Here is a 230,686-nt window from a genome sequence, read left to right as displayed (position 1 = left end):
ATGTATATCATGCTGACTGTGACAATCATTTATGCTTTATGGGCAGTGCTAGCCAAAAGTGTTGGTGGCGTCACGGTGTCTGTTGGCAGCAACGTCTTTACACAAATTGCTGATCGGCCATGGACGGTGTTGTTTGGTTTGAAAGCCGCCAATATGACCGCGACGCTATTGTTGTACTTCTTTATTGGCGTCTTCGTGATTGTCTTTGGGTACGAATTCACGCAAAAAGTTTACAAAAACACGTTGATTTCCGGAATCTCGCGACTGCAATTCATATTGGCAAAGTATTTGGTGATGTTGTTGGACCTGTTGATTTTGTTTACGGTTAACTTTGGCATGGTGCTTATCGGTGGGTTAATCAAAGGCAGAGCATTAGGCGGAAATTGGTCAACAATTTTGCAGACAATGGGACTAAGTATTGTTGCAGCGACCTTTTTTCTGAGTGTTGTCTTCAGTCTCGGCGTTTTCTTGTTGATCGCAACCGGCTCGATGACAATTGCTACGATTGTCGTGGTGCTTTTCCCGATACTCATCGAAGTCCTCAATCTTATCGCACATTGGGGCTGGCTCAAGTATTTTAATTTCTTTGGTGTTTCGCAGAGTCTCGGCGTTGGCAGTATGAAAATGAGCGCGTTGCCGCCGTATATTGCCGTGAGTTTCGGGTTTTTGATTGTGATGATTGGGTTGTCGGTTTTGATTTTGCGGCGGAAGGAATTGTAGGGTGGTTTAAGAAGCGTTCCCTAGAAACGACTGAAGTGTCATTTCAGACTAATGACCGATATTTTCGCACAAAACTAATGCTAATATAAAATAAATCGTAAACAGGTGAGAGTGATGTGTTCTTTGTTTTAATTTGAGCTCTAATAAAGTTCAAAAATGCAGTTAAGCCTGTTATTCAATGATTTGTGAAAATAACGATCAAGTTGAAGACAATCAGAAGGGAATGGTAAAGATGATTAAAAAACTACAGTCACTACACGATTACGTTAAGAAAAATTACGAGGCTGGTAAGTACGATGCATCGGCAAATGAATATAAACAGTGGACGGAGGATTATCAAGCCGCAGCCACAACGAGTGGACATACAGATGATGACAGTGATTATGACATGGGTTGCCAGCAGGCGATGACCGATCACGACCATGGCTTTAGTTTTCGAAATTACCCCGAAGCTGCGATTGATTTTGGGAATCTTGTCTCGGGCAATCGGATGCATGAAGTTGCCGATTTTATCAAGGGGTATAATGCTGCCAAGAAAGACATCATTGACAAGGGCCACTTGTGATTGTTGAATTTTGGAAAGGGTTAAGAATACGGCATGCCTGTTACTAATGTGACGGAGCTTTTGCCGTTTTTTGATGGGCAAATGATGGTACTGACATTTTGACCCATTTATTTACGAATAAGATTGGTTTTGGCATCGTCTTGTTTTAATGGCGTTAAAGAACTATGCTAGTTTTATGGATATCGAACAACGAGATCAAAAAATAGCAGATATGTTTAAAGTTCTCGGTGAACCGCACCGCATTGAGATTTTGCGGATACTTTACCATGCAGGACGAGAGCTGACGTGCTCGGAGGTTAGTGCGCAGCTTAATTTGAGTAAGTCGACAGTCTCGTATCATTTTCGTGCCATGCGATTAGCGGGGTTAACACATACACGCCAAGTAGCCCAAACCAAGTATTTATCGATTAACGAGACAACTTTTGATCGGTTTTTACCAGGATTTTTGGCGACACTTTAATTTTTTGCCTTTTAATTCGATATTCATCGAATAAAAGGAGATGCACAATATGCTTAGGTTATTTTACGCATCAGGCACCAGTGCAATGGCGCCGCATATTTTGTTGACAGATGCTGGTATGGATTTTGAGACGGAAAAGGTCAACCTGGATCGCAAAACTTGGCGAGGCGGTGATTATAATCAGATCAATCCCAAGTCATATGTACCAACGTTGTAGATTTCGCCGACAAAATATTTGACTGAATGCGCTGTGATATTGGAGTATATAGCCTTAAAAGCTGAAGGTGATTATCGAAGCCAGGAGAACGTTATGGCTTACTGGCAGGAACGCATGTGGCTAAATTATATTGCGACAGAATTGCACAAGAATTTTATATCACCATTTCGCCGTGGTAATTGGTTGCCGAATACCGCGGATTCAAAAAAGTTGGTGTGGCAGCGCGTGGTACCGAGATTGCGGTATGTTGAGGAACGTCTTCAGGGGCCATGGTTGATGGGTAAACGGTTTTCGATGGCGGATCCGTATCTATTCGTCATGACTAACTGGATGCGACGGCTTGGCTTTTCGTTTGATGGGTTGCAAAAGCTACGGGCGTTTGACGAATCAATGCGTGAGCGGCCTAGTGTTGAAGAGGTACTCAGGGTTGAGGGCAAGCCGCATAGTGTCACGGATGGGTGAAAAAAGACTAACACTATATTAAAAATCGCAAGATATCTAAAGAAATTAACTGTATGAACTATTAACGATATGAGCTGTAGACAACTTTGATGACTGCTATTATCTTGTCGGTTTTAGCTTTATGGCGAAAGGATTTGTAGGTAAATTCAGCAGACATTCCAAGCAAATAAGCCAGCATGTGCCAGACTTCCAGTCGGGTTTCATGCTGGTTTTTTTGCGGAGAAAGTGCAGGCTTCAAGCAATAATTTTGCTTTGCGCATCCCATTTAATTGGAATGATTTAACCCCCATATGCTTCTTCAAAGGGCGTATTTTAGCTCATGTAATTATGAGGATTGCGACTTAATTGCCGCTATAATCAATCCTATTTCAATTCGCGCAGTCACGTAGACTGCGACAGATAACTTGCCGGTGATTCCGGAGGCAGTGGGTATTTCAATTCACGCAGTCACGTAGACTGCGACCTCCTTGCCCATCCGCAGATGTGCCTTTAGTTGCGATTTCAATTCACGCAGTCACGTAGACTGCGACAGTTAGCCGTTTGGAAGTGGTTAGACGAGTTTATATTTCAATTCACGCAGTCATGTAGACTGCGACGCGAGTCGATAAGATCAAACAATACATGGAGGCATTTCAATTCACGCAGTCACGTAGACTGCGACCCCTGGTTAGATCCCGAGGTTTGGCTGGCTAAGTACATTTCAATTCACGCAGTCACGTAGACTGCGACGAGACTAGTCAAAGTGATTGCGGCGGCGTATCCAGAGATTTCAATTCACGCAGTCACGTAGACTGCGACCCATTGCTTATAAAAGCGCTGCAATTCCACGGTATTTCAATTCACGCAGTCACGTAGACTGCGACGATAAGTGTCATTCAAATCACCTCTATTTCTTCTATTTCAATTCACGCAGTCACGTAGACTGCGACGACATCAATCATCCACAACCGCGGTTGTTTGCCTATTTCAATTCACGCAGTCACGTAGACTGCGACCCCAAGATACTGAAGCTTGTTATTGATGTCATCTGATTTCAATTCACGCAGTCACGTAGACTGCGACTCATCTGCCCTTAAACTGGTATGATTCAGCACGTATTTCAATTCACGCAGTCACGTAGACTGCGACACCAATGTATTTGCCACAGCTCAAAGATGAATGATTTCAATTCACGCAGTCACGTAGACTGCGACGAGGATGCCACGCCGTACATTGCCGATCACTTGGAAATTTCAATTCACGCAGTCACGTAGACTGCGACCGGAAAGTGCTAACTCAAAGCCCCGGAACATAACGGCATTTCAATTCACGCAGTCACGTAGACTGCGACCGCAACATAATGTGTTTCCTAACACATAACACGAATATGTTGTGGCTGGAACTATTTATAAAACACAAGAAAAGCAAAGAGCAAGTCAAATTGCGAAATATAGTTAACAACAGGAGTGCGAATGTACCGGCGATTTCATGTGTGCCCTACATTCGCACTCAGACCTTCATTGTCGAAAACATGTTGTTCTTCAATAACAATATACCATAGTACGTTAACGTATCTTCAATGCCTGCCTGATATGATCAACTAAATTTTGAAAAAGCTTTTGGCCACAAACTTGTAAGCGCTATATTTTTGACTTCTTATGCTGGTAATCAAAGACGATAGGTGAATTTAATAGCTGCTTTGGAGGTGACTCAATTGTATTATTCAGAAGAGGATTGGCTTTTAATATCCGGTATTCAGCATTTCGTTTTTTGCAAACGTCAATGGGCACTTATTCATATTGAACAAGCCTGGAAAGACAATGTACTTACATATGAAGGCACTCAACTCCATACGAATGCTGATGATGTAACCTTTAAGGAAAAACGTAAAGATTTATTAGTTGTTCGGGGATTACGTATCCATTCCGCGGAATTAGGTATTAGTGGCATTTGCGATGTTGTTGAGTTTAATAAGTCGCAAGATGGCGTGCAACTTAATGGTCGCAAGAGCCGCTATCAGCCGCTTGTCGTGGAATACAAGCACGGGCATCAGAAGCGGGATCTTTCCGATACTTTACAGCTGGTGCTAGAAACAATGTGTCTGGAGGAGATGCTCGGTGCCAATATTGATAAAGGAGATCTTTTTTACTTTAAGACGCGCCAACGCGAGACTGTCCTTATTTCAGAAGAGCTTCGAGAGTCTGCCAAAACAGTTTTGGCAGAGATGCATCAGTACTGGCAAAAAAGATATACCCCCAAAGTACGAATCACGGCAAAATGTAAAAGTTGCTCATTGGCTGACATTTGCCTGCCGGTTCTGAATAAGAAAAGATCGGCAGCCCGTTATATTGAGGAGAGGTTAAAAGACTAATGAAAACGATCCTAAACACCTTGTTTATTTCTGGAGATGATTCGTATATTTCTCTCGACGGCGGCAATGCGAGAGTGTCAGTTGAACATGTCGTAAAAGGGAAAGTGCCACTTGTCAATCTAGACGCTATTGTCGCATTTACTCGTTTGGGTGCCAGTCCTGCATTGCTAGCTGAATGCTTGCAAAGAAATATTCCTATAAGTTTTTTGACACCTTCAGGAAAGTTTCAAGGAACCGTTGTTGGTGCAGTGAATGGCAATGTTGTGCCTAGGGAGCAGCAGTATCGCATCTCTGATGATCAAAATGCTTCGATTCCGTTTGCCAGAAACTTTATCATAGGCAAGATTTTTAACCAAAGATGGATGGTCGAAAGATACTTGCGCGATCATAGCTTAGTTGTTGACGTAAATCAGCTTAAACAGCTCTCACAAGCGCTTCAAGAGGCTATTGAAAAGCTACGTGAAGTCGACAGTCTGGCCGAGGTACGAGGTATTGAAGGAAATGCAGCGGCAAATTATTTTGGAGCCTTTGACAGTTTTATCCTGAAAAAGAGTACGGTTTTTACATTTAACGAACGCTCAAGAAGACCACCTATGAATGCCACTAATGCTTTGTTGTCATTCGCCTATTCTCTATTGGCTAATGAATGCGCCTCGGCCTTAATCACCGCTGGTTTAGATCCATATGTAGGTTTTCTCCATCAAGATCGCCCAGGAAGGCAATCCTTGGCATTAGACTTGATGGAAGAACTAAGAGGCGTGTACGCAGATCGGTTTGTTTTAAAAATGATCAATAAGCAGATTTTAACCAAAACCGATTTTTTATATCAAGAAAGCGGTGCGGTTTTTCTGAACGAAGAGGGAAGAAAGAAGTTTCTAAATCAGTGGGCAAAGAAAAAGACAGAGAAATTAACCCATCCCTTCATTAACGAGCCAATCATTTGGGGGATGGTGCCAATGATTCAAGCAATCTTACTAGCTAGAACCATTCGCGGTGATTTAGATGCCTATCCGCCGTTTCTGTGGAAATGAGGTGCAGAATGTTAATTGTGGTTGCTTATGACATCTCAGTTAAAGATCAAAAAGGAGCCAAAAGGTTAGCGAGAGTTGCAAAGATATGCTCACGCTATGGGCAGCGCGTTCAGAACTCGGTCTTTGAATGTCTGATCGATCAACTAACCTTTGTCAAACTGAAAACAGAATTAACAAAAGTAATTGTCGAAAAGACTGACAGTTTGCGTTTCTACAACTTAGGGGATCACTACAAGAATAAGGTAACGCATATAGGGACGAAAGAAGTGCTCGATTTGACTGATGCGTTGATATTTTAACTTGCAATGGCGGTGGGCAATGCGCTACTTTGTTAATGAAGGGAATGCTCTTCATCGTGGATTGGTTACCGAAGCTAAACAGCAATCTGCGCGAATTGAAATGGTTGTTCTTTCTGGTAAGAAAGGGAGAGAGATCTCCTGACCAGAATTTTTAAAATATTCGGTTGTTCTTTTTGGTCATGCGTGATATTCTATCTTTGTAGAAAGGAGGCGATACTTCAGCCAAACTCTTGCAAGCGCTATCAATAAATTGGAACATCAACATTGGTTTATGAATTTGGAGGTGATGAAATGTCAACACAGAATTTTACGTTTGAGGTTTGGGGTGAGAACGCTCTTTTTACCGACCCTCTAACGAAGAGCGGTGAAAAGATGACTTACCAGGTGCCGACATATCAGGCGTTAGTCGGTATTGCTTCGTCAATTTATTGGAAACCAACATTTGTTTTCATAATTGATAAAGTGCGGATCATGAACGAAATTCGCATTGAATCAAAAGCTATGCGACCATTTGACAAGAACCTTTCTCTGAGTAAGAATACGCTCGCTTACTATGCCTATTTGCATAAAGTCCGCTATCAGGTCGAGTGCCATATAGAGTGGAATTTACAACGTCCGGAACTGGTCGATGATCGCAATATCAAAAAGCACGCCGCAATTTTTAACCGGGCTTTAAAGGCTGGTGGCCGTCGAGATATTTTCTTAGGAACTCGAGAATGCCAAGGCTATGTCAAGCCGGTCACTTTTGGTGAAGGGGCAGGACATTACGATGACACTGATCGTCAGTTCGGCGTCATGGTACACGGATACAACTATCCCGATGAAACAGGTGATCCAATGTTGTCGGTTCGCTTGTGGGCAGCGAAGATGGAGAAGGGGGTCATTCATTTCCCACGTCCCGAGGCATGCACAATGGTTCAACCAATCAGAAAGATCAAGCAGTATACATGGCAGCATCCTGATACGATACAGACGGCGGATGCTCTGTACGCAGAAATGTTTGGAGGTGGCAGTCGATGACAGTTTTTCAAGAGTTGGTAAAAGTTTATGATGCCAATGAAGCGGCTGCCGGAAAGTTTGATCCAGCTGCTGGGTACACGCTCCTGCCACTTGGACATGTTTCAGTCAAGGTTGAGATTGAAGTGGCAATTGATCAACAAGGGAATTTTTTGGCAGCACGAGCATTGCCAAAGGATGAGCAACTGACGGTCATTCCAGCAACCATTGATGCGGCTACTCGTGCGAGCAATCCCGAAGCGTTTCCATTGCATGATAAGGTCAAGTATTGTGCCGGTGACTTGCTTCAATATGCCAAGACGGCAAAGAATAAACGAGACTTTGAAACCGCCCATCAAAAATATCTAGATTTATTAACTATGTGGGCAAGTGATCCGCAAACACCACCTGAGATCGGCACGATCTTGAAATATATTCAAAAAAATCGCCTAGTCAGTGACCTAGCTGCATCGCTTTCAGATAAGAAACTCATCCAAAAGGTCGAAAAAGGTGAGCCTTTTGTGAGATTTAGGGTAGATAATCCTGGACAACAACCGCCTTGGCGCGACATTAATTTGTTTAAAGCATGGACTGAGTTCTACCTTGCAGAGCAAAAGGCCGAAAATGATGATTTAGGAATTGACTATATTACGGGCGATAAAGTGCCTACCACCAAAAAGATTGAGAAAAACGTTAATGCCTTGGCCAGTAATGCAAAACTTATTTCTGCCAACGACAACGCTAATTTCTCATATCGTGGTATTTTCCTGAATGACGATTTCTATTCTGTAGGGTATGCTCAATCGCAGAAAATGACCCATGCATTAAAGTGGCTCATACAGAGACAAGGCATTCATCAGGATTCGCGCGTATTCCTTTTTTGGACTAACGATCGCAACAACGAAACCATCAGTGACGCTGTTTCGACAATAACGCGTGGCAGACCTCTCAGCCAGCGGCGACTGCGGTTAATTGAAAAAGAGAAGAAAAGTCTTGAAAAAGTTTCTGATACAGGTCAGGAAGTTGCCTATAACTATCGTCGACGGTTAAAGGGTATGCTGGGTGACATTGAGATTGGCGATAATCATCCTGTCAATGTTCTTTTTCTTGACGCTGCCACAACAGGCCGCATGAGTGTCACTTATTATGATTTATTACAGACCGATGTTTTGAAAGCTAACTTAGAGCGGTGGGGGAACCAAGCTGCGTTTATTCGTTACTTTGGCGGAGAACAGCGGATTGTCATTCCTAATTTTTCTCAAGTTCTTCGCGCTGCTTATAGCACTGGGCATACAGGCGAACGCTTCAACACTGTAGCAAAACGCGCTATGACCAGATTGATGGTTGCCGTGATTCATGGCCGATCTGTGCCATCGGAAACCTTTAATGCCATATACAGGCATGTGCGACACCCAAAAAGTTATGACCATTTCACTGATTGGTATCGCGATCTTATCTATTTTTCTGCAGTTCAAAATTATAATTCAAAAGGGGCGACGGGTATGAGTCTTGATAAGAACAATCACGACCGATCTTATGTATACGGTCGGCTGCTTTCGGTAGCTGATGCGGTAGAACGTACGGCACTTTATCAGCTGAAAGCACAAGGAGCAAATCAATCAGATAGGGAAACAACCGCTTTGAGGTTCTTTACCAACTTTTCTGAACGTCCGGCTACAACATGGAAGCGAGTTTGGTTGGCAGTTGTACGATCTTATCTAAATCGTTTAAGTGGTGGTTCAAGGACTTTTTTCCTACATCAAATTGATGAAATCACTAATTTGATACCGCCGGAGGAATTTGCAAGTGACGAACCACTTTCCACAATGTTTCTTTCAGGATTTTCAGCACAAAACGAGGCAAATCACATGAAGACAACCAAACAAGGAGGAGATACAAATGACAAGTAACCCTTTGGATCATAAAATTGATTTTTCTGTTGTGATTGGCGTTAAAAACGCAAATCCAAATGGTGATCCGCTTGATGCCAATCGGCCACGGGTTAATGCTGATGGACTAGGCGAGATCAGCGATGTAGCCATTAAGCGCAAGATCCGTAATCGTTGGCAGGACATGGGGCTCCCTACTCTGGTACAACAACAGGATCGCATTACCGATGGTGTCACTAACATTCGGGATCGGGTAAAAATGAGTCAGGCAGTCAATGATGTTTTGGCCGAAAAACCAGACAAGGAGCCAAATTGGCGGGAAAAGTTTATTCAAGCAGCGACACAAAGTTGGCTTGACGTCAGAGCATTCGGGCAAGTGATGCCATTCAAAAAAGGGTTGAATGATGGTTTAGACGGGGTTTCTATTCCTGTGAGAGGCCCCGTTACCGTCCAAGCAGCCTATTCCATTCGCCCAATTACTGTAAAAGAAGAACAGATCACCAAGTCGATTAACTTAGAACCAGGGGATACAAAAGGCTCAGATACGATGGGTACCAAGGCTATGGTGCCGTTTGGGGTTTATAAGTTTAATGGCAGTATCAATGTTGAACAGGCCGAACGAACTGGTTTTACAGAAGATGATGCCGAAGCATTGAAAAAAGCTTTAGAGACTCTGTTCGTCAATGATGCTTCGGCTGCCCGCCCTGAAGGATCAATGGTCGTACTAAAAGTAGTTTGGTGGGATCATGATTCCAAGCTGGGTAAATTGCCTCCATACCAGGTTCATGAAGCAACACAAGTTTCATACGGAGAAGATGCGTCAAGCTTTGCCCAAGTATCAATTAAAGTGAACGACCCTCATGTAGATGGCCTGCATGTTCAGGAAATTCAAGGGTATTAGTACTATGACAAGGCCGACTTTTATTGCTCACTGTACTGACGACAATCGATTTCAATCAGTGCACGATCATCTTTGGGCAGTCAAAAATCTCTGTGAAACTTATGCTGAGCCACTTCATCTATCACATGTGGCAGGATTAGCGGGATGGCTACACGATGCTGGCAAATATGCCCAAACCTTTCAGGACTACATTAACAAATCGCACGATGGTGATCCTAATACACACCCTGGGCAGGTCAATCATGCTTTTGCCGGTGCCAGACTTTTGGGAGCTTTTTTAAACCAAAATTTTGATGACGATGCGATTTATCTTAGTGAATTGATCGAAAATGTTGTCATGGCGCATCACAATGCAGGAGGGCCCTATGACTATGTGACGCCAACCTCTGGCGAGTCACCATTCCTACAGAGACAATCTCAAAAAATCAAAGACTGGACTATCTCAGAAATTAAGCAACACTTTTTTGAGGATTTTTCGCAAGCCTCTTTCGAAGCCTATCTGGATGAAGCAATCCACGAGATCTCGCTGATTCCCCCAGAACAACAAGAAAGTCAGGAAAACTTTTATCTGCGGTATATCGCTAGCTGCTTAATTGATGCCGATCACCTGGAAACAGGTGATTTTATGGTTGGTAAAACAACGCAGCAGAAATCCCCAAGTGCTTCATTAGACACATTATGCAGAATAAATGAAGAGAAAGCTGCGGTACAGGCGAAACAGAATGCAACAGATACCACAAGCGGGCAGGGGATGATCAATCGGCTTCGAGGTGAAATGTCGCAATATTGTTTAGCTGCTGGCCAAGCTGATCAGGGCATTTATAGCTTAAGTGTTCCGACTGGTGGCGGGAAAACGCTAGCAGGCTTGCGATTCGCTCTTAATCAGTGCGTGACGCATCATTTAGATCGCATTGTTATTGTCTCGCCTCATACGACGATCATTGAACAAAACACGCGTGCTATTCGTCAGAGGCTTGATATTGATCCGAGTGATCGATCAACGGTACTGGAATATCATTCCGCAATCGGGGACGACCAAGTTGAACAGGATGACCCTAAAAATGACCGATACTACTATACACGAGATACTTGGGATGCTCCTATTATTATGACAACGCAGGTAGCGTATTTAAATGCGCTATATGGTAGAGGAAGCAAAAACCTTAGGCATATGCATCGTATGATCAATAGCGTGGTTATTTTTGATGAGATTCAAAGCATGCCTACCAAGACAGTTGAAATGAACAATGTTGCTATGAATTGGTTGGCACATGAAGGCAAGTCTACGTTGTTACTTTGTACGGCAACACAGCCGGCATTGAGTCACGATGTTTTACCAATCGGAATTGATGCGCCAAAGGAAATAATTCCCGACATTCCCAGTGTAGAAACAGCGTTCAAAAGAACCGAGCTAGTTGATCATACTGCGAAAATGTGGGAACTAGATGATTTAATGAATGGTTTGAAGTCTGAGCTGACACGTGTTTCAAGTGTTCTTGCGGTTATGAATACTAAAAAGGCGGCGCGTCAGGCTTTCCAGCAGTTTAATGAGTTAAATCTGGATGTGAAAGGGTACCACCTGTCAACTGCGATGTGTGCTGCCCACCGTAAAAAGGTTATTAAGGCAATTCGTGAAAACCTGAAGAACCAAGTGCCACTTGTTGTGTTCTCGACACAGTTGATTGAAGCGGGTGTTGATCTTAGCTTTGGCTCAGTTTTTCGGTCATTGGCCGGCATTGACAGTGTCATTCAAGCTGCTGGTCGGTGTAATCGAAACCACGAGACCAAAATTGGTCGGGTGCACTTGATGCGATTGGATTCAGAGATTGAAAACATCAGCCACGGTTTGAATGATATTTCTGCAGGTGCTCATATTACCAAGACGTTGTTAAATCTTTATCCCCATGTTGATCCACTTTCAGCGAAAATTGTGTCCCAATATTTTCAACGTTACTATCAAGATCGTGGTGCTCAATTAAACTACCCTGAGACAATAGATCACCAGAGGCTGAGCCTTCTCTCACTGATTTATGGTCAAAATGCTGAATCCGATCCGTTGATAAACAAGCACGGGGTTGACGCGTATGAGCAAAAACATGGGCATCGTGTTTATAGCGATCTCTTACATGTTTCTGCTCCTCAGAGTGTAACGAGACTGTTTGATCCAATCAACTCGAATACCATCCCAATTCTTGTTCAATGGGGACAAGGAAAAGAGATTGTCGGAAAAATTTTAAGCGGTCAGACACCCCTCGAAGAACTTTACCGACTATTAAAACAGGCTCAACAGTACGTCGTTCAAGTATTTGGTGATCAGCGTACTAGCGAAAACTTGGTTAAAAACGGTGTTGCACGTTTCGATGAGCATACGGGATTATGGATAGCCAGAGAAAGTCAATATGACGAAGATTTTGGATTGGATACAACGGACAAGGCCATGAACTATTTTGTATAATTAACAATCTTAAGTTGAAATTTAGATAACTTGATTTGTTGTCGAAGTTTCAAGGACAGGGTAATCTGAAGTGAGCGGTATTCAGTTGAATTGAAAACTGCTTTCTGGTGACAAGATGATTTCTAGCATCACTTTTTGTAATGCCTTCCTTTGGTGCGAATGGTAGGTAAACATATAAACCCGGGGAGATTCGCACCAGATTTATATCTGAAAGTACCGTGTTGACGTTTTATCTAGACTTTTGATGTGTATAGTTAAGCACCAGCCGCAAGATGTTGTGATCTTTAGGCTTTTTGTGCAATATCTTGCGGTCGCAGTCCACGTGACTGCGTGAATTGAAATGTATGAGAATATACCGACGCATTTGAATTGGTACGTCGCAGTCCACGTGACTGCGTGAATTGAAATCCATCGTATCATATGACCTAGCAAAAGGTAAAGCGTCGCAGTCCACGTGACTGCGTGAATTGAAATAAAAAGCCGCGAATGGTAGTTTGCTTTCTTATCAAGTCGCAGTCCACGTGACTGCGTGAATTGAAATTAGGAGTAGCAAGGATGCTGCTGATGCAACAAAGGTCGCAGTCCACGTGACTGCGTGAATTGAAATAGCTGATTCGCAACTTTCCGACTTTTTCAGCAGCGGTCGCAGTCCACGTGACTGCGTGAATTGAAATTTTCTGTTTTGTCGAGTGGTAAGATAAAATGCCTGTCGCAGTCCACGTGACTGCGTGAATTGAAATCAGCCTTGTCTTTTAAAGTAGATCAGCATCAATGGTCGCAGTCCACGTGACTGCGTGAATTGAAATAGCAATGTAGCGTGCATTAGCGCCCTGGTATTTGCGTCGCAGTCCACGTGACTGCGTGAATTGAAATACTGCATGACTATCGAACACAAGTGTTTGGTTGTGTCGCAGTCCACGTGACTGCGTGAATTGAAATACGATAATTTAGACAAGATGCTGCTGGTACTTTTGTCGCAGTCCACGTGACTGCGTGAATTGAAATGAAAAGACTAGCACGGCGCTCGGTAAGGTTAATGCGTCGTAGTCCATGTGACTGCGTTATTTGAATTTCTTATGATCTTAAGGTTGGTGGAGCACAATTTTTAGTCCACATGGCTACATGAATTACAACTCGCGACTGTCTGAACCAAAGCAACGTTGCAGTTAGCGTTTTGATAACTACCTGCAGCGTAGTCCTCGTAATTGAGTGCCTCGAGAATAACAACAATACTCAATAACGGTGATTTTAAAAATGGCCTCTTCCAATAACAGGGAAAAGGCCATTTTATTATATTGAACATTGAATTACATATCGACCATGATTAACATCTGTAAATCAACAATCTCACAGGAAAATACGCCGTTCATTCGTGCACTTTGACAGTTTGATGATCTTGAAAATATGAGTGGGTTATCTCTCTCCAGCGTGTTTCATGAAAGACGGCTGCCTGATAAGGGTTAAGACCATATGTGCCAAGGGAGAAACCGTCGTTTGCCTCAACGACTAAAGTACGATTATCTGCTGTAACACCAATATCAATGGAACACGCGCTTGGAGCTTCTTTCCAAGTCGCCACGGCAGCATCGATGATTGTGGGATCATATTGAACATGATAGTCACCCTTATAGGGGCGAACATCTAACACATGATGATTTAAAATAAAGCAGCGCCATTCGCGTACAAAGTGGACAGGTTCACTTATCCAAATGGGGTAGTCGTAGGTAACATTGAGACCAATTAAATCTTTTTGAGTTCGAACAACTCTACCTTCAAATAATTTTGTGTCAGCTATTGGTTTAATAAAAACATTCCAATTTGTTTTGCTTTCAAAAATTTGACTGATAGTTCCAGACTCAATTTTCCGACCGTAAAATTTCTGCAATTGATTAGGGTAATCAATTGGGCAAACCTTAATATTCATGAGGTTAAAGATGTGTTGCATTTGAAAGACATAATCTACAATGATGTCTTGAGAAGCAAGCTCACCAATTTCATCAAAGTTATTGTACTGGATGATTTCTTCTCCGCGAAGATAAAATCCCGTTAAGAGCGTAAATGGCGATACCGAAAAATCGGTGGGAGGCTCTACCTTACGAACGTATACTATCACTGTAATCTATCTCCTTGCTCAAGGCCAATTTTCTGAAACCACTGGTGATAAAATTTTCTCGTGTCATAATCTTGCAATCCAGAAACCTGGCCGTCACCAATTTTCACTATGATTAAAGTGCCATCCGTTTTCCTAGCAAAATCAATCGTGAAAAAAGGAGACCGAATTCTTTGACCACTCTCACGAACGAAGATCAGGTCACCATCACCTAAACTATTAAAGTTGTGATGCCAATAATCAATCATTGCAAATGGTTCTGAATGCCAATAAAAAACGCGATATTCTTCGTAAATTGGTGTCTCGTTTTTGAGATGCACACCGGTTTGTACGAAAGGCACAAACTCTCGGATGACAATGCCACCGACCAAATTTTCAGCTTGGCGTTGAATGAAGTTATGGATGATTGCTAATGCCTGATAATGATTTTGAGGATTCGGAATGTAAAATGCCGAATACCATTCATGCTTTCTGCTTTTGACAAAATCCTTGACAGTGACAGGACCATTGAATTGATCCAACAGTTTAATCAGTGCATTGTCAGTTAGATCGGTTGTCCATGCAGATTTTAGTGTATTTGCATGATGTGCCCAGTTAGGAAGAAGATGTGTCATTTGGTAGGCTTCTTTATTTGTGAGCAAGCTTGCATTGGCACTTTCAACCAAAGTTTGCAGTAGAGCATAATTTTCGGGCGTGAGCATCCATCCGCGGTAAATGACGATCGTTGATGATGGAAACTTTTTATTTAATTTTAGTTTCCCTTCCCCAAGCAACAAATCAAGATCAAACACACGGACATGTGTGAAATCGCCAGCAACCTGGTATTCTTCTGCATAGTCTGGGTCGGGCTCTCTTGGCTTTAATGGATTACTTGGAAACATTAAAGTTAAATTTCTTGGATTCATGGGTAAAGTCCTCGTTGTTTGGGTGTCAAAACAAGCTGCTATAGACAGCTTTTTTCTGGATGGACTATTGGTTCACCTAATGATAGTTAAAACGATGTCTATCGGCAAAACTATTTGTCATCAATTGCAACGCCAGCAACCCTAAGCCAACCACTTATTCCGCTTTGCCATCTCCACCGCCTCAATCCGATTATGTACTCCGAGCTTACTAAAAATGGCCGAGAGATAGTTACGAACGGTACCTTCAGATAGAAACAACGACGCAGCGATTTGTTTAGATGACAACCCGCTAGCAACCTCCGCTAAAACTGCCAGTTCGCGGTCGGTGAGGGGATTGCTTTCGGCCGTGACCATGTTTGTCACCAGCTCTGGTGCGTAAATCGTCTGGCCGGTCATTACTTTGCGGATGACGGCGATCAAATCGTCACTTGGGCTATCTTTTAAAAGATAACCATTCACTTTAGCCGCAACGGCGCGCTCAAAATAGGCCTTTTGCGCAAAAGTGGTTAAAATAATGACTTTCGTTGGCAAGTCACTCTCATGAATTTTATCGGCGACATCAAGTCCGGTTAGTTTGGGCATTTCGATGTCTAAAATGGCAACGTCAGGTTTGAGCCGCTGGATATCTTGCCATGCCGTTGCACCGTCTCCAGCACTTCCAAGCACGTGCAGATCATCCTCTAAGTCCAATAACTGGGTGAGTGCCGAGTTTAACATGCTTTGATCTTCCGCAAGATATAACGTAATCATGAGACTTGTTGCTCCTTTGGTAGTGTCAGTGTGACAAGGGTACCTTGTCGAGTGTGGGTGATTGTAAAGGTACCGTTCACTTCATTCATTCTTTGCTGCATGCCGCTGATACCATTTGATCCAGCACGAGCATAATTATTTTTAGATCGGCCGTCATCTTGAATGTTGACGATATAGGCGCTTGGCGTTTGTTCGAAGGTAATCTCAACTTGATGGGCATGCGCATGGCGTATCACATTCGTAATGGCTTCGGAAATGACCGGACTTAGATGAATCTGCACCTTGGTTGGCCATTCTGTGGCGGCATTTTCGCCGTCCGTCAGCAAAACCACATTGGCTTCCGCAAGATTTTTTCCTTGCGTTAACATCATCTCACTTAGCGACTGTTGGTGCAGGTCATTGACGATAGAACGAACCAGCTGCAAATCATGACGACTGGTTTGGGCAATGTCGTCCAGTTCCGGTCCGACGCGCTCAGGTGCCTTGTCCAGCAGCTTTTTGGCGAGCTCTGCCTTAAGGGTCATCATCGAAAAGCTCTGGCCGAGGGTGTCGTGCAAATCGCGGGCAATCCGCTCGCGCTCACCGCGGCGAACGATGGCTTGCAGCCGCCGATTTGTTTGCCGAAGTTGGCGTTGGCGGATAATGGATCGTGAGGCGGTATAGGCAAAGATTGGGGAGACAAGCGGGAAAACAAGATTGAGTAGGTTACCATTTGAGATGTTTAAAGTACCCGGATGGACCAGATTGGCGCGCCATAGACCCACGAGAATAATGAGGTAGAAGGCTGTAGCGAACCAGTGAAAATATTTTCGTGGGTACCTAGCTAAAATAAAGGACACTTGCCAACCGGGATAAATAATCATGTAATCGTTGAAGGCGAAGATGGCAAATAAACCGGTGATCGCCAGCTCCAGCGGAATGGTGACGGGTAACCACCGGTCGATTTCGTTTACCAAAATGTAGACGACTAGAAACACCACGCCCAAGCCGAGCCAAATCCAGTCAGTGACCGATTTTGTCGGAACATATTGAGCCATGATATACGGCAAATAGACCAGCCAAATATAGCTGGTCCATTCAAGATTCATTAACCATGACCGAAGATTATGCTTCACCCAAAGCCACGCCCTTCCGTTGTTCATGTTTTGTCATGACAACCACCAGCAAACTGCCGAGTACAAACCAAATGGCAATCCCGACTAGATTTGTTAAGTCTACTGTAGCACGTGAGGTCACCTGATTTAAGAGATTATTCACGAAGTAAGTCGGTGTCTCTTTGCCGATGGTTTGCAACCATTTCGGCAGCAGGCTGATCGGCCACCATAAGCCGCTGATAATGGCCATGGGAAAAGTGAGTAAGTTACTGGCCAGGCTGAGCATTTCTTCGCGCCGAATATGGGACAACGCAATGCCAATCATCAGGATAGGTAATTGACCGACCAAAATAATGCCAAGGAAGCCTAACCACTGACTAGCATCAAGACTGACATTGTTAACGCCAATCGCAATGCCGCCTAGGACAATCACCGAAAGCAGGCTCATCATCAGCATCCAGAATGTGATTGAGACGTAATAGGGGACCATACCTTTAGGCGATAATCTTAAAAATGTCGTGAATCCTTTGTCGCGATCGCGTTTCAAGATGGACGCAATGCTGAAGAGTGCTTCGAGGAGAATGCTAAAGACAATCATTTGATTCATATAACTAATATTAAATTGTTTAATTGCCACAGCGGATCCGCTGATCATGACTTTGGTATAAAGCAGATAGAATCCTGCTGGCATCAAGAGTGAAAAGAAAATAAACGAAAAGTTGCGGAAAACCAGGCGCTTGCCGTCAAAGGCCACTTGAGCTAAGAATGTTTTCATGATTGTGCGACCTCCTGTTTGGTTAACTGTAGGAAAATGTCTTCAAGCGATTCGCGATTCAGGCTGATCTGATGCAGCCGATCGAGCATCGGTACGAGCGCTTTAAGTGTTTGATCACCGTTGCGACTGTGAATGACCAGTTTGTCACCCATGCTGTGGACCTGGTCAACGTCAGTCAGTCCGCTAAAAATAGCCGGTTGCAGATCGGTTTCACAAGTAATTGTGGCGCCCAGATATTGTTTTTGAAGCTGTTGTAAGGTGCCATCGAACGTAAAGCGGCCATTTTGCAAGATCAATAAGCGATCGGCAATTTGCTGAATTTCTTCAAGGTAGTGACTAGTAATGACGATGGTCTTGCCTTGTTGCCGCAGTTGTTCAACTTGATCCCAAAAGGTTTTTCGAACATTCGCGTCCATGCCGACAGTCGGTTCGTCTAGGAACAGCAGATCAGGTTGGCCGATTAACGCAACAGCAAAGGTGACACGGCGCAGTTGGCCACCGGAGAGATTACCGAGACGCCAGGTCTTGAGTTGCGTTAGGTTCAGATCGGCAAGCAAGCTGTCTGGGTCAAGCGCATGCTCAGTCTGTTCAGCGGCAAGTTTTAACATATCGCCGACAGTAATGCCAGGGATGACCATATCGCCTTGAAGCATCGAGCCAATTCGGGCCTTGCTATTGGGGTCACCGGGCTTTTTGTCAAAAACGCTGACGGCACCTTTGCCCGACAAAAGGCCTAACAAAATGTTCAGTAGCGTCGTTTTACCAGCACCGTTGACGCCGATCAACCCGATGATTTCACCGCTGTGTACGGTTAAGTTAATGTCTTTTAAAACCTGGTTCTTGTCATAGTTAAATTTTAGATGTTCTGTTTGAATGATTGTGGTCATGTCGTCCACCTCCACAACTGATACTACGTGACTATGGGATTGGGTAGTAGTCGCGAATGTCATGAAAGTGGTGTGACAAATGTCATGTTTTGCGAAAAGTCTGACAGTCTGCTGGATGTGGGCGCTATTGTGCGAGGCATTCTTCTTGTATAATGGAAGGCATCAGACAGTGGTATGTACATAGAAAGGAACCATCTTATGGCAGCAACCTTATCAGCACCTTTGCGGCAGTTATTATTGGCAACTCAATTAGGTTTGAGCGTGCATCATCCGCTTGCCGGGTGGTTCGTGTTGACGATTCTTTACCGCGATGCCGGCAGTAGCAGTGAACCCGTTACGTTAAGTTACCTGGCACGAAAATATAACAACGATTATCTGGACACAAGCGGCGGCGAAACGCCGATTGCCGATGATGTTTTGAAGAAAGTGCTCGATGTGCTGGTCACGCAAGCCGGTTTGGTCGAGATGAATCCGCGAAAAGTGCGTGCCCGCATGCACAATGGCAGCTACCATATTATTCAATCCTATGTTTATCGGATTACCAGCAGTGGCATTGAATATTTGAAAATGATGCAAAAAGTCATTGACGCTGAAACAACGATTACCGCTAACACAAATCGGATTCAGGAATATGTTGATTTGGTGGCGAAACTGAGTGTACCAGTACGTTCAGGCGCTGACACGCAGCTTTACAACGATTTTCAAAACATGCTGAATGCATACGATGATGTCATGAAAGGTATCCATAAACTTGAGGATGACCTTGATGAATTAGCCAATGATATTGCCTTCAATCACGGTAGTCAGGCGGCGAGCCATTTGCAGCAGATGTTGCGTCACAAGGCAATCCCCGCTTATCAGCAGATGCTGAATCAGGCCTCACGGATTCAAGGCTTAGCAAATGACGCAACTTTTGCCGATCAGATTGCCCATTCGCAACAAGGCAGTGATGATCTTGATGCTGCTCAGGCGGTTGGCCGTCAAGAAGCGTTAGTGATGCGGCTGCAACGGACCAAACAATGGGCGCAGGCACAGATGACCAGATTAGCGCTCAGCATGAGTCCGACTGCCACGGCGATTGACAGTAGTCTGGATTCAATTTATTTAGTGTTTAATACGTTACTGGGCATTGTTCACTTATTGAGTCAGGAGTTTGAACATGCCAAGCGCCAAACCATTGACATCAAGGCGCTGTCCAAAAAGTTAGATGGTTTGCTGGTCCACTATCAACAGCTTCACATTCCGGCGCAGGTGCCACGGCACTTACCGGCGGATCGCGAGGTAGAAGATCCGGGCGATTTGCTTGATGCTTCAACAATGGGACCGGTCAGCTACTTGGCGAATCCGACCCGCAAGCAGCCAGCCAGCGAAACCGATAATCCGGATGTCACCGATGATGCACCCATCGAACAGGCGCAGGTGGCAGGGTTACGCGAATTTCGCCAAACGTTGATGGTTGATGATCGTCACGGTCGCGTGGACCATGATTTGACGTTGCAGACCGTCACGGCGCGAGATGAGATTATCAAGTTATTTGCAGCGACTTATCACGAAGACCTGACAGGTTTTGCCCCATTCGGTCGTCCCGCCAAAACGGTGAATGCTTTGCCAGACACGCCGCCATTACAAGTGCAGGTGGCCGGAGAAGATTATGCGGTCGTGTTGCCGTGTGGTTTTAAGTTTACGTTTGCTTGAGGAGGGCATTTATGGCCAGAATTACCAAGTTAGACCAGCTTGTCATCAATGAACTGCTGGATCATGGCGTGTTCACAACGACGCCTTTACCCGCTGCGACCCAAATCAGTCGCGCTGCCATTAGTGAACTCAAAAAGCCGTCCGTGCAGCAACGACTCAGTTACTATTTTAAAAATATGTTCGGGGCAACGCCGGAGAATTTTCAAGAGAATCTTTTCTTCATGATTGGTAAGGAAGAACTTTCGCCAGAAGTCGTGCATGTGCTTTTGGCAACCGTGAAAACGATCATCAATGAACCGGAATTACAGAGCAATTTGGAAGATCGTGCCATTCCTACGCAAAAAATCGTCCGTCAGGTGCACAGTGAAGTGACTGAGCTTGACGAACGCGAATTACTGCGCTGCATTGACGCACTGTTTGTGAAACGTTTTGGGCTGTTCACGCCGGATCGACTTGAGGAAGGCGCGGAAAATGTCCCTGCCGAAATCGATGATTACTGGGAGATCCATCCCAACTTTAACGAATTTGCCCAAAACCTGATCGATTTTCTGACTAATGAACAAACGCAACCGGTCTTGAGCGATGTTCAAAAGGTTAATCGAGTGTTGTTGACGGAACAATTCATGAGTCCCAAAACGACGCCGCAACTTTGGCCTGTCCTAGTGGCGCACAAAGAAACCATTGCTGAACAGTGGACTCAAGGCGGCCGTTTCGTTTTAGAGGTGGGAGATCAATATGCGTTATTGCTGGATCAACAACGGCAGCCCAGTGTTGCGAAGCCTTATCTTGCCGCGTTAGTTGTCGCCCATCAACTGGGGGCAGGTGTGGCCGCCGATGACTTAACTGGCTTAATCAAAACCGTGACGGCCGAACTTTTTCCAGGCTTCACGATTCAACCGAGTCAGGTAAAGGCCGCCTTACTTGAAAATGATTTAATGCGTGCTCAGGATGATTACTGGGTGCCAACGCCAATTGTGGCGCGATTTGCGGTGACGCAGGATGAAGAAAGCAAAGAAGGGGCTAAATCTTGACGCAACAATTAGTGCCAGTCAGTTATCATTTGCGTAATTTTAATAAGTACGCCAAGTTGGACATGCAAGCAGCCGAAAATGGCAATCTGACCTTGATCGGTGAAAATGCGGTCGGCAAAACGACGCTTGCCAACTGTTTCTTTCCGATGTTGATTGATGGTGCCATTACGACGCCATCGTTTAACCCGGCAAAGAACACGGAGAAGGTTTCGCAGAGTGCGAGTGTCCGCAATAGCAGTCGGGATACGCGGACTTTTGAATCGATGTTGCTCGGCTGGGGTCCGGGCGCCATGAAAGTGCGGACAGGTTATAGTTATGTTTTGATGCGCTCGAATCAGCGTCAGGTTATCTTAGGCCTTGGGGCGACGCGGGTGCAAGATGATCCGCGTAAGCCAACTTGGTGGTTTATTGTTATCGCGCCGAACCCGACTGATGCGTTAGAGCTTCACACAACGGATGCTGAAGGGAAAAGTCTCGATAAAAACCAATTCAAAGCTGCGAACGCCGCGATGGGTGACCAATTGCACGTGTTTGATCGGCCGGAAGATTATCGAGAATTTGCGGCAACGCGGATTTATGGCTTCAGCGACGGCAAAGTACTAGGCCGTCTAGCAAATGCTTATCGCCTATTAGCCTCGCCAACGTTGACGTCCGGCAATGAAAAGTTCGCGCCGATTCTTGCGGCGTTAAAAGACGCCCAGGAAGGTATCGATGATATGGTGATTCGCCGGGTGGCCGACAGTCAGCGGCAGGTGAATACGTATCGTGGACTGTTAAAACGAATCAGCGAAGGCCAGCGGCGGTTGAAGAAAATGAAATCGCACATCTTTTGGTATAATCTGAACCATCTTCAAGAGATTTTATTGGCGCCATATAGTCAGCGGTTTGCCCGCAATGCCGCCAACCAGGAAAAATTGACCCATACGCAACAGGAAGTACAAGCTTATTCCGCACAATTGGCTGATTTAAATCAAGCAGTAACGGAAATAACGGAGCAGGTTGAGCAGTTGCGCAATGAAAAAGCCGAGCAGGATCAGCTGATTAAGCGCCGGGCGCAATATGAGCAACAGATTAAAACCAGCCAAGCTGAATTAGATCGTTATCGCGAGACACAGCAAAAAGTCGCAACATTACAGCAGCAGCTGGCAACCTTGGCCATCAAACATGACCGGATTAAACAACAGCTAGCCGATCACACACAAACCAATCTTTCTCCGATCAGAGTCAAATTACTTGCCCTGACCAGCACCTTGAACAATTTTTCTCAGGTGATGCAGGCTGATGACTGGCAGGATATTGAAGCAGAGCTCGGACATTACATCCATCAAGTGTCAGCGGCAAAAGTTCAGTACGATGGGATAGAGGAGACGATCAATCGCCTCAGCGCCGACGTGGGTATTACCAAGCAGATGCAAGCCAAAATGGGAACCGCGATTGATACGCGAGTACAGGGGTTTGGTAGCGGCCGGGTTCATGATGGTTTGCAGGAAGACAACCGGACCATTCATGAAGCAGGCGCGGCGCAAATGAACACGCAATATCAGCCTTTGCGTGACCAACAGTCAGCAATCCTGAAAAAGCAGCCGGATTTGGCTGTGATTTTGAAAGATCCAACGATTCTGTCCCAGTTGAAGGATCTGCACAAACAGCTCAAACCGCTGGTGCAGACTTTGCTTCGCATGCAATCGCTGTTAACCGCTAATGAAAGCGAGCAAAAAGCGCAGCAAAGCAACCTTAATACTTGGTTAGACTTCTTTGATCCCGATTTTGACGAGGATGAGTTGGCGCAAACCATCGCGCGGCTCAAGGCTGAACAGGCAGCTTTGAAAATTGATCCGGAACTGCCAAAACGTTTGGGCGCGGCAGTTACCAAGCAAAGAAAGTTAACCCAACAGTTGCAAAGCGTGGAAACCGAAATTGCTACTAGGCAAGGGGTCATCAATACTTTGACTGGTACAATTAAAGCAGACACGGCGCAATTAGCTAAAGAGGGGACAGATGCTGCAGGAAAGCTTAAAACGTTGAGGCCGTATTTTCCAGAGGACGTTCACCTTACTGCCATTGATGAGCTGTTGGCCTTTGCCACGAGCAATCGCGCCAAAATTCGCAGCAGCAGTTATAGCGATATCAGCGCGCAGATTGGCAACCTGATTCACCGGCATGACGGTCATGGTGAGGATCAAAATGCACTTGACGCACTTTTTGCCGATCGCGGTTTTCCTGCCGAGGCAAGTGCGATGCGTCAACAGCGTTCGGTTGCCAATAATGGTTTGACCGTGGTGGCGTTTGACGTTAACAAGGCACTGAAACTTTTAGATGATGATCATGCCGCGGTGGAAAAAGCCTTGGCTGAAGAACAAAGCGGCAATGACATGGCTTATACGACATTTGTCCAAGCGGCAACAGCTGCCATCAGTGCGCAGTACAATGTCATCACGACTTACAACCAGATTCTTGCGGCTGGTGCCGGCCATCAACACATCAAACTGAAAGTCCGGTTGACGCCGATCAAAGGGATCGCCCCTGAAGCCATCGAAGAAGCCTGTGATCCGCAGCGCCAACGGCGGCCACATCTTGAAGCGTTGGTGAAACAGCGCCTCGATCAACTTGCTAACAACACCGAGGTTTCGAATGACGATGACGCGTTCTTTGCTGCTGCGCGGGAGTTGCTCGATACGCGCGAATGGTCTGATTTTGAGGTATTGATTCGACGGCGTCAAAGCGGCGAAAACGATTTTGAAGTCGTTGACGATAAATTTGTCCAGTCCGGCGGTTCAGGCGCGGAAAAGGCGCAGGCGATGGTATTGCCACTTTTGCTGGTGCCAAAAATGGTTCTGCAGCGTTCCAATCGCGCCGATGCCCCGCATTTGGTCATGTTTGACGAGTTTGCCGATAAACTCGATCCGGAAACGGCTAAATCTTTTGCCGAAACGATTGTTAATTTCGGCTTCAGCTTTATTGCCACCATGCCAAGTGGCGCGCAAAACAAGCTTTTGGCAGACGGCGTTGACAACATTGTGTGGGACGTCATGGCCTCACCGCAGCAAGGCGACGGCCGCTTCCATTTGAATCGCGTTCAGCAGAACTTTATTTGGAAAAAGGATGCCGATAATGATTGAGTCATGGATTAGTTAGATAGATAAGAGGGGGATAGCAAGGATGAGTCGTTACAGCGATGCTTTTGAAAGCCAGACAGGACAAGTGGCACCGGAAAAAGCTGCGCAACTGGATCAACTGTTTGATCAAATTGCGCGGGGGAAAGCCTTACCGCCTCGTGGACAACAGGCAGTCGCGCTGGGATTAACCGCTCATACCTTGAACGATCCGCACGAAGATCCGCCGCTTTTTGCCTATTATCGCTGGGTCATGACTCATTGCTTTCAGTCCGGCCAAGTCAATGAACTGACGGCGCGCCTCATCGGAATGGCGTTTACCTCGGCCAATATTTTTGCGACCAACCTGCCTCAGCCGCTGACATTGAATCCTTGGCAGCTCAAACCAATGCTCGACTTTCCGTTAAAAAACACGCAGGCAGTAGTGATTGAAAACAATGGCGTCTTCGCGTTGCTGCATCAGGAATATCCGGATTGGCCACTGATTTTGCAATCCGGCAATGACTTCAATGATGTTTATGTTCAGCTTATTCAACGCCTCGAAGACCGCGGCATGCGTTTTGCCTATCTAGGCGATCTCGACAGCAAAGGCGTTCAAATGGCTGATCAATTCGCGCGATTGCTAAAACAGACCGCTGCAGAAGACGTGGCGGCTTTGCAGACACCTAAAGATGTTCGCATCTGGCTGGCCGATATGGGGAGAAAAGATCCGCATCGCACCAGGCAACTAAAGGTCGTGACGCCTGTCTATCAGGCTGAGATGACAACGATCAGGTTATTTGGAAAGTTTGTTGAGCAGGAACAGCTAATGGGGATTTATGAAAAGCGGATTGGGGAGTGGCTTGACGCGGGAAAGTAAGGTACCGAGATTGATTGATGGAAGATGTTTACAAAATGGGGAGGAACGATGGTCGCATACACAATTAAAAATTATCAACCGGAAATGCTGGAAAGCTGGTTGCGATGTCGCGCACTGGCATATATGCGTAGTTCGTTTCAAGACGAGATTACCGCCGAAAAGGAAACTGTTTCGAATGACATAGGTGTTTCACTTGTCGCAATTAAGGATCAACAAGTTATTGGTATTGCAGAGGCTATCTTTTTGGATCAAGGCCAAGCAAGAGCAGCCTCTTATGGTCTTCCTGAAGGGACAGTCCTGACCACACTTGATACCCTTGCAGTGCACCCTGATTATCAACATATTGGGATCGCTAAAGCCTTGCTGAAGCAATTGCGCGGACGATTAAAGATGCGTGGTGGAGTTTTGTTAATTTATACGCTTGATGATGAAGCGGCCAATGGGTTGTACCAGGCAATTGGCGCAAGACTTTGTTATCAAGCATCAATTGTTCATGGTCACAGTTCCAAGAATCATGTACCTGAATGGACTCATTTCCGTGTCACCAATGATCAGCAGGTAGCTGTTTACGATGAACACGATCACGAGATTGCATACGGTCAGGACATGGAGACATATTATGTCGGTAAGTCTGAAAACATCAAACAGTTGACAGATGTTCACAAAGTTGTAACCGAAAATGTCTATACTCTGGAACTCTGATCAGTCTTGCTTTAAATTTACCAAGTAAGGGTTGTAGTTCTTTGAAAGATTTTGAAACGGTGATAGTTTTGTCAGTGTGCTTATTACAAGTGTGCTGGCATTTTTAGTTATCTCGCAAAAGAGGTGACACGGTGTCACCCCACGCTTCAAAATTTGAAACTGTCATTAATAAATGCCGCGAAAATACTTAATGTTGCGAATCCATTCCCGCTTAATATATGGGAAAACGCACTGCACGTAAGAATTTTTACTCTGCGGGCCCCAGCCGTTCGTCAAAAGCCAATGTTCATCGAATAACTTCTCCCAGTCATGATCATTACCAGAAAGATTGTCGGAAAAATTGCTATGACCTAGCGGGATGTGCCACGCATCAAAATCACTTGCTAGAACAAGGTGGCTGGGAATATCGACGATTAACTGCACTGACGCAGCGCGCCGATCATTGAAGCCGCGATATTGGTCCTCCTCGTGAAGTGGATGAATCCAGCCCCAGAGCAACGCATTATCAGGATTTAGCGGCATTCGGCGAAGTTCAAACTGATGGCGCATCCATTCATAAGGTTCCCGAAAATCGCTAAGATCGGGCTCATGCCAGACCTCGCGGGAACGCGGAGTGGTTAGCATGTTACCCGGTTGTTTGATAAAAGAGCGGCGTTGCATCGTTCGAATAAGCATGTTTTCCTCCAACAATTAGGGCAGTTTGCCCAACGCCTCGTAGCTAATATTCCATTATCCATTTAAAAATTTTCGCTAGCTATGTTAACAGAAATGACGCTTTTAGCAAAATCTATTATTAACACACTAGCTGACAAACAATGGTCAGTTGAAACTGGGGAGGCGCCAATGACTAGGAAAAAGCTTAAAAAGTTGGGTTCCGATGAACGCTTCACATTTCAGGCAACTTATGCCGGCATTGGGATGAAGCGAACGATGCGCGGGAAAATCAATACGCGTTTTTTGCCAACAATCTTGTTTGAACACGTCATGCTTGGTGATCAAGAGGTCACAGATCATCTTTGGCTCAATTATACGAAAAAGTTTGCCGAATTGGGACTTTTGACCAAAGGCGAGATTATTCAATTCAATGCGCGTGTGCATCGGTATAAAAAAGGCTATGCGGAGGCAAAGGTCACAGATTACGGTTTACAACGGCCAACCAAAGTATCGATTATCAAAAGCCTGACAGAAGATCGCGCTAAATTACCGCCGTTACCCGATGAGAAGAATGCCTTGATCGGGCTTATTATGAAAACCAATAAGGACACTTATCTCAAAAGCGGTCGCGGATTTGACCAGTGGTATGTCGATCAATATGAAGCGTGGTTGCGGACGGAAAGCAACTTGACCAAGTACTGATCTTTTGCCGAAAATCAGTCAAAGTACGAATCCTTAAAAGAAAAGCAGCCGCAATTTTGGTAATATGGTATTTATTGAGTCAACAACAAGCCAAGTAGAAATTGTGAGGAACGTTAAATTGATTGAAGAACAAACTGTCCAGTTAATGCAACAGAGTTTAACCGACATCACCCATCATCAGATCAGTGCCGTTTTGAATCTGATGCAAGAAGGCAATACGGTGCCGTTTATTGCCCGTTATCGAAAAGAAATGACCGGCAGCCTCGACGAAGTGCAAATTCAGGCGATCGAGGAAGCGTACAAACATGTGACTGCCTTGCAGGATCGCAAAGAGGCGGTGATCAAAAGCATTGCCGAGCAGGGGAAGCTGACGCCTGAACTGGAACAGCAGATCCGCGCCAGCACGAAGCTTCAAGACGTCGAGGATATTTACTTACCTTACAAGCAGAAGCGACAAACTAAGGCAACCATTGCCAAAGAGCGTGGGCTTGAACCTTTTGCGCGCTGGCTGCTGTCGTTTCCCAGTGGCAGTTTGAATGACGAAGCGCAGAAATACGTAGACGCGGACAAAGAGCTTGCATCAGTGCAGGATGTTTTGGACGGGGCGCACGAAATTCTGGCAGAAACATTCAGCGAGATTGCGGCCATTCGTAACTGGGTGCGCAATTTTACGATGCGCACCGGAACCATTCGCACCACAGTTAAAACCAAGGGTAAGGACTTGGATGAAAAGGGTGTTTACCAGCAGTTTTATGATTTTGAAGAAACCATCAAAAAAATGACGCCGACCCGAACCCTGGCCATTAACCGCGGCGAAAAAGAAAAAATTCTGACGGTCAAGGTGCAAGTTGATCCGGCTTCGGTTATGCAGTATTTTCATTTTAAAATCATCGACAATCGTCCTGACAGCGAAGCAACGGCGTTCATTGAAGACGCCTATCAGGATGCCTATAAGCGGTTTGTCGGCCCGGCTATTGAGCGGGAAGTGCGCGGCACGTTAACGGTTGATGCTGAAGAAAAGTCGATTAAGGTTTTTGGGCAGAACCTGTACAATTTACTGATGCAGGCGCCGATTAAAGGAAAGGTTGTTCTCGGCTTTGACCCCGCTTACCGCACCGGTTGTAAGTTGGCGGTGGTTGACGAGAATGGCAAGTTTCTCGATAAAGCGGTCATCTATCCACACAAACCGGCGCCGGAAAAGAAGCGTGAGGCAGCCGCGCCTGAGTTGATTGCGTTACTCGAAAAGTACCAGGTAACCATGATCGCCATTGGTAATGGAACGGCCAGCCGCGAATCCGAACAGTTTGTTTCGGAGACGCTCAAGCAGATTAAACGTGATATTTACTATGTGATCGTGAATGAAGCCGGTGCATCGGTTTATTCTGCCAGTCAGGAGGCGCGCGATGAATTTCCTGATTTGCAGGTTGAACAGCGTAGCGCGATCAGTATTGCCCGCCGGCTTCAGGATCCGCTTGCCGAACTGGTGAAAATTGATCCGGAGTCAATCGGTGTTGGCCAGTATCAACATGATTTACCGAGTAAAGAGCTGGCTAATGAAGTAGATGCGATCGTTGAACGCGCAGTTAACCGAGTTGGTGTGAACCTGAATACCGCTAGTTACCAGCTGTTGACGCGTATTTCCGGTTTATCAAAAACAATTGCACTCAATATTGTGCATTACCGGGATGAAAACGGTCGGTATAATAGTCGCACTGAGCTAAAGAAAGTACCACGTTTGGGACCGAAATCGTTTGAACAGTCAGTCGGTTTCCTGCGTATCATCGGCGGCAAGCAGCCACTGGACAACACTGACATTCACCCGGAAAGTTACCCGGTTGCCAAAAAGATCTTGGCCGCGGCAGGTTTATCTGAAGCAGACCTTGGCGATCAACAAGCGGTCGCCAAAGTCAGCAATGTTGACTTAGCACCATTCGTTAATGAAGGCGTTGGTGCTGAAACGCTCGAAGATATTGTCGCCAGCTTGCAGAATCCGGGCCGGGATTTGCGAGACAACATGGCGACACCGCTTTTGCGCAAAGATGTCTTAACCATGGCGGATTTGAAACCGGGGATGAAGCTGGAGGGGACCGTGCGCAATGTTGTTGATTTTGGCGCCTTTGTCGACATTGGCGTGAAACACGACGGCTTAGTCCATGTCTCCAAAATGGCCCACAGGTTTGTTCGCGATCCGAAAACTGTTGTGGCGATTGGTGATATTGTTGAAGTCTGGATCGAATCGGTGGACTTGGCTCGCGAGCGCATTCAGTTATCGATGGTCAGCCCTGAAAAATAATCAATGATGATGGGCGGTTTTTGGTACCTGTAAATCGGACAAGTTAGATGAACGGATTGTCATTCCTGAATTGCGGATGGCGATCCGTTTTTTGTGTCACTATCTGAAACAATTGGTCGATTTGAAATACGCACACATGGATGTTATTGAAGGCTCGAATGACACCGATGTAAGGGGGAAATGTTATTTTAAAGGGCACAACCTCCAAAAAATTGCCGCCTTATATTAAATTCTTGGTTGAAAATAATTATATAAAGATTAAAATACAAGAATATCTAAAATACAAGGAGCTGATAGAATGCGACCGATTATCGCACTTACAGGTGATTCAATGGTCGCGCCTTCGCCTGTCATTAATCTCAATTACGCAGACATGGCGCCCAATATGATTAAAAACGCCATTGTGAAAGTTGGTGGTGCGCCTTTGATTTTGCCTTATCCGGAAGATGATGCTGTTTCCGAAGCGCTTGCACAACAGTATGTATCCGTTTTCGACGGATTGGTTTTGCCAGGCGGGCCGGACGTTGACCCGACGTTTTACCATGAAGAACCCATTCAAGCCATGGGACGCGCGACTTATCAAAAGGATCAGTTTGAAATTGCCTTAATCAAGGCGACGTTGAAAGCGAAGAAACCGATTTTTGCCATTTGTCGCGGCATTCAAATTTTAAATGTGGCTTTAGGCGGCACGCTTTATCAAGACTTGCCGAGTCAAAATCCTAAAGCCACGATTCGCCATTCACAAGCCGCCCCGGGGCAATGGCCAACGCATCATGTCGCGATTACACCCGGTTCGTATTTAGCGTCACTGATGGGTACGAGCAGCTATGTGAATTCCCGCCACCATCAAGCGGTCAAAGCGGTCGCGCCGGATTTGCAGGTAACCGCGCAGGCTCCTGATGGCGTGGTTGAAGCGGTGGAAAGCAAAGACTCTGATTTGATTCTCGGGGTCCAGTGGCACCCGGAGAATATGTGGCCGAGTTTTCCCGACCAGTTACCATTATTTAGCGACATTGTGAAACGCGCAGGGGGTGAGGCTCATGAATAATAGCATCGTTAAAAAAGAGCAAATGGGTTACTGGAGCATGATTTTACTTGGTATCAATGGCATCATTGGTTCCGGTATTTTTCTTTTACCTAATCAGGCCGCCAAATTAATGGGCTCCGCCAGCATCTTCGTGTTATTGTTTGATGCGTTGCTTGTGATCACGATTGCGCTTTGTTTTGCGCAGGCAGCCACTTATTTTGATCGGGATGGTGGCCCGTACTTATATGCTAAAGATGCTTTTGGCGATTTTGTCGGCTTTGAAGTTGGCTTTGTGACCTGGGCGATCCGCATTATTGCCGAGGCCACGATGGCAGTTGCGTTTACCACCGCCTTGGTTGGTACGTTTCCGTCACTAAATCAGCCGCTGATTAAGGACGCGGTTATTTCGGTCATGGTCATTGGGTTAGCCTTGATGAACATCGCCGGCGTCCGGGTTTCGACCGTCGTCAACAACATTATTAGTGTTTCCAAATTAGTCCCACTGGTGTTATTCGTTGCGATTGGCATTTTCTTTATTAAAGGCAGCAACTTCACGCCATTATTCCCCGGCGGCAGTTATAAATCCGGCAGCTTCGGCCAAGCCGCAGTTGTTATGTTTTACGCGTTCACCGGATTTGAAGGTCTCGTGGTTGCGGCAGGTGACATGAAAAATGCCAAGCGTAACCTGCCTAAAGCGGTGGCCACGGTCATGACGGTGGTCGCACTCTTTTATATTCTGATTCAGGTTGTCAGCACTGGCATTTTAGGTAGTGCATTGGCGAATACCGACACGCCTATTCAAACAGCCTTTGCCAAAGTGGCAGGCGGCTTCGGTAATGCTCTAGTTGCGGCTGGGACATTGCTATCAACTGGCGGGCTGTTGGTTGCCAGCTCCTTCATCACTCCACGTTCCGGCGTGGCGCTTGCGGAAAACCACATGATGCCGCAATTGCTGGCCAAGCGTAATCGCGTGAACTCGCCATACGTTGCCATCATTGTGTCCGCCACCATCACCTTAATCATTGCCTACTCCGGCACCTTTGGCTACTTGGCGCAAATCAGCGCGGTCTCGCGATTTGCCCAATACATTCCAACTTGTCTCGCCGTCATCGTATTTGCCCACACCAAAACCAAAGACAAAGGAAGCACCTTCCATTTGCCTTTAGGTCCGATTATCCCGGCAGTGGCGATCTTGGTTAGCCTGTGGTTGCTAGTTCAGGTACAGGTGAGCCAGCTTGTCATCGGTCTAGGCGCGCTTGTCGTTGCGGTGCCATTTTATTTCTTGACGTATACGTATCGGGAGCATGGTAAGGCTTAAGGTTAAAAAACTGTCTAAACAGAAAGCCAGCTTGACTTGGGAGAGTCGGGCTGGCTTTGTTGGCGTTAGAGATTGATTACAAGTATAATAAAGTGGTTGTGTTTGATAGATTTAAGTTCAGGTGATATTGCATACCACCTTGAGGAAACCCTGCGACTATATTCTTACAACGTGTGATCATCACTACTACGATTCAAACAATATGGTTTTTAAAACATATTCATGAAATATGGTTCAGTGCTTAGAAAGGTGAGACTAATTTATGAACGTTATTATTATAATTTTAGGCATGGGTATTTCTGCTTATTTTTTAAGTCAAATTAGTTTACGGAGGAGTCGAGAAATCATTGAACGTGACAAAAAAACTGACTGGAATGCAGTTTTTCAAAATGAAAAAATCCAGGGCTTATTCATCAATGAGACAGAAAATTATGCATTGTTACAACTAGATGTTAATCTTGAAAACGAGAAGTTACAAGCAGCTAGACATGCTTTTAAACAGGGATCTATTATAACGGCATTTTCAAGTGGAAATCATTACGAAGTTACTCAGTTCGGTCTACCCTCATACGTTGACTTATCAGTAGATGAGAAACATTTTGTGTCTGTTAATCAACCCTCAACAAAATTTGTTTTTTTAAAAATTCGACCGTATATTGAAAAGCGGCCGATCAGTGTTCGCATTATTAATGATGGTCAGGAATTCGTTATTAGCCCGGCAGAAGATTATTCGGTCTACCTCCGGACAGTTGTTGAACAAATTAATTGTTCAAACCAGATTGCACAGGCTACAAAAGATGAGCTATTGGAAATCTTGAACTTGTTTGGCCAAGGTACAACGTTATCAAATGAACGAATTCAACCGATTTTTAGATTGTTAGAAGCAAATCAGGGAGCAATTTCTTTTTTGTCCTTGATTGTCACGACTTTGCAGATGCTGGGCTTGTGAAAAGGATTAGAGTCCTTTTACTTTAGTTGCTATTAATTAATTCAAGAGTGTATAAGAAGAGAGGTCAAAAAGAAGCCCCCCAGCTTCTTTTGGCAATTCGTACAATTTAGGGAACAGGTTTTCAAGAAGTGACGCGAGCATTCTTAATCAAAAAGCTAGATACAAGTATATGTGAATTACGCTTACGTCTGGGCAAGAATCAGCAGCGTAGACTCTATTTTCATGTTAGTGGCAACGATTATGTCGTTACGCATGATTTTTCAAAAAAGTCACTAGAGCCACTGCAGAAAGAGAGCCCCCATGCGACTGGTGTGCATACTGAATTATACCGTGTTTATGAGGAGAAAGACGACAGATGAGCAAAGACATACACGAGTTTACGATGGAGCGTACCGGCGATCTCGATGCTTATTTTGCCAAAATGATGAAGGATTCCATTTTCAGACAAGCTTACGCTGTGGAAGAAAATAAGATGGCAAGCGCACTGACTTTATTGAAAGCACGCGGAGAAATTTGGCGTTCCAAAGGCAACGATTGTCCTGATCGAGACGTTGACAAAACTTGCTAATGCTTTGGGTTGGACATTGACATTAAAAATTTCCCACACTTTAAACCAAAGTACCCGAGACCATGACCTGTTTTCGGGCACTTTTAATTGTTTCTAGGTAGTGTGTATTGCATGTTAGGCCGAGCTAGTGTATATTATGGGCAGCAACTAGATGGCATTACCTACTAGCAGAGAAAGGAAAAAAGATGGCGCAGGATTTGCACACACAAATGCTCAAAGGCATCTTACAAGGTTGCGTCTTAATCATACTTAGTCGCGGTGAATACTATGGCTATACTTTAAGCCAAGAACTCGAAAAGTATGGTTTTGCCGAAATTTCCAAGGGCACCATTTACCCACTGCTCATGGCTTTGGAGAAAAAAGGGCTGATCACCAGCCAACTGAGGTCATCACCGGACGGTCCTCCCCGAAAGTATTATCAAGTTACTTCGGACGGTATGGATGCCCGTCATGATTTTATTCAGCAATGGCACCAATTATCCCAGCATGTTACCCAATTATTAGCTGCAGAGGAGGGCATGAGCCATGACGACCAAGGAAGACCAACTCGTTGAGGAAAACAACAAGCTACGGTCGCAGCTGACACCGACAAATAAGAAGTATTACGAAGACTTGTTGCTATATATGCGGACAAGATCGGTAATAAAAGACAGCAAGACTATTGAGCAGGAATTGCTGACTATTTTGACGGATATCTTGGCGGCACAGAAAGATGGCATAGCAGCTGTTGATTATTTTGGTAAGCAACCGCAAGAAACTGCCGATGACATTCTGGCGGAAGTCCCGATCAGCTGGTTTGATTCGTTTAAAATAATCGGTTATGGTTTACTTTCCTATCTTTTGGTAACGACCATTCCAGCCTTAATGATAGCGACAAGGCCTTGGGACATCGGTGCAGAAATTCTTGTTGGCATTTATTTTATCTTTGTGGCGCTGGCGATTGTCAGCTTTATTGGCCACACAACCTACAAAAAAAGTCGACACTGGAGGTTAGGGAAGATCTTTCGGACATTTCTCCTTTGGCTGGGATGTTGTACGCTTATTGCGCCGGCTGTTATACTGCCAATCTTCATGAAAACTCCTTGGCGACTTGATTTATCAGGCATCAGCGGCGTTGTACTCATTGTTATTTTGTTAATCACACTGGGATTTGTTTTTTGGCGGCAAGACGATAAAACAATGTGGCTACCATTTGTACCATTTATTGCGATCATGGCAGCGATTGGCATCGCCACGCGCATTCCGGCATGGCAATCTTTTTTGCTCAAAAGCACACTGGGACGAATCGGATTGGCTGCAGCGATAATACTGGGGTTAATCATCTTTAGTGTATTGACTTGGTTGGCTGCTCGTAAAACAGAGACGGATGACTGAAGTTGATCAAGGCTATGATCGCTAACCGAAAAAGGCCGAATCAGAATTTTGATAATTCCTGATTCGGCCTTTTTAATTTCTGAAGTGTCCTATGTGATCAAATAAAAAAACAACCAACTCACAAAATAAGTTGGTTGCACCATTTGAAGTATTAAAGTTTCTGGTTATAGTATTCAACAACCAGTGATTCGTCAACTTCTGGTTCGAGTTCGCCACGTTCTGGTAAGCGAACGAGGGAGCCTTCCTTCTTGTTGTCGTCAAAGGTGACGTAGGCCGGACGGGAAACGGTGTTCTCGATGGCGTCATTGACGATAGCGAGGTTTTGTGAGCGTTCGCGAAGGCCGATCACTTGACCAGGCTGTACTTCGTAGGAAGGAATATCAACGCGCTTGCCATCAACGGTGATGTGACCGTGGTTAACAAGTTGGCGTGCTTGCGGACGGCTGGAAGCCAGACCTAAGCGGAAAACCATGTTGTCCAAGCGGGTTTCGAGCAGGATCATGAAGTTATCACCATGGGTACCTTCTTTGATCTTGCCGGCGCGCAGGAACAGGTTCTGGAATTGACGTTCGTTTAAGCCGTACATCCAACGTAGCTTTTGCTTTTCACGCAATTGCTGACCGTATTCGGAGATCTTCCGACGGTTGTTGGCACCATGATCACCAGGTGCATAAGGACGACGAGCTAATTCTTTACCAGTGCCGGAGAGGGACAAGCCGAGACGACGGCTTTGCTTCCAGCGAGGACCAGTATAACGAGACATATAGATATTCCTCCAAGTTTTTATTTGGAGTAAAATAACGAATTGCGGCTTTAGCACACGGGCAGTCCTGCAAAGGTTCACCTTTGCAGCCGCGGTTACTACTGTCACCGGCTTGACGCCGAGGCAGGACTGGAGCCGACCATGCCGGCCGCTGCTGCATTATTTTACACGCGAGCTAGTATACCGTGTTTAACGCGGCAGTGTCAAGGTGCGCGGCTAGCGTCTGCCCAAATTGCGTCAGGATCTTTTCGTCTTCTTCGCTAAACCGATCGAATTTTGGCGAATCGATGTCCATGATGGCAACTGTTTTACCGTCAACGTTGATAGGAATCACGATTTCGGCATTGCTGGCGGAATCGCAGGCGATGTGGCCGGCAAATTCGTGGACGTTAGCAACCCGGATGACGGATTGTTGCTGGTAGCTGGTGCCGACAACGCCTTTGCCCAGCTGAATGTGCATGCAGGCAACTTTGCCTTGGAAGGGTCCAAGGTCGAGTTGCCCGGTTTTGGTATTAAAAAGGTAGAAACCGGCCCAGTTGAGGTCGGTCATGCTATCGTTTAGCAACGCGCTGGCATTGGCGAGGGCGGTAATGGGGTTGGTTTCGCCTGTGAGTAAGCCATCGAGTTGGTCGATAATGATGGGATCGAGAGTCGTCATTTGATCAGTCCTTTTAGGAATTTATGAAAAGCGGCATATAGGCCTTTTAACTGAAGGCTTTTTTTGCGATACTTGTAGCTAGGATATTCTCGTATTTTGACACTTAACGGCATTTTAGCTGTGAAGCGGGCGAAATGCAATCAGAAAAGATAATCGGTAAAGCAGAGGGTGTAGGGATGATCTGGTTCTTTATTATCGTCGTGATTATAATTGTGGCCGCTGGCGCTGTCTGGTGGTTGCAGCATTATTTTCAGACTCGCATCAAGAACTTAGACGAAAAGGTCGAGGCGATTGATATTGGTGCGCTTTCGAGTCAAATCCGCAGCATTGAGCAACTGAAGCTGACCGGCGACAGCCTTGCGACGTTTGGCAAATGGGAGCGGGCGTTTGATCAATTAAACGATCATGACTTGGCAGATCTCCAGAAAATTTTGCTTGATTTGGAAGATCAGGTCAGACGATTCCGGTTTGATCACGCCTCTAAGATTGCCAAAGTATTGGAAGGCAAAATCGAAACGGCCCGCCACCAATATGAACTGATTAGTGATGCCTTGCAGGATATTCGGCATGATGAAGCAGATAATCGGAGCAAAATGTTGCGGCTGCGGGATGATTATCAGGTTTCCCGCAAGACCATCCTTGCCAAAAGTTTTGTTTTCGGCGATGCCCAGCCGGCGCTGGAACAACGGCTGCAACAACTCGCCCAACTGTTCCAAAAAATCGACCAGATCAACAACGATGGCGATCACCAAACGGCTAAGGCAGAGATTAAGCAGTTGGCCGAGCAAATGGACGAGTTAAAAAAGCAGGTCAAGGAATTGCCCCCGCTGGTCAATGAACAGGTCAATGAGTTCCCTGGCCAGATTAATGAAATCCAACATGGCTATCGGCAATTAACCACCGCCCATTATGTTTTCACGGATGATATCCCAAGCATGGTGGCGGACGTCGAAGAAAAAATGAAAGACGCGAACGCCACATTGAAGTCAATTGACGTCGCTGCGACTGCTGCGGCCAATGCTGAAATCGAAGCCGAGATCGACAAGATGTATGCGATTATGGAAAAAGAAATGCAAGCTAAGAAGCGGGTTGACGCGGCTACTCCTGACTTGCGGCGTTTCATTGACCATGCGTTGCGTCAGAATCGTGAGCTGCAAACCGAGCTGGAGCATCTGGATCAAAGTTATACCCTGAATCATCATGAAATCAAAACGGCCAAAAATCTAAAAATGCAACTCGACACGATTGATGCCAATTATACGAAAGACACTGATGCCATCGAGGCCGGCAAAGCAGTTTATTCTGATGTGATTGGCAGGTTTGATGCGACGAAGGAGCAATTAACCGCAATTGAAAAGCACCAGGTTCAAATTAATCAAGATGTGGCCGGATTGAAGAAAGGCGAGATTGTTGCCAACAAGCAGGCAGAAAACTTTGAGCTTGATATGCGCAATATCAAACATGAAATTGTTCGCCACCACTTGCCGGGACTGCCGCAGGATTATGTAGATCAGGTGAAGCATGTCACCTCGGAAATCGAACAGCTGAATCACGATTTGAATCAAGTTAAAATCGATATGGATGCGATTGCGAAGTTCTTGATTAAAATTGCCAACGATATTGAAGCGTTGAAAAAGGCAACCAGTGCATTGATTGATGCTGCCGGTCTGACTGAGGAATTGATGCAGTATGCCAACCGCTACAAGACAACGGTTAAGCCGGTAGCCGATGCGGTGAAGCATGCGACGGAACTTTATCTGCATTTTGATTATCAGCAAGCTGCAGATACACTAGCAACGGCGCTGGAACAGACCGAGCAGGGGAGTTATCAGAAGGTCGAAGATGCTTATCTTGCGCGGAAGAAAGCTTCATTATATTAGGAGTTGTTGGGAAGCCAGTCTGAGTTGGGCTGGCTTTTGTTTTGGCGTGAGTGTTTTGATGTGTTGGCGTGGGAAAAACATACTCGCCAGCCCAGAAACCTGCGTGTAAGGACCTTGGACGCAATGGCCAAGACTTGTTGAAGTTCTCCGACACAAAACGCGCTCACAGTCGCAGAAATCTCCACATAAGGACCTCAAGCCTAAATGGCCAAAGCCCAGCCATTTAAGCTTGAGGCCACTTATGCTCCGATTTTTAAGCGCTCCTGTTCGCGCTCTCTTGAAACTTACTAACTTTTTGTCTATAATTCAACCCAGTCTAAAGAACGGAAGGGGCCGGCTGATGATTTATTTTGATAATAGTGCGACGACTAAGATTTCGCCTGATGCGTTGGCGACTTACAATAAGGTCAGCACGGATTTCTTTGGTAATCCGAGTAGTTTGCATGCGCTGGGGACGAAGGCTGATGAGGTTTTGCAGAGTTCGCGGGCACAGATTGCCAAGTTGATTGGGGCTAAGCCGGATGAAATTTATTTTACCAGCGGCGGTACGGAAGGCGATAACTGGGTGATTAAAGGCACGGCCATGGCGAAGCGTGAGTTTGGCCGGCACTTGATCACGACCAGTATCGAGCACCCAGCCGTGATGAACAGCATGAAACAACTTGAGAAGTTGGGCTTTGAGGTCACATATCTGCCGGTTGATCACCGCGGTTTTATTCATATCGATGATTTGAAGGCTGCGATTAGGAAAGATACGATTCTGGTTTCAATCATGGCGGTGAACAATGAGATTGGCAGTATGCAGCCGATTGTTCAGGCTGCACGGGTTTTGGATGCTTATCCCAATATTCATTTCCACGTCGATGCGGTTCAGGCGGTTGGTAAGGGCTTGGATAGCGCATTGCAAGATCCTCGGATTGATTTTCTCAGTTTTTCTGGGCACAAATTCCATGCGCCGCGCGGTACCGGGTTTATCTATGCCAAGGAAGGCCGCATGATCGATCCACTGCTGACCGGTGGCGGCCAAGAGCGTGATTGGCGTTCGGGAACCGAAAATGTGCCGGCAATTGCGGCGATGGCGAAGTCGTTGCGGTTGTTGTTGGCAAACGAAGATGACAATGTTGCCCAGCAGCAGGCGGTTCGCAAGCGTATTTATGATCATGTCAGCCAAAAGCCTAAAGTGACAATGTTTAGCCAGTTAACGCCGGACTTTGCGCCGCATGTTCTGTGTTTTGCTATTGCTGGTGTCCGCGGCGAAACGATTGTCCATGCGTTTGAAGATCATTCGATTTATATCTCGACAACTAGTGCCTGCTCAAGTAAAAAAGGCACGGAAAGCAGTACGCTGGTAGCGATGCATACTGATCCGAAAATTGCGACATCGGCGATTCGGGTTAGCCTTGATGAAGCCAATACGTTAGCCGAGGCTGATGCGTTTAATGATGCATTTGACCAGATTTACGCGAAGTTTGCCAAGCTCGATAAGGCGACCGTCTAACTGAAAGGATTTTAAGATGCAATATTCAGAAATTATGGTTCGTTACGGCGAACTTTCGACCAAAGGCAAGAATCGCCAAGCTTTCATCGGGCGCTTGAATGGAAATGTGACCCGTGCGTTGCATGAGTTTCCTAAGCTGACAATTCGGCCAAAACGCGACCGGATGCATATCGAATTGAATGGCGAACCGAGTGATCAGGTGATGGCACGGCTATCGCAGGTTTTTGGCATTCAGAATTTTTCTCCAAGTATTGCCGTTGAAAAAGATATGACCAAAGTGCATGAGGTTGCCTTGCAGCTGATGAACGAAACGGCACCTAAAGGCATTAGTTACAAGGTGAATACGCGGCGCAGTGATCATGATTTTGCGCTGGACACGAATGCGATGAATCTGGACCTCGGTGACTTTTTGACGGATAAGCGGCCGGATTTGGTGGTTAAAATGCATCATCCGGATATGATTTTGCGCGTCGAAGTTCGGCGCGAGGCCATTTATCTGTCAACCAAGACCATTCAGGGTGCAGGTGGCTTACCGGTCGGAACGGCTGGGCGTGCTGCGTTGATGCTTAGTGGCGGCATTGATTCGCCGGTGGCAGGTTATTATGCGTTGAAGCGTGGCGTGGACATTGAAATGGTGCACTTTTTCAGTCCGCCTTATACCAGTCAGCAGGCGTTAAATAAGGCCAAGCAGCTGACGGCCAAATTGACTCCGTATGTCGGGCGGATTTACTTTATTGAAGTACCGTTCACCGAAATCCAGGAAGACGTCAAAGCAAAAGTTCCGGAAGGCTATCTGATGACGGTTCAACGCCGGATGATGTTGCGCCTCACCGAAGCAATTGCCAAGCAACGTGGCGATCTGGCCATTTTCAACGGTGAATCGGTCGGGCAGGTGGCGTCACAGACACTGGAGTCCATGGCAGCGATTAACGATGTGACGACCATGCCGATTATTCGGCCAGTGGCGACGATGGATAAGAATGAAATCATTGCCGAAGCGGAAAAAATCGATACGTATGACTTGTCGATCATGCCGTTTGAGGATTGTTGCACGATTTTTGCGCCGCCATCTCCAAAGACGAAGCCCAAGACCGATCGCGCGCGCTATTACGAAAGCAAACTGGATGTTGCCGGGCTGATGACGCGGGCATTAGCCGGAATCAAGATTCAGGAAATCAAGTCTTCGGACCAGTTTATGAATCAGGATCAGGACGTTATTGCAGAGTTGCTTTAAAGCTTAATGACACCGGACGCAGGTGGTGACGCATTTGTTGCCTCTGATGTCCGGTGTTATTTTGTTGTCTAAGGGAAAAAGTTCACAAAAAATCTCATTATTTTAGCCGTGGCTTCGCGGAACCGTTTTCGGATGCTTATAGATGCTGGGCTCCTGCATCGTTGGTAACTGAGTCAACATGAAGCAGAATCTGCCATTAGCCAATCTTTTGGCATGAAAAAGGTGGCTAAAATCGCTTACATCTGTTAAAATTAATATGTGAAATATTTAACAAATAGGTGCGGAGGTGTTCATCTTGGTCGTCAATAAACAAGCATTGTCGCAAGCAACGATTAAGCGCATTCCGGTTTACTATCGAACGGTCAAAGCTTTACAACAATCGGGTGTCAAACGGGTGCGCTCGGATCGGTTAAGCAAGTTGGTTCATATCGCGCCAGCCACTATTCGCCGCGATTTTTCCAATTTTGGCGACCTGGGCCGCAGTGGTTACGGCTATTCGGTTGATTTGCTTGCGGAAGTTTTTGGCGAGCTATTAGAGGTTCACTCCGAAGAGCAGATGCTGCTGGTAGGGTGCGGCAATCTGGGGCGGGCGCTGCTGACCAACAATTTTCGGCGTAATCCCGATTTATCCATTGTGATGGGTTTTGACACGGATCCCAGCTTGATCGGGACAACGATTGCGGGTATTCCGATTTATAACTTGGCGACCTTATCCGAAAAAATCCGTCCGGGCATGCACACCGCGATTGTCTGCGTGCCGAGTTCTGCGCAGGCAGCAGTGATTAGCAAACTTGAAGCTAATGGCATAACGGCGATTTTGACCTTTGCACCCAAGCCCGTTCCCGCCCAACCCGAGACAACAATTCGCTATATTGATATGACCAGTGAATTACAGGCGTTACTATTTGTTGACCATCAAAATAAGTTAACGCAAGAGCGAAAAGCACCTTTGAAGCAATCATGACGGCGTTGACCCCGCCATGTCCGCGGGTTATAATGCAGCTAATGCAATGATCAAGAGGGTCATGATCTTTTTTCCCAGCGACGAGATGGTTGGTGTGAATCTCGAAAAGGGGTCGTGATTGTAGCTTGTGAGCTGCCGTCCTGAAGTGAGTAAGGAACGGCCGGTGACAGCCGTTATCCTGAATTAAGTGGGGAAGTCATTCCCAATTTAGGTGGTACCGCGAGTGAAATCGTCCTAATTTTGTATAAATTAGGGCTTTTTTTGTGTGAGCGTGAGCTGGCGCGCTTAGGAGTCGGAGTATAAGCGACCTTGGGCGTGATGGCCCGGGTTTGGCCATTGCGACCAAGGTCCTTATACGCAGACTCCTGCGCCAGCAAACGCGTTATGGTGTGAGCGTGAGCCGGCGCGCTTAGAAGCTGGCGTGTAAGTGGCCTTGGGCGTGATGGCCCGGGTTTGGCCATTGCGACCAAGGTCCTTATACGCAGACTCCTGCGCCAGCAAACGCGTTATAGGAAGTCCAAACCAACGCGGTCGACAACCTAGACACTACAATCCCGAAAACCTGGATGGACAGAAAAAATTTGTGAGGTGGAGCCAGTGAGTGATGAAACATTAGCACCAAAATATGATCATAAAGCGGTCGAAGCAGGCCGTTATCAGAAATGGCTGGACGAAGATGTTTTTAAACCAAGCGGCGATCCAAAAGCCAAGCCGTATTCGATTGTCATTCCGCCACCCAATGTAACCGGGAAGCTGCACATGGGCCATGCCTGGGATACAACCTTGCAGGACATTGTGATTCGCCAGAAGCGGATGCAAGGCTTCGATACGCTATGGCTGCCGGGGATGGACCATGCCGGAATTGCCACGCAAGCGAAAGTTGAAGCCAAGTTGCGCAAGGAAGGCATCAGTCGCTATGACTTAGGCCGCGAAAAGTTTGTCCAGAAGGTGTGGGAATGGAAAGATGAGTTTGCCAAAACCATTCACGGTCAATGGGCGAAGATGGGCTTGTCACTGGACTACAGCCGTGAACGGTTCACCTTGGATAAAGGCTTGAATGAAGCCGTTCGAAAGGTGTTTGTCGAACTCTATAAACAAGGCCTGATTTACCGCGGTGAATATATCGTTAACTGGGATCCTCAAGCCCGCACGGCATTGTCTGATATCGAAGTCATTCATAAAGACGACAAAGGGGCGTTTTACCACGTCAAGTATCCGTTTGCCGATGGTAGCGGCTATATCGAAATCGCCACGACTCGTCCGGAGACAATGATGGGCGATACCGCGGTGGCCGTTCATCCTGGTGACAAGCGCTACAAAGATATGGTCGGCAAGGAATTGATTTTGCCGCTGGCTAACCGCAAAATTCCAATCATTGAGGATGCCTACGTTGATCCTGACTTCGGAACCGGGGCCGTTAAAATCACCCCAGCGCACGATCCTAACGACTTTCAGGTTGGCAATCGCCATGATCTCAAGCGCATCAATACCATGAATGACGACGGCACGATGAACGAAAATGCCGGCAAGTACAATGGGATGGATCGTTTCGAAGCCCGTAAGGCCATGGTGGCGGATTTGGATAAGGAAGGCCTGTTACTTAAAGTCGAACCGATTGTGCACAGTGTTGGTCACAGCGAGCGGACCGGCGTTCAAGTCGAAGCACGGTTGTCGACGCAGTGGTTTGTCAAAATGAAGCCACTTGCCGAAGCAGCCATTAAGGCGCAACAGGAAAGTGATAAGAAAGTAACTTTTGTGCCTGAGCGTTTTGAGCACACTTATTTGCAATGGATGGAAAACATTCATGACTGGGTCATTTCCCGCCAATTATGGTGGGGTCACCGGATTCCGGCTTGGTACAACAAGCACACCGGCGAAACTTACGTCGGTATGGAAGCGCCGAAAGATATCGAAAACTGGCAACAGGATCCTGATGTGCTAGACACGTGGTTTTCCAGTGCTTTGTGGCCATTTTCCACGATGGGTTGGCCGAATATCGATTCGCCGGATTATAAGCGGTATTATCCGACGAACACCCTGGTTACCGGCTATGATATTATTCCATTTTGGGTTGCCCGCATGATCTTCCAAGGGTTGCACTTCACCGGTGAGCGGCCATTCCAATACACGCTAATTCACGGCCTGATGCGCGACGAACAGGGCCGCAAGATGAGCAAGTCGTTAGGAAACGGGATTGACCCGATGGACGTCATTGAAAAATATGGCGCCGATGCGTTGCGGTGGTTCCTGATCACAGGTAATAAGCCAGGACAGGATACGCGGTTTAGTTACAAACAGGTTGAAGCTGCCTGGAATTTCATCAACAAGATTTGGAACATTTCACGTTTCGTGATGATGAACCTGGGCGATCTGGACAAGCCGCAGCAGCCTGATCCAAGCACGTTCGACTTATCCGATAAGTGGCTCTTTTCGCAATTAAACGAAACCATTAAACAGGTCACCGATCTGTCGGAACGGTTTGAATTCGGCGAAATGGGCCGGACCTTGTATAACTTTACCTGGAATGTTTTTGCCGATTGGTATGTTGAAATGAGCAAGGAAGTCCTATACGGCGATGATGAACAAGCTAAGGCAGCAAAGCGGGTTAATCTGGCCTATGCCCTTGATCAGATTTTGCGGCTTTTGCACCCAGTGATGCCGTTTGTGACCGAGAAGTTGTGGTTGGCTTTGCCGCACACTGGCAAGTCCATTGTGACTGCCAGCTACCCGGTTGAAAACACTGCGTTTGAAAATGCCGACGCAACCAGTGCGATGGACGCCATTATTGCGCTTATCCGCGGCGTTCGTAGCATCCGTAAAGAAGCAGGCGCACCGCTGAAGACCAAGGTTGATATTATCGTGAAGTTGACAGATCCTGCTTTGAAGCCGATTTTTGACCAGAACTTCGATTTCATTGATCGGTTTGTTAACAGCAAGGACTTCACCGTTAGCACTGATGTAGCAGAGCCGAAAATGGCTGGCAGCGCCGTCATTACCGGAGCAACGATTTTTGTTCCGCTCAATGAATTGGTCGATCTGGACGAAGAAAAGGCCAAGTTAACCAAAGACGCTAAGAAGCTTGAGCAGGAAATTGCCCGGATTGACAAGAAACTCAACAATCAAGGCTTCCTGTCCAAAGCGCCTGAAGCGGTTGTCGCCGAACAGCGCACCAAGCGCAGCGACTTCGCCGACCAGCTTAGCAGCACCCAGCAACGACTTGAGCAGTTACAGCAGGCGTAAGAGGTCGAAGCTCTGTCTTGCTGTTAAAGTATTTTGCCCGCCAACATTCAAGTGGTGAGCGTGAGCAATACGTTAGGCTACTAAAAAAGATCGCATCCCAAATTGGTGCGATCTTTTTTGTACACGTAAATCCGTGTGTTCACCTGAATCTGACAAAAATTTCCGTTGTCAGTAAACGAGCCGACCAGCATTTTCTGGTATGATTAAGCCATATTGAGGCGCTGCAAAGGCGGTGTCTGCATGGATGTCACGATTGAAGGAAGTTAACGATGAACTACTCTGAAAGTGTTGCTTATATTCATTCTTTTCCGCGTTTGGCCAAAACCGGTGATCATCGTCGTATTTTGACATTGTTGCATGCGCTTGGCGACCCGCAGGAAAAAGGTCACTATATCCACATTACCGGCACGAACGGGAAAGGATCGACGGCTAATGCCATTGCCCATGTGCTGGAAGCTAGCGGGCTGAAAGTGGGGTTGTTTACCTCGCCGTTTATTATGCGTTTCAATGAACGCATGATGATTGACCATAAGCCGATTCCCGATGATGAACTGGTACAGGCGGTTGCGGTCGCCCGGGCAGCACTTGATGGCTTGCGCACCGCTCAGCCTGACTTTAATGTGACCGAGTTTGAATTTGTCACGGCCTTGGCTTTTTGGTATTTTCGCCAACGCCTCGTTGATGTGGCGGTTATCGAGGTCGGTATTGGCGGAGATACCGATTCAACCAATGTCATCACGCCGGTTGTGAGTGTGTTGACAGAGGTGGCGCTGGATCATCAGAAATTGTTAGGCAATACCATTACGGCGATTGCGACACATAAGGCTGGCATCATCAAGCCGGGAGTTCCGGTAGTCACCGGCGACTTGGTACCCGATGCAACGGCAGTGGTAGCGGCCAAAACGCAATCCACCGGCAGTCAGTGGTTTCGCTTCGGTCGGGATTTCACGGTTCCCAAAGCCAAGCTGCACGGCTGGGGACAGCGTTTGACATACCAAGACGAAGACGGATCGTTACCGGATCTGATCGTGCCATTAGTTGGGGACTATCAACAGCGCAATATGGCGATTGCGATTAAAACCGCTAAAGTTTATGCACAGGCAGCCCACTGGCCATTGACGGCGCGCGATATTCGCCAAGGCATTGCGGCCAGTCGCTGGCCGGCGCGGCTTGAAAAGATTAGCGATTCACCGTTTATTGTACTGGATGGCGCGCATAATCCGGACGGTATTAAGGGCCTGGTCGCTGCGTTGCAAGAACTGTTTTCCGGACCGGTCACGGTGATTGCCGGTATTTTGGCTGACAAGGACTATGAAGCGATGGCAGATATGCTGACACGGGCATTTGCGACTGTTTACCTCGTGCCAGTGCCAGGGACGCCACGTGCATTACCTGAAGCCGGATACCAAAGGCTTCATGAAGGACAGTTAAAAGACTCATGGCAGGCGGCATTGGCAGCCAGCTTGGACGATGATCCGGAGCAACCGATTGTGATCACGGGATCCTTGTACCTTGCTGCTGCCGTGCGCCAAACTTTATTGGAGGGAAAGTCATGACAGCAACCGTGATTTTTGATCTGGACGGAACCTTGGTTGATACCGAAGCGATTTATCTTCAAAGTAATGTGCGTGCCGCAGCTGAGTTGGGTTTGAAGCGAACCGAAGACGATTTTCGCCCGTTAGTCGGTTCAGCGGGGCCAAACGAAGCCAAGATTATTGCAGATCTTGTGGGAGCGGAAAACGCTGCGTGGTTTCAAGAATTTTCGACCAAGGATGTGTTGGATCGGATTCGCAATGGTGCGGATTTTGTGTTGCCTGGAGCTGATGAAGCCTTGAGAACGCTGCGGGCTGCTCATTATCGGCTGGCATTGGCAACCAGTAGTGCTCAGCATTATGTTGATGTGGTTTTGGCAGCAGCCGGTTGGCAAGACTGGTTTGACCCGATTTTGACTGGCAGTGATGTCAAGGCGCATAAGCCAGATCCCGAAGTGTATCAGGTCATGAAAAGACATTTAGGCGCTGGCCCGGCGATCGTCATCGAAGACACGCACGTCGGGGTGGCGGCCGCAGAGGGTGCCGGTCTGCCTGTGATCATGATTCCCGGCATTGCCCAACAACCGGATGAGAAAGCGACGGCCATTTTATCGGCCATCACCGAACTGCCGAACTGGCTGCAAAAACATACCACATTTGCGTAATCTTCCTAATGAGTCATGAATTGGCTTAAAATCGCAGCGCGCAACCAGGATATTCAATTAGTATCAGCTCGAAACGCAATGTGCGACTTGAATTGATGCGACCTGCACGTGTGCTACCAGGGGGAAAACGATGGCAGATGCAACTGAACAACCGCGTGAACGGTTATTGGCGCATGGACCGGCAGCACTCACAGATGCGGAATTGCTGCAACTGATTGTGCGGGCGGGAAATCAGCATTATCCGGTCAAAGAAATTGTAAGCGAGGTCTTGGCAACTTATCCGGCTTTGCAGGGTTTGGCAGAAGGTGATGGTGACTCACTGGATCACATTCGCGGACTGGGTGCCGCCAAACGCGCCAGCATTTTGGCTGGTGTGGAATTGGGCCGCCGGGTGATGCGCCGACAATCCGTGCGTTATGGGCAGATTAAAAATAGCGAACAGTTGGGCAAGACCATGGTTTCGCGTTTTGCCGGTGCTAATCAGGAGTCCATGCTGATTTTGTTTTTAGATGTCAAAAATCAGATTATTACCGAACAAACGGTGGCGATTGGTACGGTTGATTCCGCATTGGCCGATCCGCGGGTGGTATTTCGTGAAGCATTAAAGTTGAGTGCCACGAATCTCATTATGGTTCATAATCACCCCAGTGGCGATCCGGCACCGAGTCAGGCAGATCGCGACACGACAACTCGTTTTCAGCTGGCAGCGGCGTTGCTAGGGATGAATTTGCTGGATCATTTGATTATCGGCGGGAAGGCGTTTTATTCTTTTGCCCGAGACGATCCGGACTTTAATTAATTCAAGAAAATTGTAAGGTTTTTTGAAATTGGCGGTAAGGTGCCAAAATCAGGCGGTTTCACATTTTGTCACAGAAATAAATATGCTATAATGCATGGAGTTAATACGAAATGAGTCAGCATAAGGAGAGAACGTCTTGTTTGGATTTGGATCAAAGAATATCGGGATCGATCTTGGCACCGCAAATACCTTAGTTTACGTCGACGGCAAGGGCATTGTCTTAAATGAGCCTTCCGTGGTCGCGAAGAATACCCAGACGGAAGAAGTCATTGCCGTTGGTGAAGAAGCCCGCGACATGATCGGTCGTACCCCGACCAATATCGTGGCGATCCGACCAATGAAAGATGGGGTCATCGCTGACTACGACACAACTGCGGCCATGTTGAAATACTTCATGCAAAAAGCATTGGGTAATGGCAGCCATCCGCAGGTAATGATTTGCGTGCCAAGTGGGGTTACCGAAGTTGAAAAACGTGCCGTCATTGATGCGGCTAAAGTAGCTGGCGCACGGGATGCGTTTGTGATTGAAGAACCATACGCCGCGGCGATCGGTGCGGGCTTGCCGGTTATGGACCCGACAGGCAGTATGGTTGTTGATATCGGTGGCGGCACAACCGATGTTGCCACGATTTCATTAGGTGGCATCGTTTCGAGTCGCTCCATTCGGGTGGCCGGCGATAAGTTTGACGAAGCCATTATCAATCATCTGCGCCAGAATTTTAATTTATTAATCGGCGAACGAACCGCTGAAGCGATGAAAATTCAAATCGGTTCGGCATCGGTTGAAAAAGCTGCTGACATTGACGGGATGACCGTACGCGGCCGTGACTTATTAAGTGGCCTGCCTAAGACGATCGATATTTCGGCAACGGATATTGCGTCTGCGATTCATGAAAACGTGCTTGATATCATTACCGCCATTAAGGAAACGCTGGAAGAAACATCTCCGGAAATTGCGGCTGATGTGATTGATCACGGTATCGTGCTGACTGGTGGCGGGGCGCTCTTGAAGCATCTGCCGGATGTCATTTCCGATGAAACCAAGGTACCGGTTTTCATCGCGCAGGACCCGTTAGATTGCGTTGCGATCGGAACTGGCGAATCGTTGAAGAATATTGACGTTTTAAAGAAACGTTAACAGCCCATAAATGAAGATGGTTTGCGTGTGGCAAGAGGCTGGGATGAAGGATCCTGGCCTCTTTTCGCGAGTGTGACGGAGGAACCAATGCAGAAATTCTTTTCCAATAAAAAATTGATCGCCCTCATGATCGCTTTGCTGGTCAGTATTGGTCTGGTCGCTGGGTCGATTTATGCGAGCAATAATCGCAACACCCCGCCGTTTATTCAGCGGATTGCCAATGATGTTGTTGGCATCGGTGGCCGCCTGGTTGCCTTACCGGGGGATTTTGCCCGCAACGGGTTGGATGACGTGCATAGCCTGATGGATACGTTCCAGGAGAATCAGCACCTGAAACAACAACTAGATAGTTTGGCCCAGACCAAAGTTCAGGTTCAAACCCTCAAACGCGAAAACAAACAGCTGAAACAACAGTTGAAATTGAATGGTACTTTGACTGATTACTCGCAGATCAGCGCCGCCGTTATTTTGCGAACGCCGAGTGATTGGCGGAACATGGTGGTGATTAACCAAGGCAGCGCAGCAGGGGTTAAAAAAGGCATGCCGGTGATGGCCGGATCCGGATTGGTTGGCCGGATCGTTGAAGTCAACCGAACCAGTTCAAAAGTCGAAATGCTATCGACTGCCAATAAATCCAGTGATCGCGTCGCTGCCGCCGTTGAAACAAGTGAGGATAAAGAAGTTAACGGGATCATCACCGGCTATGACGAAAAGTCGGGTGACTTGGTTCTTGGTGAACTGAACAGTGAGCATGCGATTAAAAAAGGCGATAAAGTCGTGACCAGCGGCTTGGGCGGCATGACCCCTAAAGGCTTGCTTATCGGCGAAGTCACTAGTGTTAAAAAAGATGACTATGGGCTTGCCAATACCGTTTATTTGTCACCGGCTGCGAATCTGAATGATGTAACGGTTGTGACGGTCATTTCGCGGACAATCAAGGGTGACTGATATATGTTGAACGAAAAACACTTTACAGGGCATTGGTGGATTATTTCAATCCTGCTTTTGCTGTTATTAATTGATGGCAGTCTGGCATCAGTGTTAGCTCAGTGGATTATGCAGCCGAGTTTCATGGGCACCCCGCAGCTGACCTTATTAGGGTTGGTCATGGTGACCTTGCTGGTGCCGGAAGAGAAGTACACGACCTGGATTGCCGCTTTGATCGGATTGATTTTCGACAGCTTTTACACCGGCATATTAGGCGTCAATGCTTTATTGTTCGCGCTAGTGATTTATATCGTTCGCCAGATTCGACCATACATTCCGCACACCGCGGTTTTTGTCGGAATGGTGTATATCATCGCGTTGCTGCTGTATGGTGTCGCCAATTATTTTGTGAATCATTTTATTGGCTATGGTAGTTCCAGTGTGGTGATGCTGATTGCCAATCATTTGGGGCCGGGGTTGACGGTCAATCTGATTCTCTTTGTCATTGTGTATGGTCCATTGCATCGGGTATTGATTAACTTAGCGGAAGAATAGTTTGGGGTGATGATGTGGACAGTGTGGTCTTAAAAGGTCGAAACGACAGTCTGGCACTGCAGCTTCAGGATACGGCGGATTTTATGCAGATCATCAGGACGCTGAAAACGTTACTGGGGAAGCTGTATGAAGAAACGCCGACTGGTGAAGTCAGTTATCGCTTGGAAACCGGTAATCGTTTGTTGACTGAAGAGCAGCTTGCCCAAATTCAATCGGTTTTCGCTGATTATCCGCGTTTTTCAATCAATGGCATTACCAGTGCGGTCGTTGATAAAGATGTGGTGGCCGATATGGTGACGGCCAAAATGACGCATCGTATTGGTGGCGTGGTTCGGTCTGGCCAAACGATTGACATCATGGGTGACGTCCTGTTCTTGGGCGATCTGCATTCCGGTGCGACTCTATGTGCTTCCGGGAATGTTTTTGTGATGGGTAAGGTCAGTGGCGTGGTGCAGGCTGGCAGCCAAGGGGATACGCGCGCCGTTGTGGTTGGCGATCTTGAAGGGGCCAGTCAGGTGCGGATTGCCGATGTGATCGAGATTGTCGCTGATCACTATGATCCCCTCAAGCCGGTTGCTTATTTAAGTGAGTTACATACAATGACACACGCCAAAATGGCTGAACTGGCGAATCTTCGGCCGCGATTATTCAAGCAAATGGAGGCAATGTAGATGGGTACAGCGTTAGTGGTTACTTCCGGTAAAGGTGGCGTCGGCAAAACGACCACCTCGGCTAACATCGGCACCGCATTGGCTTTGCAAGGCAAGCGGGTGGTTTTATTGGACCTTGATATTGGCCTGCGTAATTTGGATGTGGTCATGGGGCTCTCTAATCGGATTATTTATGACATTGTCGATGTCGCTACCGGCCGGGCTAAATTGCATCAAGCCTTGATCAAAGACAAACGCTTTGATGATCTTTTATACTTATTGCCAGCGGCGCAGAATGCTGAAAAAGATGCCATAGAGCCAGAGCAGGTTGTCGAAATTGTTGAACAGTTGCGGCCTGATTTTGACTATATCATTCTTGATTCGCCTGCTGGGATTGAGCAAGGCTTTCGCAATGCGACTGGGGCTGCCGATGGGGCGATTGTGGTGACCACACCGGAAATTTCGGCAGTCAGTGATGCCGATCGGGTGGTTGGTTTGCTTGAACAGCGGGATATGCCACTAAAACCGCGACTGATCATCAACCGCATTCGGCAAAATATGCTGGCAGATGGCCGCTCGATGGACATTGACGAAATCACCAGTCATTTGGGGCTCGATTTGTTGGGGATTATCGTTGATGACGACGGTGTGATTGAGAGCTCCAACAAAGGTGAAGCGATTGTCATGGATCCCGATGATTTGGCCAGCAAAGGTTATCGCAATATTGCCCGGCGACTTTTGGGTGACAGTGTTCCACTAATGGATATTCGCCTTAAAAAGCAGGGCTTTTGGTCAAAACTTTTCCACCGACATAACTAACTAAACCAGGCGGAGCGATGTGCTGACACCAAGAGTTGGCCATCACGTTTCCGGCGAAAAGCTGCACAAATCTTTAGGAATAGTTGACTTTCGCTGATTTTCGGTGTAATTTAGTGACAATTCATTAAAGCGTTGAGTGGAATCGATCAGCGGTCATGATTTTAAGCGAGTCCGGGTTGATGGGAACCGGATAGTCATCCGTTGATCACACATCCATGAGTGGACGATTGAACTTTAGTAGGTCGTCTCGGTTGGGCTCGTTATCGCCGTGGTTGAAACAACTACATGAGACTGATTGTGTGAGCAATTGGTAAATCTGAGGTGGAACCGCGGTTTAAGCCGTCCTCTTACAGCAACTTGCTGTAAGAGGATTTTTTTATGACTGCGATTTCGAATGAGGCTTATGAAGTTGATTTCAACCACATGAGGTCGGCTGTGTGAACAGTCGGCAAACTGAGGTGGTACCGCGCAAAAAAGCGTCCTCTTGCAAGCAGAGCAAGAGGGCGCTTTTTTGCATTATTAGTCGGTCACCGGGTGCGCCCCGCCAACCACAAAACGCGTTTAATAAAATGAACAGAAACCATGGCAGTAAAGTTGCCACGGATTTGAAGGAGGAAGCACCATGACTTATATTTTTCAGATTTTACCGGCCTTATTATCTGGTGTGAAAATGACTTTGGGGATTTTTGCCATCACGTTGGTAGGCGCCATTCCACTTGGCTTGATTTTATCAGTGGGACTCATTCCCAAGCCTAAATCGATTCTGGGCAAGGCAGGGAAAGGTCTTTTGGAAGGCTATGTTTGGGTCTTTCGGGGCACGCCATTATTGTTGCAATTAATGTTTATCTTTTATGGCTTACCGATTATCGGGATTGTTTTTGATCGGTTCTCGGCGGCCTTAGTTGCCTTTATTCTGAATTACGCTGCCTACTTTGCGGAAATTTTTCGTGGCGGTTTTGGTGCCGTTGATGAAGGGCAATTTGAAGCCAGTACCGTTTTGAACATGACGCGCTGGCAGGCATTGCGGTATGTCGTTATCCCGCAAGTCGTCAAAATCGTGCTGCCGTCCATCGGTAATGAAGTCATTAACCTCGTGAAGGATTCCAGTTTGGTTTATGTCATCGGCTTAGGCGATCTGTTGCGGGCCGGGAACATTGCCAGTGCCCGCGATGTCACCTTGTTGCCGCTTGTGCTGGTCGGGGTCATTTACCTGTTGCTGACGCTGATCCTGACGTTCCTGCAAAAACGGATCGAAGCAGCATTTTCATACTATCGCTAGGAGGTGGCGAACATGTTAGAACTGAAAAATATCAACAAATCTTTTAACGGCCGACCGGTCTTGAAAAATGTCACAGTGACGATTGAAGACGGCAAGACTCTAGCGATTGTGGGCCCAAGTGGTGCCGGGAAAACCACCTTGCTGCGGATTATCAGCGGACTGGAACAGGCTGATTCAGGTACCATGATCTGGAATGGCGAGCCGACAACCGCGCAGGCCATGCGCAAACAGGGCATCATCGGGGTTGTGTTTCAGAACTTCGAACTTTTTCCGAATTTGTCCGTGATGCGGAATATCACGTTGGCGCCGACACTGCAGGGGATTGACCAACAGCAGGCAGACGCGACTGCCAAGAAATTATTGGATCAATTAGCGCTCACCGATCAAGCAAAGGCGTACCCGTATTCACTTTCCGGTGGGCAAAAGCAACGGGTCGCGATCGCGCGGGCATTGGCGTTGAATCCGCAAATTCTTTTGTATGATGAACCAACCAGCGCTCTGGATCCGTTGTTGCGGGAGAACGTGGCCGAAATGGTCAATCAGTTTAAGGCTTCCGGGATGACGCAGGTCGTGGTTACCCATGACATGGACTTTGCCAAAAGTGTTGCGGACACGACTTATCACGTTGGCAAAGGCGGTGATGGCCAATGAAACGGCGAATTTTATTAGCCGTCATGGTCGTTTTGGCCATGGCAGGTTTCATCATCAGCGGCTGTGCGCGGGAAACCGTCAACAATTCCTGGCCGCGGATTGAGCGCACGAAAAAAGTCGTGATCGGTTTAGATGACACGTTCGTACCGATGGGCTTTCGGCAAAAGAATGGTCAACTGGCCGGATATGACATTGATTTGGCAAAGGCAGTCTTTAAGCGCTATGGCATCAAAGCCGATTTTCAGACAATTGACTGGTCCATGAAAGAAACCGAACTGAAAAATCAAACCATTGACTTGATTTGGAACGGCTATTCTGTCACGCCGGAACGCAAAGAAAAAGTTGCTTTTTCCGATAATTACCTGATTAATCACCAGATCCTGGTGACCAAAACCAAGAGTCAAATCAATTCGTTGCAGGATATGAAAGGGAAAACCCTAGGCGTGCAGACGGGATCAAGCGGCGCGTTTGACTTAGATGCCCAACCGAAAATCTTAAAGAACATGATTGCTAACAAAACCCCGATTCTTTACGATACGTTCAATGATGCCTTTATTGACTTAGATGCAGGGCGAATTCAAGGCATTTTGATGGATGAAGTTTATGCGCGTTATTACATTGCCCACAAAGCGGACCCGTCAAGCTATCACATTGTTAGTGATCCGTTTCCGCCAGAAGATTTTGCTGTGGGGATGCGTAAATCCGACCACGTTTTGCGCGGTAAAATTAACGCCGGCTTGAAGGCACTGAAAGCCGATGGCACCATCGCAAAACTGCAAAAGAAGTGGTTCGGCAAGGTTGAAGATTGATTGGCGAGCGTGGTCAAATGAGCTTTGTTTAGTCATGTGTCATCGTTGATCAATCATTTATAAACGCTGAGAGAAATGCTGTGTCAGATACTGATTCATCTGATCGTAGCATTTCCCCCGGCGTTTTTATTGTCAGAAGATGTGGGTAGGCACCAATCTTTAGAAAGAAAACGGAGTGAGAATGAGCCGTCCTTACGTCAGCACCACTGGACTTTTACGCTGCCTTGTCGGTAAAGTAGAGTATAATCATTGCCATGCGATTGGCTGACAAAAAGTCTGATATGGCATCTTTTAGCGTGAATTTGGCGAGGAGGCAAGTTTATGTGGCTTGGGCTGATTTTTGGCGGGCTTTATCTTGTGAATGCATTGATTGCGATTGTGACGGTTTTTCGCTCGCATCGTGACATCTCCGCGGTATGGGCGTGGTTGTTGGTATTGATGCTGCTGCCGTTTGTGGGTTTTATCATTTATTTTGTGTTTGGTCGTAAGCTGCGGGCTAATCGCATGCAAGACTTGATGACGCAACGACTTTTAGGCATCAATGACTTGGTCGTTCAGCAGCAAGAAGCATTGGCAGCCGGTCAGCCGTTAATTGGCACCCCTGGTAGCGGCGGCGTTTCCGAGTTGGTTCGCACGTTACTGCGGGCCGATGATGCTTTGGTGACCACCCATAACGAGGTTCAGGTTTTGGCGTTGCGCGAAGCTTTTTTCAAGCAACTGTTTGAAGACATCGGATTGGCGACTGAGCATATTCATATTGAAGCTTACACGATTCAGCCGGATGCTGTGGGCCGCCAGTTACGGGATCTGTTAATTGAAAAGGCCCATGCCGGCATTACCGTGCGCGTTTTGTACGATACTTTTGGCTCTCACGGCTTGCCGATCAGTTTTTGGAAAGGCTTGACCGATGCCGGTGGCCAGGTTGAGCGGTTTGTGGCGACGAAACTTGGGCGGTGGAATCCGCGAATTAACTTTCGGAATCACCGTAAGCTGATTGTCATCGATGGGCATCTGGCATACTTGGGGGGCTTTAATTTAGGAAAAGAGCATCATGGCTTGCCCACGTTACGCGATACCCAGCTGCGGATTCAGGGTAAGGCAGTTGCCGTGATTCAAGCGCGTTTTCTGATGGACTGGAATGGTACCAGCCGAAAGCAACAGGTTAAAAATGTTGACGTTCTTTTCCGTGAGCCGGTTGTCACTGGTAATACGACGATGCAGGTGGTTGCCGGGGGACCGGAGCAGCAGGTTGAAGCGATTAAACTAGGTTATCTGGGTCTCATCAATCAGGCTAAGCGCAGTATCTGGATCGAGTCGCCGTATTTTGTGCCGGATGACAGCTTGCTGGATGCGTTGACGATTGCGGCCAATGCTGGTGTCGATGTCCGCATTATGATTCCGAAGAAAACCAATCAGGAATTGATGGCCAAAGCTTCGCAGTTTTACCTGAACCAAGTCGTGGCTAATGGTGGTCAGGCGTTCTTGTATGAGGAAGGTTTCCTGCATGCCAAAACGATTGTAGTCGATGGTAAATACGTTTCTACCGGAACCGCCAACTTTGACATTCGTTCCTTTAAACTAAACTTTGAAATTGCCGCGTTTATTTATGATCATCGGATCGGCAAAACATTCCAGAAACTTTTCCTTGCCGACATGGAGCGTGCGATGCCGTATACGCAAAAAGTCATTGACGCCAAAAAGCGGCCTGCCCGACTAGGAGAGGAACTCTCGCGGTTGTTGGCACCGATTCTGTGACGCAACCGCTGTGAGCGCAAGAAAAAAAGGCCTAACGACAGACGAGTTGTCGCTGGGTCTTTTTTGCAAGTTATTCCACTAAGGATCCAAGGTGATCGGTTTAGATAAGTTGTAAACTAGCGAGGGCACCAAGAACGACGCCGAGCACAGTAATGATAATCATCACCCAAGCGCTGATGATTGTCATTTTTTGAAATTTAGACTTTTTCTTTTTCTGCACCGAAAACACCACCTTTGTTATTCTGCTGGCTCTCATTGTACTGGTTTTTGCAAGGATCGGCAACTGAGATGCTGGATGGATTTTGAAAAAATTGCCATTTTTAACGGTTCGCAAAGTTCTACTTTTTGATGAATGACAGCAGCGTTGAAATGGTTCGGCATGAGTTGGCACTGCAATGGTCCATCTTTCAACCAAATCAAGCTTGACGCTTATCCTTGCTTTGGGTAGGGTTAATTAGAATAGTATCAACAGACAGCGCTTCAGGCGGCTGCCTCCAGGAGGACTCATCATGGTGTTGCTTGCGTTGGGATTGCCGATTTTAGTGTGGTGCATGGTTGTCGCGGCAGTCGTGTACTTTGATTTTCATGGCGGTTCTTGGTTCTTCTTATTGACAGTGGTTAATTTTTGGGCGATTTTTCAGCTGACTTTTACGAAAACCCCGAATTTTATTTGGGTGATTTTGTTTACGGCTATGGTGATCGCTTTGATCCTGGTTATCTGGCAGGTCGTTCGTGAATATGATCTCATTATCCACCGTTATTGGCGCATGTTGACCCGAATCCTCTCATTGGCCACCACTTGTTGGTGGTTCGGCGGTATATTGATCTATTTTTTGGGATAAGCCCCCACTTTCTACCCACGTTTTAAAAAAGTCCGTGATCCTTGTGATCACGGACTTTTTTGCGTCTTAAAAGTTTTTTAAAACATAAAATAACTAAATTTTGTTTCAATTGTGGTTAGATGTGGAGAAGAGTGGGGCGTTGTGGTAGACTGAAAATCGTAGGGAGGTGCCAGCTATGCTCATGGGTGAATTTGAACGCAGTATCGACGCTAAAGGGCGCCTGATTATTCCAGCCAAATTCCGTGAGCAACTGGGGGCATCGTTTGTGTTAACCCGCGGCATGGATGGCTGTCTTTTTGGTTATCCAATTGCCGAATGGGACAAGCTGCAGGCCAAACTGGCAACGTTACCGTTAGCCAAAAAAGATGCCCGTACCTTCACCCGCTTTCTTTTTTCGGCCGCAACTGAGTGTGAAATTGACAAGCAGGGGCGGATTAACATTCCTAAGTCGCTGTTTAAGCATGCAGCATTGAAAAAGGAATGCGTGCTTGTCGGCGTCAATACTCGCATTGAAGTATGGGATGCCGAGCGCTGGCAGGAATTTGCTGACACGGCTGAAGAAAACTTTGATGATATTTCGGAGAACTTAACGGACTTTGGGTTGTAGTGATGACAGAATTCAAACATGAAACGGTTCTATTAAAAGAAGCAACGGCAGCTTTAGCCGTGAAACCTGATGGTACCTATGTTGATGCCACGCTGGGTCGCGGTGGCCATACCCGGCAGATTTTAAAGCAACTGACAACAGGGCGCTTGATCGCGTTTGATCAGGACGAAGCCGCTATTGCTGCAGTGACCGCTAGCTTTGGCGATTTACCGCCGCAACTGACGCTGGTTCACCGTAACTTTCGGGAACTAACGGCAGCACTGGCTGATTTGGACATTTCCGATGTCGACGGTATTTTGTATGATCTGGGCGTTTCATCACCGCAATTTGACGATTCCAAGCGCGGCTTTTCCTACCGCTTCGATGCACCGCTGGACATGCGCATGGATCAACGTCAAACACTCGATGCCAAGACTATTGTGAATGAATGGCCCTACGCGGAGTTGGTTCGTATCTTTTCGCGTTATGGGGAGGAGCACTTTTCCAAACAGATTGCGCGGCGGATTGAGCAAGCCCGAGCTGAAAGTCCGATTACCACGACCTTTCAGCTTGTGGATTTGATTAAGGCGGGGATTCCTGCCAAGGCTCGGCGAACCGGTGGGCACCCCGCCAAAAAGGTGTTTCAGGCGATTCGCATTGCGGTCAATGACGAATTGTCAGCACTGGAATCATCGTTGGAGCAGGCATTGAAGTTACTCAATGTTAATGGACGCATCAGCGTGATCACTTTTCAATCGTTAGAAGATCGGTTGGTTAAGACCATGTTTAAGGAAGTTTCGTCAGTTCAAGACGTTCCCCGCGGTTTGCCGGTTGTTCCGGCATCTGCCCAACCGCACTATCGCTTGGTCACGCGTAAGCCGATTTTACCAAGCGCTGATGAGTTGGCCGAAAACCACCGTGCACATAGCGCTAAGCTCAGAGTTATCGAAAAAATTCGCAACTAGGGGGTACAATAAATGCTTGAGAGTACAGCAAGACCTTTGGTGCAACAACCGGCGCCTAAACCGGTACATAAACCAGCTAACGAACCCGCACCACATACACATATCGCTTTTAGCGGGTTTGAAAAAACATTGATGTTCGCTTGTGGTATTTTGGCGACGGTTGTTTGTGTGGTCTGTCTGTTCATGCAAAACCGCCTGAGTAATACCCAGCGCCAATATGAAGATCTACAAGCGCGCATTATGAAGCAGTCGCAGGCAACGGCGAATCTCAAGCAGGAAATTGGCGAGCTCTCTAATTCGGAACGACTCGATGCTTTTGCAAAAGCGCATGGGTTCAAAGTCATTAACGGCAATATAAAGCGTGTTGATAATCAATGAAACTTTTCAAATCAAAACGATCAACGAATGCACATCCAGCCCGGAATCGTAAATTATTTGGTATCGGACTGATCGGGTTTACGCTCCTGATTCTCGGTGGCTTCGTTCTTCGTTTTTCTTTTGTTGCCACGGTGGGCGAAGTGGACTCTAACAACCTTGCCAAGCAGCGGCAAAAACAATATCGTACCGACACGGTGCTGCAGGCGCAGCGCGGTGCCATTTTGGATCGCACCGGAAATGTCATTGCCGAGGACTCAAATACGTACACGATTTATGCCATTCTTGACAAACAAAATAAGAATGGCGATAAACCTGATTACGTTACAGACAAGGCAAAAACGGCCAAAGTGTTGAGCCGTTATTTGGCGATCAGTGAAGATAAGATTTTGGCGCGGCTGAATCCGACTAAAAAGCACGTCTTTCAAGTCGAATTCGGCACGCCGGGAACCAAATTGAGTTTGGCGATTAAAAAGCAAATTGACGCGGAAAAGCTGCCAGGTATTCATTTTCGGGAAACACCGTCGCGGCTTTATCCCAACGGCGTGTTTGCCAGCCACGTGATTGGCATTGCCCAGGCTCAGGACAAAGGCGGCGGATTAACCGGGGTCATGGGACTGGAAAAGCAGTTCAATACCGTTCTTGCGGGCGATAATGGTTATCGTCGCAGTGAAACCGATGCGTACGGGTACAAGTTGCCTAATGCCAAAACTAAATTAAAAACGCCGGTTAATGGCGGGACGGTTTATACCACGCTTGACAGTGGCCTCCAGTCATACTTAGAAACCCTGATGACCGATGTGCAGACGAAATATGAACCCAAGGCGTTGACGGCGGTTTTGATGAATGCCAAAACCGGCAAAATTTTGGCAGCCAGCCAGCGACCGACATTCGATGCTTCAACCGGTGAAGGGTTAGGCGACATGTGGCGGGATTCCTTGGTTGAGGACAATTACGAACCGGGGTCCGTTATGAAAATTGTCACCTTGGCATCGGCTATTCAGAGCGGCAAGTATCACCCAAATGAATATTACCAATCCGGTTCCGTGAAGCTTGACGGCGGAACAGTCAATGACTGGCGCACTGGCGGCTGGGGTTCGATTCCGCTGAGCAAAGCTTTTCCATTGTCGAGTAATGTCGGCATGGTGAAAATCGAACAGGAAATGGGTGCCGGCGTCTGGAAGAGTTATTTAGATAAATTTAAATTTGGCCAAAAAACCGGCATCACTTTGCCAGGCGAAACCAATGGGCGGATCAGTTTTGCCCAGCCGCTGGACCAGGCGATCACCTCGTTTGGACAAGGCATTGAAGTGAATGTCATGCAAATGATGCAGGCGATTAGTGCCGTTTCAAATGACGGTAAAATGCTGAAACCACAAATTGTGTCTAAAGTCGTGCACAAGAATGGCAAGGAAACAGTCTATAAACCTGAAGTTGTCGGCCAGCCCATTTCCAAAGAAACCGCCGCTCAAGTCATTGACGCTATGCGACACGTGGTTAACGATGAAGATGGCACCGGGGTTGCGTATAAAATGCCAGGCGTTGATTTAGCGGTTAAAACGGGTACCGGACAAATTGCCAGTCCGCAAGGCGGTTACCTCACTGGTGATTCTAACTACATCTTTAGTGTGGCCGGTATTGCTCCTGCTTCGGATCCAAAATATGTGCTTTATATAACTATGAAACAACCACAGAAAATGACGGAACCGGCTGAAACGATTTTGGCCAGCATTTTTAAACCGATGATGCAGCGGGCACTTGATACCACTGCCAATGGCACCGTGTCAAAAGATACCAATACGGCAGACGTTCCTGCGGTCACCAACGCTGCGTTAACAACGGCCCAGGATACCGTGAAAAAAGCCGGCTTTGATGTTGCTACGATAGGTACCGGCAATAAAGTTGTTCAGCAACTGCCGGCAAGTGGAACCAAGGCACTGCGCGATTCGCGTGTGCTGCTTTTGACCAATGGTGCCATGACCATGCCTGATCTTACTGGTTGGTCGAAATCCGATGTGTTAAAATTTGTACAATTGACCGGTAAGAAATTCAAACTTGTCGGTGACGGCTTTGTTGTTCGGCAAAGTATTGCCAAAGGGACTCTTTTAGGTGATGCCAGCGGAACAATCGAGTTCAAACAACAATAGAATTGGGGATAGTCATGCAACTTGCTCAGATGCTCATTCCGATGGTTTCGGCATTTGCCATTACAATTATGTTTATGCCGTTGTTTATCGGGTACATGCGTTACAAAAAAGAAGGCCAGGTGATTCGCGAAGAAGGGCCGAGTTGGCACGAAAAGAAATCAGGAACACCGACAATGGGCGGGCTGGTTTTCATTGCCGCGATGATTATTTCGGCTATTTGGGTTAGCATTTGGCAACATCAACTGACGCTGAGTGTCTGGATTTCCTTGTTTATTTTGGTTCTATACGGCTTGCTAGGTTTCTATGATGACTTCGAAAAATTGGTTCATCATCGCAATGAAGGATTGAAGGCTTGGCAAAAGCTGGCAGGGCAGATTCTCGGTGCCGTCATTTTTCTGATCGCTTATTTTCATGAAGGATTCGATCACACTTTATGGATACCGGTGATTGGCAATGTCAGTGCCACGTGGTTCTATGTTCTTTTTGTTATTTTCTGGCTGGTCGGTTTTAGCAATGCGGTTAATTTAACTGATGGCCTGGATGGTTTGGTTGCCGGGCAGACAACGATTTCGTTTGCTACCTATGCCATCATCGCTGCCCGCGAAGGCCGGACGGATGTGTTGATTATCTGCCTTGTCACGGTCGGCGCCATGCTTGGCTTTTTGATGTTCAATCATAAACCGGCGCAGATTTTCATGGGCGACCTAGGTTCCTTGGCGCTGGGCGGCATGCTGGCAGTCGTGGCCATTCTGCTTCATCGCGAGTGGTCGCTATTACTGATTGGGATCATTTATGTCATTGAAACTGCCAGTGTCATCTTGCAGGTGGCCTCGTTCAAGTTAACCGGCAAACGAATCTTCCTAATGTCGCCGATCCATCATCATTTTGAGATGAAGGGTTGGTCCGAGTGGCGGATTGATTTGACGTTCTGGCTGGTCGGGTTGATCGCTAGCGGCATTTATCTGGTATTTTTTCTTTAAAGTCATGCTATAAAAAGAAGGATCAATTGTGAAAAACATTTCGGATTATCGTAATAAAAAGGTGCTTGTGTTAGGTCTGGCAAAGAGCGGTGTCAACGCTGCTCGCTTACTACATAAATTAGGTGCCTTAGTGACGGTTAATGACAAGCAGAAATTCGATAACAATAAGGATGCGCAGGAATTGTTAGCAGACGGGATGCGCGTGATTACCGGCCGGCATCCGGTCGAATTGCTGGATGAACATTTTGAATTGATGGTCAAAAATCCCGGCATTCCATACAGTAATCCCATGGTAAAGCGGGCGCAGGAGCTTGGCTTGCCGATTATTACCGAGCCGGAGTTGGCTTATCAGGTATCCGAAGCCGAATGGATCGGAATCACAGGCACGAACGGCAAGACCACCACAACCACATTAATCGGCCTGATGTTGAACCAGCAGCGGCCCCACCATGCGTTTGATGCCGGCAATATCGGTATTCCCGTCAGTCAGGTCGCCCAAAAGGCAGGCAAAGACGATACGATTGTGGCGGAGTTGTCGAGTTTTCAGCTGTGTGGCATCAAAACCCTGCATCCCCACATCGCGGTTCTGACCAACATTTATGAAGCGCATTTGGATTGGCATGGCAGTCGCGCCAATTATGTTGCAGCCAAAATGCGGATCACGATGAACCAAACGCCGGATGACTATTTCATTATGAATTGGGATCTTCCAGAAATGCATAAGCTCGCCAAGCAAAGTAACGCCCAGATTGTGCCGTTTTCCCGTAAGCAGGCGGCTGGTGCCCGTGCTTCGCTGATTGATGGCTGGCTGACGTTTGATGGCGATAAAATCATGCAAGCCAGCGAGATGCAGATCCCGGGTCTGCACAACATCGAAAACGCGCTGGCAGCGATTGCCGCCGCTAAACTAAAAGGGGTCGAAGATGACGCGATTCGCGAAGTGCTGCGAACCTTTTCCGGGGTCAAACACCGAATTCAGTATTTGGAAACGCTGGAAGGACGCCGGATTTATAACGACTCCAAGGCAACCAATGTTGAAGCTGCGACCGTTGCGCTTAACGCGTTTCATCAGCCGATCGTTTGGTTGGCAGGTGGCTTAGATCGCGGACTGCCAATGGATGCCTTAACCCCGTTGGTCAAGGAACATGTCAAAAGCATGGTGGTTTTTGGGCAGACGGCGCCACTGATGGCCAAAATTGCCAAGGATGCCGGGGTACCGGTTCAAAAAACCGACAATGTCATGACTGCGGTGCCGTTAGCTTATGAAGCCAGTCGGCCGGGCGATGTCATTTTGCTATCGCCGGCAGCGGCCAGTTGGGATCAGTATCCAAATTTTGAAGTCCGTGGCGATGATTTCATCAAGGCGGTTCATCAGTTGCAACAAACCGTCGAAAGCGAGGGCAATTAAATGCGGCTGGTTATTTCCGGTGGCGGTACTGGCGGCCATATTTATCCGGCCTTGGCGTTAATCGAGGCGTTGAAGGCGGAAGGTAAACTCGATGATGTCCTTTATGTCGGCACCGAGCATGGCTTGGAAAGTCGGATTGTACCCGCAACCGGCCTGAAATTTGCAACGCTCGACCTGCAAGGCTTCAAGCGCAGTCTTTCCTTGAGCAATCTGACAACAGTCAAAAAGTTTATCGGCAGTTTAGGTCAGGCAAAAAAGTTGCTGCGCGATTTCAAGCCAGATATTGTAGTCGGTACCGGTGGTTATGTCTCCGGCGCGATTTTATTCGCTGCCGCGCAAATGCATATTCCAACCGTGATTCATGAATCGAACTCGGTTGCCGGTGTGACAAACAAGTTTCTCAGCCATTTTGTCGATCGCGTCGCCATTGTTTTTCCTGAAGTGGCTTCAGCGTTTCCGGCAAAAAAAGTGGTGGTAACCGGCAATCCCCGAGCGCAGCAGGTTGCCGGGTTAAAACCGAATGACCGTCTAAAGGATTTCGGACTTGATCCTCACAAGCGTACTTTATTGGTTTTCGGCGGTTCACGCGGAGCACCCAAGATCAATGAGGCGGTTTTAGCAGCATTGCCGATTTGGGGCAAAGCGGATTTCCAAGTGCTATTTGCAACTGGACGCAGCCACTATGGTACGATCAAAAAATCTCTGCCACCGTTGCCGTCTTCGATCAAGGTGGTGCCATATATTGATGATATGCCGTCAATCTTACCGGATATCGGTTTGTTGATTAGCCGGGCCGGGGCGACGACGCTTGCTGAGATCACGGCATTGGGCATTCCGGCCATCCTGATTCCGAGTCCTAACGTAACCCACCACCATCAATATTTAAATGCACAGAGTTTAACCAAACAAGGTGCGGCGCTGACGATTACCGAACCTGAATTAGGTCAAGATTTTCCCCAGCGGGTCGTGACCCTCATGGAAGATGATGCCAAACGTGCCGCCATGGCGCAGGCATCAAAGAAACTAGGTGTACCGGATGCCAGTGATCAGCTGATCGCTGTGATGACAACACTCCTTTCGAAACGTAGGTGATGACTTTGGCTTGGCTCCGAAAAAAAGAACAGCAATCTGATCCGCTGACACCCTGGCAGCAGTATCAAGCGCGTCAGCAACAGAAGCCGCGACATGATCGGCGCCGAAAGCCGAAGCTGGATGTTGAGCTGCCGAAGATTCAAAATTTGCGGCGGCGTAAACTGATCAAGAACCTTGCGTTGATCCTGCTCCCCCTGCTATTTTTGCTGGGGGTTTTTGGCTATTTTGCCAGTCCGCTATCTAAAGTCGGATTGGTAAGCGTCCAAGGGGTCACAACGGTTCCTGATCAGCAGGTCATCAATGCAACTAAACTGTCGGATAATGATTTAATGCTCAGTGTGCTGGTGCATAAAAATGACATTGCGCAACGGGTGCAAAAATCTTTACCGGAAATTAAAGAAGCCAGTCTGACCATAAAAGGGTTCAACCGAATTATCATTCGCACCAGGGAATATCAGACCATTGGTTATGTATATCGGAATCATGCTTACCATAAGGTTCTGGTTACCGGCAAAGTGCTCAAGGCCGGCACACAGACGCCTGTCGACACTTATCCCGTGTTTTCCGGGTTTACCGCCAAGGAATTACCCAAAATGATTGAGCTGCTGAATCAGTTCCCGGACGCGATTCGTCACGATATCTCGGAAATCGACGCAAGCCGCGGCGACGCCAACCCCAACCAGATTGCCTTGAATATGAGCGATGGCTATCGGATCATAGCCGATTCGCGTACCATTGCCAAAAAAATCAAGTACTATCCGGCAATTGTTTCACAGGTCAAGAAAAAAGGCGTCGTTGATTTAGAAGTCGGGGCTTTCTGGCGACCATATTCAAGTGGTGAAAAGTCGTCAAATGACTGATTTTGTAAGGTTTGTTTTCTCATCAGAAAATGAGTGTGTTACACTGATGATGGCACCGTTTTAATATGAAAATTAAGTTGATTAAAAAGTTACACAAGGAGGTTCCCGATACATGGATAATCAAGGTATTTACGTTGGACTTGATATCGGAACCACCTCAATAAAAGTCATTGTTGCCGAAGCAGTACAGGGACAAATGAATGTTATTGGTGTGGGAAGTCAGCGGTCTGAAGGCGTTAGTCGTGGGGTGATCGTTGACATCGATAAGGCAGTCGCGGTGATTCAGGCGGCCGTTGCCCAAGCTGAAGACAAGGCAAATATCAAGATCGATCGGGTTGTGGCTGGCATCCCTGCCAATATGCTGCAAATTGAACAGGTTTCGGGGATGATTGCCGTTGGTGAGGAGAACAAAGAGATCTCCGACAACGATGTCCGCAGTGTTGCTGCGGCTGCCTTGGTTCGCAACCTACCGCCTGAGCGTGAAACATTATCACTGGTTCCGACCGAATTTATCGTTGACGGGTTTGACGATATCAAGGATCCTCGTGGGATGTTAGGCGTTCGGCTGGAAATGCGCGGCATCATGCTAACGGTTCCCAAAACCGTGATTCATAACACGAAAAAAGCCATTGAAAAAGCTGGGTTACGGGTTGGCGGACTGGTTATTTCGCCACTGGCGATTGGCCGGTTGGCGTTGACTGATGGCGAACAAGACTTCGGTACGGTCTTGATTGATATGGGTGGCGGCCAAAGCACAGCGGCCGTTATTCATGACCGCAAGCTCAAGTTTACATCGGTCGATCAAGAAGGCGGCGAATATATCACCAAAGATATTTCCGTCGTACTAAACACGAGCTTTACGGATGCAGAGAAGTTAAAACGTGAATACGGCAATGCTGATTCGCTAGCTACCAGCGAAGAAGAAACCTTCCCCGTAACCGTTGTCGGTAAACACGAACCGGCGATGATTTCGGAAAAATACTTATCGGAAATCATCGAAGCGCGGGTCGCACAAATATTCAAGCGTCTGAAAAAGGCACTCGATGCCGTCAACGCGCTTGAGCTACCGGGTGGTGTTGTCATCACCGGTGGCACGACGGCACTGCCAGGGGTGACCGAATTAGCACAGGATATTTTTGATCGCCCAGTCAAACGCTTCATTCCGGATGACATGGGCCTTCGCCATCCTTCATTTACGGAAGGCCTAGCACTGATTAAATATGCTGCTCAAATGACCGATATTGAAATGCTGGTTTCCAGCGTTCTGCCGACACCGTTTATGGTTGACGGCGCGCAGATACCATCATCGTCACCATCACCGGCACCGCAAAAACAGCCAGAACAAACCGCTGCTTCGGAAGGCCAACGTCTCGTCAAGCGCAAGCCCGACAAGCAGACAGACAAAACCAAGTCTAAGGAGCCATCTGCCTTGCGCCGGTTCTTTGGTAATTTCTTTGAATAAATCTCGATTCTAGGAGGAACACGAATGGATTTTCAAATGGACGCACAGAGTGAAAAAGGCGCCAACATCAAAGTTATCGGTGTTGGCGGTGCGGGTGGCAATGCCATTAATCGCATGATTGCCGAAGACGTTAAAGGTGTTGAATTTATCGCTGCCAATACCGATTTACAGGCGCTGAATGCCAGCAACGCAGAAACCAAGATCCAGCTTGGACCGAAATTGACGCGCGGCTTGGGCGCCGGTTCCAATCCGGAAATCGGACAGAAGGCTGCGGAAGAAAGTGAAGAGGCGATTGGTGCCGCATTACAAGGTGCCGATATGATCTTTGTCACGGCCGGCATGGGTGGGGGCTCCGGTACCGGTGCAGCGCCGATCGTAGCTAAAATTGCCAAAGACCAAGGTGCTTTGACGGTTGGGGTGGTTACCCGACCATTCACCTTTGAAGGGCCTAAGCGGGCCAAAAACGCCACTGAAGGCATTGCTCAGCTGAAGGAACATGTCGATACGCTGGTCATTATCGCCAATAACCGGTTGCTTGAGATCGTGGACAAAAAGACCCCGATGCTTGAAGCATTCCATGCAGCGGATAACGTCTTACGTCAAGGGGTTCAGGGCATTTCCGATCTGATCACCAGTCCTGGATACGTTAACCTCGATTTTGCCGATGTTAAAACCGTGATGGCCAACCAAGGTTCCGCCTTGATGGGAATCGGCAGTGCCACCGGCGAAAACCGGACGGTCGAAGCGACAAAAAAGGCGATTTCCAGTCCATTATTGGAAGTCAATATCAGCGGGGCCAAACAGGTGTTGCTGAATATTACAGGCGGACCGGACCTCAGTTTGTTTGAGGCACAGGATGCTTCGCAAATTGTTGCCGATGCTGCCAAAGACGACGTTAACATCATTTTCGGAACTTCCATCAATGAAGAGCTTGGTGATGAAGTCGTTGTGACCGTCATTGCCACTGGTATTGAAGAAGAAGACCAGCGTCGTGAAAGCTCACGGCGGCCGGCTGCACAAACCCGGGGTGCTGATCGCGACAAAGGGAATGATGCTTATCGCCCGGCATTTGCAGGCAGCGATCAGCATGACGATCAGTCAGCGCAGAGTGACGATCCATTTGGCAATTGGGATTTGCGGCGCGAGCCAAGTAAACGACAAACACCAAGTTCCGATGACATGAACAATGTGAAAAAAAAAGATTTTGATATTTTTGAAAATCAAACCAATGCAGACGATGCCGGAAGCGACGACCAGCCGCCGTTCTTTAAGCGTCGGCGTCAATAGTCAGGAGGTCATGGAACATGGCGTTTGGTAAGTTAGGCGAAAAATTCAACAACTTCTTTGCCATGGATGATGATGAAGATGATTATCAGGACCAAGAAGACGAACAGACGCAGGCAGCGCAGCCGGAGGATCGGGATGTGAATCATTACCGCGGTAATAAGGTCGTCGCGATGGCTGCACCGACCGGGAAGGCTGCTAAGATTGTGGTGTTTGAACCCAGAATTTATTCAGATGCCAAGGAGATTGGCTCGCATCTATTGAATAATCGGGCGGTCGTTATTAATTTTGATCGGATTGGCGCAGATGATGCCAGACGGATTGTTGATTTTCTGACGGGCACGGTCTACGCGATTAATGGTGAGATTAAGCGGATCGGTGAGTCGATTTTCTTGGTTACGCCAGCCAATTTTGAAATTGACGGCTCCTTAGCCAGCACCATTGATTCTGACGGTTTGAATCTTTCATCACAACACTAAACGAGGTGTCAAGTGTTCAATTTTCTGTATGCATTATACCGAGTCGGTGACTGGGCGATTTACTTATACATGATCATGGTGTTTGTTTACATTCTGATTTCATGGTTTCCTAACGCTCAAGGGACGGCGATTGATCGCTTCCTGGAACGGTGGGTTGATCCGTTTTTAAGTATTTTCCGGCGGTTCATTCCCGCAATTGCCGGGTTGGATCTTTCTCCGATCCTGGCGTTCTTCGTGCTTTCGCTGATTAAGTTCGGCTGGTCGCGTTTATTCCTGATACTCGTTCAATTAATTGGGTGACAAATCATGGACGCCATCTATCAACATTTTCGAAAAGACGAAGCAGCACTGATCGACCATTTCGCTGAATTAGTCGAAACGGCTCGGACCGAGTATCGCGCTGTTTTGACTGATTTTACCGATCCCCGACAGCGTTTAATCGCTGACAGTCTGATCAGTGCCCACGATGACATGAAACTCATGCATTTTGGCGGATATCCGCATGCTGAGCGCCAACGGTTGATTTTTGCACCGGATTATTATGAAGCACAACCGGATGATTTTGACATTCGCTTGTTGCAGATTGTGTATCCGGAAAAGTTTGCCGAGATGCATCATAGTACGATTCAAGGAACATTATTAAACGCCGGACTGGATCGCGATGTTTTTGGCGATATCATTACTGACGGGCAAACGTGGCAATTCTTTGTGGCCGCCCACATGGAAGACTGGGTCATGAGCAATATCACGAAAATCGGCCGTGTCGGCGTTCACTTTACCGACTATCCGTTAGATCAGGCGGTCACTCCCGAGAACGACTGGGAACCGATCGACTTTTCAATCAGTGCGTTGCGACTCGATACGGTTGTGGCGCATGGTTTCAATATGTCGCGACAACGCGCCAAGGTTTTGATTCAAGGCGGAAAAGTCCGGTTGAATTTCGGTGAAACCGAGGCGCCGGACGCTGAAGTTGCGACGTCGGATATCATCTCGGTTCGCGGTTTCGGCCGCTTGCGACTGGATGCGATTCTTGGTGAAACCAAAAAAGGTAAGTTGCGTGTGTCAGCGGCGGTTATTCATAAATAAGGCTGAGCGCGAGCTGGCGCGGTTAGAAGCCGAAGTGTAAGTGGCCTTGGGCGCGATGGCGGGTTTTTGCCATTGCAACCAAGGTCCTTACACGCAGGCTTCTGCGCCAGGGAGCGCGTTAAGGGAAGTGCGAACCGCGCAAGAACCAAGCTGGCGCTCATCTATACAAGGAGGACGAATTTCATGGCTTTAAGTCCACTGGACATTCATAATAAAGAATTTAGCAGTAAAATGCGCGGTTATGACAAGGATGAAGTGAATGATTTTCTTGCCCAGATCGTTAAAGATTACAGCAGTCTGATTAAGGACAATGAAGGACTTAAAAAGGAACTGGCAGATGCCAAGGAAAAGGTTCGGTATTTTACGGACATGAAGGAAGCCTTGAACCAGTCAATCATTGTGGCGCAAGAGAGTGCTGAGAAAGTCAAAAATAGTGCGCATCAGGAAGCTGATCTGATCAAGCAACAAGCACAGCAGGATGCCCAGGCGATTCTGAATCGGGCGAAATCCGATGCCGATCAAAAGATGCACCAGGCGCAGGCGCAAACGGAGCAGACGTTGCATGATGCGGAGCTGAAACGGCAAAATATTTCCGTTCAGACCGAGGATCTCAAACGCCAAAGCCGGGTTTTCCGCCAGCGATTAGAGGTCATGCTAGAATCGCAGCTTGAAGTTGTGAAGAGTCCGGAGTGGAAAGAATTGCTTTCCAGTTCACCTGAAGCCCCGGATACCACGGACCCAAGTCAGGAATCACTTGACAATTCGCCAGCTGGTTTCGTAAACTCTAAGGGAGCAGCTTCCGGTGCCGATGCCTACACGGAGATTATTTTCCCAGATGATCAAAGTGCAACCTCAAGCTCAGCAAATGCTGAAGCGACACCGGCTGATTCAGCGACTGCCGAATCGGAATCAGAGTCAAGTGAATCGAACAGTGACGATTCTGATGCTACAACCGATCAAAATGTCTAAAAACGTATGAACACGCGTCGTTTAGCGGTCCCCTTTGCAGCGAACCAGGAATTAGGTGTGAGCCTGGCAAGTACCGCTTGATGATATCAGTTCGCAGTTGTCTCGCCGATTCAATAAGCGGGACCGGTTGATCACCGTTAAGCAATCACTGAGGGGGACTTGTTCCCTGAAGTTAGGTGGTACCACGTTTGCTCGTCCTAATATAGGGCGGGCTTTTTTCATTCAATCAACAAAAGGAGCGGGACACGTGAAAATTAAAGATACGTTGAATATGGGGAAGACAACTTTCCCGATGCGCGCCGGATTACCAAAGAACGAACCGGTTTGGCAGAAAAAGTGGGACGAAGATCATGTTTATGAGCAGCGGCAGAAGTTAAACGAAGGCAAACCGACCTTCATGTTGCATGATGGGCCACCTTTTGCCAATGGGAATATCCATATGGGCCATGCCCTGAATAAGATCAGTAAGGATATTATCGTTCGGTATAAGTCCATGAACGGCTTTCGGGCTCCGTATGTTCCCGGCTGGGATACGCATGGACTGCCGATCGAACAGCAATTGGCCAAACAAGGGGTCAAACGCAAAGAGATGTCCATGACGGATTATCGGGAGTTGTGTCGGCAATTTGCCATGAAGGAAATTGATAAGCAGCGGACCGATTTTAAACGGTTAGGTGTCATGGGTGACTGGGAACATCCATACATTACGCTGCATCATGCCTATGAAGCCAGCGAGATCCGGGTCTTCGGGGCAATGGCGAAAAAAGGCTACATTTACCATGGTTTGAAGCCGGTTTATTGGTCATGGTCATCTGAGTCGACGTTGGCCGAAGCCGAAATCGAATATCATGATGATAAATCACCGTCGATTTATGTTGCGTTTCCGGTAGTTGACGGCAAGGGCTTGTTGGATCAGGATACGTCGCTGGTTATCTGGACAACCACGCCTTGGACCATTCCGGCCAATTACGGCATTGCGGTTAATCCGCGGTTTGATTATGTTCAGGTCCAAGTTGGTGACCACAAGTATGTTGTGGCGGCTGAACTGCTTGACCGCGTCGCCGAAGAAATCGGTTGGGATCAGCCTAAGATTCTCAAAACTTTCAAAGGCACTGCTATGGACAAAATGACGGCTAAGCATCCTCTGTATGATCGTACGAGCTTGGTTATGGAAGCTGACCACGTCACGCTTGACGCTGGGACCGGCTTGGTTCATACCGCTCCTGGACACGGGGAAGATGACTACAAAGTCGGCATGAAATATGGCTTGCCTGTGATTTCAGTCGTGGACGCCAAAGGTTACATGAACGAAAATGCGCCGGGATTTGAAGGGGTCTTTTATGATGATGCCAATAAGCTCATCACCAAAGCCTTGACCGAAAAAGGCGCACTGTTGAAACTGGATTTCTTCACCCATAGTTACCCGCATGATTGGCGGACCAAAAAGCCGGTCATTTTCCGAGCCACAACGCAATGGTTTGCTTCAATTGAAGCTTTCCGTGATCAGATTTTGAAGGCAATTAATACAGTTGACTTCAAGCCTGGCTGGGGTAAGACCCGTCTATATAACATGATTCGTGATCGTGGTGACTGGGTCATTTCCCGTCAACGTGCATGGGGGGTTCCGCTCCCGATTTTCTACGCTGAAGATGGCGAACCGATTATCGAAGAAGAAACCATTAACCATGTCGCCGATCTGTTTGGCAAATATGGCTCCAATATTTGGTTTGAACGCGAGGCTAAGGATCTTTTGCCGGAAGGGTACACGAACCCGCATAGCCCGCATGGCCAATTTACCAAAGAAAAGGATATCATGGATGTCTGGTTCGACTCAGGTTCATCGCACCAGGCAGTCTTAGCTCAACGTCCGGAATTAAGCTTCCCAGCTGATCTGTATCTGGAAGGATCCGACCAGTATCGCGGTTGGTTTAACTCTAGCTTGATTACCAGCGTTGCCGCAACCGGGGTCGCCCCATATCGCGGCATTCTGTCTCAAGGCTTTACGCTTGATGGCAAGGGTCGGAAAATGAGTAAAAGCCTAGGCAATACCATTGTGCCTGCCACAATTGAAAAGCAGTTTGGCGCCGAGATCATTCGGCTGTGGGTCGCAACCGTGGACTCTTCGTCTGATGTCCGCGTTTCGGTTGACAATTTTGCCCAGACGTCTGAGGCTTATCGTAAAATTCGCAATACGTTGCGATTTATGGTGGCTAATACCGGTGATTTTGATCCGCAAAAGGATGCCATTGCGTATGACGACCTCGGCTCCGTTGATCGTTATCTCATGGTTCGGCTCAACCAAGTCATTGCTAAGGTCAAGGCGGCTTATGATGTCTACGATTTTGCGACGGTTGAAAAAACCATTAGCAGTTTCCTAGTCAACGATCTGAGTGCCTTTTATCTCGACGTTGCCAAGGATGTGGTTTATATTGAGGCCCAAAACGATCCTAAGCGGCGGAGCATGCAGACAGTGATGTATACTGCTTTGCTAGATTTGACGAAGTTGTTGACGCCGATTTTGCCGCATACAGCGGAAGAAGTTTGGCCGTATCTGAAACAGGATACTGCTTACGCTGCCTTGTCTGACATGCCGGACGTCACGCATTTTGACGACGAGGATCAGTTACTCGACATTTGGTCAGCATTCATGGATTTCCGTTCCGAAGTGCAAAAGGCGCTTGAAGTTGCGCGCGATAACAAGGTCATTGGTAAATCGATGGAAGCAGCAGTCACGGTGTATCCATCCGGGCCGGTTCGTGACATGTTGGATGATGTTGAAGCTAATGTGATGCAACTGTTGATCACCAGTCACTTTGAAGTTGCGCCAAGCGATGCCAAAGCGCCAGCCAATGCTGAACAGTTTGAGGATATGGCAGTGGTTGTGACCCACGCTAAAGGGGAAGTATGCCCACGTTGCCGGATGGTTCGGACTGATATCGGCACCGACCCTAAATTGCCGGAATTATGCAGTCGCTGTGCCGCCATTGTTGAAGCCAACTACCCTGAAGCAGTTGCAAACGGGTTTGACAAATAAGCAGGTGACAGCATGCAAGGACGAGTTAAAAATTTCAATGTCGACAAAGGCTATGGTTTTATCGAGGCCGATGGTCAGCCGGATATCTTCGTTCATTTTTCGGCGATTAATGAACCCGGTTTTAAAAGTCTGACACCGGGCGAACTGGTTGACTTTGTTATCGTGGAAGGTCCCCGTGGCCCTCAGGCTGCCAATGTGACGGTTCATCATGAGGCGGATCATTCAGACGATTAAGGACCGGCAGATATGACGCTGCCACAATCATTTAATTAAAAAAATCAGCATGAGCCGCAAACTTTGGGCATGCTGATTTTTTGTTGTTCAAAAGGCCAATCACCACTGGCGCATTTTCCACTATAACGCGTTTGCGACCGCGTGAATGGCCCTCATGAGAACAAAAAAAGGAACGCACTTGCAATCGTTGCAATACGTTCCTTTTATTTTAGGGGTCATGAATGATGACCGAGTTCTTTGTATACAGCCTGTTTGTATGGTAGAAATATGGAGCAGGTTACTTGTTGACTTCTTCGATTTTGCCGTCGTACGTGCGGGCAACGGTCATTTTGGTGATGGGGATGTAACCCAGCTTTGGAACCAGCGTCTTTTGAACATTCTTTGATTGAATGTAGTTGATGAACGCTGCGGTTGAAGCATTAGGCTTACCCTTGGTGTACATGTGCTCGTAAGCCCAGATTTTCCAGGTGTTGGTTGTAACGTTCTTGTCAGTTGGTTGCACCTTGTCCAGTGCGAGCTTTTGGACGCCATCTTTAATTGCCGAGAAGGCTAGATAGCTAATCGCACCAGGCGTTGAGGAAACCATCTGATAAACGGTACCGCTAGAATCCTGTTCCTGACTGGTCTTGACTTTGTCCGTCTTGATACCGAACTGTTCAAAGGTGGCACGGGTACCGGAGCCTTGTGCACGGTTAATCAAGACAATTTGTTGATCTTTACCGCCAACATCTTTCCAGTTAGTGATTTTGCCTTGGAAGATATCGACCAGCTGCTGGGTTGTAATGTTTTTAACGCCGGCATCTTTGTTAACAACCGGGGCAATGGCAACCACCGCGACCTGATGATCAACCAGATCGCTGGCCTTCAAGTCTTTCTTTTCCTGAGCGAAAATGTCTGAATTGCCGATGGTGACCGATCCAGCCGCCACCTGACTTAATCCGGCACCGGAACCGCCGCCTTGAACGGTGATTTCGGCCTTAGGATTGTCGGTTTGATATTGCTTAGCAGCCTGCTCAACCAGCGGCTGTAGGGCTGTGGACCCAACGGCAAGGATTTTACTTTGCTTCGCTGGTGCCGCGCTTGACGAGCTTGAACTGCTGGCGGATTTCGACCCGCAACCCGTTAATACCAAAGTGGCAGTTAAGGCCACGGTCAAACCGACTAACAACTTCGAATGCTTCATTACTTTTCCCTCCAATACTTGAATAACTTAAGGATAAAGAATGAGTGTAAAGACTTCGCCACTTTGATGTAAAGAATGCGTTTTGCTTTTGTAAATAAGGTGTAGGTTCCTTTGAAAAAGTAACAAGATTCGGCGTATAATGGTGCAGCTAGGCGTTTTAGAAGGAGCGGAAAATGTGAAAAATTACATTGATAACCAAAAAGTCCAGAAAAACCGGTGGTGGATCATCACGGCCATCGGGATGTTTACCATCATGTCGACACTGGATGGTTCTATTGTCAACATTGCGTTGCCGGTGATGAGTCGAGATTTGAAAATCCCAATGAATCAGGCTGAATGGGTTGTGTCCATTTATCTGATGATGATCTGCGGACTGCTTTTATTTTTCGGAAAATTAGGCGACTCGATTGGCAAGATCAAAGTATTTCGTATCGGGATGGTGCTGTTTCTCATCGGTTCATTGTTTGCCGGTTTTAACAATAGTTTGGCCTTGTTGCTGGCGGCGCGGATTGTGCAGGCAACTGGCGCATCCATGACGATGGCGAATAACAACGGGATCGTGACAGAAATTTTTCCGATGAACGAACGTGGGCGTGCCTTGGGTCTCATCGGGTCGTTTGTTTCCATTGGTGCGATTGCCGGACCTGGGATTGGCGGGTTGATTTTGGGGCAACTGCCGTGGGGCTATATTTTTTGGATCAATATTCCAATCGGCATTGTTGCGTTGATTCTCGGATCCGTTGTTTTACCGAAGGATTTACCCAGCAAGCGAGTTCCGATTGACTGGGCAGGCTTCATCAGCTTCTTAGGGTTTATTCTGGCGCTGTTCATGGGTATTTTTCTGGGTCAGGAGCGTGGTTTTACGGATCCGGTGATTCTTGCCTTGTTCGTCATCGCAATGATCGCTTTGGCTGCTTTTATTCGGATTGAAAATCATAAGACCGATCCGCTAGTTAGCTTTAAGTTATTTCGGAATAGCGCGTTTACGTTAAGTTTGTTATCGGCTTTCTTTATTTTTGTGACGAACTTCTTCTTTAATGTGATTTCGCCATTTTATTTACAGAATGCGCGCGGGTTATCACCGGAAAAGGCTGGCTATCTGCTGATGATTTTCCCGATTGTCCAGGTGATTGTGGCACCGGTGGCTGGTTCAATTGCCGACCGCATCGGTCCTTACCGAATTACCATGGTGGGGTTGTTGTTCATCGTAGGCAGCCAAGTCGGCTATGCGTTATTCAATTTGCAGACGTCATTTGTTTTCGTGGCATTGATGATTGGCTTAGTTGGGTTTGGTAATGGCCTGTTCCAGGCGCCGAATAATACGGTCGTGATGTCGAGTGTGGCACCGCAAGATCTTGGAATTGCAGGCGGATTGAATGCATTGGCACGTAATTTAGGTATGGTTGTCGGTATTTCGACGGCAACGACGGTTTTGTTCTCCTCAATGAGTCACACAGCCGGGCGGAAGGTAACAACTTATCTAACCGGTCGGCCTGATGTCTTTATCGCAGGGATGCACGTGTCGTTTTGGGTCGCAACCGGTCTATGCCTCTTAGCCTTGGCGCTGACAGGGTATCGGATGTGGCAAATTCGTGGCGTTGGCGATGCTTAGTCAGGGAAGCCCATTCAACTGAAAATTGGCGGGAAACGAGCCAAAACAAAAAGTCCGTGATGACGAAATCACGGACTTTACGCTATTCAAGGTTAATTAAGAATTTAGACCCATTAAACGTGCGGCGTGACGTCTTTTGGATTTTGATTATCCATATCGCCGTGGGTATAATTTAGCAGTTGCTGCTTAAGTTCGCCTTCCATTTGGACAAGTTGTTTTTCGGCATTCTGACGCTTGACGCGACCATCTTGCTGAATCTGCAACGTCTGCTTCAAGGTATCGATCAGATCGTTTTGTGTCTGTGTCAGCGTTTCGATATCGACAACGCCACGTTCATTTTCTTTGGCAGTTTCAATTGAGCTGATCTTCAACATCTCACTGTTCTTCTTAAGCAAATCGTTGGTCGTTTCTGAAACCTGGCGCTGTGCCGTGACCGCATTTTTCTGACGCAAAAGGGTGAGGGCAATGGCCACCTGGTTTTTCCATAAAGGAATGGCAGTATTGACACTGGCTTGGATTTTTTCTGCTAGTGCCTGATTGGTGTTTTGAATCAGGCGAATTTGCGGGGCCTGCTGAATGGTGATTTGCCGCGCCAACTGCAGATCGTATGCGCGTTTTTCCAAACGGCTGGCGAACTGCCGCAGATCATTGACTTGCTGAATTGCCATTTGGTCATTAGCTGCTTCAGCGGCCTTGGCTGCTTCAGGAATCGTTTTATCATTTAATTCGGCCAGCTTCAGGTTCGCCGCTTCAATGTAAATATTCAAGGCATCAAAATACGCCTTGTTTTGGTCATAAAGCTCGTCTAAAAGCTTGTTATCGTTTAACAAGCCTTGTTGTGACGTTTCGAGCCGGTTGGCAATCGTATCGATTTGGGCACCGATTTTTTGGTACTTTGCGGTGATTTCATAGATGGATCGCTTGACACGGCCAAAAATTTTGCGGAAAATATTGTTATTTTCTGCTTTGAGTTCGTCAGGATTGGCTTCATTTAGACGCGTCATCAGGCTGGTTAAAGCGTCACCAACGGCACCGGTATCTTGGCTTTGCACCTTTGTCAGCATGTTTTGGGAGAAAACGCCAAGCTGTTTTTGGGCGTCGGCACCGTAGTTTAAGACCGTTTCGCCTTTGGTGACATCAATTTTGCTGGCCAAGTCCTGCGCTTTGGCTTCTTGTTCCGGGCTCAGTTTTGGCTTAGCTGTTGCTGCCTCGGGGATTTTTGGGGCCGCATCGCTTGCGCCGGATGAGGTGCTGAAGGGATCCGCTAATAGGTCATCGGTCAAATTTGTTTGTTTATCGTCGCTCACGTTGGTCACTCCGTTTCATGCATCTTATTAGGATCAAGGTGTTTCTTGGCAAGGCGGACATCGCTATCCAGGTCATCCAAGTCATCTTTAATGAAGGCTTGATAATCGGTACGGATCTTGCCCGCCATCCCGGTCATCGTTTCAAAAGCTTTATCTAACGTTTCGTAGGTATCAGCCGTTTTGACTTCATGGTGTGTGATTTGGGCGTATTTCTGCATTAAATCCAACAGATTCGGGACCTGTTGATAGACAAAAGTGCCGGCGTCTGTCAGCCGCTGCGGAGCTTGCACCAGCGCCTCGAAATAAGCATGCAGCAAATCGATCAAATCGGTATTAAGTGTGAGCGCACGAAGCTTTGGCACTTGCTTGGTCAATGCTTCAATGGTCCGAATTTGATCGGCAAGTTCAGCCATGGTCTTTCTAAAAAGTTTGATTTCTTCATCACTTAATCCGGAAGCCGCATAGTGTTCAGCCATTTTTGGATCCAAACTTGGCAGACTGGTGGATTTTGGCTTCGGCCGGCTTAGTTCACCGATAAAGCGGGCGAAGGCAAACACAACGCCGACAAAAACAGCGATTGCCCAACGCCCGGATAAGGCACCTAATACCGCACCCATGGCGGCCCAGAGTATGATTCGCCAAATGCGAATACGTTTGCTTGTGGCCACGAGATCACTTCCTCTTTCGTTTGAGTTTAGTTTAGCACAGTCCTATAGGTTGACTATCAGCCGGAAGTTGGATATTCGCAAATTTTTTGTTAAGATCAAGCATTGCATCGTTTGCTGGTGTAAGCTGATGACATGATCTTTCATAAAAGTAGTGTTTGGCAACGTTTTGAGTCGGTTGACGGTTCATTGATAGATGGCTTGGCACTTATCCATGAGTAGGACGAGGAGGTGGCTGCGATGGAGGAAAAACCAATTGCACAACAACGGGTATTTACGGGTGAATTGGTAGCAGTAGATGAACTGACGGTTAAACTGGCCGATGATCAGACAGCTAAGCGGGAAATCGTGCGTGCACAGCCGGCTGCGGGCATTTTGGCGTTGAGAAGACACCAAGCCTTGTTTGTCAGTCAATTCCGGTCAACTGTTGGCCAGGCAACGCTGGAAATTCCAGCAGGTAAGATCCACCAAGGCGAGATGCCACTGGCTGCTGCCCAACGCGAATTAAATGAAGAAACCGGTTTAGAAGCGTTGAATTGGCAGCCGCTTGCCAGTTATTTTCAATCACTTGGCTTTTCGGATGCGACCATGGCACTTTTTTTGGCTCGCGAATTGACCCCCGCTGATCAGCGCCTGCCGCAAGATGCCGATGAATTTGTGAACAGTCATTGGCTAACCTTTGATGAAGCCCAACAAGCAGTCGATGATGGCCGAATTTGTGACAGTAAGACGTTGTTAGCCTTGTTTTATTGGCAGCAGCAGGAGGAACAGCATGGCAGAAGTTAACACGCGTAAAGCCTACCGTGAAGCCCAGAAGAAAAAGAAGCAGGAAGCTCGTGATCGCGAAGCCAAACGGGTTGAAGTGGAAAAAGAATACGCCCGGCAGACGCGGGACAAGCCAGAGGTTAAGGCGGCACGTTTTGATGAAATCACGTTTCGTAAAGTGAATAGTCTCAAGAAGCGGCTGAATTGGGCGATTGGCATTGTCTTTGGATTGATTGTGATTGTCTTTTTGGTTCTTTATTTTGGCTAAGGGATGTATCGAACCTACGAGGTGTGAAAATAGCGTCATATTTGATAGAGAGAACGAGGGGATTTTTTGATTAAAGTCGGTGTGATTTGTGCGATGGAAGAGGAAATTCGCACGTTGTTGGCGCGGCAAACCCAGCAAAAAGAGACGGTTATTGCCAGTCAACATTATTTTGAAGGTAAAATCGGCGATGTCGATGTGATTTTGGTACAATCCGGCATTGGCAAGGTGCAAGCCGCGATGACAGCGGCATTGCTGTTGGCGACTTATAAACCTGACGTTGTCATTAATACCGGTAGTGCCGGTGGCATTGGCCACGACTTGGCGATCGGCGATGTGGTTATTTCCAGTGGCGTGGCTTATCACGATGTGGATGCTACGGCCTTTGGCTACTTGCCGGGGCAACTTCCGCAACAGCCACAGATCTTTGAAGCAGGCATGTCATATGTGACGCAAATTCAAACAGCGGCTGCGGCAACTGGTTTGACGCCTAAAGTAGGCTTGATTGTATCGGGGGACCAATTTATTAACGGGAAAGAAGCCATTGCCCGTATTTTGAAAACCTATCCGCAGGCACTTGCCAGTGAAATGGAAGGTGCGGCAGTCGGCCAAGTTGCCAAAGAGTTCCACACGCCATTTGTTGTGATTCGCGCCATGAGTGACGTGGCCGATGAGCAATCCGGGGTTGATTTTGACAAGTTTGTGATTAAAGCAGGTGAGCAAAGTGCCGCGATGTTGTTGCAGTTCTTTGCCCATTTACAGGCATCTCAGCATGACTAGGAGCTGATTTTTTATGCAACATATTTATCTTGATAATGCCGCCACAACGCCAATGGCACCTGAAGTCATTCAGACGATGACGGATCAAATGCAACATGATTTTGGTAACGCTAGCTCGACGCACTGGTTTGGGCGGGAAGCACATACGGTGATGGACAAAAGTCGAAAAATTCTGGCTGATTCGATTCATGCGCAACCCAGCGAGATGGTGATCACCAGTGGCGCCACCGAAAGCAACAATACGGCAATCACCCAGACAGCGCATGCCCGCGCTGCTTTGGGAAAGCACATCATTACAACTGCGATTGAACATCCCTCGGTCTTGCAGCCATTGAAGGCACTTGAAAAAGAAGGATTCCGGGTTACCTATTTGCCAGTTGACGAAAATGGGCGCATTCGGCTAGCAGATTTTGACGCGGCCTTGGATGATGATACGATTCTGGTTACGATCATAATGGGCAACAACGAAGTCGGTAGCCGCATGCCGATCACTGAAATCGGCGAACGGCTGGTTGATCATCAAGCTTGGTTCCACACAGATGCCACCCAGGCATATGGATTACTGGATATTGATGTCAAAGCCCAGCACATTGATATGTTGAGTGTGTCCGCGCACAAAATCAACGGACCAAAGGGGATCGGCTTCTTATATCGCGATCCCAAAGTGCAATTTCCATCATTGCTAAAAGGCGGCGAGCAAGAACTCAAACGCCGTGCAGGCACCGAAAATATTGCCGGTATCGCCGGTTTTGCAAAGGCCGTTGAGCTGATCACTTCTGAAGAAAAGGCAAAGCGCCAGACCAAATATCTTGGCTTCAAGAAACAAATCATGAACGCTTTAGATGATGCCGATATTCCTTACGCAATTAATGGCGATATCAGACCTGACAATGTCAATCATGTTTTCAACTTATGGCTGAAGGGCATTTCCACCTATGCCTTACAAACCAACCTCGATTTGGCTGGTGTGGCTGTTTCAGGCGGGTCTGCCTGCACGGCGGGGTCGCTGGAGCCTTCGCACGTCCTGACCGCAATGTTTGGTGCGGATAGCCCGCGGTTGGGCGAATCAATCCGTATTTCATTTGGGGCACAGACCACTCAGGAAGATATTCAAGCCTTCATTGATACGCTACTGCCGATTGTGCAACGGCTGGCTGCTAAACAAGCCGCACAGTAGCCGCATGATATGCTAAACTTAATGTTAGTAAAGCGTGTTCACGCTCATATTAACGCGTTCGCCGGCGCAGAAACCTGCGTGTAAGGACCTCTGTCGCAATGGCCTAAGTTCGGGCATCACGCCCGAGGCCACTTACACTCCGGTTTCTAAACGCGCCGGTTCACGCTCACACATTAATGCGTTCGCCAGCGCAGGAGTCTGCGTGTAAGGACCTTGGTCGCAATGGCAGAGACCGCCATCACGCCCAAGGCCACTTACACTCCGACTCCGAGCGCGCCGGTTCACGCTCAGGAGGATGTTTCACAATGGCATTAGCACCCACAGGATCTGCGCAAGGCGATCCGAAGACTTATCGAATTGGTTCAGAGTTGAAACGGTTCACGTTGATCGATCTTGGCTTTGTTCAGACCAAGAATGGCAATTTTCAGTTGCAACGGTCTCTGGATCCTAACTCACCGTACACGACGGCGAATAAGCTCAAAATGACGGTGGCGAAGAACCTGGACAAGTTTCAACTTGATGTAACTACTGGGAACGGCCTAAAGGCGATTAACATTTTTAAAAACGACCGTACAAAAGAAAATGTTGAACAGTATCAGTACTGGGTTAACAATTTAATTGAACGCGGCGTTATTGAACCTAAGTAATCGGGTTTGAAACCAGCAGTAATCTTCTTGTGTGAGGAGATTGCTGCTTTTTTCGTTGAGCATGAATGATTGAATCGCCGTGATGGTCATGTCTGCAAATCAAAAGTGCTAAGCTGGTATTATTAAAAGTTTTTTTAGCGTAAGCCGGCGCGTTGTGATGAGCGCGCAGCAGCAAGCACAAGAATTGTTAGGAGGACGCCGAATGTTCGAACACGGCTTCATCGAAGTGCATAACGCCAATCAGAATAATCTGCAACATGTGAATATTAAAGTTCCAAAGTACGCCATTTCCGTTTTCGTTGGGCGTTCTGGATCAGGCAAGTCGTCGTTGGTCTTTGACACCATCGCGGCTGAATCGCGCCGGGAACTAAACGAAACCTTTCCGAGCTTTACCCAGCAATATCTGCCCAAGTATGGCCAGCCTGATGTCGGTTCGATTGACCATTTACCGGTCGCCATCGTGGTTGAGCAAAAACGAATCGGGAAAAATGCCCGGTCAACCCTAGCTACCTATACCGGGATTTATTCACTTTTACGGTTGTTGTTTTCTCGGATTGGCAAACCTTTTATCGGCTATTCGGACACTTTTTCATTCAATCTGCCACAGGGGATGTGTCAAACCTGTCAGGGACTCGGCTATGTCGATGATATTGACGTTAAAAAGTTGATCGATCCGAACAAATCATTAAACGAAGGGGCTATCACATTCGTCAGCTTTGGGCCGGATACTTGGCGGTGGCGGCGCTATGCCTATAGTGGGTTGTTTGACAATGATAAGCCGTTGCGGGATTACACACCGGAAGAAATGAAATTATTGTTATATGCGCCACAGCAGACGCTCAAACATGCGCCTGCCAAGTGGCCACGAACGGCGCTGTATGAAGGGGTTGTGCCTCGCATCAAGCGGTCGATTATTGGCAAAAAAGAAGCGGAGCACCATAAGGCAGCACTTGCTGAAATCGTGACGCGCAAACCCTGCCCTGCATGCCATGGCACGCGCCTGCGTCCGGAAGTGTTGACCTGCCTCATCAATCAGACCAATATTGCGCAGGTCCTAAAAATGGATCTGGTCAATGTGCGGGAGTTTTTGAAGAAAATTCAGGTCCCCTTGGCGCAAGATGTGATTCGCGAACTGCTACGGAAAATCGATGCTTTGATTGATATCGGGCTAGGTTACCTTTCATTAGATCGGCCGACAGAAACACTTTCCGGCGGTGAGACCCAGCGCATCAAAATCGCTAAATTCCTGACCAGCGCCTTGGTTGACATGGTTTATATTCTTGATGAACCCAGCGTCGGCCTCCATCCGCATGACATTGAATTAATTAAGCGGGCACTAGTGCGGTTAAAGCAAAAAGGCAACACGATTTTGATTGTCGAACACAATCCGGCGTTAATTGCATTAGGCGATTACATTGTCGAAGTCGGTCCCGGTGCCGGCACAACCGGTGGCCAGATCACGTTCACCGGCACTTATCCGCAGTTGCTGGCTAGCCAGGCGCTCACTGGGCGACTGCTTAAACAGCGACTGACGTTTCGCAAGCCGCGGCCAGCCAAGACAACGCTGGATTTGCCCCACATTCACCGGCACAATCTGAAAGACGTCCACGCCGTTATTCCCCTGGGTATCGAAACCGTGATTTCCGGAGTCGCCGGATCAGGTAAAAGTACGCTGGTCAGCGCATTACGCGATCATCTGACGGTGCCATACATTGATCTGGCGCAGACCGACATCGGCGCCAATATTCGCTCGACGCCGGCAACTTACCTGAAAATTCTTGACCCGATTCGCAAAGTTTTTGCTCACGCTAACCATGTTGGCAGCAGTTGGTTTAGCTACAACGGTCGCGGCGCCTGCCCACGATGCAAAGGTAAAGGTGTGACGATCACGAATATGGCCTTCATGGATCCGGTTGTCTCCGTCTGCGAACAGTGCCACGGGCGCCGTTATAACGATCAGGCACTGAGTTACACCTATCACGGCCAAAATATTGCCGACGTGTTACAAATGCCGATTGCCAAGGCGCAAACCTTTTTCGCTGAAACAAGTGAGATTGCCAAGCCGCTACGGAATATGGCGCGCGTGGGACTTGATTACCTAACACTCGGTCAGCCGCTGACAACGTTGTCAGGTGGGGAAAAGCAGCGTCTCAAGCTGGCGGTTGAATTAAACCGCACTGGCGAAGTTTACTTACTTGATGAACCGACAGCCGGCCTCCACTTACAGGACATCACCAAATTGTTGCGCTTGTTTGACGATTTGGTGGCCGCCGGAAATTCGCTGATCATTGTCGAACACAACTTGCAAGTCATCAGTCAGGCAGACTGGTTAATTGATATGGGTCCTGATGCTGGCATTTATGGTGGGCGGATTTTATACGCCGGAACCCCGGAAGCTAGTATGCAGGTCAAGCAATCCCGAACCGGCCAGGCATTGCGACAATATAACGAAGCCCCGGAACGGCGGGCATAATGCCAGAAACGAGATGGCCGAAGCCTTTTAATCGCCACATCGCGCCCGATTGATTAAAAAAAACTTGGTCCACTTTAACCCAAAAGTCGGAAAAGGCTTGTGCAGAGCTGTGCTTGCTATCTTTTTGTGGCCTGCTATAATAACACTTACTGGAATTCGACCTTCAAATCGGATATCTCCAGAATCTGATGAAATGATGGTGATTGTTTTGGACAATTCCAACACCCGAGTTGTTGTCGGCATGTCCGGCGGCGTTGACTCCAGTGTCACGGCGCTTTTGCTGAAGCAACAGGGATATGATGTTGTCGGTGTCTTTATGAAAAATTGGGATGACACCGATGAAAATGGCGTTTGTACGGCGACCACGGACTACGAAGATGTCGCTAAGGTAGCAAGTGAAATCGGGATCCCTTATTACTCGATCAATTTCGAAAAAGAGTACTGGGACCGGGTTTTTCAGTATTTCCTAGACGAATATAAAGCCGGCCGGACACCGAATCCCGATGTTATGTGCAACAAGGAAATCAAGTTCAAGGCATTTTTGGACTATGCTGAGCAGTTAAATGCGGACTACATTGCGATGGGTCATTATGCGCAGGTGAAGACCGATGAGGATGGCGTGGTTCACATGTTGCGTGGAGCTGATGGCAATAAAGACCAGACGTATTTCTTGAGTCAGCTCTCCCAGGATCAGCTTAAGAAGTCAATGTTTCCGATTGGCCACCTGCAGAAGCCGGAAGTACGTAAGATTGCGGCTGCTGCAGGACTTGCTACAGCGAAGAAGAAAGACTCGACCGGAATCTGCTTTATCGGTGAGCGCAACTTCAAGCAGTTTCTAAGTACCTATCTGCCAGCGCAGCCCGGTAAGATGATGACCGTTGACGGTGTCGAGATGGGCACCCATGACGGGCTGATGTATTATACGATCGGTCAGCGTCAGGGACTTGGTATTGGCGGCAATTCGCAAAATTCCGAGCCTTGGTTTGTTGTTGGCAAAGATTTAGACAAGAATATTCTTTACGTGGGCCAAGGCTTTGATAATCCTGCCTTGATGGCCACAAGCCTCAGTGCGTCAAACATTAATTGGACAACCGGAGAGGCGCCGGCAGAAGGCACCCACATGACCGCAAAGTTCCGTTATCGCCAGCGCGACACGGGCGTGACGATCCACTATCATGATGACGGCACCGCCACTGTCGACTTTGACGAGCCGGTTCGCGCTATTACCCCCGGCCAGGCCGTTGTCTTTTATAACGGCGACGAGTGCTTAGGCGGCGGCACCATTGATGCAGCATACGCCCACACGAATGAGTTGCAGTACGTTTAGTAACGAGTAATGACCGATTAGAAAAGCTTCAGCCTTGGAGATGCTTGTCGTCTCTAGGGCTGATTTTTTTTTTGAGCGTGAGCCGGCGCGCTTAGAGTCGGAGTGTAAGGACCTTGGGCGTGATGGCGCTCTTTGCCATTGCGACCAAGGTCCTTACACGTAGACTCCTGCGCCGACGAACGCGTTATGTTACCACTTGCCGGTTTTGATCCATCTCTGAGTGTGCTTGATATTTATGGCAAAAATACTGATAATGAAAAGGTTAAGACGTAAAAGGAGGATGTTAACAGCACTCAAATATGTCGAATAATATGGAATCAAGCGGTACAACATGGACAGAATAATTAAGTGGAAGCTGTTCGTGTGTTCAAACCAAGCTATTCTGCGAAATATCATTGACAAGAACCTGAATCGGTACTGTATGATGGTTCTTACCAAAGTTCTGCAGCTAGCATTAGTTTGAACGCTTACTCTGAGCTTCCTCTCAAGTGGCGTTTAACCAGCTGATCGAGAGGAGGTGACAACTTTTGATTAAAACGCATAAGATCAAACTCTATCCCAATGCAACCATGCGGCGCGAACTGGAGCGATTGTTTAATTATCGCCGGTTTTGCTGGAATCAAGCCCTTGAGACTTGGAATAGCATGTATGATGCTTCTCTGGTAATGGCGGATAAAACGCTGCGACCAAATGAGCGCAAGGTCCGCGATGAACTGGTTTGGGACAAAGCTGACTGGCAGTATGAACAGTCAGCCCGAGTTTTACAGCTTGCGGTAAACGATTTAGGTAAGGCTTGGAAGAACTACTTCAATCCGAAGATGCCAGATCATGGTAAGCCCAACTGGAAATCTAAAAAACGATCGCGCAAAACATTCAAAACAGATCGCGCGCAACTTGTGAATGGCAAGTTACGTTTAGATAAACCTCATGGTGCTGGTGCCTGGTATGACATCAAACTAGCCGAGCAACCGCGCTGGCAGGGCGAACTGAAACAAGTTTGTGTCGTTCAGGACGCTGACGGTTACTATGCTTCCTTTTCAATTGAGGTTCAGACCTCTGTTGAAAGGCGACCAGTTTTAACTGTCACTGGGGTTGATGCCAACATCGGCAAGTTTGACTATCAAACAGCAACTGGCTATGCCACTCAACCCACCTTACCTGAGCGATTACCAAGAATTTATGCCCGCATTGCTCATTATCAGCGGCAATTAGCTCGCAAACGGAAAGTAAACCCCAAGCATTTTAACTCCAAGGCTTATCGCACAACGAGAACCAAGTTGAAGCGTCAGTACCAACGAGTTGAACGGATTCAAACGGATTTGCTGCAAAAGTTTACGACGAAGCTTATCACTGATTATGACCTCATTGGGATTGAGGATCTGGATAATCGCCATATGCGCATGAATAAACGGCTCGCGAAGAACCTGCATCGGTCATTGTTTGGTAAGTTTAAAATGATCATGCAATACAAGGCCGACTGGTATGGGAATACGTTAGTGTTAGCGGATCGATTCTACCCCAGTACGCAACGTTGCTCCCGCTGCGGTTATGTGAAAACCGCTGATGAACGGGTCACACTAAGTGGCAACTTGAAACATCGGACTGGTCATGATGACTACCACTGTTACCAGTGTGGCGTGAAGTTGCGGCGAGACGAAAACGCGGTTGAAAATCTAATTGCTTATGCAAAATCAAAGGTTACGGGGTAGGCTATACCCTTAAAGTTCAGGAGGCGGTCACTGTCGGGCTGATTTGTTTCAGTGTGGGAATACCGTTGTTGACGGGACTAAATGAAATGTAAGATTGTCAATCAAGAAAGGAAATATATAAAACCTTTATTGGTGTCAAAGAGACATTCTTCCACGTTTTATATAGCAGTGCGGCTCGTGACCAAATTATATTTTGTACGCCATGGCAAAACCGAATGGAATAATCAAGGACGTTATCAAGGCGCAAATGGGGACTCCCCGTTGCTTCCGGAAAGTTTTGAGCAAATCAAGGCATTAGCCGAATATTTGCATGGCATTCCTTTTGCCCACGCCTATGTGAGTCCGCTCAAACGTGCGCGGGTGACGGCGCAGACTTTAATCAAAGATTTAAATGAAACAATTCCACTAACGGTTATGCCGGCGTTGCGCGAATTCAACTTGGGCAAAATGGAAGGCATGACGTTCAGTGACGTTGCCAAGCATTTTCCGGAAGAGCTACATGCTTTTCGGCATGAACCGGCTGCTTATGATCCACGAAAAATTCATGGCGAGTCGTTTCCCCAGCTGATCAATCGCGCCATTCCGGCCATTGTTGCGACGGTTGCAATGGATCGAACCGGTGAGGCCAATTTGTTGTACGTCAGTCATGGCGCCGCGTTGGCTGCAGTCATTCAAAGCTTGCTGGGGACGCCATTAGCCGAGATTCGCAAAGACGGTGGCCTTACAAACAGCAGCGTGACGATTTTACAGGCAGATGGACCAAGTTTGCCGTTTAAATTAATCGACTGGAACGAGACCGGTTTTTTACCGGAACCGCCAAAACCAACCGACACCATTTGATTTTTGACACAGCATGACCACGATATGAGTAAAGAGGTTGTTATGGATTCAGATATTTTAACCGCATTTAACCAAGGAAAACACGAAGAAGCCATTCATGCAGCAGTCAAAGCCATTGATGCTGCGCCGAAAGATCCTAAGCGCTATGCCATGTTGGCAACAATGCTCATCAGTTTGAAAGCTTTGGATCAGGCGGGTGAACTCCTTGCCAAAGCCCGCAACCTTTTCCCGACTGATATTGAACTCCAATACACGGCCGGCTTATTTGCCTATGCACAGGCGGATTATCCAGCCGCAGCAGCCTGGTTTGCCAAGTGTCGCAAGGATAAGCATCTCAAAAACGATGCCACCTATATGTTGGCGTTGAGTTACCAACAAGCAGGCCAAACCAAAAAAGCCCTCGCATTTGCTCTCACGGCCCATGAATTGGCGCCTAGACAAACCGACGCGGCCTTACTTGCAGCTGATTTATTGTTGGCCGCCCAGGCATTTGACGCGGCAGCCGACATTTTGAAGCCGTTGCTTGACGACAAACAACCGCAAATTCTGTTTACTTATGGCATGGCGTTAAGTGCCGCTGGCAAAGATGGCAGCCATTATCTGGATGAAGCCAAGCGACTCGATCCGAAGGGTTATGATCAAAAGGCCAGCGCCGTCGCCGACATCAACCGGTTTTTAAAGCTACAGGAGGGTCATGATGGACAGGCATGAGGATAGTGTCACCGGCCGGGTCAAAAGCATTTTCTTTCAGAATCCAACGAATTTTTTTAAAATTCTCCTGATTGATATTACGGCTACGACCATCACCTGGACCGAACCGGATATTGTCGTGACCGGAACATTTGGTGACATCAAGGAAGACGAAACTTACACCTTTACCGGTCATGTGATTAACCATCCCAAATATGGTCAACAGTTTCAGGCAGACAATTATCACGTGGATCAACCAACCAATAAAACCGGTTTGATCAATTACCTGAGTTCCGATAAGTTTCCGGGCATCGGGCCTAAAACTGCCGAGAAGATCATTGATAAGCTCGGAGTGGATGCGATTAATCAGATTCTCGACGACCCGGCATCGCTTGAGGGACTTGGCATCACCGCTGCAAAGCGAAAAATGCTGGTTGAAAATCTCAAGACGAATCAAGGCATGGAACGCGTCATCATCGGATTGAATGATTACGGCTTCACCAGTAACATGGCGGGGCGGATTTATCAGCAATACAAAAATGACGCTCTTGAGGTGATTAAACAAAACCCGTATCAACTCATCAATGATATTGCCGGTATTGGGTTTACCCGCGCGGATCAAATTGCCGCCAAACTGAACATTGCACCGGATTCGCAATTGCGTCTCGGCGGCGCCGTCATGGACACGCTGCAACGCCTGACCGATGGTGAAGGGGACACTTTTGTCGAACTGCGCACACTGGTTACCCAGACACTTGATTTGTTAGAGCGGGCACGGAATATTGCAGTTAAGCCGGATGACGTTGGTCAGGCCATTGTGACCCTAGCTAAAGATAATGAGCTGGTCGCTGAAGGTAAGCGGATTTTTCCTAAACGGCTCTATGATTCAGAGTGGCAGATTGCCCGTCAGTTGAAGGGATTAGCCGAAGCAGGCGCGAAGGCTGAAGAACCTGAGCTGCCAGATATTGAAAAAACGTTAGCGGAAGTGCAGGCAGACACCGGCATTGCCTACGATGATGTCCAAAAAAAAGCAATTGTCACGGCTTTACGCTCGCCGATTTTCCTGTTGACTGGCGGCCCCGGTACCGGAAAAACGACCGTGACAGATGGTATCGTTCGCACTTATGCGCGACTACATGACCTTTCGTTAGATGCCAATCAGTATAACTCGGATGATCCATTTCCAATCATGTTGGCAGCACCGACTGGCCGCGCAGCTAAACGAATCAGTGAGACGACGCAGTTACCGGCTAGTACCATTCATCGGTTATTGGGACTGGGCGTAGATACGCAGGATTTTGCGCCTAATGATCTGCCGGATGGGCTATTGATTATTGATGAAATGTCGATGGTCGATACGTATTTATTTCGGACGCTGTTAACCGCGCTTCATCCCGGCATGCAGATTGTGCTGGTGGGGGATAAAGACCAGCTGCCAAGTGTAGGCCCGGGTCAGGTTTTTGCGGATCTTTTACGCAGCGGCGCATTGCCACAAGCCGCTTTAACCCATATTCATCGCCAGGACGCCGATAGTTCGATTATTCCGTTAGCTCATGCGGTGAATGCCGGCAAACTTCCTGACGATTTCACGCAACCGCAAGTGGATCGCAGTTTTTTGGCATGCACGCCTAGCCAAGTGCCGGAAGTCGTGGGTCAGGTCGTGAAGCGGGCTGCTGTTAAGCAGTTTTCGATCGCCGACATTCAGGTTTTGGCGCCAATGTATCGCGGAACGGCGGGAATTGATCGCCTCAATCCAATGCTGCAGAATATTTTAAATCCTAAACGTAGCGCGCGGACCAAAACCGTTCATTTTGGCGACACCGAGTATCGAATCGGTGATAAAATCCTGCAGTTGGTCAATGATCCTAATCAGAATGTCTTCAATGGCGAAATCGGCCAGATTGTCGGGATTACGTTAGCAAAGGAAGCACCTAGCAAAACCGATGAGCTGACGATTGACTTTGACGGCAATGAGATCACCTATAAGCGTAGCGATTTTAGCAAAATCACGCTTGCCTATGCGACATCGATCCACAAAGCTCAAGGGAGCGAATTTCCGATGGTGATTTTGCCGTTAACCTTGCAAAGTCGCCGAATGTTGCGGCGAAACTTACTCTATACCGCCATTACCCGGGCAAAGTCATTTCTGATTCTGGTTGGCGAACTAGCGGCTTTTGAAACGGCGGTTGGTGAAGTGGCCGTCAATCGGCACACGGGGTTGGTTCAGCGGTTGCAGCAGGTGTTTGACATCGAAGGATCACAAATGGCTGTTGAAGAAGCTGCGGAGCCACAACCAGCTTTGCCGCAACAATCTGTACAAATTGACACAAATGGTTCCGACTCGGATAATGAAGTTAGGCCTGCCAAAACGGCGCCTCACCAGTTAACGCCAGCGTTGGCAGCCTCGCAGAAAATTGATCCAATGATTGGGATGGATGGTATAACCCCGCAAATGTTTATGACGAAGGAGAATTAATTTTGTATGGAGGACAACATACGCAAGTCACTGGTCATTAAGCCAGTGACACCTAAGGATCTTGAGCAGTTCAACGATCTTTTGACTTATGTGTTTCAGGTCACGCAAAAAGACTTAGAACAATCTGGCTATGAAGAAGGCGAGTTGGAGCGGGCCAAGCGTCCGGTTTTGGAAAAGTCAGATGTGTTGGGGTGGTTCCATAAAGATGAGCTTGTTAGCTCGCTTGCTATTTATCCTTGCACGGTGAACATTCATGGGACGTTGTATCAAATGGCCGGACTAACCGGCGTCGGGACTTATCCGGAATACGCGGGTCATGGGCTGATGCATGATTTAGTTAAGTTGGGCTTGGAGCATATGCGCAGCCACAAACAATGGATTTCGTATCTGTATCCTTACAGCATTCCGTTTTATCGCAAAAAAGGTTGGGAGATCATGTCGGATCATCTCACGTTTGACGTTAAGGATACTCAGCTGCCGAAACAGGTTAATGTGCCTGGCCACGTTGAACGTCTGGAAATTGATGATCCTGACGTGATTGAAACGTACAACCGCTTCGCCATGAAAAATCACGGCGCCATGATTCGCAACCAGTTAAACTGGGATGAGTATTGGCGCTGGGAAAATGAAGAAGAACGGACTGCCGGTGTGTATTATAATGCCGATGATCAACCTCAAGGCTATGTTTTGTATTGGATTGCGGACGAGGTTTTCCACGTGAAGGAAATGATCTACACCAATCAGGAAGCCCGCGTCGGGTTGTGGAACTTCATCAGTGCCCATTTTTCGATGGTGACACATGTTAAAGGCAATATTTACAAAAATGAGCCGTTGCATTTTCTCTTGGATGACGGGGATATCTATCAAACCATTAAACCTTACTTCATGGCGCGGATTGTGGATGTCAAAGCCTTCTTGGCACAATACCCGTTTGCAACCGAGACGACGGAACCATTCCACTTTATTGTGAGTGATCCGTTAGCGCCATGGAACAACGGCACCTTTGGGGTTTATTGGGATGAAAATCAGCAGGTGCACATTACCGATCGGCCGGTTGGTGAAGCCATTACGACAGACATCCAGACGCTGACGACCATGCTCATGAGTTATCGGCGGCCTTCTTATTTGGCTCAAATCGAACGGCTTTCGGCAAGTAAACACGCCATTAAATTGTTGGAAAATGCCGTGCCAATGGAAGAGCCTTACTTTTCGGATTATTTCTGATTGGATTTTGGTAGCACAATTTAAGTAACCGGTTTAGCGCACGCTGATCAATACGAACACTGAATAGCGCGAAAAGGCACCGCAGTTTGTGAAATTTCACAAAACTGCGGTGCCTTTCTGTCATTCATTTAAATACTGCGGTCAATCCAAAAACGTTGGCTGGCTACCGAAAAGTCAATTTCAAATGGTCGTGTCCCCATCTCCTCACCATCCATCTGACCGAATTCTAACGAGCTAGTCTCGACTGTTAGTTTATTCGCATGAAAAAGATGAACGGCTTTACTGGTAGGCGTTTTACCACGCAAAAGTTGCAGCATCGCCAAGGCCCAGGAGACGATATTGAACCATTCCACGATCACCAAGTCTAACTGGCCATCAGTCGGATCGGCGGGTTTGTAAAGCCGGACGCCGCCGCCGAAGTAGGGAATATTCGTGGTTGTGCAAATATAGGCATGGTGAAAAAAATGGCGGACGCCTTTTTCATAAACTGCCACCGGAAAAGGGCGGCGGGTCAGTAACATGCCGAGAACATGGAATAAGTAGGTTAACTTGCCGAGGTGGAATTTGTTTAACAGTTGTTTGCTGTCGCTATGATTGGCGGCATTGACGACGGCTGCATCAAACCCGATGCCGATATTGTTGACAAAATATCCGGATTCATCGCGGGTTCGTTCGTGGTAGCGACCGATATCAATTGTAACCGGGTTAGAAGCTTGCAGAATCTGTTCTAGCGCATGCATCGGGTCCTCTGACATACCGATGCCGCGGGCGAAATCATTGCCCGATCCGGCTGGTACATAGGCAACCGGGATGTCATGTTGGCGAGTGCCGATTAATCCATTGATAGCCTGATTCAACGTGCCATCGCCGCCGATCACCAACAGAACCGGGCGTTCATGCGTGTTGAAGTTACCGATCTGTTTGGTAATAACGTTGGTATGGCCAGGATAACGCGAAGTTTTGATTGCGTAAGGCAACTGGCGCTGGTCCAAGACGGCCTTAACCTGTTTAAAAATCGGGATGGCCGCACCGCCACCAGCCGCCGGGTTATAGATAAGATAATAAAAAACAGCCGCCATCAACTTTCCTCCTAATCAGACACGCAATCAATTATACCGAAAAACTGAAGAAAAACAATGCAATGACGTCTTCTCCAGAGGCCAAAAAAATACCGTACTGCCGGCAACAATGCGGCAGTACGGTCATAATCGACATTTTGAATGACGATTGTTTTTGACAAGTCAGCTTTAAAGTAAAATCAACATCGGCAAAATAACTGGATGTCGTTCGGTCTTATCGAACAGAAATTCCTGCAAGTTACTGATAATTGCGTCTTTTAAACTTGCTTCCGTTACTTTTTCATTATTGGAAAAAGTGGATTTGATCGTGCGATAAACTCGCCGTTGGGCTTGGTTGATCAATTCGCCAGATTCACGCATGTAGATGAATCCGCGTGAGAGCAAATCCGGGCCAGCCAAAACAGCTTGCTTCTGCATGTTGATGGTTGCTACGACCACAACCAGCCCTTCTTCAGACAACATGCGACGATCGCGGATAACCGCATTGCCGATGTCGCCGACGCCGCTGCCATCGATGTAAACGTCGCCAGCAGGGAAGTGGCCCGCGATCCGCGCACTTTTTCCCGTGAGCGCCAATACGTCACCATTTTCCATGATGAAGCAATTCTTTTCCGGAACCCCGCATTGTTGGGCAAGTTCACAGTGAATCTTTTGCATCCGATATTCACCATGGCAGGCCATGAAAAATTTCGGTTTGATCAGGCGCAACATCAATTTCTGATCTTCTTGACCACCGTGGCCGGAAGTATGGACGTTGTTGACTTTGCCATGAATCACTTCGGCACCGGCTTCGCTCAGTTGGTTAATCACATGGTTGACGCTAACCGTGTTACCCGGAATCGGATTACTGGAGAAAATGACGGTGTCGCCGGGCTGGATGCTGATTTGGCGATGGGTACCATTCGCAATCCGACTTAAAGCAGCCATTGGTTCACCTTGCGAGCCGGTACACAGAATCATAACCTTATCAGCAGGTAGTGAATTCAACTGATGGGCATCGATTAAAACATCGTCGGGGATATTCAGATAACCCAGCTCACGGCCATTGACCATGGCTGTTTCCATCGAACGGCCAAAGACCGCAATCTTGCGGCCATGTGCCATGGCGGCATCAGCAGCCTGCGCAATTCGTGAAATGTTGGACGCAAATGTCGCGAAGATAATACGCCCATCAATCCGATCAAAAATATGGCGAATCGACTTGCCGACAAACCGTTCAGATTTGGTAAACGTCGGGATCTCGGCATTGGTCGAGTCAGACATTAAGACTAGGACGCCTTCTTCGGCGAAACGACACATTTTTTGGAAATTCGGTGAAGGTTGGTCACCAACCGGCGTCAGATCAAACTTAAAGTCACCGGTCTGAATGACAATTCCCTGTGGCGTGTGGACGGCAATACCCAATGTATCCGGGATACTGTGGGTGGTGCGGAAAAACTCGACACTCAGTTTTTTAAACTTTAAAACGGTGTCTTCATTGATCTCCGTCAGCTTTGTTGTGCGTAACAAGCCGTGTTCCTCGAGCTTGCCGCGAATCAAGGCGGCTGCTAACGGCCCGGCGTAAATCGGGACGTTTGGAACCTGCTTAAGGAAATAAGGAATCCCGCCGATATGATCTTCGTGGCCATGGGTAATAACCAAAGCTTTGATCTTATCTTTGTTCTGGACTAAATAGGAGTAATCGGAAATGACATAATCAATACCAAGCAGATCATCTTCAGGAAATTTGATCCCCGCATCGATGACGATGATTTCATCTTGGAATTGAACCCCGTACATGTTCTTCCCGATTTCACCTAAACCGCCGACAGCAAAGACGGCGGTTTCGTTATTTTTAATATTTAATTTCATATGATTAGAAGGTGGTCAGCTTAAAGTTGGCTGACTTTTCCTCATACTCCAGGAAATTTCCGGAGAGTTCCTGGATAAATTCAATGTTGTAAGGCGTGTTCGCTTCTACAAGTGCACGCGCTTCAACCGCAGATGGCGCCTCGAGGTAAAGCGTCTGGGTTGTTTCCCGCCGCGGATTTTGGACCTTGTCTTTTTGATATAAGACTTTGTAGATCATGATTGGACTCCTTCCGTGGTACAAAAAGAAAGGAAGTGTGACAAAATGGCTTCCGAAAAAAGGGACACACCACCGAGATAACGAACCATAAAAAAACATGGTCGATCTCCTTGGAATGGCCGATATTTCGCACCGATTGAACCGCAAAATGGCAACAAAACACCCTTACTGTGGTTCATTTCTTGCCACAACTCCTAAAACCTTTATGACCGATCGATTTGTTGTGAATACAACAGCTAGCAACAGTTTAGCATAATCAAGAAGGAATGAACAGAGAACGCATTTTGAAGAGGGTAGTTACATGTTGAACAGCAGGATTGGACGGTGCGCAGCGGATTTTAGTGATTACCATCACCACTTTTCTACGTCAGCTTCCGCGTTAACAAACGCGATTGCGAGTTGAAAAATGAGTCAGCACTTTTCAGAATTTTAGCTTAACGGCGATGACTGCCAAATGTTTTTGTCTGATTAGCGAGTTGCGACTGGTTTTAGGTATAATAATGATAGAAGACACGAAGGTGCGATCTAGAAGGGGGTGGACGTCATAGTATGGTTTTTAGTCGTCTTGTTACTGGTTGTCGTGGCAATTCTCTTAGCATTTAGGAAACGCTGGCGGCGTAACAAAGCCATTCAAATATTACTTCATCACAGCCAACGATTAACAGATCAAACAATGGCGGCAGCTTTACAGACACTGGATTTTCCCGTCGCTAAGCCGTTGGTGTCAAAACCGATGGCAGACATATGGGGACATGGCATCATGGCATTTTCATATCAATTACCGTTACAAACAAAAACCCTCAAACAGCAGCCCCTTGAAAAAGCTTTGCAGAACGCAGCCGAAGAACTGGACATTGCCAGTTCGGATCCTGCATTGCCGCCTTTTGTGATCACCGATTTTTTTGTGTTGGACGGCCAATTGCATGTCGATGTCGCGTTCATCACCAACCAAGCAACCATTGAGTATGTCCGTGATGTCAATCGCGTGGCGTGAGAGAATGATGTAGAAGGTGCAGTGCACAGTCATTGTTGTTGCACAGATCATCCTTTGCAGTGACCAAGCGGTTAAAAGGTAAAATTCCCAACTCCCCAGAAACTTCAAAATGAAAGGAACCGATCCAAGGCTGAGGAATAGTGCTTGGATCGGTTCTTTTTTAACGCCATTATACGTTTTAACATCGAGCGGGTTCCGCACTATGCTAATAAGTAACAACACGAACCAGAGAAAATGGGAACAACAACATGACCATTAAGCGTACAGAAAATTAAATGCTTTTTTATTGAATGCGGCCTTTGCCGTACAAGATGTTTCATGCTTTGCTTTTCACACTTGCAGCGGTGTGCTAATCTAGTAAAAGAAATGAACGGAGGTACGGATCTTGTATTTAATGAAGGATATCACTCGTGACGGCGCTAAAGTTTTGCGTGAAAGAGCTAAGCCGGTAACGTTTCCTCTTTCTGATGAAGACAAAAAATTGGCTCACGACATGATGGCCTATCTGGTGATTAGTCAAGATGAAGAGCAAAACGAAAAATACCATTTGCGCCCCGGCGTTGGTTTGGCAGCACCGCAAGTCGGCCAGAGCAAAGCGATGGCTGCGGTTCTCGTGCCCGGAGAAAATAACGAAATCCTTTTCAAGGAAGTTTTGATCAATCCGCGGATTATCAGCAACAGCGTACAGCACGCTGCTCTTGCTGAAGGTGAAGGCTGCTTGTCTGTTGATAAAGATATTCCCGGTTATGTCGTTCGCGCCGATCGCATCACGATTGCTTATCAAAACGAGGCCGGAGAACATAAAAAAGTCCGTCTTAAGAACTATCCTGCCATTGTGTGCCAGCACGAGATTGACCACTTGAATGGTGTTTTGTTTTACGACCACATCAATAAGGAACATCCCTTCTCAATCGATCCAAATGCTGTTTTGATTCATTAAAACAGCTGAATTTTCATTGCGGTCGGCACAATTGTGGAAGAGGGTGCGTGTTATTGTTGACAACCCTCTTTTCATCGGCTACTATAGATTACGGTAAATAAATACGGTGCTTTCCGTTAGGTGAGGCTCCTATACGAACAATGTTGCTGCTCAGAAACATCGAGAGATGCCAATTGAGTCAACTGCGTTTGCCCATTAAGGCTTACGCTAACGCAACTGAAGCTCGCTTCTAGGCGTATAGTGCTAAAACTAAACGATTGGGATGCTATTTCTGCACGTCCTCAATCGGCGTGCAGTTTTTTTATCTGAGGGAAAGTAGAAAAGGTGGTGAGCATAATGGAACAATCTTCAAAGAGTAGCGGTAGTAGCAGCGATTTAGCGGATCCCGGAAGGCCCATTATGCTGCCGCTACGATCTCTTAAGTGAAATTAATGGATTTGGCAGCATCGCGGCTCTTTTCGGGATATACGGAAAGGAGTTTGTCGATGTTGATGATGATATCAAGCGGCCTGACGCGCTATGAAGCGCAAAGGGCTCAAAAAGCAGTGACATCCCACCAGAATCCGATCAGCAAGACAAAACTCTTTTTGCCTTTGCTGGCGGTACTGGCTGGTGTGAGCAGCCTAATTAGCTTTGTCAGTCACAGCTGGCTTTTAACTGCTATCATTGCGATACTGCTTGGATTTTTGATGGCTGTGTTCGTTTATTTGATCACAGCGTTGACTCGGCATCAAAGCAATCCCCAACAATCAGTGTTGGTCGTGCGTGAAGGACTGGTTCGTCAGGTTCAAGCGCAAGACCTTGTCGTTGGTGATGTTTTGATGCTGACAGCGGGAGAAAAACTGCATGTTGATGTTGCATTGTCTCCTGAAGCGCACGTAACCTTGCCAAGTGACATGGCCGGGCTGCTGGTTTTGTTGAATCAGCAGGTGCCTGCTGGAGTGGGCGTAGCTGGTGCCGTGATGGCGACCGACGCCCAAGCAACTGTGACTGCAGTTTGGAATAATGGTCTACTGGACCGTGCGTTAATGCAGCTTGCGAATCAATCCACAAATCTAGCGTCAACTTCACTTGTAATGAGTGCGGTTACCGCTATGACGCTTGCGTTGAAACAGATTTGCTATGTGGCTCGCATGACTGTATCAGTTCTCCCAGCAGAATTGTTCAAAAGCAAACAAATAAATCGTGCAGTGCAAACTCATTTGGATATGGATTTTGCACGCCACGCCACCTTGGTTGGCGCCATGAAACATCATAGTAAAACCAGTGATTTCTGGCACAACCAAGATCCGGTCTCGTGATGCACGGACAATGTTTTGAAGATAAAGAGGCACGTGCTTGTGAAGTAGCGTGCTCTTTTTGTGTCTTAATGAAAAAGGCCGTCTGTTATAGTCTGATAATGACATAACGGGCGGCCTTTTTTCGCAAAAAGTACTTCTTGTGTACCTTGAAATAAAACGCTTGCAACGACAATTTTGCAATGTTACGCTTTGTTTGTAAAGATTTTCATTAGTACAGTTTTCCTGGGTTAATAACTACAGGAATGGAAAGAGGTTCTGATTATGGCAAAACAGCATGCTGCAGTTGATTTTAAACGACTGTTAGACAATCAAGATGCCGATTTTAAGCCAACAATCCAGATTCTGGATGAAGTCGGCAAAGTCGTTAATCCTGATATCATGCCCGATCTCAGTGATGATCAGTTGGTTGATTTAATGTCCAAGATGGTTTGGCAACGGGTGCTTGATCAACGAGCAACAGCGCTAAACCGGCAAGGGCGTTTAGGGTTTTATGCGCCGAGTGCAGGCGAAGAGGCCAGCATGATTGGCAGTCATGCGGCAATGAAAAAAGAAGATTGGCTGTTGCCGGCTTATCGTGATTTACCGCAGCTGATCCAGCACGGACTACCATTGGACAAGGCATTTCTCTGGTCACGGGGTCATGTCGCCGGTAACGAATATCCGGAAGATTTCCATGCATTGCCGCCACAAATCATTATTGGGGCGCAATATGTGCAGACTGCCGGCGTTGCGCTTGGCTTGAAAAAAAATGGCAGCGATGAAGTCGCGTTTACGTATACCGGTGATGGTGGTACGTCACAGGGGGATTTCTATGAAGGCGTTAACTTTGCCGGACACTTTAAAGCACCGGCACTCTTCATCGTTCAAGACAACGGCTTCGCGATTTCCGTTCCGCGTGCCAACCAGACGGCAGCCAAGACGCTGGCTCAAAAGGCGGTAGCTGCCGGGGTTCCTGGTGTGCAGGTTGACGGTATGGATGCACTGGCTGTTTATGAAGTTACCAAAGAAGCCAGAGCTTGGGCCGCGGCCGGCAATGGTCCGGTTTTGATTGAAACACTGACTTATCGGTATGGTCCGCATACGTTGTCAGGCGATGATCCGACAAGGTATCGTTCAAAGGAAACCGATGAATTGTGGCAAAAACGCGATCCGCTGATTCGAATGCGCAACTTCCTCACCGATAAAGGTTTGTGGAGCAAGGACAAGGAAGATGCCTTGATCGAAAAGGTTAAAGACGATATTAAGAATGCCATTAACGAAGCCGATAAGGCACCGCAGCAGACAGTATCGCGGTTCCTGAAAGATACCTATGAGGAATCACCGCAGAATGTGGCTGAACAACTGGCAGAATTTCAAGGAAAGGAGTCGAAGTAACCATGGCACAAAAAACAATGATCCAAGCCATCACTGATGCGCTTGATGTTGAGTTGGCGAACGACCCTAAAACCTTGGTATTCGGCGAAGATGTAGGTAAAAACGGCGGGGTCTTCCGGGCAACGGATGGCTTGCAGGCTAAACACGGTGAGGATCGCGTCTTTGATACGCCACTTGCCGAGTCAGGCATTAGCGGATTGGCCATTGGATTGGCATTAACCGGCTGGCGGCCGATTCCCGAAATCCAGTTCTTTGGGTTCGTTTTTGAAACCATGGACAGTATTGGCGGCCAGATGTCACGGATGCGGTATCGAATGGGTGGTACGCGTTCCATGCCGATTACCATTCGGGCACCATTTGGCGGCGGGGTTCATACGCCAGAAATGCACAGTGATAACTTTGAAGGCTTGATCGCTCAATTTCCTGGCATGCGGGTCGTTATTCCAAGTAACCCGTACGATGCTAAAGGTTTGCTGATTAGTTCCATTCGCAGCAATGACCCAGTGTTATTCCTTGAACACATGAAACTTTACCGGTCGTTCCGTCAAGATGTTCCAGAAGGGACTTACACGGTGCCGCTGGATAAGGCAGCGGTAACGCGTGAAGGAACCGACGTGTCGATCATCACTTATGGTGCGATGGTTCGTGAAGCGCTCAAGGCGGCTGATAATTTAGCTAAAGATGGCATCAATGCTGAAATTGTTGATTTACGGACCATTGCCCCACTTGATGTTGAGACCATCATTGCATCGGTTAAGAAAACGCATAAGGCAGTGGTCGTTCAGGAGGCTCAGCGGATGGCCGGTGTTGCAGCCAACGTCATCAGTGAAATTTCTGAGCGGGCAATTCTGTCACTTGAGGCACCGATCGGTCGGGTTGCGGCTCCTGATACGCCGTTCCCATTTGGTCAAGCCGAAAATATTTGGCTGCCAAATGCCAAGGATATTGAAGCTAAAGTTCGGGAAACCGTTAATTTCTAGAGAGAAGAGGTGCCAACATGGCTTTTGAATTCAAACTGCCAGAACTTGGCGAAGGTTTGGCAGAAGGTGAAATCGTCAAGTGGGACGTTAAACCTGGTGATGAAATCAAGGAGGATGACACCCTTCTTGAAGTTCAGAGTGATAAAAGTGTCGAAGAAATTCCGTCGCCAGTATCCGGGAAAATTTTAAAGATTTTAGTACCGGAAGGCGAAACAGCTTCTGTCGGTGATTTGTTGGTTGAAATTGATGATGGCTCAGGCGCGCCTGCACAGTCGGCAGCACCAGCAGCTTCTACTGCTGCACCAGCTGCACCTGCGCCGGCCGCTGCTAAGTCGGTGTATCAGTTTAAGCTACCGGAATTAGGCGAAGGCTTGGCAGAAGGCGAAATCGTCAAGTGGGACGTTAAACCTGGTGATGAAATCAAGGAGGATGATACCCTTCTTGAAGTTCAGAGTGACAAGAGTGTCGAAGAAATTCCATCTCCAGTTACCGGAACAGTTGTCAAGATTCTGGTTCCTGAAGGGGAAACGGCATCTGTCGGCGACGCATTGGTTGATATCGATGCTCCAGGGCATAACGATACGCCAGTTGCCGGTGAACCGGCAGCCACACCGGCACCGAGTGCTGCTGGCGCGGAGACAGCTTCCGCATCAAGCCCAGCAACGGGTGCCGTACCAGCCATAACAGATCCAAATCGCGAAATTTTGGCAATGCCGTCTGTTCGGCAATATGCGCGTGAGCAAGGTATTGATATTTCGCAAGTGCCTGCAACCGGCAAGCATGGCCGCATTACCAAAGCTGACGTTGATGCGTTTAAGGCAGGCGGTTCAACTACAGCAGCAGCTCCGGCACAACCAGCGCCAGAAGCAGCTAAGTCTGCTCCGGCTCAAGCAGCACCGGCAGCACCAAAGCCACAACCTGTTGCACCATATGTTTCGAGTGGCAGTGAAGCCGAACTTGAAACACGTGAAAAGATGACCCCAACTCGTAAGGCAATTGCGAAGGCAATGCTGTCATCTAAGCAGCGAAGCCCGCATGTCACGAGCTTTGATGAAGTCGAAGTTTCCAAGTTGATGGCTCATCGCAAGAAGTACAAGCAATATGCAGCAGATAAAGGCATCAAGCTGACCTTCTTGCCATACATCGTCAAGGCATTGGTCACCGTTTTGCGGGAATACCCGGAATTTAATGCGTCTATTGACGATACCACCGATGAAATTGTCTACAAGCATTACTTCAACATCGGGATTGCAACCAACACGGATCATGGCTTGTACGTGCCGGTAATCAAGAACGCCGATGCGAAGAGTATGTTTGAAATTGCCAAAGAGATCAGTGACAATGCGCAGAAAGCCTATGACAGCAAGTTGAAACCAGATGAAATGCGTGGCGGTTCCATGACCATCAGTAATGTCGGATCAATTGGCGGCGGCTGGTTCACGCCGGTTATTAATCAGCCGGAAGTCGCGATTCTTGGTGTCGGTAAAATTGCCAAGGAACCATACGTCAATGCCGATAACGAAATTGTTGTCGGTAATCTGCTGAAGCTGAGTTTGAGTTATGATCATCGTCTAATTGATGGTGCGCTGGCGCAAACAGCATTGAATCTGATGGACAAATTGTTGGCAGATCCTGATCTGCTGTTGATGGAGGGATAAGTATGGTTGTAGGCGATTTTGCAATCGATTTGGATACAGTTGTGATTGGCTCCGGCCCCGGCGGTTATGTGGCTGCCATTCGGGCTGCTGAAATGGGCCAGAAAGTTACCGTGATCGAAAGTACTTTCATCGGCGGTGTTTGTTTGAATGTTGGCTGTATTCCATCAAAGGCGTTGATTAATGCCGGACATCGTTATCAAGATGCTTTGGACGCCAGCACGTTCGGTATTAACGCTAAAGGTGCGGATCTTGACTTCAAAAAGACACAGGACTGGAAGCAAAATAAGGTTGTTCACACCTTAACCAGTGGTGTTTCAATGTTGTTCAAGAAGCACAAGATTGATTCGATCATGGGTACGGCTTTCTTAAAGGATGATCATAGTTTACGGGTCATGCAAAAAGATTCTGCCCAAACTTACACTTTCAAAAACCTGATTATCGCAACCGGCAGTCGACCGATTGAAATTAAGGGTTTTAAATTTGGTAAGCGAATTCTTGATTCGACCGGTGGCTTAAACCTGCCGGAAGTCCCTAAAGAATTTGTTGTTATCGGCGGTGGCTACATCGGTTCTGAATTGGCAAGTGCCTATGCAAACTTAGGCGCACATGTCACGATCCTTGAAGGGACCAGTTCGATTCTGCCAAACTTCGAAAAGGATATGGTTCAGTTAGTTTTGAACTCCTTTAAGAAGCGCGGTGTCACGGTTATCACGAACGCGATGGCCAAAGAAGCCGAAGATACCGGTAACGGTGTCAAGGTAACTTATACCGCTGACGGCAAAGAACAGATACTGGCGGCTGACTATGTCATGGTCACTGTCGGACGTCGGCCAAATACGGATGATTTGGGACTGGACATTGTCGGCATCGAAACGACTGACCGCGGTTTGATCAAGGTTGATGCGCAAGGCCGCACCAACAAGCCAAATATTTATGCGATTGGCGATGTTGTTCCGGGCGCAGCATTAGCGCATAAGGCGAGCTATGAAGGTAAAGTGGCAGCTGAAGCGATCAGCGGCAAGGCAAGTGCGGTTGATTATAAAGCAATGCCAGCTGTTTGCTTCACAGACCCCGAACTTGCTACGACTGGCATGACGCTTGCAGAAGCAAAAGAAAAGGGCATCAAAGCCAAGGCCAGCAAGTTCCCATTTGCTGCTAATGGTCGCGCCTTGAGTTTGGCCCAAACAGAAGGCTTTGTCCGTCTTGTTACCAACGAAGAAGGCACAGTTATCGGCGGTCAGGTAGCCGGTGCCGGCGCCAGTGATCTGATCTCCGAGCTGACTGTCGCTGTTGAAGGCGGTCTGAACGTCGAGGATTTGGCGCTGACCATTCACCCGCATCCGACCTTAAGCGAAACGATCATGGACGATGCCGAAGTTGCATTAGGCTTACCAATCAATATTTAGCAACTAGATCGGTCATTGTCAGGATTGGGTTTAGTTTCGGGTCACAATTTTTTAGGATTACTAAGCAGACACTGAATTTCCATCAGTGTCTGTTTTTGTGCACACATTTTCTTGCTAACCTTGAAAATTTCAGGGTAATTGATGACCACCAGGCTGAAGATAACAACGGTATTTTCATATGAGAAGGCGTTAATATTTCAGTTAGTTAACAATTGCACCTAAAGCCCTTTTTAATTTTGTCTTAAGATTGCGCTTCCGCTAGAATATAGGTAACGCAACTGAGGGGAAGGGGTTTCATGCAAAGAGTCGTCGTTCACGGAGCCAGTTGTAGTACACAAGCACTTTTGCAAACGTTAATTGCGTCACCACTTGATCTGGAAATTGGTTGCTACGAACCGGATACGACATTGGTGGATGTTGCCGGTTTGACGGCACTGAGTCAAATTTGTCACAATACGTTTATCAAGGTAACCCCGAAAGTTCTTAAAACGGCGGATGTGTTGATTCTAACTGATACCGGAACGCCGGCTGATGAAAACTTTGTGGCAACCAACATTGCCTCAATTCGTAAGGTTCTGAATTCAGCGATGGCAGCAGGCTTTACCGGGCGGGTTGTCGTGGCGATGACGCATGATGAACGTTTCACTTATTTTGCCCAGCGATTCTCCGGGCTGAATAAACGGCAAGTTGTTGGATTAGGGACTTTCGGTGCAACGTGGCGCTTTGAACAATTTTTGGCGGATCGACTGGCTGTTCCAGTAAAACAAGTAACGGCTTATGTCGTGGGTACCAGTCAATCACCTGTATTAATCTGGAGTCGGGCTTATGTCGGTGCCACGCCAATATTGCGGCTACTAAATGACGATCAAGCCGTTTTTACCGAAGCAGCTTCGGCTATTCAGGCCTTTTTGGCAAGCGCCTTGACCGTCCTGGTAGGTCGACTTGTCGAACCGATTCTAGCTGCGTTTGCCGGTGAAAAGCTCATTGGTACGTTCGCACATCTGCGAGATTCTGACGATGAAACCGGGCAGGTGGACAGCTCGCCGATTTTGCTGGACGAACGCGGCGTGGTCACACTGGCGACAGTTGCGGGGTCCGATGATGAAGAGGCGGCTTTGAGCACAGCAATTCAAGCTGTTCAAGCCGAAATCGAAGCAATCGAACAAGGAGCAGATAAAAATGAAACCTAATTACAGCTATCCTCTAGACCTTGACTGGACAACTGACGAAAAAATTAAAGTGACGACTTTCTTTGCACTCGTTGAAGATGCGTATGAGCATGGCGTCGATCGGGATAACCTGTTGGCAGCCTACCGTGGATTCAAACAGGTGGTGCCGGATAAGGGCACTGAACGTCAACTGGATCGGGAGTTTGAAGCACTGTCCGGATATTCCATGTATACTGTTGTACAGATGGCGCGCCAAGGCGTGAGCCAAAAGATTAAGGTGAAGGTGAGTTAAGTATGACGCAAGATCCGGAAAAATTACGGCAGACACTGATCAGCTGGTTTGCTGAGAGTCGTAAGCAAATTTTGGCGGCAATGGCGAAACCGTTGGACGTGGCCCGTAAAAGTAACCGCAATGATTTAGTGACTAATGTTGATAAAGCCAACCAGAAATTTTTAATCAATCACATTAAGACTGATTACCCTGAAGCAGGCATCATCGGCGAGGAAGGCCATGCTCATGATGATACGGATCTCAGCGGTTTGGTCTTTTTTGTCGATCCGATTGATGGGACGATGAATTTTGTCAAACAACAGGCTCATTTTGCGATCATGATTGGGGTTTATCGTGATGGACAACCGGTTGTCGGGGCAATTATGGACGTCATGCGTAATGAGGTGCTGAGTGGCGGACCGGAAATGCCCGTTACGTTTGCTGGACGAACATTGACAAAATTACCGGATTTGCAACTGAAAGACGGGTTGTTGGGTGTGACCGGTCCGATGACAATCAAGAATCGTCTGCACCTAGGCGATATTGCGTTGGCGAGTTCCGGGCCAAGAATGAGTGGCAGTGCCGGCATGGAGTTTATCGAAATCGCGTTAGGCCGACAACTTGGCTACGTTTCATATTTACAGCCTTGGGACGTGGCGGCTGGCATGGCGATTACAAAGGGGCTGGGCGTTCAATTCAGTCGCGAAGACGGTTCACCGATTGATCTGCGCCAACCAGGCGTCGTTGTGGCTGCCACGCCGCAAGCGCATCGCACGATTCTCGCGATGATGGCCGGCAAATGATGTGAGTTGCAATAAGTAGCGCTCACGAACGAGCAACGATGACCGGCGACTGATCGAGACGCCGGTTTTTCGTTTATTTAGTAGCGTAACAGCGGTTTTTTTAAGAAAATGTAACTAAAATAGCTGCGTGAAGCAATTCACTTTTCAGAAAATCCAGACAGATTGGGTAGAGTGTGTTATAATTCAAAATCGTATAACTGTGTCAGTTGCTGGCACTTTTTTAATGTGGTAAGCGGCCTGTAGTGCCAGCAGAAAGGAAGTAGAAACGTGAAAACACGTGACGATATTCGCAATATTGCGATCATTGCCCACGTTGACCATGGTAAGACAACTTTGGTTAACGAGATGCTTAAACAATCGGATACACTTGATCAACACATTCAATTACAAGATCGGGCGATGGATACCAACGCCATTGAAAAGGAACGTGGTATCACCATCCTGAGTAAAAACACGGCGGTGAAGTATGGCGACACAACGATCAACATTCTTGATACCCCGGGACATGCCGACTTTGGCGGTGAAGTAGAACGGGTTATGAAGATGGTTGACGGGGTTTTGCTGGTTGTCGATGCCTTTGAAGGCCCGATGCCGCAAACGCGCTTTGTTTTGAAGAAGGCGTTGGAACAGCATTTGACGCCAATCGTAGTTATCAACAAGGTTGACCGTCCGGGTGCTCGTCCGGAAGAAGTCGTGGACGAAGTACTTGAATTGTTCATCGAATTAGGTGCCGATGACGCCCAATTGGAATTTCCTGTGGTCTATGCTTCCGCCGTTAACGGGACTTCCAGCATGGATTCCGACCTGTCAACGCAAAAGCATACGATGAACCCGCTTTTTGATACCATTATCAAAACAATTCCTGCGCCAATCGATAATAGTGACGAACCGTTGCAGTTCCAGGTGGCTATGCTGGATTATAACGATTATGTCGGCCGAATCGGTATTGGCCGGATTTTCCGCGGCAAGATTAAAATCGGCGACAATGTTACCGTTATGAAATTGGATGGTTCGCAAAAGAACTTCCGCGTGACGAAATTATTTGGTTTCTTCGGGTTAACCCGGACTGAAATCAATTCCGCCAAAGCCGGAGATCTGATTGCCGTTTCCGGGATGGATGACATTTTTGTCGGTGAAACCGTGACGGCTGCTGACACGCCAGAAGCGTTACCGATTTTGCGGATTGACGAACCGACGCTGCAAATGATGTTTGTGGCCAATGATAGCCCGTTTGCCGGTCGCGAAGGTAAAAATGTCACCGCGCGCAAACTGGAAGAACGTTTGAAGTCCCAGCTGCAGACCGATGTGTCGCTACGTGTTGACGATACCGATCAGGCTGGTGCCTGGATGGTTTCCGGTCGTGGGGAACTGCATCTGTCTATTTTGGTTGAAGAGATGCGGCGTGAAGGATTCGAGCTACAACTCGGCCGGCCAGAAGTTATCTATCGCGATATCGATGGCGTGATGATGGAACCGTTTGAAAACGTACAGATCGATACGCCGGAACAATATACCGGTACGGTTATCGATGCGATGAGCCAACGTAAAGGCGAAATGCAGAATATGGAAAATGAAGGCAACGGGCAGACCCGCCTCACTTTCCTGGCACCTTCCCGTGGCTTAATCGGCTACTCGACTGAATTTCTGTCTTCGACTGGCGGTTACGGGATCATGAACCACACCTTTGAAAAGTATGCGCCGGTTATCAAGAACTGGGAACCTGGTCGTACTCAAGGCGCTTTGGTTTCGATCAATGCCGGTACTGCTACCACTTATAGCTTGCAGTCGGTTGAAGATCGTGGGCAATTGTTCATCAATGCCGGAACCGAAGTTTATGAAGGCATGATTGTTGGCCAAAACTCCCGCGAAAATGACATTGCTGTCAATGTCACCAAGGGGAAGAACCTGACCAATACACGTGCTGCCGGGAAAGACCACGCAGCTGCGATCAAGACGCCAAAGAAAATGACGCTTGAAGAATCTATCGAATTCCTGAACGATGATGAATACTGCGAAGTAACGCCAAAGAACATTCGCTTGCGTAAGAAGATCCTGAACACAGGCGAACGTCAAAAGGCAGCCAAGCGTAAGAAGATTGCTGCATCCAAATAGTCTATTTTCTGAAAACCGTCAATTTTGGCGGTTTTTTCTTTGGCATAAATAGGCGAGTAGTGCAGTGAAAAAATGGTAATTGCCTGCAGCGAATCCGACAAACTGGCTGTTTTCGAACCGTCCCGTTGCACTAATTCAGAAAAAACAGCTGCCGATTCTCACGCTTGGTATGCATAAAATTAAGTTAAAACAAGTTAAACTTAGCAATAACTGTCTTTAAAGCGGCTTGGCGGTTGAAGTCGGTATGCTATAATAAATCCAATCATTGCTTGAAAGGCCGCGTTTTTCTTGAGGAAAAAATTACGCCATGTGGATTACTTCATTTTGGTACCCTATCTGGTTCTGTGTGCCATCGGGATCGTGATGGTCTATTCTGCTAGCGCTTATTGGGTGCAGCGGCAATATGGTGCCGCAGAAACTAAATACTTATTGCAACAAATTGTTTTTGTGGTGCTCGGGATCGGAACCGTGTTCTTCTTTGACAATATGGCCCTTAAGATTTTGCGTAATCGCTGGGTGCTATTTGTCTTGATGTCGGGTTTGTTTGTCATGTTGGTGTACCTAATCATACACGGACGGGCGGTTAACGGGGCCGCCGCATGGATTTCCATTGGCAGTTTTCGCTTGCAACCGTCCGAGTTTGCCAAAATGATTTTGATTTTTTATCTGGCGCATATGTTGACGTCGCGCGAGGACAGTTTTCGGCAGGAAAATTTTCGGCTGCGTCAGATGTGGCAGCCGCTATTTATTGCCGGTATGATGATGTTGCTGGTTTTCGTCGAACCGGATACTGGCGGTTTCGCCATTCTCTTTTTGATCACGTTGGTGGTGGTGATGTCTAGCGGGATTCCAATGCGATATGGCTTACTTTGGCTGGTTGCGCTGATTGCGACAGGGGTATTGGGGTATTACATTGTGTCGCATTATCACTTCCCGGGGCTGGAGCATAATTATGCTTATCAGCGGTTGGTCGCTGCCATTCATCCTTTTGAAAAAGCAAATGCGGCTGGTAATCAGGTGGTCAATTCGCTGTATGCCATTAATCATGGTGGCTTCTTCGGCGTGGGTTTGGGGATGAGCAGTCAAAAACTGGGGTATCTACCTGAACCTTATACTGATTTCATTTTGGCTGTCATTGCTGAAGAGCTGGGCTTAGTCGGCACGGTGGTCATACTGGGCTTACTGTTCTTCTTGGTGATGCGGTTTTATTTGATTGGCATTCGTTCCAAAAATACGTATCACACACTGATTGCTTATGGCATTGCGACCATGATGCTGGTTCAAACGGTTTTCAATGTCGGCGCCGTCGCCGGTGTATTGCCGGTCACCGGGGTCACGTTGCCGTTTATCAGTTATGGCGGCTCAAGTATGATTGTTTTGTCGATGGCAGTCGGGATTATGCTCAATATCAGTTATCATAGCGAACGTACGCAACGAAAGGTAGAGAAAACGCATGCATAAAGTTTTAGTCGCGAATCGTGGCGAAATCGCCATTCGGATTTTCCGTGCCTGTGAGGAGTTGGGTCTCAAGACCGTTGGCATTTTTGCCAAGGAAGATGCCTTGTCGATTCACCGGTTCAAAGCTCAAGAAAGTTACCAAGTAGGCGCAGGCAAGGCACCCATTGCCGCTTATCTGGATATGGACGATATCATTCGCATTGCCAAACAAAGCGGGGCGGATGCGATCCATCCAGGCTATGGGTTGCTTTCTGAAAACGCAACGTTTGCCCGTAAAGTTCGGGCTGCGGGTTTGACGTTTGTTGGCCCCCGATCGGAGTTGCTTGATGTGTTCGGCGATAAAGTGGCAGCGAAAGAAGCAGCCCATAAGGCCGGGTTGGCGACGATCCCGGGAACACCTGAGCCAACACGTGACTTCAGCGAAATTCAGGATTTTACCGCAACACACGGTTTCCCGGTGATGCTTAAAGCAGCCAGCGGTGGTGGCGGTAAAGGCATGCGGATCGTTCACTCCAAGGCAGAGCTGGAAGCAGTGTATCAAAATGCGGTTAATGAAGCCAAGGCTAGTTTTGGCAATGATCGCATGTACGTCGAAAAGTACATTGCCTCGGCTAAGCACGTCGAAGTTCAGGTATTGGGCGATGAGCACGGACATCTTTTGCATCTTTTTGAACGTGACTGCTCAGTCCAGCGCCGCCAGCAAAAAGTCGTCGAAATTGCGCCGGCAGTTGCTTTGCCGGTCGCTTTGCGTGCGAAAATCTGTCAAAGCGCTGTGGACTTGATGGCCAGTCTGCATTATGAAAACGCCGGTACCGTGGAATTTCTGGTTGACGGCGATCAGTATTACTTTATTGAAGTTAATCCCCGCGTTCAGGTGGAACACACAATTACGGAACTCATCACAGGTGTCGATATTGTTCAGTCGCAATTGCGCATTGCTGCGGGAGCGGATTTGTTTGCCGATTTGCACCTGCCGCAGCAAGACGAGCTGCGTGAAAATGGCGCCGCAATTCAGTGCCGGATTACGACCGAAGATCCGGAAAACAATTTTATGCCGGATACCGGAACCATCAATACTTATCGTTCTCCGGGTGGTTTTGGCATTCGGTTGGATGTCGGCAATGCTTATGCCGGCGCCGTCGTCAGCCCTTATTTTGACTCTTTATTGGTCAAAGCCAGCGTCCATGCGCCGAATTTCCCGGCGGCAGTGGCCAAAATGCAACGCGCTTTACACGAATTTCAAATTACCGGCGTTAAAACCAACGTTGCTTTCTTAGAGCATCTATTGTCTACTAAAACCTTCCGAACAGGTGAGGCAGAAACAGCATTCATTGACGCCCATCCTGAGTTGTTGCAGGTGCAAGCCAAGCCAGATCTGGCCTCCCGGTTATTGTGGTATATCGGTGATGTCACGATCAACGGGTTTAAAGGCGTTGAGCGCCAAACGCAAAAATATTATCCGGAGCTGCAATACGATAGCCATTTTCCAACAACCAAGCCGCAGATCGATTTAGTGGCACTGCTGAAAGACAAGGGCGCAAGCGGTGTCACGGACTGGGTAAAGGACCATCAACAGCTGTTGTTGACGGATACGACATTTCGCGATGCCCACCAGAGTCTGTTTGCTACCCGCATGCGGACTCGCGATATGCTGACGGTCGCTAAGGATATGGGCAACGGCTTGCCTAATCTGTTTTCGATGGAAGTATGGGGTGGTGCGACGTTTGATGTTGCTTACCGCTTCTTGAATGAAGATCCGTGGGTCCGATTGAAAAAACTGCGCGCAGCATTACCGCATACGTTGTTACAGATGCTGTTCCGTGGCAGTAATGCCGTTGGTTATCAGAACTACCCTGACAATGTGATTAAAGCCTTCATTCAACAAGCAGCTGATGATGGTGTTGATGTTTTCCGGATATTTGACAGCCTGAACTGGCTGCCGCAAATGACGCTGAGCATTGACACGGTCAAACAAACCGGTAAACTTGCGGAAGCAACCATGTGTTACACCGGCGATATTTTAAGCGATGCGCACCCGAAATATCAATTAGCTTATTACGTGGCATTGGCCAAGCAACTTGTTAACGCCGGCGCGGATATGATTGCGATTAAAGATATGGCGGGACTGCTTAAACCGCAGGCGGCCTCGGTCTTAATCGAGGCGTTAAAAGATGCTGTCTCGGTACCGATTCATTTGCATACCCACGATACAACCGGCAACGGCATTGCTACTTACTTGGCAGCCACGCACGCTGGGGTCGACATTGTTGATGTTGCCCAAAGCAGCTTTTCGGGGACGACCAGTCAACCAAGTCTGGAAAGTCTCTACTATGCTTTGAGTGGCGATCAGCGTCAACCTGAAGTGGCGATTGAAAAAGCCCAGTCGTTGGATCGTTATTTTCAGGCAATCCGGCCCTACTATGCTGACTTTGGCAACGGGGTGACCGGTCCGCTGACCGATATTTACACCGTTCAGATGCCAGGTGGCCAGTACAGTAATTTGCAACAGCAGGCCCGCAGTATGGGTATTACGGACTTTGAAGCCGTGAAGGCCATGTATGCGCAAGTCAATACGTTATTCGGCGATATCATTAAGGTAACTCCGTCGTCAAAAGTGGTCGGCGATATGGCGCTGTTTATGTTGCAGAATCACTTAACCCCAGAGATGGTCAGGGACCATGGTGAACAATATGATTTTCCGGCTTCTGTGGTTGCCTTTTTCAAAGGTGATTTAGGTCAGCCAGTTGGCGGTTTCCCCAAGGAATTACAGGAAAAAATTCTCAAAGGGCAAAAGCCACTGACTGTCAGACCGGGTCAATTGGCTAAGCCGGTCGATTTTGCCGCTGTTCGTCAGAATCTGATCACGGCAGGCGTGACTGAGCCGAGCACTGAAGAAATTTTGAGTGCCATTTTATATCCGGATGTTTTCAAAGCCTTTGTTCGCAAGCAGAAGCAGATCGGACCGGTAACCAAACTCGACTCGCCTTCTTATTTCCAGGGGATGCGAATTGGCGAAACCGTTTCGGTGCCGATCAAGGCCGGTAAGACGCTGATTATTCAGTTGAATGCGATCGGGACGGCAGATGCCAGTGGCATGAAGACCCTTTATTTCACGGTTGATGGGCAAAAACAGGAAATCCAGATTCGCGATGCCCATCAAAAGAGTGCCGGATTGCAGCATCAGCTAGCAGAACCGACCGACAAGAACCAAATTGGTGCACCAATGGCCGGCAAAATTGTTTCAGTTGCAATCAAACAAGGCCAACAGGTTGCAAAAGGCGATGCCTTGTTTGTCATTGAAGCCATGAAAATGGAAACAACGGTGCACGCACCATTTGCCGGCACCGTTACCCACCTGTATGTTGAAGCAGGTGCATTAATTAAAAGTCAGGAACTGTTGGCCAAGCTTCAGCCCGGTGCCGCCAAGCAGTGAGTTTAGAAGGTGAAAGCATGTTCTCAATGAAACAACGGCAGGGCCTAGTTGTTTGGGTGTATTCACTTAAGCAACTTAAGACGCTGCGGCGCTACGGCACTATCATGTATGTTTCGCGGCGCATGAAATACGTTTATTTGTATATGGATCGCGATGAAATTACGGCAGCGAGCAATAAATTAAGTAAGTTGCGGTTTGTCAAACGTGTCGAACCATCGCATCGTCCGGAATTAAAAACCGAATTCGGTAGCGATATCGGTAAATTCAAGCCGACAGAAGAAGATCTGGAAACCAAAGCAAAACAGCGGCGGCGCGACCGGATAACAACCGATAAGCCAAAAGGGGATCATCATGCGAGTCATTAGCGGAGCTTTTCGCGGCTTGCGATTGAACGCGGTTCCGGGTAACCAGACGCGACCGACAGCCGATAAAGTTAAAGAATCCATGTTTAATATGCTTGGACCATATTTTGATGGCGGCCATGCTCTTGATTTATATGCAGGTACCGGGGCACTGGGAATCGAAGCGGTGTCACGCGGGATGCATGATGCTGTTTTGGTGGATCGCCAATATGCAGCGATCAAAACGATCAAGGCCAATGTGGCACTGACCAAACATCCGGAAAGTTTTACGATCTTGAAGATGCCCGTGGCCAAAGCAATCGACCATTTTACTGCTGCTGAGCAATCGTTTGATCTCATCTTGATGGATCCGCCGTACGCGCAACAACGTGTGATGGCCCAGTTGGCTGCATTTGTCAGTGGTGATCTCTTGGTACCCGGCGGCCGGGTCTTGGTTGAAACCGGACTGGATGTCGTTTATCCAGAGGTCATTTCCGGATATACCAAACTGCGGCGCCAGACCTATGGCGTGGCCCAGGTTTTGATTTTAGAGCGAAACGAGGAAGATCATGACTAAAAAAATCGCAGTATTTCCCGGCAGCTTTGATCCTTTTACAAATGGTCATTTGGACACCGTTTTGCGGGCTAGTCGTTTGTTTGATGAAGTGGTCGTGGCGGCGATGACGAATACCAGCAAAAAGGCACTTTTCTCAAGTGATGAAAAATTGGCATTGATCGCGGCCAGTACTGCCGACTTGCCAAATGTCAAAGCAGTAGCGGCACCTAGACGTTTGACGGTTGAATTTGCTAAATCAATTGGCGCCCAGTTTATTATTCGTGGCATTCGCAACGTTGCGGACTTCGGCTATGAGGCTGATATTGCCACGGTTAATCATGACTTGGACAGTCAGATTGAAACGGTCTTTTTGCTCGCGGATAAGCAGTATGACGCCTTGTCCAGTACGATTATCAAGGAAGTCGCGGCGTTTGGTGGCGACATTCATCGGTTTGTGCCGGCGCCAGTCGAAAAGGCCTTATACAAGAAACTAGGTGAGCCTCATCAAGCCAACTAATCAGTTAAAACAGAAAAAACGCTGGCGGTGGCTCATTGGTATTTTGGTTGGCGTTATCGTGCTAGCTGCACTTCTGTTCTTCCCGACGAACTATTATCTGGAAGTGCCGGGCTCGGCGGAGTCGTTGAAGCCTTATGTTAAGGTCACCGGCAGTAAGGATAATGCCAAGGGGAGTTATATGTTAACGACGGTGGGCGTGGTCGGTCCCGCCTCACCCGCGTTATTACTGTTTAGCAAAACGCAGGCCCACACCGATATTGTCTCCAAGCAAGATTTGATGGGCAATGACAGTAGCGCCGAATACGATCAGTTGCAGGCCTATTATATGAAAAGTGCTGCCAATAATGCGGTCGCAGCAGCGTTCAAAGCTGCCAAGAAACCGTATCAGATCCATCATCGCGGCATTTATGTGATGTCGATTTTGCCGCAGTCGCCTTTCAAGGGAAAATTGGCTCTCGGTGACACCATTACTAAATTAAATGGTAAATCATATAAAACTGCCGACGCTTATGTGAATGCGATTAAATCGCAAAAAGTGGGCACAGCCATTACGTTGACGTACCAACGTCAAGGCAAGACCAAACAGGCCACGGCGAAGTTGATTCGCTTACCACAGACGAAGCGCGCCGGCATCGGCATCACGCTGACCGAGAATACGTCAGTTACCAGTGATCCTAAAGTTAAGATTGATGCGGGGAATATCGGTGGACCGAGTGCCGGAACAATGTTTGCCTTACAGATCTATACGCAGATCACCCATCAAAATTTGCGCCGCGGGCATGTGATTGCCGGAACCGGCACCATCGATCCAGCTGGTCACGTTGGGCAAATCGGCGGCATCGATAAGAAAGTGGTCGCCGCGGATGCCAAGGGGGCCAAAGTTTTCTTTGCTCCGAATCAGCCTGCCACCAAAAAGCTGAAGCATTATGATCCGAATTATGTCAACAACTATACGGAAGCGGTGCAGACTGCTAAGCAAATTAAGACCAAAATGAAAATCGTACCGGTCAAGACTTTAAGTGATGTGATTCGATATATGGAAAACTATTCGAAAACCGCCGAGTAGCTTTATGCGTTTGAAACGGGAACTGTCAATTTGGCAGTTCTTTTTAGATGGCTTGCGTAATGTGTTGTTGAGGTGAGAAAAATGACGACACTGACGTATTGGCTCAAAACATATTGGTACGCGCCTTTGATTATCGTCATTGGCGGGTTCTTTTTTTGGCAACAAGCACAAGGTAGCTCGGCCAGCCAGCCACTGTCCGAGAATGTGCGTGCAAGCGGCAGTTCCCAGGTGATGATGTCCGGTTCTTCTGGCAGTGCAAGCAGTCGCAGTCGGCCAGCACAAGGATTTGTACATCTCAAAGGGGCAGTCTTGCGTCCCGGTATTTATCCGGTTCGGGAAAACACGCGGTGGGATGAGGTCGTCAAAGCTGCCGGTGGGTTGACGGCCAATGCCGATATGCAACAGGTTAATTTAGCCAAGATTGCCAGTGACCAGGAAAGCCTGCATGTACCGGAAAAAGGGGAGACGGTTGCTGCGCCGGCTACAACGGCAACTTCCGGGGTTGCTTCAAGCGGCGAATCGAAAGCTCAAGCCGGTAGCGGTGGTGCTATTGATCTTAATAAAGCAGACGCAACCCAGCTGCAAACGATTAGCGGGATCGGACCGAAAAAGGCGGCCGATATTATTAATTATCGGGATAGTCACGGCGGCTTTAAAGAGATTGCCGAGCTCAAGGAGGTTCCGGGAATCGGCGATAAAACGTTTGAAACCTTGGCACCACAGTTTACGCTGGGACCATGAGCGGTCGGCTTATTTTGGTGACAGTTGCTTTACTTGCTGGTATCATGGGCGGCATCGGGTTTTGGTGGGTGACGGGGTTATTGGTCATTTGGCTGATTATTAAAACGGATCGAACGATTTCTATTTGTGTTGGTTTGTTTTTCGTGATTGGGCTGGGACGCGGCGTTATGGATGTCCTTCAGTGGCGTCATCCGCCCCAACCACATGGCAGTATCGCTATTCCGGCATCGGCCATCAAACTTAAAGAGGGTTATGTTAGTTTTATCGGTCGGGCGGCTAACGGCGTCAGTGTCAGCAGTCGTGGTACGGTCTCTCAGGCGGTTGCTGATAAGTTGGCAACGAATGATCAGCCCGTGCGGCTAGAGGGTGCTTACGAAGTTACACGTCTAGCTCCAGCGCGCAATCAGTATGAATTTGATTATGCGACTTATGCGTGGCAGAGTCGGCAACTTGCTTATGAATTAGTTAAACCAACCTTAGATTTTTCATTCCAGCCGAAACGGCAGCTACAGGATGTCATCGACGGTTGGCGCGTTAAGATCTTTGCTTATTTTGCCCAATTGCCGCCTAAGGTACGCCAATATGCAAAGGGACTGTTATTGGGCCAAATGGATGATGACTTTATGACCCAGCGGCAGGCATTTGTCGACTTAGGCGTTTTCCACCTTTTTTCCATATCCGGATTACATCTGTTTGCATTAGTCGCGGCGCTATACTGGTTCGCTGCCCGACTTCGGATACCTCAAGGCGTTGTTGATTTGGCGCTGATGGGCTTGTTGCCGCTTTTATTGCTCTTGTTGCCATTGGGGGCAGGTTTGTGGCGCGCTGTCTGGATGCGACTAGCCGGCATCGTTAATCGCTATCTTCAGTTAGGCTTTACCGGTCTAGATTTATTTGGCATGGTGCTGATGGTGAATTTAATTTGGCAGCCGCGAATTTTAATGACGATGGGTGGGCAGCTGACTTATTTAATGACCGGTTTACTCATTAGTTTGCCGGCCATGCATAAATGGCAGCTAAATTGGCGGTTGGTTCTGGCTGGTATGCCGGTTATTGCCTGGCATACATTTAGCTTTAATGTACTGACAGTGATTTTTAATTGGTTGTTGATGCCGATTTTTGAACTGGCGATTATGCCTGGTCTGGTTGTGGCTTTGGCATTACCACATTCGGGGCTGACACGCCTTTTCAATGATGCCCTCCAGCTGTTGGAAACCGTGTTGATCGGACTGAGCCGACTGCCGGGACAAATGATCATCGGCGCTTTTCCTAGTTGGTTAGCTGTTGCCGGTGTGCTCGTGATGGCCGTTGTCATTACTCGGCAGAAGTGGCCATTAGCCATTAGCTGGTTTTTGGTTGTGCTGGCGTGGTGCTGGTATCAGCCGAATTATCGGGTAGTGATGTTTGATGTGGGTCAAGGGGACGCTATTTTAATCGAAGCGCCTTTTCGCCGTGGCGTGATGTTGATTGATACAGGCGGCCGAATCTTTGGCCAAACCAGTCATCCACCTGTTAGCCGTGCAATTGTTCCCTACCTGCATGCGCGCGGATATACGCGGTTAAATACATTGGTCGTGACCCATCCGCATATGGATCATTTAGGGGATGCTCCATTGCTGGCCCGACTCATCCCAATTGATCGCCTAGTCACGACGCCAACTGCGCAGGATCATCCCATGATTCGCAAGATTCGGCAGCGCGTGGCGAAGGTACAAATTGTTACGGCTGATCAGCAGCTTCAGGTGGGCCCGTTACAATTTCAGGTGCTCTGGCCAACGGTAGATGCGCGCCCGAATCCACAAGATAAGAACGCTGATTCGATTGTGCTCTATGGTAAAATAGGCAAAAGTAACTGGTTGTTTACCGGTGACGCTGATCAGACGATTGAAAAGTCCCAGATTTTACCGCGCCAACTTAAAGCCGACTTTTTAAAAGCAGGGCATCATGGTTCAAAAACTTCCAGTGATCCCGCGGTTGTTGCAAGTTTAGAATTAAAGACAGCATTAATTTCTGCTGGAGTTGCCAATCGTTATGGCCACCCGCATCGGGAGACACTTGAGACGTTTGCCAAGGCCGGCGTGCCAGCGGTAAGCACGCATGAACAGGGGATGATATGGGTCGAATCAAGTCCCTATCGGCAAGAAGACGAGTTATTCAGTTGGTTAAAAATAAAGGAGTCCAAGTCACATGCAGGTCCGTGATTTTATCAAACATTTAAAAAATGGCGATCGCCCGCCACTGACGCTCATTCTTGGCGAAGAACAGGCACTGCGCGAGCAGGCCCAACAAGCGATTGCCAACATGATTCCCGAAGATCAAAAGGCAATGAACTTCGGTCGTTACGATATGCATCAGACACCTGTTGGCGTGGCTTTAGACGACGCTACTTCGATGCCGTTTTTCGGGGACTATCGAGAAGTAGTGATTGACGCACCTTACTTTTTAACCGGCGAGAAAAGTACGGATAAAATTGATCATGATCTTGCCGGATTACAGGCCTATTTTGAAAATCCCGTGCCGTCAACCATGATGGTGTTGGTGGCACCTTACAAGAAGTTGGATGAACGTAAGCGACTGACGAAAGCACTGAAAAAGTCGGCATTGATCGTTGATGCGGCGCCACTTGATGAACGCGCTGCCCGCATGGCATTGGCGCAAATTTTCAAGCAACATAAAGTTAGCATTGAGGCTCCAGCACTGGACACACTTGTGCAGCGCACGAATGGCCAGTATTCCATCATGATGGGAGAAGTGCGCAAACTTTTGACTTACGCTAGCGATGGTAGCCCGCTAACCGTTGCGGCGGTCTCGGCACTCGTACCAAAGCAACTCAATGACCGTGTTTTTGATTTGGTCACGGATGTGTTACGCAAACATGCAGCGGATGCTTTGGCATTGTACCGGGATCTGCTTGCCCAACGAGAAGAGCCGATTCGGTTGAATGCCTTGATGCTTGGCCAATTTCGTTTATTACTGCAAGTTAAGCTGTTGGCACAAAAAGGGTATGGCCAGGGGAACATTGCCACAACGCTTAAGGCGCATCCTTATCGCGTCAAGTTGGCGTTGCGACAAGTTGATCGATTGCCTTACCAACAGCTAGCGCAGGCTTATAGTGGTTTGGTTGATACCGAGACGGCTATGAAAACCGGAACCATTGATAAGGAATTGGCGTTTGAACTTTTTATGCTTAAATATACGGGACAGTCGGCGGCTGGGCATCGTGGTCATCGGCGCGAATCCAATGCGGTACGTTAACCAGACAATGACCGGCATCTAAATAAATCGTGCGGCTCGTTCATTAAGATGGTCGTCATCTGTCAATCAAATGCTTGGCCATCAAAAAAACAGCTACCACATGTCGAAAAACACATGGTAGCTGTTTTAAATTGGCTTAACGCCTTGATTACTTGTTGAGTAGGGCTGAAAGACGGCTCTTATCGCGGCCGGCCTTGTTCTTTTTGATGAGGCCCTTACTATTTGCCATGTCGATGGCACGAGTTGCTGCCTTGTAAAGATCCTGACTGTTGTCAGCATTTTGTTCGGTTGCACTCTTGAACTTCTTAACAGCAGTACGCATTGCGTTCAACTGAGCGATGTTGCGTTCGCGAGCGGCTTCTTGTGTCTTAACACGCTTGATTGCAGATTTGATTTGTGGCATGAGATGTTCACCTCCAACAGTGGATTATGATAAAACTGCATAAGTTTCAACAGACGCTATTATACAGAAGCCAAGCGACCAATGCAATAAAAAGTTGTAAAGGAAAATTGCTTGATAGCTAAAATGACTTGCAATCGCCGGTCAACTCCGGTAAAGTTAGACAGTACTTTGAACCTGATACTTAGTTTGGCGATCCACCGACGCTTTACTCAGTTTCAGGCAATACTCAGAAAGGTGGTACACAACATTGGCAATTGACCAAACTCAAAAGAACGAAATCATTAAGCAATATGCACGACATGATGGTGATACCGGTTCACCAGAGGTTCAGATCGCGGTTTTGACAGCAGAAATTCTGGCATTAAACGATCACTTGTCCGTTCACAAGAAAGATCATCATAGCTACGTCGGCTTGATGAAGAAAATCGGCCATCGTCGTAACTTGCTGGCTTATCTGCGTAACAAAGATATCATCCGCTACCGTGACTTAATCAAGTCATTAGGCCTGCGTCGTTAAGCTATTCACCAAAGGTCGCCTGTTGAGGCGGCCTTTTTTGGTGTGAGCGTGAACCAGCCCGGTTAGAAACCGGAGCATAAGCGGCCTCGAACCTTAATGGCTGGGCTTTGCCATTAAGGTTCGAGGTCCTTATGTGCAGGTTTCTGGGCTGGTGAACGCGTTATGGTAGTAGCAAGGGAAAGCGCGGTTTTGGCCATTTAGCCTTGAGGTCCTTACACGTAGCTTTCTGCGACTGCGAACGCGTTATAGAAATCAGAAGAGGGGTATCGTATCAGGCCTTGAATAGTACACTTTTGCCCTAATTGCAGTTTTTGGCCATTGCGACCAAGGTCTTTATACTCCGGATCCTGCACCCATAAGCGCGTGATGTCATCTTGGCTATTCCTAGGTCAAAATGCTATAACCAACGTAACAGCAAGACAAACCAGCTAAGGAGATGGGCGATTATGTACGAAGAATACCGGCAGCGCTATCAAAATCAACTATTACGGGTCACTGTTTTGGGCGCTACCCCAAACAGCGCTTGGGTGCTTGCGGCAATAAACGGTCACTGGGCATTTGTTGCCGTGACCCGCGATGAGCAGGCTCAAGTTATTTCGTCTCAAATTGATCCGGCAATTGTGCAATTAATCCGGCTGATCGCTAACCGTTTGCTGGGGTTTGATGTTGACACCTCCATGCTGCCGGAGTCGCTTAAAGCAATGGTAACGGCACTTTCACCTGATGAAGCCAGCCGGCCACGCAAGACTTTCCCGTTGACTTTAATTCGCCAACCTGCTGGCACGTCTCTGGACTTCTGGTCCTTGGGCGAAGCAGCGTTTTTAACGGTGCCTGATCAAAAATTACAACCAGCTGACTTGCGCACTTGGTTAGTTAATCTGCTGCCGCATGCTCACGGTGTCGGGTTTGGCCCAGTAACCGATCGCGCGGCTTTGGCAGTCATGGCGCTTGATCATGGGCAACAATTTGCTGCTGGCAGTTCGCCTGAAGTTGCCGTGGTTCTGGCGGATGGCCGCGAAGTCGCCGAGTACCATTTGGATGCCGCACAAACTAGCGATGCCGGTTACCGGGCTGCACTTGAAGCGGCCAAGCAAAATCAGGCAACTGTCCGCAGGTTCTTTGCCGACGAAGTGTGAATGGATGGCAGTACGAGCAACTAAAAACGACCATTGAAAAAAAGAACGCTAGTAGTCACGTTACATGCCTGTTCGAATAAATCCGTCTTATGCAGCTCGCTGACTTGCTACCAGCTCATCAAACGTTGCTAGGCCGGCAGTTCGGGGAGGCTTTTTGCATTCAAACATCATTGGATCAGGTGCCGGCAATGTCGGTTCTATAGGTTTTCAACGCTTCGTGTGTTACACTGGTAGCAGAATTTATTCGGCGGAAGCATGTTGCAACGCACAGTTTGCAACGATGCTTCCATAATTTAACCACGAGGTGAAACCATGACGAAGATCAATCTGGTCGCTCTTGGTGGGGTACGTGAAAACGGAAAAAACATGTACGCCGTCGAAGTTGACGACCAAATTTTTGTATGCGATTTTGGATTAAAATATCCTGATAATGAGTTACTGGGAATTGATGTTGTTATTCCCGATTTTAGCTACCTAACCGAAAATGCTGATCGCATTGCCGGTATTTTCCTGAGCCACGGGCATGCAGATGCTGTTGGGGCGCTACCGTATTTTCTGGTAGACCATCCCGTACCGGTTTTTGGATCGGAATTGACGATTGCCATGGCCAAAGTCTTTATGCAGCATGACAGTCAGGCAAAGAAATTTAAGGACTTTCATGTCATTGACGAAAAGTCCGTGATCGATTTTGGCGATGTGTCTGTATCGTTCTTTAAGACCACGCATAGTATCCCGGGTTCTTTGGGGATCGATATTGAAACCAGTGAAGGCCAGATTGTCTACACCGGGGACTTTAAGTTTGACCCAAGTGCAACTCCAATGTATCAAACGGACTGGTCGCGGCTGGCACAGATTGGTAATAAGAAGGTTCTGGCGTTGCTGTCAGACTCAGCCAATGCGGAATCGCCTTATCCGAATGCCAATGAGCATGAAATCTACGACCATATCAAAGAAACATTTGAATATCAGGATGGTCGGATTATTGTGGCAGGGGTTGCCAGCAACATTCAGCGGATTCAGCAAGTCATTAATGCCGCCGCATCACTCGGCCGCCGGGTTGTCTTGACCGGGCGGGATGTCGAAAAGGTGGTTAAGACGGCTATTCGCTTAGGCTATATCAAGCTGCCTAATGACGATATTTTAGCAAAAACCAAGGAATTAAAGGCGTTAGCGCCAGAAAAAACCGTCATTCTCGAAACTGGCCGAATGGGCGAACCGATGAAGTCGCTGCAACGAATGGCAACGTCGCGTCATCGTCTCATCCACATTCATGACGGCGATCTCGTCTTCATCACGACAACCATTGCCCATGCGATGGAAACCATGGCGGCGCGGACAAAAGATATGATTTATCGTGCTGGGGGGGACGTTAAGGTTTTGGGCGATGATATTCATTCCTCTGGCCATGCTTATAAGAACGATCTTCAATTGATGATCGACCTGTTGAAGCCAGAATATCTGATACCGGTCCAAGGCGAGTATCGGCTGTTGGCGGCGCATGCGGAAATCGCGCATGAAGCCGGAATCCCGCTGGCAAATATCTTTATTGTCGGCATGGGCGACATTTTACGCTATGAAAAGGGCCAGATGAATGCTTCCGGTCACGTCAATGCCGGCAACACCATGATCGATGGCATTGGCGTTGGCGACATCGGCAACATCGTCCTACGCGATCGTAAAATGCTCGCTGAAGATGGCATCTTTATTGCCGTCGTCACGATTGACCGCAAGAAAAAGCGGGTCGTTTCCACGCCTAAAGTAACCAGTCGTGGATTCGTTTATCTGAAAACCAGCCGTGACTTACTTGCGGAAAGTGGCACTTTGGTTACAGAAACGGTTCAAAAGAATCTTGATAATAAGGAGTTCGATTGGACCCATCTTAAACAGGATGTTCGCGATAAGCTCAGCCGCTTCTTGTTTGAGCAAACCAAGCGACGTCCCGTGATTTTACCGGTGATTATGGAAGTTAACCAAAATAGTGCCAAGCGCCAATAGCTAAGAAAAAAAATTCGGAACAGTATCCGGATTTTTTTTCTTAGCTTGGAGACAAGTGATTATCAACAAGATAGGAGGATTGTATGGCAAAGATGGTATCATTACCGGACAACGAAAATCGCCACTTTGTTATTGGTGAGAAAGCTCTACAAAAGGGCAACTTTGCCTCAGCAGCCGCACATCTTGAAAAGGCCTATGAGGCGGAGCAGAATTTTGCCATTGCCCGGCCATTAGCGGCCAGTCTGAACGGACTTAAGCAATATCATGAAAGCCTGAATGTGATTCTGCCGCATTACAAGACATTTTTAGAAACCGATGCAGACACCCAACTAGCACTGGATGCCTGGCTGGGTACATTGAATTTCGTCATGGCGCGGACGATGGTGCGTGAGCTGGAGCCGGAGCGGCGGCAACATTTTCTGAAACAAATCGAAAAAGCTGAAGAAGTGGTCTTAAAGCAGCGAGGCGAACAAATTGCCGACTTGGTGAGAAAACTAAGCCATTTAGGCGGCTTTTCACGGCAAGAACAGCAAGATCTGTTCAGCCAGGTCGGACTTCTGCCAAAAGCACAGCTGATTGAAGCCGCGGTACCTGATTTGACCGACTTGTCAGTACCGGTTGCCATGCGTGTCTCATTGTTAGATTTGCTGACAAATGTCGGGTATGATCAACCGGTACAGTATCAAGCTTACGATCGGCAGGAGACTCTGATTCCCAGTGAACTGCCGGGGATGGCGGAGGAAACGGCGGGACCGCAGATTCTGGCGCGGCTTCAGGAGGCACTCGGCGATGACGATCAAGAGTTAGGCAAGGCACTTGTCCAGATGGCGCGAGTGCAAGTCGCATTTTTGTATCCGGATATCGAACGTTTGATTCCGGATCAAGCGGCGTTTGTGCAGGCGTACCTTGATCATCATCAGGGAAAAGCAACTGGTTTTGACAAACTTTTCGCATGGCAGGCGGCCGAAACGGCGAAATTGTCCGAATAGGCGAGATGATACGTTTTCACTGTAAATGAAAGAAACTTGACGCTATCTGTTTACAAAGTGAAAATGACCATGTATACTCATTGCTGGAATTCATTTCCAGCGTAGATATTTGTTTTGGTATTTACGCTCAAATGTAGTACACTTAAACGTAAAGGATTATCAGGGTACACAAACGTATCCTGTATTCTTACGAAAAATACAGGAGGTTCGTTTTTTCATGGCTGAAAAAGAACACTATGAACGCACAAAGCCCCACGTAAACATTGGTACGATCGGGCACGTTGACCACGGTAAAACAACATTGACCGCGGCTATTACCAAAGTATTGGCGGAGAAAGGCCTTGCCAAAGCGCAGGACTATGCTTCGATTGATGCTGCACCAGAAGAAAAAGAACGTGGCATCACCATCAACACCGCCCACGTTGAATATGAAACGGAAAAGCGCCACTATGCACATATCGATGCACCAGGGCATGCTGACTACGTTAAGAACATGATCACCGGTGCTGCGCAGATGGACGGTGCGATTCTGGTCGTTGCCGCAACTGATGGCCCAATGCCACAAACACGTGAACACATTCTGTTGGCACGTCAGGTTGGTGTTGATTACATCGTTGTATTCCTGAACAAGACTGATTTGGTTGATGATCCAGAATTGATCGACTTGGTTGAAATGGAAGTTCGGGAACTCCTCAGCGAATACGATTATCCTGGTGATGATATTCCTGTCCTCCGTGGTTCTGCCTTGAAAGCACTTGAAGGCGACAAGGAACAGGAAAAGGTTATCATGGAATTGATGGATACCATCGACGAATATATCCCAACCCCAGTTCGTGAAACCGACAAGCCATTCTTGATGCCTGTTGAAGATGTCTTCACCATCACTGGTCGTGGTACCGTTGCTTCTGGCCGTATCGATCGTGGTACCGTTAAGGTCGGCGACGAAGTTGAAATCATCGGCTTGAAGCCAGATGTTCTCAAGTCCACTGTTACGGGTCTTGAAATGTTCCGTAAGACTTTGGATCTTGGTGAAGCCGGCGATAACGTTGGTGTTCTGCTTCGTGGGATCAACCGTGACCAAGTTGAACGTGGTCAGGTTCTGGCAAAGCCAGGTTCCATCCAGTTGCACAACAAGTTCAAGGGTGAAGTTTATATCTTGACAAAAGAAGAAGGTGGCCGTCATACACCATTCTTCTCCAACTATCGTCCGCAGTTCTACTTCCACACCACCGATGTTACCGGTGTGATCGAATTGCCAGAAGGCGTTGAAATGGTTATGCCTGGCGATAACGTTACTTTCGAAGTTGACCTGATTGCTCCGGTCGCTATCGAAAAAGGTACCAAGTTCACCGTTCGTGAAGGCGGTCGTACTGTTGGCGCCGGCGTTGTTTCCGAAATTCTTGACTAATTTCTGAATAAACGTTTCAAGTCCGCAAGCTTGCTTGTGGGCTTTTTTTGTTGAGCGTTCGCCAGCCCGGTTTCTGGGCTGGCGAACGCGTTATGGAAAGCTGAGCGCGAACAGGAGCGTTTAGAAATCGGAGTGTAAGTGGCCTCAGACCTAAATGGCTGGGGTTTGGCCATTTAGGTCTGAGGTCCTTACACGCAGATTTATGCGACTGTGAGCGCGTTATAGAAAGCGCAGTAAGATACTCAATTGCCTCAAATAGAGCTCCCTTTAACGCATCTGTGACCATGACGAACACCACACCTGCACATGCAAACGCGTACACCAGCGGGAAAAGCCTATTTCCAACAACTAAAAAAATCTCAAGTCGAGTAAGACTTGAGATTTTTAAATACTATTAAGTAGTCCTCGCTACTCATAGAATCCTGTCTACCAAGACTCCAAAGACAGCAGGTTACCCCTTCAGCAGACTGTTTCGTTTCCTCAGGTTGTGACAATATGATCTGCCTTCTTTCATGGCTCATGCCGGATTGAATGATTAAGATTAACGTAAGATTAGTCAGAACTTATATAGAAGCCTGAGCATTTAAATCGCCAAATTAAAATTATTGTTATATGATAAAGCTTCGGAAAAGGGGGCATTCATTTGGCGAAATCAACAACTTGGCGAATGATCGCATTTTTCTGGCGCCAGCTGGCTGATATGAAGCGCAAATTGTTACGTATCATTGTGGCATTGGTTGGCGTAGCCGTGGCTTCGTACCTGGTTCCGCGAATAACGCAATATGTCATTGATCAGGTGATTCCCCAGCGTGCTATGGGGACGCTGCTTGGCGCGATTGCCTTGGCGTTATTGCTGACGGCGGTGGCCGGCTTGCTAAGTGGGCTCAGCACTTATTGGATCGGGCAAGTCAGTTTACATGCGATTGCGCGCATGCGGGATGACCTGTTTCGCCACACGTTAGGATTGGATATGCGCTATTTTGAGACGAGTCAGACCGGTGATCTGATGGTGGTGCTCACCAGTGACGTCAATACGTTGCAGCGGCTAATCTCAAGCAATACGCTGGGATTATTTGGTAGCCTGCTTAGTTTTGTGGTGGTGCTGGTTCTGATGATCGTTCAGGATTGGCAACTGACCGGGCTGATTTTGTTGACCTTCCCCATTTTATTTGTTCTGAACAATATTTTCGTGCGCAGCATTCGCGCTGCTTATCGCCAGGTGCGGGCAAGCTCCGGGATGATGAATAATCAAATTCAGCAGGCTTTAACGAGCATTGGATTGATTAAAAGTTTTACTACCGAAAAAATGACGTCAACCATGTTTCAACACGCCAATGCGCGCAACCGTGACTATCAGCTTAAAGCGACCAAGCTCAGTGCAACCTTTTCGCCGTTAACCGATTTCGTCAACTATTTAGGAACGGCGATTATTTTGGGCTTTGGGGCTATCCAGGTGATGCACGGCCAGTTTACGGTCGGTTTGATCGTTGCTTACACTGCTTATCTTGGCATTTTGCAGGCGCCGATTCGCCAGTTGACCGGACTTATTCAACAGTTGCAACAGGCGACGGTGTCATTTGAACGGATTGAAGCGTTGCAGGCCGCTTCACCACAAATTGTGTCGCCACCTAATGCCGTGCACTTACCACGATTTCAGAAGCAGATTCGGTTTGATCACGTGGACTTCAGTTACGATGAGGATGTGCCGGTGTTGCACGACATCAACTTTGCCATCAATAAAGAAGAAGTGGTAGCGCTAGTGGGTTCTTCCGGTGCCGGGAAAACAACGATTACGAATCTATTGGCGCGGTTTTATGATCCCACTGGCGGGCGAATTCTGATGGATGGCATCGATTTGCGGCAGGCGGATCTGATGAGTTTACGCCAGCAGATTGCCATCGTTTCGCAAGATGTGATTTTGCTCGATGGCACCATTCAAGAAAACCTTGAATATGGGACGCCATCTGCCAGCGAAGCGGCGATTTGGCAGGCTGCCGAAGCGGCTAACATCGCGAATTTTATTCGCAGTTTGCCTCAAGGTTTGGCGACTCAGGTAGGCGAGCGCGGGATTCGGCTGTCTGGCGGCCAGAAGCAACGAATTGCAATTGCCCGGGTCTTTTTGAAAAATGCTCCAATTGTCATCTTAGATGAGGCGACGGCCGCATTAGACAATGAATCAGAGCGTTTTGTTCAAGCAAGCTTTGATCGGTTAATGACCGATCGGACGTCGTTAGTGATCGCACACCGGCTTTCAACCGTGCGGCACGCTGATAAAATTCTCGTGTTAGAACACGGCCAAATTGTTGAAGCTGGAAATCATGAGCAGTTAATGGCGCAAAACGGTCGCTACAAAGAACTTTATGATTTACAGTTCAATTAGTCAGGCAAAAACCTGACACGCAAATGTTCACACCACCAGTGAGAACCTCATGTACCAGTTTCAAATGTGAAAAAAGAACATCTTATGTCGCCTTTTTCCGGCACAACGTTTACATTCCCACTGGTTTCGGGTATCATACATTAAGTATGCAATGTGAATTGCGAGACTAATTGTCGGAGGTACAGCATGTCTGCAAAATGGGAAAAAAAGGGCACCAATGATGGTGAACTCACTTTTGAAATCGATTTACCAAAAATTCAACAAGGTTTAGACCAGGCGTTTCAACGTGTTCGTAAGAACCTGACCGTTCCTGGATTCCGAAAAGGCAAAGTAAGCCGCACTGTGTTCAAGCGGATGTACGGTGACGCGGCATTATATGAAGACGCGTTAAATATTTTGTTGCCGGATGCGTATGAAGCAGCGGTTAAAGAATCCGGGATCGATCCAGTCGACCAGCCGAAAATCGATGTTGAGTCGATGGACGAAGGCAAGCCTTGGGTTATCAAGGCAAATGTTACGGTTAAGCCTGAAGTTAAGCTTGGCGAATATAAAGGCGTTGAAGTGCCTAAGCAAGATGTTGAGGTATCTGACGACGATGTTAACGCTGAACTGGAAAAGCGTCGCGAACAACAAGCCGAACTGGTGGTCAAGGATGATAAAGCAGCCGAAAATGGCGACACCGTTGTCATTGACTATGTCGGCACCATTGATGGCAAAGAATTCGATGGCGGCTCGTCCAAGAACTATAGCCTGGAATTAGGATCCAACTCCTTTATTCCTGGCTTTGAAGAACAGCTTGTCGGCCACAAATCCGGCGATGAAGTCACAGTAAAAGTGACCTTCCCGGATGATTACAAAGCCACCGATCTTGCTGGCAAAGCCGCAGAATTCAAAACCACGATTCATGAAGTCAAGGTTAAGGAATTGCCAGAGCTTGATGATGACTTTGCCAAGGACCTCGATGAGGATGTTGACACCCTTGATGAATTGAAGCAAAAGATCAAAAAGGAACTGACTGATCAGCGTAAGGAAGCGGCCAAGAATGCTGTGCAGGAAGCAGCAATCAAAAAAGCAACTGAGAATGCGACGATCGAAGAAGTGCCTAGTGCCATGATTGAACAAGAAGTGCACAACCAGATGGATCAATATCTTGGCAATATGCAACGCCAAGGGATCGACCCGAAGATGTACTATCAACTAACCGGTACGACCGAAGCTGATTTACACAAGCAGTTTGAGGCCGACGCCGAAACCCGTGTTCGTACCAACTTGGTTCTTGAAGCGATTGTAAAAGCTGAAGATATCCAGCCAACCGAGGATCAGGTTAAGGAAGAGGTTAAGAATCTTGCCTCTGAATACAACATGGATGAAAAGGCTGTTCGTCAGGCTTTAAGCGAAGATATGCTTAAGCATGATATCGGGGTTAAAGAAGCTATTGATATCATTACGGATAATGCCAAAGAAGTTGAACCAGCCAAGGACGAAGAAGCTGACAAGGCTGATTCTGATAGCGAAACCGATAAATAGGTGTCAATGTCGCGTCAAAGAGACGATCCTTGATCGTCTCTTTTGTCGTCTTGAGGCACTCAGCTAACAAGCAGTTTTGTTGACAAAGCCGAACTGTGTCGTTGCTAGTCGGTACTTGACGGTTCTGGTAGAATAAAGGTAACAAGAAAGGGTTGAATCAGATGTTTGACAACGTTGAAACAACGGGTCCGGTTACTTGCTCTTTTTGTGGCAAGTCACAGGATCAAGTGAAGAAAATCGTTGCTGGCCCTGGGGTTTATATTTGTAATGAATGTATTGACCTCTGCAAAGAGATCATTGACGAAGAATTTAAAGAAGAAGCCTATCAAAATCTGCTAGAAGTACCGAAGCCAATTGAGATCATGAAGACCCTTAACGACTATGTTATTGGTCAAGATGCGGCAAAGAAGGCGCTCTCGGTTGCCGTTTATAACCACTACAAGCGGGTTAATCAGATGCAGACGGCAACGAAAGATGATACCGAACTCCAAAAGAGCAACATTGCGCTGATCGGGCCAACCGGTTCAGGGAAGACGTTCCTGGCCCAGACACTGGCCAAGATTCTCAACGTGCCGTTCGCCATCGCTGATGCGACAACGTTGACCGAAGCCGGTTATGTCGGTGAAGATGTCGAGAACATTTTGCTTAAATTGTTGCAAAATGCTGATTACGATGTTGAACGGGCGGAAAAAGGGATCGTTTACATTGACGAAATCGATAAGATCGCCAAAAAGGCCGAGAACGTTTCAATTACTCGGGATGTCTCGGGTGAAGGCGTTCAGCAGGCACTTCTGAAGATTCTGGAAGGTACCATTGCCAATGTTCCGCCGCAGGGTGGCCGTAAGCATCCCCAGCAGGAATTCATTCAAATCGATACGACCAACATTCTCTTTATCGTTGGTGGTGCTTTTGACGGCATTGAAAGTATCGTGAAAAATCGAATCGGCGAGAAGACGATCGGCTTTGGCACGGACTCCAACAATCAAGTTGATCCGGATAAATCCTTGATGCAGCAGATTATTCCAGAAGACTTGATGCAGTTTGGGATTATTCCTGAATTCATTGGCCGTATCCCGATTCTGGCAGCTTTGGAGAAACTTAACGAGAATGACTTGGTTCGCATTTTGACGGAACCTAAGAATGCACTGGTTAAGCAATATCAGAAGCTATTGAGTCTAGATGATACCGATCTGGAATTCACACCTAACGCGTTGAAGGCCATTGCTCATCAGGCAATTGTCCGTGACACCGGTGCGCGTGGTTTGCGGTCGATCATGGAAGCTATTATGCAAGACACCATGTTCGATCTACCAAGCCGCAGCGATGTGGACAAGGTGGTTGTCACCAAGTCAGCTGTCGAAGGCAAAGCCAAGCCGCAATTGGTTTTAACCAAGGGTCGCGAAGCATCTTAACGATAACTATGTAGATTAAAGGCATCAGGCGAAGCAGCCTGGTGCTTTTTTGCGTTTATGAATAAAAGCTTATAGTACCCTTTGCTTCTATTCCGTCCAACCAGTGAGGCGGGCGCCGGCAAAGTATGCTAAACTATTGAAGGCAACGGCGCACTTGCGTCGATTAAAGTGATAACAGGAAAAGGAGGCCATTCAAGATGGACGTCCATGATGTCAAACTGACAATCAGTGCAGTGGCAGCTGCGCAATATCCTACAGATGGTCGTCCGGAGATTGCCTTTCTCGGACGAAGTAATGTTGGAAAGTCTTCGCTCATTAATAAACTGATCAAGCGAAAAGCCATGGCGCGAACTTCCAGCGTTCCCGGGAAAACCCAGACGCTTAATTTTTATGACCTTGATAGTCGGCTTTTTTTTGTTGACGTTCCAGGTTATGGCTATGCTAAGGTCAGTAAAGCGGCACGCGCGAAGTTTGCCACGATGATCGAGACGTACCTGACAACGCGGCAGCCGCTGCATGGTGCCGTGTTGCTGGTGGATAGCCGGCATGATCCGACAGCTGACGATATCAGCATGTATCAATACTTAAAGTACTATCAAATTAAAACACTGGTTGTGGCGACCAAAATCGATAAGACGCCTAAAAGCAAACGGCTGCATGTGGTTAAGCAAATTACCAAACGCATGGACTTGAATCAAACAGATGTCGTGATTCCGTTTTCGGCAGTGACAGGTGAGGGTTATGATGCTATTTGGTCGTGGTTGGAACAGACAGCGGGTGTGGAGGGAAGTTTGAAATGAATTTTAATGAGTATCAACAAAAAGCCAATCGCACATTGGCTGGAAACGAACATGTTTTGACCAACTTGTCTTTAGGCTTGGCCAGTGAAAGCGGGGAAGCCATTGACTTGATTAAAAAATACACTTTTCAAGGTCAGGATCTGGACAAAGAAGAGCTAAAACATGAATTAGGGGATGTGCTGTGGTACCTTTCACAGATTGCTTTATGGGCAGATATTGATTTTGATGATGTCGCGAATGACAATATTAAGACATTGGCGAAGCGGTATCCGCAATCCAAAAAGTAATCACCATCTAGGACTTCAGTCAGGTGTATCTGCGAATAGCTTATGCTGTAGCATGAAATGCGGACAACAAAAAAGATTCAAGCGCCGGTGCGCTTGAATCTTTTTTGTTATTCGCTATTTTTAATACACTGTACTGAAAGACAAAGTTAATCCTTTGCTTTTTTGTCGTCGGTTTTATGGGCTTTTTTAGCCAATTTCTCTTGATGTTTCGGATCCGGCCCGGTTGCCTGTTCCTTATCGTCAGGCAAACTTGCAAATTTATCGAACATGTCGTTCAGGTTGGTTTGAGTGTTGATCTTAAGTGCCATGCACGCCACCCCTTTCCTTGGTGAAAGTATAGCATCAACAATCCGAAGCGTCTAGAGCGTGAACCGGCGCGTTTAGGAGCCGGAGTGTAAGTGGCCTTGGGCGTGATGGCCGGTCTTTGGCCATTGCGACCAAGGTCCTTACACGCAGGCTCCTGCGCCGGTGAACGCGTTTTTGCGTAAGAAAGCCACAGGACAGGTTTGACCATTGCAACCAAGATCCCTACACGCAGACTCCTGCGCCAGAGAACGCATTTAAAAGAAGGGACGTGGCCTAGCGCGGTCGACGCTCTTCAGTCAAGGATGCCATTATCCACCAGGTAAATTGCCGAAAATCAAATTATGAATATTAGTTGCATAAAAATGAATTTTAGCGTATAGTACGTTCTTGTAATCAAGGAGGGTATTATGAATCATTTGAAACGCTGGTTAGTCGCTTTGTTCGCAGTTTTTGCCGCAGTTGTGACCTTAAATATGCAAACCGTTCACGCTGATGACAGTCTGGCAAAGATTCAACAAAAAGGCACAATTGTTATGGGGACAAGCCCCGATTATGCACCTTATGAGTTTTTGGTGAATAAACATGGTAAGAATCAGGTTGTCGGCATGGATGTCGAGGTTGCTCGTAAAATTGCGAAAGATCTTGGCGTCAAGCTGGTGATTAAGCAGATGAATTTTAGTTCATTGCTGGTCGCCTTGCAATCGGGCAAGGTTGATATGGTGCTTGCTGCGATGTCGCCAACCAATGCCCGCCGTAAGTCGATTGACTTTTCCAATACGTATTATAAATCGGGCCAGGATATTATCATCAACAAAACCGATGCCAAGATTTATAAGGACCACAAAAGCTTTGCCAATAAAAAAGTCGGGGTCCAAAACGGAAGTCTTCAAGAAACCTTGGCCAAAACCCAGATGAAATCAAGCACGACTTTGGGACTGACGAAGGTTACCGATTTGATCCTGGCTTTAAAGACGCATAAAGTGGCTGGCGTTGTGGCTGAAGGGGCGGTTGCTCAGGCGTATACGTCCAATGACGATTCACTTGTCGAAATCCCCGGGCATTTTAACCTCTCCAGTGACACGATGGGGACGGCCATTGGGTTTGCCAAAGGATCCGATTCGCTGGTGGCGGCGGCCAATAAGAGTCTGGCGGAGATCAAACAGAAAAAGTTGATTCCGCAATATCTTAAAACCGCTGGAAGTTACATGAAGACGAATACCGAGGATACGAGCATGTTGCACTACTGGACTTATTTCCTTAAAGGGGTTGAGTATACCTTACTCATCAGTGCAATTGGGGCGTTCTTCGGGGTCTTGCTCGGTACGATTTTTGCCTTATTGCGGTTGAGCAAGCACCGCCTGCCACATCTCATCGGGGTTGCTTACATCGAATTTGTTCGAGGCACGCCGTTGATGATTCAGGTCATGTTTGTCTACTTCGGGATCGGGATTTTCATCGACATTCCTGCACTTGTCGCCGGACTTATCGCGGTATCGCTTAATTCTGCTGCTTATGTGGCGGAGATTATCCGAAGCGGGATCGATAGTATTCCTGTCGGCCAAACTGAAGCAGCGCGGTCGCTTGGGCTATCCGAACGGCAAACGATGACAAGTGTTGTTTTACCACAAGCCATTAAGAATATCTGGCCGGCGTTGGGGAATGAATTTATCTCGCTGATTAAGGAAAGCTCCATTGTCTCCATCATCGGGGTCACGGACCTGATTTATCAGCTGACAGTGGTTCAAACCGCAACGTACAAAGGGGTTCAACCAATTCTGGTTGCCATGGTCCTTTACTTTGTTCTGACATTCGGGCTATCCAAGCTCCTGGGTCATTTTGAAAGGAAGATGAATCATGCAGCATAAACCTTTAATTCAAATCAACCACCTGACTAAGAAGTTTGGTGATAATGTGGTTTTGAATGACATTAGTGAAACCATCAACCAAGGTGACGTGATTGTTGTGATCGGCGCATCCGGTGGCGGGAAAAGTACCTTTTTGCGCAGCCTGAATCTGCTTAACCGGCCGACACAAGGCGAGATCCTTTTTGAAGGCACCAATTTGGTTGATCTCAGCGAAAAGCAGCTTGACAACGTCCGGGAAAAAATGGGCATGGTGTTCCAAAGCTTCAACCTTTTCCCGAACATGACAGTGTTAGAGAATATCAAGCTGGCGCCGTTGAAAGTCAAAACCGTGACGAATGAAGAAGCAACCAAAACGGCCAAGGAACTTCTGGAACAGGTTGGCTTGGGTGAAAAAGCCGATGCCTACCCAGCCAGTCTTTCCGGTGGCCAACAGCAGCGGGTGGCCATTGCCCGGGCGCTGGCGATGCATCCGGATGTCATGCTATTCGACGAACCGACCAGCGCATTGGATCCCGAAATGGTCGGCGAGGTGCTCAAGGTTATGCAGGATCTTGCCAAAACCGGCATGACGATGGTGGTGGTGACCCACGAAATGGGCTTTGCCCGCAGCGTGGCCGACCAAGTCTGGTTCATGGACGGCGGCAAAATTCTTGAAAAAGGCACACCTGAAGAACTGTTCGAACACCCCAAGGAAGCGCGGACGCAGGATTTCCTGTCCAAGATTTTGGCACAATAAGCTTTTACCTCATAACCTTATCCGGCATTTTCTGGGTAAGGTTTTTGTGTGGGCGGGCGTGAGGTGCATTGGCAAATAGCTTCACAATCGCAACCGCGCGCAACAAGTGCGTCGCTTGCAATCTAATTTTAGAATCTTTATAATGTTAAGCGAACATTTGTTTTATAAGGAGATTACGATGGCATCAGCACACATTGAGCATAAATTATCGTTGCTGCCGGATCTGCCTGGCAGTTACCAGATGAAAGATATTAACGGGAAGATTATTTATGTCGGCAAGGCCAAAAATCTAAAGAATCGCGTTCGCTCTTATTTCAAGAGTTCACATGATGGCAAAGTAGCAGCGATGGTGGCACAGGTGGCTGATTTTGACTATATTGTGACCTCGACCAATAAAGAAGCGTTTTTGCTTGAAATCACGTTGATTCAAAAGTATCAGCCGTATTACAATATCAAGCTCAAGAAGGGGACCGGCTATCCTTATATCAAGATTACCCACGAACGCGATCCGAAAATTGAAATCACCGGCACGATTCGCAAAGATGGCGGCTATTACTTCGGTCCGTACCCCAATGTTTATGCGGCGCAGGAAACGATGCACTTTATTCAAAAAGTGTATCCATTGCGCCGGTGCAATGGGTATCAAGGACGGCCGTGTCTGTATTACCACATGGGTCAGTGTCTGGGCGCATGTTTTCGCACGGTACCGGAAAAAGAATACGCTGACCAGATTGCTCGAATCAAACGGTTCTTGAATGGCAACGTCAGCAAAGCCAAGGCCAGTCTGACGGCAAAAATGGAGCGGGCAGCCAAAAACCTGCAGTTCGAACGGGCGGCAGAGATTCGCGACCAGTTGTATTACATTGAACAAACCGTTGAAAAGCAAAAGATTATTTCGAATGACAATACCACGCGTGACTTGTTTAATTTCTATATGGACAAAGGCTGGATCAGCATCCAGGTCTTCTTCATTCGTCAGGCGCGGTTGATGAAGCGCGAATCGCGGCTTTTTCCGGTCGTTAACACGGCCAAAGAGGAATTTGAGTCTTTCATTTTGCAGTTTTATAGTCGCAAAAATAATGTCAAACCGCATGAAGTTTTGGTGCCGGCAGGGCTGGATAATAAGGTGCTTGCCGATATTTTAGGTGTTCCGGTGCGTACCCCGCAACGAGGCGAGAAACGCGATCTGATGGCATTAGCCGCGAAGAACAGCCAAATCAAGCTCGAAGATAAGTTTCGCTTAATGGAATTGGATAATCGCACAACAATTGGGGCCATGAAGGAATTGATGGCGGCGTTAAAGTTGCCAATGGGCCATGTGGTTGAAGCTTTTGACCACAGTCACATTCAAGGTGCCGACCCGGTTTCCGCAATGGTTCAATTTGTTGATGGGCAGCCGGCTAAAAATAATTATCGCAAATATAAACTGGATGCCGACAAAACCCATAATGGTGCTGATGAAGCAGCTAATACGCGCGAAGTTATTCGGCGGCGGTACACGCGGTTGCTAAAGGAACATGCGGCACTTCCGGACCTGATTTTGATGGATGGCGGCGAAATTGAAATGAATGCTGCCAAGGATGTTTTGGAAAATGAATTGAACCTTGATATTCCGGTTGCCGGGATGGTTAAGAACAACAAGCATAAAACCGCAGCGCTTCTGTTTGGCAATGCCGATCAAATGATTAATCTGGATCCGAAGTCACAAGGGTTTTACTTGCTGGAACGCATCCAGGATGAGGTTCACCGGTTTGCCATTTCATTTCACCGTCAATTGCATGCCAAGAATTCGCTGGCATCGCGCCTGGAAGGTATTAAGGGTGTCGGTCCCAAGACGCGCCTGAAGTTGTTGCGCAAGTTTAAGACAATCACCAAAATCAAAGAAGCGCCGATCGAAGACATTCAGGAGCTTGGGATTTCCAAACGCGTGGCGCAGGCGTTGAAGCTTTCGCTAACGGCTGATCCAACGCCAGCGCGCCGGGTTTAAGTCTTGCTCAGAAAAATTGGATACAAAAAAACGCAGCGATTTGTTTGTCGCTGCGTTTTTTTATTTGAGTATCAATTAATGATACAGGTTAAACCTGCGCTAAAACGGATCATTGATTCTCTTTAGCCACCGGGCGCCAGAAGCCAAGAATTAATGCGGCAATGACAGTCCCGATGATGAGTGACATGACGAATCCGAGTTTCTGATTTGTTAGCAGAAGGGCCACAATGCCGCCATGCGGTGCCGGGACGTTGACGTGCCAGAGCTGGGTTAACCCGCCGGCAATCGCGGAGCCAACCACGGAACTACCGATGATATGCACCGGATCGGTTGCGGCAAATGGAATCGCACCTTCAGTAATAAAGGTCAACCCAAGTGCATAGTTGGATAAGCCGGCATTGCGTTCCTGTAACGTGAATTTCTTCGGGAAGAAGGTGGAGGCAACCGCAATCGCCAATGGTGGAATCATCCCGCCGATCATGACAGCAGCCATCCAGCGGCCATCTTTAAAGCCAGAGGCCTGATAAACGCCGATGGCAAACGTGTAAGCAGCCTTGTTGAACGGGCCGCCCATATCGATACTCATCATGGCAGCCAAAATGACACCGATGAGAATGGCATTACCGGTTCCCATACCTTCAAGGAAACTGATTAACGCACCGTTGATCGCGGCAAAAATCGGGTTGATGATGAAGAACATCAGCAGGCCCATAATGGCCAGACCGATGACGGGGTAAAGCAGGATAGTGCGCATGCCGTCCAGTGACTTCGGCATTTTGGCCAAGGCTTTCTTCAGACCGACGATCATCCAGCCGGCAGCAAACCCGGCAACCAAACCACCCAAGAAACCAGCCGGATTCTGGGCCTTCACAACTGAAGCGGAAGCGACCGTTGCCATGTAACCACCGACGAACCCAGGCATCAAGGCTGGTCGATCACCAATGGATTCAGCGATATACGCTGCTAGTACCGGTACCAGGAAGCTGAAGGCAAATGTCCCCAGATTATTGGTGAAGGTGAACCACATGGAAGTCTTACCCAACCATTGTTCAAGGATGAATGAGATCGCCATGATAATCCCGCCGCCGACAACGAATGGCAGCATGTTGGAAACACCATTCATCAAGTCTTTGTAAATTCGATTCCAGAGGGTACCGCCAGAAGTCTCTTCAGTATCAGAGCTTTGCGCATCTGCACCGCTTGCGTGGAAGACTTGGCCCTGACCTTTAAGGGTTTCTTCGATTAATTCTTCAGGCTTTTTGATGCCGTCGATGACAGGCCGATTCAGCAATTTCTTACCGTTGAACCGATCCATCTCGACTTTTTTATCAGCGGCAACGATAACGCCGGCTGCCCGGTTGATATCGCTGTCGGTTAATTTATGCTTGATCCCTTCGGAGCCGTTGGTTTCGACTTTAATATCGACACCCATCTTTTCCGCAGTTTCTTTTAACGCTGCTTCCGCCATGTACGTGTGGGCGATCCCGGTCGGGCAGGCGGTGACAGCCACGATAAATGGCCGTTCTTTGCGCTTTTCTTCTTTGAACTCAGCTTGCTTAGCGGCAGCATCTTTAGCTTCCTGTGCTTTTTCCGCTTCAGCCTCTTTTTTATCTTTAGCAACTTTTTCGGCTTGTGCTTTGCCGAACAAATCCAGAACTTCATCCGGCGTTTTGGCTTGCTTCAGGTCTGCAACCAGTTTTGGATTGATTAAAAGGGAAGACAGGGCTGCCAAGGCGGCAAGATGTTCATTGTTGGCGCCTTCAGGGGCAGCAATCATGAAGAACAAATGTACCGGCTGGCCATCGAGCGCGTTAAAGTCAACACCCTTGGCACTTTTGGCAAAAAGTACCGTTGCTCGAGTAACGGCACTGTCTTTGGCGTGAGGCATCGCAATGCCTTCGCCAATCCCAGTGGTGGACTCTGCTTCACGTTTTAAAATATCCTGACGATATTCATCGGCATCGGTCACAATGCCTTCTGCATGATACTTGTCGACCATTTCATTGATCACAGCCTCTTTGGTGGTTCCTTTGAGATCCATGATCATGACATTTTTTAAAAGTAAGTCACGAATGTCCATTTTGTCCTCCTAAACTTCAGTGATGCTGATGGTTTGTTTAACAGCAGCGATTTTATCGGCAGTGGCAAGATCCTTGGAAAAGGCAGTCGCAGAACCGCACGCGATACCGACCTTGAAACTTTCCAAGGCGTCATGGGTTTGGGCAAATGTTCCGGTAAAGCCCGCCAGCATGCTATCACCGGCACCGACCGAGTTAACTGCCGGTTGCTTTGGAACTGTCCCAAGCCAGGCATGGTCGCGTTCAATCATCAAGGCACCAGCACCGGCCATCGAAATCAAAACGTGTTGTGCGCCTTGATCCAGTAAGCGGCGCCCCGCCTTAATAATGGCATCGTTGTCGGTATACGGCTTGTCGTTGAATAATGCTGCGAGTTCATGATGATTGGGCTTGACGACCAGTGGATGATCCGGAAGTGTGTCCAGCAGTGCCTGGCCGGTGGTGTCAATAACAAAATCGGCTTGATGCTCGTGGATGGCCGGAATTAAGTCACGATAAAAAGTGGCCGGCAGCCCTTGTGGCAAACTGCCAGACATCACGACGACATCGCCTGCTGCAAGTTTGGCTAGCTTTGCTTTAAAGTCGGCAATTTCATCATTGGTAATGGTTGGCCCGCTTGCGTTGAGCTCGGTTTCCAATTCGGCTTTGAGTTTGACGTTAATTCGGGTATCACCTTTGATCTTCGTGAAGTCACAAGGCATCGCGATGGCATCGAGTTGTTGTTGAATAAAGGTGCCGGTGAATCCCCCGAGAAATCCCCAAGCAGTTGTCGGTAAGCCAAGTGTTTGAAGAATCCGGCTCACATTGATTCCTTTACCGCCTGGTAGCTTAACCGCGTGGGTCAAACGATTGACGGCACCAAGGTCAAGTTGCGGCAATTCGATGACATAATCAATCGAAGGGTTGAGTGTAACTGAATAGATCAAGAATGAACCTCCTTAATATTTTGGAACCGGTGATAGCCTGCTGGCAGTCCTTGTAATGAACTGGTGAGAATCGTGACATCGCCAATGTCGGCGAATTTCACGAAACTGACCTGTTCGAACTTACTTGGATCGGCAAGAATCATCGGCTGACGTGCTTGATGAATCGCCAAGCGCTTGATCACGGCTTCTTCCGGATCAGGGGTGGTGTTCCCAAACTCAGGGTGAATCCCATTCGTGCCGATAAAGGCGATATCGAAACGATAATGATGAAGTGCTTCTGCAGTGGTCGCGCCAATAAGCGCTTTGGTTGCTGATTTAACCATGCCGCCAAGCATCAGTGTCGGAATTTGATAATCCGCCAGTAAAGATGCATTATCAACGCCGGTCGTGATCACCGTCACCCCGAGGTCAGCTAGAAAAGGGATGAGTTGGGCCGTCGTTGTCCCGGCATCCAGGAAAACCAGATCATCCTGTTCGACTTGGTGGGCTGCGGCACGAGCAATGGCTTGTTTGGCGCGTAAATTTTGGGTCGACTTGCTGGCCACATCCGGTTCGTCGCCAAGGCCGTTAATTCGTTTGGCCCCGCCGTGAATCCGTTTAAGTTCGCCCGCCGCTTCAAGCTCGTCCAAATCTCGCCGAATGGTTGATTCTGACGCGTCCAAAGCCGCCATTAACGCTTTGGATTTGACGACTGTATGCTGTTGTAGCTGGCTAAGAATGTATTGCCGCCGTTCTTCTGTAAGCACTTTCGTTTCACCTCGCTCTTCATTATACTGATGAAACATTCAAAATCAACCTAAAACCGTTAAAAACATTCACAACGGTCAAAAACAGGCTTGTTTCAAGGGAATTTGCACTTTTTTCATTTGTTGTGCTTAAAGTACTTGTCCTACTGTCTGACGTGGTAAAATAAGAAAGACGTGCGATCTGCTATGCGGATGGCGGGTTAACGGGTATAATTATAAATTATGTTTTTTCAGAAAGGGGATCGCCAATGTTTGTCGATCAGGTACAAGTAGAAGTTCAGGCGGGCAAAGGCGGTGACGGCATGGTCGCGTTTCGGCGTGAGAAATTCGTGCCGTTTGGCGGCCCGGCCGGAGGTGATGGCGGCCGTGGTGGTAGTATCATTTTATATGTCGATGAAGGGTTGCGAACCTTGATGGACTTCAGATACCAACGCCACTTCAAAGCGCCAGCTGGTGGCAATGGCCAGGGTAAGTCCATGTATGGGCGGGCAGCTGAAGATCGGCGGATTGCCGTACCGGCAGGAACCACAGTCACCGATGCCGATACTGGCGAAGTCCTCGGTGATCTGACGAAGCCGGGGCAGGAACTGGTTGTTGCCAAAGGCGGACGCGGCGGACGCGGTAATATTCATTTTGTTTCACCGAAAAACACCGCACCGGAAATTGCCGAAAATGGTGAACCCGGACAACATCGCTTCATTAAACTGGAGTTGAAAGTCCTCGCCGATGTCGGTCTGGTTGGGTTCCCGTCAGTCGGCAAGTCAACTTTATTGTCGGTGGTCACGCAGGCTAAGCCCAAGATTGCCGCGTATCAGTTTACGACATTAGTGCCAAACCTTGGCATGGTCCAGCTAGACGATGGCACTGATTTTGTCATGGCTGATTTACCGGGTTTAATTGAAGGTGCTTCACACGGTGTCGGTCTTGGCATCCAGTTCTTGCGGCATGTTGAACGGACGCGGGTCTTATTGCATCTGGTTGAAATGGACCCGGAAAACGGCCGCGAGCCGCTGGAAGATTATGACCAGATTCGTCGCGAACTAGGTGCATATGATGAGAATATCTTAAAACGGCCGGAATTAATTGTCGCAACCAAAATGGATCTGCCAGGCGCAGATGAAAGATTTGCTGAGTTTAAAGCAGCTTTGCTCAAGCGCGGCATTGATCCAGCCAATATTTTTGAAATTTCCAGCCTGACACATCGCGGCGTCATGCCGCTAATGCAGCGCACCGCGCAAGTGCTGAAAACCGCACCGCAATTTGAACCGAAACAGGAACCGGTTAAAACTGCTGATTACAAGTTTGCCCCAGAACCGGCATTGAAAGTGACGCGGGATAGCGACGGTACCTTTGTCTTAACCGGTGATAAAGTGGAACGCGCCTTTAAGATGGCGAATCTTGATCATGAAGATGGTGTCATGCGATTTGCCCGGCAACTGCGGAGTATGGGTGTTGACGATGCGTTGCGCCAAGCAGGTGCACAAAGCGGCGATTTAGTTGCGATTGACGATTTTACCTTTGAATTTGTTGAATAATCTTCAGTGAACTAACTGAAAGCAGTAATCTTTTTAAAGAATGGTGGGGCCTCAATTGAAACAGACGCGTAGACGAAAGCGCCGGTATATTCATGGATTTGACGGTTTACGAACCATTGGTGTCATTGGTGTCATCCTGTATCACTTGCGTCCCGAATTATTTCGGGGTGGCTACTTGGGTGTACCGATCTTCATGGTTGTGTCCGGTTATTTAATTACGGACGGCTTATTGATTGAGTTTGGTCGCAATGGGCGAATTGATTTTAAGAGTTTTTTCATTCGGCGATTTAAACGTCTTTATCCGGCACTCATTACCGTTTTGTTTGGAACTGCAGCTTATATCACGCTTTTTTCGCAAAATCTCCTGCACAATCTGCATATGATGGTGTTGACCAATTTGCTTTATGTCTATAATTGGTGGCAGATTCTGAATGGTCAGTCTTATTTTGCGCGCTATGCTAACGGCGAATCACCTTTCACGCATTTATGGACGCTTTCAATTGAAGGGCAATATTATTTGGTATGGCCATTTCTGGTTTTAGGTTTGCTACTATTAGTTAAAAACCGGCATCAGATTGCCAACATTGTCTTGATTTTGGCGGCAGCCAGCGGTGCGTGGATGGCTATTTTGTACATGATGACCGTTGCACACACGTCACCTGCAGCCTTTGATCCGAGCCGATTGTACTATGGTACCGACACACGGGCGTTTTCGATTTTGCTCGGTGCCGCCTTGGCGTTCATTTGGCCAAGTGGTCGGCTTTCGGAGCATTTACCGCGAAAGTGGGTTGTTAGTCTCGATTTAATGGGAACGGTGAGCTTCGTTGGTTTGTTAACCATGGTCTTCACGGTTGACGCCCAAAGCAGCTTTCTTTATGAAGGCGGCATGGTGCTGTTCTCCATTCTGACAACGATTCTGGTTGCGGTCGTTGCCCATCCAGCGGCGCATTTTGATCGCTTGTTGAGCAATCCATTGTTTAGCTATATTGGCAGCCGCAGTTATGGCTTGTACCTTTACCAATTTCCAGTCATGATTTTCTGGGAGAATCGTTTCCGCAACATTGCCGATCATCCCGTTTTGTATCCGGTGATTGAGGTCATCTTAATCGTGTTGATCACCGAGGCTTCGTATCGGTGGATTGAACAGCCAGCAGCACATTTTGACTACCATAAAACCTGGACGTTCATTAAAGGGTTGGCCGATCCGAAGAAACGTATGGGCAAGGCGCGCTGGATCAGCTATGCAGCTTTGGTCATTTTGGCAATTGGCAGCGTTGGTCTAGCTAAAGCACCATCAGCTAAGGCGGTCGGCGACGACTCGCCGCTGGCCAAACAACTTAAGAAACGCGCGGAATCGCCTAAGGAAAAGGCCAAGCGTCTGGAAGCCATGCGTTCTAGCTTAGCCGAAGAGCGTAAAGAAGCCAAAAATAAAACCGAACAAAAACCGCGATCCCGTGCACAGGAATCGAAGTATGCTTCGCAAGCCAAAGCCCATCCGGTTAACCAAGAGTATGAACAATATGGCTTAACCCAAATCGAATTGCAACGGGCCCAGGATGTGGGATTAACCGCGATTGGCGACTCAGTCATGCTTGACGGTCAAGAGGGCCTACAGAAGATTTTCCCTAAAGCAGTGATTGATGCGGCTGTGTCTCGGCAAATGATCAATAGTATTGATCTGGTTCGCAGTTATGCGGAAAAAGGCGTGTTAGCGAACATTGTGTTAATCGGTTTAGGCACCAACGGCCCATTTTCCGATGAGCAGCTTGCCCAGATGATGCAGGCGATTGGTCCGGATCGGCAAGTCTTCTGGATTAATTTGCGGGTGCCAACGCGGGCATGGCAAAATGATGTCAATGGCAGGTTGGACGCTGCGCAAAAGCAATATAAGAATCTGACGGTGATTGACTGGTTCCGTAAATCTGATGGACATCCTGATTGGTTCTACAAGGATATGGTGCACATGAATCCAACAGGTAACCCGCAGTATGCGGCGTTTATTGCCAAGACCATTTTGGATAAAACCAAGCAGTCAACCGATTAGCATGCAATTGAAGCTGACGTCAGCTAACTTGAGTTCCGGTAAGGAGTTGGGCAACCAATCGTTCTTATCGGAATTTTCTTTTGCCGTGAGACGAATTACCAAGGTTAAGCAAGGTTATCAGCGATCAAACAAGGATAATTCTGTAGGACTTGTGGTAGACTACAAAGTGAAGTTTGACAGAATAGGAAGTATGGTATGGAAATTCAATTTTTGGGTACAGGCGCCGGTTCGCCTTCCAAAGTTCGTAATGTCAGCAGTCTGGCGCTAAAACTGCTTGATGAACGCAATGAGGTTTGGCTGTTTGATGTTGGCGAAGGTACTCAGCATCAGATTCTGCAAACCACGATTAAACCGCGAAAGATTGCCAAGGTGTTCATCACCCATTTGCATGGCGATCACATTTTCGGGTTACCGGGATTTTTGGCGAGTCGCGCTAACCAAGGCGGGACTGATCCGCTCACGATTTACGGGCCGCCTGGGATTGAAGATTTTGTTAGAACCAGTCTGAAGGTTTCCCAGAGTCATTTGAGTTATGCCTTAAAGTTTGTGTTGTTGCGGCATCCGGGAACGGTTTTTGAAGATCAGACTTTTAAAGTTAGTTTCGACCGACTTGACCATCGCATCACCAGTTTTGGGTTTCGGGTTGAGGAAAAGCCACATCCGGGTGAATTGCTGATTGATAAGGTACGGGCCGCTAAAATCCCGTCTGGACCGGTTTATGCCGAGTTAAAGGCAGGTAAACAGGTGACGTTGCCCGATGGCCGGACGTTTGACGGTCATGATTTCATCGGGCCAGCACAACCGGGACGGATTGTGACGATTTTTGGCGACACCAGAAAATGCAGTCGCGCGTTGCCACTAGCAGCTGGCGCAGATGTTCTGGTTCACGAGAGTACTTTTGGCCCGGACGAAAGCCAGTTAGCCAAACAGTACTATCATTCAACCAATATTCAGGCTGCCGAGTTAGCCAAGCGCGCCGGTGTCGGCAAATTGTTGCTGAATCACATTTCTGCGCGGTATCTTGGCCCCGGCGTTGCGATGTTAGAAAAAAGTGCGCGCCATATTTTTCCCAATACCCACGTGGTGAAAGATTTTGAAGAAATTAACATTCCGTTTGCCAGCCCCCAGTTGGCGTCGGCGGGATCTGTTCAATAACCGGTTCTGTCAGCAGGCGATAATGGTGATTGGCTGAAAAGCAGTGCTGGCTTGAAGTGACAGTGGCTTAAGCGTGATTGGAACAGCAAAGCGTACAAGGAGGGAGCAGCATCGTGAAACAACACCTAACAGTAGTTATTTCTGGCGGATCAGCCGGATTGGGTAAAGCAATTGGGTTGGAAGCCGCCAAAAAAGGGGCGACGGTGGTTTTCCTGGCACGTAGACGTGACAAGTTGCGTCAGGCTCAAGCCGAGGCAAGTTCACTTTCTGGTCGGCCAGCGTTTGCTTTTCCGGTTGATGTGGCTGATCCGGTCGCTATTGAAGCCGTCGTTGAGCGTATTCATGCCACCGTCGGATCAGTCGATGTGTTAGTCAACGCTGCCGGTTTTGGTCATTTTGAGAATGCATTTGACACAGATATGCACTTGGTTGAACGCATGTTTCGCGTGAATGTTTTGGGCACCATGTACTTAACCAAGCTGCTGGGACGCGATATGGCGGTTCGTGGCCAGGGACACATCATCAATGTCTCATCGATGGCCGGTAAAATTGCCACACCCAAGTCAGCTATTTATTCGGCGACAAAGTTTGCAGTGGTGGGTTATAGTAACGGTCTGCGACTGGAATTGAAGCCATTTGGGGTCAACGTGACAACCGTTAACCCAGGACCGATTGCAACCGACTTCTTCAAATCGGCCGGCGCATTGGACTATTTGGCCAGCGTTTCTTGGTTGGTACTGGATCCCGATAAACTGGCGCGGCGAATTGTTGCAACATTTAACCATCCGGTACGGGAAATCAATACACCTTGGTTGATGAATCTGGGTGCTGACTTGTATACTTTATTTCCACATATCGGCGATTGGTTAGCAGGCGGTTTGCTGAATAAAAAATAAAGGGGTGGCTTGAATGAAGGGTCAACAGCGATTTATTATCGGATTGGTACTTGCATTAATTTTAATTATTTTTGCGTTGCTAAATGGTCAAGGCGTTTCGGTTAACTTTTTTGGGATTCAGTTGGAGTGGCCATTGATCGTGATCATTGCGGTTTCCGTGTTAATCGGCGCGGTGGTCACTTGGTTAATTTCAACCAGTGCCGTTGCCAATGCCAAAAAACAGATTCGTGAATTGCAACAGCGCATTACTGAATTGACGAAGGCTAACAAAGCCGAAAAGCCAGCGCCTAAACCGGTTCAGGCACCTAAGGAAGAGCCGGTTGATTCAACGAAAAAATAACGACAAAACGCGGATGATGCGATTCGCGTTTTTTTATTCGATAATGTTTGACCTTTACTGACCAATATCGTAAAGTGGATTTGAAAACATTGAACGGTTATGGAGGGATACGTGGATGAATCCAGATAATTTTACCCAAGCAGTTGCCGAAGCTTTAGGCGCTGCGCAGCAAATTGCCCAAGTGCGGCATCATCAGGAAATCGACATTCCGCATGTCATGAAAAGTCTGGTCCAGCCTAATCAGTTGGCTGAGCAGATTTATCGTGAAGCTGGCGTGAATGTTCAAGGACTGAATGCAGCCATTGATGCGGCGCTTGAAGCTGAGCCGGTCGTGGAAGGCGCCAGTACTTATGGCCAGAGTATGTCCCAGAACTTGGCACAATTACTGACAGACGCCAACACCGTTAAAGATGAATTCGGTGACACTTACATTTCAACCGAGGCACTGTTACTTGCGCTTTATCAGCAACGCTATAACACGATTACCCAGTATTTACTCAACGATGCTAAAGTCGATGCCAAGAAGTTGCGGCAGGTGATCGACAAGATTCGTGGTGGGGAAAAAGTGACCAGCAAAAATGCCGAAGCGAATTACAAGAGTCTGGAGAAATACGGTACTGACTTGGTCAAAGAGGCACGCAGCGGAAAAATGGATCCAATCATTGGTAGGGATGAAGAAATCCGCGATGTGATCCGAATTTTGAGTCGTAAGACTAAGAATAATCCGGTTTTGATTGGTGAACCCGGTGTCGGGAAAACCTCGATTGTTGAAGGCTTGGCTCAACGAATCGTTAAAAATGACGTGCCGGACAATTTAAAAAATAAAACGATTATTTCCTTGGATATGGGCAGTCTGGTAGCAGGTGCCAAATATCGTGGGGAATTCGAAGAACGGTTAAAGTCGGTTTTGAAAGAAGTTAAAAAGAGTGAAGGTCAAATCATTCTTTTTATCGACGAAATTCATAACATCGTCGGTGCTGGTCGCGCGGAAGGTTCCATGGATGCCGGTAACTTGCTTAAACCGATGTTGGCACGTGGTGAGTTGCATCTGATCGGGGCTACAACGCTTGACGAGTATCGGGAAAACATTGAAAAAGACAAAGCCTTGGAGCGGCGTTTTCAACGGGTACTGGTGCAGGAACCAACCGTGGAAGATACAATCAGCATTCTGCGCGGCCTAAAAGAGCGTTTCGAGATTTTCCACAAGGTACGAATTCATGACTCAGCGCTTGTGGCAGCAGCAACCTTGTCGAACCGGTATATCACGGATCGTTTTTTACCGGATAAGGCGATCGATTTAGTCGATGAAGCATGCGCGACGATCAATGTCGAAATGAATTCCCGCCCAACCGAACTGGATGTTGCTGAACGCAAACAAATGCAACTGGAAATCGAACAGCAGGCATTGAAAAATGAAAGTGATCCGGCAAGTAAGAAGCGCCTAGAGAACGCTGATGCCGAATTGGCTAATTTGAAAGAAAAAACCAACAAGTTAAAAGCGCAGTGGGAAGCAGAAAAGAAAGATATCCGGCAGCTTAACGAGAAAAAGTCGGCAATTGACAAGGCTAAACATGAGCTGGAAGATGCCCAAAGCCGTTATGATCTGGAAACTGCGGCGCGCTTACAACATGGTACGATTCCTCAACTTGAAAAAGAGTTGCAAGCCATGGAGAATAACGATCGGCCCCAGTCCTGGTTAGTGCAGGAAAGTGTGACTGAAAATGAAATTGCGGCAGTGATTTCACGGGAAACCGGCATTCCAATTGCTAAACTGGTTGAAGGCGATCGCCAAAAGTTGCTGCATCTGGCAGACAATTTACACAAACGCGTTATTGGCCAGAATGAAGCGGTCACTGCAGTTTCCGATGCGGTTTTGCGCTCGCGTGCCGGGCTGCAAGACCCAAGCCGTCCACTGGGCAGTTTCCTTTTCCTGGGACCCACAGGTGTCGGGAAGACCGAACTTGCCAAAGCGTTGGCTGAGGATTTATTTGATTCGGAAAAGCACATGGTCCGCATTGATATGTCAGAGTATATGGAAAAAGCCAGTGTTTCAAGGTTGGTTGGTGCAGCGCCGGGTTATGTCGGCTATGAACAAGGCGGGCAATTGACAGAAGCGGTCCGGCGTAATCCATATACGATTGTGTTGTTGGACGAAATCGAAAAGGCCAATCCGGATGTTTTCAATATCTTATTGCAAGTGTTAGATGACGGGCGCTTAACCGATGGACAAGGCCGGACGGTTGATTTTAAGAACACGATCATCATTATGACCTCGAATCTGGGTTCGGAATACCTTTTGGATGGCGTTCAAGCTGATGGCACAGTCAGTCAGCAGGCGAAGGATCAAGTGCGTCAACTGGTCAATAAGGCCTTCAAACCGGAATTCTTGAACCGAATTGATGACATTATCATGTTCCACCCGCTCTCACTGGATGATGTTAAACAAATTGCCGTTAAAGATTTGCATCAGTTGGGAACCCGGTTGGCCGATCAGCAGATCACTTTGGATATTACGCCAGAAGCACAGACCTGGCTGGCAGACAAGGGCTACGATCCGGCATTTGGCGCTCGGCCGCTGCAACGTTTGATTACCAGCGCCGTTGAAACACCATTGGCCAAAGAGCTCATTCGCGGCACCATTGAACCCGGTCAGGAAGTCGTGATCACTGTTGTCGACGATCAGTTGCAATTTAAAGCCAAGCAGGTCGCAGCCAAGGCGTAAGCTTGCAACAACTGAATTATTCTGTAAAGACCCTTGCCTTGACGCCGCTTTTCATGTATGATTAGCGTTGCTGTGACAGAACAAGTTTCTGTCCACGCGTGATGATGATCGGACTTGCATTTTGATCATCGACCGTATAAAGTAGTTTAGAAATCTTACTAAAAAAGGGGTTTTCCGCTCATGGCAGTTCCAGCACGCAGAACGTCAAAGACCAAGAAGCGTATGCGCCGCGGTCACATTAAGTTGAATGTGCCTAACTTGCAATTCGATGCAGCAACCGGCGAATACCGCGTTTCCCACCACGTTTCACCTAAGGGTTATTACAAGGGTGCACAAGTGGTCAAGAAGTCTGACGATAACGCAAATGCATAATAAAAAGCCAACACACATCATCGGTGTTGGCTTTTTTGTTGTGAGCGTGAACCGGCGCGGTTAGAAGCCGGAGCATAAGTGGCCTCGCACCTAAATGGCTGGTCTTTGGCCATTTAGGTGCGAGGTCCTTATGTGCAGGCTTCTGCGCCGGTGAGCGCGTTATAGAAAGCGAAAGCCGACATACACTTGCTCATAATAGAACAACGCTTCCTGCTAACGCTACTCTGGCCATTGCGTCTGAGACCCTTATGTGCAGTTCTGCGCCAATGAGCACGTCACTAAACGCAAGAATCACTGAAACCCATGCATAGATAGCCCCCTATAAATAATCAGATCTTTAGAAATTAAATAAATACATGACAAATAGCATAGTAGATATTCAACTATTGAACCAGTGAACATTTGGTTATCAAAACTAACTGTCATGATATAATGTAGCTAAAACGAGGTGCAATATGGCTGATAACAAAAAATTTGCTGACTACCTGCGACAACTTCAAGAAGCACAGTTTCCGCGCTGGGCCGATTTACCCCAATTTGATCTTTACATGGATCAGGTTATTCAATATGTGAATGACATTGTATCACCGCTTGGTTTTGGTGAGATCACATCGACCATGGTGAACAACTATGTCAAAAAAGGGGTGATTAAGGCGCCAATCAAGAAAAAATACCATCCGGAACAATTGGCGAATATTTTAGTGATTGCCATGTTGAAACCGGTTTTTGCGTTGGACATGATTGCAAAGGGGATCCGTTTTGCCAAAGAAGATCGACCAGTCGCTCAAGCGTATGACACCTTTATCCTTACATTTGTCAGTGCCATTGAGCAGGCAAACTCAGATTTTAATGATGCCTTGACCATTAACCGGGTTAATAAACCAGACACCACGGCGACTCAGCATGCAGTGGTGACATTAGCGATTAATGCGGTTTTGCAAAAGCTGATGGTTGAAAAAATGCTGGAACTCGAAGAAACACCGGCGCCAAAGGAAGGAAAAAAGGCATGAAACTCACGATATTGTCGACCAGCGATACCCATGGTTTTGTTCTGCCGACTAATTATGTCAAACGTCAGCAGGACCTGCCTTTCTCCCTTGCCAAAGCCAAGACGGTTATGGATGCGCAAAAAGCTGCTGCCCCAGGTCCGGTTTTGACGATTGAAAATGGCGATTGGCTGCAAGGCTCGCCATTAGCGTATTATGTCGCCAAGATTAGTCGCCAGCCGGAGCAGCTTACACAAATTTACAACGCGGTTGGTTATGATGCGGGCATCATCGGCAACCATGAGTTTAACTATGGTGCCGACTATTTACGGCAAGCGTTGGCAACGCTGAATTATCCAACGTTGAATGCGAATATTACCCGTGATGGTAAACCCACTTTTGGTGCTCCTTATCAAATTTTTAAACGGGATGGGGTCAAAATTGCTGTTCTTGGCTTGACAACTTCCTATATCCCGCACTGGGAGGCACCTAAGAATATTGCCGGGCTTCAATTTCAGGATGTAATCACAACGGCGAAGTATTATGTGCCGCGTTTACGACAGCAGGCAGATGTTGTCATTGTGGCCTATCATGGCGGTTTTGAGCGGGATTTAAGAACCGGGCAGCCTACCGAACGCTTAACTGGTGAAAATGTGGGTTATGCGTTGACGCAGATTCCTGGAATCGATGCGTTGATTACGGGCCATCAACATCGCCAGTTGGCCGCAACTGTTAACGGCGTTCCGATTACGCAACCAGGCTATCGCGGCGAAGCAGTCGGTAAAATCACTTTAACCCTGACCCCAACTACAACTGGTTATCAGGTGACCGATAGCAAAGCGGTTTTGGTTAAAGCCGGTGCTTCGGCTGCCAGCGAAGCCATTGTGGACGTTGCCAAGCCGCTCAATCAAGTTGTTGAGACTTGGCTTGATCAGCCATTGGCAAAAGTCCAAGGTGACATGCGGATTCGGGATCCGTTTGCGGCGCGGGTGCATGAAACCCCTTATATCGAGTTTATTCAGCGAGTACAAATGGCCAGTACCGGCGCCGATATTTCCGGTACCGCTTTGTTTAATAACGAAGGCCGCGGTTTCGGCGCGACCATCACGATGCGCGATGTCGTGACCAACTATATCTATCCTAATACACTGGCTGTCTTGCGCTTGACGGGTGCGGATCTTAAAGCCGCATTAGAACAATGTGCGACCTACTTTTCATTGACTGCTGATGGTCAGTTGACAGTGACACCGCGATTCGAGCGTCCTAAGCCGCAACACTATAACTATGATATGTATCAAGGCATCGATTATACGTTGGACATTCGGCAGCCGGTCGGTCAACGCGTGACTAAACTGACGTATCATGGCCAGCCGGTGACAGCAGCGCAAACCTATGATGTTGCCGTCAACCAATACCGAGCAGCTGGTGGTGGTAATTTTGCTATGTTTGGACCGGAAAAGATCATTCGCGAAAATCAAAAAGATATGACCGAATTGATTGCTGATTATTTGAAAGTTCATCCGGATTTAGAAGCAGTGGCAGATCATAATTTCACTGTCTTGCCGTCAATGTGACACTGAGTCATATTTTGCTTGTCAAGCGCACAGTGAACGCTTATGCTGATGGACGTCATTAATTGAGATCAAGTGAAGGGAATGTTCCGTCATGAAGTTTTGGAAATACGGTCTGATTGGTCTATTGGCATTATTGCTGGTAGGCTGCGGACAGCAATTAAGCACCACAAAAACAACTTACGGCCGTGATGGGCTAGTTGCAACCGTCAAGGGCAATGCCAGTGGCGTCAAACGCGTCAGTTACACCAGTGACGCTGGCAAAGGAAGCGTGCCGGTTAACAGTGGCACGTTTGTCATCGATGTACCGATCACCGATAAGGCACAGAAGGTTAACCTCAAGGCGGGTTCACTCAAAACCAACGTTACGGTCAAAGCAGGCAAGTCATTGGGGAATTACGCCGATATTGCAACTAAATTCAATCAGATGCTGGCAGTATCGAGTCTTTCAAAAGCCGATCAAGCTAAACTGAAACAAGGGCAGGCAGCAGCGGCTGCGCTCCAAAAAAATGCGGCTGGCATGACCCCTGCAGAAAAAATGGCAGCTGCACAACAGGCACAGGCACTTAAAACGCTGATGGCCCAGGCAACGGCCAATACAAAGACAAATCAATTGCCAACAACGGCCAAAACTGGCATTCAGTCCATCTTAAAAACGGCTGATATCAATTATCGCGCGAGTGTTGCGCATGGCAAGGCAATGGGCTTTGCTGTTATTGTGCCGTTAGCGGTTCTCAAGGACAGCAAGAAGATGCAGGCCTTCGCAACTGATTTCGGGCTCCTCAGTACGGCGGTCGGTGCCAATGCCAAAACCGTTTTCTCGCACTTCAAGAAACTGACAAAAGATGCCAAATCTAAGAACAACGCCACAACGATTAGCACGATTAAGAGCAACGGTGTGCATTTTGACGTTGGCTATTCAACCACCGCTTTGTACCTTTACGTCACAAAGTAGTTCAACCAAAATTGTTGAATGGCTGGTTCCACGCGCACTGATCATGTCGTTTGGGGCCCGACTGAACATCGAAATTTAGAGATCATGAAAATAGCACCTGAGGGCAGCCAATACGAAGGCCGTCTCCAGGTGCTTTTTTGGGATACTGATCTGTCAAGCGTGTTCAATTGGCACGTTGTAGTTTAATGTTCTGGTTTTCCTGCTGACTTGGCAAAGTGCTGCATAACCGGCGGGAAGAAAAATAAAATCACGATGAAAATAACACTAACGATCGCGCTTGTTTTAGGATCGTAACTGCTGCCGCTCAAGGCGCCGACCAGGAAGCCGACAACTTGGCCGAGGATCAGGCCCCAGACGATGGTAGGTAGATACCGCATGAAATCCCTCTTTTCTGTCGTCATCTTACCACGACTCTTGATGAAATCAACTGAAATTGTGACAATTTTCAGTATAATAGGGGTGAGGTGGCAAGATGACGTTTACCCAATTACAGGTTCATAGCAATTATACCCTATTACACAGCCCATTGGCACTGCCGGATTTGATTCAGGCGGCCAAAACAAGGGGTTACACGGCCATTGCCTTAACCGACACCAATGTGGTTTACGGACTGGTCGAGTTTTATCGCCAGGCAAAAGCTGCAGGGCTAAAGCCGTTACTAGGCATGCAGATTGATATTGACGATGCCCGCTTGTTAGTCATTGCCGAAAACAATACGGGCTATCACCAACTCTTGAAATTATCGACGCAAATCATGCTGGCGAAGACACCGGTTAAGTTTGCTGATTTATTACCGCTGACTGGGTTGGTCGCCATTGCGCTGCCGGATTCGCCATTTGCGGAGGCCGTTACGACGCATCACGATGAGCAGGCAATGGCGTTTTTAACGGCTTTAAAAGCCAAGCAGCCGGCGTCGGTTTATGTCGGTGTGGATGAGGCGCATCTTGACAGTGCTATTCCGGCGTTTATCGCAGCGCACCAGCTTGAACCGCTGGCATTGGGCAATGTTCTTTATCGTGACCCAACCGATGCCTTTACGCAAAAAGTCATGGTTGCCATTGATGAAGGCAGCCAATTAAACTTTCGTGATCCGGTTTTAACCGATGCCGGTGAAGCTTGGTTAAAACCGCCAACAGACGCTGCTGCACCATTTGCGGCAGCTGGATTACAGGCAGCAGTGGATCATACCGCTGACATTGCCGCCCGTGCCGATGTCACCATTGACTTTAAACAGCCTCAGCTGCCGCATTACCAGACGCCGGATCAGATACCGTCGAGAGATTATTTGACCAAACTGGCTAAATCCGGACTTGCCGCTCGTTTTCATGGCCAGCCGATTCCAGAAGCTTACCAGAAACGTTTGCAATATGAGCTGCATGTCATTATCGAAATGGGCTTTGCCGATTATTTTCTGGTGGTTTGGGATGTGATGAATTATGCGCACAAGGTGAACATCATGACCGGCGCCGGACGTGGCTCGGCGGCTGGTTCGTTAGTGAGTTATGCGCTGGCTATCACTGAAGTGGATCCGATTGAATATAATCTGCTGTTTGAGCGGTTTTTAAATCCGGCACGGGCGCAGATGCCGGATATTGATCTGGATATTCCAGACAACCGCCGCGGCGAGTTAATTCGGTATGTGCATGACAAGTATGGCGAGAATCACATGGCTCAGATCATTACTTTTGGAACATTCGGGGCCAAGCAGGCGATTCGTGATGTTGCGCGGGTATTTGGCTTAAGTCAGTTTGAAAGTAACACATGGAGTAAGGCAATCCCTAATTTGTTTCACATTGATTTGAAGACAGCTTATGAGCAAAGCCAGCCGCTCAAGAATTTGGTTACCGACTCATCCAAAAATCGGATGCTGTTTCAAACCGCGCTAGCCTTAGAAGGGCTGCCGCGGCATTACTCTACGCATGCGGCGGGGATCGTGCTGTCAGAAGAACCATTAACCGATACGGTAGCGCTGCAGCCCAGTGGTGACGGACTTGAACAGACTCAGGTTCCCAAGGACGACGTTGAAGCGTTAGGCTTGTTGAAAATGGATTTTCTGGGCTTGAAGAATCTTAACATTCTGGCGGCTGCCAGCCATTTTGTTGCGCGCGATACTGGCAAACCGTTTGATCCCAAGGCAATTCCATTGGACGACAAACCGACGCTAAACTTGTTTGCGCGTGGCGATACCAATGGCGTTTTTCAGTTCGAGTCTTCCGGCATCAAAAATGTCTTGCGAAAATTGCACCCGACAGCATTTGAAGACGTGGTTGCGGTTAATGCCTTGTATCGACCCGGGCCAATGGAAAATATTGACACCTTCATTGCCCGTAAAAACGGCCAGGAGCCGATTGCTTATCCCGATCCGGCACTGACCAAGATTCTTAAGCCGACCTATGGCGTGCTCGTTTATCAGGAGCAGGTCATGCAGGTTGCCAACGTTATGGGCGGCTTCAGTCTTGGCGAAGCGGACTTGCTTCGGCGCGCGATGAGCAAGAAAAAGTCCGCAGTGCTGGCGGCAGAGCAGGATAAGTTTATCGAAGGTGCCGTTAAGCAAGGTTTTCCTGAAGAAACAGCCAAAACCGTTTACGCCTACATTGATCGGTTTGCCAATTATGGCTTCAACCGTTCGCATGCCGTGGCGTATAGCAAGGTTGCCTTTTGGCTGGCTTATTTAAAAGTTCATTATCCGGCAGCGTTTTTTGCCGCCTTGATGAATGCCAGCATGAACAATCTGCCAAAACTGCGTACCTACGTTCAAGAAGCCAAGGCCCGGAAAGTCGGTTTATTAGGTCCTGATATCAATGCCAGCAATGGCGGGTTTAAATTAAGCCAAGGGAAAATTCGCTTTGGCCTGTTGTCCGTCAAAGGGATGCGCCGCGACTTTAGCGAAGCCATTTTTACCGCGCGTCAAAATGGCCCGTTCAAAAACTTACGCGATCTTTTACAACGACTGGATCCTAAGTGGTTGAAAGCTGACAACTTTAAATCATTGATTCTTGCCGGGGCATTTGATACGTTTGATGCGAATCGGGCGCAGACTCTGGCTAATCTGGATGAGTTGATTAATTCCGTAAAATTAGCAGGCAACGATGTTGGGCTCTTTTCAATGTTGGCCCCTAAAACAATCAAAGTGCCGGAAATGTCCGCCAGTGAGCGGCTTGAAGCCGAAGCGGAGGTTCTTGGGGTTTATCTTTCCGGACATCCGGTTGATAAATATGCGCCGTTGAAAACCCAATATACCTTGGTGAGCGTCAGCGATCTGGAGGAAGGGCAGACGGTGAACATTTTGCTGCTGGTGCGGCATATCAAACGAATTCGGACGAAAACAGGCAAACCGATGGCCTTTGTGGACGGCCAGGATGCTACCGGCAATGTGTCGCTGACAGTTTTCCCAAACCTTTATCCGACGATTGAAGACTTAACCACGGATACGGTGGTATTTGTGAACGGGCGCGTGGAAAAGCGCAATGACGACTTGCAGCTGGTGGTAAATCGGATTCAGGATGCACAACCGTTATTAGCTAGCCTGCCAAGTGCCGAATTATTCATTCGGCTGGACGCGAAGGATACGGTTTCACGAACCGATTTACTGAAAAAATTGCAAGCCGCTCATGGAACAACACCTGTTATCACTGTGGACACTGCTACTCGTGAAAGTATTTTGTTAGACAAGCGTTACTGGGTCAAGGCTGATACAACATTGGTGGAAGCCCTGAAGTCACAGTTCGGCGCCAACAATGTGGTCCTAAGAACGCGGCAGGAGTCCTAGAGAAAATTGAAAAATGTTCTCATTTTCAAGGACTTTGTTTCAGAAAAGTGGTAAACTCAATGAGTATTTGTGGTAGGACATATCGCAAAAGAATATGCATGAGGTGAAATAATGAAACGCATTGGTATTTTGACCAGTGGCGGCGATGCACCAGGCATGAACGCTGCGGTCCGGGCTGTTGCTCGCAAGGCGATGCATGAAGGCCTTGAAGTATACGGCATCAATTATGGCTTTGCCGGATTAGTTGCTGGCGATATTTTTAAAATGAGCGAGTCAACTGTCGGCGATAAGATTCAGCGTGGCGGGACCATGCTGTACTCGGCACGCTATCCGCAATTTGCTCAAGAAGAAGGCCAGTTGCGCGGGGTTGAACAGCTGAACAAGTTCGGGATTGAAGCATTGGTTGTCATTGGCGGCGATGGTTCTTATCACGGAGCTTTGGCATTAACCCGCCACGGTTTCAATACGATCGGTTTGCCGGGAACGATTGATAACGATATTCCGTACACCGACTTTACGATCGGTTTTGATACTGCGGTCAATACCGTGGTTGAGGCGGTCGACCGGTTGCGTGATACCGCGGCTTCCCATGAACGTACCTTTGTTGTCGAGGTTATGGGTCGTGAGGCCGGTGACATCGCACTTTGGTCCGGGGTAGCCGGTGGCGCTGAAGATGTCATCATTCCGGAACACGACTTTGATGTTAAAAAGATTGCATCGAAGTTGCAAAGTTCACGTGAACGTGGTCAGAAGCATGCGGTTATTTTGCTTGCTGAAGGCGTGATGCATGCTGATCAGTTTGCCAAAGAATTGGCAGCTTATGGCGACTTCCAGTTACGTGCAACGGTTCTGGGCCATATTGTCCGTGGCGGTGCACCATCCGCTCGTGATCGCGTATTGGCTTCACAAATGGGTGCTTACGCCGTTGAACTTTTGCTGGACGGCAAGGGTGCATTAGCAGTCGGCATTGAAAACAACAAGATCACGGCGCATGACGTCCGGACCTTGTTTGATGCTAAGCACCACGCTGAACTTTCGCTCTACACCTTGGCGGAAGAGTTAACATTTTAATTTCTGTAAACAAACGACATTAACGTCTGTTTAAATAATTGCAAGGAGCGATTTCACTTATGAAAAAAACCAAGATCGTCAGCACACTTGGACCTGCTAGTAACACCACTGACATCATCGTTAAGTTGATCGAAGCGGGCGCCAACGTTTTCCGTTTCAACTTTTCCCATGGTGATCACGAAGAGCACTTGGCACGGATGAAGATGGTTCACGAGGCTGAAAAGATCACGGGCAAGACCGTTGGTATCATGCTTGATACGAAAGGTGCCGAAATTCGGACCACGCTTGAGGATACCCCTGATGGCACGATCGAATTCCACACGGGTGATAAAGTTCGCATCTCCATGGATGCCAGTTTGAAGGGTACTAAGGAAAAAGTTGCTGTTACTTATCCTGGTCTTTACGATGACACGCATGTTGGCGGCCACGTTTTGTTCGATGATGGCTTGATCGACATGAAGATCACCGAAAAAGACGAGAAGAACCGCGAACTTGTCACTGTTGTTCAAAACGACGGTGTGCTTGGCGGTAAGAAAGGTGTCAATGCTCCAGGCGTTGCCATCAATTTACCTGGTATCACTGAAAAAGACTCCAATGATATTCGTTTCGGTTTGGATCACGGGATCAACTTCATTGCTGCATCCTTTGTTCGTAAGCCTCAGGACGTTTTGGACATTCGTGAACTCCTTGAAGAAAAGAACGCGCTTAATGTTCAGATCTTCCCAAAGATTGAATCTCAAGAAGGTATCGACAACATCGATGACATCTTGAAGGTTTCTGACGGTTTGATGGTTGCTCGTGGCGACATGGGTGTTGAAATTCCATTTGAACATGTCCCGATCGTTCAAAAGCGGTTGATCAAGAAGTGCAATGCTTTGGGCAAGCCGGTTATTACCGCTACTCAAATGCTTGACTCCATGCAGGAAAACCCTCGTCCTACCCGTGCCGAAGTAAACGACGTTGCTAACGCTGTTTTTGATGGTACCGATGCAACGATGCTTTCCGGTGAATCTGCTAATGGTGATTATCCTGTCGAATCTGTTGCTGCAATGGCCCGGATCGATGAATACACCGAAGCAGCCATGATGGATCAAGATGCATTTGCCTTGAAGGAATACAGCAACAAGAACATTACCGAAGCTGTCGGCCAAAGTGTTGCACACACGGCTCGTAACCTCGGTGTCAAGACGATTGTTGCCGCAACCCAATCCGGTTACACCGCACGGATGATTTCCAAGTATCGTCCGAAGGCTGACATTCTTGCCATTACCTTTAACGAGAAGACCCAGCGTGGTTTGATGGTTAACTGGGGTGTTTACCCAATCATTGCCGACAAGCCTGCTAACACCGATGCCATGTTCGACTTGGCAACCAAGAAGGCTCAAGACCTTGGCTTTGCTAAGGAAGGTGATCTGATTCTGATCACTGCCGGTGTTCCTGTTGGCGAATCTGGCACAACCAATGTTATGAAGGTTCAACTTATCGGTTCCAAGCTGGTTCAAGGCTCAGGTGTCGGTGACGAATCCACGATTGGTAAAGCGGTCATTGCAAGCAATGCGCAAGAAGCTGCTGCTAAGATGCAAAAGGGTGACATTCTGGTTGTTAAGACAACCGACAAGGATTACCTGCCAGCGATCGAAAAAGCGGCTGCCTTGGTTGTTGAAACTGGCGGCTTGACCAGTCACGCTGCTGTTGTCGGCATTGCCATGGGCATTCCGGTTGTTGTTGGTGCTGAAAATGCTACCAGCGTTATCTCTGACGGCCAGATCATTACCGTTGATTCTCGTCGGGGGATTGTTTATAAAGGTGCTACCAACGCCCTTTAATCCGGACAATCAACTTAACAATGGTTTTCAGAAACTCCTGAGGAAACTCGGGAGTTTTTTGATGGTTGAAATGAGTTCTCATTTTAGCAATATACTGCTAGCAAAAATGACTGGGGACTCGTCAGCGATGATCGGGTAGCTTATAATAAAGAGCAGTATGAATTGATGAGATGAATAGCAGGCAGCCGATGATCCTGATCGGCAAATGATTGGAGGAGCGCACCTGTGGAAAGTTGGTTATTTTTACTGGCCATTTTGATCATTGCGTTAGTCGGCAAAAATAAGAGCCTCGTGATCGGCGTTGCTGTCGTGATGGTGCTAAAATTACTGCCGCAAACGCAGCATTTGATGAAATTGTTGCAGAGTCAAGGTATTAATTGGGGTGTCACCGTCATTTCAGCTGCGATTATGGTGCCGATTGCGACAGGTGAAATCGGCTTGAAAGAGTTATTGCATGTGATCAAGAGTCCGGCTGGCTGGATTGCCATTGGCTGCGGCGTTTTAGTGGCAGTGTTATCTGCCAAAGGTGTCGGTTTGCTAGCGATGAGTCCGGAAATGACAGTTGCTTTGGTTTTTGGCACGATTTTAGGGGTTGTGTTCTTAAAAGGTATCGCTGCCGGTCCGGTGATTGCTAGTGGCATTACTTATGTTATTTTGACAGCGTTCAACATACTGCCTGGACGGTAAGGTAAGTCGGATGCAGTTAATCAGGGAGAAAAGGTAATTAAAATGAAATTTAACGGTCAAATCGTCACCGCGCACGTGACGGATCACAATGATAAAGAAGTGTTTGCCCAATACAACGGTGTTACTTTGGCAGTCGATCGGCAGGAATTACCGGCCTTGCCTGAAGTTGGTAGCGAACTTAAAGGTTTTGCTTATGAGAATAAGCATGGCGAGGCACGGTTAACGCCCAAATTGCCTAAAGTAGGACGCGATCACTACGCATTTGCACCGGTTGTTGAAGTGCGCCGCGATTTAGGTGTCTTTGTTGATATCGGCTTACCGGATAAAGACATTGTGGTAAGTGAGGATCAACTGCCTGAACTAAATCGACTTTGGCCTCAACGCGGCGATCGGTTGATGATTGCTTTGACAACCGATAAAAAAGACCGGTTGTGGGGCAATCTGGCTGATGAAACAATTATTCGGGCAGTGGCCAATCGTGCCAAGCCTGACCAAATGAATGCTGATGTGACCGCAACGGCTTATCGCCTGAAAATGGCGGGGACGCGGGTGTTGACCGATGACTTTTACCTTGGCTTTATTCATCCAAGTCAGCGCGATGTCGAGCCGCGATTGGGTCAGGTGCTCCATGCACGCGTGATTGGCGTCAGCGAGCAAGGCGAACTGAATCTATCGTTAAAACCACGGGCATACCAAGCAATCGGCGATGATGCGGCGATGATTTTGGCAGTCTTGCAACACGATCCGGCCGGTAAAATCGCCTACACGGACAAAAGCGATCCAGATGCGATTAAACAGGTTTTTGGCATTAGCAAAGGCGCGTTTAAGCGGGCATTAGGTCACTTATTGAAAGCCGGATTGATTAAAGAAGAAGCAGGTTATACGATTTTGTTAAAGACAAACGGTAACGCATCTCAGGAGTAAGAATATGCACGGGTTGATTGCAGATTTTATTCATTATTTAGATGTTGAGCGTGGATTGGCGTCCACGACGCAAATAAGCTATCAACAGGACTTAATGAGCTTTCAGGCGTGGCTGACCTCGCAAAAACGGACCACCTTTCCGGAAGACTTTGTTGTTATTCAGGCATTTTTGAAAAAACAAAACGATACCAAAGCGCCTGCGTCAGTCAGTCGCATGATTTCGGCGCTGCGGAAATTTTACCGATTTTTGCTGCGGGAAGGGGCTGTTAAAACCGACCCGATGACCAAAATCGATACCCCCAAAAAGGCGCAACATTTACCGGCAAAGTTGTCAGGCCCAGAAATCGACGCGCTTATGGCCAAACCGAATGTTACGAAACCACTTGGCCTGCGTGATCGCGCCATTTTTGAATTGATGTATGCGACCGGGTTGCGCGTGTCGGAACTCATCGGGTTACGCATGGATCAACTGCATTTAGCCATGAACTTGTTGCAGGTGACCGGGAAAGGTGACAAGGAGCGGCTCGTGCCAATCAGTCCCCAAGCAACAGAGTGGGTCAATCGATACTTGCGTGATGCGCGGCCGCAGTTGATTAAACAGCAGCAACCTAAAGCTGTTTTCGTCAATTTTCATGGACATGCACTCACACGACAGGCAATTTGGAAGAACTTAAAGGCCTATATTGCCAGTGTTGGCATTCAAAAAGATGTCACCCCGCATACGCTGCGGCACAGTTTTGCGACCCGACTACTTGAAAACGGGGCAGATTTACGGGTTGTTCAGGAATTATTGGGACATAGTGACATTAGTACGACGCAGATTTACACGCATCTTAGTAATCAGCATTTGGTTGCGGTCTACCATAAAACGCATCCGCGTGGTTAAGGAGTACATTGCCCCAACGCGGTTTGTATGATAGAGTGTTACGAGAGTATCTCTTGGAGGCAAATATGCTGGTTAAATACAAAAACGACTACGAAAAGATCGCCATGGGACTTTTGTCTTTTATTCCCGATCTCAAAGATGTCGGACACTTGAAGACCGAACTTAAGATGTACACCGAAGACGATTCGCATGCGCTGTATTTGTATAAGCAGGGGCATGATTTTGTCGGTGTGATCGGTATCGAGTTAAGTGATGATTTTGTTTTGGTGCGGCATTTGAGCTTTTCACCGAATTTTCGTGATCAGGCGACGGCGTTTGCTGCGCTGACAGAGTTGACGAAGCTTTTCCCTGATAAGAAATTGATGGGGGCTTTAGAGCATGCGTCATTGATAGCTGCTTTTAACAAGTTTCGAAAAGAGGATGACCATGGCACTGACACTCGTGCTGAATGATTTCTCCGGACCGTTGGATTTGTTGTGGCATTTGATTCGGACAAACGAAGTGGATATTTACGATATTCCGATCGCCGAGATTACCACCCAGTACCTTGATTACCTGCACCAGATGCAGGATCTGGCGCTGGATGTAGCCGGCGATTATTTTGTCATGGCCGCTAATTTAATGGTTTTAAAAAGTCGGCTTTTGTTGCCGCAACCGGAACCGGAAACCACTGAGCCGGAAGAGCCAACCGATCCGCGGGCGGATTTAGTGGCCCAGCTGTTGACTTACCAGGTTTACCAAGAAGCAGCTAAAGATTTAAAGCACCGGGAAGCTAAACGAGCACAATCCTTTGCCAAGCCGACGACATTACCAGACGAGAAAATGGCTGTGCCGCTCGCTCCGGGAACCGTTAAGTTAATTGACCTGCAGGCAGCGATGGCCCGGGTCATGAAAGCGCAACAGGCGGCCCGCCAGACAATTGCGCATATTGAAACCGAGCCGGTGTCGGTCGAAAAACGCATCGGGGAAGTTTTGAAGACGTTGCAAAAAGACGGTCAATGTTTGTTTGCCGATTTGTTGGCGGTCCATTCGGTTGAACAGGTGGTTACGACCTTTTTGGCCTTGTTGGAACTGATGAAAAGCGATCAGGTGATTTGCGAACAAGATGCGCCGTTTGATCCGATCACGGTGACGCTGAAGGAGGCCGCTTAATGGAGCCAGTATTGGAAGCTATTCTGTATACAGCAGGTGAAAGCGGCGTGACCCTAGGTGAACTTGCCGGGATTTTGGAAATCAGCGAAAGTGCGATGCGCCAACAGCTAGAGGCATATCAGCAAAAGCTGGCCGCCGACGAGCAACGCGGCTTACAGGTCCAACAATTTGCTGACCGTTACTACTTGTTAACTAAACCGGCTTTTGCAGCTGCTATCAAAAAGTATTTTGCCGGACCGCCTGCTGCTGGTTTGTCGCAGGCGGCACTGGAAGTTTTGGCCATCATTGCCTATCAGCAACCGATTACGCGAATCGAAATTGACGAAATTCGGGGCGTTCAAAGTTCCGGTGCGCTGACAACATTAGCATCCCGGCAACTGATTAAAGAAGCCGGCCGTAAAGAAGCACCGGGACGGCCGATTTTGTATGCGACCACCCAGTTTTTCCTTGATTACTTTGGCCTCAATCGGTTGGCAGATCTGCCGCCACTGGCCGATGCACCTGAAGATACCGGTGAAGTCGATCTTTTTACAACATTTCGTGATGATGGTCAGTCGCAACAGGCTGAAGACGATAAGAAAATGGAGCAAAACCAACAAGATGACAACCAAAACTGAACGATTGCAAAAAGTCATTGCCAATGCCGGCATCGCCTCACGCCGTCATGCAGAGACACTCATCGCTACCGGGCATGTGAAAGTTAATGGCCAAGTTGCAACTGAAATGGGCATTAAAGTCGGTCCGCATGATGACGTTGAAGTAGACGGTGTTCCAATTGGCAAAGAGGCTAAACGGTATTTTCTGTTTTATAAACCGCGTGGCGTGATTAGCGCAGTCGAGGACAACAAAGGCCGAAAAGTCGTCACTGATTATTTTGAAGATATTCGCGAACGACTTTACCCGGTTGGCCGTCTAGACTATGACACCAGCGGTTTGTTAGTGATGACGAATGATGGCGAGTTAGCCAACCATCTCATGCATCCGCGCTATGCACTCGAGAAAAAATATGTTGCCAAAGTGGAAGGGATTCCGAATCGGCCTGCCTTAGCGCCGCTTAAAGCCGGGGTTGTCATTGACGGTAAAATGACGGCACCAGCAAAATTCGAGATTCTGTCGACAGATAAAGCCAAGAAAACCGCAATTGTGGCGCTCACCATTCATCAAGGCATGAATCATCAGGTGAAAAAGATGTTTAAAGCGGTTGGCTTCCCAGTGATCAAGCTGTCCCGTGAAGCTTATGGCAACCTGACACTTGCCGGTTTACAGCCGGGAGAACACCGTGAGATTAAACCGCAGGAGCTGCATGATTTACGGCAACTTACTGGTGATCAGGACGAAAAACATTAAGTTGTTAGCGTTTTCAAGGTAATCGCTTGAATTTAAGCCTTACCTCTGATAAAGTATGCTTGTAATTAAATAATTGGTTCGTCTTCAGGGCAGGGTGTAATTCCCGACCGGCGGTATAGTCCGCGACCCGCGTTTGCGGTGGAACCGGTGTGACTCCGGTACCGATAGTGATAGTCTAGATGGAAGAAGATGGGGCTTTTTTGAATCTGCATTCAATCGAGACCTATTCCCCCTGAAGGAGGAATAGGTCTTTTTAAGTTCCGGAAGACGGCCTCATGGAGGTTATGTATTATGGCAAGTCGTTCTAAAGTTCATCGTTTGGTAGGTATCGCACTATTAGCGGCGATCGGTTACGTATTGATGATGTTCTCGTTTCCGATTATTCCGGCGTTTCCGTTCTTGAAGTTGGATTTATCTGACTTGGTTGTGTTGCTAGGAGGGCTGCTTTATGGGCCGGTTGGCGGCATCGGTGTTGCCTTTATTCGGAGTCTGGTCCATTTCGCTTTGACTGGCGGCGGTGTTGTGAACCTCATCGGTGATTTGGCCGCCTTTATTGCCAGTGTCGGCTTCTTACTGCCGGTGGTTTACACCGTTCGCGGCAAACACAGTTTATGGCGCCAAGTCGAAGGCCTGGTCTTAGGTACTTTAAGCCTTACTTTGGTGATGAGCATTCTGAATTGGCTGGTGATCACGCCGATGTACATGGCGGTGTTCAATTTCAACTTAGGCATGTCGCTAACCCGTTACGTGCTGATTGGCGTTGTGCCATTCAATTTGATTAAAGGTGTTGTTATTTCAGTCGCCTTCTTTGCGATTGCGAAGGCACTGGCACCTTGGCTTGCCCGTCAAGAAATGCAGATGAGCCACTAACCGATTGACTGTCCGCTTTGGGAACTGTTAACAACTGTATGTTTGCAAACAAAAACTTCCGTCTACTTGGCGGAAGTTTTTTTGCGACTGGTGACAAGCAGGCATCATTCGAAAATTGCGTAGTGTATAGCTAGACTATTAATCGCTGCAAGTGGGGGCAGTGGCTTTATTCTACTTTGGTTGGCGTATAAGGCTCAGCGTCAAACGGGTGGTCACTGCGTTTGATGGAATGTGTCGGGCACCGTTTATACGCTAAACGAAAATGAATCGTCGCTTGATCATCAAGTGCTTTTGTACCGGTATTGCGATCAGGCTTATAATAGGCGATGCCTGCCTGATCGTAGTCAAATAAGTCTGGCGCCAGCATCTGGCATAAACCACACGCGATGCATTCAGGCCGTTCCACTCTGCCATATAAAGCCATTTTCATATCCGCCTTCAATCTTTTGTCATGATTTCAACTACCTGTCATTGTACAATAACAACCGGGAAAAGAGGTGCTTATTTTGCTGCCAGACTTGGTGATTCAATTTTTTAATACCCAACCGCGCCGCGAACGTTCTGTATTTGGGCTGTTAACCGGCAAACAAACCATTTCTATCCTCTATGCGGCTTTGAGTCACCATCAGTTGCAATGGCTCCATCTTTATCCCGGATTATCGAAGGAGGCGTTTTTAGCCGCCGTGGCGAAGCTAAAAGCACAAAAATGTTTAGCGGCCACGGAAACCGGATTGGTGTTAACGGAAAGCGGCCAAAAGCGTCGGATTCAAGCAGCACAGAAGGTGTCACTACCTGCTTACTACCAACCATGGATGCGGGTTGACAGGTTCGCACCGCGCTTCTTTTTAGCAGTTCAGGTTTTATCCGAAGCCAGCTATCATTCGCAAGCTTACCGACCGATCAGTACTGATTGGGCAACCCAGCAGGCTGTGAAGCACTGGTATCGACAAACGCATGTTCAGGCAGCGGTTGATGAATTAACCGATCTTTTTGAGCGATTACCGGCGTCACTTGCTGATGAGCTCGCCGCCAACCTAATCGGGCACAATTACGCAGGTCAGCGCCAACCGGCAACATTATCGGCACATTTTGCCAATGTGAATGCGTTAGCTGCGTTGATTCAGGAAATTGCTGCAGCCAAGAATCAATGGTATGCCTTGTGGGGTGGACCGCAGGAGTTGGTGACGCGTCCGGCTCAAACGACCTTGAAGCAAGTTCGGTCAGGCGTTGATTTGGCGACGGTTGCCGCACAAAGTCATCGCAAAATGAGTACTGTCAAAGAGCATCTACTATTAGCCGCTATCATGGGTCAGGATGTTCCGATAGCCAGACTGATTCCGCCAGCGGTGCATCACGCTTTGGATCAGGTGGATCAATGGCAGGATCATCAGGCGTTACTGGCGATGATTCCGGACAGTGATTTTTTTCAGATTCGTTTGTTTCAGATTTTTAAAATGCAAGGGAGATGGCCGCGTGCCGCAACTTGAAACTTTATTGGCCGGCCACTTTGGCTTTGAACATTTCCGGCCCGGACAAAAAGCAATTATTCAGGCAATCTTAGCGGGACAAGATACTTTGGGAATCCTGCCAACCGGTAGCGGCAAGTCGCTTTGTTATCAGTTGCCAACGCTCGTCAAAGCAAAGCCAACCTTGATTATCGAGCCGTTAATTGCTTTGATGCACGATCAGGTGGGCCGGTTGCAGGCAGCGGGTGAGAAACGGGTCTTGGCTTTGTCGGGACAAATTGCCCCAAATGTGTTTCCTGAAGTTTTGCGAAATCTGGGCCAGTATCGCTATCTTTTCATCTCTCCGGAAATGTTGCAGCGTAAGGATGTTTTGGCGGCACTCAAGCAACTTGACTTAGGCTTGTTTGTAGTCGATGAGGCCCATTGTATTTCCCAATGGGGCCCGGATTTTCGGCCGGCTTATTTGCAGTTGGGGCAAGTTCGAAGCCAGTTACACGTTGATGCCGTTTTGGCGCTCACGGCAACCGCTCCGGAACGGGTTCGCGCTGACATTTTGACACAACTGAACATGCAGCATCCAGTAACGATCGCTGGCTCGGTTGATCGTCCGAATATTTTTCTCGGGGTTGACGTCTGTCCCAACGAGGAAGCAAAGCGGCAGAAGCTTCAACATATCATGGCAGCGAACATTGGCCCGACGATTGTCTATTGTCCCACCCGTGCAGCATCTGAAAACCTGGCCGGCAAATTGCAAAAGACCGGGACGGCAGCCGCTTTTTATCATGCCGGATTGGACCAGCATCAGCGTGATTTGATTCAGCGGCAGTTTCAATCCGATCAGCTTCAGGTGATTTGCGCCACAAGTGCTTTTGGCATGGGCATCGATAAGGCAAATGTACGCCTTGTTGTTCATTTGTATGTACCGGAATCGCTTGAAGCGTATTACCAGGCAATCGGTCGCGCCGGACGTGATGGGGCGCCTAGTTTAGCGGCGATGGTGGTGACTCAGGATGACCTGAAACGCAGTCAGGCGCTGGCAGGGATGCTGCCTGATCAAACGATGATTCAGACTATTTTTGCCCACCCGGAAATTTATCGCAATTTTGATGACCCGCAAGTCAGCTTGATTGAAGCGTATATTACGGCCGGCTTTTCGCTGCTTCAAACGCAGCAGCAACTTGAAAAGCGAATGACGGAAAAACAGAATAGTTTTACGGCGATGGCAGCTTTTGTCAACGCATCCGGTTGTCGCCGGGCGTTATTACTTAAGCACTTTGATTCACCGGTTCCGGCACATGGCTCATTTTGCTGCGGCCCAGTGATGCCAGACGTTTTACAAACTTTTGCCACAGAAAAAGGACACCAAACGACCCCACCGAAACACTGGCAAGCCGTTTTTAGGCAAATCTTTAGATAAGCGGCGTCCTGATTTGCCGCGATATGATACAATAAATCCATGTAGTGAGGAGGTTCGTGATGGCCGAAAAAGATAAACACCAACATGACAGTGCGGATCAAGAACATAAGAGTGACGATCAAAACAAGCCTTGGGAAACCCTTTTCGATGATGATCGTGATGACCAAGGCAATTTAAGTCGATTGGCCACCCGTAAGAAACGCCAAGGCAGCTCAAAATTTACCTGGATTTTGGCAATTATTTTGATTTTGCTCGTTTTATCGCCAATTATTTACGTTAAGGTTTGGGGAAGCCAAGGCAGCAGTGGCTCAAATTTGTCAAATGACAAAGTGGTGATTCAAAGCGCCAAGAAAGCCAGCCATCGATCAAAAGTTAAAAAGTCCGAAAAATCTTCTAAAGCGGCAAAAACTTCTAAGAAAGAAGCAAGTAGCCAGCAGCCGGCACAGCAGTCGTCGACTCAACAGCAGGAGACGGGTAAGGCATCGGAGGAAGCCAGCAGCGCCTCTGTACAAACACAGCCTAGCGCAGCGGCGTCTGCAGCGAGCACTGCAACGCCGAGTCAGGCCAGTACTGCGGCGGCCAATTCATACACGGTTAAGTCTGGGGATAATCTTTATCGGATTGCAACTAATCATGGGATGACGCTGGATGAACTTTTGCAGTTAAACGGCCTTAGCGCCAATTCCAGCCTGACCCCCGGGACCGTTTTAAAAGTGAAATAAATGTAACGCGCCCCTGTTCGAACCATTGACATGATGAACAGGGGCGTGTGTTGTGGAGGAAATTCATGCAGATTGCGATCGACGGCCCGGCAAGCGCCGGCAAAAGTACCATTGCAAAACTTGTCGCCAAGAAATTGGGCTTTATTTATTGCGATACCGGTGCGATGTATCGTACCGTCACATATATGGCGCTTAAGGATCAATTACCGCTGGACGACGAATCAGCCATTATGCAACATCTCGCCAAGATGGTGATTCGGTTTGCACCCGGCGAAACGGAACAACGGGTTTTCATGAATGACGAAGACGTGACACTGGCCATCCGTGAACCTGATGTGACGAATAATGTGTCCCAGGTTTCTGCATTACCCCGCGTGCGAACTGAATTGGTCAAGCGGCAACGCGATATTGCGGCGACCCATGATATTGTGATGGATGGTCGCGATATCGGGACAACCGTTTTGCCAAACGCTGCTTTGAAAATTTTCATGGTAGCGTCAGTTACAGAGCGTGCTAAGCGGCGCTATAAAGAAAATGTTCAAAAGGGGATCACGACACCACTGGCCACACTTGAGTCTGAAATTGCCGAGCGTGACCGTAAAGATTCCCATCGGGCGGTGTCGCCGTTACGGCAGGCGTCTGACGCGATTCGGATCGATACGACGAATATGTCGATTGATGAGGTCGTGGCGCGGATTCTTACACTAGTGGCAGAAACGAAAACGCATTAGTTAACCGGAGCGAAATAAGCGCTGGTAATTTGTTTCGTTTTCAAGTACAATAGATTCAGTATACAGCTGCATAGGAGGATTTTTTGGCATGAGTGATAATAACGTTAATGAGAACACCGAAACAATGGCGGACGCCCTTAAGAGTGTCACTACGGTAAAGATTGGTGACACTGTCAAGGCTGATGTCCTTGCTGTTGAAGATAAACAATTGATCGTTGGGATCGAAGGAACAGGCGTCGAAGGCGTGGTCCCGATCAAAGAGTTATCAACTCAGCCAATCGATGACATTCACGATGTTGCCAAGGTCGGCGACAAACTTGATTTAGTTGTGCTTTCAACGGTTGGCAAAGATAAAGAAAATGGTCAGTTCCTGCTGTCCAAGCGCCGTCTGGAAGCACAAAAGGTTTGGAAAGAAATCCAGGCTAAATATGAGGCCGGCGAAACCATCACGGCACCTGTTACCAGCGTTGTTAAAGGCGGCTTGGTCGTTAATGCCGGTGTTCGTGGCTTTGTTCCGGCATCGATGGTTGAAGATCACTTTGTAGAAGATCTCAATCAATATAAAGGCAAAGAACTCGAATTTAAGATTATTGAAATCGAACCTAGTGAAAACCGTTTGATTCTTTCGCATCGACCGATTGTTGAAGCAAGCAAAGCTGAAGCACGCAAAGAAATCTTTGCTAAGATTCAGCCTGGCGATGTTGTTGAAGGCAAGGTTGCGCGTTTAACCAACTTTGGTGCCTTTGTCGATCTCGGTGGTGTGGATGGTTTGGTTCATGTGTCTGAAATTTCATTCGACCATGTTGATAAGCCAAGCGATGTCTTGAAGGTTGGTCAAGAGATTAAGGTTAAGGTTTTGAATGTTGATCCTGACCGTAATCGGATCTCCTTGTCCATCAAGGCAACCTTGCCACAGCCATGGGATAATATTGAAGAAAAAGCACCAGCTGGCTCAGTTTTGACCGGCACGGTTAAGCGTTTGACGACATTTGGCGCATTTGTCGAAGTATTCCCTGGTGTCGAAGGCCTTGTTCATATTTCCCAGATTTCACATGAACATGTTGCAACGCCAGCAGATGTTTTAAAGGAAGGCCAAGAAGTGAAGGTTAAAGTGCTGTCAGTTGACCCTGACGCACACCGCTTGGCATTGTCCATCAAAGCATTGCAGGATCGTCCGGCAGGCGCCAGCGAAGCGCCAGCGCACGAAGGCGGCAATAACAACGGCAACAACGAACGTCGCCGCTCATCCCGTCCGCGTCGTGGCAATGATCGTCATCAGTCGACATCGATTCCTGCTGAGTATCAGCAAGATGATTCCGGCTTCTCACTCGGCGATATCTTGGGCGATGCGTTGAAAGACGCTGCTAAAGGTAAGAACGATGATCAGGATGACAACAAGTAATTGTTCCGTCCTTTAAAAAGTTGAGCCTTGGCTCAACTTTTTTTATGGCTAACGGTCTGTTGCACATAAAATTAGCGGATCGGTTGCGATACATTTTAAAAGTGCTAATAAAAGACCTCAGCAAAGAAAGGAGGCCACTATATGGTTTTACCAACACTTGCCATTGTCGGTCGGCCCAACGTCGGCAAATCAACTATTTTTAATCGGATTCTCGGTGAACGGGTTTCGATTGTTGAAGATACGCCAGGCGTCACGCGCGACCGGATTTACGGTAAAAGCGAATGGCTAGGCAAAGAATTCGCGGTGATCGATACTGGCGGGATTGATCTCGGCGATGAGCCGTTTCTGTCCCAAATTAAAGATCAGGCTGAAATTGCCATTGAGGAAGCCGATGTGATTCTGTTTCTTACCAGTGTCGAAGCAGGTGTCACTGACGCTGATGAACGGGTCGCGCAGATACTTTATCGAGCGAAAAAGCCGGTTGTTTTGGCTGTAAACAAAGTCGATAATCCAGAGCGCCGACAGGATATCTATGACTTTTATTCATTAGGCTTTGGTGAACCGTTTCCGCTTTCCGGTACCCATGGCATCGGTTTAGGCGATGTTTTGGATGCTGTTTTGGCGGCATTCCCGAAAGAAGCCAATTCAGTTGAAGACGATAGTATCAAGTTTAGTTTGATTGGCCGCCCGAATGTCGGGAAGTCATCGCTGGTGAATGCTATTCTGGGCGAAAATCGCGTCATCGTGAGTCCCATTGAAGGCACCACCCGTGATGCAATTGATACCAAGTTTGAAACCGATGGCGAAACATTTACCATGATTGATACCGCCGGAATTCGTAAACGCGGCAAGGTTTACGAAAATACGGAAAAATACGCCGTACTGCGGGCTTTACGTGCGATTGACCGGTCGGACGTGGTTTTGGTTGTGATTAATGCGGAAGAAGGCATTCGCGAGCAGGACAAGAAAGTCGCCGGCTATGCTCATGAAGCCGGTCGCGGCATTATTATCGTGGTGAATAAATGGGATACGGTCGAAAAAGATAATCACACCATGAAAGACTTTGAGAATTTGATTCGTCAGGAATTCCAATATCTGGATTATGCGCCGATTATTTTTGTCTCAGCCAAGACCAAACAGCGTTTACAGAGCTTGCCAGCAATGATCGTCGAGGTTTCAGAAAACCAAACCCGCCGAATTCAGAGTAGTGTGTTGAATGATGTCTTGATGGATGCCATTACTGTCACACCAACACCGACAGTTAATGGGAAACGCTTGCGAATTTATTATATGACCCAAGTGGCCGTCAAACCGCCAACTTTCGTGGTTTTCGTGAATGATCCTGATTTATTGCACTTTTCTTACGAGCGTTTTCTCATAAACCAGTTGCGTCAAGCATTTGATTTTAGTGGAACGCCGATTCACGTCATTGCCCGTCAACGTAAATAAATTTTACAATGTTGGATAATGACTTTTCATTCAATAAATCGAGATTTTCGATAACCAATCCGCGATTTTCGGACAAAAATTTTGGCAAAAACCTTGTCGCGGCGGGCTTGCTGTGCTATGTTTAAACCTGAAATGGTGATACATAATTATCATTGTTTCTTCATTCCTGAGCGGTCAGGAATGAACATGTTTAGGTGTTCACGCACCTAATCAATTATGGAGGTGAAATGTTCATGGCAAACAAAGCAGAATTGATCGAAAGCGTTGCAACCGCAACCGGTTTGACCAAGAAGGACGCAACCGCAGCTGTTGATGCAGTTTTCGGTTCTATCCAGGATTCCCTTTCAAAGGGTGACAAGGTTCAATTAATCGGCTTTGGTAACTTCGAAGTTCGTGAGCGTGCTGCTCGTAAGGGTCGCAACCCACAAACCGGTGCCGAGATCAAGATCCCAGCATCTAAAGTACCAGCATTCAAGCCTGGTAAGGCACTCAAGGATGCCGTTAAATAAACGGTTCAATTGAGTCAGCTATTAAAGCATCACCAAAAACCGAGTCTTAGCGGACTCGGTTTTTGCGCGTTTTGGCAGTGATAAGTCATGATGTGGTTACTGGCTCAAGTACCGGTTCACGCTCACATTAACGCGTTCACTGGCGCAGAAGTCTACGTGTAAGGACCTTAGTCGCAATGGCCTAAGCCCTGGCCATCACGCTAAGGCCACTTACACGCTGACTTCTAAGCACGCCGGTTCACGCCCACATTAACGCGTTCACCGGCGCAGAAACCTGCGTGTAAGGGCCTCGGTCGCAATGGCAAAGCCCGCCAATCACGCCCAAGGCCACTTACACTCCGGCTTCTTCCGCGCAGGTTCACGCTCACACATGTTAAACTTATGCATATGGAATTTATTTTGGCTTTTCAGATACGGAGGCAGCTATGAGTTACGCACAAAAAATGCTCGATGCACTTGAAGCAGGTCAGATGGAAACGGCGCGGCAACTTTTTACGCAGGTTTTGAAGCATGATGACGACGAAACCCAATATAATCTAGCTGAAGAACTTTACGCCATGGGTTTCAATGGTCAGGCTAAGCGGCTGTATCAAGACCTGTTAGGTCGTTATCCGGATCAAGGCGACTTGGCCACTGCTTTAGCCGATATTGCGGTTTCTGACGGCGATACAGATGCCGCACTGAACTATCTGAGTCGCATTCAGCCAGGCGATCCGGCTTATGTCCAAAGTCTGGTAAGCGCCGCCGATGTTTATCAGACACTGGGGTTGTATGAAGTTAGTGAGCAGAAGTTATTGGAAGCCAAGAAACTGGCGCCCAAAGAGCCGGTCGTAACATTTGCGCTTGGTGAGTTTTATTTTGACTGGGGCCATTTTCCTCAGGCAATTGCGGCGTACAACGAGCTTCTTGCGGGTGGAACCAAGGAACTTGCCGGGGTTAACATTGAAGCACGGCTGGCGGCCAGTCTGGCGCAAACCGGCCAGTATGAAGACGCAGTGGCTGCTTATGAGGATGTCGGTGTGGATGCATTGGATCTCAATGGCCGATTTGAACTTGGCGGTTTGTATTTGCAGTTGGATGATCCGGCCAAGGCCATTACCAACTTACAGGCGGTAATTGACACCGATCCAAGTTATGCCAATGCTTATTTACCGTTGGCACGTGCGTATGAGGCCCAGAATCAGCCTGATAAGGCCTTAGACACCGTTCAAGCGGGGGTTATGGTCGATAACACGAACCCCGACTTATACGCGTTAGGCGGCAAACTAGCGCTTAGTGAAGATAATCCCGATTTAGCCGAAAATTATTTACAAAAAGCACTGAAAATCGATCCGGAAGATCAAGGCAATATGTTGGCCTGGAGTAATTTTCTGGTTCAGCAGGAACGTGATCAGGAGAATATCGATTTTCTTAGCCAGATTGATCGCAGCGGTGATGTCGACCCGCAGATTTACTGGAACATGGCTAAAAGTTATGATCGGCTGGATGATGTTAAAAAAGCCCGAGAGAATTACCTGTTAGTGTTCAATCGCTTCCAGGATTCGCCAGACTTTCTTCATGATCTGATTGATTTCTTCCAGTCAACCGGTGCCCGCGCCGAACTCAAAGCTGCTTTGGTTCGTTACCTGAAACTGGTGCCGACCGATGATGACATGCAAATGCGGTTAGATGAACTCAATGATGAGGCGGATTAAAGTGCGAGGGATTAGTGGCCGAACAAAAGTCGTCGCCGTTTCTTCTGGTAAGTGAAGCCTTCGCCTAATGCTTCGTGGACATCCAGAATGCTGATGAAGGCGTGGGGATCGATGGCTTCGATCAACCGTTTCGTATAGGCGATTTCCGTTGAGGCAACAACCGCGTAAACGACTTGCTTGCGATCATGCGCAAAGCCGCCTTCCGCGTGCAAAAAGGTGGTGCCGCGTTCAAGATCATTCATAATTGCCGTGGCAATTGCCTGGCTGTGGTCCGAAACGATCAGCACACCTTTGGCTGCATATGCGCCATCCAGCGTAAAGTTGACGATGCGGGAAAAGACGTAGGCACCCAGCAGTGTGTACATCATCAATTCAAGGTTCAAATAAGTCAGCGAAATGGTCAAAACGATTGCATCAAAAATGAGCAGGGTCCGCCCCATCGGCACCCCCGTTTGTTGCTCGACAATTCTGGCCACAACATCGGTGCCGCCAGTTGTGCCGCCGTGGCGGTAAATCAAGCCGCTGCCAAAACCGCCAAAAAGACCAGCTAGTACCCCGGAAATGAATAAATCATGATGAATGTCGATGCTAAGTGGGACCCGTTGCCAGATCCATAGCCATGCCGACAACATTAACGTTCCGAAAATCGTATATGCCAACGCCCGTTTTCCCAGAAACTTATAACCCACGATGAGAAGCGGGATATTAAGCAGTACCGTGCTATAAGCCGGGTCCACGTGCCACCAGTAACGAATCAGCAGCGTAATCCCCGTGACGCCGCCTTCTGCCAGGTGGTTGGCAATGTTAATATAGACCAAGCCAAATCCGTATAAAGCACAACCGAGAACAATCATCAAAAGATCCAGACAAATCCGCATGTTGCGTGACATAAGGTGCCTCCCAAAAAAGAATTTAAGCTCATTCTAACAGAAATCTTATCTTGCGGTGTTTTTGAGGTGAGGTCAACACCAAAACAAAAGGAGTAGCGTAAATGCAGTTAGATTTAAAGCAGCCTGATTTTCAAGCGGCAATTCCTATTTTAAAAAAAATCGAAGCAGCCGGTTATGAAGCCTATTTTGTCGGTGGCAGTGTGCGCGATGCGTTGTTAGGGCTGCCGATTCATGATGTCGACATTGCCAGTTCAGCTTACCCGGAGGAGATTAAGCGCATTTTTAAGCGCACCGTCGATACCGGTATCGAGCACGGAACCGTGATGGTGTTGGACCATGGGACGGGATACGAAGTTACCACATTTCGGACCGAGTCACGGTATCAGGATTTTCGGCGACCGGATCACGTGACATTTGTTCGTTCGTTGGCAGAAGATCTCAAGCGCCGGGATTTTACGATTAATGCCTTGGCCGTTCGCCATGACGGCACGATTATTGATTTATTCGACGGTCTAGCCGATTTGAAAAAGCACGAGTTGCGGGCAGTTGGTGATCCGCACGAGCGTTTTCACGAGGATGCGCTGCGGATGATGCGCGCCGTCCGGTTTGAAAGTCAGCTGGGTTTTCACATTGAGCCGGCGACCAAAGAAGCGATTACGGCAAATGCTCCGTTGCTAAAGCATATTTCGGTTGAACGGATTGCGGCGGAATTTAATCGGCTTTTGATCGGGATTGATCGGCGGTTTGGTATTCAAGACTTTGTGACGACCGGATTGTTCGCGTATGTCCCGGCACTGGCTGGCCAGAGAACGGCTTTATGGCACTTTAGCGAGCTGCCGGACACCCCTTTTAGCGGCATTGCCAGTGGTTGGAGCGCGCTGCTTTTTATGCTCAAGCTAGATCCGGAACCAACCTTAAAAGCCTGGAAGCAATCTAACGACTTAATTGACCTAGTCAGTCAGACGGTGACGCTGCTGGCCAAAATATCGATGCCGACTCCCTGGGATTTGTATACTGCCGGCTCCCGGGCTGTGGCAGTTGCTGGTGAAGTGGCCGCCTTACTGGAACCGAACTTTGATCGACAGGCGCTGGCAGCAGCATATGCCCGGCTGCCAATTCACGCCAAAAAGGAGCTAGCACTGACCGGGCGTGATTTAATCACAGCCGGTGTTCGTCCCGGCCCCGAAATGGGAAAATTGCTGCATCAGGTTGAATCACAGGTTGTGGCCGGTGTTTTGCACAATGATCCCAAAAAGTTGTTACCTGCAGCAATTGAAATGTCTCGAGAACGGCAGTGAGTGTGTTATGATGAGCATGTAAGCACATACAACAACGTCACATCAGGATCAATGCATGGTCGCAAGGCTTCCCAAAAGTTTCTGGCCAACCTTGATGCTGGTGTGATCGTGAAGGGGGATTTCTAATGGCAGAACATGTTTTTGAACAATTGGTTTTTCATTTTCGTAATGGTGATGAATGGACGGTCCAGCATGATGAGCTGGCCGATGTCTGGATCAGCCGGGTAACCACCAGCTATGGGCGGATTCACGGCGGCCAGATTCAGGAAATTCATCCTTGCAAGAGCTTCAAGGTTGAAATTTTGCCGGAAGCCGATCATGTCAAATCAAGCGACATCAACACCGGTTCACTTGAAATGGGGATGTTTGGCCGTGCCACGAAATACCAGGACATCGAGAAGATGGACTTGGTGTTTGACGAAGAAGCCAAGAAGCAGGTTCAAATTTACTTCCCGTTTAAGCAAAAAGATCCAAGTGGGCTTGATAATGAATATCAAACCAGCAAGCTAGCCAAGAATGGTCATCTTTACATCGTTATCGATGCCCAACATACCGTGGACGACGAATACCCGCGGATTTAAGGCAGCAAACAGACAGGTCGACAAGTGAGTCGGCCTTTTCTTGTGCCTTGCTTCTTGCTAAGATGGACAACGATACAAGGGAAATGAGGGACAACATGCAGACGCTAACAGCAGAAGGCCTGAGCAAGGCATACGGTGACAAGCAATTATTCAAACAAATCGACTTTTTAATCAATGAAGGCGAACGCATCGGGTTGATCGGGGTGAACGGTACCGGAAAGACCACGCTGATTCGCGCCTTGGCTGGGCTGGAAGCATTAGACGCCGGCACGGTTAAAACGCCGAAGAATTATCGCATCAGCTACCTGGCCCAAGTACCTGATCTTGATCCTGAGCTGCCGATTATGGATGCCATTTATCGCGGCGATTCGCCGGTTTTTCAGGCTATTCGGCAGTATGAACGGGCACTGGCTGCCTACACCAAGGATCCGCTGAATCAGGCGAAAACCGATGCCTACACCAAAGCCGATGCCCGCATGACTCAAGAAGACGCCTGGTCGGCCGAAACCGATATTAAGACGATTCTGACACAGCTGCATATTGATGACTTGTCGGCTCGGGTCGGTAGCCTCTCCGGCGGGCAGCAAAAGCGGGTAGGACTGGCGCAGGTTTTGATTGAATCACCTGATCTCTTGCTGCTGGATGAGCCGACGAACCATCTTGACTTTGATTCCATCGCCTGGCTCGAAAAATATTTAAGTAATTATCGCGGCGCTTTAATCGTGGTCACCCACGATCGCTATTTTTTGGATCGCGTCACCAATCGCATTTTTGAGTTGGATCGCGGCCGACTTTTTCAGTATCAAGGCAACTATCAGGCATATGTCGCCAAAAAGGCTGATCAACTGGAGGCCGAAAAATCGGCTAACCACAAACAGGCCCAGCTTTATCGCCAGGAGCTTGCCTGGATGCACGCGGGCGCCCAGGCACGGTCAACCAAGCAACAGGCGCGCATCAATCGATTCAAAGAATTGCAAGCGGCAAAAGACGATGCTCCGGCGCCTGATCAGCAACTGGATCCAATTCAGATTGCTAGTGCGCGACTCGGCAAGAAAGTGATCGAAATGAACCACGCCAACCTGAGCTTCGGTCATCAGGTCATATTAAACGATTTTAACTGGTTGGTTCAGCCGGGAACCCGAATCGGCATTACCGGGCAAAACGGCGCCGGTAAGTCAACGTTGTTAAACATTATTGCCGGCAAGCAGAAGCTGGACAGCGGCACGATTTCGTTAGGAGAAACGGTTCAGTTGGGGTATTACACCCAGATGAATGCCGATCTCGATCCAAATAAACGGATCATTACCTATCTCCAGGAAGTTGGCGAAGAAGTCGTCCAGGCAGATGGTCAACGGGTATCGGTGACTCAGATGCTGGAGCAGTTTCTGTTTCCACGCAGTATGCACGGCACGTTAATCGAGCGACTTTCCGGCGGCGAAAAGCGGCGGCTGTATCTGTTGCAGGTGCTCATGCGGCAACCGAATGTTTTGCTTTTGGATGAACCGACGAACGATTTGGATATTGCGACGTTAACCGTTTTGGAAGATTATCTGGATCATTTTCCCGGCACCGTGATCACCGTATCGCATGATCGCTATTTTCTTGATAAAGTGGCCGATCAGCTGCTGATCTTCAATGGCAACGGCCAGATTGACCGTGCTGTTGGCGAATTTTCCGATTACCTGGCTAAGCAAGCCGCGCAACCGGCGACGCCCAAAGCTAAGCCTGTCGCAACGAAACCGGAACCGGAAAAAGTTACGCCGAAAGCGAAGTCGAAACTCACATACGCTGAAAAAATAGAGTATGATAAACTCCAACAAGAACTCGATGAACTTGACGAGCGCTTGGCCAAAGTGAAGGCGGAAATGGCCGATGTCAACGGCGAAGATTACGTTAAGTTAGGTGATCTTCAGGCAAAGATTGACAAAATCAACCAGACGATTGACAAAAAATTTGACCGGTTCGCCGAGCTGGATCAATATGTATGAGCAATGAACGATAGAAGGGGAAAGACGATGTTAGAGCAGCCATATCTCGATCTTGCAAAAAAAGTCCTCGATGAAGGACATTTCAAACCCGATCGCACCCACACCGGCACTTACAGTATTTTTGGACATCAAATGCGCTTTGATCTCAGCAAGGGGTTCCCGTTGTTGACGACTAAAAAAGTGCCATTTGGCTTAATTAAAAGTGAGCTGTTGTGGTTCCTGCGCGGCGACACCAACATTCGGTTCTTACTGCAACATAAAAACCATATCTGGGACGAATGGGCGTTTGAAAAGTGGGTTGCCAGCCCGGAATACCATGGACCGGATATGACGGATTTTGGTCATCGCCGGGTAAAAGATCCCGAGTTTGCAAAAGTTTATCGTGAAGAAATGGCTAAATTCGATGAAAAGGTGTTAACCGATGATGCATTTGCTGCAAAATATGGCGATCTCGGGCTGGTTTATGGTTCCCAGTGGCGTGCTTGGCGTACCAGTACCGGTCAAACCATCGATCAGCTAGGGGATGTTATCGAGCAAATCAAGACCCACCCGTACTCGCGGCGTTTAATTGTATCGGCTTGGAATCCCGAAGATGTTCCGACCATGGCATTGCCGCCTTGCCATACGCTTTATCAGTTTTATGTCAATGACGGCAAGTTGTCCTTGCAACTTTACCAGCGGTCAGGCGATATTTTTCTGGGTGTCCCGTTTAACATTGCCTCGTACGCGTTACTGACGCATTTAGTCGCGCACCAGTGCGGGCTAAAAGTCGGCGAGTTCGTTCATACATTTGGCGATGCTCATCTTTATGTCAATCACATTGACCAGATTAAAGAGCAACTGACACGCACCCCGCGTCCGGCACCAAAATTGGTTTTGAATCCGGATAAGCACGATATTTTTGATTTTGAGATGAAAGATATCAAGCTGCTGAACTATGATCCTTACCCGGCCATCAAAGCACCGGTTGCGGTTTGACGGGCTTGTCAGGGGACTCATTAATGTGACGCATGGTATGATCAGTTTGACCATTGATAGCAAAGCTGCTTATCTAGGGACTTGGGGATTTTTTCAACGATCAAGGAGGAGATTCATATGACCGAATTTTTATGGGCACAAGATCGCAATGGCATTATCGGCAAGGATGGCCATTTGCCTTGGCATCTGCCGGATGATTTACATTATTTTCGGGCACAAACGGTGGGCAAAATCATGGTTGTGGGCCGGCGTACCTACGAAAGCTTTCCTAAGCGGCCGCTGCCTGAGCGCACGAATGTTGTTTTGACTCATCAAGCCGATTATCAGGCGCCGGGAGCCGTGGTGCTGCATGATGTCCCTGAAGTCTTTGCTTACGCCAAGCAGCACCCTGATCAGGATCTCGTCATCGCAGGCGGTGCACAAGTCTTTACGGCCTTTAAAGATGACGTTGATACCTTACTGGTTACACGATTGGCCGGAAGCTTTGATGGCGATACGAAAATGATCCCGTTAGACTGGGATGCTTTCACCAAAGTATCCAGCCGCACCGTTGAAGATGCCAATCCGGATTTGACGCACACGTATGAAGTTTGGAAAAAGAAAGCTTAAGGCTCTACCTCTGTATGTTTTAGTATTTGCCAGCAAAACATGCCGGGAAAAAAATCACGCCAGCAATAGCCACGAAAAAACGTCTCTTCACATGACGGGAGAGGCGTTTTTTCGTGGCTATTTTGGGTTGGTTTACAGATAAAAGTAAATCGATAAGTACATGCACAGGCTGCCAAGAATGACAAAGAGATGCCAGATAACGTGGATGTAAGGAATGCCTTTTTGTAAGTAGAGCATCGCTCCGCCAGTGTAAGCTAAGCCGCCAGCCACTAATAAGCTGAATCCGACCGGGCCCAAGTGATGCCATAGCGGAACCATGCCGATCACGCAGAGCCAACCTAACACCACATAAATCATGGTTTCCAAATGTTTGAAGCGATTCAGGAAAAAGAGCTTATAGCCAATTCCCCCGAGACATAAAGTCCAAATGGCGATTAAAAGACCGGTGCCGAGTTTGCCGCCAATGGCCACCAAGCAATACGGCAGGTAGGAACCGGCGATTAAAATGAAGACGCCGGAGTGATCCAGTACCTGCAAAACATGGCGGGCCTTGCTAAAATAGAAACCATGAAAGGCAGTTGAAGCAGTGTAGAGCAACATCAGCGAAACACCGAACCCGATAAGGCTGAATAATTCGACCTGACTACCACTGTTGATTCCCTTAACGCCTAACATGACGGTTCCCATCACAGCCAAGCCGAGTGCGAACGCATGGGTGATGGCACTAAACATTTCATTGTTAAATTCATAATGGCTTGATTTTGACACGCGCATTGCCAACCTCCTTGAAGACAGCCGTGTAAATTTTGAATGCGACTGTCGCTGCTACATATCAAATTCTACCATGTTGCGGTTTACAAAACAACACAATGTAGTTATGATAACTAGGTAATGTATACTGACATTGGTTAGGGAGTTTGCTATAATTATGACGGTAGACGAACCTAACAGAAAGCGTGGCTCAGACATGGCAAATATCAAGATCGTCACGGATTCCTCCGTTCAACTGACTCCAGAAGAGATCAGCAAGTACCATATTACGGTTGTTCCGTTGACTATTATGATTGACAATACGGTTTACATTGACGGTGAAACGATCACCCGCGAAGACTTTATGGATGAAATGGCAGCGGCGCATAATCTGCCAAAGACATCCCAGCCGGCAATCGGCACTTTTACGGATGTTTTCGATAAGTTGACTGCCGATGGGAGCCAGGTGTTGGCGATTCATATGACGGAAACGCTTAGTGGCACCGTTAACTCAGCACGGCAGGCCGCGCAACTTGCAAAGGGCAAAGTGACGGTCGTTGATTCGTTATCGACGGATCGCGGGCTGGCCTTTCAGGTTTTGGCAGCTGCGGAAATGGCAGAGGCCGGTAAGGATCTGCAAACGATTCTTGATAAAATCAAGCAAATCCGCGACAACACAACATTGGTTTTAGGGGTCACGAGTTTGGATAACTTGGTTAAAGGTGGACGGATTAGTCGCGTTTCCGGTTTGATTTCGTCATTCTTGAATATCAAAGTTGTTTTGCAGTTGAAAGATGGCGAGTTGTCAGCGCTACGCAAAGGCCGCGGCATGAAGACCATCAATAACTTTATCACTGAAACAATCAGTCAAATGGCCAAAATGCCGAATATAAAAAGTGTTGGCATTTCAACGGCAGGTGCAACCGAGTTAGGTGAAGACGTTGGCAAGCGCATTGCGGAAGTCTTACCAAGCGTCCCGGTTCTGGTGCGGCCAACCGATCCGGTCATCGCAACCCACACCGGTCCCGGCGCCCTTGCGATCATTTATTACGTTGATTAAATTTTATATAAACTTCGATCGGCTGGCGCGGAGGCGTTGGCCTTTTTTGTTTGTGAGCGTGAACCGGCGCGGTTAGGAGCCGGAGCATAAGTGGCCTCAAGCTTAAATGGATGGTTTTTGGCCATTCAGGCTTGAGGTCCTTATGTGGAGGTTTCTGGGCTGGTGAGCGCGTTATAGCCAAGCGTAGGCTCAACGACACATCCGCACTCAGTCAAACACCGCTTGCTAAACGCCAACAACCACCACGCAAAAATAACTGGTATCGATACCATAAAAACAAGTCAAAAAGCATTCACCTTTGTTTATTCGCCCGCGGTCAAGTACAATAATCTATTATGATCAACAACACATGCGTTTATGGGAGGCAATATGGCTAAATTAAAAAATATTTTTATAGCTTGTAGCGTCGTGCTGATTGCCTGCCTGCTGGCGTTTGGCGGGTGGCAGCTGTTTGGGCCGGCAACCGACCCTAGTGAGGTTAAAGTTGCCTCGAGCACGCCTAAACAGATCCAGCTGACGGCGGTTGGCGATTCGTTAACTTATGGTGTCGGCGACGCAACCAACAATGGCGGGTATGTCGGGTTAACGAAAAGTGATTTAGAGGCAACCGGCCAGTATCAGGTCACTACGAAAAATTACGGGGTTAGTGGCGACACCAGCACGCAAATTCTCAACCGCATCAACAAACAGGCCAAGATCCGTACTGACCTGAAACGCGCCAATATCATTACCGTGACTGCCGGCGGAAATGATTTAATGCATGTCCTCCAAAAGCACTTTTTGACGTTGTCCGAAAAGCAAATCACGGCAGGCAGTGCTGCGTTTCAAAAACGCTTGACGACGCTGCTTACCACGATTCGCAAGGAAAACCCATCTGCGCCGATTTACGTTTTTGGCATTTACAATCCATTTTACGTTTATTTTCCAAAAATGACGGCGATGACCAACAGCGTCACTGCCTGGAATCAAGCGACTCAAAAAACATTACAACAGTTTAAACACGTTTACTACGTTGATATTGACAGCGTTTTGTCGAGCGGGGACACAGCAGCAAACAAGGCTTCGGCTAAAGAAGCGCTCAAAGAAGCAACTTCCGGCGAAGGTAATCCGCTTATTTTCTCTCAGGATCATTTTCATCCCAATAATGCTGGTTATGCGCAGATGACGAAGCAGCTTATGAAACAAATACAGGCAACGAAGAAAGAGTGGGAGTAGGTAGGATGGAAGCAAAGAAACGATCACGTCAGCGAAACACGCCGCAGCCCAAAAAAATCAGAACCGGGATTAACTGGTGGAAATGGTCATTACTTGTGCTGGTCGGGTTACTGCTGGGAACCGGTATCTGGTTCACGAAGACAATTTTGACACCGGTGAACATCAACACAACCGCTAAAAGCGCCACGGCCACGAATGAACCGGTTTTCACAGTGAAGCTCACCAAAGCCAGTGCCAATCGCATCATGGCCCACTATTTAAAAAATTATTTGCGTGACAGCAACGTCAAATATGCGGTGACGCTGGGTACGAACGAGGCTGCGTTAAGCGGTAAGTTCAAATTCCTTGGCAATTCCGTTAAATTTCAGTTAACGTTCGATCCATTGGTTCTGAAAAATGGCGACGTGCTGCTCAAAGCGAAGGATCTGAATGTCGGTGCGTTACCGGTGCCGATTAGTTTTGTCATGAGTTATATCGGTAATAGTTATAAAATCCCGCGTTGGGTAAGTCTGAATAGTAAGGCCGGAACTGTTGTGCTAAAATTGAGCCAATTTAAACTTCAAAATGGGATGACACTAAAGGCCACCAAATTGGATCTCACCAATGATGATCTTGAATTTGCGGTTTATCTGCCTGATGAGCCGTAACCATTAGAAAGAGGCTGATGAAACATGAAAAAAGAAACTGCTATTTTTGCCGGCGGGTGTTTTTGGTGCATGGTTGAACCCTTCGAGGAACAACCTGGCATTTTAAATGTGGTTTCCGGCTATACCGGTGGGCATGTGCCTAATCCAACTTATGAACAGGTGTCTTCGCATACGACCGGTCATACTGAAGCCGTTGAGATCACTTTTGATGCAGACGTTATTGACTATCCCGCATTGCTGGAAATCTATTGGCAACAAACCGATCCCACTGATGCCATGGGACAGTTTCAGGATCGTGGCGACAATTATCGGCCGGTTATTTTTGTGAAAGATGAGGCACAACGCAAAGCGGCTGAAGCATCGAAGGCGGCGTTGGAGGCCAGCGGACGCTTTGCCGATCCGATTGTGACCCAGATTGAACCGGCCAAACCGTTTTATCCGGCCGAACCGGAGCATCAGCAATTTTACGCCAGGAATCCGCGGCGGTACGCAATGGAACATGCCCAACGCCAGGACTTTATTGACAAAAACTGGAAGGACTAATTATGCATCGGACTTTTTACGAATATCTCATGACATTGCGCAATCCCAATGACCATGGGGAAATTGCCGAGTTTGCCAAGAATGCTTTTCTGGATCAAAGTTTTCCGAAACAGGAGAAAGATTACCATCGGCTAAGTGATTACCTGGAACTAAACGGTAATTATCTGCCGACAATGGCGATTTTTGATGAAACGTACCACGACTATCTGGCCAGCGAAAGCACAGGAGGCGATTCCAATCAATAAACACAAGGTTCCACTGTGGGCGGTCATTTTGATCTTTGTAGTTGCGCTTGGCGGCGGTGCAGCAGGCGGCTATGCCTTGTCGTATCAGCAGGCCCAACAAAGCGTGCTGAAAACCGGCGTTCCTAAGGCATTGGCACCTGTCGTTTCCGCGTACGAAACAGTCACCAACAATTACTACAAAAAGGTGAACACGACTAAGCTGACAGACGGGGCAATCAAGGGGATGTTGGGGACGCTTGACGACCCTTACTCGGTCTATTTGCAAAACAATGACAAAACCGACCTTGACGACACCATCTCTGCCTCGTTTGGGGGAATTGGCGCCACGATTCAACAAAATCACGACAGTCTGTCGATTGCCAGCATTTTGCCAGGCACGCCAGCCAAAAAAGCCGGCATGCAGGTAGGCGATGTCCTGCTCAAAGTTGACGGGAAAGATGTCGCCAAAAAGACGGTCACGCAAGCGGTTGACAAAATTCGCGGTAAAATCGGGACAACCGTTGCAGTGACGGTCAAGCGCGGCAACAAGCAGGCGACATTTTCCATGAAGCGCAAGAAGATTACGGTTGATACCGTGACTGGCAAGCTTGCGCCGGAAAACAAGCAGGTTGGTGTCATCACGATCTCCACCTTCAGTGAACCGACTGTGAAGCAGTTCAAAGCAACCGTTAAAAAACTGCGCAAGGAAGGCGCGAAGTCCTTTGTGCTCGACCTGCGTCAAAACCCCGGTGGCATGATGACAGCCGCTTTGTCGATCAGTTCGATGTTTTCCAAGAACGGGCAAACCGTGATGCAAATCGAAGACCGTAACGGCGCCAAAGAGGTCTACAAAGCTGGCAAGAAGCTTGATGGCGGCTTTAAGATCACTGAGAAAACCGCGGTGTTGATTGATGGCAATTCAGCTTCGGCCAGCGAAATCACGGCGGCAGCACTTCACCAAAACCGCAATATTCCTTTAGTCGGTGAGAAGAGTTTTGGTAAAGGCACCGTTCAAAATGTTGGCGAAATGGGCAGCAACAAGGAGCTTAAACTGACCGTTGCCAAATGGCTTACACCAAACGGCACCTGGATTAATCACAAAGGTTTAACTCCCGATGTGAAGGTTGACTATCCAGCTGCGGCCAAAATCACGTTAATCAATGCGACCCAGCTCAAGCCCGGCGACAAGGGCAGCGATGTGAAGTCCTTGCAGCAGATGCTGACGGCTTTGAAAATCGGCACGGTTAACGTTAACAGCCAGTACGACGACGCGACGCAAGCTGCCGTCAAATCCTTCCAGCAAGCCAACAAACTCGACGCAACCGGCACAGCCGATCAGGAAACCTTGGCAGCCCTTGCTCAAAAGTTGAGTGATCAGCTGACCAAAGATGATCCGATGGTGAAAGCGGCGGTGCAGGAAGTCACGAAGTAGATTAGATTGAAGTTGTGTAGATGCGCGCATGCCTTAAAGGTGTGGGCGTATTTTTTTACGTTTAAATACTAATATAAATATTGATTGTACAAAATTATACTGTATACTATTTGAAATAAAAGTATACTGGCTTAATCAAATGGCTAAGTCCTCGTGTGAAAACGGACTGTTAATCTACATCATCCTTACTTAAGCCAGAAACAAAGAAAGATGTGAGTTAATAAAATGCAAGTATCCGATTTTTTAGGAATGATCAAAAAGTTACAGTCGCAATCTCCGGAACATGCCTTGATGCTGTTGAACGCGCCCACAGGTACCGGGAAAAGTTATACAATTATCCGGGTTCTGTGCCGCTATGCCATTAAGCACGAAAACTTTCGCGCCTTTTTTGTCACCGATCAGAAAAAGAATTTGAAAGAACAGGATTTTGAGGTTGCTTGGCGTGAAGAGTCAGGTCCAGTACATAAAGCTTTTAGTGAGCGAGTTGCGGTTGTTCGTTCGTTGGAAGACACCGTCAACAAATTGATCAATGACTGGGATCGTCAACAAATCCCTGACTTCTATCAGAGTTCGCCTATTTTCAAAAAAAGTTTAGAAAACTTAGGAAATGCTTTTAAATCTTTTGGAATGATGAAAGAGAACGAATTTGATCTGAAGACTGCTTGGACCATGCTTAGCCGTGCCGAGTATCAAGTTCGTCGGGCGATGATCACGATTTTGGCAGATAAAGCTCACGTGAAACTCAGGAACATCTCCGAAGAGGGAGCATCTGCGTTCAAGTTAGATAGTATCAGTAAAGGGAAAATCCGTGAATTTGTAAGTAAGCAACCGAAAGCAGATTCGAAATGGCTAAATGAAACGTATCCGACGTTTGATTTAGAAAAAAAGCAAATCATTATTTTAACAACGGCCAAATTTATTAAAAGCTATACACCATTCTTCGAAAAACGATCAAAGGCATTCCGGTATTCTCCGATCCTGAAAGATGCATTAGTCGTCCTTGATGAATTTGATAGCACCAAAAAGCAGATTTTAGAGAGCGCTATTGATGAAGCCTTGAAGATACAAGCTGATTTAAATTCTTTGTTTGTAGATCTTAGCAAAGGGTTGAATAAAGTTAATGAAGGACAACTACCGGCCAAGCTGGGAAAAAGCTTCACCTCCCGCGATGCATTTAAGGAAATCCTGAACGACGCAGAACAACTGACAGCTGAGTTCAAACTGGACTTTCTGTACAAAATGGAGGAACAAGGGCGGGATTCAGGATTTGTTATGCACGTTCCTCAAACAAATTGGGTGAGCGTGGGAAAACCTTGGCATGCCTATTTTGATGAGGAGTTAGGGCAAGTTGTTCTCGGTGGACAAGCTAGAAACGACTTACATTTTCACAGAATGTTGCCGAGAATTTCTGTGTTTCTTAAAGGCGCAACGAAGTTTATTTTGAATCGGGCCAGGGAATACCAGGTTTCAGAGAATCAAAAGTTAAGCTCACTTGATGATGCCATGACGATTGAGGATGCTTGCTTCAGCATTTACGCTGCTTTAGGATTGTCTAAATCGCAAGCTAAGATTCTGTTTTCATTAGGCCATGACTTTTCATCTCCAACTAAGGTTAAAACGACGTATCACGCTCACAGTGCTCGACGTTTCCAGCAACGTGGGCTGAGTTTATTCCAGTTTACAAATGATCCCCAGCATGACCTGCAAACAAAAATCAATGCGTGCTTTTTCAATGAAACACCTGAACGTTATTTATTGAACGTTTTAAGCAAGGCGAACGTTTTGGGTTTATCTGCCACTGCTACTTTGCCTACCGTGTTAGACAACTATGACCTTGATTATCTTAGAGAGATGCTCGGTCCGCGTCTGCTGGATGGTGTTCATTACCTGAGTGACACGACCATTAAAGAATTTGACTTTGAAAGTCGCTATACCAAACAGAATATTGAAGTCAAAGTAGAAACGGGTATTGTTGATCGTTCTTTTTCGGAAATACTTCCGAAAAACAATCAAAAGATTGATAACAAGAAAATCTGGGAACTAGATGCGGAATTGGCAAAGCTAGTGAATGGCATTCCGGCCTCGGAGCCGTCACGGATTGACAAAAAGTACTTTACAAGACGATACCTCAACCTATTCAACAGTTTTGTCATTTTTCTGACTGATCAATCAATGACGTCGTTTTTGGGTTTGCAATCATTACTCCCCGGTGCCGATGGGGGCATGGATGAGAATTATATTAAGGAAACTTTTACAACCCTTAAAGAATTAGTAGGTAGGCAGGATGGTGTGAACACGGAACTTAGGATTGTCTCGTCGCGGAATCAAGAAGGGATTCAAGAACAGCTTTCCGAGGCCTTGAATTTGGTTAGCCGAGGCGGTAAACGCGTCTATATTTTGAGCGCTTATCAAACGATTGGTATTGGACAAAATCTCCAACACGAGATGAATGAGTTCGAAAGAGAACAAGCTGCCAATATTGCGCCAAAGGGAGTTAGTAAAAGTGATCCCCGACAGCATACTATTGATTTAGCCGGCATGTATTTAGGGGAAGTCACCCATATTCTCAGCAGCAATTTGCCGTTTGGGATGGATGCAGCAGGGCTTCATTCCATTATTGAGCGAGAATATCTTTTTGATGCTAATGAGATAAACACCAAATATCTAAATGAATATTTAACTAGCTTACAACAGCAAAAGCTTAAGAGGCATCCTGAATATGCTCGCAGTCTTTATGTCAGCTATTCGCGGACCATCATTCAGGCGTTTGGAAGAATGAACCGTTCTTTCAACAAAATGCCCGCAATCCGCCTTGTTATGCCTGTGAATGTGTTACAGATGGTGACGGGCAGTGGTATCGACATAGAGAAGACTGGTCAAGAATATCGCTGCTTACTGTCGGTCGCTAAAGACTGGGAGCGTGACTTTGAGAAGCATAGTGCTGAAATTGCCAAACAGAATGCGACATTTAATACATTCCGTGATTTTCGATTCGTTTTGGCGTATTTACAGACCAGTAAAAGCTGGGCACAAATCTATCATGACACCAGATGGTTTTATGTACGCCACCCCACTGTGAGCGATAAGGATTTGAAATCCAGTCAGGTCTTCCAACAACGTGACGACGAATTCGGCTTGCAATATTTATTGAACGAGCATTTAGATGTCAGCTATGAAGTCAAACCAATCAATCATGACAACGGCCAGTTTGATTTCAGTGGAACCGGTATGGAAGTTTCGGCTGAAGCAGCAGGCTTAGTTGCAATGTGTCGTTATCCAGGCTTAAAGGAGGCGCTTGAGTCGCTAGATATACCGACAGAGTGGGAACCAAATGAACGCATCTTGAATCCGGCCCAGTTTTACAACTATCGCGGACTGCTTGGCGAAGTGAGTGGTCAGTTTATCTTTCAAAACGAGTGGTCGCTTAAGTTAGAGGATTTTTTCAAGCCTGAAAATTACGAACTGTTTGATTTTCAGTGGGAAGGCAAAGTGGCCCTTGATTTCAAAAATTGGCGTGATGCACCTGACGTTGACACAAAAGCTGAACGTCAAAAGGTTGAAGCAAAGCTGGCAAAATTACAGGCTAACACGCAACAGGAATGGCGTGTCGTTATTATTAACATTCTGACCAGCAATCAAGTACAACCTGTTATGACGGTTGACGGGAAGATACTTGAAATCTCCGGTCTCATTGATCATCAGGGAAATTTTTTACTGACGCCTGAGCAAAAATTAAATGTTTGGAGGTTCCTGAATGGAACAGCAATCAATGATTCGAACGACACGATTAGATTACAAGATTAATATAATGCAGTTGCAAGCAGATTTTAAGTTCTTGGTTGTGAAGATTATAGATCGAAGCGCCTTTAAGGACTATAACAAATTGCTTGCATCATGGTCGCCAGAGGCAGTTACGAGTATCAGAGGTCGTTACAAAAAGGGCGACTATCTCATGATGTTTCGCCAATTGCCAGCCATACCGACTGTTGCCGGTTTGGAATTACACGAGATACTGCTGGAAGATATGGGGGAGTTCAAAATCTACCCTAACCATTTATTGCAACTACTGTTAAATCAGCAATCTGCTAACGAAAAATCACTTTTAGAGCCTTGTAAGACACCAGAGCTCCTGATCTCTGGGCAGGAGTGGTACCGAGAATTTCGTGATATGCGCCAGCAGTATTATGCACTGAAGTTAAAGGTTAATTGGCAGCAGGATCTGGAGATGAGCGTTCAAACGTTCACGCAAGTAACTGAATTCCAGTGGGATAAACAGATTTATCAATTTGATGAAAAGCGAGGGCGTTTTCAACTCTGTTATCGGCCGTCACCTGGAATCTATTTCGTACAGGGTAATCACTCAGCAAATCGAAATTACATCGACTTTCTATCGTTGCAAGATAAATCAAGCTTCTATAAAAGCAAAGTCGGCGTTGTGCAACTTGTTCTCGATAATCTCAATTTAAATGCGGAAAAGTATCTGCTTCGTCCTGTGACGTTCCACAAAAGCTTAGTCGAACATTCTTCACGTTTGAAGCTCAGCAAACGTGAAACCATTTGGCAACAATTAGCTAGCTCTTCACTTAATATTTGCGCTCAGGTGAACGATCGGCTATCGCAGGAATTGGCTGATCAACTGGCTGACCATTTGATTCGAAGCCAACTGGTACGTAAAAATAGCGTACATGTTGTTCGTTCGCAGAAAATTCAATCTGGGTTTAACATACAGGTTATTCGCGATGTCCGTGGTAGCGCGATGGAGGATGGTTATGAAGTAGCTAAGAATGATCAAATTGTTCAACATGTGACGGTAGAAAATTTCGGCCATTATCAGGAGGGCGACAAGGAAATCACGTGGAAGCCAAAGGTGTCAGGGAAGCATCACGATCCTGCGCGTGATGTGGCGATAGTAAAACTGATTCAAGAACTATGTATTAAGCGTGACTTAGCAAATGGAAAATTAAAAACAGTGGAACCAAAGCTTGCCAGTCTGACGCAGCCGCTGGAGTTTTACTACTTCGCCTTCTTGAAAAAATCCTTCGATCCCGAAGTCATGGTTATCAAATTAGCCTTTACACCAGAGATGGAACTAAGGTTTTCTAAGAAAAAAGTGCGTTTAAATGCTTTAACCAGCGATGATGAGTATACGCAGGTTTGCAAAAGGGTGTTTGATAGTCTTGCGCGTCCAAATTTTCAGTCCGCATGGAATAGTGTAGATTGTGTTGTGCGTACTGGGAATAAACAACTGTTGATTCAACGCCTCAACCGCACGATTATGCCAGATGGTAAACAAATCCGGAAACAGCTGGAACTTAATCGGCCTGACAAAACCCTTTGGAGAGACAAAGTAGTTGAAGAATTGGGGAAACTACGGCCAATGGTTTCCGGAGACTCAGACTATGTTGCGGCATACGAACAATTGCAAGCGCTCGTGACTGGTATGCGGCCCTCTTTTCCATTAAGGGATTTGGATGAAGCAGCCCGCAAAGCAGGACTCAATCCGAAGCGTCGCGATATGAGACAGGTTAACCAGTTTTTGACTGAAAATGCGACATTTACACTGAAAACAACCCTACAGCGTGAATTGCCGGACTCGCCACTTGCAGGGATGAAATGGATTGGCCTTACGCGTATTGAAGAAGGCGAAGGGCATTTTAACACGTTTTACTTCGTAGACAGCGATAAATCGTTAAAACCGGTTGTAAATCGTGCGGTGACACTGCGCCGTCTTTTGCCGTTAGCAGGTGACGCTGGCATAATTGATGAATTATTTCCTAAACTGGCAGCTATGATGAGCGTCGAGTTTGTCCGCAGTGGGCAGTACACAGTCGTGCCATATCCAGTGAAATACCTCAGAGAATATTGGTATAGTATACTGAGACAGCATCCGGAGTATCGATAGATCAACAATAATTAATGCCAGAAGCTTATCTTGATCTTTAAATTCTTCCAGCAAACCATCGAATTTGCCGCAATAGGCTCAAGCCGATCAGGAAACCTTGGCAGCCCTTGCTCAGAAGTTGAGCGATCAGCTGACGAAAGATGATCCGATGGTGAAAGCGGCGGTGCAGGAAGTCGCGAAGTAGATTAGATTGAAGTTGTTTAAATGCGCGCATGCCTTGATTGGGTGTGCGCTTTTCTGTAAGGTTAAGGAAATAATCGGAGGAGTTGAACAACATTGATTGAATTAGAAGGATTTGCTGTCCATCCCGACAAAATTGCGCGTGCCCAAGAATGGATGGCTTTCTTAAAAAGTCATCAGGAGGCTGTCAATGCAACCTTAGTACCCGAACACATCACCGTTGAGCGAATCTTTTCGCTTACGGTTAACAATCAGATGTATCTGTGCTGGTATTCTGAACAAACCGCGCCTAGTCCGGACGTTGAAGAAAGTTCCAATCCCATCGATCAGGTTCACGTTGCTTTTTGGCATGAATGTATTGATGAATCAGTTCCAAGCATGAAGTTTCGGCTGGAAAACGAGTTTGTTAATCCGAGCCTAATAGGTAAGTGAATAGCTGTCCAAGAAAAGAACTGTGAGATCTCGGTGGATCAAAAACTTCATAACTTTTGGGTTTATTTTAGTTTTAAAGAACTTTGTTTATGGGGAAAAGGACAAGTCTTTGCCACGAAGAGTATCAAGGGGAAAAAAACAATGGATCAGGAAACCTTTGCCAGAAAAGTATTGGCATTTAGTGAAAGCCTCAAACATGTCTCAATTGATTTGCCCAGAAACTATCGCACAGTCAATCCCTTTAGTGGTGCTCAAAAAAATGCCGTCAATGAGACAGTGACGACATTTTATGAAAAGTATTTTAACGACACCAAACCACGGCGGTTGATACTTGGAAGTTCACCTGCACGCAGAGGAACAGCGATAACCGGTGTACCTTTTGAAGATGAAGACGAACTTAAAAAGGAGACTGGCATTACAATTAATAACTTTCGAGTTAATCGAGCCTCATCAAGCTTCTTATATGACGTTATGGGCAAGTATGGTGGCAAGCGTAAATTTTACAGCGACTTTTTCTTAAGTTTTGTATGCCCTCTGGGATTGATCAAAATAAATGAAAAAGGTAATGAAATAAATTGCAACTATTATGAGAACAGACGACTTCAGCAAGAGCTGTTATCCTTCATTGTGAATTCACTGCGAACTCAAATTAAGTTTGGGATCGATACGGAAGTTTGTTATTGCATTGGAAGCGGCGAGAACTATAAGGCATTAAATAAAATTAATCAGAAAGAGCACTTCTTTGAATCGATTATTCCGCTTGAGCACCCACGGTATATTATGCAATATAATTCCATAAACAAAGACTTTTATATGGAAAAATACATCTCCGCATTAAGTAGAGCTTGATGATACAAGCATTATCGTTGATTCAGAGAATCTTCAGGTATAAAACAACTATCTTGTTTTATGGCATAAAGTGAAGTTTTTCGTCTGAACTACACCAAACTTGTGTTCAAAGTCTATGCTATATCTTAGTGGTTTGCTATACTAACGATAAACTAGCATCACTAGGGTAGCTCCCAGAAGAGATCTAGCCCAGCAGTTTTGCAAGACATCACCCCTCAACTATTATCTGAAGGCGGAGGTGAGGTTAATGCAAAATCGAAGTGACTGGAGGGATCGCGATGGTTGATTTTGCCATCGCTGTCTGGAGCTTGTCTAAGGCGTATCTTAATGACGTCAAGGCTCGCCAGATACTAAAAAAGCCAGCTCGTAAGAACTAGCTTTACCTCAGTCTTCTGAACTACGCTTGAGGCCATCGAGGCGCAACTCGATGGCCTCTATTCAACTATAGAAATAGTATCATGGAATTCAGTGGTTGCAAAAAATATCGGGAATAATTTGATTTGAGTGATGTAGTCTTCCGAATCGCATTGGCAGTACCTGTTTTGTCGTGTAACATAAGCATCGGTAACTTTCAAAATCAAACCTTAAACAAGCTCTATATAACTCAGATATAAACAAGTATTGTCCATAAGGAGTCTGAAAATTTTGGCAATTCAATGGTTCCCGGGTCACATGGCGAAGGCTCGTAAACAGGTACAGGAAAAAATTAAACAGGTCGATCTCATTCTTGAGGTCGTTGATGCCCGCACGCCTGAGTCATCGCGCAACCCGATGTTAGATGAAATAATTGGCGAAAAGCCGCGCATGGTGATCCTCAATAAGCAAGATCTGGCGGATCCGGCCTTGACACGTGAATGGGTGCAATACTATCAAGATCAAGGTTTTGCTGCGATTGCGATTGATGCGCAACATGCCAAACGACTGCAGCAAATTCCCCAGTTGGCCACCAAATTGATGGCGGAGAAAATTGCCCGAAAGAAGGCGCGGGGAATTCGTAATCCCATGATCAAGGCGATGTGTATTGGTATCCCCAACGTCGGCAAGTCGACGGTACTGAATCGGCTGGTTCACCGTAATATTGCGGTAACTGGTAACAAGCCCGGTGTGACGAAGAATCAACAGTGGTTAAAGGCAAGCGATAATTTTCAGTTGTTAGATACCCCTGGGATTTTGTGGCCTAAGTTTGCCTCACAGAAGATCGGGATGCGTCTGGCGTTTACCGGTGCGATTGCCGACGCGGTTTTTCAAGAAGATGTGGTCGGGTTATATGGCTTAACTTATTTTATGGCCCATTATCCAGACGCCCTGAAAAAAGCTTACCATCTCACAGATGCCGACTTGCAAGCAGCACCGCATGACTTGCTGGTGAAGCTGACAAAAACGCAGGGATTCGGAGAGGAATTCAATCGCATGGCGGAACGGCTGATTTTCGATGCACGGCAGGGGAAATTAGGTCGCTTTACTTTGGAAAAGCCTGGTGAGATCGATGCCGACACTGAGTGAGTATAAGGCGCTGTTACAAGCAGATCATGTCGATCCCGCAATCTTGACGGCGCTCAAAAACGATAGTCGCATTGGTGCGGGCAAATTACTGGCGGCTTATCAACGGCGTGAGGATCATCGCGCTGCTGAGGCCGTGGCACTGAAATATCGCAGTAGGTATGAGCGCCAGTTATGGGGAACGTACCAGTATGTTGCTGGGTTAGACGAAGTAGGGCGGGGACCGCTGGCTGGACCGGTTGTGACGGCGGCGGTCATCCTGCCGCATCATTTTCAATGGCCGGTGAATGATTCAAAGCAACTGACAGCCCATGAGCGAAATATGCTCTACCCGCATATTTTGACGGAGGCCATCGCGGTTGGCATCGGCGTTGCCGACAATCGCGAGATCGATCGGGAGAATATTTACCATGCGACTGAACTTGCGATGGCACAGGCGGTGAGTCACTTACGCGTTGCCCCGGAGTTTTTGCTGGTAGACGCGATGCATGTGCCGGTCGATTTGCCGCAGGAGCGCTTAATAAAAGGCGACGCCAATAGTATTAGCATTGCTTCGGCTAGCATTGTTGCGAAGGTGATTCGGGATCGGCTGATGGTGATGTACGATCAGGTTTATCCTGGTTATGATTTTAAACACAACATGGGTTATGGTACGAAAGCACACTTAGCAGGTCTGGCTGCTCATGGCGTCACGCCGATTCATCGGCGTAGTTTCGGTCCGGTGCGTGACTGTCTGAATCCTTAAGACGTAATCGTCGTTAAGCCGCGTAATGTATTGACAGGAGGAACTTCTGGCATGAGATTACGCGACTTTTTATTAACTTGGCATTTAGCAACCCATCAGAATCCACGTTTGGCGGTCGCTTTGGAGAAAGCTATTCGTGCCAAAGCCGATTTGACGGCATTCCAACACGAACTTGACAAGAAACTGACTCAATCCGTAGAACCACTATTGGCGGTAGCGCGGCAGTCAGCTTACGTCACTTATGTCGATGACGCCTATCCACCGCGGCTGCGTGAAATTCCCCAGCCGCCACTGGTGCTTTTTTATCGCGGTCAAATAAAGTTGCTTCGCCAATTAACATTGGGTGTTGTTGGTTCGCGTAAGGCTACCGGTTATTCAGCGGCCACATTGGCGCAATTATTCCCGCAATTGCCGCCAATGACGATTGCAAGCGGCTTGGCAACCGGCGCCGACAGTATGGCACATGAGGCGGCGCTTACAGCTGGCTTGCCGACGATTGCGGTGATCGCTAACGGCATCGATCAGGTCTATCCGGCTAAGCATCGTTTACTGCAGAAACGGATCGGCCGGGTTGGGTTGATCGTGAGTGAGTACCCGCCCGGAACGGCTCCCCAACGGTTCCAATTTGTGGCGCGTAATCGGATTATTGCCGGTTTGGCGCATGGGGTGATGGTCACTGAAGCGGAAATCAAAAGCGGCAGTCTGATCACGGCAAATTATGCCTTGCAGCATAATCGTGAAGTTTTTGCGTTACCTAACCGTTTTGGCGAGCGTTTGGGGGCAGGAACCAACGCGCTAATTCAAGCAGGCGCGGCAATTGTGACCGGTCCGGATACGGTGATCGAGAACCTGCATTATTACCCGTGAAGTGCCAAAAAGTGCCCTTTCTATAGTAGGAAAATTTTCATATGATTTGACAAGAGCAAAATGACTAGCTTATGATAGCAACTGTTTTGAGCCAGCAGGCGTGATCGGATGGTTTTTGGGCGGAGGCCTATCCGCCACTGTGACCGAGCATAGCGACCTGCTGAATCATGAAGCACTGACGGTAACACGTCAGCCCGCACAAATTAATCAGGGCTTGCTATTGTAGCAATGCCACCGGAAGGAGCGCGTTCATGGCCGACAAGAAGTTAGTCATTGTTGAATCGCCAGCCAAAGCCAAGACTATTGAAAAGTATCTAGGCCGCACCTATAAAGTTGTTGCTAGTTTAGGGCATATTCGCGATTTACCCAAGAGTCAAATGGGTGTTGATGTTGAAAACAACTACGAACCTCGCTACATTTCGATTCGCGGTAAAGGCGATGTCATTAAATCCTTAAAGAAAGACGCAAAAAAAGCTAGCCGCGTTTATCTTGCAGCCGATCCGGATCGTGAAGGAGAAGCCATCGCGTGGCACGTTAGTCATATTCTCGGGTTGGATCCTCAGGCCAAAAATCGCGTCGTTTTTAACGAAATTACCAAAGATGCAGTCAAAAATGCGTTTAAGACGCCGCGCGGGATTGATATGGATCTCGTTGATGCCCAGCAGGCCCGGCGGATTCTCGATCGGCTCGTAGGCTATTCCATCAGCCCGTTGTTGTGGAAGAAGGTCAAAAAAGGCTTAAGTGCAGGCCGAGTTCAGAGTGTTGCATTAAAACTGATCATTGATCGCGAAAATGAAATCAAGAATTTTATTCCTGAAGAGTATTGGTCACTGGATGCAGAGTTTCAGAAAGGTCGCAGCAAAAAGTTCACGGCCAGTTTTTACGGCATCAAGAACAAGAAACAGGCCTTAAAAAATAATGAGGCTGTTCAAAAAGTCTTAAGCCAGGTCGATAAAACCAAGCCGTTTAACGTGACCAAAGTAGTAAAGAAAGAGCGCAAGCGTTTCCCGTCACCGCCTTTTACCACCAGTACCTTGCAACAGGAGGCCAACCGCAAGCTGGGTTTCCGAACCCGAAAGACCATGATGTTGGCCCAACAGCTGTATGAAGGCATTAATTTAGGTGGCAAATTGGGTACGGTTGGCTTGATTACGTATATGCGTACTGACTCGACTCGTGTTTCTAATGTCGCTAAAACCGAGACCAGCCACTATCTGCACGAAAAGTACGGTGAAGCGTATGCCGCCGTCAAAATCCGTCAAGGTAAGCTTCAAGAAGGGGCTCAAGACGCCCATGAAGCAATTCGTCCAACCAGCACGCTGCGAACGCCTGAAAGCCTGGCTTCGGTTTTGGATAAAGACCAAATGAAGCTATATCGGTTGATTTGGAGCCGGTTTGTTGCCAGTGAAATGACACCGGCAGTGATCGACACCGTCGCCGTTACTCTCGACCAAAATGACGTCACCTTCCGTGCTAATGGCAGTCAGATGAAGTTTGAAGGGTTTACTAAGCTCTACGTATCCTCGCGTGATAACGACGAAAAGGACAATGTTTTGCCGCCGCTTGCTGTCGGGGATGCCGTTAAAATGCTGAAAACCGATCCGGCTCAGCATTTTACCCAGCCACCAGCCCGTTACTCAGAAGCTAATCTGGTTAAGGCGCTGGAAGAAAATGGTGTTGGTCGGCCGTCAACATACGCTCCGACCATTGAAACCATCCAGAAGCGCTATTACGTCAAGCTCAATGCCCGCCGATTTGAACCGACCGAATTAGGCGAAATCGTCAACAGTCTGATCGTTGAATTCTTCCCTGACATCGTCAATATTAAGTTCACGGCAAATGTTGAATCCGAATTAGATAGTATCGAAACCGGCGAAGCTAACTGGGTAAAGGTTATTGACCAGTTCTATAAGCCGTTTGAAAAAGAAGTAGCGCACGCCGAAACCGGTATCGAAAAGATTCAGATTAAGGATGAACCAGCAGGCTTTAACTGCGACATCTGTGGCGCACCCATGGTTATCAAAATGGGGCGTTATGGTAAGTTTTACGCTTGCTCCCGCTTTCCAGATTGCCGCAATACCAAGGCAATCGTCAAAGAAATCGGCGTCATTTGTCCTAAGTGTCACGAGGGTCAGGTGGTCGAACGCAAGAGCAAACGTAATCGTGTCTTTTATGGCTGCTCCCGATACCCAGACTGTGACTTTGTCTCCTGGGACAAACCAGTTGGCCGCGACTGCCCGGTCTGTGGTCATTTCTTAGTCGAAAAGAAAACCAAAGCCGGCACCCAAGTCGTTTGCCCAAACAACGATTACAAGGAAGCCTTACAAAAAGCATAAAACCAAAACCAGCAAGCCCGAATCCTTTGGGTCTGCTGGTTTTTTTGATAAACTAGGCAAGAGCGTGAGCTGGCGCGTTCAGAAGCCGGAGTGTAAGTGGCCTTGAGCGTGATGGCGTGGGCTTCGCCATTGCGCTCAAGGTCCTTACACGTAGGCTCCTGCGCCAGCGAACGCGTTTACGGTAGAGCGCGAACAGGAGCGCTTAGAAATCGGAGTGTAAGTGGCCTTGAAGCCTAAATGGCTGGGCTTTGGCCATTTAGGCTTCAAGGTCCTTACACGGAGATTTCTGCGACTGTGAGCGCGTTTACGACAGCATCGGCCAAAAACTTTTCTCACAAGAAGGCTTTTTCTACGCCCAAAGCTCACACACAAGCGTCTGCGCCAATAAAGCACATGTTAAATGTAGCATCACGAAAACCCACATCAAACAAACTTTAAGAACCCCGTCCCACCCTCGATCAAAAACCCCACACCAAAGGAGGAAATGCATCATGCCTATTGTTAACGTCATTGGCGCCGGCCTAGCCGGTTCGGAAGCCGCTTGGCAAATCGCCCAAACAGGCGTCGACGTCAATTTATATGAAATGCGTCCGGTTACGATGACCCCGGCGCATCACACCGCCAATTTTGCGGAACTGGTCTGCACAAACTCGCTGCGTGCCAATCAAATTACGAACGCGGTTGGATTGTTGAAAGAAGAGATGCGGCGCCTAGATTCGATTATTATTCAAAGTGCTGACGCGACCGCCGTGCCAGCTGGCGGGGCATTGGCGGTTGACCGCGAGCCGTTTTCCCAGTTAGTGACCCAGAAACTCATGGCGCATCCCCGTGTTCATGTCATTCATGAAGAGCTGACTGATTTTCCTGAAGGGGTGACAGTGGTTGCTACAGGGCCGCTGACCGCACCGGGCTTGGCGGATGCTATTGTCGCCTTAAACGGTGAAGCTGGCTTATCATTTTTTGATGCTGCCGCGCCGATTTTGGACGCCAGCACCATTAATACCGAAATTGTTTATAAAAAGTCGCGCTATGATCGTGGCGAAGCTGCTTACTTAAATTGCCCGATGAACCGGGAAGAATTTCAAGCGTTCTACCAGGCATTAATCTCTGCTGAAGTTGCGGAAGGCCACGATTTTGAAAAAATGACGGTCTTTGAAGGGTGCATGCCAATTGAAGTGATGGCCAAACGGGGGATTAAGACCATGCTGTTCGGTCCGCTGAAACCGGTTGGCTTGGAGGATCCGCGAACCGGCAAAACACCGTATGCGGTTGTCCAGTTGCGGCAAGACAACGCTGCAGCGAGCCTGTATAACATCGTGGGCTTCCAGACGCATCTTAAGTGGGGCGAACAAAAACGGGTCTTCCGGATGATTCCGGGATTGGAAAATGTTCAGATTGTCCGCTATGGCGTGATGCATCGGAATACGTTCATGAAGTCACCGGACGTCCTTGAGCCGACGTATGCGTCTAAACGGCGCGCAGATCTCTTCTTTGCAGGACAGATGACCGGCGTTGAAGGTTACGTTGAAAGTGCTGCCAGCGGATTAATTGCCGGGACTAATGCAGCTCGGCTGGCACAGGATTTGCCACCGCTGGTATTTCCGGAAACAACGGCGATGGGTGCCATGGCACATTACATCACCCACACCTCGCCAACGCATTTTCAGCCGATGAACGCAAACTTCGGCATTATGCCGCCGCTAGCAGTTAAGGTACGGCAAAAGAAGGAGCGTAACCAGCAATTAGCAGAACGGGCCTTGACTGATCTTGCGGCATTTAAAACTAAATTAAACCGCGTGAACCAACTTTAAAAATAAAAAAAGATCTCGGGTAACCGGGATTTTTTCATTGTCGTGTCATGTTATCTTCATAAAGAACTTATTATAATGGAACAAAGCCAGTGCTTAAGCAATCTTGGTGCCTGGAGAGCGAAAATTCACCGCCAGCTATTAAGGTTTAGCTTCTGAAAACGTCAACAATCGTTCTTTTTATGTTAATCTATTAAGCGGAGGGATGTCGGGATGAAGCCAATTACAGCTTTTCAGGAATACTTAACGGTCGAGCGGCAGTATTCACCAGAAACCGTCACGGCGTATTTAAACGACATTCAGGAATTCCAGGCTTTTCTCAAAGCCAATGGCGGGTTCACGGATTTTAACAAGGTAGATGATCTAGACGTTCAGACTTATTTAACCGATTTGAATAAACAGGGACTGGCTCGTACTTCCATTGCCCGCAAAATTAGCAGTTTGCGTAGCTTTTATCGTTATCTGGTGCGAATTGATGCGGTCAAGCGCAACCCGTTTGAATTAGTTGAATTGAAGAAGCAACACCATCACCTGCCGCAGTTTTTCTATGAGGCAGAAATTCAGGAGTTGTTTAAAACCGTTGAAGGCAAAACCCCACTTGACCAGCGTAATCGAGCGCTGTTGGAAGTCTTGTATGGCACCGGCATCCGGGTTTCCGAGTGTGCCAACTTAACACTCAACCAGGTGGACTTTAATACAGGGTTGTTACTGATTCATGGGAAAGGCAATAAGGATCGCTACGTACCATTTGGTCAGTACGCCCAGCGCGCGTTACAAACTTATCTAAAGGATGGACGCCACACGTTGATGCAGAAGCACCAGACCCAACATCGGGTGGTGTTCGTCAACCAGTATGGTCGGCCGATCACAGCACGCGGGATTGAATACATTCTGGATCAGCTTATTAAACAAACCAGCCTGACTGCCAATATCCATCCCCACATGTTGCGGCACAGTTTTGCCACCCACATGCTGGATCATGGAGCGGATTTACGCACCGTCCAGGAGCTGCTAGGCCATGCGAGTCTGTCGACGACTCAAATTTATACCCACGTGACGATGGCGCACTTAAAAAACGAGTATATGAAATATTATCCTAAGCATCATTAAGACTAAAGTACGATGTAATCGGTGCTTGGGTTTTCTAAAGTATGACTATTGGTCGGTTGCTAACAACCGCCACCGCTGATGAGTTCCGACTTATCAGGGAAACGAAAAGGAGCATAACAATGACAACAATTGCAGCAGTTAGAAAAGATGGCGTAACCGCTTTAGCAGGCGATGGCCAGGTAACCTTGGGCGAAAAAGTCATTATGAAAGGCAACGCCCAAAAAGTTCGGCGCATTTATCATGATCAGGTTGTCATCGGCTTTGCCGGTGGCGTTGCCGACGCGTTCACCTTACAGGATTGGTTTGAAAAGAAGCTCGAACACTATGCTGGCAACTTACGGCGTTCCGCAGTAGCGCTGGCACAGGATTGGCGCAAAGATCCAACGCTGCAAAAACTTGAAGCCATGATGATCGTCATGGATGAACATGACTTGTTACTTGTATCCGGCTCCGGTGAAGTCATTGATCCGGACGAGGATGTTGTGGCGATCGGCTCTGGTGGTAATTTTGCCCAAGCGGCCGCTATTGCGATGTTGCGGCATGCGCCTGATATGACCCCCTCCGACATTGCCAAAGAGGCAGTTAATATTGCCGGTAACATTGATATTTTCACCAATCACAACGTTATCGTTGAGAGTTTCTAACCACGTCGGCTCACGCTCATAGGAGGATAAAGTTTAAGATGGTAGAAGTTCAAACACCTAAACAAATCGTTGAAAAACTTGACCAATATGTCATCGGTCAGGACGATGCCAAACGCGCCGTTGCGGTTGCCTTATATAATCGCTATCGCCGGATGCAGTTGTCACCTAAGATGCAAGAAGAAATCACGCCGAAGAATCTGTTGATGATTGGGCCAACCGGTGTCGGGAAAACGGAAATTGCCCGCCGATTAGCCAAAATCGTGGATGCGCCTTTCGTTAAAGTCGAAGCGACCAAATTCACGGAAGTCGGCTATGTCGGTCGGGATGTTGAATCCATGGTCCGTGATCTTGCTGAAACCGCAGTGGCGATGGAAGAAGAAAAGCAATTCAAGAAAGTCCGCGTTCGCGCCGAAAAAGAAGCCAACAAACGCCTCGTTAAGATTTTGGTACCAGCGATTCGTAAAGAAAAGAACTCGAATCCGATGGCCGAAATGATGAACATGTTACAAGGTATGCAAAACGGCAAGGCACCTGCTGCTGACGATGCCGATGCTGGCGGTGAAGTGACCGATGACATTCGGAATAAGCGCTTAAGCGTCGCCGAACAGCTGGAGAAGGGCTTGCTAGAGGATCGGGAAATTACCGTTGCCGTCAACGATGAGAAAAAAGGCGGCGGCATGAGCGATATGTACGGCCAAATGGGGATTGACTTAAGTGATACGATTGGTGCGTTAATGCCCAAGAAAAAAGTCGAGCGCACCATGACCGTGAAGGAAGCCCGCGAAATCTTCATTAAAGAAGAGTCTGATAAGCTGGTCAACCATGCCGATATTTATCACGACGCCATCCAGAGTGCCGAAAACAATGGCATTATCTTTATTGACGAAATCGATAAAATCGCAGCAGGCGACAAGCATACCAGTGGCGAGGTTTCCCGCGAAGGGGTTCAACGCGATATTTTGCCAATTGTCGAAGGCTCACAGATTAACACTAAGTATGGACCGATTAACACCGATCATATTTTGTTCATCGGTTCAGGGGCATTTGCCGAAGCCAAGCCAAGTGATTTAATTGCCGAATTACAAGGCCGATTCCCGATTCGGGTTGAACTAAAGGATCTGACCGAAGAAGACTTCGTACGGATTCTGACCGAACCGGACAATGCGTTGATTAAACAATATATTGCGTTGATCGGTGCTGATGGCGTGAAAATCACGTTTACCAAGGAAGCCGTTAATCGGATTGCCGAAATTGCCACGCAGGTTAATCACGATACCGATAACATCGGCGCGCGGCGATTAGCCACCATCTTGGAAAAGCTATTGGAAGATGTGCTTTATGAAGGTCCGGATATGGCAATGGGCAGTGTGACGGTGACCCAGCAGTATGTCGATGATAAGATCGGCCATATCGCTGCCGATACGAACATGACCCGGTATATTTTGTAAAGCAACCCGTGGAGAACTGTAGATAAAGGATGAGGATGTATGGTAACGATTGCAAATGACTTTTTGACCGTTGACATCAGTCGGCATGGTGCCGAGCTGACTAGTATCAAGGATAACCTGACTGGGCGTGAGCGCCTGTGGCAGGCTGATCCGGAAGTCTGGCCGCGGCACGCACCGGTGTTATTCCCGATTGTCGGGGCACTGGCTGATGACCAATATCATTATGCTGGCAAAACTTACCACATGACCCAGCATGGCTTTGCCCGTGATCGTGATTTCACAGTCGTGTCGGCAACGCCTTTTAAGGCCAGCCTTGTTCTTAAAGATGACGACAAGACGCGTGCCATGTATCCCTTTGCGTTTCGTCTGATTATCACCTATGCATTGGAAAATAATAACCTACACGTTACTTACCATGTCGATAATCCAGACAAAACGGCCCCTTTATACTTCAGTATTGGCGGACACCCTGGTTTCAAAGTGCCGATGACAGCAGACACGCAGTTTACGGATTATTACATGAACTTCAAACCGCGCAAGTCGCTGGTTCAAATTCCGCTGGTTGCCGGCAAAGGCGTGGATTATACGCACCGAACGCTGGCCGCAACTGATGCCAATCTGGCGCTGACCCATGAGACGTTTAAAAACGATGCGCTTATCTTTGCTCCGCTTGGCAAGACCTCGTTTAATCTGCTTTCGGACAAAACCAAACACGGTGTGAGTGTCACCATGACAGACACACCTTACTTAGGCGTTTGGAGCCCCTATCCCAAGACGGGTGAGTTTGTCTGCATTGAGCCGTGGTGGGGCATTGCCGATACGATTGGCACGACCGGTGATTTCACCAAGAAACTAGGCATTAATCGTCTGGAACCGGGAACAGCGTTTGAAAAGGGCTACACAATCAGCATTTTTTGATGCGGATACCGGTAGCTGGTGATCGATAACAAAAAGACATCCAACAGGGGATGTCTTTTTGCTTGGTACATTTTGTGTTCTTTACTGCTGGCGGCGGTGTTGACGTAAGTAAAGGCCGAGGCCAAATGGCACCATGTTCTCGTCGCCGGCCTTGATGCGTTTAAAATTGGCACGATGTTTAATGAAGAAAACGACGAGCAAGCCGCACGCCACGGTGGTGAGTAGCCAGTCGTGATAAACAAGCGACCAGCTCGTGATGATTACCATGCCAAGGGTACTGGCAACGCTGACCATGGACGTCAACAAAATCAGGCTAAACCAGATAGCAAAGGCGATGAAGAAAAATTCGGGATTGTATGCCAGCAAAATGCCGGCACTGGTTGCCACTGCTTTGCCGCCTTTGAAATGAATGTAAACCGAAAAAGTATGGCCTAAAACAGCCGCCAGCCCGACAATCAGAATCAGCCAGTGGTGGTCAATCCCAAACAGAATGGGTAAACTGGCTGACAACGTTCCTTTTAGAATATCCAATAGCAACACCAGTGTTCCGCCAACCGGTCCTAGCATCCGATAAGCGTTGGTTGTCCCGATATTATGGCTGCCACCTTTGCGGATGTCGGTATGATAAAATACTTTGCCAATCACCACGCCAAACGGAATGGCACCAATGAAATAAGCGAGTATAAAACAAAGCACAAGAACCAAGTGTGCCCCTCCTCTCAGACTTAAAAACTATTTTAGCATTTTTGACTTTTGAGTGATACGCCGTTAAAATAATGCGAACAGACATTCGATTTGCGGCGATGGGTTAAATGACCTGGAGAAACCTCAACACAGACTTTTTATTGACGCAAAGACTACACTGGAAATACGTTGTTCGTAAAGCAGCTGTGTGCGAATGTTGGCTGAGATCGCCCTTGTGCCGTTTTCTAAGCATTTTTTAGTCATGCTTTGTTCGCGCTCTGCGGGTGCGTGGTGTATTCTATAAATTAGTTGTTTCAAAAAGGGAGTTTATTATGGACAAAGCAACGCAAGCATATAATGATTCATCCATTCAGGTGCTACACGGCCTGGAAGCCGTTCGCAAGCGGCCTGGGATGTATATTGGTTCCACCGATGGCCGCGGGTTGCACCACTTGGTTTATGAAATCGTGGATAACTCAGTCGATGAAGCGCTCGCGGGGTTTGGGGACGAAATCAATGTAACCATTCACGCCGATAATTCGGTTACCGTGCAGGATCATGGACGGGGGATGCCGACGGGGATGCATCCCAGCGGCAAGCCGACGATTGAAGTGATCTTAACGGTGCTGCACGCCGGCGGGAAGTTTAACCAAAATAGCTATAAAACATCCGGCGGTCTGCACGGAGTCGGTTCCAGTGTCGTGAATGCCTTATCTGAATCACTGACCGTGCGGGTTGTCCGCGACAAACGGGCTTTTGAGGAGCACTTCATCAATGGCGGTCATCCAGATGGCGGTCTGCAAAAGCTAGGCAAAGTGAATGAACCAAATGGCACCACAATCACCTTCAAACCGGATCCGACGATCTTCCAGACCACGGTTTTCAACTATGATACACTCGCCGAACGGTTGCGCGAATCAGCCTTTTTGCTGAAAAATATTACGATTAACTTAATTGATGAGCGTACCGGCAAGCAGGATCAGTACCACTATCCGGATGGTTTGGTTAGTTTCGTCAAATATCTTAATGAAGGCAAAGATGCCTTGTCGCAGGTCATCAATTTTGAAGGCAAGAAAGACGGCATTGTGGTTGATTTTGCCGGCCAATATAATGATGGCTATTCCGAAAATATTATTTCCTTCGTTAACAATGTGCGCACCGGAGATGGCGGCACGCACGAAATCGGCCTGCGTAGTGGGATGACCCGGGCGTTTAATGAGTTCGCGCGCAAAGTCGGCTTGTTGAAAGACCGGGATAAGAACCTTGAAGGCAGTGATGTTCGGGAAGGCTTCGCCGGTATTTTAAGCGTGCGGATTCCTGAAGAAATCCTGCAGTTTGAAGGCCAGACAAAAGGCAAACTGGGTACCCCGCAAGCTCGTACAGTTGTCGACGGTATTGTTTACGAAAATCTTTCCACGTTTTTGATGGAAAATGGGGAAGAGTCCCAGGAACTCGTACGTAAGGCGATTAAGGCTAGGGATGCCCGCGAAGCAGCACGTAAGGCGCGTGATGACAGTCGGACCGGCCGTAAACGGAAAAAAGATCAGGGTCTGCTTTCCGGGAAGTTAACGCCGGCACAGACCAAGAATCCTAAACGCAATGAACTTTACCTAGTCGAAGGGGATTCGGCTGGCGGCTCTGCCAAGCAAGGGCGGGATCGTAAGTTCCAGGCGATTTTACCGTTGCGTGGGAAAGTCCTGAATACACAAAAGGCCAAGCTGCAAGATATCGTTAAAAACGAAGAAATCAATACGATGATTTACACAATCGGTGCTGGTGTCGGCGCGGATTTTGATATTCAGCAAGCTAATTACAATAAGATCATCATCATGACCGATGCGGATACCGATGGCGCGCATATTCAGATTCTGTTGCTGACATTCTTTTATCGGTACATGCGGCCGCTGATTGATGACGGACGGGTTTATATTGCATTGCCACCGTTGTATCGCCTGCAAAAAGGTGCTGGCGCCAAGACCAAGATCAGCTATGCCTGGACCGATGAAGAGCTGGCTAAGGAAACCAAGGCCATGGGGAAGGGCTATACGCTGACCCGTTTCAAAGGGCTTGGAGAAATGAACGCCGACCAGTTGTGGGAAACCACTATGAATCCGGAGACACGCACGTTGATTCGGGTGCGGATTGACGATGCTCAGTTAGCCGAACGGCGCGTCACGACTTTGATGGGCGATCGCGTCGAACCGCGGCGTGAATGGATTGAACATCATGTTAAGTTTGACATGGATGACGACGGTAGTATTTTGGAGACACCGACAGCCAACCACGAGAAGTTGCAGTTTGGTGCCAAGCAAATCGTTAAACAGTTAGACAAGAAAGGAAAGTAAAAGCCATTGGCCAATCAGATTCAGGAGTTGACCTTAGAAGAGGTCATGGGCGACCGGTTTGGCCGGTACTCGAAATACATCATTCAAGAACGGGCATTGCCGGATGTCCGTGACGGGCTAAAGCCGGTTCAGCGCCGAATTTTGTTTGCGATGAATCAGGATGGCAACACTTACGACAAAGGTTTTCGTAAATCGGCTAAAAGTGTCGGTAATGTTATGGGTAACTATCATCCACATGGTGATAGTTCGATTTATGAAGCGATGGTCCGGCTCAGCCAGGATTGGAAGTTGCGGGCGCCTTTGATTCAAATGCACGGCAACAACGGATCGATGGACGGAGATCCGCCTGCCGCAATGCGGTACACGGAAGCGCGTCTGAGCAAGATCAGTAAGGAAATGCTGGCTGATATCGACAAAGAGACCGTGGACATGGTTCTCAATTTCGATGACACTGCGCAGGAGCCAACTGTCCTACCGGCTGGATTTCCTAATTTGCTAGTCAACGGGGCCACCGGTATTTCCGCTGGTTATGCGACTGAGATTCCGCCGCATAACTTACGCGAAGTGGTCGATGCCATTTTGTACTTGTTAAAGCACCCGCAAGCTGACTTAAATGACTTGATGCAATATGTAAAGGGTCCCGATTTTCCGACCGGTGGGATCATTCAAGGGCTTGATGGCATCAAACAGGCATACGAAACCGGACGCGGCAAGATTGTGGTACGTTCACGTACGCATATCGAAACCATGCGTGGCGGACGGGAAAAGATTGTTGTCACCGAGATCCCGTACGATGTCAATAAAGCCTTAATGATCAAAAAAATCGACGAACTGCGCCTTAATAAGAAAGTCGATGGCATCGCGGAAGTTCGGGATGAAAGTGACCGTTTCGGTTTAAGTGTTGTCATTGAGCTGAAGAAAGAAGCCGACGCACAGGGTATTTTGAATTATCTGTTCAAGAATACTGACCTGCAGATCACTTACAACTTTAATATGGTCGCCATTGCCGATATGCAGCCAAAACTGCTGGGACTTAAACCAATGCTGGAGGCTTATATTGCCCATCGGCGGGATGTGGTCACGCGTCGTACGCGTTATGAATTGAACAAGGCAGAGGCGCGGCAGCATATTGTTGAAGGCCTGATCAAGATGCTGTCGATTTTGGATCAGGTGATCGCGGCTATTCGTGCTTCTAAGGATAAAGGCGATGCCAAGCGTAATCTGGTTAAGCAGTTTGACTTTTCCGAAGCGCAAGCAGAAGCTATCGTGTCCTTGCAGCTGTATCGCCTGACCAATACCGATATTACTGCCTTGCAAAACGAAGCTGCCCAGCTGGCTAAGGCCATCGCTGGTTATCAGGATATTCTGGCGCGGCCAGCCGCGCGTGACCGGGTCATCGAGCAGGAACTCAAGCGGATTGCCAAGGAATACGGGGATGATCGCCGTAGCAGCATCCAGGCTAAAATTGAAACGCTTGAAGTTGCAACGACGGTGACGGTTGCCGATGAGCCAGTTATGGTTCAAGTATCACGGGATGGATACGTCAAGCGTAGTTCGTTGCGTAGTTACCAGGCCGTTGACCCTGAAGATAACGGACTCAAGGCAAACGATTTGGCTATCTTCACCGGTGAACTGCGAACCTTGCAACACCTTTATATTGTGACGAATGCTGGGAACATCATTTATCGGCCAGTTTACGAAATCAGTGATGCCCGCTGGAAAGATACTGGCGAGCACTTAAGCCAGACGGTCGGACTGGGCACCGATGAAAAGGTATTGGCAGTCTTTGCCTTTGATCAGCTGGATATTGCCGGTAGTTTTGTTCTTGGTTCTAGCGATGGCTATATTAAGCAAACAGCGCTGAGTGATTTACAACCACAACGGACCTATAAACGTAAACCGATGCTGGCCATGAAGCTTAAGACGGCTGGTGCGGTGGTTACGAATGCTTATTTCACCACTGATCAGTCGCAGGATGTTTTTGTTGTTAGTCACCATGCATACGGATTAACGTTCCCGTTAGCCGATGTTTCGACCGTTGGCGCGCGAGCAACCGGCGTTAAAAGTATGGATCTAAAACCGGATGACGAGGTCGTCAATTTTATTCTGGTTAAGAATCCGCAAAGCGCGGTCGTCGGGATTCTGACCCAACGCGGTGCGTTCAAACGGATGGCATTAAGTGAAGTCGGCGAAATGAGTCGGGCTCGACGCGGTCTGCTGGTCTTGCGCGAGCTTAAGCGTGATCCGCATCGTATCGTCGCCATGATGGCAGTGGACGAGGATACCCGTTTGGACGTGTTGACCGATGCTGACAAAGTTGTCACGCTGACGCCGAGCCAACACCCAACCGGTGATCGTTACTCCAATGGGTCATTCGTCATCGACACAGATGTTCAAGGAAAACCTGTCTTTGTCCGTACCCGCGAAGAGATTCCGGAAAAGGACTAAAAAAGAAATTATAGGATAGCCGCTTCTGTACTATTACAGAAGCGGCTATTTTTTCTTATTCTAGTACAGAACGATTGTGCACAATTTATCAAATCAGCCTTTAAGCAATTTTTATGAAACAACCAAATACACTAAAAAAACAAAAGAACCCTTGTTATATAGGCAATAAAACGCTTGCATAGATCCCGCACCGTGTTATACTGAGTTTGTAAGAACTGTCACATCTGTAATTCACTTTAGGAGGCAAACACCTATGAAACAGCTTGACGAAACCAAAGTTCCTAATTATTGGGAAGGCTTTAACGGCGGTGACTGGCAAGAAGAAATCAATGTGCGCGATTTTATCGAGCATAACCTGAACCAATATGATGGGGACGAGAGTTTCCTTGCTGGCCCCACTGAAGCAACAACCGTTTTGAACAACCAGGTTCTGAACTTGAAGAAGCAAGAACGTGCCAATGGCGGCGTTTTGGATGTAGACAACAACATTCCATCAACCATTACGTCACATGGCCCTGGCTATCTCAACAAAGACCTTGAAAAGATTGTCGGTGTTCAAACCGACAAGCCATTCAAACGTGCTTTTATGCCATTTGGTGGCATTCGGATGGCAGAAGATGCTTTGAAAGCTTATGGCTTCGAAACTGATCCTGCAGAACACAAAATTTTCACTGAATATCGTAAAACCCATAACCAAGGCGTCTTTGATGCTTATACACCGGAAATGCGCAAGGCTCGTCACTACAAGATTGTTACTGGGTTACCTGATGCATATGGCCGTGGTCGAATCGTCTCAGACTTTCCACGGATTGCCATCTATGGTATCGATCGGTTGATGGAAGAAAAGGTTAACGATTATAACCTGACTGGCGACGGTGAAATGACCGATGATGTCATCAAACTGCGCGAAGAAATCAACGAACAATATCGTGCGTTAAACGATATGAAGAAAATGGCCAAAGAATATGGTTATGACATTTCCCGGCCTGCAGCAAACGCTCAAGAAGCCGTTCAATGGATTTACTTTGGCTATCTGGCAGCCGTTAAGACGCAAAATGGTGCGGCGATGTCTGTTGGCCGGATCGATACGGTTATCGATGCTTACATTCAGCGGGATATGCGTCTCGGCAAATTAAACGAAGAGCAAGCTCAAGAACTGATCGATCATTTGGTTATGAAATTACGGATGGTTCGGTTCATCCGGACTGAAGAATATAATTCACTCTTCTCCGGCGATCCGATCTGGGCAACCTTGTCCTTAGCCGGTATGGGTAATGATGGTCGGCATCATGTCACCAAGACCGCTTTCCGGTTCCTGAAGACCTTAGACAACATGGGTGCAGCACCGGAACCAAACATTACGTTATTGTGGAGCGAACGCTTGCCAGAAGGCTTCAAGCGCTACGCAACTGAAGTCTCCATCCAAAGTTCAACCATTCAATACGAAAATGATGATCTGATGCGTAACGAATGGGGCACGGACTATTATGGCATTGCCTGCTGTGTATCCGCACAGCCGATCGCTGACGGCGTTCAGTACTTTGGCGCTCGGGCAAACTTGGCAAAGACCGTCTTATATGCCATCAATGGTGGGAAAGACGAAATCCAGGAAGCACAAGTGGGTCCTGAATATGAACCAATCACCAGTGATTACATCGATTACGACGAATTCATGAAGAAGTTCGACAAGATGATGGACTGGTTAGCTGACGTTTATGTTAATGCGCTGAATGTCATTCACTACATGCATGACAAGTATTACTACGAAGCAGCACAGTTGGCATTGAAGGACACCCGGCTGAATCGGACGTTTGCAACCGGTATTTCCGGGTTGTCGCATGCGGTTGACTCTATCAGTGCGATCAAGTACGGTCATGTTAAAGTGATTCGCGATGAAAATGGTATTGCGGTTGACTTTGTTGCTGACAACGACGACTATCCGCGTTATGGTAACAATGACGATCGGGCCGACAACATCGCTAAGTGGTTGGTGAAGACCTTCTACAACAAGATGAACACCCATCATCTGTATCGCGGTGCCAAGTTGAGTACCAGTGTTCTGACCATCACCTCCAACGTGGTTTATGGTAAGAACACCGGGACAACACCAAACGGCCGTCAGAAAGGCGAACCATTCTCACCAGGTGCCAACCCGGCATACGGCGCAGAAAAGAACGGTGCTTTGGCTTCCTTGATGTCCACCGCTAAGATTCCGTATCACTACGCAACTGACGGTATCAGCAACACGTTCGGGGTTACACCAAATACCCTGGGACATGATGATGAAACCCGTAAGGACACCTTGGTTCACATGGTCGACGGGTATATGGAGAACAGCGGCATGCATCTGAACATCAACGTCTTCAACAAGGAAACGTTAATCGATGCACAGAAGCACCCAGAAGAATACCCAACCTTAACTGTCCGGGTTTCAGGCTATTGCGTATACTTCGCAGACTTGACGAAGGAACAGCAAGATGACGTTATCGCACGGACATTCTTCGACGAAATGTAATCCAGTCAACCCAACATCAAAACAGGAAATCATTCCTGTTTTGTCAAAAGACGGCAACGTTGCTGTTGCCGTTTTTTGACAAACTGAAATGAAAATCGTTTGAAAACTATCAGCATACTAGCAGTGGAGGCGGCAAAGATGAAACTTATCGATCAATCGCAAAGCCCGTTAAATATTTTGGAACAGGTCGGGCAGGATCATGAAGGCCCAATTAAGGGTTACGTTCACTCAGTCGAAAGCTTCGGCTCAGTCGATGGACCTGGGATTCGCTTTGTCGTCTTCATGCAGGGGTGTCGCATGCGTTGTCAATACTGCCACAATCCTGATACTTGGAATATCGGCGTCGGTGAGGAAATGACAGCTGATCAGATTTTGGCAGATGCACAGCGCTATAAAGCTTTCTGGGGCGAACAAGGCGGGATTACCTGCAGCGGCGGGGAAAGTCTGGTGCAAATCGACTTTATCCTGGAACTCTTTACTAAAGCCAAGGAGCTTGGTATTTCAACCTGTCTTGATACTTCGGGTGGGCCATTCACGCGCGATCAGCCGTGGTTTGGTCAGTTTGAGAAGCTCATGGCGGTTACCGATATTTCATTGGTGGATATTAAGCATATTGATTCCGCTGAGCACAAGAAATTAACGGGATTCCCGAACGAAAACATTTTGGATATGGTTCAATATATGTCTGATCACGGTGATGATATGTGGATCCGGCACGTGTTGGTACCACAACGTACCGATTTTGATCCTTACCTTAAACGGTTAGGGGACTACATCGCAACTTTAGACAAGAATGTGGTTCAAAAAGTCGAGATCCTTCCTTATCACACGCTGGGGGTCAAGAAATACCATGAACTTGGCATTACCTATCCGCTGGAAGGCATCGAACCACCATCAGCAGATCGGGTTAAGAATGCGGAAAATCTGTTACATGTCCAAGATTACACTGGCTGGCAAAATTGGCGTCCGCGTCCGGCTACCAAGGCGTAGTTTAGTTAGAACTTAACGTAACGATTAAAAACGCGGCAAATCTGTTGCGTTTTTTTTAAATGCCACTTATGATGATAAATGATCAGTATTATAAATTTATAAATGAAAGGGAAGCCGCCCCATGAAAACGAAGCAAGAGCGCATTTTCTCCTCGAAGACTCTCACGTATTTTCTGCAACTTGCAGAAACAATGAACTACACCCAGTCCGCTCAGCTGTTGGGCATTACCCAACCTGCATTAACGCAGCAAATCAAGAAGCTGGAGCGGACAGTGGGGGCGCCGCTGTTCTACTCTGTTGGGAAGAAACTGCATTTGTCGGATGCCGGTCAGACAATGTTGAAGGCAACCCACGAGATCTATGAGATCCTGAACCAGACGACTGACGAGATTCAGCAAAGTACCAGCGCAACTGTGGGTAAGATTAACATTGGCTTGTTGAGTTCGATTGAAGACAGTGCCTTTAACGCCTTCATTGCGCATTACTATGATTTGAATCCCGAAGTTGAAATCACTTTGCGGATGATGACCCGTCACGAAATTTGGGAAGCATTAGAAAACAATCAGGTTGACTTGGCGATTATGAATCTGCCTGATGAGACGATCAAGAACTGGAAACCATACGCCAGCAAGAAAATTCTTGATGAGCAATTGCTGTTTTTACATCATGACGATTCGTTGGCAAACCGTAAGCGCCTTCATTTTAAAGATACGCTTGCTGAACCATGGGTTACTTATCCGGATGATTATTTCCTGGGGCAGATGCTTCACGAAGCCTACAAGAATCAGATGGTTGATTTTCCGCATGTAGTTGCGCACTTTACCACGCCATATCAACTTACGCAGTTTGTTAATCACACCGGCGTGAATACCGCCTTGCCGACGAGTTTTGTGACGGCCCACGCTGATCAAATCAAAGCCCACGCCGTTTCATTCGAACCGGCCATTCGCTTTGAGACCTCGTTCGTTTATCGCAAGGAAAAGGCTGATATTCCGCGGATTGCCAACTTCTTTAAGACGTTTGACGCCTATCTGGCAGAAAAAGATTATCTGTCGCGGGTCGGCGAAAACAGTGGTAAGATTGAAAGGTAAATATTGAGCTGAGGAGCGATCGATTAATATGACGACTTTGATTTTTGGACATCAAAACCCAGATACGGATGCGATTACCAGTGCCATGAGCTGGGCCGAGTTTCAAAAGCAGGCGGGCAACACAGATGTTGAAGCAGTAGCACTCGGTGAACCAAATGACGAGACCAAGTTTGTTTTGGATCATTTCAAGGTTCAAGCACCGCGGGTCATTAAAACTGCAGCAAATGAAACTGACACTGTGATGTTGGTGGACCATAACGAATTTCAACAGAGTGTTGCTGATATCGAGGACGTGCAGATTGCATCAGTGGTTGATCATCACCGGATTGCGAACTTCCACACCGCTGCACCGCTGTTCTATCGCGCAGAACCGGTTGGCAGCACGAACACCGTGATCTTCGAACTATTTCAGGAACACGGCTACACGATCTCGCCAACATTGGCTGGCTTGATGGCATCGGGGTTGATTTCCGACACCTTGTTGCTGAAATCGCCGACTGCTACGGACAAGGACAAAAAGATTCTTCCTGAAATGGCTAAAATTGCCGGAATTGATTTGCAATCGTACGGCTTAGCCATGCTGAAGGCTGGAACCAATTTGGCTGCTAAGTCTGATATGGATATTATTGAAGGCGACGCCAAGAGCTTCACAATGGGCGGCAAGTCGATCCGGATCGGCCAGGTCAATACCGTTGACTTGGATGACATCTATGCGCGTCAAGATGATCTGTTGAACGCCATGACCAAGGAAGCACAGGCAAAGGGTTATGACGACTTCTTGCTGATCGCAACGGATATTTTGAACAGCAACTCAACCGGCTTTGCTGTTGGTGCGGATCGCGATAAAGTCGCGGCAGCATTTAACGAAAAGTTTGATACGAACGCTCGTTTGGCATTGCCTGGAGTGGTTTCACGTAAAAAGCAAGTCGTACCACCGATGCAAAAAGTATTTGAAGGTTGATCTGTCCGTTTTACGAATTTTTACGAATATAGTTAATTAAATCGCAGCTGAATATCTTGGCTGCGATTTTTTGTGTTGTTTAAGTTGGCAAGATGGCAGAGCACTTAAGCTAAACTAAAGCGGATTCATTCGATTGAAAGTAGATGTCCTGACGATGATGATCATGCGTGGTCAGCAAATTTTTGTGAGTTAAGATTTGATGTAGACCTGATTGACTGTATGAGTACCGGAAATTTCCGCCGCGTTTGACTGATCGGTTGAATGGGCACACGAGAATGCTAGATTTGCGTAATTTGAGTGAACTTCCTGGAAAATCTACGAAATCAACGACCTGCACACTACTTCGTATAATATATATTATGTAAACTAGAATGAGGAATCAGAGAACGGCACTTTTCGCTGTATTTTGCCGTGGCAGTAAAGTTTTACTAGCACACTCCCCCACTCGTGGATATCGGAATTTTTTTAACAGCAACGAGATTGGCCCAAAAGCAGCGGTCTGATTCGAGGTTAAGAATTTTTCGCAAACTTTATGTACGATGACTGATCAGCAAACTCTATGCAGATGTTTTGGCTTGAACGGACATTCATCGGATTATCAGTAAATTTGCTCAGACTGGCAAAAATCAATCAATTGTTGCATTATTACCATTTTTGTGATGGCCGCAGATTTTGGCTGATTGCTGATTCATGATGAATTGCTGAAACTTGGGCAAAATGTAACCGAATAACAACCACCAACTAAATTTTTCCAGTAGCAAACAGCGTTCAGTGTTGCAGGCGGCGAATTTCAAAGTTCGGTGGTGCCAGAGAGTTTTCTTACATAAATTCGGATTATAAACACGTTTAAGAATTAACAGGATTTGCCAACCTTAACTAGGCTTTGCCGTTTACCTTTGGATAAAGCTAGAACTTTATTCAATACAGTTGCACGGCACATTGTCGATAAAATCTGCGTTAAATCGCGGTTAAGTCACTCATCTTCCTCGGCATCAGCCTCTTTTTTCGGGTATACTAGCATTATCTAGAAGAAAACATATGTTCGAGGTGATGCTGTTTGTCGACTCAGAATTATCCCAAATTGATTCATGCTATGCTGCCCTCTTTGCCTGACTACATTCAGGACTACTACCATAGCCAAAAAGCGATTCCGATTGCTGATTCTACCCTTTACCAGTATCTGCATTTTTATCAGGAGTTTCTTGATTGGCTGATCGCTAGCGGCGTGACGTCCGCTTCTTCTCCGCAATCAGTGCCATTAGAAACGCTGGAGCACCTTTCTTTACGCGATGCGCAGGCTTTTATGGCTTATCTGCTAGAACGGCCTTCCAAAACGCATCCAAATAAACGGATGACACGGCGCAGTGTTGCCTTACGATTGGTGGGCATCAAAGCGCTTTATCGATTTTTGACTGAAGAAAGTGAACCGCATGAAGATGGTGAGCCTTACTTTTACCGCAATGTCTGGAATAAGGTTAAATTAAAGACCCATGCGGAGACGACGGCTTATCGCAATCACAAATTGCAGGAAATGCTGTTTGTGGACGGTGAGGATGCCAAATTTTTGCACTGGCTGGATCAAGTTTATGCGCATCAACTGCCTTCGAAGCAACGTGCTTACTTTGAAGCAGCCAAACACCGAAACTTGGCGATTATTGCGTTGTTATTTGGGTCTGGCGTGCGGGTGAGCGAGCTGGTCAATATGAATCTTGAAGATTTGAATATGGATCGGCACACGGTGCAGGTTGTGCGAAAAGGCAATTTTCAGGATCGCGTGAACTTTGCGGACTGGATTGACCCCTATCTCACCGCGTATTTACAACAACGCGCGGCCATCATTGGTTACCAAAAGCCGACGTCGCCGCTGTTTGTGACGCAGGTCGGTCAAACCGTAAAGCGGATTCGCCAAAATACGATTGAGGCCTTTTTTAAACGTTACACGACGGCTTATGGTCGACCATCCACGCCACATAAAGCGCGGCATACCTTGGGAACGAATATTTATACAGTGACCAAGGATGTGCAGCAAGTCGCCGATCAACTTGGGCAGACCACCACCAGTGCCACTGATCTTTACATTAATCTAAGCGATAAACGTGGGAAAGCCGCGCTGCGTGAGGTTTCTGAAACAGCAGCCAAGGCGTTGGATCGGCATACCCAACAACCGCACGAAAACTAAGCCGTCAAGCTAACCTGGACGGGTGTTATTCAGGCGTTTTAGCATGGACAGGCTTATAATGAAACCAGCTAGCATAAGTGCAAATAGAAAGGCGTGATTCATCGTGTTGGATGTTAAAGATTCAGTGAACCGGTTGGCTTGGACCACCGAGCACCATTTTCTGCACATTCAGGCGCGGCATGATTTCATGCGAGCCTGGGCTGTTCAATTTGAGATGGCGTATACGGATTTTCGGGTGATCCAGATGGCCTTACAGCTTGGCGGTGAGCAGTATCATGATCTGCTAAAGCGGTTTGCGGCAGCTTATGAAGCGGTTTACCCATTTGAGTATGCGTTTGCGGCAGGCGGTCTTGCCGGTTTTGATGAACAATTTGCCGATAAAATGGCCGATTACCAAACCGCTGAACAAAACCTGCTTAAGCTGATTACCGAGATTAAGGCGTTGCAGCCGGCCTAAGACATGACGACCAAAAGTGCCGTTTCTGACAGTATCGTTGTAACCAAACGATGGGTCAGGAACGGCACTTTTTTAGAGATTTGGTGGTTACCGGACTATCGCCAGAGTCCCCTTACCTACCTGCGACTGGTAGGTTGGCGGCGAGAGACGATGCGGTAATAGACGTTACCGGTCAACCGATACATTAACACGTAGATCACTGCAAAAATGGCTAACGTAATGAGTGAAACGGTTAGGAAAAATTGCCAATCCGGCAGGCCAAACAGCATCATGATTCGCTGCACGAATGGTAAGGCAAAGCCAACATGAATGGCAGCGACGACCAACGGCAGATAAAACAGCATGAGCAGTTGGCTATTGATGGTTGCTCGCACCTCGCGCAGGCTTAATCCGACCCGCTGGAGAATCGTGTAACGCCGCTCATCGGCATAACCTTCTGCCAGCTGCTTGTAATAAAGAATCAGCAAGGTTGCCAAGATAAACGTGACGCCAAAAACGATGCCGAGGAATAGAAAGCTGCTCATCATACTGGTCGTATCGTCATAGTTGACGGCGCGGGACTGGACAGTGTCAGGAAGTGCGATGCCACTTTTGTTTAAATCTTGATACAGCTTGGTTTGGTTGGCATGACTGCCGCTCAACATCAAATCCTGATTTGTGGTGACATCTGTTTTAAGCTCGGCCAGTGTCTTTTTCGGATACAAATGATGCAAGGCCGCAAGCATTTGTGTTTCAGATGGAAATGCGACGAAAAGATTGGGAATAAACGTTTTCGGTGCATTGGGAAAGCTTGAAACCCGGGTTGCGACGTGGTAACTTTGCTTACCGATTATCAGAGTATTGCCAGCGTAATGATTGGACGTGTAAATAAGAATATTGTTTCCATTCAGCGAGCGGTGTTGTCTCGTGTAACGATTATAGTTGTCAATGGTCATCAATTGGACGCTGCGGGCATTGTCAAACCCAAACGGCCCGTTGATACTGCTTTGGGAATTCAACCGGTTTTTTTCAAGCAATGCCAACGTGCTGGAAGGACCAGAAAACGTGCGAATTGATCGAACATGGACGTGATGGGTCTTGGCCAGCTCGGTGACGCGATTGGCAGCGTCGGCATCATTTGTTTTAAGGGAATAGGATAAGTCGACGGGCGTTTGCGCGTTAACGATTTCATTGATACCAAAGAAAAGCGTGGCGGTCGTGGCTAACGTGATCAACGTCATGGTTACCAAAATGGCAATTGATGCTAAACCGGCGCCATTTTGCTGCATTCGGTAAAGCAGATTCGAGACATTAATGAAATGCTTAGGCTGGTAGTAATAATTTTGGCGACGCCGCAGCCATTTTAAGACAAAAACCGAGCCCGAGGTGAATAAGCCGTATGTTCCTGTGATGACCAGTATGACCGCAAAGAAAAACATACTCATGGCTTCCAGCGGATTGGTGATGACAACAGCCAGCGTATAGCCGGCGATTAAACATACAAGGCTGAAAATCAGCGTGAACCACGCAATCTTCGGTTCCCGCTCACCGGCGCTTTGTTCGCGAACAAGGTCAATCGGTTGCTTGCGAATAAGCCAGATTTCATCGATGAACATTAAGATGATGAAGAGTCCGATTGTGATGATGCCGGCAATGCTGAAGGCTTTTTGACTCAAGCCAAACGCCAAGTGGTGGTTGACGTGCAGCGTCTTGGCAAGTGTCAGATAGCTAATCCGCGACAGTACTGTTCCTAAAGCACCGCCCAATAGCAATGTTGTCAACAAAAGTAGCAATTTTTCGATGGCCATCATTTTACTGAGCTCGCCTTTGCCAAAACCAATGATGTTGTACAAACCGAGCTGGCGAATGCGCTGCTTGCGTAGAAAATTATTGGCATAAATCACTAAAATGACGGAGATAATTGCCGTAATGACCGAACCAAACATGAACAGCGATCTGCCAGCCGAAGCGCCAAATTCGCTGAACAGGACATCGCTACTGGCATAGGCATTTAGCATGATCAGATTGATCGCCATTAGAAAGCTGGTGGTGATGACAAAAGGGACAAATAAACGGCGATCGGCTTTGAGGTTGGTGGCGGCCAATTTGAAATAGAATTTCATTGTCCCTCGCCTTCCTTCGTCAACATGGCCGTCATGGTTTCACTGATTCGGGTCAGGAAGTCAGACTGATTAAGTTCGCCACGATAAAGTTGATGAAAAATCTGGCCATCGCGAATGAAGAGTACCCGTTGGCTGTGGCTGGCGGCAATGGCACTATGCGTCACCATGAGAATGGTTTGCTGACTTTGGGCATTCACGTCTGTCAGCAAGTCCAAGAGTTCGCTCGAAGTTTTGGAATCAAGCGCCCCAGTCGGCTCATCGGCCAGCAGAATTTCCGGTTCGGTGATCATAGCGCGGGCGGCGGCGACGCGTTGCTGCTGGCCGCCGGAGAGTTCGTACGGATATTTTTGTAAAAGGTCGCTGATGCCTAACCGCGGTGCGAGTTTTGCCAGGCGTTCTTTCATGAGGGCTAGCGGCTTTTTCGCCAAAACCAGTGGCAGAAAAATGTTGTCCTGCACGTTGAAGGTATCAAGCAAGTCAAAATCCTGGAAAATAAAACCGAGATGCTCCCGCCGAAATTTGGCGCGTGCCCCTTCTTTGACTTTACGTAAATCCTGGCCGTTAAGTGTGATTTCACCCCCTGTAGGGTTATCCAGTGTCGCGATCAGGTTCAGCAACGTACTTTTCCCGGATCCGGATTCGCCCATAATGGCAACGAATTCGCCTGACTCAACTGTAAAACTGATATTAACCAGTGCTTGAACCGGTTGTGCGCCTCGACTGGTATAGGTTTTTTCGACATTTTTTAATTTAAGTAACGTTGACATGTGATCTTCCCCTTTCACTGACTAGCTTAAAAGGGATGGCACCCTAAAACTACTTACAGTCGGCTGCGGTTGCTTACAAGCTGGTAAGCTGACTTACTCTGCCAGCCATCGGGTTTGGGGAAAATGGATCGCAAACGTACTGCCAACGCCGACTTTTGATGTCACCGTTAACCGCAAGCCTAATTTCTCGGCAATCTGACGGCTAAGGAATAAGCCCAATCCACTAGCCTTTTGATTAGCGCGTCCATTATAGCCGGAATAGCCTTGTTCAAAAATCCGCGGCAGGTCTTCCGGCAAAATCCCAATACCGGTATCGGCGACGAAAACCGCATCCCCTTTTGCGTAAATCCGGATGGACCCGCGCGGCGTGTACTTAATGGCGTTCGTTAAGAGTTGTTCAAAAATAAAACGCAACCACTGGCTATCACTAACAACGGTTGGCAACGCTTCGACGGAGACTGTTAAATCTTTGGCAATAAACAACTTGGCCAGATCGCGGACGGTTTCGTTGACAAGCGGTTTTAACGCCACTTCGGTTAAAACCAGATCGGTGTTGAGCGTGGTTAGTTTGAGGTAGTTTAACATCACTGTTAGATAGCGATTGATTTTGCTGATTTCCAGCCGGGCGTCGTTTGCATTGACCGGTTCAACCTGCAGTAGCAAATCCAAAGCCGTTAGCGGCGTTTTGATTTGGTGCGTCCACAACTGCAAGGTGTCTAACATTTCCTGCTCGCGATCGCGGTAGGTGTCGCTGTTTTTTCGCACAGTTTGTTGCAATGCCTGGATTTTTTGGTAATACGCGCGGCCCAACGGATCGGTGATTTGAGTATCGTCCAGCAACGAAACATCCGCTTGCAATTGTTGCCATTCCCGGTTAAAACGCCACAGATCGTAACCGCCAATCACGAGTAACGGAATCAGAGCGAACAGCCACATATTAAGGATGACCTCAATTGAGACATTCACCAGCCAATTTGCCAATAAACCGGTCAGCAGCAATGTGAGCAGGCTTAACCAAACCATCCAGCGCGCATGGTAATAAGCCTTAATCATGGCCGGCCTCCTTGCTGGCCAACCGGTAACCTTTGCCCTTGACCGTCTCGATCAGTTGCGCCAAGCCAACCGGTGCGACTTTCTTGCGCAGCCGATTCATATTCACGGCCAAGGCATTGCGGTCGATAAACTCGTCACCTTCCCAAAGCTTTTCGATCATGGCTTCGCGGGTCACGACTTCGCCATTGGCACTAAACAAAAGGCTTAACAGTTTCGTCTCGGTAGGGGTGATGTCCAGCACGCCTGCTGGTGAACGAAGCTGATTATCGGTTGGCACCAGCGTGAAATCATCGTGGGTTAAATTGGTTTCGGTTTGCTGATACTGATAAGTCCGCCGTAACATCCCCTGAATTTTTGCCAACAAAACCGGTAATTCGATCGGCTTGGCCAAAAAGTCATCGGCTCCCAGATTCATAGCCATCACAAGATTCATATCATCGCCGGAACTCGTTAAAAAAATCACCGGGACGTTGCTATGTTTGCGCAGTTCGCTCAGCCAGTGAAAGCCGTTAAAATACGGCAGACTGATGTCCATAATCACAAGATCCGGTGCCGCGGCGCGAATCTCTTCATCGACTTGGTCAAACTTTTTAACCAGGCTGACCGTGAACGCCCAGCGATTCAGGTAATTGGCGATCGTTTTAGCGATCACATCGTCGTCTTCAACAATAAAAATTTTTTGGGGCATGCTCATTGCGCTCCCTTCGTGGTGATTCGTGGGTTTTTTTGATCTTTTGATTTACACTAAAGTCAGTTTCTATTTTAACTGATTTCAGGTGGTAAGGTTGGGACAATCAAAAATCGGCTGGCAAGGACAAACGGCGGCCTTTCTGTTGAGTCAAAATTTATTTGTTTTCGGTACGTCAACCGTCTTTTTTGCGGTACTTTGGGACATTGCCTTAAAAACGTCTTCAGGCGCGTGGATGACGTATGTATCATTGGCGACTTCGTTACCGGCGATTTTAATCTCCTTATCCGCTGGCGTTTTGGCTGATAGGTACAATCGAAAATGGCTGATTGTCCTCTCTGCCCTTGCGGTCACGGTTTTGACCCTCGCTGTTGCCTACGTGTTTGCTTTTGTGACTCAGGAGCTGTGGCTGTTGTTGGTGATTGCCGTGATCCGCAGCTTTGGTAACGGACTGGAAAATCCGGCGGCCAATGCCTTATTGCCGCAGCTGGTGCCGGCTAAACAAATTACGCGGGTGAATGGCTACAATCAGATTTTGATGGCGGCAATGCTGGTGATGTCACCGTTATTGGCGGGCTATATTTTAAGCGATTTAGGAATCTTCTGGATTTTCGTCATTGATGCTTTGACTGCGGCGTTAGCGGTACTTTGCCTAAGTGTGGTTCATGTACCGACGCCAACTGCACGCCGGGATCGAGCCAGCAAACGTCAAAACGGGATCCTTGCTGGCCTGCGTTACGTGGGGAACACACCGTTGCTGCTGGCATTCATGTTGTTCACCGGCGCAGCCTTTATTTTAATTGCTCCTTCCTCGCAACTATCAACGTTGTATGTGAATCGGACATTTGGTTCGGAAGTCTGGCATTTGACGTTCAACGAATGGTCGTGGACAATCGGTGCCGGTTTGGGTGGCCTGTTTATTGCCCGCCACAAAAAGTTTCGCGATCAGCTTGGTCTCATCGCCATTGGGTTTGCCGGCAGCGGGATTGCGTTTGCGGAAATGGGACTGCAGCAGCCATTCATCACTTATCTGTTCTTCATGTTTATTTCCGGCATTTTTTATCCATTGATTCAAGCCGGTCAGACAATTTACCTGCAGGAAAATGTGCCGGCAGACAAGCTGGGCCGGGTCTTCTCGCTATGGGCGATCCTGTCGACCGGCATCTATCCGTTGGCAATGTTAGCATATGGGCCATTGGCAGATTGGGTGCCGATCGGATGGATCTTCATCGTCACGGGGTTATTATTAATTGGCGTTGCGTACTGGTTCTGGCAGCGGTTAAAAAATTGCGCTGGTAGCAACGCATGCTGGCGATTATGCTGTATTCAAAAATGCTTCATCACAATGGGTCGGGCAACGGCTCAATATGTGATGAAGCATATTTTTACTCGGGCTTAAAATCGCTGAAGAGTTGCTGGTAAAAGACGTTACGTTAATTCGATCACCATGGCTTCCCCTTGCAGATTATTTCGAGTGATATGTTTATTTAAAAAAGGTGACTTTGCTTGCTGGGATCCGATAAAGTGAATCCGGCGCGCTCTTAGGCTTACCCACCGCGATAAGCAGCGTCGGCATGAAGTGCGCAGGATCAAGATCCAGTGCCGGTAGGATTTTCTCGTGATCAAAGCCAGTCATGGCGCCGGTTTCATAACCATAAGCGCGCGCAGCCAACATGAAGGACATTGCGGCCAGACTGCTGTTTTGAATGATGAATTCACGCAACGCCTGTTTGTCGGTCTGGAAAGATGCCACCAGATTCTCGATCATGGGTTTTTGATGCTCGATGGCGCGGTCGGTCAGCAAACCTGCTGCCGCTGCTCGCTTGAACAGTTCTGTTTCAAATGGCCCTAAATCCAATTCACCACCGACCAGCACAACCGCGGATGCGGACAGAATTTCCGGTGCATTAGTTCCGGCCACGCTGGCGATTTTTTCTTTTGCTGCGTTACTTTGGGCCACGACAAAACGGGTCGGTTGCATGTTGAGTGCGCTTGGCGCTTTTGTCGCATAGGTGATCATTTGCAGCAATTCGCCTTTGCTGATAGTAATTTCCGGATCAAATTCGCGTGCAGTGTGGCGTTTCATGACGACTTCATCAAAGTTATTATTTTCCAACATCAAATTCACCTCTTAGATTGTGAGCGCGCGCCGGCTTCTACACCTGGGAACGCGTTAATGTTTTTGAACATCTTTAGGATACGCTAAATGTTGGCGTTTTCCTAGTGATATTTAAAAATGGTATAGGCTTTATAAGAAGAATGGAAGCGCCATCATTAGCCTGCTATGCCATCGTCAATTGTAATGCACCTAATTCTGTAATCGCCGCTGTCACTTGATCGCCAGGCTTCAAAAAGACTTGCGGATCGCGGCCAACCCCTGTACCACTCGGCGTTCCGGTGAAGATGAGATCGCCGGGCTGCAGTGCCACAATCCCACTAAGATAATGGATTAACGTCGGCACTTTAAAAATCAGTTGGTCCAGACTTGCCTGCTGCATCACCTGACCATTGACCGTTGTCGTGATTTGCAGCCGGTCCAGATTGGCGATTTCGTCAGGTGATGTGATCCACGGACCGATGGGAGAATAATTTTGAAACGACTTTGCCAAAGAAAATTGCGGTTCCGCATTGGCAAACTGAACCGCCCGGTCGCTTAAATCTTCACCGACCATCCAGCCGGCAACATGACGCATCGCCTCGCCTTCAGGAATATCGCGCCCACCTACCCCGATCACCACGACTAACTCGGTTTCCCAATCGGTTTTGGGCCCATGCATGCGCACTGTCGCAGTCGGCTTGGCCAATGAACTGCTAAATTTGGTAAAAACGCTTGGAACCGTTGGCAACTTGATGTGAATTTCCTGCGAGTGATCCAAAAAGTTCATCCCGATCGCAAAGATCTGCCGGCTAGTCGTAATCGGTGCTTCCAGCTGGTCAGCGGTAAACTGAAGGGTCGATCCGAGCGTTAATGATGCGGACTGGGTTAAGGCGGTTAACACATCCGATGCATTCGTAATCGGTTGTGCAGTCGATGCTGACGTGATCAGATGCGGCTGACCGCCAATGTTGGCAATTTTCACTTGAAAAACTTCCTTTCAGAAGTATTAAGGTACGTCTTCAGTTTACTTCTGAATCGTTCCGGTGCCAAACTCCTTGGCCGTGGCGACGGTGGCTGAGTTGCTCTCAGTTGACGCAAGACGATGATCTAAGGTCTGGTTCAATTTCACTCTGATTGCAGATTTACCAGAAACGCCTGAATAACTTGTTGGACGGCTCGATTTTGGTCGGCTGTCCCAAAGGTGATCCTTAACCAGCCAGGCATGAGTCCGTCACGAACAAGGAAGCCGTGCTGAAGCAATTCCTGCTTGAGGGCGTACGCTTGGTTTTGTGGCGCCTGAAAGAATTGAAAGTTCGTTTGGCTGGTGTAATGTGGCAACGCACTATCGGTCAAAAAAGTTTCCCAGCTGCGACGTGCCTGCTGAACGCGGTTTCGTGTTGTCTGAACAAACCTCTGATCAGCCAATGCAGCCTGTGCGCTTAATTGTGCGATGGTACTGAGGTTATAAGGTAAGCGAACCGACTGAAGATAGGTGACCAGCTGCTTCGGAAAAATCCCAAAACCAACGCGAAAATTAGCCAACCCGTAGATTTTGGAAAAAGTGCGTAGGACAACCAGATTATCAAATTGCGGCAGCAGGCTGACTGCACTTGTGGCGGGATAATCGTCGGTAAACTCAATATAAGCTTCATCCACCAGAACCAGTACATTTTCCGGTACTTGGCGCATGAACCGGGTTAAGGCCGCCAGTGACAGCAGTGTACCTGTGGGATTGTTCGGGTTACAGAGCCATATCAACTTTGTTCGTGGTGTGATGGCCTGCACCATCGCGCCTAGGTCAAAGTTGCCAGTTTCGGACTGAATCGGGACATCCACCACCTTGGCGCCTTCAATTTCGGCATGTAACCGGTATTCGGAAAACGTCGGCCAAGGCTCGACAACTTCATCCCCCGGCTCCAAAAAGGTT

197 protein-coding genes, 3 pseudogenes, 2 CRISPR repeat arrays, 2 riboswitches and 2 other annotated features (2 of these 206 only partly in view) are annotated in these 230,686 nt (G+C 47.7%); of the genes and pseudogenes, 167 read left to right on the top strand and 33 right to left on the bottom strand.

Annotation, left to right across the window (positions count from 1 at the left end):
* The 11 genes and pseudogenes from LACZS1_RS09230 to cas3 form a co-directional block, all read left to right on the top strand.
* Nucleotides 1-720, top strand: the 3' portion of a protein-coding gene (locus LACZS1_RS09230; protein WP_070651720.1) for an ABC-2 transporter permease family protein. 51 nt of this gene lie to the left of the window's left edge; 720 of the gene's 771 nt are visible here — the last part of the coding sequence; its start codon lies off the left edge, out of view; it ends in the stop codon at nt 718-720.
* Nucleotides 721-952: 232 nt separating this feature from the next.
* On the top strand, nt 953-1,285 hold the full coding sequence (locus LACZS1_RS09225; protein WP_070651722.1) for a hypothetical protein: 333 nt from the start codon (nt 953-955) through the stop codon (nt 1,283-1,285).
* Nucleotides 1,286-1,460: 175 nt separating this feature from the next.
* Nucleotides 1,461-1,745 (top strand): ArsR/SmtB family transcription factor, encoded by a 285-nt coding sequence (locus LACZS1_RS09220; RefSeq protein ID WP_047105990.1) that lies wholly within the window; start codon nt 1,461-1,463, stop codon nt 1,743-1,745.
* A 49-nt stretch (nt 1,746-1,794) separates the two neighbouring features.
* A pseudogene (locus LACZS1_RS09215) lies at nt 1,795-2,424 on the top strand (glutathione S-transferase family protein).
* A 365-nt stretch (nt 2,425-2,789) separates the two neighbouring features.
* A CRISPR array of direct repeats spans nt 2,790-3,754; the repeat unit is 32 nt; unit sequence ATTTCAATTCACGCAGTCACGTAGACTGCGAC.
* Nucleotides 3,755-4,117: 363 nt separating this feature from the next.
* Nucleotides 4,118-4,774 carry a CRISPR-associated protein Cas4 gene (cas4, locus tag LACZS1_RS09210; protein ID WP_070651724.1) on the top strand — a complete coding sequence of 219 codons (657 nt, stop codon included), beginning with the start codon at nt 4,118-4,120 and terminating at the stop codon, nt 4,772-4,774.
* Entirely contained in the window at nt 4,774-5,805 is a 1,032-nt protein-coding gene (gene cas1c / locus LACZS1_RS09205; protein WP_070651726.1) for a type I-C CRISPR-associated endonuclease Cas1c, read from the top strand. The genes cas4 and cas1c overlap by 1 nt, the downstream gene beginning before the upstream one ends.
* Nucleotides 5,806-5,813: 8 nt before the next feature.
* Entirely contained in the window at nt 5,814-6,104 is a 291-nt protein-coding gene (gene cas2, locus LACZS1_RS09200) for a CRISPR-associated endonuclease Cas2 (protein ID WP_047105994.1), read from the top strand.
* Between the two features lie 291 nt (nt 6,105-6,395).
* Nucleotides 6,396-7,124, top strand: a complete 729-nt coding sequence (cas5c, locus tag LACZS1_RS09195) for a type I-C CRISPR-associated protein Cas5c (protein WP_070651728.1) — start codon at nt 6,396-6,398, stop codon at nt 7,122-7,124.
* Nucleotides 7,121-9,010 (top strand): type I-C CRISPR-associated protein Cas8c/Csd1, encoded by a 1,890-nt coding sequence (gene cas8c / locus LACZS1_RS09190; RefSeq protein WP_070651730.1) that lies wholly within the window; start codon nt 7,121-7,123, stop codon nt 9,008-9,010. Before cas5c ends, cas8c begins: the two co-directional genes overlap by 4 nt.
* A 4-nt stretch (nt 9,011-9,014) precedes the next feature.
* Complete coding sequence (gene cas7c, locus LACZS1_RS09185; RefSeq protein WP_225358908.1) at nt 9,015-9,890, top strand: type I-C CRISPR-associated protein Cas7/Csd2; 876 nt, start codon at nt 9,015-9,017, stop codon at nt 9,888-9,890.
* Between the two features lie 4 nt (nt 9,891-9,894).
* Nucleotides 9,895-12,345: a CRISPR-associated helicase Cas3' gene (cas3, locus tag LACZS1_RS09180; protein ID WP_306402839.1), complete on the top strand. Its 2,451-nt coding sequence runs from the start codon at nt 9,895-9,897 to the stop codon at nt 12,343-12,345.
* A 310-nt stretch (nt 12,346-12,655) separates the two neighbouring features.
* A CRISPR array of direct repeats spans nt 12,656-13,417; the repeat unit is 32 nt; unit sequence GTCGCAGTCCACGTGACTGCGTGAATTGAAAT.
* A 294-nt stretch (nt 13,418-13,711) separates the two neighbouring features.
* On the opposite strand, the gene LACZS1_RS09175 is transcribed toward cas3, so the two are convergent.
* From LACZS1_RS09175 to LACZS1_RS09150, 6 genes are all read right to left on the bottom strand, one after another.
* Nucleotides 13,712-14,458 (bottom strand): ATP-grasp domain-containing protein, encoded by a 747-nt coding sequence (locus LACZS1_RS09175; RefSeq protein ID WP_070651734.1) that lies wholly within the window; start codon nt 14,456-14,458, stop codon nt 13,712-13,714.
* Nucleotides 14,455-15,360, bottom strand: a complete 906-nt coding sequence (locus LACZS1_RS09170; protein ID WP_070651736.1) for an ATP-grasp domain-containing protein — start codon at nt 15,358-15,360, stop codon at nt 14,455-14,457. The genes LACZS1_RS09175 and LACZS1_RS09170 overlap by 4 nt, the downstream gene beginning before the upstream one ends.
* 141 nt (nt 15,361-15,501) lie before the next feature.
* Entirely contained in the window at nt 15,502-16,110 is a 609-nt protein-coding gene (locus LACZS1_RS09165; RefSeq protein ID WP_070651738.1) for a response regulator transcription factor, read from the bottom strand.
* Nucleotides 16,107-17,198, bottom strand: a complete 1,092-nt coding sequence (locus LACZS1_RS09160) for a sensor histidine kinase (protein ID WP_168165312.1) — start codon at nt 17,196-17,198, stop codon at nt 16,107-16,109. Before LACZS1_RS09160 ends, LACZS1_RS09165 begins: the two co-directional genes overlap by 4 nt.
* A 16-nt stretch (nt 17,199-17,214) precedes the next feature.
* Complete coding sequence (locus LACZS1_RS09155) at nt 17,215-17,979, bottom strand: ABC transporter permease (protein WP_070651741.1); 765 nt, start codon at nt 17,977-17,979, stop codon at nt 17,215-17,217.
* Nucleotides 17,976-18,866: an ABC transporter ATP-binding protein gene (locus tag LACZS1_RS09150; protein WP_070651743.1), complete on the bottom strand. Its 891-nt coding sequence runs from the start codon at nt 18,864-18,866 to the stop codon at nt 17,976-17,978. The genes LACZS1_RS09155 and LACZS1_RS09150 overlap by 4 nt, the downstream gene beginning before the upstream one ends.
* A gap of 198 nt (nt 18,867-19,064) precedes the next feature.
* Here LACZS1_RS09150 and LACZS1_RS09145 point away from each other — a divergent pair, with 198 nt between their 5' ends.
* From LACZS1_RS09145 to LACZS1_RS09125, 5 genes are read left to right on the top strand one after another with little or no spacing between them, the layout of a single operon-like run.
* Nucleotides 19,065-20,561, top strand: a complete 1,497-nt coding sequence (locus tag LACZS1_RS09145) for a hypothetical protein (RefSeq protein ID WP_070651744.1) — start codon at nt 19,065-19,067, stop codon at nt 20,559-20,561.
* Nucleotides 20,562-20,572: 11 nt separating this feature from the next.
* On the top strand, nt 20,573-21,592 hold the full coding sequence (locus LACZS1_RS09140) for a hypothetical protein (protein ID WP_070651746.1): 1,020 nt from the start codon (nt 20,573-20,575) through the stop codon (nt 21,590-21,592).
* The gene (locus tag LACZS1_RS09135; RefSeq protein WP_070651748.1) at nt 21,589-24,711 is read left to right on the top strand and encodes an SbcC/MukB-like Walker B domain-containing protein; all 3,123 of its coding nucleotides are present in this window, start codon (nt 21,589-21,591) and stop codon (nt 24,709-24,711) included. Before LACZS1_RS09140 ends, LACZS1_RS09135 begins: the two co-directional genes overlap by 4 nt.
* A gap of 40 nt (nt 24,712-24,751) precedes the next feature.
* Nucleotides 24,752-25,564 carry a DUF2399 domain-containing protein gene (locus LACZS1_RS09130; protein ID WP_070651750.1) on the top strand — a complete coding sequence of 271 codons (813 nt, stop codon included), beginning with the start codon at nt 24,752-24,754 and terminating at the stop codon, nt 25,562-25,564.
* Nucleotides 25,565-25,612: 48 nt separating this feature from the next.
* The gene (locus tag LACZS1_RS09125; protein ID WP_047106010.1) at nt 25,613-26,266 is read left to right on the top strand and encodes a GNAT family N-acetyltransferase; all 654 of its coding nucleotides are present in this window, start codon (nt 25,613-25,615) and stop codon (nt 26,264-26,266) included.
* 165 nt (nt 26,267-26,431) lie between these two features.
* Here LACZS1_RS09125 and LACZS1_RS09120 read toward each other — a convergent pair whose 3' ends face one another.
* Complete coding sequence (locus tag LACZS1_RS09120; protein ID WP_070651751.1) at nt 26,432-26,941, bottom strand: hypothetical protein; 510 nt, start codon at nt 26,939-26,941, stop codon at nt 26,432-26,434.
* A gap of 168 nt (nt 26,942-27,109) precedes the next feature.
* On the opposite strand from LACZS1_RS09120, the gene LACZS1_RS09115 reads away from it, so the two are divergent.
* The 9 genes from LACZS1_RS09115 to LACZS1_RS09080 all read left to right on the top strand — a co-directional run bounded on the left by LACZS1_RS09115 (nt 27,110) and on the right by LACZS1_RS09080 (nt 35,151).
* Nucleotides 27,110-27,622, top strand: a complete 513-nt coding sequence (locus LACZS1_RS09115) for a hypothetical protein (protein WP_070651753.1) — start codon at nt 27,110-27,112, stop codon at nt 27,620-27,622.
* A 118-nt stretch (nt 27,623-27,740) separates the two neighbouring features.
* Complete coding sequence (locus LACZS1_RS09110; RefSeq protein WP_070651755.1) at nt 27,741-29,915, top strand: Tex family protein; 2,175 nt, start codon at nt 27,741-27,743, stop codon at nt 29,913-29,915.
* A 298-nt stretch (nt 29,916-30,213) separates the two neighbouring features.
* A complete protein-coding gene (locus tag LACZS1_RS09105; protein ID WP_070651756.1) occupies nt 30,214-30,963 on the top strand; it encodes a gamma-glutamyl-gamma-aminobutyrate hydrolase family protein in 750 nt (249 codons plus the stop codon).
* Nucleotides 30,956-32,260 carry an APC family permease gene (locus LACZS1_RS09100; RefSeq protein WP_070651758.1) on the top strand — a complete coding sequence of 435 codons (1,305 nt, stop codon included), beginning with the start codon at nt 30,956-30,958 and terminating at the stop codon, nt 32,258-32,260. The genes LACZS1_RS09105 and LACZS1_RS09100 overlap by 8 nt, the downstream gene beginning before the upstream one ends.
* A 262-nt stretch (nt 32,261-32,522) precedes the next feature.
* Entirely contained in the window at nt 32,523-33,209 is a 687-nt protein-coding gene (locus tag LACZS1_RS09095) for a hypothetical protein (RefSeq protein ID WP_070651759.1), read from the top strand.
* A 128-nt stretch (nt 33,210-33,337) separates the two neighbouring features.
* Nucleotides 33,338-33,568 carry a type II toxin-antitoxin system RelE/ParE family toxin gene (locus LACZS1_RS14155; RefSeq protein WP_115656728.1) on the top strand — a complete coding sequence of 77 codons (231 nt, stop codon included), beginning with the start codon at nt 33,338-33,340 and terminating at the stop codon, nt 33,566-33,568.
* Nucleotides 33,565-33,777 (top strand): hypothetical protein, encoded by a 213-nt coding sequence (locus LACZS1_RS09090; RefSeq protein ID WP_070651760.1) that lies wholly within the window; start codon nt 33,565-33,567, stop codon nt 33,775-33,777. The genes LACZS1_RS14155 and LACZS1_RS09090 overlap by 4 nt, the downstream gene beginning before the upstream one ends.
* Before the next feature lie 185 nt (nt 33,778-33,962).
* On the top strand, nt 33,963-34,331 hold the full coding sequence (locus LACZS1_RS09085) for a PadR family transcriptional regulator (RefSeq protein ID WP_070651762.1): 369 nt from the start codon (nt 33,963-33,965) through the stop codon (nt 34,329-34,331).
* A complete protein-coding gene (locus tag LACZS1_RS09080) occupies nt 34,303-35,151 on the top strand; it encodes a DUF1129 domain-containing protein (RefSeq protein WP_070651763.1) in 849 nt (282 codons plus the stop codon). The genes LACZS1_RS09085 and LACZS1_RS09080 overlap by 29 nt, the downstream gene beginning before the upstream one ends.
* Nucleotides 35,152-35,302: 151 nt before the next feature.
* On the opposite strand, the gene rpsD is transcribed toward LACZS1_RS09080, so the two are convergent.
* Both rpsD and LACZS1_RS09070 read right to left on the bottom strand, forming a co-directional pair.
* The gene (gene rpsD, locus LACZS1_RS09075; protein ID WP_010488729.1) at nt 35,303-35,914 is read right to left on the bottom strand and encodes a 30S ribosomal protein S4; all 612 of its coding nucleotides are present in this window, start codon (nt 35,912-35,914) and stop codon (nt 35,303-35,305) included.
* Nucleotides 35,915-36,089: 175 nt separating this feature from the next.
* A complete protein-coding gene (locus LACZS1_RS09070) occupies nt 36,090-36,572 on the bottom strand; it encodes a GAF domain-containing protein (protein ID WP_274804316.1) in 483 nt (160 codons plus the stop codon).
* Between the two features lie 176 nt (nt 36,573-36,748).
* Here LACZS1_RS09070 and ezrA point away from each other — a divergent pair, with 176 nt between their 5' ends.
* The 17 genes from ezrA to cls all read left to right on the top strand — a co-directional run bounded on the left by ezrA (nt 36,749) and on the right by cls (nt 56,967).
* On the top strand, nt 36,749-38,452 hold the full coding sequence (ezrA, locus tag LACZS1_RS09065; protein WP_070651766.1) for a septation ring formation regulator EzrA: 1,704 nt from the start codon (nt 36,749-36,751) through the stop codon (nt 38,450-38,452).
* A 340-nt stretch (nt 38,453-38,792) separates the two neighbouring features.
* A complete protein-coding gene (locus LACZS1_RS09060; protein ID WP_070651768.1) occupies nt 38,793-39,950 on the top strand; it encodes a cysteine desulfurase family protein in 1,158 nt (385 codons plus the stop codon).
* Nucleotides 39,951-39,966: 16 nt separating this feature from the next.
* Nucleotides 39,967-41,184 (top strand): tRNA uracil 4-sulfurtransferase ThiI, encoded by a 1,218-nt coding sequence (thiI, locus tag LACZS1_RS09055; RefSeq protein WP_010488708.1) that lies wholly within the window; start codon nt 39,967-39,969, stop codon nt 41,182-41,184.
* Between the two features lie 295 nt (nt 41,185-41,479).
* Nucleotides 41,480-42,148, top strand: a complete 669-nt coding sequence (locus tag LACZS1_RS09050) for a redox-sensing transcriptional repressor Rex (RefSeq protein WP_070651769.1) — start codon at nt 41,480-41,482, stop codon at nt 42,146-42,148.
* A gap of 37 nt (nt 42,149-42,185) precedes the next feature.
* Nucleotides 42,186-42,388: a binding site (T-box leader), on the top strand.
* A 357-nt stretch (nt 42,389-42,745) separates the two neighbouring features.
* Nucleotides 42,746-45,388 carry a valine--tRNA ligase gene (locus LACZS1_RS09045; protein WP_070651771.1) on the top strand — a complete coding sequence of 881 codons (2,643 nt, stop codon included), beginning with the start codon at nt 42,746-42,748 and terminating at the stop codon, nt 45,386-45,388.
* 269 nt (nt 45,389-45,657) lie between these two features.
* Nucleotides 45,658-46,944: a bifunctional folylpolyglutamate synthase/dihydrofolate synthase gene (locus LACZS1_RS09040; RefSeq protein WP_070651772.1), complete on the top strand. Its 1,287-nt coding sequence runs from the start codon at nt 45,658-45,660 to the stop codon at nt 46,942-46,944.
* Nucleotides 46,941-47,585 (top strand): HAD family hydrolase, encoded by a 645-nt coding sequence (locus tag LACZS1_RS09035; protein WP_010488701.1) that lies wholly within the window; start codon nt 46,941-46,943, stop codon nt 47,583-47,585. Before LACZS1_RS09040 ends, LACZS1_RS09035 begins: the two co-directional genes overlap by 4 nt.
* A gap of 130 nt (nt 47,586-47,715) precedes the next feature.
* Nucleotides 47,716-48,384 carry a RadC family protein gene (gene radC, locus LACZS1_RS09030; protein ID WP_047106024.1) on the top strand — a complete coding sequence of 223 codons (669 nt, stop codon included), beginning with the start codon at nt 47,716-47,718 and terminating at the stop codon, nt 48,382-48,384.
* A gap of 136 nt (nt 48,385-48,520) precedes the next feature.
* The gene (locus LACZS1_RS09025; protein WP_005684795.1) at nt 48,521-49,522 is read left to right on the top strand and encodes a rod shape-determining protein; all 1,002 of its coding nucleotides are present in this window, start codon (nt 48,521-48,523) and stop codon (nt 49,520-49,522) included.
* An 87-nt stretch (nt 49,523-49,609) separates the two neighbouring features.
* A complete protein-coding gene (mreC, locus tag LACZS1_RS09020) occupies nt 49,610-50,470 on the top strand; it encodes a rod shape-determining protein MreC (RefSeq protein ID WP_010488695.1) in 861 nt (286 codons plus the stop codon).
* A gap of 3 nt (nt 50,471-50,473) precedes the next feature.
* Nucleotides 50,474-51,004, top strand: coding sequence for a rod shape-determining protein MreD (gene mreD, locus LACZS1_RS09015; protein WP_010488694.1), 531 nt, complete (start codon nt 50,474-50,476; stop codon nt 51,002-51,004).
* Nucleotides 51,005-51,018: 14 nt separating this feature from the next.
* A complete protein-coding gene (locus tag LACZS1_RS09010; protein ID WP_010488691.1) occupies nt 51,019-51,675 on the top strand; it encodes a septum site-determining protein MinC in 657 nt (218 codons plus the stop codon).
* Complete coding sequence (gene minD / locus LACZS1_RS09005; protein ID WP_010488690.1) at nt 51,676-52,473, top strand: septum site-determining protein MinD; 798 nt, start codon at nt 51,676-51,678, stop codon at nt 52,471-52,473.
* A gap of 123 nt (nt 52,474-52,596) precedes the next feature.
* Nucleotides 52,597-52,823 (top strand) — a binding site (T-box leader).
* A 272-nt stretch (nt 52,824-53,095) separates the two neighbouring features.
* Entirely contained in the window at nt 53,096-53,752 is a 657-nt protein-coding gene (locus tag LACZS1_RS09000; protein WP_010488686.1) for an amino acid ABC transporter permease, read from the top strand.
* Nucleotides 53,753-53,764: 12 nt separating this feature from the next.
* Nucleotides 53,765-54,403, top strand: coding sequence for an amino acid ABC transporter ATP-binding protein (locus tag LACZS1_RS08995; protein WP_070651777.1), 639 nt, complete (start codon nt 53,765-53,767; stop codon nt 54,401-54,403).
* Nucleotides 54,400-55,212, top strand: a complete 813-nt coding sequence (locus LACZS1_RS08990; RefSeq protein WP_070651779.1) for an amino acid ABC transporter substrate-binding protein — start codon at nt 54,400-54,402, stop codon at nt 55,210-55,212. The genes LACZS1_RS08995 and LACZS1_RS08990 overlap by 4 nt, the downstream gene beginning before the upstream one ends.
* A gap of 321 nt (nt 55,213-55,533) precedes the next feature.
* Entirely contained in the window at nt 55,534-56,967 is a 1,434-nt protein-coding gene (gene cls, locus LACZS1_RS08985; protein ID WP_070651780.1) for a cardiolipin synthase, read from the top strand.
* 100 nt (nt 56,968-57,067) lie between these two features.
* Here the strand turns inward: cls and LACZS1_RS08980 are convergent, their stop codons facing one another.
* On the bottom strand, nt 57,068-57,187 hold the full coding sequence (locus LACZS1_RS08980; protein ID WP_003565145.1) for a DUF4044 domain-containing protein: 120 nt from the start codon (nt 57,185-57,187) through the stop codon (nt 57,068-57,070).
* Nucleotides 57,188-57,476: 289 nt separating this feature from the next.
* Here LACZS1_RS08980 and LACZS1_RS08975 point away from each other — a divergent pair, with 289 nt between their 5' ends.
* The 17 genes from LACZS1_RS08975 (at nt 57,477) to LACZS1_RS08895 (ending at nt 74,770) form a co-directional block, all read left to right on the top strand.
* The gene (locus tag LACZS1_RS08975) at nt 57,477-57,809 is read left to right on the top strand and encodes a hypothetical protein (protein WP_025013188.1); all 333 of its coding nucleotides are present in this window, start codon (nt 57,477-57,479) and stop codon (nt 57,807-57,809) included.
* 175 nt (nt 57,810-57,984) lie between these two features.
* Nucleotides 57,985-58,416, top strand: a complete 432-nt coding sequence (mraZ, locus tag LACZS1_RS08970; protein WP_010488673.1) for a division/cell wall cluster transcriptional repressor MraZ — start codon at nt 57,985-57,987, stop codon at nt 58,414-58,416.
* Nucleotides 58,417-58,418: 2 nt separating this feature from the next.
* Complete coding sequence (rsmH, locus tag LACZS1_RS08965) at nt 58,419-59,360, top strand: 16S rRNA (cytosine(1402)-N(4))-methyltransferase RsmH (protein ID WP_070651781.1); 942 nt, start codon at nt 58,419-58,421, stop codon at nt 59,358-59,360.
* A 12-nt stretch (nt 59,361-59,372) separates the two neighbouring features.
* Nucleotides 59,373-59,738, top strand: coding sequence for a cell division protein FtsL (gene ftsL / locus LACZS1_RS08960; RefSeq protein ID WP_010488669.1), 366 nt, complete (start codon nt 59,373-59,375; stop codon nt 59,736-59,738).
* The gene (locus tag LACZS1_RS08955; RefSeq protein ID WP_070651783.1) at nt 59,735-61,882 is read left to right on the top strand and encodes a penicillin-binding protein; all 2,148 of its coding nucleotides are present in this window, start codon (nt 59,735-59,737) and stop codon (nt 61,880-61,882) included. Before ftsL ends, LACZS1_RS08955 begins: the two co-directional genes overlap by 4 nt.
* Before the next feature lie 14 nt (nt 61,883-61,896).
* Complete coding sequence (gene mraY / locus LACZS1_RS08950; RefSeq protein WP_070651785.1) at nt 61,897-62,862, top strand: phospho-N-acetylmuramoyl-pentapeptide-transferase; 966 nt, start codon at nt 61,897-61,899, stop codon at nt 62,860-62,862.
* Nucleotides 62,863-62,890: 28 nt separating this feature from the next.
* Nucleotides 62,891-64,270: a UDP-N-acetylmuramoyl-L-alanine--D-glutamate ligase gene (murD, locus tag LACZS1_RS08945; protein WP_010488663.1), complete on the top strand. Its 1,380-nt coding sequence runs from the start codon at nt 62,891-62,893 to the stop codon at nt 64,268-64,270.
* Nucleotides 64,271-65,362: an undecaprenyldiphospho-muramoylpentapeptide beta-N-acetylglucosaminyltransferase gene (gene murG, locus LACZS1_RS08940; RefSeq protein ID WP_010488661.1), complete on the top strand. Its 1,092-nt coding sequence runs from the start codon at nt 64,271-64,273 to the stop codon at nt 65,360-65,362.
* A gap of 5 nt (nt 65,363-65,367) precedes the next feature.
* Nucleotides 65,368-66,222, top strand: coding sequence for a cell division protein FtsQ/DivIB (locus LACZS1_RS08935; protein ID WP_093997844.1), 855 nt, complete (start codon nt 65,368-65,370; stop codon nt 66,220-66,222).
* Nucleotides 66,223-66,334: 112 nt separating this feature from the next.
* Nucleotides 66,335-67,684 (top strand): cell division protein FtsA, encoded by a 1,350-nt coding sequence (gene ftsA, locus LACZS1_RS08930; protein WP_070651786.1) that lies wholly within the window; start codon nt 66,335-66,337, stop codon nt 67,682-67,684.
* Nucleotides 67,685-67,708: 24 nt separating this feature from the next.
* On the top strand, nt 67,709-68,971 hold the full coding sequence (ftsZ, locus tag LACZS1_RS08925) for a cell division protein FtsZ (RefSeq protein WP_010488656.1): 1,263 nt from the start codon (nt 67,709-67,711) through the stop codon (nt 68,969-68,971).
* 17 nt (nt 68,972-68,988) lie between these two features.
* On the top strand, nt 68,989-69,447 hold the full coding sequence (locus LACZS1_RS08920; protein ID WP_025013179.1) for a cell division protein SepF: 459 nt from the start codon (nt 68,989-68,991) through the stop codon (nt 69,445-69,447).
* A 12-nt stretch (nt 69,448-69,459) separates the two neighbouring features.
* Nucleotides 69,460-69,747 carry a YggT family protein gene (locus LACZS1_RS08915; protein WP_010488652.1) on the top strand — a complete coding sequence of 96 codons (288 nt, stop codon included), beginning with the start codon at nt 69,460-69,462 and terminating at the stop codon, nt 69,745-69,747.
* A 6-nt stretch (nt 69,748-69,753) separates the two neighbouring features.
* Nucleotides 69,754-70,533, top strand: a complete 780-nt coding sequence (locus tag LACZS1_RS08910; RefSeq protein WP_047106041.1) for a YlmH family RNA-binding protein — start codon at nt 69,754-69,756, stop codon at nt 70,531-70,533.
* A gap of 183 nt (nt 70,534-70,716) precedes the next feature.
* The gene (locus tag LACZS1_RS08905; RefSeq protein ID WP_070651788.1) at nt 70,717-71,502 is read left to right on the top strand and encodes a DivIVA domain-containing protein; all 786 of its coding nucleotides are present in this window, start codon (nt 70,717-70,719) and stop codon (nt 71,500-71,502) included.
* A 247-nt stretch (nt 71,503-71,749) separates the two neighbouring features.
* Nucleotides 71,750-74,536, top strand: coding sequence for an isoleucine--tRNA ligase (gene ileS, locus LACZS1_RS08900; RefSeq protein ID WP_070651790.1), 2,787 nt, complete (start codon nt 71,750-71,752; stop codon nt 74,534-74,536).
* A 12-nt stretch (nt 74,537-74,548) separates the two neighbouring features.
* On the top strand, nt 74,549-74,770 hold the full coding sequence (locus tag LACZS1_RS08895; protein ID WP_010488644.1) for a cold shock domain-containing protein: 222 nt from the start codon (nt 74,549-74,551) through the stop codon (nt 74,768-74,770).
* A 277-nt stretch (nt 74,771-75,047) separates the two neighbouring features.
* On the opposite strand, the gene LACZS1_RS08890 is transcribed toward LACZS1_RS08895, so the two are convergent.
* Nucleotides 75,048-75,953 (bottom strand): phosphate ABC transporter substrate-binding protein PstS family protein, encoded by a 906-nt coding sequence (locus LACZS1_RS08890; RefSeq protein WP_010488642.1) that lies wholly within the window; start codon nt 75,951-75,953, stop codon nt 75,048-75,050.
* 175 nt (nt 75,954-76,128) lie between these two features.
* Here LACZS1_RS08890 and LACZS1_RS08885 point away from each other — a divergent pair, with 175 nt between their 5' ends.
* A complete protein-coding gene (locus tag LACZS1_RS08885) occupies nt 76,129-77,565 on the top strand; it encodes an MFS transporter (RefSeq protein WP_070651792.1) in 1,437 nt (478 codons plus the stop codon).
* Between the two features lie 113 nt (nt 77,566-77,678).
* Here LACZS1_RS08885 and LACZS1_RS08880 read toward each other — a convergent pair whose 3' ends face one another.
* Together LACZS1_RS08880 and LACZS1_RS08875 are read right to left on the bottom strand one after the other, a co-directional pair.
* A complete protein-coding gene (locus tag LACZS1_RS08880; protein ID WP_070651794.1) occupies nt 77,679-78,881 on the bottom strand; it encodes a toxic anion resistance protein in 1,203 nt (400 codons plus the stop codon).
* Nucleotides 78,878-79,540: a 5-bromo-4-chloroindolyl phosphate hydrolysis family protein gene (locus LACZS1_RS08875; protein WP_010488636.1), complete on the bottom strand. Its 663-nt coding sequence runs from the start codon at nt 79,538-79,540 to the stop codon at nt 78,878-78,880. The genes LACZS1_RS08880 and LACZS1_RS08875 overlap by 4 nt, the downstream gene beginning before the upstream one ends.
* 237 nt (nt 79,541-79,777) lie before the next feature.
* Here LACZS1_RS08875 and LACZS1_RS08870 point away from each other — a divergent pair, with 237 nt between their 5' ends.
* From LACZS1_RS08870 to LACZS1_RS08815, 12 genes are all read left to right on the top strand, one after another.
* Nucleotides 79,778-80,323, top strand: coding sequence for an NUDIX domain-containing protein (locus LACZS1_RS08870; RefSeq protein WP_070651795.1), 546 nt, complete (start codon nt 79,778-79,780; stop codon nt 80,321-80,323).
* A complete protein-coding gene (locus LACZS1_RS08865; RefSeq protein ID WP_010488633.1) occupies nt 80,310-80,570 on the top strand; it encodes a hypothetical protein in 261 nt (86 codons plus the stop codon). Before LACZS1_RS08870 ends, LACZS1_RS08865 begins: the two co-directional genes overlap by 14 nt.
* Nucleotides 80,571-80,636: 66 nt before the next feature.
* Nucleotides 80,637-81,347 (top strand): 5'-methylthioadenosine/adenosylhomocysteine nucleosidase, encoded by a 711-nt coding sequence (locus tag LACZS1_RS08860; protein ID WP_083311615.1) that lies wholly within the window; start codon nt 80,637-80,639, stop codon nt 81,345-81,347.
* A gap of 13 nt (nt 81,348-81,360) precedes the next feature.
* A complete protein-coding gene (locus LACZS1_RS08855) occupies nt 81,361-82,524 on the top strand; it encodes a cysteine desulfurase family protein (protein WP_070651797.1) in 1,164 nt (387 codons plus the stop codon).
* A gap of 305 nt (nt 82,525-82,829) precedes the next feature.
* Complete coding sequence (locus LACZS1_RS08850; RefSeq protein WP_010488627.1) at nt 82,830-83,171, top strand: DUF1831 domain-containing protein; 342 nt, start codon at nt 82,830-82,832, stop codon at nt 83,169-83,171.
* Nucleotides 83,172-83,373: 202 nt separating this feature from the next.
* On the top strand, nt 83,374-85,644 hold the full coding sequence (locus LACZS1_RS08845; protein ID WP_070651798.1) for an ATP-binding cassette domain-containing protein: 2,271 nt from the start codon (nt 83,374-83,376) through the stop codon (nt 85,642-85,644).
* A 193-nt stretch (nt 85,645-85,837) separates the two neighbouring features.
* The gene (gene mnmA / locus LACZS1_RS08840; protein ID WP_070651799.1) at nt 85,838-86,971 is read left to right on the top strand and encodes a tRNA 2-thiouridine(34) synthase MnmA; all 1,134 of its coding nucleotides are present in this window, start codon (nt 85,838-85,840) and stop codon (nt 86,969-86,971) included.
* Nucleotides 86,972-87,498: 527 nt separating this feature from the next.
* Nucleotides 87,499-88,680 carry an RNA-guided endonuclease InsQ/TnpB family protein gene (locus LACZS1_RS08835; RefSeq protein ID WP_070651800.1) on the top strand — a complete coding sequence of 394 codons (1,182 nt, stop codon included), beginning with the start codon at nt 87,499-87,501 and terminating at the stop codon, nt 88,678-88,680.
* A 177-nt stretch (nt 88,681-88,857) separates the two neighbouring features.
* Nucleotides 88,858-89,520: a histidine phosphatase family protein gene (locus LACZS1_RS08830; RefSeq protein ID WP_070651801.1), complete on the top strand. Its 663-nt coding sequence runs from the start codon at nt 88,858-88,860 to the stop codon at nt 89,518-89,520.
* Between the two features lie 42 nt (nt 89,521-89,562).
* Nucleotides 89,563-90,231, top strand: a complete 669-nt coding sequence (locus tag LACZS1_RS08825) for a tetratricopeptide repeat protein (protein WP_070651802.1) — start codon at nt 89,563-89,565, stop codon at nt 90,229-90,231.
* Nucleotides 90,218-92,686, top strand: a complete 2,469-nt coding sequence (gene recD2, locus LACZS1_RS08820) for an SF1B family DNA helicase RecD2 (RefSeq protein WP_070651803.1) — start codon at nt 90,218-90,220, stop codon at nt 92,684-92,686. Before LACZS1_RS08825 ends, recD2 begins: the two co-directional genes overlap by 14 nt.
* A gap of 6 nt (nt 92,687-92,692) precedes the next feature.
* Entirely contained in the window at nt 92,693-93,910 is a 1,218-nt protein-coding gene (locus tag LACZS1_RS08815) for a GNAT family N-acetyltransferase (protein WP_070651804.1), read from the top strand.
* A gap of 128 nt (nt 93,911-94,038) precedes the next feature.
* On the opposite strand, the gene LACZS1_RS08810 is transcribed toward LACZS1_RS08815, so the two are convergent.
* From LACZS1_RS08810 to LACZS1_RS08800, 3 genes are all read right to left on the bottom strand, one after another.
* Entirely contained in the window at nt 94,039-94,989 is a 951-nt protein-coding gene (locus LACZS1_RS08810) for a diacylglycerol/lipid kinase family protein (RefSeq protein WP_070651805.1), read from the bottom strand.
* A gap of 168 nt (nt 94,990-95,157) precedes the next feature.
* On the bottom strand, nt 95,158-96,840 hold the full coding sequence (gene rnjA / locus LACZS1_RS08805; protein WP_070651806.1) for a ribonuclease J1: 1,683 nt from the start codon (nt 96,838-96,840) through the stop codon (nt 95,158-95,160).
* A gap of 4 nt (nt 96,841-96,844) precedes the next feature.
* The gene (locus tag LACZS1_RS08800; RefSeq protein WP_010488611.1) at nt 96,845-97,057 is read right to left on the bottom strand and encodes a DNA-dependent RNA polymerase subunit epsilon; all 213 of its coding nucleotides are present in this window, start codon (nt 97,055-97,057) and stop codon (nt 96,845-96,847) included.
* 544 nt (nt 97,058-97,601) lie between these two features.
* On the opposite strand from LACZS1_RS08800, the gene LACZS1_RS08795 reads away from it, so the two are divergent.
* From LACZS1_RS08795 to holA, 20 genes and pseudogenes are all read left to right on the top strand, one after another.
* Nucleotides 97,602-98,051, top strand: coding sequence for a hypothetical protein (locus LACZS1_RS08795; RefSeq protein WP_029345504.1), 450 nt, complete (start codon nt 97,602-97,604; stop codon nt 98,049-98,051).
* A gap of 385 nt (nt 98,052-98,436) precedes the next feature.
* On the top strand, nt 98,437-98,991 hold the full coding sequence (gene def, locus LACZS1_RS08790) for a peptide deformylase (protein WP_010488607.1): 555 nt from the start codon (nt 98,437-98,439) through the stop codon (nt 98,989-98,991).
* Nucleotides 98,992-99,096: 105 nt separating this feature from the next.
* Nucleotides 99,097-99,260: riboswitch (M-box (ykoK) riboswitch) on the top strand.
* Nucleotides 99,261-99,476: 216 nt separating this feature from the next.
* Complete coding sequence (locus LACZS1_RS08785; RefSeq protein WP_070651807.1) at nt 99,477-100,292, top strand: P-type ATPase actuator domain-containing protein; 816 nt, start codon at nt 99,477-99,479, stop codon at nt 100,290-100,292.
* Nucleotides 100,293-100,553: 261 nt separating this feature from the next.
* On the top strand, nt 100,554-101,666 hold the full coding sequence (gene pdhA, locus LACZS1_RS08780) for a pyruvate dehydrogenase (acetyl-transferring) E1 component subunit alpha (protein WP_047106059.1): 1,113 nt from the start codon (nt 100,554-100,556) through the stop codon (nt 101,664-101,666).
* Between the two features lie 2 nt (nt 101,667-101,668).
* Nucleotides 101,669-102,646 (top strand): alpha-ketoacid dehydrogenase subunit beta, encoded by a 978-nt coding sequence (locus LACZS1_RS08775; protein WP_010488601.1) that lies wholly within the window; start codon nt 101,669-101,671, stop codon nt 102,644-102,646.
* Nucleotides 102,647-102,663: 17 nt separating this feature from the next.
* Nucleotides 102,664-104,304: a dihydrolipoyllysine-residue acetyltransferase gene (locus LACZS1_RS08770; RefSeq protein WP_070651808.1), complete on the top strand. Its 1,641-nt coding sequence runs from the start codon at nt 102,664-102,666 to the stop codon at nt 104,302-104,304.
* 2 nt (nt 104,305-104,306) lie between these two features.
* A complete protein-coding gene (gene lpdA, locus LACZS1_RS08765) occupies nt 104,307-105,710 on the top strand; it encodes a dihydrolipoyl dehydrogenase (RefSeq protein WP_070651809.1) in 1,404 nt (467 codons plus the stop codon).
* A gap of 296 nt (nt 105,711-106,006) precedes the next feature.
* A complete protein-coding gene (locus LACZS1_RS08760; protein WP_070651810.1) occupies nt 106,007-106,900 on the top strand; it encodes a lactate dehydrogenase in 894 nt (297 codons plus the stop codon).
* Nucleotides 106,890-107,171 carry a UPF0223 family protein gene (locus tag LACZS1_RS08755; protein WP_010488593.1) on the top strand — a complete coding sequence of 94 codons (282 nt, stop codon included), beginning with the start codon at nt 106,890-106,892 and terminating at the stop codon, nt 107,169-107,171. The genes LACZS1_RS08760 and LACZS1_RS08755 overlap by 11 nt, the downstream gene beginning before the upstream one ends.
* Before the next feature lie 2 nt (nt 107,172-107,173).
* Nucleotides 107,174-107,953, top strand: coding sequence for an inositol monophosphatase family protein (locus LACZS1_RS08750; RefSeq protein WP_070651811.1), 780 nt, complete (start codon nt 107,174-107,176; stop codon nt 107,951-107,953).
* A 267-nt stretch (nt 107,954-108,220) separates the two neighbouring features.
* On the top strand, nt 108,221-110,065 hold the full coding sequence (gene typA, locus LACZS1_RS08745; RefSeq protein WP_010488589.1) for a translational GTPase TypA: 1,845 nt from the start codon (nt 108,221-108,223) through the stop codon (nt 110,063-110,065).
* Between the two features lie 288 nt (nt 110,066-110,353).
* Nucleotides 110,354-111,526, top strand: a complete 1,173-nt coding sequence (locus LACZS1_RS08740; RefSeq protein ID WP_044112497.1) for an FtsW/RodA/SpoVE family cell cycle protein — start codon at nt 110,354-110,356, stop codon at nt 111,524-111,526.
* Nucleotides 111,519-114,956 (top strand): pyruvate carboxylase, encoded by a 3,438-nt coding sequence (locus LACZS1_RS08735; protein ID WP_274804318.1) that lies wholly within the window; start codon nt 111,519-111,521, stop codon nt 114,954-114,956. Before LACZS1_RS08740 ends, LACZS1_RS08735 begins: the two co-directional genes overlap by 8 nt.
* Before the next feature lie 17 nt (nt 114,957-114,973).
* On the top strand, nt 114,974-115,321 hold the full coding sequence (locus tag LACZS1_RS08730; protein ID WP_070651813.1) for a YlbG family protein: 348 nt from the start codon (nt 114,974-114,976) through the stop codon (nt 115,319-115,321).
* Nucleotides 115,308-115,874 (top strand): 16S rRNA (guanine(966)-N(2))-methyltransferase RsmD, encoded by a 567-nt coding sequence (gene rsmD, locus LACZS1_RS08725; protein WP_070651814.1) that lies wholly within the window; start codon nt 115,308-115,310, stop codon nt 115,872-115,874. The genes LACZS1_RS08730 and rsmD overlap by 14 nt, the downstream gene beginning before the upstream one ends.
* Nucleotides 115,867-116,370: a pantetheine-phosphate adenylyltransferase gene (gene coaD / locus LACZS1_RS08720; RefSeq protein WP_039638970.1), complete on the top strand. Its 504-nt coding sequence runs from the start codon at nt 115,867-115,869 to the stop codon at nt 116,368-116,370. The genes rsmD and coaD overlap by 8 nt, the downstream gene beginning before the upstream one ends.
* Nucleotides 116,348-117,436, top strand: coding sequence for a SepM family pheromone-processing serine protease (locus LACZS1_RS08715; RefSeq protein ID WP_070651815.1), 1,089 nt, complete (start codon nt 116,348-116,350; stop codon nt 117,434-117,436). The genes coaD and LACZS1_RS08715 overlap by 23 nt, the downstream gene beginning before the upstream one ends.
* Nucleotides 117,437-117,694: 258 nt before the next feature.
* Nucleotides 117,695-118,177 (top strand): annotated as a pseudogene (locus LACZS1_RS08710) (ComEA family DNA-binding protein); the annotation flags it as partial.
* The gene (locus LACZS1_RS08705; RefSeq protein WP_306402838.1) at nt 118,174-120,378 is read left to right on the top strand and encodes a ComEC/Rec2 family competence protein; all 2,205 of its coding nucleotides are present in this window, start codon (nt 118,174-118,176) and stop codon (nt 120,376-120,378) included. The pseudogene LACZS1_RS08710 and the gene LACZS1_RS08705, both read left to right, overlap by 4 nt.
* Nucleotides 120,365-121,432 carry a DNA polymerase III subunit delta gene (holA, locus tag LACZS1_RS08700; protein WP_010488571.1) on the top strand — a complete coding sequence of 356 codons (1,068 nt, stop codon included), beginning with the start codon at nt 120,365-120,367 and terminating at the stop codon, nt 121,430-121,432. Before LACZS1_RS08705 ends, holA begins: the two co-directional genes overlap by 14 nt.
* A gap of 148 nt (nt 121,433-121,580) precedes the next feature.
* Here the strand turns inward: holA and rpsT are convergent, their stop codons facing one another.
* Nucleotides 121,581-121,835, bottom strand: a complete 255-nt coding sequence (gene rpsT, locus LACZS1_RS08695; RefSeq protein ID WP_010488569.1) for a 30S ribosomal protein S20 — start codon at nt 121,833-121,835, stop codon at nt 121,581-121,583.
* A gap of 247 nt (nt 121,836-122,082) precedes the next feature.
* On the opposite strand from rpsT, the gene rpsO reads away from it, so the two are divergent.
* The 10 genes from rpsO (at nt 122,083) to LACZS1_RS08645 (ending at nt 134,286) form a co-directional block, all read left to right on the top strand.
* Nucleotides 122,083-122,352 carry a 30S ribosomal protein S15 gene (rpsO, locus tag LACZS1_RS08690; protein ID WP_005685642.1) on the top strand — a complete coding sequence of 90 codons (270 nt, stop codon included), beginning with the start codon at nt 122,083-122,085 and terminating at the stop codon, nt 122,350-122,352.
* Between the two features lie 446 nt (nt 122,353-122,798).
* Nucleotides 122,799-123,488 carry a hypothetical protein gene (locus tag LACZS1_RS08685; protein WP_070651817.1) on the top strand — a complete coding sequence of 230 codons (690 nt, stop codon included), beginning with the start codon at nt 122,799-122,801 and terminating at the stop codon, nt 123,486-123,488.
* A 312-nt stretch (nt 123,489-123,800) separates the two neighbouring features.
* Nucleotides 123,801-125,483, top strand: a complete 1,683-nt coding sequence (locus LACZS1_RS08680) for a ribonuclease J (protein WP_047106075.1) — start codon at nt 123,801-123,803, stop codon at nt 125,481-125,483.
* Nucleotides 125,484-125,566: 83 nt separating this feature from the next.
* The gene (locus LACZS1_RS08675; protein WP_070651818.1) at nt 125,567-126,472 is read left to right on the top strand and encodes a hypothetical protein; all 906 of its coding nucleotides are present in this window, start codon (nt 125,567-125,569) and stop codon (nt 126,470-126,472) included.
* A 217-nt stretch (nt 126,473-126,689) separates the two neighbouring features.
* Nucleotides 126,690-127,880, top strand: a complete 1,191-nt coding sequence (tuf, locus tag LACZS1_RS08670; protein WP_010488554.1) for an elongation factor Tu — start codon at nt 126,690-126,692, stop codon at nt 127,878-127,880.
* 643 nt (nt 127,881-128,523) lie between these two features.
* Nucleotides 128,524-130,260 (top strand): ABC transporter ATP-binding protein, encoded by a 1,737-nt coding sequence (locus LACZS1_RS08665; protein ID WP_070651819.1) that lies wholly within the window; start codon nt 128,524-128,526, stop codon nt 130,258-130,260.
* A 186-nt stretch (nt 130,261-130,446) separates the two neighbouring features.
* Complete coding sequence (gene tig / locus LACZS1_RS08660; RefSeq protein WP_049169757.1) at nt 130,447-131,787, top strand: trigger factor; 1,341 nt, start codon at nt 130,447-130,449, stop codon at nt 131,785-131,787.
* Nucleotides 131,788-131,948: 161 nt separating this feature from the next.
* The gene (gene clpX, locus LACZS1_RS08655) at nt 131,949-133,199 is read left to right on the top strand and encodes an ATP-dependent Clp protease ATP-binding subunit ClpX (RefSeq protein WP_070651820.1); all 1,251 of its coding nucleotides are present in this window, start codon (nt 131,949-131,951) and stop codon (nt 133,197-133,199) included.
* Nucleotides 133,200-133,396: 197 nt separating this feature from the next.
* Entirely contained in the window at nt 133,397-133,999 is a 603-nt protein-coding gene (yihA, locus tag LACZS1_RS08650; RefSeq protein WP_047106081.1) for a ribosome biogenesis GTP-binding protein YihA/YsxC, read from the top strand.
* On the top strand, nt 133,996-134,286 hold the full coding sequence (locus LACZS1_RS08645; RefSeq protein WP_010488525.1) for a nucleoside triphosphate pyrophosphohydrolase family protein: 291 nt from the start codon (nt 133,996-133,998) through the stop codon (nt 134,284-134,286). The genes yihA and LACZS1_RS08645 overlap by 4 nt, the downstream gene beginning before the upstream one ends.
* 146 nt (nt 134,287-134,432) lie before the next feature.
* Here the strand turns inward: LACZS1_RS08645 and LACZS1_RS08640 are convergent, their stop codons facing one another.
* Nucleotides 134,433-134,594, bottom strand: a complete 162-nt coding sequence (locus LACZS1_RS08640; protein ID WP_047106082.1) for an SPJ_0845 family protein — start codon at nt 134,592-134,594, stop codon at nt 134,433-134,435.
* A 405-nt stretch (nt 134,595-134,999) separates the two neighbouring features.
* Between LACZS1_RS08640 and LACZS1_RS08635 the strand changes: the two genes are divergently transcribed.
* The 3 genes from LACZS1_RS08635 (at nt 135,000) to uvrC (ending at nt 139,180) form a co-directional block, all read left to right on the top strand.
* Nucleotides 135,000-136,457, top strand: a complete 1,458-nt coding sequence (locus LACZS1_RS08635; RefSeq protein ID WP_070651821.1) for an ABC transporter substrate-binding protein/permease — start codon at nt 135,000-135,002, stop codon at nt 136,455-136,457.
* Nucleotides 136,447-137,193 carry an amino acid ABC transporter ATP-binding protein gene (locus LACZS1_RS08630; RefSeq protein ID WP_070651822.1) on the top strand — a complete coding sequence of 249 codons (747 nt, stop codon included), beginning with the start codon at nt 136,447-136,449 and terminating at the stop codon, nt 137,191-137,193. The genes LACZS1_RS08635 and LACZS1_RS08630 overlap by 11 nt, the downstream gene beginning before the upstream one ends.
* Nucleotides 137,194-137,371: 178 nt before the next feature.
* On the top strand, nt 137,372-139,180 hold the full coding sequence (uvrC, locus tag LACZS1_RS08625) for an excinuclease ABC subunit UvrC (RefSeq protein ID WP_010488516.1): 1,809 nt from the start codon (nt 137,372-137,374) through the stop codon (nt 139,178-139,180).
* Nucleotides 139,181-139,289: 109 nt separating this feature from the next.
* Here the strand turns inward: uvrC and LACZS1_RS08620 are convergent, their stop codons facing one another.
* From LACZS1_RS08620 to LACZS1_RS08610, 3 genes are read right to left on the bottom strand one after another with little or no spacing between them, the layout of a single operon-like run.
* Nucleotides 139,290-141,260, bottom strand: a complete 1,971-nt coding sequence (locus LACZS1_RS08620; RefSeq protein WP_047106086.1) for a PTS fructose transporter subunit IIABC — start codon at nt 141,258-141,260, stop codon at nt 139,290-139,292.
* A gap of 9 nt (nt 141,261-141,269) precedes the next feature.
* Nucleotides 141,270-142,184 (bottom strand): 1-phosphofructokinase, encoded by a 915-nt coding sequence (gene pfkB, locus LACZS1_RS08615; RefSeq protein ID WP_070651823.1) that lies wholly within the window; start codon nt 142,182-142,184, stop codon nt 141,270-141,272.
* Entirely contained in the window at nt 142,181-142,930 is a 750-nt protein-coding gene (locus tag LACZS1_RS08610; RefSeq protein WP_010488501.1) for a DeoR/GlpR family DNA-binding transcription regulator, read from the bottom strand. Before LACZS1_RS08610 ends, pfkB begins: the two co-directional genes overlap by 4 nt.
* Nucleotides 142,931-143,178: 248 nt before the next feature.
* Here LACZS1_RS08610 and obgE point away from each other — a divergent pair, with 248 nt between their 5' ends.
* The 10 genes from obgE to LACZS1_RS08560 all read left to right on the top strand — a co-directional run bounded on the left by obgE (nt 143,179) and on the right by LACZS1_RS08560 (nt 155,506).
* Entirely contained in the window at nt 143,179-144,465 is a 1,287-nt protein-coding gene (gene obgE / locus LACZS1_RS08605) for a GTPase ObgE (protein WP_010488499.1), read from the top strand.
* 40 nt (nt 144,466-144,505) lie between these two features.
* Nucleotides 144,506-146,509, top strand: a complete 2,004-nt coding sequence (locus LACZS1_RS08600) for an acyltransferase family protein (RefSeq protein ID WP_070651824.1) — start codon at nt 144,506-144,508, stop codon at nt 146,507-146,509.
* A 195-nt stretch (nt 146,510-146,704) separates the two neighbouring features.
* A complete protein-coding gene (rnz, locus tag LACZS1_RS08595) occupies nt 146,705-147,664 on the top strand; it encodes a ribonuclease Z (RefSeq protein WP_070651825.1) in 960 nt (319 codons plus the stop codon).
* Nucleotides 147,665-147,774: 110 nt separating this feature from the next.
* On the top strand, nt 147,775-148,560 hold the full coding sequence (locus LACZS1_RS08590; RefSeq protein ID WP_070651930.1) for an SDR family NAD(P)-dependent oxidoreductase: 786 nt from the start codon (nt 147,775-147,777) through the stop codon (nt 148,558-148,560).
* Between the two features lie 13 nt (nt 148,561-148,573).
* Nucleotides 148,574-148,900, top strand: a complete 327-nt coding sequence (locus tag LACZS1_RS08585) for a LapA family protein (protein ID WP_010488491.1) — start codon at nt 148,574-148,576, stop codon at nt 148,898-148,900.
* 115 nt (nt 148,901-149,015) lie between these two features.
* Nucleotides 149,016-151,622 carry an ATP-dependent chaperone ClpB gene (gene clpB / locus LACZS1_RS08580; RefSeq protein ID WP_070651826.1) on the top strand — a complete coding sequence of 869 codons (2,607 nt, stop codon included), beginning with the start codon at nt 149,016-149,018 and terminating at the stop codon, nt 151,620-151,622.
* A 180-nt stretch (nt 151,623-151,802) separates the two neighbouring features.
* Nucleotides 151,803-151,994 carry a 50S ribosomal protein L32 gene (rpmF, locus tag LACZS1_RS08575; protein ID WP_005686472.1) on the top strand — a complete coding sequence of 64 codons (192 nt, stop codon included), beginning with the start codon at nt 151,803-151,805 and terminating at the stop codon, nt 151,992-151,994.
* Nucleotides 151,995-152,449: 455 nt separating this feature from the next.
* Nucleotides 152,450-153,004, top strand: coding sequence for a DUF1836 domain-containing protein (locus LACZS1_RS08570; protein ID WP_039638984.1), 555 nt, complete (start codon nt 152,450-152,452; stop codon nt 153,002-153,004).
* A complete protein-coding gene (locus tag LACZS1_RS08565) occupies nt 153,001-154,554 on the top strand; it encodes a bifunctional metallophosphatase/5'-nucleotidase (RefSeq protein ID WP_070651827.1) in 1,554 nt (517 codons plus the stop codon). Before LACZS1_RS08570 ends, LACZS1_RS08565 begins: the two co-directional genes overlap by 4 nt.
* A gap of 91 nt (nt 154,555-154,645) precedes the next feature.
* Nucleotides 154,646-155,506 carry a hypothetical protein gene (locus LACZS1_RS08560; RefSeq protein ID WP_010488472.1) on the top strand — a complete coding sequence of 287 codons (861 nt, stop codon included), beginning with the start codon at nt 154,646-154,648 and terminating at the stop codon, nt 155,504-155,506.
* 182 nt (nt 155,507-155,688) lie between these two features.
* Here the strand turns inward: LACZS1_RS08560 and LACZS1_RS08555 are convergent, their stop codons facing one another.
* Nucleotides 155,689-155,883 (bottom strand): YjzD family protein, encoded by a 195-nt coding sequence (locus tag LACZS1_RS08555; protein ID WP_010488470.1) that lies wholly within the window; start codon nt 155,881-155,883, stop codon nt 155,689-155,691.
* A gap of 95 nt (nt 155,884-155,978) precedes the next feature.
* Here LACZS1_RS08555 and dnaE point away from each other — a divergent pair, with 95 nt between their 5' ends.
* The 11 genes from dnaE to LACZS1_RS08500 all read left to right on the top strand — a co-directional run bounded on the left by dnaE (nt 155,979) and on the right by LACZS1_RS08500 (nt 168,038).
* The gene (gene dnaE / locus LACZS1_RS08550) at nt 155,979-159,275 is read left to right on the top strand and encodes a DNA polymerase III subunit alpha (protein WP_306402837.1); all 3,297 of its coding nucleotides are present in this window, start codon (nt 155,979-155,981) and stop codon (nt 159,273-159,275) included.
* Nucleotides 159,276-159,386: 111 nt separating this feature from the next.
* Entirely contained in the window at nt 159,387-160,346 is a 960-nt protein-coding gene (gene pfkA, locus LACZS1_RS08545; RefSeq protein ID WP_010488465.1) for a 6-phosphofructokinase, read from the top strand.
* Nucleotides 160,347-160,405: 59 nt separating this feature from the next.
* Entirely contained in the window at nt 160,406-162,172 is a 1,767-nt protein-coding gene (gene pyk, locus LACZS1_RS08540) for a pyruvate kinase (protein ID WP_010488463.1), read from the top strand.
* A gap of 225 nt (nt 162,173-162,397) precedes the next feature.
* Nucleotides 162,398-162,859, top strand: coding sequence for a DUF441 domain-containing protein (locus tag LACZS1_RS08535; RefSeq protein WP_010488461.1), 462 nt, complete (start codon nt 162,398-162,400; stop codon nt 162,857-162,859).
* A gap of 42 nt (nt 162,860-162,901) precedes the next feature.
* Nucleotides 162,902-163,783: a CvfB family protein gene (locus LACZS1_RS08530; RefSeq protein ID WP_070651829.1), complete on the top strand. Its 882-nt coding sequence runs from the start codon at nt 162,902-162,904 to the stop codon at nt 163,781-163,783.
* A 4-nt stretch (nt 163,784-163,787) separates the two neighbouring features.
* Complete coding sequence (gene xerD, locus LACZS1_RS08525) at nt 163,788-164,669, top strand: site-specific tyrosine recombinase XerD (RefSeq protein WP_070651830.1); 882 nt, start codon at nt 163,788-163,790, stop codon at nt 164,667-164,669.
* A gap of 65 nt (nt 164,670-164,734) precedes the next feature.
* Nucleotides 164,735-165,121 carry a riboflavin biosynthesis acetyltransferase RibT gene (locus tag LACZS1_RS08520; RefSeq protein ID WP_010488456.1) on the top strand — a complete coding sequence of 129 codons (387 nt, stop codon included), beginning with the start codon at nt 164,735-164,737 and terminating at the stop codon, nt 165,119-165,121.
* Nucleotides 165,096-165,821, top strand: a complete 726-nt coding sequence (locus LACZS1_RS08515) for a segregation and condensation protein A (protein WP_010488453.1) — start codon at nt 165,096-165,098, stop codon at nt 165,819-165,821. Before LACZS1_RS08520 ends, LACZS1_RS08515 begins: the two co-directional genes overlap by 26 nt.
* A complete protein-coding gene (gene scpB, locus LACZS1_RS08510; protein WP_047106100.1) occupies nt 165,821-166,438 on the top strand; it encodes an SMC-Scp complex subunit ScpB in 618 nt (205 codons plus the stop codon). The genes LACZS1_RS08515 and scpB overlap by 1 nt, the downstream gene beginning before the upstream one ends.
* A complete protein-coding gene (locus tag LACZS1_RS08505) occupies nt 166,422-167,168 on the top strand; it encodes a pseudouridine synthase (protein WP_070651831.1) in 747 nt (248 codons plus the stop codon). Before scpB ends, LACZS1_RS08505 begins: the two co-directional genes overlap by 17 nt.
* Before the next feature lie 76 nt (nt 167,169-167,244).
* A riboswitch (FMN riboswitch) is annotated at nt 167,245-167,363 on the top strand.
* Between the two features lie 96 nt (nt 167,364-167,459).
* The gene (locus LACZS1_RS08500; protein ID WP_047106101.1) at nt 167,460-168,038 is read left to right on the top strand and encodes an ECF transporter S component; all 579 of its coding nucleotides are present in this window, start codon (nt 167,460-167,462) and stop codon (nt 168,036-168,038) included.
* 166 nt (nt 168,039-168,204) lie between these two features.
* On the opposite strand, the gene LACZS1_RS08495 is transcribed toward LACZS1_RS08500, so the two are convergent.
* Nucleotides 168,205-168,462 (bottom strand): ferredoxin, encoded by a 258-nt coding sequence (locus tag LACZS1_RS08495; RefSeq protein WP_070651931.1) that lies wholly within the window; start codon nt 168,460-168,462, stop codon nt 168,205-168,207.
* Between the two features lie 82 nt (nt 168,463-168,544).
* Here LACZS1_RS08495 and LACZS1_RS08490 point away from each other — a divergent pair, with 82 nt between their 5' ends.
* The 8 genes from LACZS1_RS08490 to LACZS1_RS08455 all read left to right on the top strand — a co-directional run bounded on the left by LACZS1_RS08490 (nt 168,545) and on the right by LACZS1_RS08455 (nt 177,428).
* A complete protein-coding gene (locus LACZS1_RS08490) occupies nt 168,545-169,525 on the top strand; it encodes a helix-turn-helix domain-containing protein (RefSeq protein ID WP_070651832.1) in 981 nt (326 codons plus the stop codon).
* Nucleotides 169,512-170,921, top strand: coding sequence for a RecQ family ATP-dependent DNA helicase (locus LACZS1_RS08485; protein ID WP_093997834.1), 1,410 nt, complete (start codon nt 169,512-169,514; stop codon nt 170,919-170,921). The genes LACZS1_RS08490 and LACZS1_RS08485 overlap by 14 nt, the downstream gene beginning before the upstream one ends.
* 59 nt (nt 170,922-170,980) lie before the next feature.
* Nucleotides 170,981-171,643, top strand: a complete 663-nt coding sequence (locus LACZS1_RS08480) for a LysM peptidoglycan-binding domain-containing protein (RefSeq protein WP_070651834.1) — start codon at nt 170,981-170,983, stop codon at nt 171,641-171,643.
* A 65-nt stretch (nt 171,644-171,708) separates the two neighbouring features.
* Complete coding sequence (gene cmk, locus LACZS1_RS08475) at nt 171,709-172,374, top strand: (d)CMP kinase (RefSeq protein ID WP_070651835.1); 666 nt, start codon at nt 171,709-171,711, stop codon at nt 172,372-172,374.
* Nucleotides 172,375-172,462: 88 nt separating this feature from the next.
* Nucleotides 172,463-173,776, top strand: coding sequence for a 30S ribosomal protein S1 (rpsA, locus tag LACZS1_RS08470; protein ID WP_093997835.1), 1,314 nt, complete (start codon nt 172,463-172,465; stop codon nt 173,774-173,776).
* 141 nt (nt 173,777-173,917) lie between these two features.
* A complete protein-coding gene (gene der / locus LACZS1_RS08465) occupies nt 173,918-175,225 on the top strand; it encodes a ribosome biogenesis GTPase Der (RefSeq protein ID WP_070651837.1) in 1,308 nt (435 codons plus the stop codon).
* 233 nt (nt 175,226-175,458) lie between these two features.
* On the top strand, nt 175,459-175,734 hold the full coding sequence (locus LACZS1_RS08460) for an HU family DNA-binding protein (protein ID WP_003658248.1): 276 nt from the start codon (nt 175,459-175,461) through the stop codon (nt 175,732-175,734).
* A 425-nt stretch (nt 175,735-176,159) separates the two neighbouring features.
* On the top strand, nt 176,160-177,428 hold the full coding sequence (locus LACZS1_RS08455; protein ID WP_306402836.1) for a tetratricopeptide repeat protein: 1,269 nt from the start codon (nt 176,160-176,162) through the stop codon (nt 177,426-177,428).
* 11 nt (nt 177,429-177,439) lie between these two features.
* On the opposite strand, the gene LACZS1_RS08450 is transcribed toward LACZS1_RS08455, so the two are convergent.
* Complete coding sequence (locus LACZS1_RS08450) at nt 177,440-178,318, bottom strand: YitT family protein (protein ID WP_047106109.1); 879 nt, start codon at nt 178,316-178,318, stop codon at nt 177,440-177,442.
* 101 nt (nt 178,319-178,419) lie between these two features.
* On the opposite strand from LACZS1_RS08450, the gene LACZS1_RS08445 reads away from it, so the two are divergent.
* The 5 genes from LACZS1_RS08445 to LACZS1_RS08425 all read left to right on the top strand — a co-directional run bounded on the left by LACZS1_RS08445 (nt 178,420) and on the right by LACZS1_RS08425 (nt 183,772).
* A complete protein-coding gene (locus LACZS1_RS08445; protein ID WP_070651839.1) occupies nt 178,420-179,616 on the top strand; it encodes a CCA tRNA nucleotidyltransferase in 1,197 nt (398 codons plus the stop codon).
* Between the two features lie 125 nt (nt 179,617-179,741).
* The gene (locus LACZS1_RS08440) at nt 179,742-180,197 is read left to right on the top strand and encodes a hypothetical protein (RefSeq protein WP_010488414.1); all 456 of its coding nucleotides are present in this window, start codon (nt 179,742-179,744) and stop codon (nt 180,195-180,197) included.
* A gap of 95 nt (nt 180,198-180,292) precedes the next feature.
* The gene (locus tag LACZS1_RS08435; RefSeq protein ID WP_093997836.1) at nt 180,293-182,185 is read left to right on the top strand and encodes an ABC-F family ATP-binding cassette domain-containing protein; all 1,893 of its coding nucleotides are present in this window, start codon (nt 180,293-180,295) and stop codon (nt 182,183-182,185) included.
* Nucleotides 182,186-182,212: 27 nt separating this feature from the next.
* On the top strand, nt 182,213-183,163 hold the full coding sequence (locus LACZS1_RS08430) for a thymidylate synthase (protein WP_070651841.1): 951 nt from the start codon (nt 182,213-182,215) through the stop codon (nt 183,161-183,163).
* Between the two features lie 117 nt (nt 183,164-183,280).
* Nucleotides 183,281-183,772 (top strand): dihydrofolate reductase, encoded by a 492-nt coding sequence (locus LACZS1_RS08425; protein WP_070651842.1) that lies wholly within the window; start codon nt 183,281-183,283, stop codon nt 183,770-183,772.
* Nucleotides 183,773-183,904: 132 nt separating this feature from the next.
* On the opposite strand, the gene trhA is transcribed toward LACZS1_RS08425, so the two are convergent.
* Nucleotides 183,905-184,546: a PAQR family membrane homeostasis protein TrhA gene (trhA, locus tag LACZS1_RS08420; RefSeq protein WP_025013422.1), complete on the bottom strand. Its 642-nt coding sequence runs from the start codon at nt 184,544-184,546 to the stop codon at nt 183,905-183,907.
* A 193-nt stretch (nt 184,547-184,739) separates the two neighbouring features.
* Here trhA and LACZS1_RS08415 point away from each other — a divergent pair, with 193 nt between their 5' ends.
* The 19 genes from LACZS1_RS08415 (at nt 184,740) to LACZS1_RS08325 (ending at nt 208,382) form a co-directional block, all read left to right on the top strand.
* A complete protein-coding gene (locus LACZS1_RS08415) occupies nt 184,740-185,582 on the top strand; it encodes a DegV family protein (RefSeq protein WP_025013421.1) in 843 nt (280 codons plus the stop codon).
* A 369-nt stretch (nt 185,583-185,951) separates the two neighbouring features.
* A complete protein-coding gene (locus tag LACZS1_RS08410; RefSeq protein ID WP_070651843.1) occupies nt 185,952-186,797 on the top strand; it encodes an SGNH/GDSL hydrolase family protein in 846 nt (281 codons plus the stop codon).
* Between the two features lie 5 nt (nt 186,798-186,802).
* Nucleotides 186,803-187,444: a YpmS family protein gene (locus tag LACZS1_RS08405; RefSeq protein WP_070651844.1), complete on the top strand. Its 642-nt coding sequence runs from the start codon at nt 186,803-186,805 to the stop codon at nt 187,442-187,444.
* 24 nt (nt 187,445-187,468) lie between these two features.
* A complete protein-coding gene (msrA, locus tag LACZS1_RS08400) occupies nt 187,469-187,987 on the top strand; it encodes a peptide-methionine (S)-S-oxide reductase MsrA (protein ID WP_070651845.1) in 519 nt (172 codons plus the stop codon).
* A gap of 2 nt (nt 187,988-187,989) precedes the next feature.
* Complete coding sequence (locus tag LACZS1_RS08395; protein WP_010488395.1) at nt 187,990-188,232, top strand: YozE family protein; 243 nt, start codon at nt 187,990-187,992, stop codon at nt 188,230-188,232.
* Nucleotides 188,174-189,643, top strand: coding sequence for a S41 family peptidase (locus tag LACZS1_RS08390; protein ID WP_438361356.1), 1,470 nt, complete (start codon nt 188,174-188,176; stop codon nt 189,641-189,643). Before LACZS1_RS08395 ends, LACZS1_RS08390 begins: the two co-directional genes overlap by 59 nt.
* A gap of 225 nt (nt 189,644-189,868) precedes the next feature.
* A complete protein-coding gene (locus tag LACZS1_RS08385; RefSeq protein ID WP_070651846.1) occupies nt 189,869-193,447 on the top strand; it encodes a type IV secretory system conjugative DNA transfer family protein in 3,579 nt (1,192 codons plus the stop codon).
* On the top strand, nt 193,398-195,545 hold the full coding sequence (locus LACZS1_RS08380) for a hypothetical protein (RefSeq protein ID WP_306402835.1): 2,148 nt from the start codon (nt 193,398-193,400) through the stop codon (nt 195,543-195,545). The genes LACZS1_RS08385 and LACZS1_RS08380 overlap by 50 nt, the downstream gene beginning before the upstream one ends.
* 276 nt (nt 195,546-195,821) lie before the next feature.
* The gene (locus tag LACZS1_RS08375; protein ID WP_070651848.1) at nt 195,822-196,157 is read left to right on the top strand and encodes a DUF6176 family protein; all 336 of its coding nucleotides are present in this window, start codon (nt 195,822-195,824) and stop codon (nt 196,155-196,157) included.
* Nucleotides 196,158-196,190: 33 nt separating this feature from the next.
* Complete coding sequence (locus tag LACZS1_RS08370) at nt 196,191-197,006, top strand: uracil-DNA glycosylase family protein (protein ID WP_231956446.1); 816 nt, start codon at nt 196,191-196,193, stop codon at nt 197,004-197,006.
* A gap of 642 nt (nt 197,007-197,648) precedes the next feature.
* On the top strand, nt 197,649-198,509 hold the full coding sequence (gene ylqF, locus LACZS1_RS08365) for a ribosome biogenesis GTPase YlqF (protein WP_093997846.1): 861 nt from the start codon (nt 197,649-197,651) through the stop codon (nt 198,507-198,509).
* A complete protein-coding gene (rnhB, locus tag LACZS1_RS08360) occupies nt 198,493-199,251 on the top strand; it encodes a ribonuclease HII (protein ID WP_070651851.1) in 759 nt (252 codons plus the stop codon). The genes ylqF and rnhB overlap by 17 nt, the downstream gene beginning before the upstream one ends.
* A 51-nt stretch (nt 199,252-199,302) precedes the next feature.
* Nucleotides 199,303-200,118: a DNA-processing protein DprA gene (gene dprA / locus LACZS1_RS08355; RefSeq protein ID WP_070651852.1), complete on the top strand. Its 816-nt coding sequence runs from the start codon at nt 199,303-199,305 to the stop codon at nt 200,116-200,118.
* 251 nt (nt 200,119-200,369) lie between these two features.
* Nucleotides 200,370-202,454, top strand: a complete 2,085-nt coding sequence (gene topA, locus LACZS1_RS08350; protein ID WP_093997838.1) for a type I DNA topoisomerase — start codon at nt 200,370-200,372, stop codon at nt 202,452-202,454.
* Nucleotides 202,455-202,945: 491 nt separating this feature from the next.
* Nucleotides 202,946-204,265 carry a methylenetetrahydrofolate--tRNA-(uracil(54)-C(5))-methyltransferase (FADH(2)-oxidizing) TrmFO gene (gene trmFO, locus LACZS1_RS08345; protein WP_274804324.1) on the top strand — a complete coding sequence of 440 codons (1,320 nt, stop codon included), beginning with the start codon at nt 202,946-202,948 and terminating at the stop codon, nt 204,263-204,265.
* A 210-nt stretch (nt 204,266-204,475) separates the two neighbouring features.
* Nucleotides 204,476-205,372: a tyrosine recombinase XerC gene (gene xerC, locus LACZS1_RS08340; RefSeq protein WP_010488377.1), complete on the top strand. Its 897-nt coding sequence runs from the start codon at nt 204,476-204,478 to the stop codon at nt 205,370-205,372.
* A 119-nt stretch (nt 205,373-205,491) separates the two neighbouring features.
* A complete protein-coding gene (hslV, locus tag LACZS1_RS08335; protein ID WP_070651855.1) occupies nt 205,492-206,016 on the top strand; it encodes an ATP-dependent protease subunit HslV in 525 nt (174 codons plus the stop codon).
* Nucleotides 206,017-206,054: 38 nt separating this feature from the next.
* Nucleotides 206,055-207,464 (top strand): ATP-dependent protease ATPase subunit HslU, encoded by a 1,410-nt coding sequence (gene hslU / locus LACZS1_RS08330; RefSeq protein WP_070651856.1) that lies wholly within the window; start codon nt 206,055-206,057, stop codon nt 207,462-207,464.
* A gap of 39 nt (nt 207,465-207,503) precedes the next feature.
* The gene (locus LACZS1_RS08325) at nt 207,504-208,382 is read left to right on the top strand and encodes an aldose 1-epimerase family protein (RefSeq protein WP_070651857.1); all 879 of its coding nucleotides are present in this window, start codon (nt 207,504-207,506) and stop codon (nt 208,380-208,382) included.
* An 81-nt stretch (nt 208,383-208,463) separates the two neighbouring features.
* Here the strand turns inward: LACZS1_RS08325 and plsY are convergent, their stop codons facing one another.
* Nucleotides 208,464-209,087: a glycerol-3-phosphate 1-O-acyltransferase PlsY gene (gene plsY, locus LACZS1_RS08320; protein ID WP_010488370.1), complete on the bottom strand. Its 624-nt coding sequence runs from the start codon at nt 209,085-209,087 to the stop codon at nt 208,464-208,466.
* A gap of 311 nt (nt 209,088-209,398) precedes the next feature.
* Between plsY and parE the strand changes: the two genes are divergently transcribed.
* The 8 genes from parE to LACZS1_RS08280 all read left to right on the top strand — a co-directional run bounded on the left by parE (nt 209,399) and on the right by LACZS1_RS08280 (nt 222,051).
* The gene (gene parE / locus LACZS1_RS08315; RefSeq protein ID WP_070651858.1) at nt 209,399-211,411 is read left to right on the top strand and encodes a DNA topoisomerase IV subunit B; all 2,013 of its coding nucleotides are present in this window, start codon (nt 209,399-209,401) and stop codon (nt 211,409-211,411) included.
* Nucleotides 211,412-211,417: 6 nt separating this feature from the next.
* A complete protein-coding gene (gene parC, locus LACZS1_RS08310; protein WP_010488356.1) occupies nt 211,418-213,859 on the top strand; it encodes a DNA topoisomerase IV subunit A in 2,442 nt (813 codons plus the stop codon).
* Between the two features lie 253 nt (nt 213,860-214,112).
* Entirely contained in the window at nt 214,113-216,374 is a 2,262-nt protein-coding gene (gene pflB / locus LACZS1_RS08305; RefSeq protein ID WP_070651859.1) for a formate C-acetyltransferase, read from the top strand.
* Between the two features lie 138 nt (nt 216,375-216,512).
* A complete protein-coding gene (gene pflA, locus LACZS1_RS08300; protein WP_010488354.1) occupies nt 216,513-217,364 on the top strand; it encodes a pyruvate formate-lyase-activating protein in 852 nt (283 codons plus the stop codon).
* 121 nt (nt 217,365-217,485) lie between these two features.
* Entirely contained in the window at nt 217,486-218,454 is a 969-nt protein-coding gene (locus tag LACZS1_RS08295) for a LysR family transcriptional regulator (protein ID WP_010488353.1), read from the top strand.
* Between the two features lie 28 nt (nt 218,455-218,482).
* Entirely contained in the window at nt 218,483-219,415 is a 933-nt protein-coding gene (locus LACZS1_RS08290; protein WP_047106129.1) for a manganese-dependent inorganic pyrophosphatase, read from the top strand.
* A gap of 1,057 nt (nt 219,416-220,472) precedes the next feature.
* Nucleotides 220,473-221,594 (top strand): tyrosine recombinase XerS, encoded by a 1,122-nt coding sequence (gene xerS / locus LACZS1_RS08285; protein WP_083311618.1) that lies wholly within the window; start codon nt 220,473-220,475, stop codon nt 221,592-221,594.
* Between the two features lie 103 nt (nt 221,595-221,697).
* Nucleotides 221,698-222,051 (top strand): hypothetical protein, encoded by a 354-nt coding sequence (locus LACZS1_RS08280; RefSeq protein ID WP_070651860.1) that lies wholly within the window; start codon nt 221,698-221,700, stop codon nt 222,049-222,051.
* 116 nt (nt 222,052-222,167) lie between these two features.
* Here LACZS1_RS08280 and LACZS1_RS08275 read toward each other — a convergent pair whose 3' ends face one another.
* The 4 genes from LACZS1_RS08275 to LACZS1_RS08260 form a co-directional block, all read right to left on the bottom strand.
* Nucleotides 222,168-224,153 (bottom strand): FtsX-like permease family protein, encoded by a 1,986-nt coding sequence (locus LACZS1_RS08275; protein WP_070651861.1) that lies wholly within the window; start codon nt 224,151-224,153, stop codon nt 222,168-222,170.
* Nucleotides 224,150-224,920: an ABC transporter ATP-binding protein gene (locus LACZS1_RS08270; RefSeq protein ID WP_070651862.1), complete on the bottom strand. Its 771-nt coding sequence runs from the start codon at nt 224,918-224,920 to the stop codon at nt 224,150-224,152. The genes LACZS1_RS08275 and LACZS1_RS08270 overlap by 4 nt, the downstream gene beginning before the upstream one ends.
* Nucleotides 224,921-225,013: 93 nt before the next feature.
* A complete protein-coding gene (locus tag LACZS1_RS08265) occupies nt 225,014-225,973 on the bottom strand; it encodes a sensor histidine kinase (RefSeq protein WP_070651863.1) in 960 nt (319 codons plus the stop codon).
* Nucleotides 225,966-226,661 carry a response regulator transcription factor gene (locus LACZS1_RS08260; RefSeq protein WP_010488338.1) on the bottom strand — a complete coding sequence of 232 codons (696 nt, stop codon included), beginning with the start codon at nt 226,659-226,661 and terminating at the stop codon, nt 225,966-225,968. Before LACZS1_RS08260 ends, LACZS1_RS08265 begins: the two co-directional genes overlap by 8 nt.
* A gap of 97 nt (nt 226,662-226,758) precedes the next feature.
* Between LACZS1_RS08260 and LACZS1_RS08255 the strand changes: the two are divergent.
* Nucleotides 226,759-227,946, top strand: a pseudogene (locus LACZS1_RS08255) (MFS transporter); the annotation flags it as partial.
* 198 nt (nt 227,947-228,144) lie between these two features.
* On the opposite strand, the gene LACZS1_RS08250 reads toward LACZS1_RS08255, so the two are convergent.
* The 3 genes from LACZS1_RS08250 to hisC all read right to left on the bottom strand — a co-directional run.
* Nucleotides 228,145-228,780: a nitroreductase family protein gene (locus LACZS1_RS08250; protein ID WP_070651864.1), complete on the bottom strand. Its 636-nt coding sequence runs from the start codon at nt 228,778-228,780 to the stop codon at nt 228,145-228,147.
* Nucleotides 228,781-228,943: 163 nt separating this feature from the next.
* On the bottom strand, nt 228,944-229,741 hold the full coding sequence (locus LACZS1_RS08245; RefSeq protein WP_070651865.1) for a fumarylacetoacetate hydrolase family protein: 798 nt from the start codon (nt 229,739-229,741) through the stop codon (nt 228,944-228,946).
* Between the two features lie 143 nt (nt 229,742-229,884).
* Nucleotides 229,885-230,686: the 3' portion of a histidinol-phosphate transaminase gene (hisC, locus tag LACZS1_RS08240; protein ID WP_070651866.1), read on the bottom strand. The gene runs 296 nt beyond the window's last position; the window shows 802 of its 1,098 coding nt (coding positions 297-1,098); its start codon lies beyond the right edge, outside the window; the stop codon is at nt 229,885-229,887.

It is taken from the genome of Lacticaseibacillus zeae subsp. silagei, from assembly GCF_030770335.1.
In the GTDB taxonomy this organism is placed as follows: Bacteria; Bacillota; Bacilli; order Lactobacillales; family Lactobacillaceae; genus Lacticaseibacillus; species Lacticaseibacillus zeae.
This window is presented reverse-complemented; position numbering and strand designations above follow the sequence as displayed.

Bases quoted from the DNA above. Each gene is read 5' to 3' on its own strand.
- LACZS1_RS09225 (WP_070651722.1), top strand. From the start codon at position 953: ATGATTAAAAAACTACAGTCACTACACGATTACGTTAAGAAAAATTAC.
- LACZS1_RS09220 (WP_047105990.1), top strand. From the start codon at position 1,461: ATGGATATCGAACAACGAGATCAAAAAATAGCAGATATGTTTAAAGTT.
- cas1c (WP_070651726.1), top strand. From the start codon at position 4,774: ATGAAAACGATCCTAAACACCTTGTTTATTTCTGGAGATGATTCGTAT.
- cas2 (WP_047105994.1), top strand. From the start codon at position 5,814: ATGTTAATTGTGGTTGCTTATGACATCTCAGTTAAAGATCAAAAAGGA.
- cas5c (WP_070651728.1), top strand. From the start codon at position 6,396: ATGTCAACACAGAATTTTACGTTTGAGGTTTGGGGTGAGAACGCTCTT.
- cas8c (WP_070651730.1), top strand. From the start codon at position 7,121: ATGACAGTTTTTCAAGAGTTGGTAAAAGTTTATGATGCCAATGAAGCG.
- cas3 (WP_306402839.1), top strand. From the start codon at position 9,895: ATGACAAGGCCGACTTTTATTGCTCACTGTACTGACGACAATCGATTT.
- LACZS1_RS09170 (WP_070651736.1), bottom strand. From the start codon at position 15,360: ATGAATCCAAGAAATTTAACTTTAATGTTTCCAAGTAATCCATTAAAG.
- LACZS1_RS09165 (WP_070651738.1), bottom strand. From the start codon at position 16,110: ATGATTACGTTATATCTTGCGGAAGATCAAAGCATGTTAAACTCGGCA.
- LACZS1_RS09160 (WP_168165312.1), bottom strand. From the start codon at position 17,198: ATGAATCTTGAATGGACCAGCTATATTTGGCTGGTCTATTTGCCGTAT.
- LACZS1_RS09155 (WP_070651741.1), bottom strand. From the start codon at position 17,979: ATGAAAACATTCTTAGCTCAAGTGGCCTTTGACGGCAAGCGCCTGGTT.
- LACZS1_RS09150 (WP_070651743.1), bottom strand. From the start codon at position 18,866: ATGACCACAATCATTCAAACAGAACATCTAAAATTTAACTATGACAAG.
- LACZS1_RS09145 (WP_070651744.1), top strand. From the start codon at position 19,065: ATGGCAGCAACCTTATCAGCACCTTTGCGGCAGTTATTATTGGCAACT.
- LACZS1_RS09140 (WP_070651746.1), top strand. From the start codon at position 20,573: ATGGCCAGAATTACCAAGTTAGACCAGCTTGTCATCAATGAACTGCTG.
- LACZS1_RS09130 (WP_070651750.1), top strand. From the start codon at position 24,752: ATGAGTCGTTACAGCGATGCTTTTGAAAGCCAGACAGGACAAGTGGCA.
- LACZS1_RS09125 (WP_047106010.1), top strand. From the start codon at position 25,613: ATGGTCGCATACACAATTAAAAATTATCAACCGGAAATGCTGGAAAGC.
- LACZS1_RS09120 (WP_070651751.1), bottom strand. From the start codon at position 26,941: ATGCTTATTCGAACGATGCAACGCCGCTCTTTTATCAAACAACCGGGT.
- LACZS1_RS09115 (WP_070651753.1), top strand. From the start codon at position 27,110: ATGACTAGGAAAAAGCTTAAAAAGTTGGGTTCCGATGAACGCTTCACA.
- LACZS1_RS09105 (WP_070651756.1), top strand. From the start codon at position 30,214: ATGCGACCGATTATCGCACTTACAGGTGATTCAATGGTCGCGCCTTCG.
- LACZS1_RS09100 (WP_070651758.1), top strand. From the start codon at position 30,956: ATGAATAATAGCATCGTTAAAAAAGAGCAAATGGGTTACTGGAGCATG.
- LACZS1_RS09095 (WP_070651759.1), top strand. From the start codon at position 32,523: ATGAACGTTATTATTATAATTTTAGGCATGGGTATTTCTGCTTATTTT.
- LACZS1_RS09090 (WP_070651760.1), top strand. From the start codon at position 33,565: ATGAGCAAAGACATACACGAGTTTACGATGGAGCGTACCGGCGATCTC.
- LACZS1_RS09085 (WP_070651762.1), top strand. From the start codon at position 33,963: ATGGCGCAGGATTTGCACACACAAATGCTCAAAGGCATCTTACAAGGT.
- LACZS1_RS09080 (WP_070651763.1), top strand. From the start codon at position 34,303: ATGACGACCAAGGAAGACCAACTCGTTGAGGAAAACAACAAGCTACGG.
- rpsD (WP_010488729.1), bottom strand. From the start codon at position 35,914: ATGTCTCGTTATACTGGTCCTCGCTGGAAGCAAAGCCGTCGTCTCGGC.
- LACZS1_RS09070 (WP_274804316.1), bottom strand. From the start codon at position 36,572: ATGACGACTCTCGATCCCATCATTATCGACCAACTCGATGGCTTACTC.
- ezrA (WP_070651766.1), top strand. From the start codon at position 36,749: ATGATCTGGTTCTTTATTATCGTCGTGATTATAATTGTGGCCGCTGGC.
- LACZS1_RS09060 (WP_070651768.1), top strand. From the start codon at position 38,793: ATGATTTATTTTGATAATAGTGCGACGACTAAGATTTCGCCTGATGCG.
- thiI (WP_010488708.1), top strand. From the start codon at position 39,967: ATGCAATATTCAGAAATTATGGTTCGTTACGGCGAACTTTCGACCAAA.
- LACZS1_RS09040 (WP_070651772.1), top strand. From the start codon at position 45,658: ATGAACTACTCTGAAAGTGTTGCTTATATTCATTCTTTTCCGCGTTTG.
- LACZS1_RS09035 (WP_010488701.1), top strand. From the start codon at position 46,941: ATGACAGCAACCGTGATTTTTGATCTGGACGGAACCTTGGTTGATACC.
- radC (WP_047106024.1), top strand. From the start codon at position 47,716: ATGGCAGATGCAACTGAACAACCGCGTGAACGGTTATTGGCGCATGGA.
- mreC (WP_010488695.1), top strand. From the start codon at position 49,610: ATGCAGAAATTCTTTTCCAATAAAAAATTGATCGCCCTCATGATCGCT.
- mreD (WP_010488694.1), top strand. From the start codon at position 50,474: ATGTTGAACGAAAAACACTTTACAGGGCATTGGTGGATTATTTCAATC.
- minD (WP_010488690.1), top strand. From the start codon at position 51,676: ATGGGTACAGCGTTAGTGGTTACTTCCGGTAAAGGTGGCGTCGGCAAA.
- LACZS1_RS09000 (WP_010488686.1), top strand. From the start codon at position 53,096: ATGACTTATATTTTTCAGATTTTACCGGCCTTATTATCTGGTGTGAAA.
- LACZS1_RS08995 (WP_070651777.1), top strand. From the start codon at position 53,765: ATGTTAGAACTGAAAAATATCAACAAATCTTTTAACGGCCGACCGGTC.
- LACZS1_RS08990 (WP_070651779.1), top strand. From the start codon at position 54,400: ATGAAACGGCGAATTTTATTAGCCGTCATGGTCGTTTTGGCCATGGCA.
- cls (WP_070651780.1), top strand. From the start codon at position 55,534: ATGTGGCTTGGGCTGATTTTTGGCGGGCTTTATCTTGTGAATGCATTG.
- LACZS1_RS08975 (WP_025013188.1), top strand. From the start codon at position 57,477: ATGGTGTTGCTTGCGTTGGGATTGCCGATTTTAGTGTGGTGCATGGTT.
- mraZ (WP_010488673.1), top strand. From the start codon at position 57,985: ATGCTCATGGGTGAATTTGAACGCAGTATCGACGCTAAAGGGCGCCTG.
- rsmH (WP_070651781.1), top strand. From the start codon at position 58,419: ATGACAGAATTCAAACATGAAACGGTTCTATTAAAAGAAGCAACGGCA.
- ftsL (WP_010488669.1), top strand. From the start codon at position 59,373: ATGCTTGAGAGTACAGCAAGACCTTTGGTGCAACAACCGGCGCCTAAA.
- LACZS1_RS08955 (WP_070651783.1), top strand. From the start codon at position 59,735: ATGAAACTTTTCAAATCAAAACGATCAACGAATGCACATCCAGCCCGG.
- mraY (WP_070651785.1), top strand. From the start codon at position 61,897: ATGCAACTTGCTCAGATGCTCATTCCGATGGTTTCGGCATTTGCCATT.
- murG (WP_010488661.1), top strand. From the start codon at position 64,271: ATGCGGCTGGTTATTTCCGGTGGCGGTACTGGCGGCCATATTTATCCG.
- ftsA (WP_070651786.1), top strand. From the start codon at position 66,335: ATGGATAATCAAGGTATTTACGTTGGACTTGATATCGGAACCACCTCA.
- ftsZ (WP_010488656.1), top strand. From the start codon at position 67,709: ATGGATTTTCAAATGGACGCACAGAGTGAAAAAGGCGCCAACATCAAA.
- LACZS1_RS08920 (WP_025013179.1), top strand. From the start codon at position 68,989: ATGGCGTTTGGTAAGTTAGGCGAAAAATTCAACAACTTCTTTGCCATG.
- LACZS1_RS08910 (WP_047106041.1), top strand. From the start codon at position 69,754: ATGGACGCCATCTATCAACATTTTCGAAAAGACGAAGCAGCACTGATC.
- LACZS1_RS08905 (WP_070651788.1), top strand. From the start codon at position 70,717: ATGGCTTTAAGTCCACTGGACATTCATAATAAAGAATTTAGCAGTAAA.
- LACZS1_RS08895 (WP_010488644.1), top strand. From the start codon at position 74,549: ATGCAAGGACGAGTTAAAAATTTCAATGTCGACAAAGGCTATGGTTTT.
- LACZS1_RS08890 (WP_010488642.1), bottom strand. From the start codon at position 75,953: ATGAAGCATTCGAAGTTGTTAGTCGGTTTGACCGTGGCCTTAACTGCC.
- LACZS1_RS08870 (WP_070651795.1), top strand. From the start codon at position 79,778: ATGGAGGAAAAACCAATTGCACAACAACGGGTATTTACGGGTGAATTG.
- LACZS1_RS08865 (WP_010488633.1), top strand. From the start codon at position 80,310: ATGGCAGAAGTTAACACGCGTAAAGCCTACCGTGAAGCCCAGAAGAAA.
- LACZS1_RS08855 (WP_070651797.1), top strand. From the start codon at position 81,361: ATGCAACATATTTATCTTGATAATGCCGCCACAACGCCAATGGCACCT.
- LACZS1_RS08850 (WP_010488627.1), top strand. From the start codon at position 82,830: ATGGCATTAGCACCCACAGGATCTGCGCAAGGCGATCCGAAGACTTAT.
- LACZS1_RS08845 (WP_070651798.1), top strand. From the start codon at position 83,374: ATGTTCGAACACGGCTTCATCGAAGTGCATAACGCCAATCAGAATAAT.
- mnmA (WP_070651799.1), top strand. From the start codon at position 85,838: ATGATGGTGATTGTTTTGGACAATTCCAACACCCGAGTTGTTGTCGGC.
- LACZS1_RS08825 (WP_070651802.1), top strand. From the start codon at position 89,563: ATGGATTCAGATATTTTAACCGCATTTAACCAAGGAAAACACGAAGAA.
- recD2 (WP_070651803.1), top strand. From the start codon at position 90,218: ATGGACAGGCATGAGGATAGTGTCACCGGCCGGGTCAAAAGCATTTTC.
- LACZS1_RS08815 (WP_070651804.1), top strand. From the start codon at position 92,693: ATGGAGGACAACATACGCAAGTCACTGGTCATTAAGCCAGTGACACCT.
- LACZS1_RS08810 (WP_070651805.1), bottom strand. From the start codon at position 94,989: ATGGCGGCTGTTTTTTATTATCTTATCTATAACCCGGCGGCTGGTGGC.
- rnjA (WP_070651806.1), bottom strand. From the start codon at position 96,840: ATGAAATTAAATATTAAAAATAACGAAACCGCCGTCTTTGCTGTCGGC.
- LACZS1_RS08800 (WP_010488611.1), bottom strand. From the start codon at position 97,057: ATGATCTACAAAGTCTTATATCAAAAAGACAAGGTCCAAAATCCGCGG.
- LACZS1_RS08785 (WP_070651807.1), top strand. From the start codon at position 99,477: ATGTTGATGATGATATCAAGCGGCCTGACGCGCTATGAAGCGCAAAGG.
- pdhA (WP_047106059.1), top strand. From the start codon at position 100,554: ATGGCAAAACAGCATGCTGCAGTTGATTTTAAACGACTGTTAGACAAT.
- LACZS1_RS08775 (WP_010488601.1), top strand. From the start codon at position 101,669: ATGGCACAAAAAACAATGATCCAAGCCATCACTGATGCGCTTGATGTT.
- LACZS1_RS08770 (WP_070651808.1), top strand. From the start codon at position 102,664: ATGGCTTTTGAATTCAAACTGCCAGAACTTGGCGAAGGTTTGGCAGAA.
- lpdA (WP_070651809.1), top strand. From the start codon at position 104,307: ATGGTTGTAGGCGATTTTGCAATCGATTTGGATACAGTTGTGATTGGC.
- LACZS1_RS08760 (WP_070651810.1), top strand. From the start codon at position 106,007: ATGCAAAGAGTCGTCGTTCACGGAGCCAGTTGTAGTACACAAGCACTT.
- LACZS1_RS08755 (WP_010488593.1), top strand. From the start codon at position 106,890: ATGAAACCTAATTACAGCTATCCTCTAGACCTTGACTGGACAACTGAC.
- LACZS1_RS08750 (WP_070651811.1), top strand. From the start codon at position 107,174: ATGACGCAAGATCCGGAAAAATTACGGCAGACACTGATCAGCTGGTTT.
- LACZS1_RS08735 (WP_274804318.1), top strand. From the start codon at position 111,519: ATGCATAAAGTTTTAGTCGCGAATCGTGGCGAAATCGCCATTCGGATT.
- LACZS1_RS08730 (WP_070651813.1), top strand. From the start codon at position 114,974: ATGTTCTCAATGAAACAACGGCAGGGCCTAGTTGTTTGGGTGTATTCA.
- rsmD (WP_070651814.1), top strand. From the start codon at position 115,308: ATGCGAGTCATTAGCGGAGCTTTTCGCGGCTTGCGATTGAACGCGGTT.
- coaD (WP_039638970.1), top strand. From the start codon at position 115,867: ATGACTAAAAAAATCGCAGTATTTCCCGGCAGCTTTGATCCTTTTACA.
- LACZS1_RS08705 (WP_306402838.1), top strand. From the start codon at position 118,174: ATGAGCGGTCGGCTTATTTTGGTGACAGTTGCTTTACTTGCTGGTATC.
- holA (WP_010488571.1), top strand. From the start codon at position 120,365: ATGCAGGTCCGTGATTTTATCAAACATTTAAAAAATGGCGATCGCCCG.
- rpsT (WP_010488569.1), bottom strand. From the start codon at position 121,835: ATGCCACAAATCAAATCTGCAATCAAGCGTGTTAAGACACAAGAAGCC.
- LACZS1_RS08685 (WP_070651817.1), top strand. From the start codon at position 122,799: ATGTACGAAGAATACCGGCAGCGCTATCAAAATCAACTATTACGGGTC.
- LACZS1_RS08680 (WP_047106075.1), top strand. From the start codon at position 123,801: ATGACGAAGATCAATCTGGTCGCTCTTGGTGGGGTACGTGAAAACGGA.
- LACZS1_RS08675 (WP_070651818.1), top strand. From the start codon at position 125,567: ATGGCAAAGATGGTATCATTACCGGACAACGAAAATCGCCACTTTGTT.
- tuf (WP_010488554.1), top strand. From the start codon at position 126,690: ATGGCTGAAAAAGAACACTATGAACGCACAAAGCCCCACGTAAACATT.
- tig (WP_049169757.1), top strand. From the start codon at position 130,447: ATGTCTGCAAAATGGGAAAAAAAGGGCACCAATGATGGTGAACTCACT.
- clpX (WP_070651820.1), top strand. From the start codon at position 131,949: ATGTTTGACAACGTTGAAACAACGGGTCCGGTTACTTGCTCTTTTTGT.
- yihA (WP_047106081.1), top strand. From the start codon at position 133,397: ATGGACGTCCATGATGTCAAACTGACAATCAGTGCAGTGGCAGCTGCG.
- LACZS1_RS08645 (WP_010488525.1), top strand. From the start codon at position 133,996: ATGAATTTTAATGAGTATCAACAAAAAGCCAATCGCACATTGGCTGGA.
- LACZS1_RS08640 (WP_047106082.1), bottom strand. From the start codon at position 134,594: ATGGCACTTAAGATCAACACTCAAACCAACCTGAACGACATGTTCGAT.
- LACZS1_RS08635 (WP_070651821.1), top strand. From the start codon at position 135,000: ATGAATCATTTGAAACGCTGGTTAGTCGCTTTGTTCGCAGTTTTTGCC.
- LACZS1_RS08630 (WP_070651822.1), top strand. From the start codon at position 136,447: ATGCAGCATAAACCTTTAATTCAAATCAACCACCTGACTAAGAAGTTT.
- uvrC (WP_010488516.1), top strand. From the start codon at position 137,372: ATGGCATCAGCACACATTGAGCATAAATTATCGTTGCTGCCGGATCTG.
- LACZS1_RS08620 (WP_047106086.1), bottom strand. From the start codon at position 141,260: ATGGACATTCGTGACTTACTTTTAAAAAATGTCATGATCATGGATCTC.
- obgE (WP_010488499.1), top strand. From the start codon at position 143,179: ATGTTTGTCGATCAGGTACAAGTAGAAGTTCAGGCGGGCAAAGGCGGT.
- LACZS1_RS08600 (WP_070651824.1), top strand. From the start codon at position 144,506: ATGGTGGGGCCTCAATTGAAACAGACGCGTAGACGAAAGCGCCGGTAT.
- rnz (WP_070651825.1), top strand. From the start codon at position 146,705: ATGGAAATTCAATTTTTGGGTACAGGCGCCGGTTCGCCTTCCAAAGTT.
- LACZS1_RS08585 (WP_010488491.1), top strand. From the start codon at position 148,574: ATGAAGGGTCAACAGCGATTTATTATCGGATTGGTACTTGCATTAATT.
- clpB (WP_070651826.1), top strand. From the start codon at position 149,016: ATGAATCCAGATAATTTTACCCAAGCAGTTGCCGAAGCTTTAGGCGCT.
- rpmF (WP_005686472.1), top strand. From the start codon at position 151,803: ATGGCAGTTCCAGCACGCAGAACGTCAAAGACCAAGAAGCGTATGCGC.
- LACZS1_RS08570 (WP_039638984.1), top strand. From the start codon at position 152,450: ATGGCTGATAACAAAAAATTTGCTGACTACCTGCGACAACTTCAAGAA.
- LACZS1_RS08565 (WP_070651827.1), top strand. From the start codon at position 153,001: ATGAAACTCACGATATTGTCGACCAGCGATACCCATGGTTTTGTTCTG.
- LACZS1_RS08560 (WP_010488472.1), top strand. From the start codon at position 154,646: ATGAAGTTTTGGAAATACGGTCTGATTGGTCTATTGGCATTATTGCTG.
- LACZS1_RS08555 (WP_010488470.1), bottom strand. From the start codon at position 155,883: ATGCGGTATCTACCTACCATCGTCTGGGGCCTGATCCTCGGCCAAGTT.
- dnaE (WP_306402837.1), top strand. From the start codon at position 155,979: ATGACGTTTACCCAATTACAGGTTCATAGCAATTATACCCTATTACAC.
- pfkA (WP_010488465.1), top strand. From the start codon at position 159,387: ATGAAACGCATTGGTATTTTGACCAGTGGCGGCGATGCACCAGGCATG.
- pyk (WP_010488463.1), top strand. From the start codon at position 160,406: ATGAAAAAAACCAAGATCGTCAGCACACTTGGACCTGCTAGTAACACC.
- LACZS1_RS08530 (WP_070651829.1), top strand. From the start codon at position 162,902: ATGAAATTTAACGGTCAAATCGTCACCGCGCACGTGACGGATCACAAT.
- xerD (WP_070651830.1), top strand. From the start codon at position 163,788: ATGCACGGGTTGATTGCAGATTTTATTCATTATTTAGATGTTGAGCGT.
- LACZS1_RS08520 (WP_010488456.1), top strand. From the start codon at position 164,735: ATGCTGGTTAAATACAAAAACGACTACGAAAAGATCGCCATGGGACTT.
- LACZS1_RS08515 (WP_010488453.1), top strand. From the start codon at position 165,096: ATGGCACTGACACTCGTGCTGAATGATTTCTCCGGACCGTTGGATTTG.
- scpB (WP_047106100.1), top strand. From the start codon at position 165,821: ATGGAGCCAGTATTGGAAGCTATTCTGTATACAGCAGGTGAAAGCGGC.
- LACZS1_RS08505 (WP_070651831.1), top strand. From the start codon at position 166,422: ATGACAACCAAAACTGAACGATTGCAAAAAGTCATTGCCAATGCCGGC.
- LACZS1_RS08500 (WP_047106101.1), top strand. From the start codon at position 167,460: ATGGCAAGTCGTTCTAAAGTTCATCGTTTGGTAGGTATCGCACTATTA.
- LACZS1_RS08495 (WP_070651931.1), bottom strand. From the start codon at position 168,462: ATGGCTTTATATGGCAGAGTGGAACGGCCTGAATGCATCGCGTGTGGT.
- LACZS1_RS08480 (WP_070651834.1), top strand. From the start codon at position 170,981: ATGGCCGAAAAAGATAAACACCAACATGACAGTGCGGATCAAGAACAT.
- cmk (WP_070651835.1), top strand. From the start codon at position 171,709: ATGCAGATTGCGATCGACGGCCCGGCAAGCGCCGGCAAAAGTACCATT.
- rpsA (WP_093997835.1), top strand. From the start codon at position 172,463: ATGAGTGATAATAACGTTAATGAGAACACCGAAACAATGGCGGACGCC.
- der (WP_070651837.1), top strand. From the start codon at position 173,918: ATGGTTTTACCAACACTTGCCATTGTCGGTCGGCCCAACGTCGGCAAA.
- LACZS1_RS08460 (WP_003658248.1), top strand. From the start codon at position 175,459: ATGGCAAACAAAGCAGAATTGATCGAAAGCGTTGCAACCGCAACCGGT.
- LACZS1_RS08455 (WP_306402836.1), top strand. From the start codon at position 176,160: ATGAGTTACGCACAAAAAATGCTCGATGCACTTGAAGCAGGTCAGATG.
- LACZS1_RS08450 (WP_047106109.1), bottom strand. From the start codon at position 178,318: ATGTCACGCAACATGCGGATTTGTCTGGATCTTTTGATGATTGTTCTC.
- LACZS1_RS08445 (WP_070651839.1), top strand. From the start codon at position 178,420: ATGCAGTTAGATTTAAAGCAGCCTGATTTTCAAGCGGCAATTCCTATT.
- LACZS1_RS08440 (WP_010488414.1), top strand. From the start codon at position 179,742: ATGGCAGAACATGTTTTTGAACAATTGGTTTTTCATTTTCGTAATGGT.
- LACZS1_RS08435 (WP_093997836.1), top strand. From the start codon at position 180,293: ATGCAGACGCTAACAGCAGAAGGCCTGAGCAAGGCATACGGTGACAAG.
- LACZS1_RS08430 (WP_070651841.1), top strand. From the start codon at position 182,213: ATGTTAGAGCAGCCATATCTCGATCTTGCAAAAAAAGTCCTCGATGAA.
- LACZS1_RS08425 (WP_070651842.1), top strand. From the start codon at position 183,281: ATGACCGAATTTTTATGGGCACAAGATCGCAATGGCATTATCGGCAAG.
- trhA (WP_025013422.1), bottom strand. From the start codon at position 184,546: ATGCGCGTGTCAAAATCAAGCCATTATGAATTTAACAATGAAATGTTT.
- LACZS1_RS08415 (WP_025013421.1), top strand. From the start codon at position 184,740: ATGGCAAATATCAAGATCGTCACGGATTCCTCCGTTCAACTGACTCCA.
- LACZS1_RS08410 (WP_070651843.1), top strand. From the start codon at position 185,952: ATGGCTAAATTAAAAAATATTTTTATAGCTTGTAGCGTCGTGCTGATT.
- LACZS1_RS08405 (WP_070651844.1), top strand. From the start codon at position 186,803: ATGGAAGCAAAGAAACGATCACGTCAGCGAAACACGCCGCAGCCCAAA.
- msrA (WP_070651845.1), top strand. From the start codon at position 187,469: ATGAAAAAAGAAACTGCTATTTTTGCCGGCGGGTGTTTTTGGTGCATG.
- LACZS1_RS08395 (WP_010488395.1), top strand. From the start codon at position 187,990: ATGCATCGGACTTTTTACGAATATCTCATGACATTGCGCAATCCCAAT.
- LACZS1_RS08390 (WP_438361356.1), top strand. From the start codon at position 188,174: ATGAAACGTACCACGACTATCTGGCCAGCGAAAGCACAGGAGGCGATT.
- LACZS1_RS08385 (WP_070651846.1), top strand. From the start codon at position 189,869: ATGCAAGTATCCGATTTTTTAGGAATGATCAAAAAGTTACAGTCGCAA.
- LACZS1_RS08380 (WP_306402835.1), top strand. From the start codon at position 193,398: ATGGAACAGCAATCAATGATTCGAACGACACGATTAGATTACAAGATT.
- rnhB (WP_070651851.1), top strand. From the start codon at position 198,493: ATGCCGACACTGAGTGAGTATAAGGCGCTGTTACAAGCAGATCATGTC.
- dprA (WP_070651852.1), top strand. From the start codon at position 199,303: ATGAGATTACGCGACTTTTTATTAACTTGGCATTTAGCAACCCATCAG.
- topA (WP_093997838.1), top strand. From the start codon at position 200,370: ATGGCCGACAAGAAGTTAGTCATTGTTGAATCGCCAGCCAAAGCCAAG.
- trmFO (WP_274804324.1), top strand. From the start codon at position 202,946: ATGCCTATTGTTAACGTCATTGGCGCCGGCCTAGCCGGTTCGGAAGCC.
- xerC (WP_010488377.1), top strand. From the start codon at position 204,476: ATGAAGCCAATTACAGCTTTTCAGGAATACTTAACGGTCGAGCGGCAG.
- hslV (WP_070651855.1), top strand. From the start codon at position 205,492: ATGACAACAATTGCAGCAGTTAGAAAAGATGGCGTAACCGCTTTAGCA.
- hslU (WP_070651856.1), top strand. From the start codon at position 206,055: ATGGTAGAAGTTCAAACACCTAAACAAATCGTTGAAAAACTTGACCAA.
- LACZS1_RS08325 (WP_070651857.1), top strand. From the start codon at position 207,504: ATGGTAACGATTGCAAATGACTTTTTGACCGTTGACATCAGTCGGCAT.
- parE (WP_070651858.1), top strand. From the start codon at position 209,399: ATGGACAAAGCAACGCAAGCATATAATGATTCATCCATTCAGGTGCTA.
- pflB (WP_070651859.1), top strand. From the start codon at position 214,113: ATGAAACAGCTTGACGAAACCAAAGTTCCTAATTATTGGGAAGGCTTT.
- pflA (WP_010488354.1), top strand. From the start codon at position 216,513: ATGAAACTTATCGATCAATCGCAAAGCCCGTTAAATATTTTGGAACAG.
- LACZS1_RS08295 (WP_010488353.1), top strand. From the start codon at position 217,486: ATGAAAACGAAGCAAGAGCGCATTTTCTCCTCGAAGACTCTCACGTAT.
- LACZS1_RS08290 (WP_047106129.1), top strand. From the start codon at position 218,483: ATGACGACTTTGATTTTTGGACATCAAAACCCAGATACGGATGCGATT.
- LACZS1_RS08275 (WP_070651861.1), bottom strand. From the start codon at position 224,153: ATGAAATTCTATTTCAAATTGGCCGCCACCAACCTCAAAGCCGATCGC.
- LACZS1_RS08270 (WP_070651862.1), bottom strand. From the start codon at position 224,920: ATGTCAACGTTACTTAAATTAAAAAATGTCGAAAAAACCTATACCAGT.
- LACZS1_RS08265 (WP_070651863.1), bottom strand. From the start codon at position 225,973: ATGATTAAGGCTTATTACCATGCGCGCTGGATGGTTTGGTTAAGCCTG.
- LACZS1_RS08260 (WP_010488338.1), bottom strand. From the start codon at position 226,661: ATGCCCCAAAAAATTTTTATTGTTGAAGACGACGATGTGATCGCTAAA.
- LACZS1_RS08250 (WP_070651864.1), bottom strand. From the start codon at position 228,780: ATGTTGGAAAATAATAACTTTGATGAAGTCGTCATGAAACGCCACACT.